Source organism: Streptomyces sp. NPDC032822 (assembly GCF_055578825.1).
In genome coordinates this window covers 11,633-221,581 of the sequence record NZ_JBVIOL010000013.1, presented here as the reverse complement: position 1 = coordinate 221,581, position 209,949 = coordinate 11,633, and the positions used below count along the sequence as shown (strand labels likewise).

The following is a 209,949-nucleotide window of genomic DNA, read 5'->3' as shown; positions in this document are numbered from 1 at the left end:
GCCACACACGACACCGACTGAACACCGGCAACCCAGACCCGGTGGGTCAGAACTCGACCGCCCACACCGGGTCAGGATTCAACCGCCGCCGACAGCCATCCGTCGCCTTCGATCAACGTCCTCAGCCAGTACGTCTACGTCTACTGATCGGCGACGTTCACCGGCGGCTGGTGGCGGTGCCGCGAACGGGAGCGCGACGTCACCCCAGGGGTCTCGTGTAGAGGGCCGGGGCGTCCTTACCCTCGATGCCTCGATGCCTGACGGCGGATGTCTGAGGGCGCCCCTGCGCCGCCCACGTTGCCGTAGATCGACTGCGTGGCTCGTCGTCAGTCGGGCGTCTCGGTCGAGTCGGCCGACCCGGAGTCGTCGTTCAGGGCGGACCGCTCGATGTCGTCGTTGATCGCGGCCCAACTGGCCAGCAGATTCAGGGCGTCATGAGTGGGTGAGTCGGGCTCGGCGGTGTAGGTGAGGAGGAACTGGCTGGGTCCGTCACCGACAGGGAAGGTCTCGAAGGGCAGGTCGAGGTCGCCGACGACCGGGTGGTGCAGGAGCTTCACGCCGGTGGTGTGCATCCGGACGTTGTGGGCCGCCCAGCGGCGCCGAAACTCCTCGCTGCGGGTCGACAGCTCCCCGATCAGGTCCGTCAGCCGTCGGTCGTAGAGATCGCGGCCTGCCTCGGCGCGCAGCATGGCGACCGTGTCGTTGGCGACTTCGTCCCAGTGGCGGAAGAACTCGGTCGCGTGCGGGCTGAGGAAGACGAACCGCGCGTTGTTCGGCGGCCGTGCCGGGTCGGCGTAGACCGGGGAGAAGAGCGCGCGCCCGAGGTCATTGGTGGCCAGGATGTCCCCGCGTCCGCTGAGAACGAACGCGGGTGTACCGGACATCGAGTCGAGGACGCGCTGCACCGTCGGGCGGACACGCTGCTGGGCCGGGCGGCGGCGTGGCGGACGGGTCGTGCCGGCGCCGCGCAGGAGGTCGAGCAGGTGGATGCGTTCGGCCTCGTCGAGCTGAAGTGCGTGCGCGATGCCTTCGATGACGTTCTCGGAGACGCCGGTGGCGTTGCCGCGCTCCAGCCGCGTGTAGTACTCGCTGGAGATACCCGCGAGGAGGGCTACTTCTTCGCGGCGCAGCCCGGTGACGCGTCGGCGCTCTCCGCCGTAGAGGGGCAGGCCGGCCTGCGCGGGGGTGACCCTGGCCCGTCGTGTGCCGAGGAATTCCCGGATCTCCGCGCGGAAATCGTCACGGATGTCGTGCTTGCCGCCTTGTGGGTCGTTTCTGCCTGCCATGCGCCTCACTCTACGAGTGCTTCCGCCGGGTTGGGGGTCCCTGTCAGTGACCCCCTCATCAGGGACTCCCACACTCGCGTGACATGCGGTTCTGTTGGTGGTGCACCGCCCACGGCGGTGTGCACCGTCCGGACAGACGGCGGTTGTCCCGCCGGTCCCAGCCGCCTCTGCGGCGCTGCGCGCATCATCACCCCCGCACACAGTGGGCGCCGGCTCACGGCGCCTGAAAGGAAACGTCCCATGAGCAAGGTCGTTCTCGTCACCGGTGCCGGACGCGGCCTGGGCACGGACATCGCCCGCGAAGCCCTCGCCGCAGGCCACCAGGTCGTCGCCACCGGCCGCCGCCCCGAAGAGATCGAGAAGACCCTCGGCGGACCGCAGGACAACCTGCTGGTCACCAGGCTCGACGTCACCAGCCTCGAAGACGCCGAGGCCGCCGCTCAGGCCGCCATCGACCGCTTCGGCCGCATCGACGTCCTGATCAACAACGCCGGGAACCTCTTCACCGGATACTTCGAGGAGATCTCCCCCGCGCAGATGCGCCGACAGTTCGAGACCAATCTCTTCGGCCCGATGAACGTCACCCGCGCCGTCCTGCCGATCATGCGCAAGCAGCGCGACGGCCACGTCATCACCATCACCTCGACCGCCGGACTGGTCGGCATGGAGTTCACCTCCGCCTACGCCGCCTCCAAGTTCGCGGAGGAGGGCTGGATGGAGTCGCTGCGCTACGACGTCGAGCCGTACGACATCCGCACCACGATCGTGGAGCCCGGCTACTTCCGCACCGAACTCCTCGTGGACGGCTCCGCCAACTGGCCCGAGCTGTCCATCGACGACTACGCCCCGCGCACCGCCCCCAGGATCGAGGGCATGAAGAGCATGAACGGCAAGCAGCCCGGCGACCCCGCCAAGCTCGCCCGCGCCCTGCTCACCATCGGCGGACAGGACGAGCCGCCGCAGCGTTTCATCGCCGGCGCGGACGCCATCGAGGCCGCCGAGGCCAAGGCGAGGGAACTCCTCGCCCAGGCCGAGGCATCCCGCGAACCGGGCGACAGTCTGGCCTACGACGACGCCCACGCCTGACCACCATGCCCCGCCCTGATCATGACCATCGACCGGCCTGAGGGCCGTCGCGACAAGGAGTACCTGATGCAGCACGTATCACTGGGCGGACTCGATGTCTCCCGCATCGGCCTGGGAGCCATGACGATGGCCGGCACGTACACCACAGGCGGGGAACTCGACGACACCGAGTCGATCCGCACCATCCACCGGGCGCTGGACCTCGGGGTCACCCACATCGACACCGCCGAGATCTACGGCCCGTTCCACAGTGAGGAGATCGTCGGCAAGGCCATCAAGGGCCGGCGCGACGACGTCGTCGTGGCGACGAAGTTCGGGCTCGTCTCGCATGCCGGCGGCGGCCCCCGCGTCATCGACAGCAGCGCCGGCAACGTGAAGACGGCGGTCGAAGGCTCACTCCTGCGGCTGGGCACCGACCACATCGACCTCTACTACCAGCACCGCGTCGACCCGAACACGCCCATCGAAGAGACGGTGGGCGCGCTGGCCGAGCTGGTCGCCGAAGGCAAGGTGCTCCACATAGGACTGTCCGAGGCCAGTCCGGAGACGATCCGCCGGGCACACGCCGTGCATCCGGTGGCCGCGCTGCAGACCGAATACTCCCTGTGGACCCGCGACGTCGAGGCCGAGATCCTCCCGCTGCTGCGTGAGCTCGGCATCGGGTTCGTGCCCTACTCCCCGCTCGGGCACGGCCTGCTGACCGGACAGATCCGCACCGTCGAGGACTTCACCGACGACGACTGGCGCAAGACCAACCCGCGCTTCACCGGGGAGAACTTCCAGCGCAACCTGCGCATCGTCGACGAAGTCCAGGCCATCGGCGCCGAGATCGGAGCCACTCCGGCGCAGACCGCACTGGCCTGGCTGCTGACCCGCGGCGACGACATCGCCCCCATCCCCGGAACGCGGCGGGTTGCCCGCGTCGAAGAGAACACCGCCGCCGACGCCATCGAACTCAGCGCCGCTCAGCTCCACCGCCTGAACAACCTCACGCCGGCCGCGGGCGAGCGCCACGACGAGGCGAACATGGCCACCATCGACCGCTGATCCGACACCACGGCGATCTCTCCCTCGTCAACGTGAGGTCGGTTGCGGCGAGGCGTTCGTCGATGAGGTTGCTGCGGTGGCTGAACCCGTGCCGGTGCAGCATCTGCGCGATGGCGGCTCGGCGTTTCGGCACCGGAGCGCATGTGAACAGGCGACCGCGATCCCGTCCGGGGGCGCGGTCGCCGACCCCAACTCCCTTTGGAATGAACCCTCGTGACGTCCCACGCGCTGTTACACAGCCGAGGGGAGGCCGCGATCGGCCCGATACGGGACGGAGGCATGCCGGAAGAATGACGGACTCATACTCCTCGTCGGAAGGGGCGGCCGGGCGTCGGCCGCCCCTCGAGTCCGCCGGGGTCGCGCCCGGTGGCAGACGGAAGTGAGTCCACCTTGCGCAAGTCAGTGAGCCGACGGGCGGTCACCTCCCTCGCGGGAGTCTGCGCGTTGGGAACCGTGTTCGCCATGGCACCCGTCGCCTCGGCGATCGTCGGCGGAGTGCCGGTGCCGGACGGCGAGCGGCCCTTCGTCGTACAGATCGAGCAACAGGGCGACGACGGGACGTGGTCGCATTACTGCGGCGGAGCACTCGTCCACAGCCGCGTCGTCGCCACGGCGGCGCACTGCGCCAGGTTCGCCGAGCAGGGCATGGTCAAGATCCGACTGGTTGTGGGGCGGACCGATTCGAGCACGCCCGGCGGAACAGTGGTGACCGGCGACCACTTCTCCGTCTACAGCCACCCCGACTTCGACACCGCGACCAACACGGACCTGGGGCTCATCGTGCTCGACAACCCGGTCGGCCGGCCTCACGCGGCCCTGCCACCACTGGGAACGCAGCTGCGGCCGGGGCGTGTCGTACGCGCCGCCGGGTGGGGACGTACCGATCTCGCCGATCCGAACAAGCCGACCCGTATGCACGAAGTGAAGTTGCCCGTCAACAGGTTCGACACGGAGGGCGGTACCTGGGACAAGGAGTTCATCTGCGCGGGCACCGCCGAATCCCGGGTCGGCCCCGGGGACAGCGGGGGACCGTTGTTCGATACGAAGGCCTCCGGCAGAACGGTCGTCTACGGACTCGTGACCGGGGACACGAACACCTGCACCGGGCTCTTCACGAACCTGGCCGACCCCACCATCTGGAAGCCGTTCCGCGACCCGCTCGCCTCTCATGGGCTCGGGCACGTCATCCCGGACTGAACCACACGGATGGCGTACCGGGTCAAGGCGCTCCCTTCGGGGGCGGCTTCACCCGGATTCGATGCGACCCCATGGGGCGACGCTCTCCGACAGGGACTCTTGCGCTGCCGACCAGCCGTCATACTCAGTGCCGAGTGCCTGGCGAAGGTAGGCCGAGGTGACCTGCTGGATCAGGGCTACACGTTCGAGGCTTTCGTCTGTTGCTTCCCGGGCCTCGTAGCCCGCGATCCCGGCGAGAGATCGCCGATACTCGGCTGATACACGGTTGAGCCTGGGCGGAGGCACGGTTCTGGCAGGGTGAGAGAGCCCCCGAACCTACCTCCGGACGGAAAAGATGCCCGCTTCAGCAGCTGACGGGGGCGCGCCCGTGTCCATGCCCGCGCCCGTGACGATCCTGCTCGTCGAGGACGACGCGGTGATCCGCAGATCCGTCACGATGGCGCTGGAGCGCTACGGCTACCGCGTCACCGCTGCCGCCGACGGCCTGACCGGACTCGAACGGTTCCGGGAGGGCCGGCACGACCTGCTGTTGCTGGACGTGATGCTGCCCGGCCTCGACGGCATCGGGCTGTGCCGCCGGATCCGGGAGACCAGCGTGGACCCCGTCCTGATGATGTCGGCGCGCGGCGACGCCCTGGACATCGTCTCCGGCCTGGAGGCAGGGGCCGACGACTACGTGGTCAAACCCGTCGACACCGCCGTGCTGGTGGCCCGGATCCGTTCGCTGCTGCGGCGGGCCACCTTCACCCCGGCCCCCGGCCCAACGGCCGGGACCGTGGCCGATCGTCCGGGCCCGTCGGACCAGCCGGACCCGCCGGACCGGTCGGGGAGACCCGGCCGCGACCGGCACGCTCGGCTCGTCTTCGGCGACCTGGCCATCGACACGGGCGGCCTGGAGGTGTTCCGGGCCGGTGAACCGGTCGCGCTGGCCCCCACCGAACTGCGGCTGCTCCTGGAGTTCGCCGCGAACCCGGGCATCGTGCTGGACCGGCAGACCCTGCTGCGCGACGTGTGGGACTACGGCTGGGACGGCGACAGCCGCGTGGTCGACCTGTGCGTGCAGCGCCTGCGGAAGAAGATCGGGGCCGAGCGGATCGAGACCGTCCGCGGCTTCGGCTACAAGCTGCGGCGCTGACGTGGGGACCGTACGCGCGCTGCCGCCCTGGCGTTCGCTGCTTTGGAAGATCGCGCTGCTCGTCACCGTGGCATGCTGTGCCATCGCGGTGACCGTCGGGCTGCTGGTCCACCGCAGCACCCTGGAACGGTCGATGAACGACGGTGCGGCCAAGGCCCTGACCCAGTTGTCCGACGCTGTGGAGGACTACGAGCGGGACGGCGTCCCGCCCGACGGTCTGGTCCTCTCGCCCGGGGAGATGCCCGACGAACTCCTGCGCCGCCTCCAGGACCGGCAGGGCAAGGCGGTCGGCTCCGCCACCTGGTACGACGGCGACACCCCCGGCGACCACCCCTCGATGTGGGCCGTTCGGACCCTCCATGGCGCTCCCGTGGCGGTGAGCGCCGACATGACCCCCGACCTGCTCACCCGGCGGGCGCTGGACCGGCACATGTGGAAGTACTCCCTGGCGGCGCTGGCGGTCGTCGTTCCGCTGTCGGCGCTCGCCGCCGAGTTGCCGAACCGGAGGCTGCGCCGGGTGGCGCGGACCGCCCGCCGGATCGCAGGGGGCGACCTCGCGGCCAGGACCGCGGTCGGTGGCCGGGGCGGTGACGAGATCACCGAGATCTCGGCCACCGTCGACTCGATGGCCGACAGTCTGCGCGAACGTCTGCTGACCGAGCAGCGCTTCACCGCCGACGTCGCCCATGAGCTGCGTACGCCACTCATGGGCTTGGTGACCGCGAGCGGGCTGCTTCCCGAGGGCGAGACCACCGACCTGGTGCGTGACCGGGTGGGGGTACTGCGGACGCTGGTGGAGGATCTGCTGGAGATCTCCCGGCTCGACGCGGGCGCCGAGCGGGCCGAACTCAGGCCCGTACCGCTCGCCGAGATGGTCGGAGAGTCCGTGGCCCGCACCGGGCTGGACACGCGGTTCACCGCCACCGGTGCCCGGTCGGCGCAGACCGATCCGCGCCGGCTCGACCGGATCGTCGCCAACCTCGTCGTCAACGCCCACCGGCACGGCCACACGCCCGTCGAGGTCGAGGTGGCCGGGACGACCGTGACCGTACGGGACCACGGCCCGGGCTTCCCGGCGGAGCTGCTCGCGGACGGCCCGCAGCGATTCCGCACGGGGGCGTCGGAGCGCGGCCACGGGCACGGCCTCGGGCTGACCATCGCGCTGGGGCAGGCCCGGGTCATCGGGGCGTCGCTGGAGTTCGCGAACGCTCCCGACGGTGGGGCGCTCGCCACCCTCCGGCTGCCGCCCGCGGGCTGATGCCGAGCGGCCGATACCGAACGGATGCCCGACCGAGCGGTGCCCGATCCGTGACCGGAGCCGGGCGGAGACCCGCTCCGCGGAAGGTGGTCGACGTGCGTGAACGCCGCGCACCCGCCCTCTTGGAGGTGTCCCTCCCATGTCACCGGTTCCCTTTTCCGGAGAGCCCGGCGCAGGCCGGGCCCAGCCCTCGTGGTCCACTCCGGCACTCCCGCCGGCGGCGCCCTGATGTGGGCGGCCACCGCGTCCGACAAGGACGGCCGGGACCGGCTGATCCTCGGAGTGGTGCTGCACCAGCGCGCCGGCACCGACCCCCGGCAGGGGCTGCGGGCCGCTCTCGCCACGAGCCCCGCGCTGATCGAGGGCGTACGGCGATGGCTGTCGACGATCTCGCCCGGAACACGGTGAGACGGCAGTGACGAACTCCCTCGACACCGCGCCCGCCCTGCCGGAACCCGATTTCATCCGCCCACGGAACGAGGACACCGACGTCCGTCGGCCGCCGCTGGTCCTCGGCTCGCTCGCGGTCCTGGCCACGCTGATGATGCTGGGCCACGCCCTCGTCCCCAACCGGTTCGGCCGTCTCGGCAGCCTCGTCGAGACCTTCCTGCCCTGGACGGGTGTGGCCGTGCCGCTGCTGCTCCTGTGCGCCCTGGCCCGCCGGTCCAGGGCCGCCGCCGTATTCGTACTGCTGCCGGCCGTCGCCTGGTGCTCGCTCTTCGGCGGGACACTCGTCGACAAACGGGAGGACGGCGGCAACCTGACCGTCGTGACGCACAACGTCAACGAACACAATCCGCGGCCGGTGCACACGGCTCGTGCCCTGGCCGCCTCTGGCGCGGACGTGGTGGCGCTCGAAGAGCTGGGCGGCCCGTCGACAGCGGCGTACGAGAGAACGCTGGCCGGCACCTACCCGTACCACTCCGTGCAGGGCACGGTCGGTCTGTGGAGCAGGTATCCGGTCGCCGACGCCCGTGCGGTCGACATCGCGCCCTGGCCACGTGCCCTGCGCGCCACCGTCCGCACGCCCGAGGGACCGGTCGCGGTCTTCGTCACCCATCTGCTGTCCGTCCGCCTCACCGCCGGCTCGGGGTTCACCTCCGACGCACGTGACGCGGCCGCGCGGCGACTCGCCGCCGCCGTGCGCGCCGAACCACTCCCCCGCACGATCCTCGTGGGCGACCTGAACGGCACGACCGACGACCGGGCGTTGTCCGGGCTCACCTCCCAACTGCGGTCCGCGCAGGCCGAGTCGGGCGCGGGGTTCGGTGCCAGCTGGCCGGCCTCGTTCCCGGTGGCCCGGATCGACCACATCCTCGTACGCGGTGTGGAGCCGCGGTCCGCCTGGACCCTCCCGGCCACCGGCAGCGACCACCTGCCGGTGGCGGCGACGGTGCGGATGTGAGCGCGCGCGCTTCCGGAACGGCCGGCTTGATCTCCTGGAACTGGCTGCCCCTGCGTGCTTGCGCGGTGACGGACTCCACCAAGCTCCAGTCGCTCTGCGCCGCATGGGCGCCAGGCGACTGGAGACCCGTACTCGGCGACCGTGCCGCGGAACAGCGACCGCTCGCCACCGCCTCAGCGGATACCGGTTGCAGTGTGAGCACGTCCGCCAGACCGACTCCTGATCCCCACCCCGTCCTCTCTTCGCCTGGGACGGGCACAGGTTGGGAACGTGACCTCAAGAGCTGTCGGGCACGTCCCGTGCAGGAGCAGGACGGCGGCGCCCTGGCGCAGAGGGCCGTCTTCGAAGGCGAGCTGGCGGACGGCCTCCTCGTACAGCGTCAGGGCGCGCGGGTCGGAGTTCTCCCGCGCAGCCGCCGCGGTTCGCCTCCCGGTGCCCACTGCTCTTCCCGCCGGCCGCGGGCTGCCTCACGACGTCCCGTTCAACGAGGCTGCGGCCTTCCCAGCCCCGAGAGCACCCACCTCACCCCAGCCGCTTGACTCCTGCTTCGCATCGGATGGCCTCTTGCCGGCGTCCTGGACCCGGCCGTTGCGGCCGACGGTGAAGGTGCCCTTGACCGGCTGAGAATCCACGATCAACGTCACCAGACGGTCCAGCAACGAACTGGCCCGCTGAACAGGCTTGGAAACGGGGCCCTTTGGGTGGCTCCGTCCTCTGGGTTTCACCCCATGGCCCCATCCGTCGGCCCAGAAGGCCGACTTCCCGCAGCACGGCAGCGCCTGTGACCCGCCCGCTGCTGTTGCGCTTTGTGACGATCCCGGCTCCTCGGCGATCTTCAGTCTGCTGCTGTCGGCCGTCCCGGCGTATACGCAGAGCGCGCCAGCGGGGGCAGCGACAAGGTGGGCCGACCACCGGTGTGCTGATCTGTACGCCGAGGCAGCCGACGAACTCGCCCAACAGATCGCCCTCATGCGGCATGGGCTGCCGGTGGGCCTCGCCGAGAGCGTCGCTCCCTGTGCTTGGTCACGGCGAGGCGTCGCACCCCAGCCATGGCACACCGGTGATCGGGCACCTCACGACACTCTTACCGGAGGTTCAGGGGCCCACAACTCAAAACTCGCCACTGGTATTCGGACCCGCACCAAAAGCGAGCATAGATCCAGACGATCAACAACCAACGCGGTACCGTATACGTCGCGTCACCAACTGCACGAAACTACTGGATGGCGGCACGAAGGGAATCCACGCAACTCTCCCAAAAAATCCAGCAGCTCCCCCGATTCGCACACAAGTGGAAGGAGAAGAATCTTGTCCCGCCGAAAGGGTGACAAAGAAACAGAGCAGTCTCCCGTAGGCGTGTCGCGTCTCAAGGACAAACGTTTCAACGGTTACCTGCGTCACGACATTCCGCACGAACTGGACTCTGTCACCGAGGCGGTGATTACCTCATACATGGAGAGTTCCGCATCCGGCAGGCAGAGAGCGATCGACGATCTGGACGGGCGAAGCGCATCCGTGCTCAGCGCATATGGGCAGCGAATGGCCTCGACCGCAGTCCGTGCCGGATCGAAAGAGGAGTTACGCCGCGGACTCATCGCTGTCGGCATCGCGGATGAGCGCCTCAGTGACGCTCGTGAGAACTTGTACCCGCTTGTGGCCATCAACGACGGCGCGTGTCTGATCGGCACCTCGCTGCGGAATCTGATCACCGATGTGGAAGGTTTTCTGCCGCCTACGGTGGTAGAGAAGCTGCGCAAATTCGATCAACGTCAGGAGCAAGGCAAATCACTTGAGGCTATGGGCTTGAGGAGATTTGGCAGCGGCCAGGAGTTCCGCTACTCCTGACTCCCCACCTTTACGAAGGCGCTCCAACTGTACCTTGCCTGATCGCGCGTAAGTCCACCTGCCTCGATCGGCATGAGGAACCGTCACCTTCCTGACAACCCCTCATGCTGTGGCATTTGGCGGGGTTTTCAGAAGTGACCCCTCCTCCTCCATAGCGGGATTCGCACGTCCACGTTTCGCTATCTTCTTGCAGCAGGGCCGCGGCCAGGGCGAGGAAGTGCGAGCCCTTTTGTGGCGGTGCAGCCCAGGTATTCCCTAACGCCAAGGATCGAGGGCGAGCTTGCCGCAGGTCTGGCCCGCTTCGAGTTCCTGCAGCACCATCGCCCCCTCAGCCAGAGGGCGAACCTGGGGCGTACCCGGCGCGTACACGCCGTGGGCGATGAGGGTCTCGATCTCGACGAGCAACGACTGGTAGAGGGACGGGGCCGCGACCGCCAGTGCACCGATGTGCAGACCCTTGACCTGGACCTGGTGGGTGAAGACCAGGTCGTGTGTGGTCAGGGTGGCGTCGCCTGAGGCTGCGCCGAACACGACGATGCGTCCGGTGAAGGGTTTGGTGACGGACAGGCTGGTCTTGAACGTGGCCTGTCCCACTGATTCCAGGACCAGATCGACACCGCCGGTCAGGCGTGTGATCTCCTCGGCCAGATCGGGACGTCGGCTGTCCAGGACCTCGTCGGCGCCGAGCGCCTTGGCGGTGTCGTGCTTCTCCGGTGAGGCCGTGGCGATCACACGTGCGCCGTAGTGGCGGGCGAGGCGGACGGCGGCCTGCCCGACGCCTCCGGCCGCGGCATGTACGAGGACTGCCTCACCCGTCCTGACGTCGCCCAGCGGCTTCAGTGCCGCCAAGGCGGTGGCCCAGTTCAGCACCAGGCCGAGGGCTTCGGTGTCGCTCCAGCCGGACGGCACGGGAAGCACACCCGCGGCCTGCATCGTCATGTACTGCGCGAAGGCGCCCGGGCCGACTCCGACGACGTGCGTGCCAAGCTGCAGCGGGCTGTCGACCTCCGGGCCGACGACCACGATCTCGCCAGCGGCCTCAAAGCCCGCCACATAGGGCGCCTGCGGGCCTCCTCCGTAGGTGCCATGGGTCTGCATGACGTCTGCGAAGTTGACCCCGGCGGCACCGACGCGGATCAGGTACTCGCCTGGCCCCGGGTCAGGGCGTCGATGATCGGTCGTGAGGGTCAGATCCTTCGGTCCCCGGTGCGACCGCTGGACCAGGGCTCGTACCGTCTGCTCAGCGGTTTGCCGCTGCTCGTCGATGTCCATGCACCAAACGTAGGAATCTGACACTTACGTCAAGGTCAAGCGCCGGTCAGAGACCAGTACGACGGGCCTCTCGCAGGTAGACGTCGAGCGCCGCCTGCTGATCGCTGAGAACCGCGATGCGAGCAGCCAGCCGATCGCGATAGCTCTGCACCTCGTGCAGGAACTCCGCGCACACCACGTCGGTGCCGGCATCAGATCCATCGGTGAGGCTGGGCAGGACCTCCCTGATCAACCGCACGGGCAGCCCGGACTCCAGCAGCGAGCGGATGACGAGCACCCGATCGATGGTGGACTGACAGTAGTCGCGGAATCCATTGCTGAAACGGCCAGGCACGATCAGGCCCTCGTCCTCGTAGTGCCGCAACGATCGCGCGCTCACACCGCTGACCCGGGAAGCTTCACTGATCCTCATACCTGCGGCCAACGTCCAGGAGCACCGCGGTCTTCCCGCATTCGCTGCGACGAGTCGAGAACCAGCTCAGGCGTCAACAACCTCATGTCCCGCAACATCTAGGCCTTGATCGGTGCGGCCGACCTGGCGGCCTGCTCGATCTTCGCGCAGTAGGCGGCACGGGCTTCCTCGTCGATCTGCTTCTCGTGTTCGGCGCGCACCCCGGTCCGGCCGTCGAGGCCCTCGCGCAGGATATCGGCCTGCCCGGTATGGCGGTTGGACTCGCCGAGGACATGGACGATGACGGCGAACAGGTTCGTGTTGGGACGAGGCTCCGGCCACCACGGCACGTGGCCGGGGGTGTCGAGGGGAAGCTCGTTGATCGTCGCGTCCGAGTGTTCCCACGTGCGCCGGTAGAACCCGATGACCTGATCGCGGGTCTCGTCCTCGGTCGCCCACAGATCGTTGCCGTCATAGTCCTGCCACCGGGGCAGCGGTTCCGGGGAAGGGCGGTCGAAGACCTCGCCGAAGTACCTCGCCTCGACGGTGGCCACGTGTTTGACCAGGCCGAGGAGGTTGGTCCCGGTCGCCGTCAAAGGTCGGCGGGCGTCGTATTCGGACAAGCCGTCGAGTTTCCAGAGCAGCGCCTTGCGGTCCCGCCGCAGCCTTACGTGCAGGTTGTTCTTCGCGAAGTCATCGATCATGCGGCATGAGCCTGCCATGGGGTGCTCGTGCTCTCAAGATCCCGTATGTGGTCCGCAACGACTGGAGGAAGAGTTCGACGACTCCGGCGGCACCTACGGCTCGCCGAGGATCCGGATCAGGCTGGTGAGGCACGGCTCGCGGGTCTCGGTGAGCATCCTGAGAAGTACGGCCTCAGCGGCACCAACTGCTCGGCGGCCGTGTGTCTCGCGGGGATCGACGTCGCCAGGTCGGGCGGGCTGCTGCGCGGCTTCGCGGAAAAGATCCTGCCCATGTGACCCCGGTCGGGGTCCTCCCGCCACGGTGCTGACTGACACCTGAGCTGGCGCCCCAGGGGCGGGCCGGCAGCTCCCGAGCCATCCGGCCCAGCATCCTGTGGCAGGCGACAAACCGTCGGCCCACCGTGCCCCGCTCAACGACGGAGCCCGGCGGCGGCTCACCGCGTGGTGGTCGGCGCGGGCAGCGCGGTGGCGGACCGGCGGTATATCTGCGTCGTCAAGGTCGTGGCCGGCTCGGTGCAGCCCGCGGATCCGCTGGGCGTCGAGTCCCCCGGAGCCGGGCGCGGCCCTCAGCTGAAGCGATCTCGCCGGAGAACGAGCCCTTCCTGCAGTACAGCACCATCCATTGCCAAGAGGGGATCCGGCGCAGCGTCTTCGCCGGGGCAGAGCGACGGCCTTCACGGGCTGCTTGGGCCAGTTCAGCGTTCGCGTAGCGCAAGTCATACGGGAACGTGGACTCCGACGCGCCCTCTCGGCGGAGGAGCTGACTGGGAGTCGTGCGGACAGTTCGGGACATCAGGAGCCTCCGTAAGGCCCTCCGGGCTCTCCAGAGGTACCTACGGCGGGTGCGTAGTGGTCAGCACGACCCAGCTCCCTTCGTCGAGTAATCGTCAAGAGTTGTGGATCGGCTGATCTTGCCGCTCACGAGAGATCATTTCGCCGGGAGGGTGTGGGCGTAGCTAAGACCCCGGCGCACCCAGGCGGCCAGGTGTGGGGAGATTGCGCAGGTTCGGGAGTTCACGGTGATCCAGCCACGCATCGGCCGGCCGCGCATGACCGTCGTCGTTGCGCCGGGCTCGGTGAGCATCTCGTCGTGTTCGGCAGGGGGTACCCGGACCATGAGTCCCCCCTCGCCGCGTGCGACGACGGCCATGTTGCCTTTCACCATCCAGGCCAGCCCGCCGAACATGCGCCGCTCGGTCATGCCGGGCCGGCTACCGATGATCTCCCGTATCCGGTCGGCCAGCGCCTCGTCGTACGCCATGATGCGACCTCCTCATTCCGCTCGGTATGGTCACTCGTTGACCGGCGCCTGCTGTTGGCTGAACGCGATGAACGGTGTGCGGTCGAACACGAACCGGTTGTAGACGATCTTGCCGTTGCTGACCGTGACGCACTCGGCCGCCGGTGCGCTCTTTGCGGGGATGGTCTCGGTGTCGTACATGAGCAGCGCTGTGCTGTCGTCCCCGAATGCGGCGATCAGCTCGGCCCTGATCAAGAGCTGCCCGGCGAAGGGCGCCAGGAACTCCCGGTAGACGTCGATGCCCTGGATGCGCCCGGACGGCGCGTCGCATACGACGTCCTCGGCGAGGTAGCTCATCGCCAGGTCGAGGTTCTTGCCGGTCCAGGCGCGGTGGTGGGCGAGTGCGATCTGCAATGCTGGGCTGGTCATGATGTTCTCCTTCGGTAGTCAGTCACGGGTACTGACACCGGCCCGGCACGAAACGGAACGTGGTGTGACGCAGGTCACGTTCGAGGGGATGGTCCGGGCGCACCGGCGCGAGCTGCTGCTGCACTGCTACCGGCTGTTGGGCTCGCTGACCGATGCGGAGGATGTGCTGCAGGAGACGCTGCTGGCGGCCTGGCACGGCCTGGACGGCTTCGCCGGCCGGTCGTCGGTACGGACGTGGCTGTATCGCATCGCCACTCGCCGGTGCCTCAATGCGCTGCGCGAGCGCGGCCGACGGATCCCGCCCGCGCCGACCCCGCCGTTTTCACCGCCCCCGCACAGCCGCCACGGCGACACGACGTGGCTGCAGCCGTTTCCGGACGTGCTGCTGGAGCACCTGCCCGACACTACGCCCGGACCTGAGGCTCACTACAGTGCCCGGGAGGCGATCGAGCTGGCGTTCATCGCCGCGCTGCAGCGCCTGCCGACCCGGCAGGCCGCCGTACTGGTGCTCTGCGACGTGCTCGGCTACCCGCTCAGTGAGGCCGCGGCGATGCTGCAGACCACCCCGACCGCGACCAAGGGCTTGCTGCAGCGGGCCCGGGCCGCCGTGGCCCGACACCGGGCCGATCACACCTCCCCGGGTCGCGGTCAGGCCCCCGCCCCTGGATCCGCACGGGAACGTGCCCTGGCCGACCGTTTCGCCGAAGCCTTCACCGCCGACGACATCGACGCCCTGATCGCCCTGCTCACCGACGACGCGTGGCTGGCCATGCCTCCCGCCCCGCACGAGTACCACGGCGCCGCCGCGATCGCCGACTTCCTGCGGGCCAGCACCGCGTGGCGCCAGGGCGCCGGCCTGGGCATACGGCTGCGCGCGATCCGGGCCAATGGGCAGCCGGCGTATCTGTGCCACCACCCCGACAACGACACCACCGAACAACCCGCCGGACTGATCGTCCTCACGCTCACCGGCGACCGCATCAGCGGCATCACAAGGTTCCTCGACAACCACCTGCAGCACCACATCGAGCACCTGATCGCCGATCCGAACCCGGCAGATGCCTGATCGTCCCAGCACCCCGGCTCCGCCTCTGCCCCGCCCACAACGACTCCCGGAAACGCCGCGCCAAGGCGTGGGTCGCCATCCGGGCGCATCTTGGTGTCCTCGGCGTTCGTGTGCACGTGACCGGCCATGCCGAGCGTCTCGGCGGTGGCGACGTGACCGGGGGTGTCGTCGATGAAGAGGACCTCGGCGGGGTCGGCACCGATGCGTTGGAGAGCGACCGTGTAGATGCGTGGGTCGGGATTGGCGTATCCGACCTCGCAGGGCAGGACGATGGTGTCCACGATGTCCAGAAGTCCGCCGTTCGACATTCGGGGGCGCTTCTGCGGCCAGGTGTTGCTGACGATCCTGTCTTCGCCGTACCGCGGAGGCAACACAGGCTCCCTAGCCGGATGCCCCATTCGGTGGCGGCTGCGGCCAGGTGGTCCGGGACGAGTACCCCGCCGATATCGATCAGGATCGCCCGGCCAGCGGGCGAACAACTGCCGGGACGCGCGGGTCGATTGAGGTGCGTCATGCGGCGAGGTCTCCGGGGCGTTCGACGAGATGGCCGTTGTCGAACTGGGCGCCGGCGCGGACCAGGGCGACGAGGTGGGGTGCAGTGACCGCGCGCCACCGGGCCTGGGCGGACTCGACGAGCTTGAAGACCATCGCGAAGGCTGCGGCCGGGCTGCCGGCACCGCGGGTGACCTTGGTGCGGAGCTCGACTCCCGAAGACCGATCCACAAGTCCTGAGCATTGCTCCTTCGTCGCGCGGAACGATCTACCAGCAGCACAGCAGTCGCGCGGAGATGCGGAAGCCGAGGTTTTCCGCTCGCCCCTACTACCGGGTCAAGCCGCTCCAAGATCCTTCACGGAACTGCGGTTTTTCCCGACCTATGAACGTGGCCCAGCACGCTCTCCGAGAGGTCCTGCACCGAGGCCGGCCCAGCCCGCCCAGGGCGCATGCCCGTTCCGCGTGCGCACCGCAGCGCCCCGCTCAGAGCGGAGACGTCGCAGGGGGACGGGTCACGTCTCCACCCAGCTGTGGAGGGTGTCGCTGGTGTGCTCGATCTCCTCCATGAGGCGGGTGGCCTCGACGACCAGGACGCCGTAGGGCCGGGTGGGGTCGGCCAGTGGCAGAGACCGTGCCTCGGCTTCGTCGGCGACCTCTCGGCGTCGTGCTTGCGCAGCGCGGACCAGCTCGGCCAGCTCCTGTGTCCGCCGGCTCAGGTTCGTCTCGTCCAGGGTGCTCAGCGCGAGGGCGGTCTCGGAGATGGCTTCGAGGAAAGCCGCGTACCGGTCCAGGAAGTGGCGGTACCGGCAGTCGTTCTCCTCTTGTTGCCACTGGTCGAGACTCCGGCTCAGGGAGGCCAGTTGGTACAGGGTCCGTTCCAGGGCGTTCAGCACCGTCTCATACCCCTGGAAGGTCAGGTGTCCACGGTGGCGCCGCAGCAACCGTCGGGGGTTGTAGTAGGTGCTCTCCTTGGCGGTGTCCAGGCCGGACCTGGCCTCGGCGATGAGCCTGTCTGTCTGTACGGCGCGCTCACGCCACCGTGTGGTGGTGTCCGCTGTGGGCACACCGTCGCGCAGGGCGGGGTGCATGTCCGCGGTCAGGTGGTAGAGCGCGCGGGCGAGGATGCGGACGCTGTGTTCGGCGCTGCGGTGGCGCAGCGGTGGGGCGACGGTGACGTTGACCGCGGTGCCGATGACGCAGCCGATGAGGACCAGGAGCACGATCTGCCCGAGCTGCGTGATCCGGGTGATGTTGTCGGGGGCGCTGCTGTAGGTGGAGAACGCGAAGAACGCGGCCGTGGCCACCTGTGGTCCCTGCTCCCCCAGCATGCCCCAGCGCCCGATCGACAGAGCTATCACCGCCACCAGCACGAAGGTCAGCAGATCCGGTCCGGCGAGGAAACCGAGGGCGGCCTGCACAGCCACCCCGGCCGCGACCGCGCCGACATAGCGCAGAGACTGCTTCACGGACTGGTAGACCGTGACGTACATGATCATTACCGCGGAGAAGGGTGCGAACGCGGGCGACTGCGCGTCCAGAACGTAGTAGGAGACCACCCAGGCCAGAGTGGCCGCCAGGGTGCTCTTGCCGATCAGCAGCAGGGTGTGACGCTCGAAGGCCGCGTAACGCACGGCCCGCCACCACCACCGCCTCACCCGTACACGCCACCCCGGCGACTCCTGAGCATCCGTCTCACCAGCAGCCATATCCAGACCACTCTCTTCCCGTTTCCCTGCCGGACGCACCGGACCGCTGACACATCGGCTCCGACAGCGCGGCGACCACCGCTCGGCGGGCAACGATCTGGACCGTCGTGCTCCGCACCGCCCTGGCGAATGCCCCACCTCAGCCCGCTCATCCCCACTCGTTCACGTCTTGGAGAACAGCAGGCGCACCAGACACAACGACGTCCCGGCCGCCTTGTTTCGCAGCCGTCGCCTCAGGTCGTCCCCGTACACCGCTGCCTGGGACGCGACCGGACCTTGACCACCTGCCGGCGCCGTCGCCGGGGCGCCGCGTCGCTCGCCGGGCGGGGCGCCCGCCCACCGATCCTCGGATGTCACCGTGCCGTGCCTCAATGCCTCGTTCAGCAGCAAGACCACCCGGGGGCGTGGACGGCGTGCTGTGAGGTGCTCAGGCCGGCCTTGGCGTCGCCGGCGCCGTACGCGTCGTCGCCCAGTCCCGGCGTTCCGGCGACCAGCACGGCGTCGAACTCGACGGAGCGGGCGATGGCTGTAGGTGCGCTGCACCGTCAGCGCTCCGCCCGCGGCGTCGGGCTTTCCGCCCACCGATGCCATGACGAGGGGCACCATGCCTGCCTGGAGCAGGGCCTCGCGTATGGCGTGTACGCCGTCCAGGTCGCCGTCGGGCCCGGTGACGATCCCGATCACCCGCCCGTCCGTCGGCCAGGTGTGACCGGCCTGCGAGAGCGTCGGGCTGGGCTGGGCTGGAGGGCGACCGGCGGGACGGTGCGTTCGGGCACCGGCAGGCCGAGAACCGCGAACGAGCGGTCGCCCAGGCCGGATTGACCGTCGTGCCAAGGGGTACTCCGAGGCTCTTCTCAGACAGGCCCGCCGGGCCGATGGCCGAAAGGAGAGCCGTGCCGGACCAGAAGGTGCAGAACGTCTTCGTGATCGGGCTCGACGAAAGTAATCTGCCGACGCTCCAGGAGGTCCCGGGAGCCGACTCCCTGCGCTTCCACCCCCTGCTGACGATCGAGGAACTCCAGCTCGGCGAGGTGGAGCTGCCCGCTCTGATCGAAAAGGCCCAGGGTGTGCTGGACGCCTTCGAGGGGAGCATCGACGCGATCGTCGGCTACTGGGACTTCCCGGTCAGTACCCTCGTCCCGATTCTGAGCGAGCGCTACGGCACGCGGAGCACCAGCCTCGCGTCGGTGGTCAAGTGCGAGCACAAGTACTGGAGTCGGCTGGAGCAGCAGAAGGTCACGGACCGGCACCCGCGCTTCGGCCGGGTCGACCTGGCGGCCGATCCGCCGCGCCCGCCCCAGAACGTCAAGTTCCCCATGTGGGTCAAGCCCGCGCTGTCCTACTCCTCCGAACTCGCCTTCGGCGTCGAGAACGAGGAGGAGTTCCAGGCGGCCGTCGCCGAGATCCGCGAGGGGATCGCCCGGATCGGCCGCCCCTTCGAGCACATCCTCGAACGCGTCGATCTGCCGCCGGAGATGGACGGTGTCGGTGGCCAGGTCTGCCTGGCGGAGGACACGATGTCAGGCTTACAGGTCGCCGTGGAGGGCTACGTCCACCACGGCGAGGTGACGGTCTACGGGGTCCTGGACTCCATCAACTACCCGGACACCGCCTGCTTCCTGCGCCATCAGTACCCCTCGACGCTGCCGCCGCCGGTCATCACGGAGCTGCACGACGTCACCGAGCGGGTGATGCGGCGCATCGGCCTCGAATCGGCCACCTTCAGCATCGAGTACTTCTACGACCCGCGGACCCAGGAGATCAACCTGCTGGAGATCAACCCCCGGCACTCCCAGTCGCACGCGGAACTGTTCCAGTACGTCGACGGCGTACCCAACCACCACTGCATGCTCAGCCTCGCCCTCGGCGAAGACCCCCGCATGCCGCACCGCGAAGGCCCGTACGCGATGGCGGCGAAGTGGTACCACCGCTGGTTCACCGACGGGGTGGTACGCCGCGTGCCCGGGCCGAAGGACATCGCCCGGATAGAGCGGGAGATCCCCGGTGTACGCATCGACGTGATCCCCGAGGAGGGCGGCAGGCTCTCGGACCTCCCCCAACAGGACAGCTACAGCTACGAGTTGGCGCACATCTTCACCGGCGGGGCGGACGAGGAGGAACTGCGGGAGAAGTACGACCACTGTGTGGCCGCCCTGGGCCTCACCTTCGACGACATTCCGCGAGAGTAAGGAGCACCTCGGTTCTATGCGTTACGTGAGCAACCTGCCGTACGCGACCAAGGAAGAACAGCACGTCACGATCCCCATGTCGGACGGTGTCCGTCTCTCCGCGCACATCTGGCGTCCCACCTCCTCGGACGACGAGCCCGTGCCCGCGGTCCTGGAGTACATCCCGTACCGCAAGCGCGACCTCACGGCCGTACGCGACTCGGTGCACCACCCGTATCTCGCCGGACACGGTTACGCCTGCGTCCGCGTCGACCTGCGCGGCACCGGCGAGTCGGAGGGCGTGCTGCGGGACGAGTACCTGGAACGGGAGCAGGCCGACGCGGAGGAGGTCCTGGCCTGGCTGGCGGAGCAGCCCTGGTGCGACGGCGGTACGGGGATGATGGGCATCTCCTGGGGCGCTTTCGCCGCGCTTCAGGTGGCGGCTCGCAGGCCGCCGAGTCTGAAGGCCGTCGTCATCGCGTCCTTCACCGACGACCGGCACGCCGACGACATGCACTACATGGGCGGCGCCCTGCTGTCGGACAGCCTGGCCGAGGCGGGCACCATGTTCGCCTACGCCACCTGCCCGCCCGACCCCACCGTGGTCGGCGACCGCTGGCGCGAGATGTGGCACGAACGGCTGGAGCACACCCAGCCCTGGGTCCTTCCGTGGCTGCGCCACCAGCGCCGCGACGACTACTGGCGGCACGCCTCGGTGTGCGAGGACTACAGCAGCGTACGGTGCCCGGTGCTCGCCTCCAGCGGATGGGCGGACGGCTATTCCAACGCCGTGACCCGGCTGCTCGGGCATCTGGACGTGCCCCGCAAGGGGCTGATCGGCCCCTGGTCGCACAAGTTCCCCCACCTCGGGGAGCCCGGGCCCGCCATCGGCTACCTCCAGGAGGTCGTGCGGTGGTGGGACCACTGGCTCAAGGACGTGGACAACGGCGTCATGGACGGTCCCATGCTGCAGGCGTGGATGCAGGACAGCGTGCCGCCGTCCACCGCGTACGAACAACGGCCCGGCCGCTGGGTCGGCGAGCCCGACTGGCCCTCCCCGCACATCCGCCCGCTCACGCATCGGCTCACCCGGCACCGGATCGAGCCGGCGCAGGACGCGACGCAGGAGACGGACACGACGGACGTGCGGAAGACGACCGACGGCGAGGCGATGACCGTGCGGTCACCGCTGTCCGTCGGCCAGTTCGCAGGCAAGTGGGCCTCGTACAACGCGCCACCGGACCTGCCCTACGACCAGCGCGAGGAGGACGGGGGTTCGCTCGTCTTCGACAGCGAGCCGCTGACCGGGCGGCTGGAGATCCTCGGCTCACCGAGCGTGGAACTCGACCTGTCGGTGAACGAACCGGTCGCCATGGTGGCAGCGCGCCTGTCCGACGTACACCCCGACGGGTCCGCGACCCGCGTCTCGTACGGCCTGCTCAACCTCACCCGCCGCGACAGTACGGAGTCCCCCGAGGCCCTGGAACCGGGCCGGCGCTACCGCGCCACCATCCCGCTGAACGGAGTGGCGCAGGCGTTTCCGCCGGGCCACCGCATCCGGCTCTCCCTCTCCACGTCCTACTGGCCCCTGGCCTGGCCGCCGCCCAAGCCCGCCCTGCTCAGCGTCCACGAGCATTCCAGCACGCTCACCCTGCCGGTCCGGCCGGTGGAGGAACCCGACGACATGCCGCCGAGCCCTTTCGGCGAACCCGAGGGCACACCGCCGATCGCCACCACCCAGGTGACGGCGCCCGAGGAACGCTGGGACGTCAGGCGAGACCTGATCGGCTACCGCTCCGAGCTGGAGATCGTGAAGGACCGGGGCACGGTCCGCTTCGAGGACATCGGCCTCGAAGCCGGCCTCCGCGCCCATGAACGCTACGTGGCCGTCGCCGACGACTTCACCTCGGTGCGCGGCGACTCCACCTGGACCATGCGGTTCCAACGCGACGACTGGGACGTACGGGTGGTGACGCACACCGAACTCAGCTGCGACGAGAGGGACTTCTACGTCGATGCCACTCTGGACGCGTACGAGGCCGACCGCCGGGTCTTCTCCCGTACCTGGAACGAGAAGGTGCCCCGCGATCTGCTGTAGAGCCTGAGGCGACCAGCCGGGCGGGACCCGGTGCGGTCCTCGCTCCCTCCCGGGCGCGCGTCCGGTCCAGAGCATGCGCAGGACGACGCGTTCGGCAGGGGCACGGGGCCGCCGCACGCGCCCTGGACACCGGGACGCGGCCATGCGGCGACCAGAGGGCCAGGGCAACAGCGGCCCGGCGGCCAGGCCGCCACGCCCCAGGCGAACGGACTCGCTCAGCCCGGTTCCAGGAAGCGCGTGCGGCCCCGTGGGCTCGCCCAGGAACGGACGGCGAGCCAGTTGGGCGCCGAAGCCGTCGGCCGCCCCTTACGTGTCCGGCGCCGGACAAGGGCTACGGGCCGGACGTGCATCACGACCGGCCCGCATGAAGACTGCGTGAGACCAGGTGCCCTCAGCTGCCGTCGAGTCGCGCACGCAGCAGCCGCTTACCCAGCTCGGCACCCTTGCGGCTGTCCGCCTGGGCCCTGCGGAACAGATCCACGACCTCGGTGTCCTTCTCGCGCTCGGCGTCCGCGATGTACTTCTCCAGGCGCAGCGCGTTTTTCAGGCACGCCTCGACATACCAGATCAGGTTGTAGTCCTTGTCCGGTATGCCCGTGGCGCGGCCTCTCTGTCGGCGGGTCCTCGCCCGTCGCCGCCGCCCGGGTACCCGCTTCGGCGCCGCCACACGCTACGGCCCGTCCGTGTCTCCCACCTGCCGGAAGGTGTGGACGGGGCCCACCTGGATACGCGGAGTCAAGGCACCTGAACCCCTCCGAAAGGCACACACACCATGGGCACCCAGAACCACGACGACGTCATGGGCGACGAGGTCTACCAGCCCGATGGGCCCGACAACCGGGAGGACGAGGGGATACTCGACCCGGAGGACACGCTCAACGAGCGGGGCAGCGACCCCTACGAGGAAGGCTGGTCGCCGCCCGAGCGCCCGCTCGGGGTCGAGCACCAGGGCACGACCGCGCGTGAGCAGCGCGAGGGCGAGAGCCTGGATCAGAGGCTTGCCGAGGAGCGCACCGATCCCGCGCTGGAGGAGTCCGGCGCGGACGACGGCATCGGGGACCTCCCCGGCGGGGAGGGCGAGCCACTGCCGGCCGAGGTGGGGGCGGACCGGGCGGGCCGCCTCGTGGCCCTGGACGAGGGTGCCCGCGAGGACGCGGAGAAGGACCTGTTCGCCGAGGACGTCGGCATCGACGGCGGTGCCGCCTCGGCGGAAGAAGCTGCCGTCCACCGGATACCGGATGACAACGACATGGCCCCGTAGCCCTCGCGGCTCGATCCGCCTTCGCGTACGGGAGGTTCTTCTTTCCGTACGCGAGGTCCTTCATGGGTTCCGGCCCCGCCCGACCGTCACCGCTTGCAGGTCACACCGCGGGTGAACGGCAGACCCCACACGTTCAGCGTCGACCACCGCTCGGTCCTCCTGGACGTGCTGCGCGAGAACCTCGATGCCCTCAGCACCCCCTCCGGGTAGCCGATGCCGCTGGTCCGGGACGAGATCCGTCAGCGGCTCACCGGTAACCTGTGCCGTTGCGGTGTGTACCCGACCATCGTCGAAGCCGTCGGGGAGGGGACCTCGCGAAATATCGAGGCCGGCTCTGGCGATGAATCAGGCTCGCTGTCACGATCAACAGCATGGATCAACTCGCCTGGGCAGGCATGGCGTTGGCGGCAGCCCTCGTCGTGTACGGCGTACTCGGCGCCGTCTGGTGGTCACGTGACCGGGCCGACCGCAAGGCGGCGGCACGGCTCGGCTCGCTGGAGATCGACCCGTACCACGCCGTCGCCACGGCGGGGCTGCCGCAGGACGCCGACCGGGCCGCGGCGGCCGAGCTGATCCGGAGCGGCATGGTGGCTGTAGACGCCGATGGTTTCCTCACCGTCACGGGACGGCGTGCCGTTCCGGCGCAGTCGCCGACCTACGGACCGGGACACCCGGTGCCGGTCGCGCTGCTGGATGCCCTCACACGCCACGACAACAGGTCGACCCTGCGCGCGCTCGTCAAGGACAAGCCGCTCGGAGCGGCCCGGGAGGCCTTCCTGCGCGCGGAGGACGCCAGGGTGTCCCGCTGGTCCGACCGCCGGAAAGACGGACTCCACTCCGTCGCCATCTCGATCGCGCTGTTGGTGGCCCTTTTCCACGCTGTCCAGGTCGTCTTCCTGCGGGACGCGCCGCATGGAGTGCTCAACACCGTGTTCGCCCTCTTCCTCCTCGTGATCCTCTGGCTGATGATCGCGGTACCCGTCTGCTGGTTCGTGCTGAGGTTCTGGCCGGGCCGCCGAGATCCCTTCCGCGAGCACTGCGCCCAACTGCCGCAGCATCCGGCCTTGGCGGCCCTCACTGAGCCACAGCGCGCGGGGTTGACCAAGAGCGTGCTCTACCGGGAGCCGTGGGAGGTCGAGAGAGACCGCTGGGTCGACGTGGACGCGCCCGGCGCCTTCTAGGGTCCCTCCGATGCAGGCCACCAGCCGGCCCGGGACATCCAGCGGGGCGCCGAAGGCGGTGGCCGGCGCGTAGCCGAGTTCGCCGCCCTCGTGGATCGTGCCCGGTACCGCCGGGGACAGGTGACTCGGGAATCCGCCGGGAGCACAGTAGCGACGGGACAGTTCGGTCAGCCCGCCGCGTTCCGGGCGAGCGTGGGATCGTATGCCTCGTGCGTCCCCTCCAGCCACAGGTTGGCGTGGTGGGCGGGAGCGCCGTGGCCAGGACCGGTCACCACCAGCGCGCCGCACTCGCCCCGGACGTCTTCGCCCATCACTGCCGCCGCGGCATGGCCTCGATGGCCGCGTCCCTGTTTGTCACTTGTTACGTCTGCCATCAGGGGTACTCGTGGGGCGCTGCCGGCTCGTGACCGCGCAACGCCCCACCCGTCCCCGACCTGGGAGCAACCGTGAAGGCACTGGTCATCAACCGCACTCTCAAGCGGTCGCCCGAGCCCTCCCCTGCCGAGGCGCCGGCCTCCGTGGTGGCGGAGCGGCTTACGGGGCACGGCGTGGGCGTGGATTCCGTACGGGCCGTCGATCTCGACGTCGCGCCCGGTGTGGTCACCGATGCGGGTGACGGCGACGCGTGGCCCCAGGTCCACGCCCGGTTGCCGGAATCGGAGATCCTGATCGGCTCCACGATTACCGGCCAGGCCCGGACGTACGGGTACCTCGGTCCGGGCCCCGGGCCCGACTGCCTGGAGGAGCAGCGGGGACGCGACTGGGCCCGCAGCACCGGGCGCACCCTGGCCGACAGCCACTTCGGCGCCGCGCGGGCACTGTCCCCGCGGCCGTTGCAGACGCGCGGCTGAGGAAGGCACCGATGACCACCGAAGCCCTCACCGCCGCCCCCGGTCTCCGCTGCTGGGTCCCCCGGGGCGTGTACGCCCCGCAGACCGACTCCCGGCTGCTGCGGCGGGCCCTGCACCGCGAACGGATCACGGCGGAGACGGATGTACTGGACCTGGGCACCGGAAGCGGAGTGCTCGCCGTGGAAGCGGCCCGGCTCGGTGGCCGGGTCACCGCGGTCGACATCTCCTGGCGGGCACTGGCCGCCGCCCGCTTGAACGCTCTGTTCAACGGACAGACCCTGCGCGTGCGCCACAGTGACCTGGCGACGGCCCTGCCCGGCCGCCGCTTCGACCTCGTGATCAGCAACCCGCCCTACGTGCCCTCTCCGAGCACCACTGCGCCCCGAGGCGCCGCCAGGGCCTGGGACGCCGGACGGCGAGGCCGTCTGCTGATCGACCGCATCTGTGACACCGCGCCGACACTCCTGCGGCCTGCGGGGAGGCTCCTGATCGTGCACTCTCACCTGTGCGGCACCGACACGACGCTGACCCGCCTGGAGACGGCCGGTCTCCGTGCGGAGGTCGTCGACCGGGCCCTGCTGCCCTTCGGCCGTGTACTGCGTTCACGACTCACCTGGCTGCGCGAGGAAGGGCTGGCAGCCGACGGGACGACGGAGGAACTGGTGGTGATCCGTGCCGAACACACCTGAACGCCCTCGCCGCGTCCGCGTCCAGCGCGACGGGCCCCTGCTCATCGAGGGGCCGGTCGAAGTGGTGGGCGAGGACGGCGAGGTGACGGTCTCTCACCGCTTCACGGTGGCCATCTGCACCTGCCGCCGCAGCCGCGTCTTCCCCTGGTGCGACACCAGTCATCGCCCACGCCGCAAACCGTCGGCGCCGGGCGGCGCCCACGCCGACGCGGAACCACGCCGCCCCCAGGAACCGGGGCGCGCACCAGAGGCGGGTCCCGCACCGGAACCGCGCCGCGCACAGGACGGTGGGGCCCCATGACCAGCTCCCTCTCCCGGCAGCAGTTCCGGCTCCGGCCGCCGCCGCTGCCCGAGCCGCGCGGACCGCTGTCCACCGCGGTGATCGCCCTGTTGCGGGGATCGGATCCGGGGCGGATGCCGTCGCCGGAGGACTGTTCCGCGTACGGCGACGACCTGCAACTCGCCCTCTACGTCCTCTACGAACTGCACTATCAGGGGTTCGAGGGCGTCCCGGACACCCTTGAGTGGGAGAGCGACCTGCTCGCCCACCGCGCTGCCATCGAGCACCGCTTCCTGGACGCACTGCGCAGGGACGTGCCCGTCGATGACACGGAAACGGCCGAGCAGGCGCTGGACGAACTCCAGCTCGAACCCGTCGGTGACGACGGCAGCGGCGTCTCGTACTTCCTCCGCGACGAAGGCAGCCTCGACCACCTGCGCGCCTACGCGGCCGTACGCTCGCTGTACCACCTCAAGGAAGCGGATCCGCACGCCTGGGTCCTCCCCCGGCTGCACGGCCGGGCCAAGGCGGCCATGGTCGCCGTGGAGTTCGACGAGTTCGGTGCGGGCCGTGCCGAGGAGATCCACGCCCAGTTGTTCGCCGACCTCATGGCAGACCTGCGGCTCGATCCGACGTACGGCCGCTACGTCGACGCCGCGCCGGCCGAGGCCCTCGCCACCGTCAACCTGATGTCCCTGTTCGGTCTGCACCGGGCGCTGCGCGCGGCGCTCGTCGGACACTTCGCCGCCGTCGAGGTGACCTCGTCCCCGGGCTCCCGCCGCCTCGCCGAGGCCATGCGCCGAGTAGGCGCAGGCCCGGCGGCCGTACGGTTCTACACCGAACATGTAACGGCGGACGCCGTGCACGAGCAGGTCGTACGGCACGACGTCGTCGGCGGGCTCCTGGAGAGCGAACCGCACCTGGACGCCGACGTGGTGTTCGGGATCCGCGCGACCGCTTATGTGGAGGACCGTCTGGCGGACAGGCTGCTCGGTGCCTGGCGCGCGGGCGCCACCGGGTTGCGCGGGAGTGTTCCGGCAGAAGGCGAGCGGCCCTCGCTCGGTTCGCCCCTCGGCGGTCTGCCGTCTGCGTCCCGCCCGGGTTGAGCCCTCGCGCTCGGCTGCCGGTGCGCCACCCATGTGCCCGGATTCCGTCGGCCGGGTGGCGTCCAGGGCAGTGGTGTACGGGTTCGACCTGATCAGAGGGTTAGCTCCGGCTGCTCCGCAAGGGGGCGCCCGGATGGCACTCTCGACTGGATCCGCTGTCAACTGCGCCTCTGTGCGGGACGCGTGGAGGGGCCTTGGTGCCGTACGGCACCAAGGCCCCGAAGGAACTGCTACACCATCTACCGGCTTTACTGCTGTGCTGGCCTTCTGTTTCCGCAGCCCCGACCGAGATGCTGTCGGGGGTGCTGGGATCGCGGTTGCTTGACCGGAGACCACCTCACTATCGATGTCCTGCGGTACCCGGGTTCGAAAACGGCCCGGGCGATCCTGATGGCGTTCGGCTCCTCCGTTCTTCCCTCTGGGCTCAACTGCTTACAAGTGGGGTACTGCGTACCGCTCCGCGGCCTGTCACAGCGCCGCTCTCCGGCAGCCAGCCCCGTCGCCCGTCCTGCGTCTGCTCTGGCTTGGAACCCCACTGCCGAACTTCCCGGTGCGCGCGTCCGCAGCCGACGCCTTCACCGAGGTGCTGCTCACTGACTTCACTGCTGGGTTCCGCGAACCGCACGGATGGGTACTGCCCCTTGCGGTCCGGCTCACGGCGGCCCCTGATCACTGCGGGCCGCCCGGTCCGGTCGTCAGTTCCGTCGCCGCCCTACAACCACTCTGGCTTCGAAACTCCACCACCGCACCGCCCTGCGAACTACATCCTTCTGTCTTGCTCTGCCCGGCAGTTCGTGTCTGTCGGGCCCTGCTGTCTCTCTGAGCTACGAGAGAACCATAACCACGCCCACACCCCAATGTCTACTTCAACAAAGATAGATTTCCGCGTGCTCGACAGTGAGGCAATCGACCTCGAACAGCACCGAAGCCAAGGGTGCCGAATCAGGCATGGACCACATCGACGCGTCTTCTGATCAGGTGTCAGGGAGCGCCCCAGGTCACCGGGAGGGCGCGCAGGCCGTAGACGATGTTGTCCTGGTTGTAGGTGAGTTGGTCCGGGGGGACGGCCAGGCGGAGGCCGGGCAGGCGGCGCAGGAGGGTGGTGAGGATGATCTGGAGCTCGACGCGGGCCAGGGTCTGGCCCAGGCACTGGTGGATTCCGTAGCCGAAGGCCACATGCCGGCGGGCGTCCCGGGTGAGGTCGAGGTCGTCGGGGGCGGTGCACTCGGCGGTGGGGGCGAAGAGGCCCTCGTCCCGGTTGGCCGTGGACAGCATGCAGATCACGCCGTCGCCCGCCGGGATCGTCACCTCGCCCACGCGCACGGTCTCGGTCGCCGCGCGGCCCAGGCCCAGGTGGATGATCGTGAGGTGGCGCAGGAGTTCCTCCACCGCACCGCGGACCAGGTCGGGGTCCGCGCGCAACAGGTCCCTCTGGTCGGGGCGGCGCAGCAGGGCGAGCACGCTGACGGCCGTCATGTTCGCGGTGGATTCGTGACCGGTGACCAAGAGGAGGAAGCCGAGCGACGCCGTCTCCTGGGGGGTCAGGTCGTCGCGGGCGGCGAGCCGGCTGAGGATGTCGTCCGCGGGGTGGTGGCGCTTGTGCTCGGCCAACTCGGCCAGATACCCCATGAGCCGGGTGTGGGCCCGCTCCGCGTCCGGGCGGGTCGTGCGGTTGTCGAGGAGGGTGCGGCTGAGCGACTGGAACAGGTCGTGGTCCTCGTACGGCACGCCGAGCATCAGGCAGATGACCAGGGAGGGGATGGGCAGGGCGAAGTCGGCGACCAGGTCGCCCGACGTACGTCCCTCGGTCATGCGGTTCACGGCCTGGTCGACGATGTCCTGGATGCCCGGGCGCAGTTCCTCGATCCGCCTGACCAGGAAGTCCTTGCTGACCATGCGGCGCAGCCGGGCGTGTTCGGGGTCGTCCATGCGGATGAAACTCGGCTTGGCGGTGGCCAGTTCACGCTGGCCGGCCGAGAGGAAGGGGAAGCCCGGCGTGCGCGCGTCGGCACTGAACCGGGCGTCCGCCAGCACGGCCCGGACCTCGTCGTAGCCGGTGACCAGCCAGCACGCGGTGCCGTCCGGCAGCGCGGCACGGGTGACGGCGGCCTGGCGGGCGGCGGCGGTGTAGGCGGGCGGCGGGTCGAAGGGGCAACCGCCGTAGGGGGCAGGGAGGTTGAGGGAGGTGGCGACGGTCATGGGCGGGCTGTCTCCTGGTGGTGAGTCAGGGTCGGTGTCACGGGGCGCCGGTGAGCGCGATGGCGCCGCTGGGGCACAGGTCGGCGGCGAGGCGCACTTCGGAGGCGTATCGCGGGTCCGGCTCCGCCACGAGCAGGGTGACCCGGCCGTCCGTCTCGTCCTGTTCGAACACCTCCGGCGCCGCACCGACGCACTGGCCCGCGCTGCAACAGCGCTCGCGGTCCAGGACCACGGCGAGAGACAGTCGCCGGGGCGCGCTGTCGGAGGGTGTCCGCAGGGCGTTGAGGGTGGTGCACATGGTGGAGGTCTGGCCGGTCAGGACGAGCAGTTCGACCAGTTGGTCGGGGCGCAGCGCCTCGGCCAGCTGGCTCCACAGTCCGTCGGGGACAGGGGCGTTGGCGGCCAGCAGGTCGGCTGTCTCCAGCAGGGCGCGTTCCTCCACCGGCCAGGGGTGGGTGTCCAGGTCGGCCGCGGTGGCGTCGATCTCCGCCGCGGTCAGTCCGGCGTCCGCGGCCGGTGTCCGGTGCCGCCGGTGGACGTATGGCGCGTCGAGCCGGTGGGCGACGCGCAAGATGATCAGCTCGCGCCTGCGGTGACCGAGGGTTCCCTCGTGGGTGAGGACGCGGGCCAGGGAGAGCCAGGCGTGGGCCAGTACGGGGTGGTGGGCGAGGGTGCCGAACAGGTTCTCCCGGCCGGGACCGTCCTGGTGGGAGTCGGCGAGGAGGGATCGCAGGGCCGGTGGCCAGAGGGAGGGCGGGAGGGGAGCGATGCGGGGCGGAGTCGTGGTCATGGCGCTTTCCCGTTCGTACGGTGCCGGGCGTTCAGGGGCTGTGGTGGGTCACCAGCGGCAGAGGACCACTCCCGCGCTGGCTCCGCTCGCGAAGCCGAACATGCCCACCAGATCGCCGCGTTGCAGTCGCCCGCTGTCGAGGGCGACGGCCAGTTGGAGCGGGATGGTGTTGGTCGCCACGTTGCCGTGGGTGGGAAAGGTGGCCAGGATCCGGCCCGGGTCCACGCCCACCCAGTCACAGACGACCTTGGTGAACGGCACCGACGGCTGGTGCACACAGACGAGGTCCAGGTCCTCGCCCTCGACGCCCAGTTCCTTCAGCGCGCCCCTTACCTTGCCGGGCAGCCCCTCGAAGGAGCCCACCAACTGGGCGGAGTCGATGCGGAGATGGCCGAGCTTGCGGTGCTGGGCGTAGGGGTTGGGGAGGGTCGCCGCCCGCCAGCCCCAGGAGTTGGCGAAGAAGCGGGAGCCGAGGATGCCGGGCCTCTCCCCCGCCTCGACCAGCAGGGCCGAGCCCATGTCTCCGGTGCTGAGGCTGGGCAGCGCGGTCAGCAGGTCGGCGGGGTCGTCGATCTGCCATCGGCTCTCCCGGGTGCTGACCTCGGCGGTGGTCACCAGCACCCGGCGGTACTGGCCGCCCCGGACGAACGCGTCGGCGACCTCCAGGGCGTTGAGGACTCCGTTGCAGGCGTTCTTCAGGTCGAAGACGGGACAGCCCAGGCCCAGCTTGTCGGCCACGACATGGGCGGTGGCCGGCTCTTCCATGTCGGCGAGGATGCCCGCGTACAGCAGCAGGTCCACTTGGCCCGGATCGATGCCGGTCTCGGTGAGCAGGCGCCGGGCCGCGTGCACGGCGAGGTCGGAGGGCTGCTCCTGGTCGTCGGCCACGGTGCGCTCGGCCAGGCCGTACATGCGCTGGAGGACTCCGCGGGACAGCGGTACGGCGGGACTGGCCGCCCGGAATCGGTCTTCCGTCGCGGTCACGCTCTGCCGTCCCTCGGGGATGTGGACGGTGGCGTGAACGATGGAGCTGTGAACGGTCATTGATCAGTCCTCGGTGGTGAAGAGCAGCACCACGTTGTGTCCGCCGAACCCGAAGGAGTGGCTGACGGCAGTCCGGACGCACTGCTCGCGGGGCTTGCCCGTGACGCAGTCCAGGTCGAAGGGGAGGTTGTCGGCGGTGAGATTGGCGATCGGCGGCACGAGGGAGCGATGCAGGGTCAGAGCGGTGAGCGCCGCCTCGATCGCGCCCGCCGCGCCGAGGCTGTGCCCGAGCACCCCCTTGGCTGCGGTGACAGCGGGCCGGTGTGGCAGTACCCGGCTGATCAGCGCCGCCTCGGTGAGGTCGTTGAGCGGTGTCGAGGTGCCGTGCGCGTTGACGTGGTCGACGTCCGCCGGGCGCAGGCCCGCCTCCGCGAGCGCGGTCCGCAGCGCCGCCTCCGCGTGAACTCCCCCTGGGGCCGGGGCGGTCGGGTGGTGTGCGTCGGAGGTGAGACCGGCGCCCGCGAGCCGGGCGTACCGGCGCTGTCCACGGGCCCGCGCGTCCGCCTCCCGCTCCAGGACGAGTACGGCGGCGCCCTCGGAGATCACGAAGCCGTCCCGGTCCGCCGCGAACGGCCGGGAGGCCGCCCCGGGGTCGTCGACGCGGGACGAGAGCGCCCCCATCCGCTGGAAGCCGGATGTGATCACCGGGGTGACGGCCGCCTCCGCGCCGCCGGCCACCGCGATGTCGCACAGCCCGGCCAGCAGCAACTGGCGCGCCGTGGCCAGGGCGCTGGCGCCGGAGGCACACGCCGTCTCCGTGGCCAGCGAGGGGCCGCGGGCGCCCAGGTCCAACAGCACCTCTCCGGCTGCCATGTTGGGGATCAGCATGGGCACGAGGGCGGGCGAGACGAGTTCGGGGCCGCCCTGGTGGTGGCGGAGCGTCTGCTCCTCCAGGTGCGCGGCTCCGGCCAGGCCCGAACCGATCACGACGGCGACCCGTGCACCGTCCCAGTGGGCGGGGTCGAGCCCGGCGTCGGCGACGGCCTCGCGCGCCGCGAGCACGGCGAGTTGGCTGAAGCGGCCCATGCGCCAGGCCTTGCCGCCGCCGATGCGGGCCTGTTCGGGGGTCATTTCAGGGATGCGGCAGGCGACGTCGACGACGCAGCCCTTGAGTTGGGGGTCCGTGGCCGCGACGGAAAGCCCTCGCAGGATCCCCTCCCATGTCGCCTCACGGCCGACCCCGGCCGGGGTGATGAGCCCCAGGCCGGTGACGGAGACAGGTGCGCACGGTGCCGTCATCACGCCCGCTTTGCGTTCAGCGCGGCGACGAGTTCACCCACGGTGCTGTGCTTGGCGGCCTCTTCCTCGGCGACGGGGACACCCAGTTCCTCCTGGAGGGCCAGGGCGAGTTCGGCGAGCGCGAGGGAGTCGAGGTCGAGACTCTCCAGGGTGGCCTCCGGGTGGATGCTCTCGGGGCTGACCTCGAACTTCTGGGTGAGGACGGCGGTTACGGCGTTCTGGACGGGGGACATGGGCGTTTCCTTTCGGTGGGGTGAGGGGAGCATTGGAATCGGGGCGCTCACCCTGTTTGTCGGACAGGGAGCAGCCAGGACGTTCGAGAAGAGGACCGGCGAGTCTCAGGCGATCGGGAGGCGCATGGCCGGCCCGGCAGCGTCGACGCGCGGCACGGCCGGCAGCTCCGGCCACACCAGAACCGCCGATCCCCAGGTGAGGCCGGCACCGAAGGACGTCAGCAACACCCGCTGCCCGGCGTGCAGTTCGCCCCGCGCGGCGGCGTCGGCCAGGGCCAGCGGGATGGAGGCGGCGCCGGTGTTCCCGACCCGCGCGATGTTGGTGACGTGCCGGTCGTCGGGTACGGGGATGCGGTCGCCGACGGCGGACAGGATGCGCGCGTTGGCCTGATGGGCGCAGAACCGGTCCACGTCCTGGGCCGTCCAGTCCGCACGCTTGAGCACGGTGTGGGCGGACTGCGTCATGCGGGTCACCGCGTGCTGGAACACCTCACGCCCCCGCATACGGAAGTAGCGGTCGTCCGGGCCGTAGTCGTCGGGGCGGGAGCGCTCCAGCGCGCCGCCGCCGGGCACCTGGATCAGGTCGTGTCCCGAGCCGTCGCTGCCGAGGTCCAGCGCCAGCACGCCGCCCGGCTCGTCCCGCTCGCCGCGGCGCAGGACGGTCGCCGCCGCACCGTCACCGAACACGATTCCGGCGGAACGGTCCTGCGGGTCGAGCAGGGTCGAGTACACCTCGGCGGCGACCAGCAGGACACGGTCGGCACACCCCGAGGTCAAGGCCCCGACGGCGGTGGCGAGACCGTAGACGAATCCGCTGCACGCGGCGGACACGTCCCAGGCGGCCGCTCCGCCGAGCCCGAGGCGGGTGGCCAGCCGGGGCGCCATGGCCGGCATGGGCCGGTCCGGTGTGGAGGTGGCGACAATTACGGCGTCCACCAGTGGATCACCGGCGACCGCCAGCGCCCGGCCGGCCGCCTCCAGGGCGAGATCACCGGTGGCCACCCCCGGTGCCGCGCGGCGCCGCTCGCCGATGCCGGTGCGTCGGCGGACCCAGGCATCGTCGACACCCCACGCGGCGGGCAGGTCATCGTTCGCCACCGCGTCCGGAGGGACGAAACCGGCGATGCCCTCCAGGACAGCCGCCTGCGGCGTCTTCAAGAGGGGGCCTGCGCAAGGAGATCGGAAAGTCACACACGCCTCAATGAGAATTGATCTTGGAAGAGCGGCACGACTGTAGACCGGACCAAGATCCGTTCCCGGTGGAACGTGATCCGAACACATGAGCCGTTCAGCCGGAACTCCCACAACGTCCCAGTTCAGTCGGCATGGTGCGGAAACGTTACGGCCGTTGGGCCATCAGTGGATCACTCGAAGGAGGGCCCTTGAGGACGACCGTTCGACAATGGCCGGCACGCGACTCGCGAGAACCTCTGGCACGGTGGCGGCGTGGCAGGACCGTGGTGAGGCAGGAGTCGTCGGGCCGTGGGCGGCGCACGGTCGGGCGGCGTCTTCGGGTGGAGTGCAGCACGAAACGGGCCCCGGGGATCCTGGACGCGAAGACCCGAGGGTGAAGGCCTTCAACCGCCACTCGATTGTGCGGCGCCTCGTGTCGCACGTGGTCCAGGTCGAAGCGGCGCAGGAACGCCTGCCTGCACCGCTTGGATCTCCGGGCCGGCCAGGCCGGTTCGGGAGGACCACGGTCGCACCGCCAGTGGGTCGCCGTCACAAGGCAGATGGCCGCCTGGAAGGCGGTCCGGTGACTTCACCCTTGCCCAGGCTCCGTGTCCCTGCCGGACGTTCAGACCCGTCGCTCGACCCGTCCGTCCTCCAGCACGACGGCGCTGCTGCGCCCTGGCTGTCCTGGTTGAAGAGGCTCGACCCTATCGAGGCAAGGCCGCAGGCCATGAGAGAGGGGCACCGGTTGGCCGGTGCCCCTCTTCCGCGTACCCGCGCGACTCAGCGCTCGACCGACAGCTCACCCGAGAAGGCGGCAGCCATCCGCAGCCAGGGCGCCGCCTCGTCTCGGCGCCCCTGGCGTTCCAGAGTGCGGCCCAGCATCAGGTGGGCGTAGTGCTCCACCGGGTCGCGGTCGATGACCTCGCGCAACTGCTCCTCGGCGAGACGCAGTTGGGCCGAGTGATAGTAGGAACGGGCCAGCAGCAGCCGAGGGCCGGTCTGCTCCGGGACCTCCTGGACGACGACGGCGAGGAGACGGGCGGCGCCGATGTAGTCCCGGGCCTCGAAGAGCAGGCGGGCCCTCTCCCAACGCTCGAAGACGGTCTCCTCGTGCGGCACGCCGACGCCGTCGTCGAACAGGTGCAGGGCACTGGCCCAGCGATCGGGCGCGACTCCGGCTTGCGCCGCATAGCCGTTGATGCTGTCGAAGCTGTCAGTCATCGGTCTTCCTTTCCTGTCGGCTCCTGCGCGAGGCCTGCACCGCCGGTGGCGAGCATCGAGGCATGGGTGGGAGCATCGGGCACCTGGGCAGGCCGGCCCTTGGCGAACTCCTTCCGCAGCACGGGCACGACCTCCTCGCCGAGCATGTCGAGCTGCTCCAGCGCCGTCTTGAGCGGGACTCCCCCGCCGTCCACGATGAACAGCTGGCGCTGGTAGTCGCCGGCGTACTCGCGGAAGGTGAGCGTCTTCTCGATGACCTGTTCCGGGGTGCCGACCGTCAGCGGGGTCTGCTCCATGTACTCCTCCATGGGCATCCCGCCGCCCATCACGGGTGAGCGGTCGAACATCGGGCGGAACTCGCGTATGGCGTCCTGGGAGTTGCGGCGCATGTAGACGTGACCGCCCAGACCGACGATCGCCTGCTCGGCACTGCCGTGGCCGTAGTGCGCGTACCGCTCCCGGTACAGGTCGATCATCTTCCCGGTGTGCTCCTTCGGCCAGAAGATGTTGTTGTGGAAGAAGCCGTCGCCGTAGTACGCGGCCTGCTCGGCGATCTCCGGGGAGCGGATGGAGCCGTGCCAGACGAAGGGCGGTACGCCGTCCAGCGGGCGGGGCGTGGACGTGAACCCCTGGAGCGGCGTGCGGAACTTGCCCTCCCAGTCGACGACGTCCTCGCGCCACAGCCGGTGCAACAGTGCGTAGTTCTCGACGGCGAGGCTGATCCCGTCGCGGATGTCCTTGCCGAACCACGGATAGACCGGGCCGGTGTTGCCGCGGCCCATCATCAGGTCGACGCGGCCGTCGGCCAGGTGCTGGAGCATCGCGTAGTCCTCGGCGATCTTCACCGGGTCGTTGGTGGTGATCAGCGTGGTGGAGGTGGACAGGATGATGCGCTCGGTGCGCGCGGCGATCCAGCCCAGCATCGTGGTCGGGGACGACGGCACGAACGGCCGGTTGTGGTGCTCGCCGGTCGCGAAGACGTCCAGGCCCACCTCCTCGGCCTTCTGCGCGATGGCGACCATCGCCTTGATCCGCTCGTGCTCCGTCGGCGCACGGCCCGTGGCCGGGTCTATGACGACATCACCGACGGTGAAGATGCCGAACTGCATCATGATCACCCCTTGCTTGAGTTGACGCATCAACTATACCTCCGCAACACACCCCGGCGCCTCGGTATTCCGACCCCGTGCGCCAGCCGTCCCCAGGCGCGGGCGCGACGCCCATGTAGTTGACGCATCACCACGGCTTCCCTATGTTCCTCGATGACGATCCTCGTCGACGCAACGACCCATGGCCCGCGAACCCCGGCCGGGGCGCGGGCCACACGGGAAGGGACCACCTCCATGTACATCACCGCCGCCGTCCTCAGCGTGCTGCTTGCCCTTGTGGCGCTGGCCGCCGGCGCGCCGAAGGCCATGCTGAAGGGCGAGGTGTCCGCGGGGCTCCAGTCCCACATGGGTCTGAGCGCCGGTCTGGTCCGCTTCATAGGGCTGGCCGAGGTCGCCGCGTTCGTGGGCCTGGTCGTGGGGCTCTTCTGGCAGCCTCTGGGGATCGCGGCCGCTGCCGGCTTCGGGCTCACGATGATCGGCGCCGTGGGCTTCCACGCCAAGGTCGGCGACTACGCCGACCCCGCCACGCGCGGTAGCGCCATGGCCCCCATCATCCTCGCGCTGGTCTCCGCGGCGACCGCCGTCACCCTCGGTCTGGCCATGTGAGCCTGCGGCCTCGGACATCGTCCCCGGCTGCCCCTGCTGCGGTCTGGGCAGCCGACCACGTACCGGTCAGAACGGTTCTTGGTCCGGCCGTTCGGCCACCCGCTCGGAGATCCGGGCATCGGCCGGATGGACCAGCACCTGGAAGTCAGTCGCCATGACGAGAGGGCGAGCGTCGTTGATCAGTCATGGCTGACGTCTTCTGCTGCACGCGCGTGAGGGTTCCGGGAACGTGGACCGTTCCGTCGGGTACGGGCCGTCAGGCCTCGGGCTCGGGGGCCGAGCGTTGTGTGCGCAGGGTCGACCACCGGTCCAGTCGGCGGCGGATGTGCTCCTCGTAGCCGCTCCCGGTGGGGTGGTAGTAGGTCTCGCGGTCCATGCCCTCGGGGAAGTAGTCGGCGCCGGAGAATCCGTCCGGTGTGTCCGGGTCGTACTGGTAGCCCTCGCCATAGCCGATGTTCTTCATGAGCCGGGTGGGCGCGTTGAGGATGTGCAGCGGAGGCATCAGGGAGCCGGTGCGGCGGGCGCGTTGCCGGGCGGCGCCGAACGCCCGGTAGACCGCGATGGACTTGGGGGCGGTCGCCAGCTGGACGACGGCCTGCGCGATGGCCAGTTCGCCTTCGGGTGAACCGAGTCGCTCGTACACGTCCCAGGCCGCCAGGGCCTGTTGTACCGCCTGGGGGTCGGCGGTTCCGATGTCCTCGTTGGCGAAGCGTACGAGCCGGCGGGCGATGTACAGGGGGTCCTCGCCGCCGTCGAGCATGCGGGCGAGCCAGTACAGGGCCGCGTCGGGGTCGGAGCCGCGCAGGGACTTGTGCAGCGCCGAGATCAGGTTGTAGTGGCCCTCCTGGGCCTTGTCGTACAGCGGAGCGCGCCGCTGGATCTGCTCGGCGAGAGCGGCGGTGTCCAGTGGCGGTGTGCCGTCGGGCAGCGCCTGGAGCTGTTCGGCCATGTTGAGCAGGAACCGGCCGTCGCCGTCCGCCATGGCCATCAGGGCCAGGCGGGCCTCGTCGTCCAGCGGCAGTTCGCGCGAGGAAAGCTCCTCGGCTCGCGAGACGAGGATGTCCAGGGCACTGTCGTCTAGGCGTTTGAGGACGAAGACGCGGCAGCGGGAGAGCAGTGCCCCGTTCAGCTCGAAGCTGGGGTTCTCGGTGGTGGCCCCGACCAGGGTGACGGTGCCGTCCTCCACGTAGGGCAGGAAGCTGTCCTGCTGGGCCCGGTTGAACCGGTGGATCTCGTCGACGAACAGCAGCGTGCCCTGGCCGATGTCGCGCCTGCGCCGGGCCGCCTCGAAGATCTTCCTCAGGTCCGCGACACCGGAGAACGTGGCCGACAGCGGCTCGAAGGCCAGCTCGGTCCGTTGCGCCAGGAGCCGGGCGATGGTGGTCTTCCCGCATCCGGGCGGACCCCACAAGACCGCCGACACCAACCGCTGCTGCTCGACCATGCGCCCGAGGGGAGCACTGGGCGCGAGCAGGTGCTCCTGCCCGACGACATCCGTCAGGGTGCGCGGCCGCAGCCGGTCGGCGAGCGGGCGCCGCGTGCCGTCGTCGAACAAGGGCAGCGCTTGTGCTTCGTGCTTCATGGACGGGTCCTCGGCTCCGGGACGCGCGCGGTGGGCGTGGAGAGCGGCCGGGTGTTCATCAGTCGGTGACGCCGCCGTAGGCGATGACCTTGGTGGGGTGCAGGCGGACGACGAGTTCACCGGGGACGGCGTTGCGCTTGCCGAACTCCTCGGCCTTGTCCGCGCCCATGTAGCGGGCACCGGCCCGGGTGGCGACATCGAGGAGTTCGTCGAGGTCCTCGCTGAGCGTCACCTCGCCGCGCGCCTCCACGTAGGCGAAGGGTGCGGCGTCGTCGGCGACGCAGAGGGAGGCACGGGGGTTGCGCCGCAGGTTGCGGGCCTTGGCCGTGGCGCCACCCGTGGTGAACAGGAAGGCCTCGCCGTCGAAGACGTACCAGACGGGCGTGATGTTCGGTGTGCCGTCGGCCCCGACGGTGGCGAACCGTCCGGTGGGCGCGCCACGGGTGACGAAGGCGTGCCATTCCTCGGTCGACATGCTGTGCATGGGCGGTCCTTGTCCGTAATCGGTTGGTCGGTTGAGGGTCATCGGGGACGGCGGCGGTGCGGAACCGTCTGCAGGACGAGGTGGTAGGAGTGGTCGACGAGTTCGGCGACCAGGTCGGCCGTGACGTCCCGGCCGGCCCCTACGGAGATCCAGTGCCGCTTGCTGAGGTAGCGGCCCGCGGTGATCGACGGGTGCCCGCCTTGGAGCAGCCGCCCGTACTCCGGTTCCGCCTTGAGGGTGACGATGAGTTCGTCCGGGTCGTCCGTGACGATGAGGAAGACCTTGCCCGCCACCTTGTAGACGTCCAACTGCTCGGTGAACGGGCGCCCGTGGCCCACTTCCGGGAGCGCGAGCGCGGTGCGGCGCGCGGCGTCCTGGAGCTTCGTGCCGTCGAACGACATACCCGGGGGTCAGGCGCGGCGGCCGTAGGTGTGCGGGTCGACGGGCTGCTGGGACTTGGCGAGCCCTTCGACGACAAGTCGGTAGGAGTCGGTCACGAGTTCCTTCACCAGCGTCTCGTCGATCGTGTGTCCGCCCTCCAAGGTGATCCAGTGCTTCTTGTTCATGTGGTAGCCGGGAGTGATCTCCGCGTGCTCGTGACGCAGGGCGGCCGCCTCGTCGGGGGCCGATTTGAGAATCACCATGGGCTCCCCCGTCACCTGCGTCATGAGCATGAAGACCTTGCCGCGCACCTTGTACACCTCCCACTCGATGCCGAACGGGTGCTCCAGGCCGACCCCGGGAAGTTCCTCGGCACAGTCGGCCGCGGCCTTCTGCAGCGTCTCTCCGTCCATGGTCAACAGCTCCTTCATCGATACGAGCGCCCCGACCGGCGGTACAGGGCGTGAGGTGCCGTTTCCGGCATGCTCAGTGCGAACAGCGGTCTCGGCAACACGACTGCGACGGTGAGCACGTCACCGCTCTCCCGTTCGCGAAGGGCCGAGTGCGAGTGCCCCGGCACTCACCCCCGCCGACGGCACGCACACGCGGGCCGCAGTCACCATCCTTTCCCCCCGGACCACCATGAGGGCGGTAGACTGCGGACACATGATGGTCGACAGGCGACAACCGGCAGAGCCGGAGCGCGGTTCCTCCGCCCTCTTCGTCTCACGGCCCGACTCCGCCGCCCGCGCGGAGCCGGAGTCCGTGCCGCTGTTCGGATTCCAGCCCCCGGTCGGGACCCCGTACGGCCTGGAAGTGACCACTCTCCAGGACTTCCATGCCGACCACGACGACTGGCCGTGGAATCCGCCCCGTCCAGGCCGCGCCACCTTCCACTACCTGATCCTCGTCACGGAGGGTGAACTGCGGCACGACGTCGATCACGTCACACGCACGGTCGCTCCCGGCCAGTGGCTGTGGGTGCGCCCCGGGCACGTGCAGTGCTGGCACGACCCCGGCCCCGCCCGTGGCCCCTTCATCCTGTTCGAACCGGCGGCGCTCCGGCCCGACATCGCCCGTCAGCTGGCTCCCGTCACCTCGCACGACGCCCCCGCCGTCCTGACCCCGCATCCCGCCGATGCCCCTTGGCTGGAACAGACCACCTACCAACTCCTCGACGAGCATCGTGCGTTGGGTCGCCGTCCGCTCGCGGCCCATCACGCCCTGCGGTGCAGTCTCCTCGAAGCCCTGCTGCTCCGCCTCGCCAACTCACCGGACCTCACGGAAGCTCCGGTCGCCGGCAGAACCACTCCCCCGGGCAACACCTCGCAACGACGGCCGCTCTACGAACGGTTTCTGGACGCCCTGGAGCTGCACTACCGCGAGCTGCACCGCGTCGACGACTACGCCCGGCTGCTCGGCTGTTCCGTCCGCACCCTCAGTCGCGCCACCCGGGCCGCCGCCGGCACCGGAGCACGGGAGGTCGTCGATCAACGCCGCCTGCTCGAAGCACGTCGCCTGCTCGGCCACGCCCGGTGGGCCGCCCGTGCGGTCGCCGACCACCTCGGCTTCACCGACACCGCCAATTTCGGCCGCTTCTTCCGCCACCACACCGGCCTCACACCCGCCGCCTACGCGGCTCGTCAGGCCGCCCCGGACCTCTGAGGGGGCGGAAACCGGTGTCGCGAGCGACGCTGTGCCGTCGCGGCCACCAGTCGCGCTCAGGGTGCCCCTCGGGTCTCAGACACGCCAGTGCACTTTGAAGACCCACGCATGCCGGCCCGCCTTGCGTGCGGCTTCGGGGACGTCGATCACCAGCGCCCCGTTGCTGAGGGTCCAGGTCAGGGGCCGGCCATGGCCGAGCATGGTCACCTTGTCCCCGCTGCGGATCGGTATCGGTGCTTCGACGGTGAGTCTGGCGCCCGGCTCGGCCAGGGAGTGGATGTAGAAAGCCTCGTCGGGGCGGATGGTGAACCGCAGGTCCTCGCCCAGTTCGGCCATCCGCGACCAGTACGTGGTGTCGTAGATCGCCTCTCCGTTGGTGTGCAGCCAGCGGCCGGTCTCCCGCAGCCGGGTCTGCATGATCTCGGGGATGGTGCCGTCGGCACGTGGGCCGATGTCGAGGAGGAAGTTGCCGTTCTTGGAGACGATGTCGACGAGGCTGTGCACGACCTCCTCCGTCGTCATGTAGGCGTCGTCCGGGGTGGCCCGGTTGTACCCGTAGCTGAACGGGTCAAGGCCACGGCTGGACTCCCACTTGGCGACGACCGTGTTGTCGTACGTCGTGTACTCGGGGGTCGTGAAGTCGTGGAAGCCGATGCCCGAACGGTCGTTGACGGTGACCTCGATGGGCCGGGCGCGGTTCTTCGCGTGGTTGAAGTACTCGGCCAGCACATGGAGGCTGTCGTTGGCGCCGCCGATGTCGCACCAGATGAGCTCCGGGTCGTAGCCCTGGATCAGTTCCAGCATCTGCGGGGCCTGGTAGTCCTTCACGAAGTCCTTGCCCCCGGTGTATCCCGTGTAGGGCACCGGCTCCAGGGTGTACGGATTGCGTGGGGCGTGCCCCATCCAGGGGGTGTCCGGGTTGAACCACTCGGGCATGGAGAAGTAGAGCCCTCGGTGGAGTTCGGGGGTGTACCGGCGGGACGCCGCGAAGAGTTCCCTGACGAGGTCCCGCTTGGGGCCCATCTTCACGGAGTTGCGGTCGGAAACCTTCGTGTCCCACAGCGCGAAGCCCTCATGGTGCTTCGAGGTCAGCACGTGGTACTGCGCGCCCGCGTCCCGGAACAGTTCGACCCAGGCGCGCGGATCGAACTTCTCCGCCGTGAACATCGGGATGAAGTCGTCGTAGGCGAAGTTCTCTCCGTACTTTTCGCGGTGGTATCCGTGGACGGCGTTCGCGGGGTCCTGCATGTGGTTCCAGTACCACTCGGCGTACTGCTTTCCGACCGGCGACCAGGCCGGCACCGAGTAGACGCCCCAGTGGATGAAGATGCCGAACTTGGCGCCCTGGAACCAGTACGGGGCCTGGTGGCCGGAGAGAGAGGACGCGGTGGGCTGGTAGTCGGCGACGCCGAGGGTCAACCGGCTTGTCTGCGCGGCGACTTGGCTGCCGCGTCCGGTGACGGTCACCGAGCCGTCGCGGACCGTGCCGGGGGCGGTGCCCCCGCGGTTGCGGATGCCCACGCGGACGCGGGCCTGCTCACCGGGGTCCAGGCGGCGAACCCGGGCGGCCTCGACGGTGCGGGCTCCCGGAACCACGACGCCCACCGAGACGCCGTCCGCGGCCAGTACGGAGACCGTTCCCGCGTTGACGACGGTGGCTTCGATGCTCTGGGCGCCGGACGACTCCAGCAGCGAGTTCGTGGACCGGGCCCCGCGCAGGGCCAGCGCCCGTCCCTGAGCGGCAGGTTGCAGGGACAGCGCGAAGACGTGGAGCGACGCCTTGTTCGCCTCCGCCGGGTTGGTCACCGGGAGCGTGATCGCGACGGCGTCACGCTGTGGGTCGAACCACAATTCGGACGTGCCGATCCCCACCCGGTGGGCGTCCCTGGTGCCGTCCGGTGCGTAGCGGTACGGCGTCGACAGGGATCCACCCGAGGCGTACCAGTCGGATCCGCCGAGAGGGGCGGTCGTGGTCGAACCGTCCGTGTAGTGGACGGTGGCTCTGCCGGAGGCGTTGCCATAGCTGCCCGCGGTGAGGAAGACGGCCGAGAGGTAGCGGCCTTTGGGCAGTTCTACGCGCTGGCCGAGTGCGACGACATTGTTCTTCGCGCCTGCGTCCGAAGCCGGGAAGACAAAGAGCGTGCCGTCGACCTCGACACGGCCCCTGGGCAGTTCCTCGCCCGGGAACGTGTAGCCCGAGCCGTCGAAGTCACCGCCCCGGGCGGCGGCGGTGTCGACACCGTCGTTGTCGTAGAGGGAATCGAGGGGAACAGGCACGGGGTCGGGGACGGGAGCCCACGGTCCGGTGCGCTCGGCGAGTGGTGCGGCGGCATGTGCGGCGGTGGCTGAGGCGAGGGGAAGGGCTGCTGTTGCGGCGACTCCGGCCGCGGTGCCCAGGACCTGACGTCTCGGATACGTACCCATGAGCGGCTCCCATTCATCGGATGTCTGATGATTGATGGGACGCGTGAAGCTGTCAACGCCGCCGACATGAAGGAAAGTTGAGATCATAGGTCGGATGAAAAGTGGGTGGCCTGGATCCACGTACCGTTTGAGCGGTTTCTGACACATCTCCAGTCCCACCACAGCCGGCTCTGGAAGGACAACGGGTCCGGGCTCAGCTCACCGAGAGGACCATGGGCCCTCGACAACGGCTGACAAGGCTCCCCGTCAGGCTCGGATGAGACCGCCGACGACATGTCCCGTGGCTCGCACCTCCTCGCCACGCTGTTCGTGGGCGGCCGACGACCGAAGTCACGCGCTGGTGAGGGTCGGCGCGTCACTGACCTGTACGCGGTGCTCGACCCTCATGTGCCGTTCACCTTGCGAAACCTGTCGGTGAGGGCGCCTGCGCTCAGGCCAGGCCGAGCGTGTCGACCAGCACGGTGCGGGTGGCCGTCACGTCGACCCGGCCGGGCTCGTGGATGTCGTCGAAGGGCGCCCAGGGGGACACGGAAGCCGATCTCGTCCGCGTCGGCGGCTTCGGCGACAGCACCAGCGGTCTCGACGGCGAAGCGGATGCGTGCGCGCGGCGAACCGTCCCGACCGTCGGTGCGCTGCGTGGAGTTCGGGGTGAGGAACTGAAGGCCCGTACAGCCTCTCAGGCGGGATCCTCGTCCAGCTTCCCCACCACGCGGTCGGAGATGTCGGCCAGCGTCCGCAGCTCTGCCGGGGTGACATGGTCCAGGAACAGCTCGCGCACCGCCTCCACATGCAGCGGAGCCGCCGCCTCGATCGCCGTCCGCCCCGCGTCCGTGATCACCACGAACGCTCCCCGCGCATCCTCGGGGCACTCCTCGCGGACCACCAGCCCTCGTCCGGCCATCCGCGCGATGTGGTGGGACATCCGGCTCTTCTCCCACTCAAGCGCCCGGGCCAGATCCTGGTAACGCTGCCGGCCGTCCGGCACATCCGTCAGATTGACCAGCACGCCGAAATCGGCGGCCGAGAGTTTCGACTCACTCAGCAACCTGCGTGACAGACGGCCCACCAGCCGCTCATGCAGTCGGACAAAGCTCCGCCAGGCGTGCTGCTCCTCCGCCGTCAACCACCGCACCTCTTCATCCATACAAGCGAGTGTAGAGCAGTTGACGGGTCACCCATCTTGCTGCCGCAAGCCCACTTCCGGGTTGGCACACCCTTCGGAAGTGAGTTGCGGCCAACGCTCGACGAGGATCCCCCGCCCGGCGGTGCGGGGGTCAGCGCAGCTGTGCCTCCAGCCACCGCAGGACGTCAGGGGTCACCGGGTCGGCGATGTCGGCGAACTCGTCATGCCTCTTCAGGAACTTGGCCACGTACGGGCAGGCAGGCACGATCCGCTTCCCGGAGGCACGCGTGCCGGTGAGCGCCTGCCGCACCAGCTCCGCGGCCAGGCCTTGTCCTGCGTAGGCGTCACCGACCTCCGTGTGGAAGAACACGCGCTGCTCCTCGCGGTCGCGATACTCGGTCACGCCGGCGCGCTTGCCGTCGACCACGATCTCGTACCGGTGGCGGGCGTCCACCCGCTCGACGACCGGAGTGGCATCGGACTGGCTCATCGAGGGACCTTTCTGTGGGAGATCAGCGGCGCGGAGGGTTGCGGCGCGGCCTGATGGTGGCGTTGGGGAGGGTGGGCGCGGGAAGCCGGCCGCCGGGAAATCCCTCGACCGTGCCGAAACGGTCGGAGGAGGTCTCCCAGTCCTCGCGGGCCTTCACGATGTCCGCGTGCGTGCGGCCGATGAAGTTCCACCACATGACGATCTCCTCCTCGAACGGCGTACCGCCGAGCAGAATCGTCCGCGCCGGATCGTCCGACTCGTTCGTCAGCGTCAAGGTGCCGACACCCGGCGGGACATACCCAAGGTCAGCCCGGTGCAGCGAGGTGTCGGCCACACGGACGTCCCCGCTGTCCACGAGAACGCCGTGCTCGAAGTCGGCGTCCACGGAGAGGGTGACCGTCATCCGCGGTTCGAGGATGATCTCGGCGCCGAGCAGCGGTGTGAACGTCCGCACCGGCGAGACCTCGCCGGCGAGCGAACCGAGAAAGACCCTGATCTCAGCCCCTTCGATGCGCACGGGCTCGGGCGCATGGTGCTGGAAGTCCCGTTGCGCGTCGCGGTGCGCCTCCGGCAGTGCCACCCACAGCTGGACGCCGTGGACGACGGTCGTGCGCGGGGTGGAGACCTCCGAGTGGGCGATGCCGTATCCGCCCGTCATGAGGTTGATCTCTCCGGGGCGCACCAGGGCGTGGGTGCCGAGCGTGTCACGGTGCTCGACCTCTCCGCCGAACAGCCAGGTCGCCGTCTGCAGTCCGGTATGAGGGTGGGGGGCCAGCGCCATGCCACCCCTGTCAGTGACCTCGTCGGGACCATAGTGGTCGGCGAAACACCAGGCGCCGATCAGCGGACGGTCACGCTGCGGCAGTGTCCGCCGCACCGTCATCGAACGCGGGCCGCCCAGGGGGACGTCCCGTGCGGGGAGCACGTCGACCCGTGACACTCCGGCCGGCCGCACGTCGTCGGCCTGCGACCCGCATCTCATCACAGCCGGCTCGGCTTCGGCATTACTCATCGAGGCCACCTCCCATGAAATCTAGTTGTTACGTCAACTAGAGTGCCATGGTCATAGAGCGAAGACCAGAGCGAAGTGGACGACGAGCGGGAGACATGCGCATCTTCATCGACAAACAGAGCCCCCAGGCCTTCGACGCCTTGGTTCAGGCCGCGGAAGCGGTGCGCGCGGTCGCCGGCGAGGCAGGGCTCGACCGCCCCCTCGTGGAACTGATCAACCTGCGCGTGTCGCAGATCAACGGCTGCGCCTACTGCCTCGACATCCACACCAGGGCGGCCTTGCGCGCGGGTGAGTCGGCGCAGCGGCTGGGAGTGCTGGCCGCCTGGCGGGACACCGAGGTGTTCACGCCCGCCGAGCGTGCCGCCCTCGCCCTGGCCGAGGCGACGACCGACCCCGCCGACGCCACCGCGCAGGAGTCCGCCTACGAGGCCGCTCGACAGGTGCTCACCGATGACCAGATCTCCGCCGCGATCTGGGTGGCGGTCACCATCAACGCGTTCAACCGGGTCTCGATCATGAGCAAGCATCCGGTACGGGCCGATCACCGCACGTGAGGCCTCGTCCTGCCCGGCGACGGCTCAGCGGCCCTTGGACGGAGAGGCGGGCGATCTTCGCCGACCCGAAAGCACGGGCAGAGGCTCTGCCTGCGGCATGCCGTCCGCGCTACGCGTTTCGCCCTACGCCTGGAGGAGGCGTGCGCGGCGCGGGCTCTGCGGCGCTGTCCGCGGTGAGCGTGCCGGCGGTGCACGCGGTCGGCCGCGGCGGTGCCGAAGGCTGAACGGCGCAGTCGGGCCTCGACACAGCAACCGCGGTCCGCGGCAAGGCCGGTGAGCGACCGCGGTGCCCGGTCACACCGTCCTCGCTCAACCCCTTGCCCGACGGGCGGACCTTGTCCCACCTTCGTGGCCGGGCGGATGGCCGTCTCCCAGAACGGGTTCTGGAAGGGCGGCAACTTCGCCCCGGCGGACGGCGACCTACAGGCGAACACCCGGATGGCCCGGCTCCGGTGACGGGCGACAAGCGGGTCGGCCCGTGCCACGCCGGGCAGGGCGCCTGGATCCCGGCCCAGTCGAAGAACAAGGACGCAGCAACGAAGGGAAACCCGCCATGACCGACCGCAATCGAACCGAGTCTCCGGGATTAGGGCGACGCAGCGTGCTGCTCGGCGCAGCCGCCGGCGCAGGTGCGCTCGCCCTGGGCGCGGGCCCGTTGGCGACCCCGGCGCATGCGGCGAGTTTCGTCAAGGGCGCTGACATCAGCTGGTTGCCGCAGATGGAGGCGAGCGGCTACTACTGGAACAACAGTGCCGGGGTGCGACAGGACCTGTTCACCATCCTCAAGGGGTACGGCATCACCGCGATCCAGCTGCGGACCTGGGTCAACCCCTCCAGCGATCCGGGCAATGGGCACTGCAGCATCGAGGAGACCGCGCAGCTGGCGAAGCGGGCCAAGGACGCCGGCATGCAGGTCCTCATCGGTTTCCACTTCGGCGACACCTGGAACTCGGTCGGCGTACAGAAACCGCCGGCGGCCTGGGCGGCCATGACCTACAGCCAGATGCTCGACGCCATGTACGACTACGTCTACCACTCGTGCAACATCATCAAGTACTACGGCGTGACGCCGGCCTGGGTGAAGATCGGCAACGAGACCAACTCCGGCATCTGCAAGCCGATCGGCAGCATCGGTCAGCCGGCACAGATGACGGGCCTGCTGAACGCCGCGTACGACATGTCCAAGGACGTCTTCCCGAACACCCCGGTCATGGTGCATCTGGCCCAGCCGCAGAACCTGGCCAGTCTCCAGAACTTCCTGGGCGCCTACCAGGGCAACGGCGGGAAGTGGGACATCACCGGCCTGTCCTCCTACGCGCAGGGCGGCAACGTTCCGGTCGTGCTGGCCAACATGCAGACCATCCAGTCGAGTTACGGCAAGCCGATCATGCAGGTGGAGTACGGCGGCCCGGTGGGCAAGCCCACCCAGGTGCGTGACTCGCTGAAAGCCTTCATCACCGGGATCAAGGGCTTCGGCGGCCTGGGCACCTTCTTCTGGGAGCCGGAGGGCTATCCCTCGTTCAACGCCTACAACAGCTCGGCCTGGGACGAGAGCACCCGGCGGCCCACGGCGGCGATGGACGGGTTCCTCGGCGTGTGACCGTGGCGCGCGGGCGCCGCGCCCGCGCGCCTTCCCAGTGAGCGACGAAACCCGGAGTGAATGATGAGACCTGTACGGAACATCGGACGTGCCCTGCTGGCGGCGGCGGTCGCGGCGACCCCCTTCGCGGTGCCCGCCGCTTCGACGGCCGCGGGCAACGCGGCGGCGGCGAACGTCTATTACGTCGCCCCGGACGGCAGCGACAACGCCGCGGGGACGCAGGCCGCACCCTGGGCGACCCTCGCCCATGCGCAGGCCCTCGCCCAGCCGGGCGACACGGTGTACCTACGGGGCGGCACCTACGGCTATACGCACGGGACCAAGAGCTGCGTGAGCCAGACCGACCGGGTCGACGCCATCACCCTGAACAAGAGCGGCAGTTCGGGCAGTCCGATCCGCTACTGGGCCTACCCGGGAGAGAGACCCGTCTTCACCTTCTCGGGCATGAAGGACAACTGCCGCATCAAGGGCTTCGACGTCACCGGTAGCTGGATCCACCTCAAGGGCCTCGAAGTCACCGGGGTGCCGCAGAACAACAACCTCAACCACGAGTCCTGGGGAATCTGGATCTCGGGGAGCAACAACACCTTCGAGCAGCTCAACACCCACCATCACATGGGCCCTGGCCTGTTCATCCAGAACGGCGGCAACAACCTCGTCCTCAACAGCGACTCGCACGACAACTACGACACCAACTCCTCCAACGGGGCCGGGGAGAACGCCGACGGATTCGGCGCGCACATCTCGGCCGGCAATCCCGGGAACGTGTTCCGGGGCAGCCGCGCGTGGTGGAACGCCGACGACGGGTTCGACCTCATCAGCGCCTACTCGTCCGTGACCATCGAGAACTCCTGGGCGTGGCGCAACGGGTACATGCCCGGAACGACCACGGCAGCCGGCAACGGAACCGGTTTCAAGGCGGGCGGCTACGGCGGCGACTACGACGCCGGCGCCGTGAAGCACACCGTCCGCACCTCGGTGGCGTTCCTCAACAGGGCATCGGGTTTCTACGCCAACCACCACCCCGTCGCCAACGACTACTTCAACAACACCAGCTACGGAAACCGCCCCGACTTCAACATGCTGGGAGTCGACTCCGGCGGCGGCGCCGTCGGCCGGGGCACCCTGCGCAACAACCTCGCCTACACCGGCACCCTGACGTCGAACATGACCGGTACGAGTGCCGCCAACAACTCCTGGAACCTGGGCATCACCCTGTCGGACGCACAGTTCCAGAGCGTGTCGACATCCGGCTGGGACGCGTCCCGCCAAACGGACGGCAGTCTGCCCGTGCTGCCCCACCTCCGTCTCGCGGCGAACAGCGCCCTGATCGACAAGGGCGTCAACACCGGCCTGCCGTACCAGGGACAGGCCCCGGATCTCGGCGCCTTCGAAACCGACTGAGGTCCGCCACCGGCCGCGCCGGCCGCGGTTCAGCCACCCACGGCCGACTCCCGGCTCCCGGCGGGAGAGGGCTGCGGGATCAGGGCGGCGACGGTCTCCGGGGCGGCCTGCGCGACGAGGTGTCCGCCCACCGTGGTGGTCGCGCTTGTCACTACACCTCGAACTTCGAGGCGTTCTCCGCCAGCCAGTCGTCGAAGCTCTTGAGGGCCGGGTTGATCTCGCGCAGCCGCTTCAGATCACGGGCGCCGGTGAACTCCTGGTCGAAGTCGCCGTAGTACTGGAACATGTTGCCGAGCTCCTCGGCAAGCGGAATCTCAAGAGTGCGGAAGAAGTCGTAGGGCACGGACTGGAAGCGCACCGGCTCGCCCAGCGCCGCAGCCAGCTTCTCCGCATACTGCGCACCGGTCAGGTGGTCGCCGGCCAGGCCGACACTCTGCCCGATGAACGGCTCGCCGCCCTTGAGGATGGCGAAGGCCGTGCGGCCGATGTCCGCCACGTCCACTCCGGCCAGCAGCTTGCCGTCCTCCAGCGGCAGGCTCAGCGTCAGCACACCGTCCTCGCCACGCTGGGGGCCAAGGCCCTGCAGGAAGCCCTGGAAGTAGAAGGTGGTGTTCAGGAAGGTGGTCGGCACGCCCGCTTGAGTGAACAGCTTGTTGCTCTCACCCTTGGCGTCGAAGTGAGGCACGTTGTACTTGTCCTGCAGGACCGGCATACGGCCGTCCTCCAGCGGCAGCAGCTCGCGGGTGTCCTCCAGCGTCGAGGAGACCACGTGACGCAGCCCGGCGGCCGCGGCCGCGCGGGCCAGAACCTCGATCTCCTCGATCTCCTTCGCCGCCGAACCGTGCGCCCAGAAGTTGGTGACGAGGAAGGCGCCGTAGGCACCCTCGAAGGCCTTGTGCACCGTCGGCTCGTCAGTGAAGTCCGCCTGCACGACCTCGGCCCCGAGCACCGCGAGTTCCCTGGCCGCGGGCGAGTCGGGGTTACGGGTGAGCGCGCGGACCGTGAAGCCCGACTCCGGGTCGGCCAGGACCGCCCGTGCGGCACCGCCGCCCTGCGCACCCGTTGCTCCGGCGACCGCGATGACCTTCTTGTTGCTCATGACAGGTGTCCTTTGCCAGAAGAGGATCTTTGTTGACGCATCAACAACACTACTGCGAATCGGTTGATCTATCAATCATCGAGATGAGCTGGAGCACGTCAGCCCGTGCCAGGCCGGAACGAGCCCGGCACGCAGGATCACGCCGGAAACCCACGGCACCGCTACGGCCGCCCGACGCGGGCCGACTTTATTCGGTTGCCGCTGCCCGTGTCCGTCCCTCACCCTGGGCCGGACACCGGGAGCTGCCCGGTGCTCCACGAGAGGAGGCACGACCGTGACCACGACTGTCCTCGGCCTGCCCGCAGACCGCCTCCCTTTCACCTCATGGAGCACCTCCAGCGATGTCTCACGACAACCTTTCGCCATACCCTCAGCACCCGGCATTTCCTGACGACTTCGTCACCGCCCCCTACCACCACGTCCCGCCGCCGGACGAACTGGGCGACGTGGACGACCGGTTCGTCTTCGACTTCCGTTCCTACGACGACCTCCAGGACGGCCAGCGCTGGTCGACCTGGCTCAGCGTCGAGCCCCTCTGCCGAGGCCCCGAGCCGCTCCCGGACTGGGTGGTGACCTCGCAGGGCGCGATCGACACCGAACTCGGCGTCCTCAAGACCGGCAAGGAAGCCGACGTCCACCTCGTCGAGCGCACCGACCCGCTCGACCCCGCCGCCGGCGTGGTCATGGCGGCCAAGCGATACCGCTCTCCCGAGCACCGGACCTTCCACCGCTCCGCGTCGTACACCGAGGGCCGCTCGATGAAGCGCTCACGTGACGAGCGAGCCCTCAAAAAGAAGAGCACCTTCGGCCGGCAGGTCGCGGCCGGCGAGTGGGCGGTGTCCGAGTGGGGTGCGCTGGTACGGCTCTGGAACCTCGGTCTGCCGGTCCCCTACCCCGTCCAGATCGACGGCACCGAGATCCTGATGGAGTGGATCACCGTCGTCGACGAGGACGGCGCCGACCAGACCGCGCCCCGGCTCGCCCAGACCCGGCCCTCCCCCGAACTGCTGGCAGCGTACTTCGAGCAACTCACCGACGCGCTCGCGACGATGGTGCAGAACGGCCTCGTGCACGGCGACCTCTCGGCGTACAACATCCTGGCGGCGGGCGAACGGCTGGTCATCATCGACCTACCGCAGATCGTCGACCTGGTCGGCAACCTCAACGGCATGACCTTCCTCCAGCGCGACTGCGCCAACATCTGCGGCTGGTTCCGCTCACGGGGCCTCGATGTCGACGAGCACGCGCTGTTCGCGGAGCTGATGGCGCATGCCTTCTAGACCGGGTGGCGAGTCTTCCGAGTCAGGAACTCCGTTCAGACGTGCAGGCCGCACTTCACCTCCACCCCCCTGGTGACCACGAGCCTGCTCAGAGATCGATAGACCACGCCGGGCCGGGCTTCGCTCAGGAAGACTGCCCCGACGGTCTCTTGAACCGGAGCGCCCGCACACCACTCCGCAATCGGCAGGGCGGATCTTGTTTCCGCCGGGCCCACTGCCGGGTGGTCAGATCGCCTTCACCGGGATGCGCGGCCCGTGACGCGATCACCGACGTCTCTGGGCCGGGAATCTCAGGAGTTCCCTTCCTGGCGGGGCAGGAGGGGACCGAGTGGGCCGAGGTCGAGGTTGAGGTCTTCGGGCTTCAGGCCGTAGCGCTCACGCAGTTCGGTCATGCGGTCGTCGAGGATCATGAGGGTCATGCCGATGCGTTCCTCCTGCTCCTCGGTCAGGTCGTTCTTCTCGACGCGGCGGATGGCCTGACGTTCCATGAGCTGACGCAGCAGCTCCACGACGGTGAGCACCAGTCGGACGAGGTCGCGTTCGACGGTGTCCTTGTCCAGGTCGAGGCGCCGGGGCGAGGCCTGTTCGGAGTCGGGGGGCGGCGTTGTCCGGGTAGCGGAAGGAGGCGGGTGTGGTGCGTCGGGGGGTGGGGTGCGCGGGGCGAGGAGGGAGGCGGAGGCGGGGGTGTATTCGCCGTGTGGTGTCACGTGAGGATTCCTTCGGTGGCTTCCTCGACCGAGGTGAGCAGGGCCCGCAGGGAGATGCGGACCAGTTCCACGTCGGCGATGCAGAGGCTGAGGTCTCCGGTGATGACGACGCCGCCGGCCAGGAGTCGGTCGAGGAGGTCGACCAATGCGACCTCTGCGTGGGGCGGGACGGGGGCGGTCATGGTGTCGTCAGCGTGATCGCGGGGTCCCGTTCGGTCTGTTCCGGTGGGGGTGTGGCGAAGGAGTACGGGGCCCAGGGTCCGGTGATCTCCAGTCGGGCGCCGGGGGTGTCGGCGGCGAGTGCCTCGACGCGGTCCTGGAAGCTGCGTGTGTGTTGTCGGGGGACGAGGTAGGCCGCGTTGACGATGTTCTCCCCCGGTTGCGCGGACAGAACGGCGGGCTGGGGGCGATGGTGGCGTACTGATGTGGCCAGGTTCGCTTCCGTGAGCATGCGGTCCACTTGTGCGCCGAGGTCGGCGGCGGACTGGTGGGCCAGGGCATGGCTGTCCCGGCTTGTGCGGCGGGCGCGCAGGTAGTCGCGCCCGGAGCGTGGCCGGTCCTCGGGGGGTGGGGTGGTCGCAGGGGGGTTGGCGTAGATCTTGACGCCCCACTCGTCGTGGCCTTCCAACTGGTTCAGGGTGGCGCGGAAGTGGCCGTCGTCGGCGTGCAGGCGTCGCAGCAGGCTGTCGTCGTCGAGGTACACCGTGGCCAGACGCAGGGGTAGTACTGCTGTGTGGGAGGTGAGGGCGGCGATCACCTGGTGGTGGTCGCGGGCCAGGCGTTCCAGGTCGGTGATGTCGTCGAGCCGCTGGGCGATGACCTCTTCGGTGAAGGTGCGGGCGGGTACGTCGCTGACGACCGCGGCCGTGCCGGCACCATGCAGGATCCGTACCGGCAGACCGTCGACACCGCGCAGTTCACGGGCGGCCGCTTCGGCCGCCTCGTTCTGCAGCAGTACGGCGTACGCGTAGACCGCGTCGGTGAGGTCCGCCGGGGGCGGGGTCGAGGGCTCAGAGGTCATCGGGTTCCTTCAACCGGGCGTTGAGCGAGTGGAGTTCGGCGCGAAGGCGGGCGTTCTCGGCGGCGAGTTCCGCAGTGCGGTCGGGGTCGGGTGGTGGGGCGGGGCGGGCGGCGCGGGAGGACAGGGTCGGGTCGTGTTCCCACCAGTCGATGCCCATCTCGCGTGCGGTGTCGACGGAGACGACGAGCAGCCGGAGTTTGATGGTGAGGAGTTCGATGTCGAGGAGGTTGATTTTGATGTCCCCGGCGATCACGACTCCTTTGTCGAGGACGCGTTCCAGGATGTCGGCCAGATTGCCTGCGTTGCCTGGCGGGGGCGACAGGGCAGTTGATCGCCGGGTGAGGGCGTCGGTCACGGGGGGCCTTCCTGTAGTGCCGGAGCGTCGGCGCCCAGGTCACCGAGAGGGTGGGGGCGGGTCGTGTCGCTGTGCACGGACGCGGTGGCCGGATCGCGGGTGCTCCTGGTGGGAGCAGTTGGGGCAGCGGGAGCGGCCGGGGCATCGTGGGCGGCGGGAGTCTCGTCCCAACCGGGGTCGGCCCAGTCCTCGGCGTTGCCGGTGGTGATCTGTTCCAGGCGATCCAGGAGTTCGTCCTCCCGAAGGTCGAACTCCTCCTCGGTGATGTGGCCGGCCATCAGGTCGGCTTCCAGCTCGGCCAGTTCGCGGTGGATGGGGGCCGGGTCGGCGTACTGCCGCTCGGCCTCCTGCACCACCTGTTCCAGCACCCAGCCGACCCCGCGCAGCGGAGCCAGCGGCAGGCCGAGCAGGCTGCTCAGCAGGCCCATACAGCGCTCTCCTTCCGGTCGGGAGGCAGTGGCGGTGGGTGAGGCGCGGTGCCCGGTCGCGGGGTCCGTGCGGTCACGCAGTCACGCAGTCACGCAGTCACGCAGTCACGCAGTCAGACGAAGCTGTAGGGCGGGAGAGGGCCTGTCACCCGCAGTTCCAGCCCGTGTCCGAGGCTCTGGGCGATCTGGCCCACGGACGCGGCGAACGCGTCGGTCTGCCCGCGTTCGACCAGCAGGCTCAGGTTCAGAAAGACCTCGCCGGTCGGGTCACCCGCGGAGGTGCGGTGGGCCAGCGGCTCCAGCAGGCGGGCGATGTCCTGGGCGTGCCGCGCCTGCAGCGCCTGGACACCGGCGGCGACGACCGTGCCGAGGGCCACCTGGTCCTCGTGCGTCCCGGCGCCGTCCCGGGTGAGGGCGCTCAGGCGCCGGGCTTCGGCACTGTCCCGCAGGACATCGCGCAGGGCGGTGTCCTCGTCCTGCAGGGCTTTGACGTTGAACTCGACGCGGTCCTCGACTTCTCGGAGCCGGTCGGTGAACAACGACTCCTGGTCGGCCAGCGCGCGGCGCACCGCGCCGTCGTCGGGGGCGAGCGTGCCGAAGCGCAGGGGTAGCACGGCACCCGCGGCGCCGAGCATCAGCAGCACTTCCTGATGGGCCATCAGATCTCTCCGCTTGGCGCGCAGTTGCGCCGGCGCCTCGCTGACGACGGCGGCCACCCGGGCAGCGCGTACCGCCCGCAGGGGGGCGGGTGAGGACCCGATGCCGGTGGCGCCCTCGACCGGGAGTGGATGGTCCGCGTCGGTGACCGCATAGAGGTAGAGCGGCATCTGTCAGACCTCCCCGCCCTGCGGTCCCTTACTGCCCCGGGTCCTGCCGCGTCCGGTGGGGGGAGTCTGCTGCTGGTCGGCTGTCGTGGTCGGTCCGGGGGCGTCGGTCACGTCCTGCACGGTGTGCACCGTCACCTGCTCCACGGCGGCGGTCTCGCCGGCGGCCGGTACCGCGGGTTCCGTCACCGGGACCGCGGTAGCGACCGCCGGGACGACCGGACCCACTCCGGCTGCCGTCGGAGCGACGGCCCCCACCACGGTGCCGGCCGTCTGGCCCACCGTGCCGACCACGTCACCGACAACCGGCGCCACACCCTGGACCAGTCCTCCGACGGTCGGGGTGACGGCACCGACGACACCACCGACCGTCTGCCCGACCGCTCCGAGCGCCTGCCCCACCGTCTGTCCCAGGTTCCCGACGACGGGTACCGGCGCCCCGGCTGCGGATGGCCAGGCGGTGACGGGCTGCCCCTGCATGACGACCGTGCCGGGAGCGGGAGCCGCAGCGACGCCCGGCGGAACCGCCCCCTGGCCGGCCGGCGCGACGGCCGTGGGCAGGGCCGGTGCGAGCACCGTGGGCGGCGAAGTCACCACGGGAGTACCGCGGTTCTCCAGGTCGAGGCGATTGGTCGCCTCCGCGAACCGCAGGTAGGTGTCGACGCTGGCGATGACGATGCGGATGTCGACACGCAGGACCTCGATCCCGATCACCGACACCCTGATGAAGACGTCGATCACGAGCCCGCGGTCGAGGATCAGGTCGAGGATGTCGTACAGGCCTCCATCGGTCTTCTGGGCACGGGGGGCGGCGGTCTGGGCGAGTACGGTCATGAGTGAGTTCCCTCTCAGAGGTGGGGCGAGGGTGGGCGGTCGTGCGTGCGGGCTTCGTAGGGCAACCGGACCGATGTACCGGGCCGGCGCAACCGGGTCAGGAGGCGAGGGCGTCGCGGATGTGGACGCCGCGACGGAAGGCGGTGCACTCGTGCGCAGGGGGCTGAGGGCTGGGGGGCCACGCCGCACAGAGGGCGGTGATCCGGCACCGTGGCCGTCACTCGGGCCGCCCTGTACACCCTCACTGCCGGTCGACCTGGCCTCGGGTGTAGCGGCGGCTGCGGGCATAGCCGAGAAGGAGACCGTCGCCGTCCAGTCTCACCCGGTAGACGGCCAGGACGCTGGTGGAATCGGGGATGCGCGCCAGCTCCACCACCTCGACATCGACCTGCCAGCCCGTCTCGTCGCGGCTGATGGCCGACACCGACTCCGGTGTACGGCCCAGGAGTTCGGCGAGCTGGGCGCGCGCGTTACGCATCGCGCTCACGGCGTCCCCGACCACCGGGGCCCCGGCAGCGGGCGGCGCCGGCGCCTGGTGCGCTGCAGGATCGGGTAAGTCGCTCGTGCTCATAGTTCGTTCGGTCCGTCCCACTGGAAAGTACGTCCGACAGGTCACCGCATGACGGCAGGACCGTCAGGCCCCCTCGCGCGTCCCCCGAGCGCGACGTCCGGCATGCTCTGCCCCACCAAAAGCCATGCACATGATCTCAACACATCTTGACCACGCGGTACCCACAACTTCGACAGATCAAGCACACGAATTTTCACTACCCCACCCACCACACACGGCAACCCCACCCACCAGAGGCCCAGCAAGGGACAATCCGGCCACACTCACGCCACCGCGGGCAACCGCACGTCTGCGGTGGCGAGTTGGAGGCCGTCGGCACCGCCGAGTCGCCGAGCACCACGCTCTCCGCCGCGCGGGACGGCGCTGCGGTCGGCCGTGTGGCGGTGGCCTACGGCGGCAACACGGGGGCGATCACCCGACGCTCGACCGCGATATCGCGCTGCGCGGGGGCATCGCCCCGGTCCGCGTTCCTCCCGTGCCGCGCGACGCCCCGTGCTGTCATTAGGCGGTGCGCTTCACGTGGCGGACCAGCCACATCAGCAGGGCGTCCAGGTCGGCGGCGGCTGCCAGGACCCGGTCGACCGCCTCGGGAGTGTGCAGCCACTCCTCACAGCCCAGGGGCCGGGCGGCGATCAGCGAACGGTGGCGCAGCAGGTGCGTACGGGTGTGGTCCACCGGATAGCCGCGCGGGGGGCGTTGCATCACGTCGCCCGAGATGTCGTAGCCCTTCTTCCGCAACTCCGCGACGATCCCGGTCAGTTCGCGCCCGCTGCCCTCGACGGCCACGGCCTTGCGGAACATGTCCACCTGGCCGGGATCGGGGTACCACCAGGCTCCCTGGATCCGCAGACCGTCCAGGTCGAACCGGAGACCGATCTCGATCTTCCGGCCGAGCCGGATCACCGCGCCCTGGTGCTGCCACCACCAGGAGTCGGTGCGGTAGTGCCAGACGGAGAAGTCCTCGTAGCGGGGATCGGCGTCCGCGACCTCGTTCAACAGGGCGATCATCGGCTGCCGGACCAGGCGCTCGCGGTCCGCGCGGCAGCGCTCGCGCGTCGCGTGGGTGGGTTCGCCCTGCAGCTGCCACAACACGTCCATGGCCTGTGCCGGCCAGCCGGTGAACGGTCCGCGCATGCGCGGAGAATAGCCCACCCTTGATCCGCGGGGGGCGAGACGGGCGTCGAAGTGTCCGTGGTGTTCATCGACGCACACCGCCAGGTGTGCGGAGTCGAGCCGATCTGCCGAGTCCTGACCAGTCACGGGCCGAAGATGTCGCCGAGCACCTGCCGCGCCGCCGAGAGCCGCGCCCCCACCGCCCGGCCGGTCCGCGACGCGGCGTCGCAGCCGCAGATCAGCCGCGTCCGCACGGACACCTTCCGTGTCTGCGGGGCGGAACAGGGTCCAGGGGGCGTGCAGGGTCGAGGGGCGACCCGGGGGCGTTACTCGGGCAGGGGTTCGGCGTAGTGCCGGACCCCCGTGGGCTCGGTGTGGAGGGCGTACAGGCGCTCGGCCGGGACGGCGGGGCTGCTGTGTGTCGCGTGAACGCGGCGGGTCGGTCAGGGCTTGAGCAGGACCTTGATGGCGCGGCGTTCGTCCATCGCCCGGTAGGCGTCGGCGGCCTGCTCCAGCGGGAGGGTGAGGTCGAAGACCTTGCCCGGGTCGATCCGCCGGTTCCAGATCAGGTCGATCAGCTGCGGCAGGAACTGACGGACCGGGGCGGGGCCGCCGTGCAGGTGGGCGTGGGAGAAGAACAGCTCCTGGCCGTCGAGGGTGACGTCGTGGGAGACGCCGACGTAGCCGACGTGTCCGCCGGGGCGGGTGGAGCGGATGGCCTGGAGCATGGACTCCTGGGTGCCGACCGCCTCGATGACCGAGTGGGCGCCGAAGCCACCGGTCAGTTCCTTGATCTTCTCGACGCCCTCGTCGCCGCGCTCGGTGACGATGTCGGTGGCGCCGAAGTCCAGGGCGAGCTTCTGCCTCGACTCGTGCCGGCTCATGGCGATGACCCGTTCCGCGCCGAGCTGCCGGGCGGCGAGCACACCGAGCAGGCCCACCGCGCCGTCACCGACCACGGCGACGGTCCTGCCCGGGCCGGCCTGGGCGGCGACCGCGGCGAACCAGCCGGTGCCGAGCACGTCGGAGGCGGTGAGCAGGCTCGGGATCAGGTCCTCGTCCGGGATGCCCGGGGTGGCGACGAGGGTGCCGTCGGCGAGCGGGACGCGCAGCCGCTCCGCCTGGGCGCCCATCTCGTTCATCCACTCGCGCCGGACGCAGGCGGTCTGGTAGCCGGCGCGGCAGTTCTCGCAGGTGTTGTCCGAGGTGGAGAAGCCGCCGACGACGAACTGGCCGGGCTCGACGGTGGTGACGGCGCTGCCGACCTCCTCCACGACGCCCACGTACTCGTGACCGATCGGGGAGCGTGCCTCGAAGGGTTCGGCCCCGCGGTAGGGCCACAGGTCGGAGCCGCAGACACAGGCGGCCGACACCCGGATGACCGCGTCCGTGGGGTGAAGGATCCTCGGGTCCTCGCGCTCTTCGACCCGGAAGTCGCCGGGGCGTGCATCACTACACCGCGCATGGGGGTTGCTCCTCGCGTGAAGGGACCGGCCGTGTCAGTCGGCCGGGCGGGCCGGGTGCCCGCGTCATCCAGGTAACCAAGGCCGCGCACGGTCAACCAGTTGCTGATGAAGCATGTACTGGCAGTACATCCCTCATGGCGGGCGGGCGGCGTACGGTCGAGGCGTGGACAACCGTGACGAAATCCGCGAGTTCCTCACCTCGCGGCGAGCCAAGATCACCCCGGAGCAGGCCGGGCTGCCGGCCGGCAGCCGACGCCGCGTGCCCGGACTGCGCAGGAGCGAGGTCGCCACACTGGCCGACGTCAGCGTCGAGTACTACGGGAAGCTGGAACGGGGCAGCCTCGCCGGAGTCTCCCCCGCCGTGCTCGAATCGGTCGCGCGCGCACTCCAGCTGGACGACGTCGAGCGGACGCACCTGCTCCACCTGGCCCAGGCTCAAGAAGGCTCCGACACACTCGCCCGCCCCCGGTCGCGTTCCATCCGGCAGAAGGCCCTGCCCAAGAGCCTGCAGTGGGCTCTGGACGCCGTCACCGCCGGGCCCTCGTTCGTGACGAACGGCCGTCTGGACCTGCTCGCCGCCAACCAGCTGGCCCGTGCCTTCTTCGCCGACATCTACGACAGCGGCACGACACCGCCGAACATGGCCCGCTTCCAGTTCCTGGACCCGGCGGCCCGTCGCTTCTACCCGGACTGGGACCTCATCGCCGACATGACCGTGGACGTGCTGCGCACCGAGGCCGGCCGCAACCCGCACGACAAGGACCTCCACGACCTGGTGGGCGAGCTGTGCACCCGCAGCGACGCCTTCCGGACCCGCTGGGGCTCCCACAACGTGCGCCGTCACGGCACCGGCGTCAAACGCTTCCATCACCCGGTCGTCGGCGGCCTCACTCTCGCCTGGCACGGCTCGGCCGTGGACGACGAGCCCGGCCTCACCCTCCTCATCTACACCGCCGAACCCGGCTCACCCTCCGAAGAGGCCCTGCGCCTCCTCGCCTCCTGGGCCGCCTCCCGGGACGGTGCAGCCCCCGCCGACCCGCTGGCGCAGTAGGCGATCTCACCTGGGGCGTCGGGCAGGCGGTGGCGGGCGACACCTGCTCCGGTGACCGCCACGACACCCCGCACGGCGTGCTCCTCTCAACACCGGGGCCACCACCATCGTTTCCGCTACGGCGGGGCCCTGACGGAACGGCTCCCCTTCCGGGCACTGACGACCCCACGCAGCCCCCGCCCACCCGAACACCTCATCGGCGCACCGCACGCCCGCGGATCGCAGCTCTCCACGCGTCACGATCCGCGGGCGGCGGGTGCATCCGATGCCACAGCCTCACCGGCCGCAAGGATCAGCAGTGGACTCCGGCCACCGCGACTCCGCAACCAACCAGCAGTGGCTCGTCGTCGCCGCAGACCGGCTCCCTCGTCGGTGCTGCGTGCGCCAGTCAGCGCAGTCGTGTGGTCAGGCGGAACGTGCCTGACGGGATTCGGTACGAGGACACCCCGTCGGTATGGCCGAGGAAGCGCACTCCGTCCACTCGGGCGAGCGGCGTTCGTCCCTCACGGACGGAGTCGGCGGTGGCTGCCGGGAGGCGCAGGGTCGCCCCGCTGTTCGCGGGCACGACCGCGTCGTAGCGCAGGGTCCGGCCCGCGTCCTTGAGCACCCACTCGCTTCGGATCTCGCCGTACGGCGACTCGTACCGTCCCGCGGCCCGGGTGATCCTGCCCGTCGGATCGGTATGGGGTTGCAGGACGAAGTGCTTGAAGCCGGGGCTGTCCGGGTCGCGGGCGATGCCGGCCATGTAGGCGTACATCCACTCCATGATCGCGCCATAGGCGTAGTGGTTGAACGAGTTCATGCTGACCGGGCCGAACCCGTCGTCCTCGGAGTAGGAGTTCCAGCGCTCCCACACGGTGGTGGCACCGTTCTTCACGGAGAAGAGCCAGGACGGCATCGCGTCCTGGTGCAGCAGCTTGTACGCCAGGTCCGCGCGTCCCTCGTCGGTGAGGACGGGGGCGAGGACGTTGACGCCGAGGAAGCCGACGGACAGCGTGTTCTCGGCGTACCTGACCCGGCTGCTGTTCGGGTGGGCCGCCTTGTAGGCCGCGTCGTTGCCGATGTTGTCGGCGAGATGCCCGACGAGCGCGCGGCGTTGGGCCTCCGTTTCGTAGAACCCGAGCTTGAGGACCCAGAGCAGTGCTGTCTGGCTGTTGTCCTCCGTCTTCTGGTCGGGGTCGGCGCCCGGTTCGATCGGAGAGGCCTCGCCGAGGCTGGACCTGACGGTGACCGTGCCGCCCTCGGTGTCCAGGTACTTGGTGATGAACGCCTGTTTGATGCGTCCGAAGAGCTGGTCGTACGCCTCCCTCTCCGCCGTCCTGCCGATCGCGTGGGCCAGCTGTGCCATCAGCTGGGCGACGTAGCCGTAGTAGAGGTCGCTCATCATCTGGGCGCTGGTCTTCTGCGGCGCCAGCCAGTCGCCGGTGAGGGAGCCCTGTCCGGCGTAGGTGTCTCCGGTCTGCTGCCGGATCCAGTCCAGGTAGCGGGTCATCGCGGGCCAGTTGTCCTCGACGACGGTCGCGTCTCCGGTCATCTGCCACACGGTCCACGGCACGATGACTCCGGCATCCGCCCAACCGCTGCCGCCACCGGGGAAGTTGTACCGTCCGGTGGGGGCCACTCCGGTGAACTGTGCCGTGTCCACACCGTAGATGGTCTGGGAGTCGACGACGGTGTCCTGGAAGTGGCTGAGGAAGACTCCGGCGTCCGTGTTGTACAGGCCGGTCGTGGAGAAGACCTGGGTGTCGCCGGTCCAGCCGAGGCGTTCGTCGCGTTGGGGGCAGTCGGTGGGCACCCAGAGGTAGTTGCCGCGCTGGCCCCAGCGAATGTTGCTCGCCAGCTGGTTGATCTCGGGATCGTCGGTGGTGACGGTGCCGATCTCGCGGATCGCGGACGTGGCGACCTTCCCGGTCAGGCCGTTGATCGTGACGGTGTCCGTCGCGGTGACGGACACGTAGCGAAAGCCGTAGAAGGTGAGGGAGTCCTGGTGGGTCTCGCCGTGCCGGTCGCCCTTGAGGATGTATGTGCTGGTGGCCTTGGCGCTGCGGAGGTTGGCCCGGTAGAGGGAGCCCTTGGGGCCGTCCGCGCCGGTGCTGTCGTCGTTGAGTATCTCGCCGAACCTGAACTCGACCCTGGCTCCGGCCGGGCCGCGCAGCCGGTAGTGGGGCACGCCGACCATGTTCTGTCCGAGGTCGAAGAGCACGGTCTCGCCGCCGGCGATCGTGACCGAGGCGGAGGCCGCTTTCGCGGGGTCGGTCACCGTCCGGGCGGGGTCCACGACGATGTGTCCCCTGCCGTTGGGGCTGCCGTCCTGCCCGGCCACCCCGGTGGCGACGGTGATCGACCGCGGTCGACGGTCCCACTGGGGCATCAGGCGTGCGGTCTCGCCCGGGTAGGCGAGGAGTTGTGCGTCCGGGAACGTGTCGTCGAAGGCGACGCGTTCGACATCCGACCAGGCGGACTCGTCGAATCCGTGCGTCGTCCAGCCCGGCAGTTCCTTGCGGGCGTCGTAGGTCTGGCCGTCGTAGATGTCGTCGGCGCGGTAGGGGCCGTCGTCCGTGGCCTTCCAGCCGTCGTCCGGCCTGGTGACGACCGTCCGCGATGTCCCGTCGGTGTACCGGATCAGCAGCTTGGCCTTGGCCGCCAGCGGGTTGCCGTCCTCCGAGTAGTAGGTACTGCCCTCGGAGATGCGGCCGTTGTACCAGCCGTTGCCCAGGACGACCGCGAGGGTGACGTACGGCTCCTCTGTCACGAGGTCGGTCACGTCATACGTCATGTAGTTGACGCGTGCGTCGTAGTTGGTCGAGCCCGGGGGCAGCAGTTCGGTCGTGGTGCCGCCGTCCTGCGGGACGCTGACGTGGCGTCCGTTGACGTAGGCCTCGTAGACGCCGAGCGCCGAGAGGTACAGCCGCGCCTCGCTGACCTTGGGCCGGCTCTTCGCGGCGCCCGCTGTCCTGACGTGCTCCTCCTTCCGAAGCATCGGTGCGCCCGCCGAGTTGGGGGCCTTCCCTTTCATTCCGATCCACTGGGCTCCGCCCCAGCCGGCCACGCCGTCGGTGCTCATGAGGCCGGTCTCGAAGAAGGCGGGGGCCGCGGTACCGACCGGACGGCCTTCGGCGTCCCAGACGGTGACGGTCCAGTGGTAGCGGGTCGAGGCCTGGAGCGCCTTACCCGCGTAGCGGACGGCCACCGAGTCGGAGGAGCGGACGCGGCCACTGTTCCAGACGTCGGCGCGGCCGGCGGTCAGCTTGCCGGCCGTGCTCGCCACGAGGATCTGGTATGTGCCCTGGCTCCGTCCGCGTGCCGTGGACCGCATGCGCCAGCCGAAGCGTGGCCGGGCGGCGTCCACGCCCACGGGATCCGTGCGATGTTCCGCGGTCAGCCCCGTCACCGCACCGTCCGCTTCCGCTGCGCGGGCCGCTGCCGCCGCAGGTGTTCCGCCTCCCGCGCCGGCTACCACCACGGGCACGGCGCCTGCTGTCGCGGCGAGCATGGTTCGGCGACGCACTCCTGTCCTGTCGCTGCGGGGAGGAACACCCTCATGGCCCTCGCGGTCGGCTGCGTCCGCACTGCGCGCTTCATGATGCACCCGTCTTCCTTTCGGTTGTGCGGCCATCGGTGAGAGGCCGGCTCAGGCGTGGACTGTGCGCTGAAGATGGTGTGGGGTCGCGGACGTGTGGGCGGTGCCGCCCCCCGTGGTCAGCTCCCGGCCTTGTAGTCGGCGTCCATTTCCTTGAGGAGGTCTTGCGGCGTGGACTGGTCGCTGAAGATCTCCTGGAGGCCGCTGAGCATGGTCTGCTGGACCTTGGCGTTGGGCCAGAGCTGGTCCATGAACGGCACGGTGCGGTCCGCCTTGATGAACGTGGACAGTTCGGTCAGCGACGGGTCGACGGCATAGCCCGTGTCGGGCAGGGAGGGCAGACTGCCCTGCTTCTTGGCGAACAGGTTCATGCCTGCGGGAGACATCACGAAGTCCACGAACTTCAACGCCAGGTCCTTGTTCTTCGCCTTGGCGTTCACTCCGTAGCCGGCACCCGCGGCGGCAGGTATGAGGGTCTGGGACGGGTTGTCGGTGGCCGGGAGCGCCCGGAGCAGGAACGTGCCTTGCGGGTTCTTCTGTTTCAGGAGGGCGATGACCCAGTTGCCCTGGATGATGCCGAGCGTTTTGCCGGAGGCGGCGAGGCCTTGGCTGGCTTCGTAGTTGGTGCCCAGTGGGTTCTTCTGGAAGCACCCGGTCTTCTCCATGGTCAGGTACTGGTCCAGAGCCGTGGTCCACCGCGACTGCGCGAAGGTGAGCCGGCCGGCCTGCATCTTCTTGTCGACGTCGCGGTCTTCGCCGTAGACGGTCGTGGCGACCAGCGCGTACAGGGCGAGTTGGGTCACCCAGTTGTCCTGGTTGCCCAGGGCGAAGGCGGGCGTTCCCTTGGCCTTCGCCGCCCGGCAGAAGGCCAGCAGCTTCGTCCAGGTGTCCGGCGGGGTGAGTCCGGCCTTCTTCATGGCCTGCTGGTTGTAGACCGCTCCGATGCCGTTCTGGCCGAAGACCGCGTTGTAGGTCTTCCCGTCGTACTGGGCGACGCTCTTGATGGCATCGGGCAGCTCGGCGGCCCATGGCCGATCCGAGAGATCGCGCAAGTAGCCCGGTTTGGCCAGCACATACGTGGCAGCGGGGTTGCCGTTGCCCGGCCAGACCGACATGACATCGGGTGCGGTGCCCGAGGACAGCTGGGTGCGGATCTGCTGCTGGTACTGGTCGGCGCCGCTGGTGGTGTAGCGGACCTTGACGCCTGGGTTGGCCTTCTCGAAGGCCCTGACGACGTCCTCGACGGAGCCCTGGTCGACCGAGGCGAGCGTCAGGGTCTTGGAGCCGCCACCGGAGCCCGCCTCGGTGCCGCCGCTGCAGGCGGCCAGCACGGCCACGGACGTCACCGTGGCGACCAGGACCGGGAGTATGCGTTTGTTCATGAGGTCCCCCTCGGGGAGGTGCAACCGGACATGAGGGACGGGCGGGCGCCGTGTGTCACCCCTTCAGCCCTCCCGCGAAACCGTTGATGATGCTGCGCTGCAGCAGGAAGTAGACGAGCAGAACGGGCAGGATGCTGATCACCAAGGCAGCGAAGATGAGGTTCCAGTCGGTGACGTACTGGCCGACGAAGCCGGCGATCGCGACCGGCATGGTCTGCTGGGCGCTGCCGCTGAGGTACAGCAGTGGGGTGAAGAAGTCGTTCCAGATGGCGACGGTGTTGAGGACCAGGGCCGTCACCGTGACGGGCTTGAGCATCGGCAGGATGACGTGGCGGAAGCCCTGCAGCGGGGTGCAGCCGTCGATCAGGGCCGCTTCCTCGAAGTCGCGGGGCAGGGCGCGCAGGAAGCCGACGTAGAGGAAGACGGTGAAGGGGACTTGGAGACCGGAGTAGAAGAGGACCAGCGCCCAAGGGGTGCCGAGCAGGCCCATGTCGCGCATGCTCTGGTACAGCGGCAGCGAGGCGAGCTGGAAGGGCAGGACGAGCCCCAGGAGGAAGGTCAGGTACGTCCCCCTCGACCAGCGGGCCGCGACACGGGCCAGCGGATAGGCCGCGAGCGACGAGACGGCCAGCACGATGACGACACTGCACGCCGTCACCAGCAAGCTGTTGCCCAACGCCCCGCCCAGCGAGCCCTGTTGCCACGCCTGTGAGAAGTTGTCCAGGGTGGGCGAGGTGGTCGGGCTGATCGGCGACGAGGTGTCCGAGGCAGGTCGCAGGGCCAGGTTGACCAGGATGTACACGGGGAAGCCCACGGCCAGGGCGGCGGCGATCATCGTCAGTTCCAGCGCGAGGGTGCGCGGACGGTAGCGGCTCACGATGCGGCCCTCTCGTTGCGGGACAGCACGACGTACTGCCCGGTCGAGACGACCGCCACGATGATCGTGAGCACGACCGCGAGCGCGATGCTGTACCCGAACTCGCCGAGCGTGAAGGCGTCCTTGTAGATCAGCGTCGAGATGGTGTCGGTGGCATGTCCCGGCCCGCCGCCGGTCAACGCGTAGACCTGGTCGAAGAGTTTGATCCCGCCGATGATCGACAGCATCAGGTTGATCGTGAGGGCCGGAGCCAGCAGTGGCCGCGTCACCGACCAGAAGCGCCGCACCGGGCCCGCTCCGTCGATGGCCGCCGCCTCATGGACCTCCCTCGGCACCGACTGGAGCCCGGCCAGGAAGATGACCATGGAGTAGCCCGCGAACTGCCAGACGATCACGCCGACCACCGACCACAGCGCGACCTGCGGACTGCCCAGCCAGTCCTGTCGCAGGCCGTCCAGGCCGACCGCGCCCAGCAGGCTGTTGACCGCGCCGTCGGGGCCGAGCAGGTTGCGCCACAGGTAGGCGGTGACGATCGGCGTGATCACGGCCGGAGCGAACAGGAAGACCCTGAGCAGGTTCCGGGACTTGATGGCCGAGTTGACCCCGAGGGCCAGCAGCAGTCCCAGCGCGTTCTGAATGACCGTGATCGACACAGCGATCAGCAGCGTGTGCCAGATCGCCTGCACCGCATCGGGATCACGGGTCATGTCGGCGAAGTTGTCCAGGCCCACGAAGGAGAAGCTGGGGTCCAGGCCGTCCCAGTCCGTGAAGGCGTAGTAGACACCGCAGACGCTCGGCACCAAGACGACGAAGGCGAACAGGACCAGGGCGGGAAGCGCGAACCACCAGGGCGGGCCGGCACGCGCCCGCCGCGCTGGTGGAGGCGGCTCCGCGTCCGGCGGCCGGTCCTGGTCCGGAAGGTGCTCGTTGGGAGCGGGGGTCACCGACGCGCCTCCTTTCCTGAAACGATTCAAACGGGCTGTCAGGTCGACACTGCTGCCAGTCGGACTCGGGGAGGAGCAGCTGTCGCCGCCCCGTCGCGGGATGGTTGCTCCGACAGGTGCCGGATCATCTGCAGCCCTGATGGGTAACGTTTCCCACGGGGTGTGGCCAGACCCTAGGGAGCGTTCCCGCGTGACGTCAAGATGCCGCGCACGCTGCACGATTGTCACGACGGGGAAACGGCGCGGCCCGCACAGGGAACTCGCCGAGTCACCGGCCCGTACGTACGTACACTCGGCGGCAACGTTTTCCAAGGGGAGAGGAACCGGATGGAGCGACAAGCACCGCGCCGCCGTGTCACCATCGTCGACGTCGCACGACACGCCCAGGTGTCCACGACCGCCGTGTCCAAGGTGCTGCGCAACGCCTACGGAGCCAGCCCCGAAATGCGGGCGAAGGTGCGCCGCGCGATCGACGAACTCGGCTACCGGCCGCATGCGGGCGCCAGGGCCCTGCGCGGGCAGACGTACACCATCGGCGTGATGCTGCCCGACATCCGCAACCCCTTCTTCCCCGACATCCTCGACGGCATCACCCAGGCGTTGGAGGACACGGAGTACCAGGTGCTCGTGGGGCCCGGCTGCAACGGCGAGAAGGCGGAGGCCCGCGTCACCGAGGCCATGATCGACCGCGGTATGGACGGCCTGATCCTGGTCGCGCCCGTGTCCTCGCGCACCCACCTGGAGCATGTCGCCGTCACCGTGCCGACGGTCGTCGTGGGCCGGCACGGGTCGTCCTCCGTGTACGACACGGTGGTGAACGACGACATCGAGGGCGCGTCCCTGGTCGTCGGTCACCTCGTCGGTCTCGGCCACCGGCGGATCGCCCACATCGAACACCACGACACCGACCCCACACGCCTCGCGGAGATGTCCAACGCCCGGCGCGCCGACGGATACCGACAGGCCATGCGCGCCCATGGCCTCGCGGAGTTCGTCGACGTCGCCTCCACCAGCTACACCCACGAGGGCGGTCGCCTGGGCGCCAGGGAACTGCTGGACCGCCCCCGGCGACCCACAGCGGTGTTCGCCGGAGCCGATGTCGTGGCGATGGGCGTGCTGGAGGCGGTCGCCGAGGCCGGGCTCTCCGTTCCCGAGGACATCTCGGTGGCGGGCTACGACAACACGACGATCGCCAGGTTCGGCCCGGTGTCGCTGACCAGCGTCGACCAGGCGGGCCGCGAGATCGGCGGCAACGCCGCCCGTCTCGTACGGGAGCGGATCACCGACCGCCACAAGACCTCCGTCCAGGTCAGCCTGGCCCCCACCCTCGTGCCGCGCCGGACCACCGCCCGCCCCCCGGAGTAGCCCGCCGGCCCTGAGCTGCGACGGGGGCGTTCAGCCAGTCGGGAGCACGCGGACTCCACCGTGAGCCTGTCCGATCGCCGCGAACGGACGACGCGCGGGGGCGAAGGTAAGGTTCTTCGCCGCCCCCGCCGCGCTCCTGGTGTGGACGTGGCCTGTGACGACAGCGCCTAGACGCTGGAGCCGGTGTTCGCCGGGCCGGTCCTGCGGACGTGCAGCACGCTGCCGTCCAGGGGCAGCGGTGACCGGCCCACGAGGGTCAGGCCCACGTCGGCGAACAGCCTGGCGAAGTGGTCGGCGCGGCGTTCGCGGCCACCGACGTTGCACATCATGTGCAGGTCCCAGGCCGTGGCCAGCGAGGCCGAGCCGTCGGCGGGCAGAACGCGCTCGACGACGAGCAGATCGGCGCTGTCGGACATCGCACGGGCGCAGTGGCGCAGGATCTCGCGGCAGCGGTCGTCGTCCCAGTCGTGCAGGACGCGGGACAGGACGTAGACGTCACCGCCCGCGGGGACGTCCGCGAAGTCGCCGGCCCGAAAGGTGCACCGTGCCGTGTGGCCGGCCTCGCCGAGGTGACGGCGGGCGGTCTCGACGGTGTGCGGGCGCTCCAGTAGAACACCGTGCAGACGGGGGTGTGCGGAAAGGATTCGGCCGAGCAGTTCGCCGTTGCCGCCCGCGATGTCGACCACGGTGGCCCCTTCGGCCGCCACGGTGAGGACCGGGTGGGCGGGCAGCGGGTCGAACATCCGTGAACCGGCGGCCATCGACCGGTCGAAGAGTTCGGCGAGTTCGGGATCGCGGGCGAAGTGGTCGAAGTGGTTCTCGCCGAAGCGCTCCTCGAAGGCGACCTGTCCGGTGCGCACGGTGTGCCCGAGCCCGGCGAAGGACTCGTAGAACGGTCCCCCGTACATCAGCGCCAGCGGCCGCATCGACCCGTCGGCGTCCGCCCGCAGCAGGCGGCCGGTGTCGGTGAGCCGGAAACCGTCGCGGTCCTCGCTCACCATGCCGAGCATGGTGAGGTAGCGCAGCAGGGTGGCCAGGTGGGGCGCGAAGGCGTTGACGTCCCGGGCCAGTTCCGCGACACCGACCGCCCGCTCCTGGTGCATCGCGTCGGCCACCTCCAGTCGCGCGAACGCCGCCAGGGCCTGCGTCGTCCACGCCCCGGTCAGCAGGCGCAGCAGGGTCTCGGCGGGCTGCCGTCGGCGATACTCGTCGAGGTGGGCGGTGAGGATGTCGCGGTGGTCGCCGGGGACGTACAGCTCCACGCGCCGGTACCCGGCCTTGGCCTCGGCGGGCGTGGTGAAGTAGAACACCGTGCCGTTCTCGTGCGGGTTGTAGCCGCCGCCGTCGGGGACGGCGCCGTAGCGTCCGAAGGTCGCGCACAGGCCGCGCAGCACCAACGGGTCCGGTGCCTCGACCTCGAAGGCGACATGCGCCTCGTGCTGCCGCTCCCGTTCGTGCGCGGCGACCGTGTCGAGGTCCGATCCCGGCCGCACGGTCAGCGCGAACACCTCGACCATGCGCCGCGCCCCGTCCAGGCACTCCACCGCGGGGCGCACGATGCCGACGTCGAGCTCCGCCGCACACCGCTGGTGCCGTACGGCGAGCCGCTCGCGTACGACGACGCTCGGCCGCGGCGGTCCGTCGGCGGCCAGCCCGCAGTCGGTGAGCGTGGCCTCCAGCGCCGCCTCGTCGGGCGGGAAGACGAGCAGCGCCGCGTGGGAGAAGTCGCAGCGCTCCGACAGGGCCCGCAGCTCCGGGCCGTCGAGGCCGGGAAGCAGAAGCGGGAGCAGCGTGGCGGTGTCCTGTTCCTTGACGAAGTCGACCGTCGCGCGCAGGCGGGACGTGTCGCCCGACAATGCCGTGATCATTGCGGGGTGATCCTCATTCCGGGTTCGGATGTCTGTGTACGGATGTCTGTGTACGGATGTACGTGTGCGTGGGCTTGGGGGTGAAGGCTCGGGGGTGAGGGGCTAGACGCCGACGTAGTGCTCGGCGAACCAGTCCTGTTGGCTGCGCGAGGTGCGCAGCGAGGCGAGGCGGGTGCGGCGCAGGGAGTTGTGGAACAGCGACTCGCCGTCCGCGCCGGGCGGGCCGTGCAGCAGGCCGATCATCCAGTGCGAGAACTCCTGTGCACGCCAGATGTGTGTGAGGCAGCGTGCCGAGTAGGCGTCGAGGCCTTCGGGGTCGCCGACGGTGAGGTCCTCGATCAGGGCGTCGGCCAGAGCCGCCGCTTCGAGGACCGCGAGGTTGGCGCCCTTCGCGGCGGACGGGCTGATCAGACCGGCGGCGTCGCCCACGAGGAACAGCGCGCCGTGGCGCAGCGGTTCGAGCACATCGGACTCCAGGTCGACGACGGCCCGCTGCACGACGCGCCCGCGGCGCAGCGGGCCGTACTCCCGTGCCCGCATCCGCAGGTCCAGCTCGTCCCAGATCCTCTCCTCGGACCAGGCGTCCGCCGGGGTGCCGCGTTCGCACTGCAGGTAGTAGCGGGTGACCTCGCTGGTGCGGGCCATGTGCCCGGCGAATCCGCGCTCGTGCACCGCGTACCCGACGGCGTCCAGGCTGGGCGGCGCCTCGACGAGCAGGCCGAGCCAGGTCACGCCGTGGTCGCGGTGGTGGCGGAGCGTGCCGGCCGGCAGTGAACGCCGGGCCGCGCCGTGCCGCCCGTCGCAGCCGGCCACGTACCGTGCCCGCCACCGGCCGGTCCGCCCGTCGCTCTCACGCACGGCCACCTCGGGCCGCTCGCTGTCGGCGTGGTGCACGGCCACCGCCTCGGTGGCGAAACGGATCTGTCCGCCGCGTTCCAGGAAGCGCGTCAACAGGTCGGTCACCAGCTCCTGCTGGGGGTAGACGGTGTGCCGCTCCCCCTGCCCGAGCCCGCTGTAGTCCAGCCGGAACCGGCCGTCCTCGGTACGGAACTCGCAGGTGCTGTGGGGCTGTCCGTGCCGGTGCAGCCCCTCGGCGAGACCGTGCCGTTCCAGGGTCCGCACGGTGTTGGCTGCCAGGAACCCGGCACGTGCCCGCGTCTGCACCTGCGTGCGCGCGGACCGCTCCAGGAGGACGCAGTCGATCCCCCGGTCCACAAGGATGTTGCCGAGCACTAGCCCGGCCGGTCCTGCCCCGAGGACGACCACATCGGTCGCATGGTCGACCGGTCGTCGCCGGCTCTTCCCGTCTGTCACGGAACCTGATGCTAAGGAGCCAAAAATCCTTGATCACACAGAAGTCACCTGAATGCCAGGATCGAACGGCGAAGCGATCACTCCTCCGGCCAGCAGACCCGAGTCCTGCCGTGGCGGGGCGGAGGGGAGTTCGACGACAGGGTCCGGCGGTCTACGGCGTCCATGGTGGGCGTTCACGGGCCGGTGCGGTCCGCCACCGGGACGCCTCGCCCGCACCGGGGAGTCGGCGCCTCCCCGGCCACCTGCACCGAGACCCCGCACGCGCCGACCCGTGTCCGGACACGGCTCGCCCCACCACGACGGCCTCGGCGGACATCCGGCCTCCGCTCACCCGCGATCCGGTATCGCGTCCGCCTGCCTCACCGGACCGGGCAGTCTCCACCTCCAGGCCGCACAGCTGCCGTTGAGGTCGGCTCTCGGCGGTGGCCGCGGCCCCGCGCTCGGCACCCGCCGGTGCTCGAACACATCGGCGTGGCACCAGGGTTGATGCCACCACGCATCAGGGAGCAAGGGCCGTGCGCAGGGCGGTGGCCATCAGAGCGATGGCTTCCTTCCCTTCCGGCACCGGGCCGGTGTGGGTGAAGTAGTGGTCGACGCCCGGGAAGACACGGTGGGTGACGGACACCCCGGCGGCCTCCAGGGCTTTGGCGTAGGCGTCACCCTCGCCCCGGAGCCGGTCGTACTCCGCGGTGATGACCAGGGCGGGCGGCAGTCCGGCGAGGTCGTCGGCGAGTCCGGGTGAGACGAGAGGGTGGGAGAGGTCCGCGGGGTCGCGGACGTAGGCGGCGGTGAAGATCCGCATGAGCTGCGGCGTGAGCAGGGGCTTGGCGATGGGTGACTGCTTGGTCGCCGGGTCGGCGAGCTGGTCGAGCGGTGCCGAGTCGAGGATCTGGAGCCGGGGCGTGAAGGTGCCGCGGTCTCGGGCCGTGCGGCAGACCGCGGCCGTCAGGTTGGCGCCGGCGCTGTGTCCGCCGACGGCGAGTCGCGAGCCGTCCCAGTGGTGGGCGGCGCCGTTCTCGACGACCCAGGCCGTGACGTCGTACGCCTGGGTGACGGGGACGGGGAAGGGCCGTTGCGGAGAGACGGCGTAGTCCACGTTGATCACGACGCAGCCGGCCGTTGCGGCTATGTAGCGACAGAGGTGGTCGTCCTGCTCGGGGCGGGCGATCACGAAGCCGCCGCCGTGGAAGTTGACGTACACGGGGGCAGGCGTCTCGGGGGTGACCGACGGACGGTAGACGGTGCAGGTCACCGGCCCGGCACCCGTCTCCACCCGCAGGACTTCGGTCGTCTTGGGGATGTCGGTGAAGCGCAGATCCTTGTGCACGCGACTCATCACGCGCCCGAGCAGCAGCTGCACTCCCCTGGCCTTGACGCGGGGGCTGAACGGCATGACTCACCCATCCATCAGTACAAGGTTCAAATAACAGGTTTCCTGATAATGGACGCTTGTCTCGCCGCACGCAAGAGGGAGGCGCTGAAGACCTCCGGCACGTGGACCCTCCACTGTCGGGCCGAGGTCGCATGCCCTGTCCGGGTGCACCTGCCCGGCCCGGATCCGGGGTTTCGCTGAGCAGCCCGCGCCCATACGGTGGCCCGATGATGTCGATCAAGAAGTTCCAAGTCACCTTCGACTGCGCGGAACCCGAGCGCCTCGCTCGCTTCTGGTGTGAGGTGCTGGGGTACGTCGTGCCGCCGCCACCGGAAGGGTTTGCCACCTGGGACGATTTCAAGCACTCGCAGCCGCCGGAGCAGCAGGACGCCTGGTTCGCCTGCATCGACCCTTCCGGCGTGGGCCCACGGCTGTACTTTCAGCGCGTCCCCGAAGGGAAGGCCGCCAAGAACCGGTTGCATCTCGACGTGCGGGTCGGCACCGGACTCGTGGGTGAAGAGCGCCTCGCCGCACTTGAGGCCGAGTGCGCACGACTGGTCCCGCTCGGGGCGGTACACGTGCAAACGCTGTATGACGGCAATGATGCGTGCATCCCGATGCAGGACATCGAGGGCAACGAGTTCTGCATCGACTGAGGGACCGCGCACACGCCGCCCGAACATCGTCCGGGCTCGGTCCCCGGCGACACCACTCACCGCACCGGCAGGCGGCGATCAGGGTCACGGCGCCGTAGTTGACGTGGGAAATGAGGGCGTCACGTACCGGCCGGCGCCAGCACGATGTCGAAGGAGACCCGGGACCACGAGCCGTCCACCGCGTGACCGTCCGGCGTCGGGGAGCCGGGGGCCTGGCGTTCGAACCCTTTCACCAGGGACGACTTGACTCCGAACACCGTGTCCGAGTCGAGCAGTTCGTCGCCGCGGACGAAGATGTGGGTGACCAGCGTGCGCTGTCCTGCCGCGCTGACCATGAAGTGCAGATGCGAGGCCCGCATGGGGGATCGGCCGACGGCCGCCAGCATCTTGCCCACCGGGCCGTCATGGGGAATGGGATACGGGGTCGGTGTGACGCCCCAGAACGAGTAGCGTCCTTCGGCATCGGTGAACAGGTGGCCGCGTGCGGCGGTCCGGCCGTCGTCGTGCTGGACGTCGTAGAGGCCTTCCGCGTCGGCCTCCCAGACCTCGATGCGCGCACCGGCGACCGGGTGTCCGTCGCCGTCGGAGACGGTGCCCTCGACCCAGCACGGTTCGCCGGGAGCGCCGCCGGAGAGGGAGCCGCCGAGGGGGATCTCGGGGCTGTTCTCGACGAAGAACGGACCGAAGACGGTCGCCTCGGTCGCGTCGCCGTACGCCTCGTTGTTGATGCCGATGGTCTGCATGGAGAGGCCGAGTACGTCGGAGAGCAGGATGAACTCCTGACGCTTGTCGTCCGTGATGTGCCCGGCGGCGGTGAGGAACTCGATGCCCTTGGTCCACTCCCCCTCGGTCAGGCGCACCTCACGGGCGAAGGCGTGCAGGTGGTGCACGAGCGAGGTCATCAGCTGCTTGAGTCGCGGGTCGGAGCAGCCGTCGAACGAACGGACGACGCGCTCGACCAGGTCCGCCTCGCGACGCTCCTGTTCGGCGGAGACGCTGTCGGTCATCGGGGCTCTGCTCCTTCCCAGGCCGCGCGCAGCAGCCCGGTGATGTTGTCGGGGGTGACGGGGGCCGGATTGCTCGGTGGCACAGCGGCGAGGACCGCTTCCGCGGCGGGGGCGATGCCGGACTCCGGCATGCCGTAGTCGCGAAGAGCCCGGGGTGCATCGAGCCGAGCACGCAGTCGGGCGAGCCCGGCGGTCGCTGACTCGGCGTCGAAGGCGGCGGCGATACGCCGCTCGGCGTCCGGCGCCGCCGGCGCGTTGAAGGCGAGTACGTGAGGGAGGACGACGGCGTGGGTCTGGGCGTGCGGGAGGTCGAACATCCCGCCGAGGACGTGACAGATCTTGTGGTGGAGTCCCGATCCGGCCGAGGCGAACGCCACCGCGGAGAGGTAGGCGCCGTACAGGGCGTGTTCACGTCCGTCGAGGCCGCCCGGCTCGGCGGCGACCAGCGGCAGTCCGATGCGCAGGGCCCGGATCCCCTCGCCGGCCAGGGCCCGGTCGATCGGGTCGGCCCGTGGGGCCCACATCGAGTCGACGCAGTGCGCCAGGGCGTTGAGGCCGGAGGCCACACTCAGGTCGACCGGCAGGGTGAGCATGAGCGTCGCGTCGTAGACGATCGTTCGCGGGAGCACCCGGGGGTCGATGCCGGTGGTCTTCCGGCCGTGCTCGGTGAGTCCCCAGACGTTGGTGGCCTCCGAGCCCGCGTAGGTGGTCGGCACCGCGACGATGGGCAGACCGGTGGTGAGCGCCACGGCCTTGGCCAGGCCGGTCGTCGAGCCGCCGCCGATGCAGACGAGTGCGTCGGCGCGGTGGGCGGCGGCCTGTTCCCTGGCCCGCTCGGCGACCTGGACCGGCACGTGCATGGCCACCTCGTGGTGCCAGTGCGCCACGGGCAGCTGTGCGGCGATCCGGTGGGCGAGTTCGCGTTCGGCGTCCGCGGCGATCACCATGACCCGGGCCGCGCCGAGTTCCTTGATCTCGTCCGCGAGGTTCTGTGCCGCCGCGGCCGAGGCGAACCGCACGCGTTGGGCGAGGGTGTCGTGGTCGAACCGCATGCCGTTCACGCCTTTCCCAGGATCTGGCGCAGCGCCGTGCGCAGAGCGCCCTCGGGGTCCTCGGGCATGGTCATCGAGCGCCAGGCGATGTGCTTGTCGGGGCGCACCAGGACGACTCCGCTCTCGTCGACCTCGCGCAGCTTCGCCCAGTCGTAGTAGAGGTCGGTGACCTCCTGGCCCGGTCCTATGACAACGGCCTGGAGCGGAATCCCCAGCTCGTGCGCGACCTTGTCGGCCACCGAGGCCCACGCCTCGCCGGCGATGCCGGTGACCAGGGTGAAACGGTCGTAGGGGGCGAGGTCCATCATCGCCGTCCTGCGCATGGTGTCACCGACCCAGGCGTGCGGCAGGTGCGAGCCGGGCACGGTGGACATCTCGTAGTACAGGTCGGCGTCACGGCCGGGCGCGGGCAACGAAGATCCGTCGGAGACGACCGCGGCCGATTCGTAGTGCTGCCCGAGGTCCACTCCGTGGGCGTTGAACTCGTAGTTCTTCAGCTCCATCGCGGCGACGAGGGCGGCGCGCTTGGCCGCGCCCTCGGGTGTGTTGGCCTTGCGTTCCTCTATCGCCGCGACCATCTCCTCCTCCGTCGTGGCGTCGAGAAGTCCGAGCACCTCGAAGAACTGCACGAACTCCCGGCTGGACCGGTTCGCCCGTCGGACGATGCGCTCGGCGACCGGCGCCCGTTCGGCCGAGTAGGTGTCGAGCAGGCTCCGGTCGGCCTGACCGCGCAGCACGAGGGCGAGCTTCCAGGCCAGGTTGTAGGAGTCCTGGATCGAGGTGTTGGAGCCGAGACCGTTGCTCGGCGGATGCCGGTGGATCGCGTCCCCGGCACAGAAGACGCGGCCCTTCTGCAGGTGCTTGGCGTACATCTCGTTGTTGCCCCACAGGCTGGTGCCGGTGATCTCGACGTCGATGTCGGGCATGCCGAGGAGATCGCGCACGATCTGGGTCGCGGACGCCTCGTCGACGACGGGCGGCTCGTCGTCGATGTCGTAGCCCCAGACGATCAGCCACTCGTTCCACGGCCGCACCATGCGCACCAGGCCGGCCCCGATGCCTCCGACGTTCGCGCCCGGCTGGATCACCCAGTACAGGACCGAGGGCCGGTGACCGACGTAGCGCTCGATGTCAGCCTTGAACGTGATGTTCATCGACCCGGCGATGTCCATCGCGCCTTCGTACGGCAGGCCGATGTCCGCGGCGACCTTGGACCGGGCACCGTCGGCGCCGATCAGGTACTTGGCCCGGATGGTGTACTCCGCGCCGGTCAGCCGGTCCCGGGCCAGGACGTCGACGCCGTCCGCGTCCTGCGCGTGCGAGAGGTACTCCGTGGAGAACCGTGTCTGCGTGCCTCGCACGGTCGCGTTCTTGACCAGGATCGGTTCGAGATAGGTCTGCGGGATGTCCACCACGAGGCACGGCGACGCCAGTTGGTAGTCGGCCTCACGCGCCGGGTGGGTCCCCCAGGTGTGGATGCGTCCGATCTCCTCGCCCGCGATCGACGTACAGAAGACCGTGTCCCCGACCAGGTGGTGCGGCGTGGCATCGGCCAGGACCTGGTCCTCGATGCCCATGTCCCGGAAGATCTCCATCGCCCGCTGGTTGGTGATGTGGGCCCTCGGTGTGTTCGCCGTCCACCGGTACTTCGTGATCACCATGGTGTCGATGCCCAGCGTCGACAGGAACAACGCCGCCGACGCGCCTGCCGGTCCGGAGCCGACGATCAGGACGTCTGTCTCGACCACCGACGACGCGGGCGGACGGGTCTCGGGCTGGCCGTCGTCGAACACGGGCATGTTCCACACCTCTCCTCGTCCCGGACCGGGGCACCGGGCCGGTGCGTACGAGTGTCCGCGCTCACACCCGGGCCGGCCCGACGATCCGGGCCCGGATGGCGGAAATGAGCATCGCGGGACGCGACCGGTCAGGCGGATCCGGCACGGACCGCTCCGGCGGTGATGCCGAACCGCTCGCGGAAGGTGCGGGAGAAGTACGCGGCCGATGTGAAGCCGCACCGTGCGGCCACGTCCGATGTGCGCGGGCCTCCGGCCGGATCGGAGACCAGCATGCTGTACGCCGCGTCCAGCCGGCGCGCCAGGATGTGCCCGGGCACGCTGGTGCCGACGGCCGCGAACAGACGCGACAGGTGTCGCTCGCTGATACCCGTGCCGGACGCGATGTCGGCCGCGCGGAGCATCGGATCGGTGAAGTGCTCCTCGATGAACGTCCGGGCGGCCGCTCTGTGTGCCACGGGGAGGCCGACGTGGCCGGAGGCCGCGAGCACCGATACGAGTTCGACGACGGTCTGCTCGTCCGCCGGCACCGGGCGATCCCGGCGGACCGCCCGTGCCGTGAGCCGGGCCAGGGCCCGGCCGTGCGGGTTCTCGCCGGGGCCCACGTCGATGACGACGGGCGCGGGTACGGACGCCAGGCCGGTGAGCGCGGACAGCGCCGAACGGGGAACCTTCACGGCCAGTTCCTCCAGCCCGCGGCCGAACCCGCGGAGGAAGGGCCGGTCGGCATCGCAGACCAGGAGCTGACCGGGCCGCAGCACCCGACGGTGTCCGTCCTGCTCGAAGAGCGCCTCTCCCCTGAGGGCCATATAGACGGCGATCGCCTCCGTGGGCTTGGCCTCGACCAGCTCGGCGGAGCGCTCGACCACGTGCCGCGTGCCCCGCACCCGGGCGAGGTGGACCCGCTCAAGCTGGAGGTTCACCTCCACGGCCGCGAACGACCGGGCCACCGGCGGCCGACAGGTCAGGGCGATCAGGGACTCCGCGTTGTGCCGCTCCCAGAGCTCCACCTGACGGTCCGCCTCGATGTGCTCGGTGGCGAAACGATGGGCTGTGGGAATTCTGACGGCGCTGGTCATGCTGCACCTGCCTGCTCCATACCGATGCCCTCACCGTGTGCGTCCGGGGCACGTGTGGGCCAAGGCTCGGAACGGTACCGCCGGGTTCCCGGCTCCGTAAGACGGGCGGTGCACCTCGACGACCGGGGCGGCCCGTGCGCGTGTGGCGCACCGGCCGCCACCCCCTTCAGCGGGCCGCCTACTGCTGCCCGGTACCGCTCGTTCCGCTGTGGCCGCCGTGCCGGCCCAAGGGTGACGGTCTCGGTCTGGGCGAGCGGACGTGGACGACCCTGTCGAGGCGGAGGCCCTGTACCGGTTCCGGGACCGGGGCGACACCGTGGCCGGCCGCGGCGAAGACGACGAGGGGGCGGTCTCGCCCACCTCCGTCAACGGCGAGGGTACGAATCCGGCCCGGGCGCGCAGGCGGCGAGGCCCCGGTCGTGCAGGGAGGGGTGGACGACGAAGGGTTCGTCGGCGAGTTCCGCGAGGGCGGCCCGGCTCCGGTCGGCCGGCCGGTGACCGGCGGGAAGGGCGGTCACCCGTCGTTCGGCCCGCGGGGCGGTGAGGTTCGGGCCGCCGTTCGGCAGGGCATCGGAGCGCAGGGGTCAGAGTGAGGCCCCGGCGCACTGGACGAGTTGCTGCCCGGTGATCGCTCCGCCGTCCGGGCCGAGGAGGAACGCGGTCAGGCCGGCGACCTCGTCGGGAGAGACGAACCGGCCGAGGGGCGGGTGGGCCGGGGGCGTGCGGGCGCGGCCGGGGTCGGAGAGCATCGGAGTGTCCGTCGGGCCGGGGGCGATCACGTTGACGGTGATGCCACGGACGGCCAGTTCCGCGGCCCAGGAGCGCGCGAGCGCGGGCAGGGCCGCCTTGGTCGCGGCGTACTGGCTCTTGCCGGGTACACCGGTCGCGGTACGGCTGCCGACGAGGACCACGCGGGCACCGTCGGGCAGCCGGTCGGCGAACGTGTCGACGAGGATCGTGGCGGCCTGGACGTGGACCCGCCACATCAACTCGCCGTCGTCGGCGGACAGTTCGCCCAGTGGCGCCGAGCGCTGGAGCCCGGCGGCGTGCACGATGGCGTCGGGGGCGGGTACGCGGTCGAGGACGTGGACCAGTTCGGTGGGCTCGGCCAGATCCGCCGGGAGCCAGGTCAGCCCCGGCGCGGGTACCGGACGGCGGCGGCTGATCCCGGTGACCCGCCATCCCTCCCGCAACAGACGGCCACTGATCGCCTCGCCGATTCCCGAACTGACCCCGGTGACCAGAGCGTGCCGTGTCTCAGTCATGGCGCACCCGCCCGGCCCGCGTCCCCGCGTGCCCGGTGCTCTGTGTCGAGGTCATGAAGGCGACGTCCTGTGCTCCGGCTCGTGGGAAGCCGTCACCTCGGTCAGCACCACCTCGACGCCGCGTCCGCGCAACTCGGCCACGATCGACGGGTCGGCGCCGTCGTCGGTGATCAGGGTCCAGTCGGCCGGGAGCTTCGCCCAGGCGTGGAAGGGGCGGCGGCCGAGCTTCGCCGCATGCGCGAGGACGTACACATGGTCGGCGCGGCGGGCCATCAGTTCCTTCAGCCGCGTCTGGCGCAGGTCGGCCTCGCAGATGCCGTGCTCGGGCGAGATGCCGTCGGTACCGAGGAAGACCCGGTCGAAGGTCATCCGTTCCAGTGCGGCCTCGGTCAGTGGACCGACGAAGCCCTGGCTCAGCGGTCGCAGCGTGCCGCCGAGACACTCGACGTGCACCGTCTCGACGTCGGAGAGCTCCTGCAGGGCCGTCAGTCCCGTGGTCGCGACCGTCAGTTCCTTCGCGGAGCGCAGTTCGTGGGCGAGGGCGCCCACGGTCGATCCGGCGTCCAGCAGCACCGTCTCACCGGCGCGCACCTCGATGGCGGCGCGCCGTGCGATGGCCCGCTTCGCGTCGAACGCCTCGCCCGTACGCTGCCTCAGTGATGCCTCGGGATGGGCGGTCAGCGCCATGGCGCCGCCATAGGTCCGAGCCAGCCGGCCGTCGGCGGTCAGCTTGGCGAGGTCGCGGCGGATGGTGGAGGGCGTGACACCGAAGCGTCGCGACAACTCCTCCACGCTGGTGAGGCCGGTCGTGGTGGCCACGTACAGGATCCGTTCGCGCCGGGCCTTGGATCCGAGGGGAGACATCTGTCGTGGAGTCCTTCTCTGCGCGGACTGGGGGCGGCGGTCTCAGCGGGCCGCTGTGGACGACATCTCGGCTGCCTGGCGCACGGCCTCCACCATGCTACCCGGGTCGGCCACGCCCTTGCCCGCGATGTCGAAGGCCGTTCCGTGGTCCACCGAGGTACGGATGACGGGCAGTCCCACGGTCAGGTTGACGCCCGTCTCGATGCCCAACACCTTGACCGGGCCGTGCCCCTGGTCGTGATACATCGCGACGATCAGGTCGTAGTCGCCGCGCCCGGCGAGGAAGAAGGCCGTGTCGGCCGGGAGGGGGCCGCGGGCGTCGATGCCGTCCGTGCGCAGCACGTCGAGGGCGGGGACGATCTTCTCCTCCTCCTCGCCATAGCCGAACAGCCCGTTCTCACCCGCGTGCGGGTTGATGCCGCAGACGCCGATCACCGGTTTCGCGACGCCGGCCCGCACCATCGCGTCGTGACCGCGGCGCACCGTGCGCTCGACCAGGCCCGGCTCGATGCGCCGTACGGCGTCGATCAGGCCGATGTGGGTGGTGACGTGAATGACCTTCACCCGGGGCGTCGACAGCATCATCGACACCTCCTCCACGCCGGTGAGGTGGGCCAGCAACTCGGTGTGGCCCGGGTAGAGATGCCCGGCCAGGTGCAGGGCCTCCTTGTTGAGGGGCGCGGTGCAGATGCCGTGCACGGCGCCGCTCATCGCGAGGTCCGCGGCCACCCGTACGTACTGGTAGGCGCCCTCGCCGGCGAGGGCGGACAGTTCGCCCCAGGACAGGTCGGCGGGGAGCAGGTCCAGGTCCACGACGTTGACGCGTCCCAGCGGGAACTCGGCCTCGCCCGGGGCGCCCACGGAGACGATGTCGCAGTCGACGCCCAGGATCGCGGCGGCCTGCCGCAGCCGCCCGGCATCACCGACGACGACGGGACGGCAGCGGGCGAGGGTGTCCGGGTGCAGCAGCGCCGGGACGATCACCTCGGGGCCGATGCCGGCGCCGTCTCCCATGGTCACCGCGATGAGCGGGAGCGAACGGTCATTGTCGGCGGTCGGGATCGCGTTCACCGAGAGGTCTCCTTGTGGTGGGCGGTGGGGAGGTCCGGCCGGAGCGCCGTGGCGATCCGCAGCAGGGAATCGGTGTCGCCGAAGCTGCCGGGCCGGGTGACGACATGGCGTCCGTCGGGCGTGCGGGTGTGGACGGCGCCATGGTGGATCTGGCCGAGCGGCGCCAGGTGCGGAACGGCGAGCGCGTCGAGGACGCGGCGGGCGGTCTCACCACCCGTCAGGACGAGGTCGGCGTCGCCCGCACGGTCGGCGGCGAGGCGAGCGAGTGCGGACACCAGACGGCGTGCCGATCCGGGCCGGATGCCTGGGCCGCTGTCGATGCTGAGGACGGTGACATCCCCTGACGTTCCGTCACATGAACGCGGTGCGTTCGGAAGTGACAGCGCGTCGGAGTTGACGACGTCGGAGTCCAGGACGTCGGGATGCACGGATACATGGCGGGCGCCGCGCTCCGTGAGTTGCGCGATCTGCGCAGGCGCGGAGGGATCGGCGGTGCCGACGACGATCAGGAGGGGCCGTCGCCGGCGTCCCCCGGCCGGAGCGGCAGCCGCTGATCCCGCCGTGGTCGCGGCCGGGGTCCCGTCGGTGCGCCTCAGCAGGCGGCCGACCGCCGCGGCGAGGCCGCTCGTGCCCGTCAGGCGGACGCCGGGCCCGCAGGCGAGCGCCGCCTCGGCGATCAGGTCCAGGTCGGTGTCCGTCTCGGCGTCGCACACCGGGAGGTGTCCGGCACCGACCGCCGCGCGCAGCACGGCGGTCAACGCGTCGCCCCGTACCGCCGCCAGCGGGACGAGCGTCGTACGGGCACCCCCGAGCGCGGCGGAGATCGACGGCGGGGGCGCGGTGCTCTCCGCCCGCCAGGCGTCCGTGGTGTGCAGGGGGACGCCGTCGAGACGGACGACACCGTCGCGGACCGTGCGGCCGAGGGCCGGTAGGGCGGTGGCGACGACGACGCCCCGGGCGCCTTCGGCGCAGGCGGCCGTCTCGGCAGCGAGGTTGCCCCGCAGCAGTGAGTCGGCCTTCTTCAGCACCAGAACGTCCGAGGGGACGGTTCGCAGCGCCTCGCGTACGCGCCGGGCCGCGTCGGCCGGGGGCAGGCACCGGCAGTCGAGGTCGACGACGACGGCCTCGCCGCAGGCGTGCGGGTCCAAGGACGCCGGACCGAGCACGATCCGGCCCGGCGCGCCGAGCGCCACCGCGGTCTCCGCCGCCCCGGACAGGTCGTCGGCGAGGGCCAGGACCCGTCGCGGCGCCGTCTCCTCGCGGAGGGGGGAGGGAGAGGGGAAGGGCACGTCATCCTCCTGGACCTGTGGGCGAAGGGTGGGGCACGCGGGGCGGTCTCGGTGCTCGATAATGACACAGCTTGCGTGATCTGCGCGAGACCTCTTGCGTGATTCGCGCAACCATGGAACGGTTTCCGGCGCGACAGAAACCGACGGCGTCCTGCGGGACGGGACGCCGTCCCGAGCCGGTCGCCGCACAAGAAACCCCGAGAGGTCGACGATGACCCGAACTCCACCGAGTGAGACGCCCAGCCGTCGCGCCCTGCTGCGCTGGGGCGCCGCGGGCGGGGCCGGTCTCGCTCTCTCCCCGCTGGCCGCCTGCGCCGGACCCACCGGCGCCCCCGGCCCCGGCACCCTCACACTCGGGCTGAACCGCTCGCTGGTCAGCCTGGACAACAAGCTCAACCAGTTCGACGCGGCGGTGACCGTGCAGCGGGCCGTGCGTCAGGCCCTCACGGCCATCGGTCCGGACATGCGACTCGTACCGGTCCTCGCCGACCGGTTCGAGATGACCGCGCCGACCACATGGAGCGTCCGCCTGCGCGACGGGATCCGCTACTCCGACGGCCGACCCGTGACCGTCGACGACGTGGCCACCGCGGTGCGGATGTACGCGGACGTCGCCGGCTCGTTCATCCTCGGCCTCTTCCCCGAACTCCCCGACGTCGAGGCCACGGGCGCACGCACCTTCCGGCTCCACACCCGCGAGCCGGTGCCCGTCCTGGACCGGCTGATGTCCAACATCCTCATCACCCCGGCGAAGGACAACCGGCCCGAGGAACTGCGCTCCGGCGTCGGCACCGGCCCCTACCGGGTGGCCGGCGCCAACAGCGGCGCGGGCGAGTACACCCTGGCCCGCGTCCCGGACTACTGGGGCGGGCGGCCGCCCGTCGAACGGGTCCGGGTCCGCTTCGTACCTGAGGAGTCGAGCCGGGTCGTCGCCCTGCGCAGCGGCGAACTGGACGTCATCGACACCATCACCCCCGACTCCGCCGAACAGCTCACCGGGCTGCCCGGCGTGCGTCTGGAGCGGACCGCCGGCGTGCGGATCTGCCAGCTCTTCTACAACTTCCGCAAGCCGCGCGGGCATCCACTGGCCGACGCCCGGGTGCGCCGGGCCCTGACGTATGCCATCGACGGCGAGTCCCTCGTCCGGGACGTGCTCACCGACTCGGCCGAGCAGGCCCGGGGAGTCGTCCCGCTCAGCCTCCAGGGCGCCGAACGCACCGGCCGCTACGCCCACGACCCGGCACGGGCACGGCAGTTGCTCAATTCTTTGGGCGCCGACGGGCTGCGGATCAAAATCATCTGGGAGTCGGGCGAGTTCGCGGCGGACGCCTCCGTGATGGAGGCCGTCGCGGAGATGTTGAAGGAGGTCGGTGTGCGCGCCACCCTGCAGCAGTTCGAGCCCGGCGGCGACATCCTCAAGTGGCGCCAGGGCAAGGGCGGCGACTGGGACGTCATCGGCAACGGCTTCCCCGGCCCCACCGGCCAGGCCGTCACCATGCTGCAGGCGATGTACGCGGGCACGGCCGAGGACGAGCGCACCGGTGACGCGTTCATGGGCTACGTCGTCCCGAGCATCGCCCGGCAGTTGTCCGACGCGGCCACCGAGACCGACCCCGCCACCCGTGACCGCAAGCTGGCCACCGCCCAGCACGCCGTCTGGGACACCTGGCCCGCCCTGTGGGCCTTCGTGCCGAAGACCTTGCTCGCCCGCCGCGCCCGCGTCGACGGCATCCGGCTGCTGCCGGTCAACTCCTACGACCTCACCGCCGTACGGCTGGAGGGCTGAGCCGTGACCAAGTACCTCGCCCGCCGTCTCGGCCAGAGCCTGCTGACCGTCTTCCTGACCCTCTCGACGGTCTTCGTGCTGGTCAGGCTCGCACCCGGCGACCCCGCCTCCGCATACGCGCCGCCGAGCGCCACCAGCGCCGACCTGGAGCGGATCCGCGCCCAGTTCGGCCTCGACAAACCCTTGGTCACCCAGTACGGGATCTTCCTGCGCGACCTGCTGAGCGGCGATCTCGGCACCAGCTTCTCCTTCCACGACTCCGCCCTGAGCGTGGTCCTGGACCGCATGCCGTACACGATCACGCTCTCCGTCGCGGCGATCGCCGTCACCGTGGCCGTCGCGGTCCCGCTGGGGGTGTGGATGGCCCGCCGCGCCGACACCTCGCGCGAACTCGGCGCCAACGTCCTGACCATCACCGGACAGTCCATGCCGGACTTCTGGACCGGCGTGATGCTGCTGACCGTCTTCGCCGTGCTGCTGCCGGTGCTGCCCGCCTCCGGCTTCACCTCCTGGAGCGGCCTGGTCCTGCCGACCGTCACCATCGCCATCCTCCAACTCGCCCTCGTCTCACGGCTCGTACGCCGCGAGATGACCACGGCACTCGCCTCGCCGTACATCACCGTGGCCCGCTCGCGCGGTGTCTCCGAACGGGCCCTCACCTGGCGGTACGCCCTCGCCAACTCGTCCGTCCCGCTGGTCACCGCGGTCGGCACCCGCTTCGCGGCACTGCTCAACGGCGTGGTGGTGGTCGAGGTCGTCTTCGGCTGGCCCGGCGTCGGTTCCCTCGTCGTCCGTGCCCTGGAGACCCGCGACTACCCGCTCATCCAGGCGACCGTCCTGGTCACGGCGACCCTCGCCATCCTCGTCCAGCTCCTCGTCGACCTCGCCTACCCGCTCCTCGACCCGCGGGTCCGACTCGGAAAGGCGGCCTGACCATGTCCGCCACGCTCACCCCGTCCGCCGCCGGCGCCCGGCCCAGTGCCGTCACCGCCGGGCAGCTGGCCCGCGCCACCGCCACCAGGCAGCGGCGCAGCGCCCGCTTCAAGCTGTGGGCGGGAGCCCTGTGCACCGCGCTGGTCGCCCTGCCGGTGGCTCTCGCCAGCCTGCTGCCGCTGCCGGACCCGGACGCCCAGAACCTCGCGGGGCGCCGGGTGCCGCCACTCACCGACGGGCACCTGTTCGGCACCGACCAGCTCGGACGCGACCTGCTCTCCCGCATCCTGCACGGCGGCCAGGTGTCGCTGACCGTGGGCGTCCTCGCCGTCGTCGTCTCCGGGCTCATCGGGATCGCCGCGGGCTCGGCGGCCGGCTACTTCGGGGGCTGGATCGACACGTCCGTCAGCCGTCTCCTCGAAGCCCAGCTGGCGCTGCCCCTGCTGATGATGCTGCTGCTCGTCGTCGCCCTGTTCGGCCCGTCGGTCACCGTCATCACCTGTGTGATCGCGATCGCCCAGTGGCCGGAGGTGGCCCGGCTGACCCGCTCCCTGGTCCTCGTCGAACGCGAGAAACCCTATGTGGCGGCCGCCCGTCTGCTCGGGATGCGCAGCTGGTCCGTCCTGGGACGGCACATCATCCCCAACATCCTGCGCCCCGCGAGCCTGGTGGTCCTGCTGCTGCTCGCCCAGGCCGTGCTCCTGGAGAGCGCCCTCAGCTTCCTGGGCGCGGGCCCCCAGCGGCCGTTCGCCACCTGGGGCCGCATCATCTCCGACGGCCAGGACTACATCACCACCTCCTGGTGGCTGGTCACACTCCCCGGCCTGGTCATCGCCCTCCTCGTGGTCGGCGTCAACCTCATGGGCGACGGCCTGCGCGACCGCATCCGTACGACCAAGCCCGCGAAGGGAGCCTGAGCCATGACCAGCGACACCCCGCCGGCCTCCGGCGCCCTGCTGGACGTCGAGGACCTCCAGATCGAACTGGTCACCCGCCGTGGCGTGGTCCGTGCCGTCGACGGCGTGAGTTTCACCGTCCGACGCGGCGAGACCGTCACCCTCATCGGGGAGTCCGGCTCCGGCAAGTCCACCACGGCGATGGGCGTGCTGCGGCTGCTGCCCGAAGGACTCGCCGTCCTGTCCGGCACCGCCCGCATCGGCGGCGAGGACGTCGTCACCGACCCCGGGGCGGCCCGGCGGGCACGCGGCCGTACCGTGTCCCTCATCCCCCAGGAACCCATGACGGCGCTCAGCCCCGTCCACACCGTCGGACGGCAGCTCGGCGAGGCCCTGCGGCTGCGGCACCCCGGCCTGTCCCGGGCCGAGGCCCGCGAGCGCGGCACCCACCTGCTGGACCAGGTACGGATCAGCAGGCCCGAAACGCGCTGGAAGGCCTACCCGCACCAGTTCTCCGGCGGCATGCTCCAGCGCATCCTCATCGCCGTCGCACTGGCCGCCGAACCCCAGCTGCTGGTCGCCGACGAACCCACCTCCGCCCTGGACGCCACCGTCCAGGCCAGCGTCCTCGATCTCCTGATGGACCTTCAGGAACGCACCGGCGTGGGCATGTTGATGATCACCCACGACCTCGGCGTCGCCCGGCTGGTGTCCGACCGCATCCACGTCATGAAGGAGGGCCGGTTCGTCGAGTCGGGGCCGGCCCAGCAGATCGTCGAGCGTCCCGCACACCCGTACACCGGGAAACTCCTCGCGGCCGTCCCGAGCCTCGGGCCCTGGGACGAGGACGGGCCGGACGACCACACCGCCCGGCCCGAGCAGGAAGGCAGGGCCACCCGATGAGCCAGGCAGCAGTGACACCGGACGCGTCCGACACGGCCGACGCATCGACGTTTCTCGCCGTCGAGGACCTCGTCGTCGACTACCCCACGCCGGCCGGCCCCGTGCGCGCCGTCGACCACGTCAGCTTCAGCGTGCCCCGCGGCGGCTCACTCGCCGTCGTCGGCGAGTCGGGCAGCGGCAAGTCGACCATCGCCTGCGCGATCGTACGGCTGCTCAAGCCCGCCTCCGGGCGGATCGTGCTGGACGGCACCGACCTCGCCGCGCTGCCCGAGCGGCGCCTGAGGCCACTGCGGCGCCGCGTCCAGATGGTCTTCCAGGACCCCTACGGATCCCTCGCCCCGCACCTGACCGCCCTGGAGATCGTGGCCGAACCGCTGCGCGTCGCGGGCCTGAAGGACAAGGCCGAGCGGCGCCGCCGCGCCACCTCACTGCTCGACCGGGTAGGACTGCCGGCCACGGCACTCGAACGACGGCCCGCCGAGTTCTCCGGCGGACAGCGCCAGCGCATCGCCATCGCCCGCGCCCTGGCCTCCGAACCCGACCTGCTGGTGTGCGACGAGGCCACCTCGGCCCTCGACGTGTCCGTGCAGGCCCAGGTCCTCGATCTGCTGCGCGACCTGCGGGAGGAGACCGGCATCACGTACATCGTCATCGCCCACCACCTCGGCGTGGTGCGCGAGATCAGCACCGACGTCGTCGTCCTGAAGGCGGGGCGGGTCGTCGAGCGCGGCCCTACCGCCGACGTCCTCGCCGGCCCCGCCGAGCCCTACACCCGCGCGCTGCGCCGCGCCGCCCTCGACCCCACGGCGATACGGGGACTCAAACCCCGCACCCGGGCGGCCTCGACCACCGCCTCTCAGGAGCCGAGCCCGCCCCACACCCCCCTGACCACCCCACCGGAAGGAACCGGCAAGTGACCACCGGCATCGAACTGCCGAACGTACCCGTGCCCCTGTCCCGGCTCGTCCTGGGCACCATGACGTTCGGCGACACCGTCGACCTGGCCGGCGCCGCGGACATGCTCGCGACGGCGCTGGAAGCCGGTATCACAGGCGTGGACACCGCGAACGGCTACGCCGGCGGCGAGAGCGAACGCATCCTCGCCGAGCTGCTCCCCGCCCACCGCGACCGGATCGTGCTCGCCACCAAGGCCGGTATCCCGCACCCCGACCAGGGGGAGCACGCCCCGCTGTCCGCCCCCGGCCTGCGGGCCGCCCTGGAAGGCAGCCTCAAGCGACTCGGCACCGACCGCGTCGACCTGTTCTATCTGCACCAGCCCGACCGGGCCACACCCCTGGCCGAAACCCTCGCCACCGTCGCCGAGTTCGTCGCCGAGGGGAAGGTCCTCGCGCTCGGCGTCTCCAACCACGCCGCCTGGCAGATCGCCGAACTGGTGCGCGTCGCCGACGAGGTGGGTGCCCCACGCCCGGTCGTCGCCCAGCAGTTGCACAATCTGCTCGCCCGCCGGATCGAGGAGGAGTATGTCGAGTACGCCGCCGTCACAGGTCTGCGCACCATGGTCTACAACCCGCTCGGCGGCGGCCTCCTCACCGGACGGCACAGCTACGACAAGGCCCCCGAGGGGGGACGGTTCGCCGACTCCCGGCTCGCGGACATGTACCGGCAGCGCTACTGGGATCCGCGCCTGTTCGCCGCGGTCGCCGAACTGGCCCGTATCGCCGAGGAGTTCGGTGTCCCGCTCGCCGAACTGGCCCTGCGCTGGCTGCTCGACCGGCACTCCACCGACGCCCTGCTGCTCGGCGGTTCCCGGACCGGGCACCTGCGCGCCAACCTCACCGCCGCGCAGGCCGGACCGCTGCCCCCCGACGTGAGCGCCGCCTGCGACGAGGTCGGTGCCGGCCTGCGCGGCCCCATGCCCGCCTACAACCGCTGAGCCCGCACGCGCCTTCGACGCCCCCGCCCCGCCTCCCGCGAAGGAACACCTGCTCATGACCCCCGCAGAGTTCACCGCCGCCCTGCGCGCCCGCGAGCAACTGCTCGGCTACTGGTGCCTGATGGACGCGCCCGTGGCCACCGAACGCATCGCCCGCCTCGGTTACGACTACGTCGCCCTGGACGCCCAGCACGGTCTGTTCGGCTACTCCGGCATGCTCAACAACCTCCTCGCGATCGACAGCCGGGGCTCCACGGCCGTCGGCCTGGTCCGGGTGGAGGCCAACGACCCGGCCCCGATCGGCCGGGCTCTCGACGCGGGCGCGACCGGAGTGATCGTGCCGCTGGTCGACACGGCCGCGCAGGCCGCCGAGGCCGTGGCCGCGGTCCGTTACCCACCCCTCGGCCGGCGCTCCTACGGCCCGATGCGCTCGGCGCTGCGGATCGGCCCCGACCCGGCCGACACGCACGACACCACGGTCGTCCTGGCCATGATCGAGACGGCCGAAGGACTCGCCGACGTCGAGGCGATCTGCGCGACGCCGGGCCTGGACGGCGTCTACGTCGGCCCCTCCGACCTGCGGATCGCCCTCGGCGGCGCCTCGTCCACGGACCCGGCCCTGGCCGATGCCTTCGAGGCCGCGCTCGGCACCGTACGCGAGGCGGCGGCGGCCGCCGGACTCGCCGCGGGCATCCACAACCCGGACGGCGCGAGCGCCGCCAAGCGGCTCGCCGAAGGCTTCACGTTCGCGACCGTCGCCTGCGACCTGGTGCACCTGGAACAGACGGCGCGCCAGCACCTGACCGCTGCCCGGACCCCTGGAGAGGCACTGTGATCAACCGACTCCTCGACGGCTTCGACCGCACCGACACCACGCTGCCCGCACCGACCGTGCAGAGCCACGCCGCCAACCTCACCGTGCTGCCCGGCGGAGACCTGGGCTGCGTCTGGTTCGGCGGCACGCAGGAGGGCATGGCGGACATCAGCGTGTGGTTCTCCCGGCTCACGCCCGGCACCACGACATGGACGGAGCCCGTCCGCCTCTCGGACGACCCGGCACGCTCCGAGCAGAACCCCGTGCTCTTCCCCCTGCCCTCGGGCGCCCTGTGGCTGCTGCACACCGCCCAGCGAGGCGGCGACCAGGACACCGCCGAGGTACGGCTGCGGGTCAGCCACGACCACGGCACGACCTGGGAGGAGACCCGCACCCTGTTCCCCGCCACCCCGGGCTTCGGCGGCGTCTTCGTCCGCCAGCCACCCGTCGTCCTGCCCACCGGCCGGCTGCTGCTGCCCGTCTTCCGATGCCGGACGGCCCCCGGTGAGAAGTGGTCGGGCGACCTCGACACCAGCGCCGTCATGATCAGCGACGACGGCGGCGAAACCTGGTCCGAACAGCCCGTGCCCGGCTCCACGGGCCTGGTCCACATGAACGTCCACCGGCTGCCGGACGGCTCCCTGCTCGCCCTCTACCGCAGTCGGCGCGCCGACGCCGTGCACCGGTCCGTGTCGCTGGACGACGGCGGCACCTGGAGCGAGCCGCAGCCGCTGGGCCTGCCGAACAACAACTCCTCGATCCAGTACGTCCCGTTGGCAGACGGCCGCCTGGCCCTCGTCTACAACCACAGCAGCGCCGCCGACGCCACCGCCCGCCGCGTCTCCCTCTACGACGAGATCGACGACACGGGTTCACTCGCCGACGACAAGGACCCCGACGGCTCGGTGACGACGGCGGTACGGCAGACCCCCTCGACCGCGTTCTGGGGTGCCCCGCGCGCGCCGCTCAGCCTCGCCCTCTCGTCCGACGGCGGCCTCAGCTGGCCGCTGCGCGCCGACCTCGCGACCGGCGACGGCCACTGCCTCACCAACAACTCCCGCGACGGCCTCAACCGCGAACTGTCCTATCCCTCGATAGCGCAGACACCGGACGGCGCCCTCCACATCGCCTACACCCACCACCGGAAGGTCATCCGCCACATCAGGCTCGGCCCGAAGAGCGCGAGGTGAGTGAGTGACTGACCACTCCGACCGGTCGAACCCGATGGACCTCAGGAGTCTTCTCCCCGCGCGAGAGCTCGATTCGTGTGCCCCTTGATACACGGAGCACGGGTGCGCTTCGTTGGCGGGTGCCGCCGCCACCGGCACACACTGAGGTGGTGGCACGGCCGGGCGGCGACGTCTCGCTCAGATCACTCACGGCCCCGTCAGGCCCGCAGCGCAAAGCCGAGAGCCGCGTCAACCCCCTCTCGCGATCGAGCAGGACACCTCCTGCCCCTGTGGTCCCGCGCCGAACGAGGAGCACGAGCGCAGCTGTTCGGGTCAGGTGCGCTGGGCGAGCCCGCCCGCGACGTCCACGGCGATCTCGATCGCCCGTGCCGCGAGTGGGGAGTGCGTGCGATGCGCCTGCCACAGCAGGAAGATCTCGCGTGGCGGGAGTCCCGGTTTGAGCTCGTGGACGCGCAGTGACGCATCGGAGCCGATGTCACTGCTGTGGACGGCGAGTTGGGGCAGGATCGCCGAACCCAGGCCTGCGCGCACCATCGACAGGACGGTTTCGTTGCCCGCCGTGCGGCACACGAAGTGCGGTCGCACGCCACGGCGTGCGAGGGCCTGCTCCATCCGGGCCTGGTCACAGATCGGCGGGTGCGCCACCATCGGTACCCCGTCGAGTCGGTCCGGGCTCACCGGACCGTCGGGGAAGGTGCCGGGCCTGGCCACCAACAGGTAGGGATCGTCGAGAAGTTTGCGGCATTCGACATCGCCGTCGACGCGGCCGTCGAAGAACATCAGGTCGAGCTCCTGGACTTGCGGCTGGTCGGTCTCCTCCTCGAAGAGTCTGATGTCGCAGCCGGGGTGCTCCTCCCGAAGCCTGCGTACGACCGGCGGCAGGATCGCGTTGGACACGCTCTGGAAGGTGCCGATGTCGACCCGGCCGTCCCCTGCCTTGAACCGGTCGACGGCTGCCGCCATCGCCTGGGCCTTCGACAGCAGCTCGCGTCCGTGTGCCAGCACCACCGCGCCAAGTGGCGTGATCCGTACCGGTTTCGGCCCGCCCGGCCGGTCGAACACGGCACCGCCGACGGCCCTCTCCAGTGCCGCGATCTGCTGGCTCACCGTCGACTGGGTGTACCCGAGCCGCACGGCGGCCCGCCCGAACGAGCCCTCGTCGGCCACGGCGGCCAACGTGGCGAGATGCCGCAGTTCAACGTCGGACATGGGCCTACTCTAGCCTTTTACATCGCAGAAACCGATCGACTTCATCAGAAAGTATCGCTTTTCCCGATGGACTGTCGGGTCTAGCGTGATGTTCATGACGACCCCCCTTTCGCACGGCGAGAAGCTTGTCGGGATCAACGACGTCGAGCTGTGCTTCGAGACCTTCGGAAACCCCGCCCACCCTCCGATTCTGCTCATCGACGGTGCGACCGCCTCGATGCTGTGGTGGGAGACCGAACTGTGTGAACAGATCGCGCGCGGCGGCCGGTTCGTGATCCGCTACGACAACCGGGACACCGGCAGATCCACCAGCTACCCGCCCGGGCGGCCGGGCTACAGGTACACCGACCTGGCCGGAGACGCGCTCCGCATCCTGGACGCCCTGAACGTCGAGCGCGCACACATCGTCTGCCGGTCCATGTCCGGCGGAATCGGGCACATCATCGGAGTGGACCACCCCGACCGGGTGAAGTCACTGACGTTCGTCTCCACCTCCACGGGCGAGGACGGGCTCCCGCCGTCGTCGCAGGAGCTGACCAGCACCATCCCCGCCGATCCGGACCCCGCCGATTCCGGCGCGGTGGTGGACTTCGTCGTCGCCTCGGCGAGAGCGTGCTCGGGCGGCTCGCCCTACTTCGACGAGAGGGCCACGCGTGCGCTGGTCGAGCGGGACGTGGCCCGCACACGCGACATCGCGTCCACCCTCGTCAACCACTACGCGATGTCCTTCGACGGGTCGTCCCGCGACTTCGCCTCCCTCAAGGCGCCGACCCTGGTGGTGCACGGCGACCACGACCCGGTGTTCCCCCTCCCCCACGGACATGCGCTGCGCGACGCGATTCCCGGCGCGTCGCTGCTGGTCCTGGAAGGCGCCGGACACGACCTGCCGAAGCCGCTGTGGGACGTGTTCGTCCCGGCGCTGCTACGGCACACCGAAGGCGGCCGGCCGTGACCCGGTTGCGGTCGGCGCTCTGGCTGCCGATCTTCGACGGTCTCGCCGACCCGGCGGTGGTCGCACGTCTGGCCGCCGAGGCGGAGGAAGCCGGCTGGCACGGCGTGTTCGTGTGGGACCACCTGCGCTGGCGGGCGCCGGTCCGACGGGTGGCCGACCCGTGGATCACACTGACCGCGATCGCCACCGCCACCGAACGCCTCCGGTTCGGCCCCATGGTCACCCCTCTCGCCCGCCGCCGGCCGGCCAAGGTCGCCAGGGAAACCGCGACGCTGGACCGGCTCGGCGGCGGCCGTCTCACCCTCGGCGTCGGTCTCGGCAGCGACCGCTTCGCCCACGAACTGTCCGCCACCGGCGAGGAACTCGATGATCGGCAGCGCGGCGAGATGCTCGACGAGTCACTGGAGATCCTCACCGCCGCATGGTCCGGAACGCCGGTGCGCCATCACGGCCGGCACTACACCGTCGACGGCATCTCCTTCCTGCCCAGACCGGTTCAGCGCCCGGGCGTGCCGGTGTGGGCCGCGGGACTTCCCGGCAACGTCAAACCGCTGCGCCGCGCCGCCCGGCACGAGGGCTTCGTCCCGGTCAACCTCCAGCACCCGGACCAGCTCGCCGACGTCGTCACCACCCTCACTGGTCTTCGCAGGCGACAGACGACCCCGTACGACATCGCCGTCCCCCTCCCACCCGGCGCCGATCCGGCGCCCTACGCCAAGGCGGGCGCCACCTGGTGGCTCGCGGAGTTCGAACCGGAAACCGTGACGCTGGACGAGGTGCGGGGCGTACTCCGCGACGGCCCCGCAGACGTCGGCAGCGAGAGGATCAGGTGACGATGATGTCCGAACAGTCCAAGCCGTTCGACTACGACGCGGAACTGCGCCTGCACAACGCACTCTTCCGCGCCGCTGCCCGCGTCGGCTCTGACGACCGTGTCCTCGACATCGGCTGTGGCACGGGCCAGTCCACACGTGAGGCCGCCCGCGCCGCCGTCAACGGAAGCGCGGTAGGCGTCGATGTCTCCGCCCCCATGCTCGAACGGGCCCGTCGGCTCAGCGAGGACCAAGGGCCGGCCAACGTCACCTTCCAGCAGGCGGACGCCCAGGTGCACCGCTTTCCACCGACGCGCTTCGACCTCTGTATCAGCAGGTTCGGCACGATGTTCTTCGCCGACCCGGTCGCCGCGTTCACCAACATCGGGCGGGCACTGCGCCCCGGGGCGCGCCTGGTACTGCTGGTCTGGCAAGAGCGCGACCGCAACGAGTGGGCCACCGCGATCCGCCGGGCCCTCACGACGGCATCGGCCCCGCCCCTCGGTCCGGACGCGTTCTCACTCGCCGACCCGACCGTCACGGAGGGCATCCTGACGGCGGCCGGCTTCGAGGAGGTCGGTTTCACCGACGTGCACGAGCCCGTGTACTACGGCCCGGACAGCTACACCGCCTTCGACGCCGTCCTCCGCCTGTGGGAATCCAAAGACCTGCTGGCCGGCCTCGACGCCGCGGCGGCCGAGCACGCACGCACCCGGCTCCGCACCACCCTCGACGCCCACACCACCGGCAGCGGCGTGTACTTCGACTCGCGCGCCTGGATCGTCACCGCCCGCCGCCGTCCCTGACCACCACCGCTCCGCCGCTACCGCCGGGATGCTGACACACTCGACGACGATTGCCGCCGGGGGTCAGCCGTCCACGACGGGATGCCGTCCGACGCTCCCAGCGGGCACGCGGACACCTCGCGACAGCCCGAGACCGAAGGAAGAGGGCGAGGGGGCTGTCGATCAGCGGGCACGAGACTCATGGGGCGGACTTCGGCCCGCCGCCGCTACGGACGTGCGCCCTGACCCGTGAGGCCGGGCGGGCAAGGAAGCTCCTGGCCGCCGCAGAGTGGCGCCCCGCCGCGGCGGACTCCGAGGCGGCAGCGGCCGTCCTGGACCGTCTCGCGGCCCCGCTCCCGGCCCGGCGGGCAGCGACCGCACGCACATCGGCCACGGACCGGGACCGAAAACCCGGTGCCCGACACAGCGTCCGGCACCGTGAGACAGGCGTGAAACCCATGGTGACGTTCAAGGCTCGCTTCGAAACCGTCAGGCGTCGAGCGCGTCGATCAGGGCCTTGGTGACGTCCTCCGTGGTGGCCGTGCCGCCGACGTCGTGGGTGAGGACGCCCGCGGCGGTCGTGGCCTCGATCGCCTTGTTGAGGCGGGCCGCCTGGTCGGGCGGGCCGAAGTGCTCCAGCATCAGCGCGGCGCTGCCGACCGCGCCGATCGGGTTGGCCAGTCCCTGGCCCGCGATGTCCGGGGCGGAGCCGTGGACCGGTTCGAACATGCTGGGGAAGCGGCGCTCGGGGTTGAGGTTGGCGCTCGCCGCCAGCCCCAGACTGCCGGCCAGGGCGCTGCCGAGGTCGGAGAGGATGTCGGCGTTCAGGTTGGAGGCGACGACGACCGAGAGGTCCTCGGGGCGCAGGACGAACTTCGCCGACATGGCGTCCACGAGCACGCTTTCGGTCTCGACGTCCGGGTAGTCGGCGGCGACGCGCTTGAAGACGTCGTCCCACAGGACCATGCCGTACTGCTGGGCATTGCTCTTGGTGACGGAGGAGACCTTCTTGACCGCCCGGGTGCGGGCCAGGTCGAAGGCGAAGCGCATGATGCGTTCGCAGCCGACCTCGGTGAACAAGGCCGACTGGACGGCGACTTCACCGCCGTGTCCGCGCGCGGAGAGGTTGCGGCCGCCGAGGCCGGCGTACTCACCCTCGATGTTCTCGCGGACGACGACCCAGTCGAGCTCGGTGTCGTCGGCCTTGCGCAACGGGCTGACGACACCCGGGAGGAAGTGCACGGGGCGGACGTTGGCCCACTGGTCGAAGTTCTGGCAGATCTTCAGGCGCAGGCCCCACAGGGTGACGTGGTCGGGGACGGTGGGCCAACCGACCGCGCCGAAGTAGATCGCGTCGAAGTCCTTGAGCCGCTCCAGGCCGTCGTCATCGATCATCTTGCCGGTGCGGGTGGGCCGTGGGCTCGATGGGTGCGACCACGGCACCGCACGGCGGGCCAGCCGGGTCCAGGAGGAGGGCAGGACCGTGCCCCCACCCCGGTGAGGACCAGCGGCAGGATCGATGTGCGGTCCTGTCAGTACCGGCACCGGGCAGAGGTGTCGTGCACGGGTGACCATTACCGGGGGCGGGCCGTCGTCGATCTGCGCCTGCAAGGCACCATTCCGTCGGCGCACCCGGCACCCGGACGTCATCAATCCGGCGCGGGGGGCCGTCGGGCGGGCGCGGCCCGGCCGATCGGGCGGCTGCGTTACGCGCTGCCGCCAATGGCCGTCGATCTGGTGGCGGGCCTGAACCGGCGGCCGAGCGACTTCCCGACTCCCCGCCGACGGCACCCCGGGCTCACGCACGGCCTGCCTGGACCGGGAACGCCCCCGCGAGTGCGGATCACGCCGAGCGCGGCGAGGAGTCGAGCACCGCGAGACGACTCCAGCCCCAGGTCAGTTGTCACCCGCGTCCGATTCCGGCGCCTCGGCAGCCGCCGGGCCGGCGCGGAGCATGGCCCTGTAGAGGGCCTCGTGCTCGGGCGAGGCGGGCAGAGGGCCGCGGGCCGGGGCCTCGAAGGACTGGACGAGCAGGGCGACGACGCGCCGCCAGGCGTCGGGGGCGGCGTCACCGGTGGCGTTGACGACACCGGCGTTGGCCATGTGCAGCAGCACCAGGTCCGAGGAGTCGAAGTCCTCGCGCAGCCGTCCCGTCGCCTTGGCCCGGCCGATGAGTTCCACCATGCCCTCATAGGCCTCGTTGCGGCGCCGCTCCAGGGCCTTGGCGGTGGGGAAGGTGGTGGTCAGGACGTCGGCGAAGCCGCTGTCGGCGGCCTGCATCGCGCAGGCGGCCTCGATGTAGCCGACGAACCCGTTCCAGGGGTCGGGGTCGTCCAGGGCGACGGCGACGGCATGGGCGTAGGCGTCCATGCGGTCGAAGAAGACGGCGTCGACCAGCTCCGCCTTGGTGGGGAAGCGGCGGAACATGGTGGCGATCCCCACCCCTGCCTCACGGGCCACGGAGGCCATCGAGGCGCCCAGACCGTCGCGCGCGAACACCGCCCGCGCGGCGGCGATGATCCGCTCCCGGTTGCGCTCCGCGTCGCTGCGCAGCGGCTGGGCGGCGGGGCCGTCGGAGGGCTGGGCACCAGGGTTCATACCGATCACCCTAGCAACCGGATCGACCTATCCACTTCTGGTGGTACGGTGGCGACAGTGAAACGGAAAGGCCTATCCGGATCTTGAAATGGATAGGGCTGTCCGAATACCTGCTCTCGTCGACCACCTAGGGAAAAGGATCGCTGTGACCAGCATCGCCATCATCGGAGCCGGCCCTCGACTGGGTCTGGCCATCGCCCGCACCTTCGGCTCCCAGGGCTTGGACGTCGCCCTGATCTCCCGCAACCGCGACAGGCTCGACGCTCTCGTCGCCACGCTCACCGCCGAGGGCATCACCGCCGCCGCCTTCCCCGCGGACGTCCTCGACCGCGACGCACTCACCCAGGCTCTCAAGGACGCCGCCGCGAGGTTCGGGCGCATCGACGTCCTGGAGTACTCCCCGCTCGCGGGCCTCACCACCGCGCTGGCCACCCCGGTCGAGGCCGAACCGGCTCATATACAGCACGAGATCGAGTTCCAGCTCTACGGTGCCATCGCCGCCACCAAGGCGGTCTTGCCGGCCATGCGGGAGGTCGGCGCGGGCACGCTCCTCTTCACCACCGGCGCGGGCTCCATCGATCCCGTGCCGCAGGTCGCCAACGTCAACGCCGCCGCCGCGGCGCTGCGCAACTGGGCGATCAACCTCCACAAGGAGCTGGACGGCACCGGCGTCCAGGCCGCGCACGTCGGCATCGACGTGTCGATCGGCACGCCGGCCGTCCCCGGCTTCCCGACCGCCCAGCCCGAGGAGATCTCCCCCGCCTACTGGGAGTTGCACACGACCAGGCGCGACCAGGCCGAACTCGTCTTCAGTCGCTGAGGACCGCGCCCGGGGTCCTCAGCGGTGTGACACCGGCTCGCTGCGGGCTCCGTCAGCGATCGACCGGCTCGTACGCGAACCAGTCGTAGTGGACGGAGCCGGCACCGGCGAACATGCCGATCACCCGGCCGGTGAAGCCGCCGGCGACCTCCGTGGCCAGGTACTTCCCGTCCAGTGAGGCAAGCTCGACGAAGGTGCCGTCCGGCTCCTCGATGCCGATCGCGACGGTGTCCGGGCCGGTACGTGAGTCGCCCACCGCGTGTACGGCGGTCACCTCGATGCGGAGCACCACTGGCCCCGGGGGTGTCGGCCGGGACGCGACGACAGTGCTCAACGGGCCGATACGGGCCCGCACTCGAACCTCGCCGGACGAGGCCTCGATGTCGTAGTGGTGCTGCTCGTCGAGGCGGACGGCCAGGCCGCCGCGGCCGTCCGAGACATCGACCAGGGCTCGTACACGGCAGGACAGGTGCTGCTGGCGTCGGCCGACGAACGTGACGTCGGTGTCGTCGAGCGATCCGCCGCGTGCCCGCAGAGTGAGCCAGCCGGGCCTTTCCTTCGTCGTGCACACCTCCGGCGGCCGGTGCCGCAGCGAGATCCAGTGCGGGGCCAGCTCGCTCAGGTCGAAGTCGTCCAGACCGGGGACGGGAGCGTGCGGATGCAGCGGCCAGGAGGGGGCCGGCATGGAGGTGGACAGTTCGCCGACGACCGGCCAGTCGTCGACCCAGTCGACCGGTGCCACGAACGTCTCCCTGCCCAGTACGTGCCAGCCGGGAGTCCCTCCGCCCGGCCGCACGCCGAGCAGCACCATCCACCACGAGCCGTCCGGTGCCTGCACGAGGTCGGCGTGGCCGGTGTTCTGGACGGGGTGGTCGGTGCCCCGGTGGGTGAGGATCGGGTTGGCCGGGCACGGCTCGAACGGGCCCGTGGGCGTGAGGCCGCGGGCGATGGAGACTCCGTGGCAGCGCTCGGTGCCGCCCTCGGCGATCAGCAGGTACCAGTAGTCGCCGATCCGGTAGAGGTGCGGTGCTTCCGGCGCCTTGGCACCGGGGGCGCCGGACCAGAGCCGGCGGGACGGGCCGAGAGTCTCCCCGGTGTGGGGGTCGATACGGATCTGTCCGACTCCGGCGGTGGTGCACCAGCAGTTGCCGTCCTCGTCCCAGGCGAGGTCCGGGTCGATGCCCCGCACTCCGGGCAGGCGGACCGGGTCGGACCAGGGGCCGGCCGGGTCGGTGGCCGTGAACAGCAGATTGCCGTCCCCGCTGACGTTGGTGACGATCAGCCAGAAGCGGCCGTCGTGATGGCGGAGGGTGGGTGCATAGATGCCACCCGAGGAGGGGGTGTCGAGGGGCAGGCGCAGTTGCGTGGGCCGGTCGAGCGCGTTGCCGATCTGGGTCCAGTGCACCAGGTCCCGGCTGTGGAAGAGGGGGACACCGGGGAAGTACTCGAAGCTGGAGCAGGCCAGGTAGTAGTCCTCGCCCACCCGACAGACGGAGGGGTCGGGATGGAAGCCGGGGATCACCGGGTTGTCGACGGTCTTGGCGTTCTCGGGCTTGCTCGACACCCTCATCGGGTCCTTTCACTGGTGTGACGCGCGGGAGTCACCGGCGCAGCCGGGACGGCCGGGTCGGTCGGTTCAGTGGTGGAGTGGGACAACCACGATCGAGCAGGCGGGTACCGTCCGGCAGGTCGCGCCGCCCGTCGTCGCGGACGGGCCGGCCCCGCCGGCTGACCCCGCTGGACGACAGCGTGACCGTCGTTGCGTTGACGGGGTCCTTGTCGATGGGCACGACGCTCAGGTAGCCGTCGGCCCGCCGAACGTCGTGCGCGGAGACCAGGGGTGCGAGCCGACGGCCCGGACCAGGGTGCCGCCCGGCGCAGCCAGCGTGGTGATCATACGGGTGCCGTAGCAGGGCGGGAAGGGCACCGGTGTACTCACCGGAGCGGTCGAGGTCCGGCGGTGCCGCGGCGGCGTGCCGTACCGGGGTTTCAGCGTCGGCCGCGCCAGGAACAGGCCGCCGTTCCCCTGACCGGTGCGGGGACGCTGAGCACCGCGCCGGAGGTGGCGGTCGGATCGTTCACCCCGTAGCGGGCCGTGGTGACGAAGAGAGTGTGGTCGCCGGGGTGCAGGCACACCGACGTGGGGTGCGGGGCGGGGACGGTCACGGTGTGGAGCAGGCGGCCGTCGGGGTGATACCGGCGGACCGCGCCCGCGCCCCATATCGCGACCCACAGGCAGCCCTCCTCGTCGACGGTCATTCCGTCCGGGCCGCCCTCGCCGCCGCGCAGTCGGGCGAAGGTCTCCGGGCCCCCGGCGAGGTCACCGGTGACGGGCTCGACCCGGCAGCGGAGGATGGTGCCGGCGGCCGTGTCGGCGAGGTACATGAGCGCGCCGTCGGCGGTGAACGCCGGGCCGTTGGCGATGGTCAGGCCGTCGAGGACGCGGACGACCGTGCCGTCGGGGTCCGTCCGGTAGAGCGAGCCCGCGCCGTGGGTGCCGTCGTAGGCCATGCTGCCGGCCCAGAAGCGGCCTGCGGGGTCGGCGACGCCGTCGTTCATCCGGCTGGGGACCGGGGTGCGGTCCTCGGGCCGGTCCAGCCATTCCAGTGTGCCGTCGGCGGTGAGCAGCGCGATGCCGGTGCCCGCGGCGGCGATCCATGCGCCCGGCTGGTCACCCACCGGCGCGACGGCGCCCAACGGGACGTCGAGTGCGGCCAGTTGGTGTGCGGACGCCGGGCCGGTGTCGTCGCGCAGCTCGAAGAGCCGGCCGCTGAGGAGGTCGACGTACACGTACCGGCCCTCGAACCAGCGCCCGCCCTCGGCGAGTTCGTACCCTCCGTCCACGACGACCGTCGTCGGTACTGCCGTTGCTGTCATGTTCCCTCTCCTGGTCAGCGGATGGTCGTGCCGTCGGGCTCGTCGAGCAGGGCGAGTTCGTCCTGCGTCGGAAGGCCCTCCCAGTCGCCCCGGGTGGCGACGGCGAAGGCCGCGGTGGTGACGGCCCGGTGCAGCCGGGCGGGGGTGTCCGCGCCGTGGAGGTGTCCGGACAGGTATCCGGCCACGAAGGCGTCGCCCGCGCCGACCAGGTCGACGGCGTCGACCTGGCGTGCCGCGCAGTCGGTCTCCCCGTCGGCGGTGAAGGCGGTCGCACCCCGTGCGCCGCGCTTGACGACCACCTCGCTCACGCCCGCGGCCAGGATGCTGCGCACGGCCTCGGACTCGCCCGCTCCGGGCCGTTCCAGGACCAGTGGCAGCTCGTCCTCGGAGGCGATGAGCAGGTCGGTGCGGGCGAGCAGGGGCCGGAGCGCCGTGCGGGCGCGGTCGGCGGTCCACAGCCGGGAGCGGTGGTTGACGTCGAGGCATACGGTGATGCCGGCGTCGCGGGCGGTCGTGGCGGCGGCCAGGGCGGCCTCGGCCGCGGAGGCGCCGAGTGCCGGTGTGATGCCGGTCAGATGCAGGATGCGGGGTCCCGAGGCCAGCGCGGGCAGGACGTCGGCCGGGGAGAGCGCCGAACCGGCGGAACCGGTGCGGTAGTAGCTGACGCGGGTGAGTGTGCCCAGGCGGGGTTCGGTCAGCAGCAGTCCGGTGGGCCGGCCGGTGTCGTCGGTGACCGCGTGGCCGGTGTCGACGCCCTCGGCGCGCAGGGTGCGCAGGACCAGGGCGCCGAGTTCGTCCGCGCCGACCCGGCCGGCCCAGCGCACCCGGTGCCCGAGCCGGGCGAGACCGATGGCCACGTTGGACTCGGCTCCCGCGACGGAGAGGCCGAGGTCGCCGCCGAGGCGCAGGGCGCCGTGGGCGCGCAGTGCCGCCATCGTCTCGCCGAAGGTCACCACCTCGGGCGGGGCCTGGTGATCCGGTGTGGTCACGACGTCCGTCCCTGCGCCACCGTGCGGAACTCGGCCGCGCGGGCGCGGAGTCGGTCCAGGTCGCCGCCGTCGGCCGCGTCCCCGACGAGGGGCGAGCCGACGCCGACGGCGATGGCGCCCAGGTCGAGGTAGTCGCGGGCGGCCTGCGCGTCCACCCCGCCGACGGGCACGAAGGGCACGTCGGGGAAGGGGTCGCGCAGGGCACGCAGGTAGCCGGGGCCGCCGAGGGAGCCGGGGAAGAGTTTGATCGCGGCGGCGCCCCGCGCGAGGGCGGTTTCGATCTCGGTCGGTGTCAGGGCTCCCATCAGCACGGGTACGCCGTAGGGCTCCAGTCCCTCGACCAGTGCCGGGGTGACGAGGTAGGACGCCCCGGCGTCCACGGCGCGGGCGGCGTCCGCGGCCGAGCGGACGGTTCCGGCGCCGAGGAGTGCGTCGGGGCCCAGTGCGGTGCGTGCCTGCCGGATGACGGCCAGGGCGTCCGCGGTGGTCAGCGAGACCTCGACGGCCGCGATGCCCTCTTCGGCGAGGGTGCGTACGGTGTGCAGGGCCGCGACGGGGTCCTTGCCTCGTACGATCGCCAACAGGCGGTGGGCTCGGAGCGATTCCACCAGGTTCATGGGAGCGGGCTCTCCTTGTGCGTGGGGTGCGGGGGCCTGGCGGTGGTCACCATTCGGTGAACGCGCCGTCGGGGCCGCGCCATACGGGGTTGCGCCAGCGGTGTCCGGTCTCGGCGGCGTGGCGTACCGCCTTCTCGTCGATGTCGACGCCGAGGCCCGGGCGGGTCGTGGCGACGGCGTATCCGTCCTGGAACCGGAAGGGTTCGGGGTCCATGACGTACTCCAGCAGGTCGCACTGCTGGTTGTAGTGGATGCCCATGCTCTGTTCCTGGATGAGGAAGTTCGGCACGGAGAAGGCGATCTGGAGGCTTGCGGCCAGGGCGATCGGGCCGAGGGGGCAGTGCGGGGCCATGACGACGTCGTAGGTCTCGGCCATGGCGGCGATGCGGCGCACCTCGGAGATTCCTCCGGCGTGGGACAGGTCGGGCTGGGCGACGGCGATGCCGCTGGTCATGACCTCGCGGAAGTCCCAGCGGGAGTAGAGGCGTTCGCCGGTGGCGAGGGGGATGCTCGTGGACTCGGCCAGGCCGCGCAGGTTGCGCGAGTGTTCCGGTGCGACGGGTTCCTCGACGAACAACGGATGCAGTGGTTCCAGCAGGGGCAGCAGGCGGCGTGACATGGCGGTGGAGGCGCGACCGTGGAAGTCGACGGCGATGTCCCGTTCGTCGCCCAGCACTTCACGGACGGCCGCGACACGCTCGACGACCTCGGCGGTGCGTGCCGGGGTGTCGATCGGGGCGAGTTCGGCGGAGCCGTTCATCTTCACGGCGGTGAAGCCCGCCTTCATCTGCTCTTCGGCCAGCTCGGCGACGTCGCCGGGACGGTCGCCGCCGATCCAGGCGTACATCCGGACACGGTCGCGCACGGGACCGCCGAGGAGGCGGTGCACCGGGACGCCGTAGGTCTTGCCGGCGATGTCCCACAGGGCCTGGTCGATGCCGGCGACGGCGCTGGAGAGGATCGGGCCGCCCCGGTAGAAGCCGCCCTTGGTGAGCACCTGCCAGTGGTCCTCGATGCGCAGCGGGTCCCGGCCGACGAGGTAGTCCGCGAGTTCGTGGACCGCGGCGCGTACGGTCTCGGCGCGGCCCTCGATCACTGGCTCGCCCCAGCCGGTGACGCCCTCGTCGGTGGCGACGCGCAGGAACAGCCAGCGCGGAGCGACCAGGAACGTCTCAAGTCCGGTTATCTTCAAGGAACTTCCTTCGGGAGCGGGTCGGTCGCGAGGTCGTCGGGGTCGGTCCGCGCTCGTACGGCCGCCAGGTCGTCGGAGGCCTGCGCCAGGAGTGACTCGACGGCGGCCACGGCGGCGTCCGGGTCGCCGGCCTCGACGGCGTCGAGCAGTTCCTGGTGCACCGGGATGGAGTCGGCGAAGTGCCGGGCGCCGTGCACGATCCGGTCGCGCACGCGCAGACCCGCCTCGATGACGACCTCCATCCGGCTGAGGAGTTCGTTGTGGGCGGCGTCCAGCAGGGCGCGGTGGAAGGCCAGGTCCGCCTCGACCATCGCGTCGGCGTCCGTACCCGCCGCCGCCATCGCGTCCAGCGCCTGACGCAGCGCGTCCAGGTCGGAGGCGGTGCGGCGGGTCGCGGCGAACCGGGCTCCGGCGGGCTCCACTATCGCGCGGACCTCGGCGAGATCTTCCAGGAAGCCGTCGGTGGGAGCGCTGCTGCCCTGCCAGCGCAGCAGGTCGCTGTCGAGCAGGTTCCAGTCGGCGCGGGGCCGGATGGTCGTCCCGCGCTTCTGCCGTGATTCGAGCAGCCCCTTGGACGCCAGCACACGGAGCGCCTCGCGTACGACGGTCTTGCTGACGCCGAGTTCGGTCTCGAACTTGGCCGGGTCCACCACGGAGCCCGGGGGGTAGTCGCCGCGGATGATGCGCCGGCCCAGTTCCTCGACCGCCTGGCCGTGCAGCCCCCTACCGGGATGGGTCACCACGTTCTCCGTTTCCGTCTCGGTCCTGTTCGCGTGGGCCGCGCACGGCCTGCCGCGCGGTGCGCGCCGCTCACGAGGACTCCTTCATGACGCTCCATCCTCCATCGACCACCAGGCTGGCTCCGGTCACATAGGAGGCGTCCGCCGATGCCAGGAAGGCTACGGCCGCGGCGACCTCCTCCGGGCGCCCGAAGCGTTTCGCTGCCGTGGCCGCCACGCTGCGCGCCCGTTCGGACTCCGGGATCCCCTCCCACGCGGCGGTGAGGATGGGTCCCGGCAGCACCGTGTTGACCCTGATCTCCGGCCCGTACTCGACGGCCAACTGCCGCCCCAGCGAACACAGCGCGCCCTTCGCGGCGGCGTAGGCGGCATGGCCGGGGAGGCCGATGACCGCGTGCACCGAGGAGGTGAGGACGACGGATCCCGACGACTCGCGCAGCATGAGGGCGCAGGTCCTCATCGCCCGCCAGGCCGGCTTCAGCAGTACGGCCATCTGTCCGTCCCATTCGGCCTCGCTCAGTTCGTGGGCGGGCTTGTTGAGCTGGGCGTAGGCGTTGCTGTGCAGTACGTCGAGCCGGCCGTGGTGCTTGTGGACGTGGCGGGCCAGGTTCTCCCAGTCGGCGGCCGAGGTCACGTCGCAGCGGACGTACTGCGCGCGTCCGCCGCTCTCCTCGATGTCCGCGGCGAGCGCCCTGCCCGCCGCGTCGTCCACGTCCGTGGCCACGACGGTCGCGCCCTCGTCGGCGAACCTTCGAGCCGTGGCGGCGCCGATGCCGTGCGCGGCGCCGGTGATCACCGCCACCCGCCCCGCCATCCTGCGGCACTCCGTCATCGCGTGCGTCTCCCCTCGTGTGCCTGCTGCCTGCACCCACCATAGCTGTTTCAATTAATTATGAATATATCTTGACGGCGTGGCGATGACGCTCCAAAACTGACCCGCATGCGACAAGCACCTTCAGTACCGATCGAGACCCGGCGGCGCCTGCGCCCGCCCGGGATCGCCTTCGGCGGCGACTACAACCCCGAGCAGTGGCCCGAGGAGGTGTGGGCCGAGGACGTCGCGCTGATGAAGGAGGCCGGCGTCTCCATGGTCACGGCCGGGATCTTCTCCTGGGCCAAGGTGGAACCACGGCCCGGGGAGTACGACTTCACCTGGTTCGACCGGGTCATGGACAACCTCGCCGGAGCGGGGGTGGCCGTATGCCTGGCCACCATGACGGCGTCCCCGCCGCCCTGGCTGTCCCGGCTGCACCCCGAGATCCTCCCCGAGACCTCCGACGGCCGACGCATGTGGCCCGGCGGACGCCAGCACTACTGCCCCTCCAGCGCCGTGTACCGCGAACATGCCGCGCGCCTGGTCGAGCGACTGGCCACCCGGTACGCCGACCACCCCGCGCTGGAGATGTGGCACATCGGCAACGAGTACGGCTGCCACACCCCGCAGTGCTGGTGCGACGAGTCGGCCGCCGACTTCCGGCGCTGGCTCTCCGAGCGGTACGGCGGCATCGAGGCGCTCAACGACGCCTGGTCGACGGCCTTCTGGGCGCAGCACTACGACAGCTTCGACGAGGTGCTGCCGCCGCGACTCGCGCCCACCTTCCCCAACCCCGCCCAGCAGCTGGACTTCGCCCGGTTCTCCGACGACGCGCTGCTCCAGTGCTGTCTGACCGAGAAGGCGGTACTGCGGCGGATCACCCCCGACGTTCCCGTCACGACCAACTTCATCGGCGTGCACAAGCCCGTCGACGCCTTCCGCTGGGCCGCCGAGGAGGACGTCGTCTCGGTCGACGTCTACCAGGACCCGCACGACGAGGACACGCACGTCTCGGCGGGGTTCATCTTCGACGTCACCCGCTCCGCCCGCGCCGGTCAGCCGTGGCTGCTGCTGGAGCAGGCGCCCAGCGCGGTGAACTGGCGTGAGCGCAACGGACCCAAGCCGCCGGGGCGGATGCGGCTGTGGAGTTGGCAGGCGGTCGCCCAGGGCGCGGACGCGGTGCTGTACTTCCAGTGGCGCCAGTCCCGGGGCGGCGCCGAGAAGTACCACTCGGCGATGGTCCCGCACGGCGGCACCGACACCCGCACCTTCCGTGAAGTGAGCGAACTGGGACGCGAGTTCGCCTCCGTGCCGCAGATCGCCGGCACCCGCTCCACCGCCGAGGTCGCCCTGGTGCTGGACTGGAACAGCTGGTGGGCCCTGGAGCTGGACTCGCACCCCTCCACCGCACTGAACCAGATGGACCTCATGCTCGCCCACTACCGGCCGCTGTTCGAAGCGGGCATCGCCTGCGACGTCGTACCCCCCGACCGCGACCTGTCCGGCTACCGCCTGGTCGTCGCACCCAGCCTCTACCTCTTGAAGGAGCCGGACGCCGAACGCCTCACCGCGTTCGTACGCGGCGGCGGCCACCTGCTCGTGTCGTTCTTCTCCGGCATCGTCGACGACTGCGACCGGGTCCACCCGGGCGGATACCCCGCACCGCTGCGTGACGTACTGGGCCTGCGCGTCGAGGAGTTCTGGCCGCTGGCACAGAACACGACGGTCGACGTCCAGCAGTGGGACGGCACGGTCAGCAGCGCCGACCTGTGGTCGGAGACCGTCGTGCTCGACGGCGCTCGGGCGGTCGCCGACTTCAGCTCCGGGCCGCTGGCGGGCCGGCCCGCAATCACCCGCCACTCCTTCGGCGACGGACACGCGTGGTACGTCGCGACGCGTCTCGCACCCGGGGCCATGCGGGCCCTGATCGACGACGTCTGCCGTACGGCGGCCGTCGGCCCCGCGCTCCCCGGGCTTCCCGAGCACGTCCAGGCGACCGTGCGCGAGGGCGCCGGCGGACGGTTCCTCTTCCTCCTGAACCACGGCCAGGAGGAGGTCGAGATCAGCCTCCCGGAGCCGATGACCGACGCCCTGGCCCCGGCGTCGCCCCCCGCCGACCGCATCACGCTGCCCGGAGCCGGAGTAGCCGTCCTCACCGAGCCGTAGCCAACCGATCGAGCCGCAGACCAAGGGACATAAGGGACGTACATGAACAGCTCACCACCCTCGCGGAGGTCCGTGCTCGGGTGGGGGGTCGGGGCACTCGCCGCGCTCCCCGCCCTCACCTCCTGCGGCCAGACCGTCGGAGCCGCCCGCACCACCCGGCAGGCGTCCACCCGCCCCGGCCAGAAGGTGAATCTCGTCTTCTGGACCTGGGTGCCGATGCAGAAGACCGTCGACCTGTGGAACAGGACCCACCCCGACATCCACGTGGAGATGCAGACCGTCCCCGCGAGCACCCAGGGCGGCTACCAGAAGATGTTCTCGGCCCTGACGGCCGGCAACCCGCCGGACCTGGCGCAGGTCGAGTACCAGGAGCTGCCCGCCTTCATGCTGGTCAACGGTCTGACCGACCTGAGCGGTTACGGGGCCGACGAACTGCGCGACAGCTATGTGCCGTGGCAGTGGAACCAGGGCGTCTTCGGCGGGCGGGTCCACACCATCCCCCAGGCATCCGGTCCGATGGGCCTCTTCTACCGCCGGGACCTCCTCGCGAAGTGGGACATCGAAACACCCGCCACCTGGGCCGACTTCGAAAAGGCCGCACGTGTGGTCAAGGCCCGCGGAGGCGGCGCACGGCTGTCCGCGTTCAACCCCAACTCGCCCGCCTGGTTCGCCGCGATGTGCTGGCAGCGCGGGTCCCACTGGATAGGCACCCAGGACGACACATGGGTCGTCGGCATGAACGACGACCTCTCCCGCGAGGTCGCGGAGTACTGGGAGCGGCTGGTCCGCGACGACCTCGTCTTCGTCGAACCCGACATGTCCAGCGCCTGGTACCGGCAGGTGCAGACCGGGCAGGTGGTCACCTGGGTCGGACCGCAGTGGGGCGACGCCCTGCTGCGCGGCAACGCGCCCGGCACCAAAGGGAAGTGGCGGGTGGCCCCGCTCCCCCAGTGGGCGGCGGGTGAGAACGCCTCCGCCAACTGGGGCGGCGCGTCCACCGCGGTCCTCCAGGGCAGCCGCCATCCACGGGAGGCGCTGGAGTTCGCTCACTGGATCAACAGCGACCCCAAGGCCGTCGACCTCAACATCGCCGTCGGCTACGGCTGGCCCGCCGCGGCGGACGTGTTCCGCGGATCGGCACTCGACAAGCCCGACCCGTTCTTCGGCGGACAGCGGTACAACGACGTCTTCACCGCCTCCGACCGGGCCATCGACACCTCCTGGAAGTGGTCGCCCACCACGGACGCCGACTTCGCCCACCTCGGCGACGCCTTCGGCGCCTCCATGGCGGGGGACGGCACCCTCGCCTCGGCTCTGGCCGACGCGCAGAAACGCACCGTGGACGACCTGCTGGCCAAGGGCCTCAAGGCGAGGAGCCAGTCATGAGCAGCACCAACCCCGCCGTGGACGGCCGACGGCGCATCCCGCGCCCGGACCGTGCCGCCTGGGGATTCCTCCTCCCCTTCGTGGCCCTCTTCCTGTTCGTCTTCGTCATCCCGCTCGGCTACGCGCTCTACGAAAGCCTGCTGAAGCCGATCCGCTCCGGGCCGCTGGGCCTGGGCCCGGCGAGCATCGGCTTCGCCGGGCTGGACAACTACACCCTCGCGCTGCGGCAGTCCGACTTCCTGGAAAGCTTCGGGCGGGTGCTGCTCTTCGGCATCGTGCAGGTCCCTGTGATGCTGCTGCTGGCCACCACGCTGGCGCTGGTCCTCGACACCCTCTCCCAGCGCTGGGCGGGCATCCTGCGCGCCGCCTACTTCCTGCCGTACGGCGTCCCCGGTGTCATCGCGTCGATCCTGTGGGGCTTCCTCTACGTACCGGGCGTCAGTCCCCTGGTCGACCTGCTCGGCAGGGTCGGTCTCGCGCCCGACTTCCTCGGCTACCACGGGGTGCTGTGGTCCATCGCCAACATCGTGATCTGGGAGTTCACCGGCTACAACATGCTGGTGATCGTCGCCCAGCTCAAGTCGATCCCTCAGGAGCTCTACGAGGCCGCGCGCATCGACGGCGCGAGCGCCTGGCAGACGGCGGTCAGGATCAAACTGCCGCTGGCGCGGCCCGCCCTGGTGCTCACCGCCGTGTTCTCCATCATCGGCACCCTGCAGCTCTTCGCCGAACCGCTGATCATCAAACCGCTGACCTCGACGGTCACCAGTTCGTACACACCCAACCTGGCCGCCTACAACGAGGCGTTCGCCAACAACAACATCTACCTCGCCGCGGCCGAGTCGGTGATCCTCGCCCTCGTCGCGAGTGTGCTGTCCTTCGGCTTCCTCAGCCTGGTGAACCGCAAGGAAAGGGGCGCACGGTGAGCGTGTCGACACAGCGGACGACGAAGTCGATGGACACCGCCACCGACACCTCACGACCCGCCGTGGCCGGCCGTGACGGCCGGCCACGCAGAAGGCCGAAGCCTTCGCGGATCCTGGTGGTCGCCCTGCTCACGGTCGCGGCCCTCTACTTCCTGCTGCCCGTGTACTGGCTGGTGGTGGCCTCCACCAAGAACAGCGCGGATCTCTTCGGCAGTTTCGGGCTGTGGTTCTCGGACCCGCAGTGGCTGCACAACCTGTCGCAGGTCTTCTCCTACGGCGAGGGCATCTTCTGGACCTGGACGTGGAACAGCTTCCTGTACGCGGGGGTCGGCGGCGCGCTGGCGACCCTGCTGGCGTGTGCCGCCGGGTACGCCCTCGCCGTGTACCGGTTCCGCGGGCGGGAGTCGGTCTTCAAGGTGGTGCTCGCTGGTGTGCTGCTGCCCAGCACCGCGCTGGCGCTCCCCCTGTACCTGCTGTTCAGCAAGGTGGGTCTGGCCAACACCTACTGGGCCGTGCTGATCCCCAGCATGGTCAGTCCGTTCGGGGTGTACCTGTGCCGTATCTACGCCGAGGCGGCGATACCCACGGAGATGCTGGAGGCGGCCCGGGTCGACGGCGCCGGCGAGTGGCGGATCTTCCACACCCTCGTTCTGCGCACGATGACGCCCGCCCTGGTCACCGTGTTCCTCTTCCAGTTCGTCGGCATCTGGAACAACTACTTCCTGCCGCTGGTGATGCTCTCCGACGACAGCAAGTACCCCCTGACCCTGGGCCTGACCACCTGGCAGTCGCAGTCGGAGCGGTATGCCGAGTTCTATCAGCTGACGGTGGGCGGGGCGTTCCTGTCGATCCTCCCGCTGGCCGCCGCGATGCTCGTGCTCCAGCGCTACTGGCGGTCCGGCCTGACCCAGGGCAGCGTCAAGGGCTGAGAAAACCGGAAGAACCGAAGGAACCGAAGGGAGGGGAGGGGCGGTTCGCCCCTCCCCTGGTCACCGGCGGCCGGTGATGGGCATCATCTGCCCTTGGGGCGGGCGGCCTTGCGGAAGGTGTCGTAGACGAGCTTGGGCCGTTTCTCCGCGAAGGTGAGCAGGCCCATGACGGAGATGCCGTTGTAGGCCTGGTTGTATCCGGCCCGCTGCTTGTAGTCCTTGAGGACCCAGTACGTGAATCCGGCGACGAAGTCGCTGCGTGCGGTCACCTGTTCCCAGTGGGCGGTGAAGCTCGCCGCCTGCCACTCCTCCGTGCCCTGTGTGGTGCCGGGGCCGTGGTCGCCCGCCACGGCCCAGGTGCCGTTCTCGGTGATCAGGATCGGCTTGTCGGGATACTTCGCGTGCACCGCGTCCAGCGTGGGGCCGAGGTCGGCGTCCTTGCCGTAGAAGTAGCCGAAGTACTCGTTGAACCCGATCACGTCCGCGAGGTCGAAGGCGGGGTCGTTGCTGGTGTTGGAGGCCCAGGTCACCGGGCGGGCGGTGAGGTCGACCGCCTTCAGCGCCGCCTTCAGGTCGGCGAGCCAGGCCCGGTAGACGGGAGCGCCGGCCGCGTCGATCTCCGACTCGTTCTGGAGTCCCCAGAGGATCACCGAAGGGTGGTTGTGCTGGTTCCACGCCATGGTCAGGGCAAGTGCGCGGGCGAGGCCGTAGCGCTCGGTCTGCAGCTTCTCCTGGGCGGTGTTGAGCCACATGGTGTCGATGTCGTCCATCACCAGCACGCCGTGCGCGTCCGCCCAGTCGTAGACGTAGGGGTGACGGTTGTAGACGCAGTTGCGGAGGAAGTTGGCGCCCAGTTTCGTGAGGTGGCCCAGTTCCCGGTCGTACTCGGCCGGTGTCATCGCCCTGCCGTGCGCGGCCGTCTCCTCGTGCCAGTTGAGTCCCTTGAGGAACAGGGGCTTGTCGTCGAGCCGCAACTGGGCGTCGCCGACGGCCAGTTCGCGCACGCCGTACACGGTGGACAGCGTGTCCACCCGCGGACCCGAGTGCCTCCCGGCGGTCAGGGTGGCGCGGGCGGTGAGCGTGTGCGGCGAGGCGGGGCTCCATCGCGGAGCGCCGGGTATGGGGAGCACGACCCGTACGACGCCTGCCGATCGGGCGGCGATCCGGGCCGCGACCACGGTGGGGCGGCCACCGCTGCCGCGGCCGGGGTCCAGGGTGAGCCGGCCGTCGAAGTCGGAGGCACCGTGGTTCTCTACGACGGCGTGTGCCTCAAGGCGCCCGTTGGCGGCGGAGACGAGCAGTTTGGCGAGGGTGACCTGCGGAACGGCCTCGATCCAGGCCGAGCGGGTCAGCCCCGCGTAGGGCCAGTAGTCGACGGGCTTGTACGGGATCTCGTGGTCGTCGGTGACCGGCTGCGAAGTGGCGGCCGTGTAGTCGGTGTAGCTCGCCCGGCGGAAGACCCGCACGGCGAGCGTCTGGCGCGTGCCCGGCCTCAGTGCCCCTGCCACCGGCAGCGCGAAGGGCGAGTTGGCGCCTTCGTGCTTGCCGAGGTGGGTTCCGTCGAGCCAGACCTCGGCGCTGTAGCCGGCGGCGAGGAAGGCGATGCGCACGTGCCGGGCACGCCAGGACGCGGGGATGTCGACGGTGGTGCGGTACCAGGCGTAGCCGTCGGTGAACGCCGTGCCTTGGGCGAAGGGTGCGGTCTCCGAGCCGAATCCGGGTGTGTCCAGCAGGTCCCAGGCCGCCGGGACGTCGATGCGGCCCCATCTCTGGTCGTCGTGGTGGCGGGAGTGCCAGCCCTTGTCGAGCCCCTGGTTGTGGGGGTCGAAGCGGAAACGCCACCGCTTGTCCAGGGACAGGTAGTCGCGGGTCGGTTCATGGGTGCGCCAGCCGTCGAAGGCGGGGAGCACGTTGCCGTACTGGAAGACGACGTTGGTCCCGCCCACGTCACGCACATGGGTGCCGGAGGGCTCGGTGGCCGGATGGGTGTCGAGCACCGGGCCACTCGCGGCGGCCACGGTCGTGCCGTCCGCCGCTCGCGCCGTCCCGGGCCACGCCGGCAGGGCGACGAAGGCTGCCGCGCCGAGTGCCGTGACGACGGTGCGCCGGGACGGATGGATGGATTCGGTCATGGCAGGCGGCTCCTTGAGGCACGTGCGGGTTCGTCCGCCCCACAGCCTGGACAACCCCGTCACCCTCGTCAAGGATTATTCATAAATAATGAATTGAGCTAGCGTGATGCCGTCGAACTGCCGACGGCCCTCTTCCCCACACGAACGACGGGTGACCTCATGACCACCGCACCGCACCAAGCCACCGCCGGCGAACCCACCGGTCGACTCGCCATCACCCTGTGGGACTTCAGCTGGTACACCCAGGCAGGCCCCGGCGAACCCTTCGCCGACCTCGACCGCGCCTTCGCCGAGACGGTGGAGCGGGGCTTCAACACCGTGCGCGTCTGCGCCATGCCCTTCCTGCTGTTCTCCGGACGCGTCGACGCCCCCGAGTCCCTCCAGGTCCGCGGCCTGGGCGAGCAGTTCGGACAGCGCACCCGCTGGTACAACGTGCGCGGCGGCTATCCGCTGGACGGCCGCCGACGGCTCGTCGAACTCTTCGAGGCCGCCGCCCGCCATGACTGCAAGGTCATCGTGTCCTCCTGGGAGTACCAGCAGTCCCCCAGCTTCGCCGACACCGACATCTGGCACCGCGCACTGGCCGAGGTGCCCGGCCCGGACCGTGCCGAGGCGGTGGCCGAAGCCCTCGCCGAACTGCTCGACTTCCTCACCGAGCACGGACTGACCGAGCACGTCGCCTACGTCGAGGTGCACAACGAGGTCGACAACTGCTCCCTCGTACCGGCCGACGGCACCGCCGGCCACTACGCCCGGCTGCGCGGCCCCCTCGAACGCGCCGTGAAGCTGCTGCGGGCCCGCCACCCCGCCGTCCCGGTGACCTACTCCCTGGGCGAGCCCTGGCCCGAGGAACTCGACGACCTGCCGGAGCAGGCGCAGATCGCGCACTTCCACTTCTACGTCTACGGCGTGCTCGGCGCGTTGTACGAAGCGGTGGGGCTCGGACACGGCACCGAAGCGGCGCCCGAGACGGCCGCCTGGCCCACCCCCGAACTGGCCGCCATGCTGCGCCCCGACGCGCCCGCCTTCACCGACTACCAGCCGGACGAACCCTGGCGGCTGGCCGCCACCGGGATTCCGCGCGAGCTGTTCTACGCACACGACTGGGTGGACCCCGACCGCTGGGACCTGTGGCTGTACGAGAACTATCCGGCCCACCGCCAGGCCATGCGGGAGACGCTGGCCGCCTGGGTCGACTCCGTCGCCGAGTTCGCCCGCCTGCGCGGCATCCCCGCCGTTCTCGGGGAGAGCGTCGTCGGCTACACCCCGCTCCTGACCCGTTTCGAGGAGGACGCCGTCGGCAGGGACCTCGCGGAGTTCGTCGTCGACCGCTGCCTCGCGGCAGGCTTCCAGGGCGTCGTCCTGACCTCCAACGCGGCCCCCCACCACCCCATGTGGCACACCGATCCGGACTGGATGCGGCGGGTCAACGCCCGGATCACCGCGGGCTGACGGAGCGGGGCCGGGGAGAGGACGGCGGTCTGATGAGAGGAAGTGCGGCCCGGGACGGCTCCGGGCTCACGGCGGTCGCCGGGGCGATCGGCATGGTGTTCGCACTGGTTGACGCCCGTTCGGGCCGAGAGGATCAAGAGGGTTGTCTCCGACGGCACCGCTACGTGACAGTGAGGGCATGACTGCGCGTTTCGTACGGCCGCTGCCGCTCCCCACCCAGCCGGCACCTCCCTGCGGTTGCCGTACCACCGTGTTCGCCGTGGTGCGCGGCGATGTCGAGGGGATGCGGCCCCGTGGGTGAGGTCGAGGCCGTCGAGAGGTTCCGGCAACGTATCGGGGTGCCCGGGCTCGTCGACGTACACACGCATTTCATGCCGGAGCGGGTCCTGCGCAAGGTGTGGGCGTACTTCGACGCGGTCGGCCCGATGACCGGCATCGAGTGGGGCATCACCTATCGGCAGGAGGAGGACGAACGGATCGCGCTGCTCAGGCAGTTCGGGGTGCGCGCCTTCACCTCGATGCTCTATCCGCACAAGGCCGGCATGGCCCCCTGGCTGAACGAGTGGGCCGCCGACTTCGCCGGCCGCGTACCCGACTGTCTGCACACGGCCACCCTCTACCCCGAGGAGGGCGTGGAGGGTTATGTGCGCACGGCGGTCGAGGCGGGCGCCCGGGTCTTCAAGTCCCATGTGCAGGTGGGGGCTTACGACCCGACGGACGAACTGCTCGATCCCGTGTGGGGGCTGCTGGCCGAGGCGGGAGTCCCGGTGGTCATGCACTGCGGCTCGGGCCCCGCGCCCGGCAAACACACCGGGCCCGAGCCGGTCGGTCGGCTCCTCGCCCGGCATCCGCGCCTGCCGCTGATCGTGGCGCACATGGGGATGCCGGAGTACACCGACTTCCTGGACCTGGCCGAACGGTACGACGAGGTGCGCCTCGACACGACCATGGCGTTCACGGATTTCAGCGAGCGTCTCAGCCCCTTCCCGGCGGCCGAGCTCGGCCGGCTCGCCGACCTGGGCGATCGGATCCTGCTCGGGTCCGACTTCCCCAACATCCCCTATCCGTACGTCCATCAGCTCGATGCCCTCGAAGGGCTCGGGCTGGGTGACGCGTGGTTGCGCGGGGTCTGTCACGACAACGGGGCACGGCTCTTCAAACTGTAGGCACTGCCGGGACGACGATCTCGGTGCCGGGCGGATGAGGACTCGCCGTCAGGTGTGCTGCGAGCCGGCGATGCCCGGCGCGGTCGGCCGGCCCTGGAGATGACCGGCCCGACAGGCCCACCCCGGGCGACTCCGGCCGGAATCCCGGCTCGGTACTCCGGCCACCCGAGATGTCAGGACTCCGGTCGGCGGAGAAGCACGACGAGACCAGAGTTGCGCGATACAACCTTGACAGTTGTTTCGTACAACTCCAGAATGGCGTCATGACGGACCGGGACGAACCCCTCGATGTGATCCATGAGTCGATCATCCTGTTCTCCCGCAATTCCAGGGTGCGGGCGAACGACATGTACGACGGGCTGCCCTTTGTCGCGTACACGATGCTGTCGTACGTAGGCTCCTTCCCCCAGCCGACCGCCTCCGATCTCGCGGAGCGGTACGGCCTGGAGAAATCCACCGTCAGCCGTCAGCTGTCCCAGCTGGAAGACGACGGCCTGCTGCGCCGGGTGGCCCACCCCTCGCGCCCCCGGACCAAGCTGCTGGAACTCACCGACACCGGTCACGCCTGTCTGACCCGCGTCAGGCAGCACCAGCGCAAGGGCCTTGAGGAGCGGCTCGGCCGTTGGCCGGACGAGGACGTCGAGACGTTCGGCCGCCTCCTCCGGCGGTTCGTCACGGAACTCGACTGATGTCCAGCCATGCCCGTCCGGCGGACGAGGACCGGGCCGTCGTCAGCGACCGCGACGAGCCGACGAACAGAGACCCGCACGCGACCGGGCACGCACCTCCACCGGTCCACCCCGCACCAGAGCCGGACAGCGTCCGGACTCGCGCCGCGGACACCACGGCGTCGGCACGAGGACACGCTCCCCGCGCGGATGACGGGGTGTCATACGTTCCCCGACCCGGTCGTGGCCTGAGCCGGTCAGGTGTCAGAGCCGGTCAGGTGGCCGTGCGCGCCGAGCCCATCACGGGGGCGTCGTCTCCGCCGGCAGGATCACCGTGACTTCCCAGCCCCGGCGTTCGGCCCGCTGGGTCTCGATGACCGCCACGCGGCGGCGGTGGTCCAGCGTGCGCAGGTACCCGGCGAGTCCGGCCATCGCTCGGACCGGCAACAGCATGCCGAACGGGTTGACGGACGACGCTCCGAAGGCCTGCCGGTAGGGCGGCACCACAAGTGCCGCCCCGTCCAGAACGCCGCACACCACCGCCCACGGCACGGGGCAGTCACGCACCGCGATCAGGAGCAGGCACAGCAGGATCGCGACTTCACCGGGGCCGGACAGCGCCTCGGGTCGGAGAGGAACACGGCAGCACATGGACGCGGGCGACCACCTCCTCCAGCGCGACCCGGCACGGAACGGAACGGCACTGCCCGTCAGGAGGCGGCCGGGCACGGCGAGTTGCACGTGCCCCCGCCGCGGAAGCCGTATGCCGAATTACCGGAGAAATACCGCGACGGCCACCAAAGTGACCAATAATTTCACACACCAAGCTTCGAATGAAGGTACGACTACCTCCGGTAACACCCTATCCCCCGAAGGGTTTTGAAAATCAGTCAGCGATAGCGCTTGTCCCGCCCGACTCGCGTATGCGAAGGTGAGCCTCGCTTGAGGCAGTCACGGCCCTGACCAGGCGAAAAGACAATCCTCAAGGTATGCACCAATCACTCATCGCTTTCCGACGGAACGTCATTTCGCATGCCGTCCTTCCCTGGAAAGGAAAGGGTTCCGTGCAGGTTTCCCACCCCCCACGCCCGACTTATCCGCCCCGCCCCGGACTGCCCCTCGGGGAACCGGATCCCGACCTCGTCGCCCAACTGGGCGGCGACGTCGACGAACGGCACCACGCCACAGCCGTACTGCTGGCCCGGCACTGGCTCTCCGCCCGCGACTACGCGCTCCTGTGTCTGGCCTCGGCGACTCCCACCGCCCAGTTCGTGGCCGCCAGCGCGTTTCAACGGCTGCTGGACCGGCTTGCGAGCGGTGCCCCCGCCGCGGCCCTGCGCCCGCAACTGCTCGTGACCGTCCGCGAGACCGTCCGCGCCTGGGCCGCGAACGACAGGACCTGCGCGGCCCTGCCGGAACTACGCAAACCCACCGGCGGCCGTGGCCTGCACACGGCCGAACCGGGAGCGCCCGCGAACCGGAAGCACGCCGAGCGCGCCTTCGTCGCGTTGTCGCATTTCTCCCAATGCCTTCTGTGGCACACCGAGGTCGAGGCGGAACCCATAGAGATACCCGCCGGTTTGCTGGGTATGGAAACCGTTGCCGCGAGATCCGCCCTGGGCCGGGCCCGAGAGCAATTCCGGACCGGCTTGGTGCGCGCCCACATGCAATTCGCCCCGTCCGAGGAGTGCCGGTTCCACAACAGCCTTATCGACGTTTCCATTCGACGGGGCGGCACTTTGCTCCCCGATGTCCGGCAGCATCTGACGCGATGCACCCATTGCCGCTCCACGGCCGACCAACTCGAATACTTCGACGGCGGATTGGGGATACTGCTCGCCGATGCCGTCCTCGGCTGGGGAGGCCGGCGCTACCTCGCCACGCGCCCCGGCCGCAGCACTCCGGAGGCATGGCGGACCGCACCGGAGCAGGACCAGCCGACCGGGGGCGTAGGCGGACGCCACCGCACCCTGCCCGAGCGCAGGCATCGCGCACCCGCCGCCGCGGCCCTGGCGGCTTCCCTCGCTCTGCTGACGGCCGTCCTGGTGGCCCAGAACTGGTCCGACGGCGATGCCACGCCGGCGCCGATCACGCCGACTTGGGGGGCTCCCGTCAACAGTTCCCCGAGCCCCGCGCCCTCCGTCTCGCCCGGCCCGTCCGCCATCCCCGCCCAGGGCCGACTGCGCAGTCTGGCCACCGGACGCTGCCTGACCGTCGACGGCCGGGTCACGGCCGACGCGGACATCCGGCTCGCAGCGTGTTCGGAGACCGCCTCCGAGCGGTGGTCCTACGAGTTCGACGGCCTGCTGCGCAGCGAGGCCGACCCCTCCCTCTGCCTGACCGCCGACCCACAGACCCGGACCGTCCTGCTCTCACCGTGCGTCGTGCACGCCGGCGAGGTGTCGTACACGCTCGCGAGCCGCGGGGACCTGGCGCTGCGCCACCACCCGGACCTGGTGGTGGCCCCGGGACCGGACCGCAGGCCGAACGAGGTGGTCGTGGCCGACCGCGACACGACCCGCAGCCAACGCTGGGCACTTGACACCGCCACGGAGGAGGCCGCCCCCTCTCGCCCATAGCCGAACCGCCCTGGGTCGCGAACGGACCCGGGGCACCGGCATCGGGTGGGCCCAAGCCGTGAATCACTCCCGGCGCGGACCCGAACCGTCCGTGTACGGACGGCGACTCCTGTGAAAGTGCGCCCGAACTCTCGACAACCCCCGGGTAACCAGCGGTAACTTCTGCCACGTCCCCACAGCAACCGCTTTCCCTCCTCAGGAGACGCACCCCTATGCGCAGACCCCTCGCCTGCCTGGCGGCGATAGCCGCCACCCTCGGCGGGCTCACCGCGGCCGCCCCGTCCGCGGTGGCCGCCGACTCGGGCAGCTTCAACGTCCTCAGCTACAACGTGGCCGGGCTGCCCGAGGCCATCTCCAGCGCACCGACGCCCCGCGAGTCGGCCACCACGGAGATCGGCCGGCGGATAGCGACGTACGACATCGTCCATGCCCAGGAGGACTTCAACTACCACGCCACCCTCTACGCGGCCGACACCGCGCACGCCTACCGCACCGCCACCAGCGGCGGCGCCGGCATCGGCAGCGGCCTCAACACGCTCTCCAAGATCTCCTACGACCAGGACGACTTCGAACGGTCGGGCTGGAACACCTGCACCTACGGCTCGGGCGACTGCCTGACCCCCAAGGGCTTCACCTTCATGCGCGAGCGTCTCGCCGAGGGCGTGTACGTCGACTTCTACAACCTGCACACCAACGCCGGCACCAACGCCGACGACCTCGCCGCCCGCGCCGCCAACCTCAGCCAGCTCACCGGCTTCATCGCCACCCACTCCGCCGGGAACGCGGTCGTGGTCATGGGTGACACCAACACCCGTTACACCCGCTCCGGCGACACCATCGCCGAGTTCGCCGCCGCGAACGGCCTCACCGACGCCTGGGTCAAGCTGATCCGCGGCGGCGTGGCCCCCACCAAGGGCAGCGACGCCCTGGTCTGCGACCAGACCGGGACGACGGTCCCCAACACCTGCGAGGTCGTCGACAAGATCCTCTACCGGGGCAGCAAGCTCGTCTCGCTCAACGCCACGTCCTACAACAACGAGCACTCCAAGTTCCTGACCGACGACGGACTGATGCTCTCCGACCACGACCCGCTCACCGCGACCTTCTCCTGGTCACGCAACGCCGCCTTCCAGTTCAGCGACCAGTTCGGCGGCCCGCACAGCGACTACTACAACGACATCGACAGCGTGCCCGCCGGCGCCCGCGCCACCACCATCGCCCTGCGGGCCGGTTCTCGCGTCGACCAGCTGAGCACGACGTTGGCGAACGGCACCACACTCGCCCACGGCGGGACCGGCGGCACGGCCTCCTCGCTGACCTTGGGCAGCGGCGAGTACGTCACCACCGCCTACCTCTGCCAGGGCGCCAAGGAAAGCCACACACGGATCTTCTACGCCAGATTCACCACCAACCTCGGCCGCACCCTGGCCGGCGGCACCACTACCTCCGACTGCGTGACCCGCACCGCTCCCTCCGGCTGGCAGATCGCCGGGTTCCACGGCCGGAGCGGCGACGAGGTCGACAAGGTCGGCTTCATCTACACCCAGCGCTGAGCCCGCCCGTCCCGGGGCGGCGCGTGGCCCCCGCCGCCCGGGGGCGCACAGGAATCGCAAAAGACCGACAGAACAATTGACGGGCGCATGACCAGCCTCTACGTTCTGATCGATTTTCCGAACCCTGTTCGAAATTACGGCCACTTCAGGCGCCCCCGCACGCCACCCTGGAGCACACGATGAGCGAGAACCCGCATCTGTCCCGTCGCACCCTCCTCGGCATGACCGCCGCCGTCCCCCTCGCCCTCACGCTCGGCGCGGGCACCGCGCACGCCGCCGACTCGGCCTACGCGATGGTCTACTTCACCGAGTCGACCGACCTCGGCGACGGCACCGACTACGGCCTGCACCTGGCCGTCAGCCCCGACGGGCTCAACTGGACGCCGCTCAACCAGAACAACCCCCTGGTCACCCCCACCGCCGGCGCACTGGGCCTGCGCGACCCGTTCCTGATGCGCAAGCAGGACGGCACGTTCGTCGTGCTCGCCACGGACCTCAAAGGCACCGACTGGAATTACAACAGCCAGTACATCCATGTCTGGGACTCCGCCGACCTGCGCACCCTCACCGGCTACCGGCGCCTCAAGCTCCACGACATGACCACCCACAGCTGGGCACCCGAGGCGTTCTGGGACGCGGGTCGGGGCCAGTACGCGGTCATCTACTCCTCGGTCAACTCCAGCGGCCACAACGTGATCATGGTCAACTACACCAGCGACTTCGTCACCGCCTCCGCCCCGCAGGTCTTCTTCGACCCCGGCTACGACGTGATCGACGGTGACATGGCCGTGGGCGTGAACGGCTACAACTACCTGTACTTCAAGAAGAACCAGACGTTGGTGAGCGCCCGCTCCACCTCCCTGAACCCGGGCAGCTTCACGGAGTACAGCGCGGGTGTGGCGCACGGCGGAACCGAGGCCCCGACGGTGGTCAGGTCCCTCTCCTCCGGCAACTGGTGGCTGTGGGGCGACACCTACACGCCCAACGGCGTCTTCTACGCCTGGCAGTCCAGCAGCCCGGCCTCCGGCACCTGGACGGCGCTGGACCAGAAGACCTACACCCAGCCGGTCAACTCCAAGCACTGCGGCATCGCGACGATCACCACGGCCGAGTACAACAACCTGCTCGCCAAGTGGGGAGCGCCGGCCTGGAACCGGCTCAAGTCCTACAACTTCCCGGCACGTTACGTCCGGCATGCCAACTACGCGGCCCGGATCGACGAGTACCCGGTCGAGCCGTACAAGGACTCCCTGTGGACCATCGTCCCAGGGCTCGCCGACAGCTCCGGCGTCTCCTTCCGATCGGTCAACTACCCCACCCGCTATCTGCGGCACTACAACTACGCGCTCCAACTGGACGTGAACGACGGCACGTCCACGTTCGCCGGCGACGCGACCTTCTACCGCACGGCGGGTCTCGCGGACGCAAGCTGGGCGTCGTTCCGCTCGTACAACAACCCGACCCGCTACATCCGGCACTCCAACTACGTCCTGCGCATCGACCCGATCTCCACCGCCACGGAACGGCAGGACGCGACCTTCCGCGTCGGGTACTGATCGTGGAAGGCACCCCCATGTCGCACGGCTCCGCTCGCGGCTGGGCCAGACGCCTCACGGTGCGCGTCCTCGCCCTCGCCCTCGGACTGGCCGGCCTCACGGCCCTGACCGGCCACGAGTCGCCGACACCGCTCGCCGCCGAGCCGGCCGCCGTCAGCACCGGCCAGATCGGGGTCACTCCGCCGTCGATGGGCTGGGCGTCCTGGAACAGCTTCGCCAGCAGCATCGACTCCGACGTCATCAAGCAGCAGACGGACACGCTGGTCTCCTCCGGCATGGCGGCGGCCGGCTACCAGTACGTCAACCTCGACGACGGCTGGTGGCAGGGCGACCGAAACGCCGACGGCTCCATCGCCGTCGACGAGACCCTGTGGCCCGGCGGTATGAAGGCGATCGCCGACTACATCCACAGCAAGGGTCTCAAGGCAGGCATCTACACCGACGCGGGCAAGCAGGGCTGCGGCTACTACTACCCCACCACCCGCCCCGCCGCCCCCAACACCGGCATGGAGGGCCACTACCAGCAGGATCTGGAGACCTTCCAGCGCTGGGGCTTCGACTACGTCAAGATCGACTGGTGCGGCGGCCGGGTGGAGGGCCTCGACCCGGAGACCACGTACAAGGCGATCAGCACCGCCAACCAGGCCGCGACGGCCGTCACCGGCCACCAGTTGGTGCTGTCCTTCTGCGAGTGGGGCAGCGGACTGCCGTGGAACTGGGCCACCGGCTACGGCGACCTGTGGCGCACCAGCACCGACGTCATCCTGTGGGGCCAGACCCCGACCACCTCCATGATGCTCACCAACTTCGACCGGGGCCTGCATCCGGCCGCCCAGCACACCGGCTACTACAACGACCCCGACATGCTGATGGTCGGCATGAGCGGTCTGACCGCCGCCCAGAACCGGCTGCACATGGGCCTGTGGGCGATCTCGGGCGCCCCGCTGCTGGCCGGCAACAACCTGGCCACGATGAGCACCACCACCCGCGACATCCTCACCAACCGTGAGGTCATCGCCATCGATCAGGACCCGCGCGGGCTACAGGGCGTCAAGGTCGCCGAGGACACCCGCAATCTCCAGGTGTACGGCAAGGTCCTGGCCGGCACGGGCAAGCGTGCGGTGCTGCTGCTCAACCGCACGTCCTCCTCGGCGTCCATGACCGTGCGCTGGGCCGACCTCGGCCTCACCGGTGCCGCCGCCTCGGTGCGCAACGCCTGGACGGGCACCAACGCCGGTTCCCACGCGACCGGTTACTCCACCACCGTCCCGGCCGGCGACGCCGTACTGCTCACCGTCTCCGGCACCGAGGCATCCGGGTCGACCTACGAGGACACCACCACGGCCACCACGCCCACCTTCGGCGCCGTCACCACCGGGGCCGTCGGCACCAAGCTGGTGGACATCACCTACGCCAACGGCGGCAGCACCTCCCGCAGGGCGACCATCCAGGTGGGCGGCCAGTACACGTCCGTGGTCGCCTTCCCGCCGACCGGCTCGGCCACGACGTACCGGACGGTGTCCGTCCTGGCCCACCTCGCCAAGGGCACCAACACCGTGCGCTTCGCGGCGGTGTCCGGCAGCACCGCGCCCGACATCGACGCGATCCGCGTCCAGGGCGTCCCCGGCACCAACGGTGTGGCTCTCGTCGGCACCGCCTCGAACCGCTGCGCCGGACTGGAGAGGAACACCATCGCCGACGGCGCCCAGGCCATCCTGTGGGACTGCTTCGGCGGGCGGAACGAGACCTTCGCACAGACCTCCCGCGGCGAGCTCGTGGTCTACGGCAACAAGTGCCTGGACGCCGACAACCACGGCACCACCAACGGCACCGAGGTCATCATCTGGGACTGCACCGGCGGCACCAACCAGAAGTGGACCGTCCACGCCGACGGCACCCTCACCAACGACCTGTCGGGACTGTGCCTCGACGCCGAGGAGGCGGCGACCGCCAACGGCACCAAGCTGGTCCTGTGGACCTGCAACGGCCAGACCAACCAGAAGTGGACCCTCGACTGAGCCGACCAGCGCCGCCACACCGCCCGTCGCCGGGCCGGCCGTCCAACCGGTCCCGGCGGCGGGCGGTGCCGTCGCCGGACGGACCGCCTGCCGTCAGAGGGAGGGCGGTCCGGGCCAGACGGCCGAGGCGTCGTCGCGGTCGGGGTCGGGCAGTCGGACCGGGCGGACGGGAACAGTGCGGGTCCGCCCCTCCGACACGGCCGTCCACGGAGCGGGCCGGCCCGAGTAGCACAGGGTGGTGAGGGCGAAGACCCCGTCGGCGTAGACCTCGACGTATTCGCCGACGGTGAGGATGCGCAGGCTCGCGGCGGGTTCGGTCAGTACCGTCTCGCCCAGCCGGTCCCCGTCCGGGCCGGTGACCCAGAGGTTCTTGCCGTCGCAGCCGACGACCAGCGCCGGACGGTCCCCGTCACGGGTGTCGGTGCGCAGGGTGATCTCGACGCGGCCGGTGAGGGCGAGGTCGCCGACCGCATGCAGAGCGGGCTGTTCGGTCTCCTCGCCGAGCCAGGTGTTCAGGCCGGGCCACCATTCCAGGCGGGGCGCTTCGTCCGGGGCGGCGACCAGGAGTTTGGGCTGGGCGAGCATGCCGCGGCAGCGTTCGCCGGAGTCGGTGAGGTCCACGCGTCGGGGGGTGGTGTGCAGCACCACGCGGGAGCCGTCGGGCGCGCGGACGACACGGGGGGCGTAGGAACCGGTCGGGCCGAGCGGGCCGCGGCGGGTCCACGGGCCCCGCAGCCGGGGCGCGGCCCATGCCTCGAAGCCGCGCGTGGCGCCGATGGAGCCCAGCAGGAGCCAGCTGCCGTCATCGAGACGTTCCAGGACGGGACACTCCAGCTCGTCCACATCGCCCGGTGAGATGAGCGGCGGGTGGACCGTCCAGTGCTCCAGATCGTCCGAGGTGGCCCAGGCGACGCAGCCGCCGGACTCGACGGGCAGGGTGGCGTCGGCGGCGCAGACCACCATGACCCAGCCGTCGGACTCGTCGTCGCGCACGACGAACGGGTCGCGCCAGCCCATGTGTTCGCCGGTGCGGTACCACCGTGCGTCCGCCTCGACGACGGGCCCGGTGCCGTGCCGGCGCCAGCCGGTGCCGTCGGTGCGGTCGGAGTACGCGAGACCGACCGACTGCAACGGCCGGCCGCCCGGGGTGAGGCCGGAGACCCCCGTGTAGAACATGGCGGTTCCGTCGCCGTGCCGGATCGGGTGCATGGTCCACACGGCCTGCTGGTCGAAGCGGCCGGGCAGGCCGTTGCCGAACGCACTGCCCGCGGGCTGCCAGGAGACCAGGTCGGCGGAGGTGGCGCGGCCGTAGGAGGTCTCCATCCGCAGGTGGTCGAACTCGGACGTCCACGGGCCTTGCAGGTGCAGCACGGTGTAGGTGCCGTCGTCGTCGCGCAGCAGGGCGAAGTCGTTTACGCAGAGGCCGGGCGGGGCGTATCGCATGCTCAGTTCCTGTCGGCTCGCCGTGCTCAAACGCATGCGCTGAGCAGTGACCACGAAGGTCTCGCTTGAGAATCGGCCCAAGTAAAACCGAACGCAAACGCTTGCGCAACAACGGGGTCAGGTTTACGGTCTCGTCACTCACCGGATCACGCCGGTGTGAAACCGACGGGAGGAAAAGGCCGTGACGGTCAGCATCAACGACGTCGCCCGCACCGCCGGGGTCTCCGCATCCACCGTGTCCCGCGCGCTGCGCGGCCGGCCGGGAGTCTCGGACGACGTACGGGCGCAGATCACGGCCGTCGCCGCCCAGCTCGGCTACACCGCCTCGCGGTCGGCCTCCAGCCTGGCCGGCGGGCGCACCTTCACCATCGGGGTCGTCGTCCCGTACACCGGCCGCTGGTTCTTCGGCACCGTGCTCGACGCCGCCGAGAAGGTGTTCAGTGCCGCCGGCTACGACGTGCTGCTCTACAACCTGAACTCACCGGAGGCACGCAAACGCTTCTTCACCAAGCTTCCGGTGCGCAAGCGGGTGGACGCCGTCCTCTCGCTGCTCATCCCCGACCTGGCGGAAGAGGAGTCGTTGCGCTCTCTCGGAGTGCCGCTGGCCACCACCGTCGGCGGCCCCCGGGACGGCTTCACGGTGGTCGGCATCGACGACCACGCCGGTGCCACCAGCGCCGTACGGCACCTGGCCAACCTCGGGCACCGGCGCATCGGCATGATCTCCGGGGCGAGCGAGCCGCTGCACTGGACCACCCCCATCGACCGCCGTCAGGGGTACCTGGACGTGCTGGCCGAGACCGGCATCGCCCACGATCCGGCCCTGGTGGTGGACGGCGGCTACACCGTCGAGGGCGGCGAGCGGGCCATGACCGAGCTCCTTGCCGTCTCCCGCCCGCCGACCGCGGTGTTCGCGCAGTCCGACGAGATGGCGATGGGTGCGCTGCGTGCCCTGCGCCGGCACCGGCTGAAGGTGCCGGACGACGTGTCCGTCGTCGGCTTCGACGACCACGAACTCTCCGAGGTCATCGGGCTGACCACCATCGCCCAGCCGGTGCCGGAGCAGGGCGCGGAGGCCGCCCGACTGCTGCTGCGCCGGCTCGACGAACCGGACGCGGAGCCGGTCGGCCAGGTCCGGATGCCCATCCGCCTGGTGCTGCGGGAGACCACGGCTCCGCCGAGCCCCCACCGACCTGTGTGACTCCCTGCCCCTCGTCCGACCCCCGCCCTGCGACCCCACCTCCCCCACCCCGAATCGTCGAGTACCCGCACTCTCACCCAGCACGGAGGCACCGTCCATGAACGCCGGAAGCAGAAGGTTCCGCCGCACGCTCTGTTCGAGTCTGGCCCTCGCCCTGCCCCTGGTGGCAGTGGCCGCCTGCGGCTCGGGCGGTGGCAGCGACACCTCCGCCGAGGAGGGCAGCGGCACGGGCACGATCAGCGTCTGGGCCCACCAGGGCCAGGCGAGCGAGACCGCCGCACTGCAGAACGTGGTGAAGTCCTTCAACTCCTCGCAGAGCGACGTCAAGGCCGAGCTGAAGCTCATCCCCGAGAACGACTACACCAAGACCGTCACCGCCACCGACGCCTCCGAGCTGCCGGACGTGCTGGAGTTCGACGGTCCGACGATGGCCAACTTCGTCTACAACAAGAAGCTCGCGCCGATCGACTCCTATGTGTCCGCGAAGACGATGTCCAACGCCACCGACGCCATCAAGGCGCAGGGCGAGATCGACGGCAAGCACTACGGCCTGGGCCAGTTCGACTCCGGCCTCGGGGTGTGGGGCAACAAGAAGCTGCTGGACGCGGCCGGTGTGAAGTACCCGAAGAGCGTGGACGACGCCTGGACGGCCGCGGAGTTCGACGCGGCGCTCAAGGCCCTCAAGGCCAAGGACGCCGACGGCAAGGTCCTCGACATCTCCGAGCAGTACGGTCTGGCCACCGAGTGGGGCACCTACGGCTACTCCCCCATCGTCTGGTCGGCCGGCGGCGGCCTGCTCAAGGACGGCAAGGCCGAGGGCGCCCTCGACAGCCCGGCCGTGGTCTCGGCGATGAAGACCTTCCAGTCCTGGAAGCCGTACACCGACCCCAACACCGACGGCAACGCCTTCGCCAAGGGCAAGGTGGCGCTGAGCTGGGTCGGGAACTGGACGTATCCCGCCTACAGCAAGGCCCTCGGTGACGACCTCGTCGTCCTGCCGCTGCCCGACTTCGGCAGCGGGCCCAAGACCGGTCAGGGTTCGTGGGCCTGGGGCATCGGCGCGAACACCAAGAACGCCAAGGCCACGGGGACCTTCCTGGACTACCTCATGGGCGACACCAGCGTCGGTGCCATGACGAAGGCCAACGGCTCGGTCCCGGGCACCAGTTCCGCGCTCGCCAAAAGTGAGCTGTACCGGAAGGGCGGTCCGCTCCAGCTCTTCGCCGACCAGCTCGCCAAGCCCTGCGGCGACAGCGACATCAGCGAGTCCTGTGTCGCCGTCACCCGGCCGGTGACCGCCGGATATCCCACGGTCACCGCCAAGTTCTCCCAGGCCATGAACGCGATCTACGGCGGTGCGGACCCGAAGGAGGCCCTGGAGAAGGCCGCCCGCTCCATCGACCAGGACTTCTCCGACAACGCCGGCTACGAGATCCCGTAGGACTCTCGACGGCAGGGGCGGGCACGCGGTACGCCGTGCCCGCCCCGCCGGGAAAAGGACCCACACCCGTGAAAACCGTGGAACCCGCGCACTCCCCGGCGCCCGACCGCCCGAAGCAGGCCTCCGCCGCACCGTCCGTGACCTCCCCGAGAGCGGGGTACAGGAACCGGGACCGGATGCACGGACTGCTCATGGCCGCCCCGGCCGTCGGCGGGCTGATCGCCTTCGTCGGCATCCCCTTCTGCTACGCCGTCGTGCTCTCCTTCTACAACGTGCGGCTCGGCTCCCCGCTGGAGCCGTCGTTCTTCGGACTGGAGCACTACCGGCGCCTGTTCACCGACCCCGACCAGTCCGGCCCGTTCCTGCGGGCGCTGCTGAACAACCTGACGTTCGCCGCGGTCGTCGTGCCGCTGCAGACAGGTCTCGCCCTCGGCCTCGCGATCCTCCTCAACCGCAAGCTCAAGGCGATCGGCCTGTTCCGGTCCCTGTTCTTCATGCCGGTGGTCTTCCCGATGGCCCTGGTCGCCGTGATCTGGCGGCTGATCCTGGCCCGCAGTGAGCAGGGCATGCTCAACTCCCTCCTGGGCGCGGTGAGTTTCGGCAACTGGGGCGCCTTCGACTGGCTCGGCGACGGGGCCACCGCGATGGCCTCGATCATCGTGCTGTCCGTCTGGCAGGGCGTCGGCTTCCAGATGGTCATCCTGCTGGCGGGCCTTCAGCAGATCCCCGGTGAGCTGTACGAGGCCGCCGAACTGGACCGCGCGAGCCGCCTGCAGCAGTTCCGGAATGTCACCCTGCCCGGCATCCGCGGCACGCTCGTCTTCGTCGCGCTGCTGACCTCGGTGATGTCCTTCCGGATCTTCGACCAGGTGTACGTCCTCATCCGTGGCGGCGGACTGGACGAGGACGCCACCCGCACGGTGATGTACCAGGCCGTCACCACCGCCTTCGACCAGAACAACATCGGTCAGGCATCCGCGATCACCGTCGTCTTCTTCCTGATCGTCCTCGTCCTGACGATCGTCCAGCGCCGCGTCGTCCGGCCCGACAACGAGGACTGACCTCCATGGCCATGACCCGCACCCCCGTCCGCCGCGTCCTCGACTACACCGTCCTCGGCGTCCTGGCGTTCGTCTTCGCCCTGCCCGTCCTCTACCTCTTCCTGGGCAGCCTCAAGCCGTCCGACGAGGTCCTGAACGGACTGTCCGGCTTCCTGCCCACCCACCTGTCGTTCGACAACTACTCCGCCGTCTTCGACAGTCTGAACTCCGACAGCACCGGCTACTTCTGGCAGTTCATGGGCGTCTCGGTGCTGCTGGCGTTCGTGGTGGTGACGGGCGGGCTGTTCGTCAACTCGATGGCCGCGTACGGTCTGTCCCGGCTGGACGGGCGCAGCCGGAAGGCGGTCTTCACCCTCGTCCTGCTGCTGATGCTGATCCCGTTCGAGTCGGTGGCCGTTCCGCTCTTCTACATGTTCAACGACCAGCGCAACACCCTGTACGTCCAGGCGCTGCCGTTCATCGCCAACGCCTTCTCCGTCTACCAGTTCCACACGTTCTTCCGGAAGATCCCACCCAGCATCGAGGAAGCCGCCCAACTGGACGGCGCGGGCCCCTGGCGCACCTTCTTCGCCATCATCATCCCGATGTCCAAGCCGGTGTTCGCCTCGGTCGCCATCCTCACCTTCCTCATCCAGTGGGGCTCCTTCCTGTGGCCGGTCCTGATGGTCTCCGACCCCTCGGTGCGCCCCCTCCCCCTGGAGATCAGTGTCTTCCAGGGCCAACAGCCGCCCGACTGGGGCCAGATCCTCGCCTTCGGCGTCCTGCTCGTCCTGCCCGTACTGGTGGTCTTCGCCTTCTTCCAGCGCTGGTTCGTCCAGGGCGTGGCCAGCTCCGCCGTCAAGGGCTGAGCAACGCCCCCGTGTGTCGGCGTGGCCGTCATCCGCGGCGGCTCCGCCCCTCACCGCGCGTACGTGGGACTCCACTGGGCCGCCTCGACCGCCGCGCGCAGTTCCTCCCGCGTGGCCTTGGGCGCGACGCCGTCCACCGCCGCCGTCGCCGCGGCCAGCGCGATCTCCCGGGCCGCTTCCCGCATGTCCCGCAGCGGCGGCAGCAGCGGCGCGGGAGCATCACCGTCGTCCGGGGCCGACCGGACCGCGCAGTCGCCGACCGCGCGGGCGGCGGCCACCATCATCCGGTCCGTGACCCGGGTCGCCCGGCTCGCGGTGACCGCCAGGCCGATGGCCGGGAAGACGTACACGTTGTTCGCCTGCGCGACCGGCACCTCATGGCCGTCGACCGTCACGGGCGGGAACGGGGAACCGGCGGCGACCAGCACCTTGCCGTCCGTCCAGCGCACCAGGTCGGCGGGGTCGGCCTCGGCATGGGAGGTCGGGTTGGACAGCGGGAAGATCACCGGGCGGTCGCAGGAGGCCGCCATCCGCCGGACGATCTTCTCGGTGAAGGCGCCGTGCGCGGTGGACAGCCCGATCAGCACGGTCGGCTCGACCCGGTCCACCACCTCGGCCAGGCCGCACGACTCCTCTTCGTCGTCGCGGGCGTAGACCCGCTGCTCGTCGGTCAGCCCCTCACGGGATCCGGTCAGCAGTCCGTCGACGTCGACGAACCAGAACCGGGAGACGGCCTCGTCCTCCGGCACGCCGTCGTCGACCAGAGCGGTACGGATCATGTCGGCCACGCCGATCGCCGCGGAGCCCGCGCCGAGGATCACGATCCGCTGGTCGGCCATCCGGGTCCCCGCCACCCGTGTCGCGGTGGTCAGCGCACCGAGCGCGACGGCGGCGGTGCCCTGGATGTCGTCGTTGAAGGTCAGCAGCCGGTCCTGGTAGCGGGTCAGGATGCGCCGGGCGTGCTCGGTCGCGAAGTCCTCCCACTGCAGCAGTGTTCCCGGCAGTTCGGCCTCCACGGCCGCCACCAGCGCCTCCACCATCTCGTCGTACTCGGCCCCGGTCACCCGGCGCTCCCGGCGGCCCAGGTAGTGCGGGTCGTTCAGCAGCTCTTCGTTGTCCGTCCCGGCGTCCAGCAGGATCGGCAGGGTACGGGCGGGGTGGATGCCGCCGATCGCCGTGTAGAGGCTGAGCTTGCCGATCGGGATGCCCATGCCGCCCACTCCCTGGTCGCCCAGGCCCAGGATGCGTTGGCCGTCGGTGACGACGATGACGTCCACGTCGTCGTGCGGGCGGTTGCGGAGGATCTCCCGGAAGCGGTGCCGGTCCTCGTAGGAGAGGAACAGCCCGCGTGGGCGGCGGTAGATCTCGCTGAAGCGGCGGCACGCCTCACCGACCGTCGGGGTGTAGACGACCGGCAGCATCTCCTCCAGGTGGCGGGTGACCACCCGGTGGAACAGCACCTCGTTGGTGTCCTGGAGCTGGCGCAGGTAGATGTGCCGGTTCAGCGGCTTGTCGTAGCCGAGAAATGCCGCATACGCCCGGTCGGCCTGATCGTCCAGGCTCTCCACGGCAGGCGGCAGCAGCCCGTCGAGGCCGAACTCCGCCCGCTCCGTCCCGCTGAACGCGGTCCCTTTGTTACGCAGGGGGTCATACAGGAGTGCGGCGCCTCGGCGAGAATCATTCACTGTCATGCCATTTCGCCTGCCCCGTATCCCCAGGCCCTCACGTCAAACCATGGGAAAGGCGTCGGAAAGAAACGGTCACCGGGCCGTCCTTTTCGTGTGTGCACCTCGGCCGCGGTGAACTCCTGCCGAGGGGCCGGGGTGGGTCCGCGTGCGTACGCGCAGGGCCCGACCGTCGTGACGGTCGGGCCCTGCGCGGTGTGTGCCGCGGTCTCAGGTCACCATCGATACCAGCGGCCGCGGCCACCTCCGGCCGAGGTGGAGCGCATCGCGAAGCCCAACAGCCACAGAACCAGCACGGCGAGGGCTACCCACCACAGAATCTTGACGGCGAAACCAGCGCCGAAAAGGATCACCGCGAGAAGCAGAACGAGAATCAGGGGAACCATGGTTATCAACCTCCTGCGGCTCCGTGTGCCCTCCCAATTCCCTTCCAATCCTGGGCAGTTCCTTGTTCGTGAAGGAAAGGCCCGGGCACCGGCGGAGATACCGCGGCAGCGATACCGAGAACACCTCCGAGCAACGACTTCGTCGCACTTGATCGAGGGCTTTCCCGGGCCTTTTCACGAAGCCGACCACCGGAGCGTGGCATTCCGGATTCCGCGCCACCGGAGGACGCCACCACGCACGGGGTCGGCGAACCGTGATCCCCCACGTTCAGGGTCGCGTCGCGGACCGGCTGTCGGGGTGGAGGACGAAGATCTGGTCGAGGCCGACGATGCGCAGCACACGCAGGGTGTGGGAGGGGACGGCCGCGAGTGCGATGTCCGCCTGGGCGGCGAGGGCGTGGTCGCGGGCCACGATCAGGGCGGTGAGGCCGCTGGAGTCGCAGAATTCCATGCCGGACAGGTCGAGGACGAGGCGTCGGCCCGGCCGGAGGTCCAGCTCGGTGAGCCGCTCGCGCAGTTCGGACGCGGTGGTGAAGTCGAGGTCGCCGGCGATCTCCAGAACGGGACCGGTGGCGGCGCCTCGGGCAGTGATCTTCAGCGGACTCATCGTGGCTGCGTCGTCCCGGGGTCGGGGACGGGGACGCCCAGGGCGAGCAGAGCGGTGTCGTCGTCGAGGCCGTCGCCGAAGCTGTGGAGCAGGCCGGTCACGGCGTCGACGACGGCCCGCGCGGGCATACCGGCATGGTCGGCGGCGAAGTCCAGGAACGCCTCTTCTCCGAACAGGGTGGTGCGGTCCTTGCCGGTGCGGGCTTCGGTGAGGCCGTCGGTGTAGAGCAGCAGGGTGTCGCCGGGAGCCAGGACGGTGGTGGCGCTGACGAAGCGTGCCGAGGGCAGGACACCGACCAGGAGCCCGCCGGGGGTGGGCAGGAAGTCGGCCGTGCCGTCCGCACGCAGGACAAGGGCCGGGGGGTGGCCGCCCGAGGCGAGATGAACGGCGACCCGCCCCGTCTCGGGATCCGGTTCGAGTACGCCGAAGACGGCGGTGCAGTAGCGCGGGTCGGCGGTGCCCGTGTGACGCTCGTGGAGCACCCGGTTGAGGGTCGCCAGGGCGGAGACGGGGTCGGGGTTGTGCAGGGCCGCGGCGCGCAGGGTGTAGCGGGTCAGTGAGGTGACCGCGGCGGCCTGCGGGCCCTTGCCGCACACGTCGCCGAGGAAGAAGGCGAAGCGTTTGCCGTCGACGGGGAAGAGGTCGTAGAAGTCGCCGCCCAGCAGGTCGGGATGAGCGGTGCGGTAGTGGGCGGCCGCCTCCATGCCGGGTACCGACGGCAGGGAGTCGGGCAGCAGGGACTGCTGGAGCACCGCGAGGGCGTCCTGGAGCCGGGCACGGTCGGCCTCCGCCTGTTCGCGCGCCGCTTCGGCCACCTTCCGGGCCCGCAGGAGTTCCTCTTCGTAGGACCGGCGGTCCCGGGCGTCGAAGACGGTGGTGCGGATCAGCAGCGGCTCGCCGGAACCGCCGTGTTTGACCACCGAGGAGACCAGCACCGGGATCCGGGCACCGCCGGCCTGTTTGATCTCCAGGGCGATGCCGCCGATCTCGCCCTGCATCCGCAGCAACGGCGCGAAATGCGTCTCGTGGTACAGCTTGCCGCCCACGGTCAGGAGGTCGGTGAACCGCATCCGGCCCACCACAGCCGCGCTGTCCAGGCCGAGCCAGCCCAGCAGGGTGGTGTTGATCTTCGCGATGGTCCCGTCCATCAGCGTGGACAGATATCCGCACGGCGCGCTCTCGTACAGTTCCTCGGCGCTGTCCTCCAGCAGTGCGGCGAACGTCGCGTTCGCCGTTTCCTCGTCGCCGGTGCCGTGCGGGTCGGGCTGCTGCCCGGTTCGGCACATCAACGCAGGTCCGCCAGGTAGGCGGTGATCGCCTCGTTGGTGGCCTGCGGTGCGGACAGGTGGGGGCAGTGCCCGGTGGCGTCGAGGGTGACCAGCGTCGAGCCGGGAATCGCCTGGTGGACGAAGGCTCCGACCTCGCGGGGGGCGATGACGTCCTGGGTGCATTCCAGCACCAGCGTCGGCACCTGTACGGCCTTCAGATCGTCCCTGGAGTCCGACAGGAAGGTGGTCCGGGCGAAGACACGTGCCATGTCCGGGTCGGTGGCGCAGAAACTGTTCGTCAGCTCCTCGCCGAGCTCGGGACGCTCCGCGTTCCCCATGATCACCGGGGCCATCGCCGCCGACCAGCCCAGATAGTTCGACTCCAGCGACGCCAGCAGCTCGTCGATGTCCTGCGCGCTGAACCCGCCCCGGTACCCCTCGTCGTCGATGTACCGCGGCGACGGGGCGACCATGACCAGAGCCCCGATGCGCTCCGGAGCCATGCCTGCGGCCAGCACCCCGATCATCGCGCTGACGGAGTGGCCCACGAAGACCGCGTCACGCAGGTCGAACGCCTCGCACACCTCCACCACGTCCCGGGCGTACCCGTCCAGCGACGCGTAGCGGTCCGCCGAGAAGGCGGACGGATCCGCACGGCCCGAACCGACGTGGTCGAACAGCACCAGCCGGTACTCCTCGGCCAGAGCCGGCACCGTCAGCCGCCACATGTTCTGGTCGCAGCCGAACCCGTGCGCCAAGACCACCGTCCGCCCCTGCGGGTTGCCGATGACGTTGACGTTGTTCCTGCGGCCGATATCCATCCGGTCAGTCTCTCAGGTCCCGCTCACCCATTCGGCCCGGTCGCCGATCCACTGCCCGACCCGCACAACGTCCTCACCCGCACCGTCCTCACCAGGACGAACGACCGGCATCGATCGGTGCCCCATAAACGGGACAACAGCGGGTAAGCGAAATTACGCCATCACGACAACCTGCGATGAAACGACAAGGAACGACCCACGGGAAGAGCACTATGGTCACCCCCCTTGAGAACCGGCCGGCGGATCAACAGGAATCCGCGGCGCCCCTGCGTTACACCGCCGACTGGCACACGGCGGACGCGTCCATCGCCGAAGCCCGAGCAGCCGTACGCACGCTGTTGGCCAGGGCCGGCCACGACCCCGGCCAACAGGCGAACCAGGACGCCCAGCTCGTCGTCAGTGAGCTGGTCACCAACGCGCTGCGGCACGCCCCCGGCCCCGGCGGCCTGGCACTGGAAGTGGAACCCGACGCGAGCCTGCTTCGCATCATCGTGAGTGACAGCTCCCCTCGCCCGCCCGAACTGCGGGCACACGACGCCCGGCAGGTCGGCGGACACGGCCTGCGTCTGGTCGCCCGACTGTGCGACCAGGTGCACACCATCGCGCGGGAAACCGGCAAACAGGTCGTCGCCCACCTTCGTCTGCGCGGGCCCGCCGACTAGCGATGCGTGAGCAGGCCCTCCCGCAGCCGGGCGAGGGTACGCGAGAGCAGTCGGGAGACATGCATCTGCGTGACGCCCAGGCGTTCGCCGATCTGGGCCTGGGTGAGTTCCTCGACGAACCGCAGGTGGATGATCTGGCGGTCCCGCTCGTCGAGTTCGGCGATCAGCGGCGCCAGGGCGTGGAAGTCCTCCACCAGTTCCAGCGCCTGGTCCTCGGCGCCGATGAAGTCCTGCAGCGCCGCTTCGCCGTCCTCGCTCCCGCCGATCGTGGCGTCCAGGGAGGAGGAGTTGTAGCCGTTCGCGGCGAGCCGGGCCTCCCGCACCTCTTCCTCGGGCAGACTCATCAGCTCCGACAGCTCCTTGACCGTGGGGGTGCGGTCGAGGCGGCTGCGGAGTTCCTCGGTGGCGCGTGCGAGCTGGACGCGGGCTTCCTGGAGGCGGCGCGGAACGTGGACGGCCCAGGTGGTGTCGCGGAAGAACCGCTTGATCTCGCCGACGATGTAGGGGATGGCGAAGGAGGTGAACTCCACCTCGCGGGACAGCTCGAAGCGGTCGATCGCCTTGATCAGGCCGATCATGCCGACCTGGACGATGTCCTCCATCTCCTCCGGACCGCGACTGCGGAACCGGCCGGCCGCGAAGCGGACCAGGGACATGTTCATCTCGATCAGGGTGTTCCGGGCGTAGCTGTACTCCGGCGTGCCCTCCTCAAGCCCCGCCAGCCGGCCGAAGAAGACCTTGGACAGCTCACGGGCGTCCTTCGGCGCCACCTGACAGGGATCGGTGACCTGGGGCAACGCGCACGCCCGCATCTCCGTAACCGTCACATTCATCGCCGCCATGACCTGCCCCTCCCGCCCTCGAAACCAACCGCGCTGTCGGCCCATTGCAACCGCCGACGCCGCCGCGCGTCTACCCCATGGTTCCACTTCCATGCCCGGACGGTCCGGGAGACCTCATCTCGGCGGGCCCGGTCTGGTCGCGTCCGGTCGGCGACGACTGCCGTGCCAGTCCAGTATCAGGACCGTGGCGTCGTCCTGGAGGCTGCCGTGGTAGGCGTCGAGCACCGCGGCGGTCAGGCTCCGGACGGCTTCTCGCGGGTGCAGCGCGCGGGTGTCGTGGATGACCGAGACCAGGTCGGCGGCTGCGGCACCGCGTTCCTGCATGCCGTCGGTGAGCAGGATCAGACGGTCTCCGGGGCGCAGTTGCAGTTCCTGAACGCGGTAGGAGTTGGGTCCCACCACACCGAACGGCAGGTTGACGGCGAGCCTGACCTCTTCGACGGCCCCGTCGCGCAGCCGCAGTGGCCAGGGATGGCCCGCGTTGACCAGTTCGCACAGACCTGTTTCGAGGTCGACGCAGAACAGCTGTCCGGTGGCCAGCCCTCGATCGTGGCTGAGCAGGGCCTGGTGGGCGTGGTGGGCCTGTCTGAGGGCGTCACAGCCGCTGCGGCGGGCCCGCCGCAGAGCTCCGACCAGCAGGGTGGCCAGCAGCGCGGAGTTCGTGTCGTGGCCCATGGCGTCGGTGATGGACAGGTGCAGGGTGTCGCGGTCGAGGGTGTAGTCGTAGGTGTCGCCACCGATGTCGTCGGCCGGGACGAGTCCGGCGGCGAGGGTGAACTGCGCCGCCTCGCAGCAGGGGGCGGAGGGCAGCAGCTGGTGCTGGATCTCCGCGGCCAGGCTGGTCTCGGTGGTGCGCCGGCCCAGGTGGTACAGGTCGGTGAAGCGCCGGTCCGTGACGATGATGTAGGCCAGCGCGTGTGCCGCGTCGCGGACCTGTCGCAGCACGGTGTCGTCCGCGGACTGCAGGATCACCTCCAGGACGCCGATGCAGTCGCCGCGGTTGGTGACCGGCGTGATGACGCGTCGGCCGCCCTGGCCGTCCGGTTCCACATGCTGGCGCTGGCTCCGCAGAACGCTGTCGTAGACACTGCCCTGCAGGTCGATCGGCTCGGCCTGGTCCGCGGCCTCGTCGCCGGCCGCGGCCAGCCGTACCAGCCGCTGACCGATGAGGTCGACGAACAGGAAGGACACCTGCTCCGCACCGAACCGCTTCTGCAGGTCGTGTGCCACCACGTCGACGGACTCACCGGGCGGGGCCGCTTCCGCAGCGGCCAGCAACTCGCCCAGTTCCAGATCTCCACCCACCACAGCAACCTCCTATCGGTTGCCGCAACTTCTTCCCCGCATCTCCGCATAGTCACCTGGTGTGACAGTTCTGCCTGGTCAAGGCGGTAATCCGGAGCGGTACGGCGGAGCTCGGACCCCCGGGCGGCCCGTTCACGCGCGTTGGCCGCCGCGTGGCGCACGAGGACCGCGCCGGGCCCTGTGGGAGCGCCGTGGCTCGACGCGGAGGACCTCGTGGCCCTGCTGGACCTCCAGGGCGTGGTGGACGGCGCGGAGGACATGGATCGCTGCTCGACGAGGAGGGTCCGGCAAGCCGGTTCAGTTCCTCCGAGGGGGCCTGTGCACGGTCGGTTCGCCCGGCAGCGGGCCGGAGCAGGACTGCCGAGGGCTGCCCGGCCGGGCGGGTTCCTCCCGCCCGGCCGACATGAGCTGGGACCTGCTCAGCTGTAGAAGTTCTTCTGCCAGCTGTGCCTGGCCAGCAACGCGAGCTGCTCGGGGGTCAGCGGCGGGATGTCGGCGACCGCCGCGTTGCGTTCCACGTTCGTCAGGGACCGCATCCCGACGATGACGGTGGAGACCGCCTGGCCGGCGAGCGCGAACCGCAGGGCGGTGGACGGGAGTTCCTCGACGCCGATTCCCAGGTCGGCGAGGAGGGCGTCCACACGTTTCTCGACCTGGGCGGGCCGGTCCTCCCGGAAGTACCAGTTGCGCCAGTCGCCCTCGGGGAAGGTGACACCCGTGCGGACCGAGCCCGTCAGAGCGCCCTCGTCGAGGACGACCCGCCCGATCACGCCCACGCCGTGCTCCTCGCACGCCGGCAACAGCGCATGGGAGGGGGCCTGTTCGAAGATGTTGTAGATGACCTGGACCGTGTCCAGCACCCCGGTGCGCAACACCGTGAGCACGTTGTCGGGCTGGTGGTCCTTGACCGAGATCCCGAAGAACCGGATCTTGCCCTCCTGTTTGAGGGCGTCAACGGTCTCCAGGAGGTCGCCGCGGCCGGTCCACTCGTCCTCCCAGGTGTGCAGCTGGAGCAGGTCGACGTGGTCCCGGCCCAGTTCGCGCAGGCTGGTCTCCACGCTCTCGCGCAGGTGTGAGCCGGGGAAGGTCTCCGTGACGTCGAGTCCGCTGGACTCCAGCGGGACCGGGATCTTGGGCCCGGCCTTCGTCGCCACGTACACGCCCTCGCCGCCGCCCGGGAGCTCCTTGAGCGCACGGCCGACGACGCGCTCGCTGCGGTCGTACCCCCTGGCGGTGTCGATGAAGTTGACGCCCAGGTCGAGCGCGCGGTGCAGGGCGCGGACACCGGAGTCGTCGTCCGCGCCGACCCACGCCCCCTGCCCCAACCCCCAGGCGCCATAGCCGATCTCGGACACGGCCAGTCCGGTACGGCCCAGTTCTCGATAGCGCATGTGCTGTTCAGACTCCTTTGTCGTGGGCGGTGGCCATCCGGTCACCATCCGCGAGAGCCAGTGAACCCTTCGTTCGCACGGGTTGTCACCCGGCGTCGCCCAGTTCGAGTCGGACGGGCTCGTCGCGGTCGCAGTGGAGTCTGCCGTCGACCACCCGTGCGGCGGTGACCTGGAGTGAGGAGCGGCGGGTCGCGTGGGTGCCGTCCTCGGCGCCGCCGACGCGGCCCGGGTGGAGGAAGCGGCGATCATCGACGGCTGCGGGCGGATCCGCGTCTTCTGGCGGATCGGCCTCTGAGCGGCCCAGCGCCTCAAGAACCCGCCCCGGCGTGGAACTCACCGAGCTCCTCGTCTGATCCAGCGCATCACGTGGAGAGCCGGACGCTCATCGGGCGGGCACGTCCGGCCAGACGCGCGGGACGGGACGACCGGCACCGGAAACGGTGCACGGCGTCCCGTCCTCGTCCCTGATCCGCGCCCGGCCCGGGCGCGGACGCCGCGGACCTCAGAACAGGGTGTTGTCGTTGACGCTCTGCTCCGGCACTTCCTGGATCACGTCCCAGTGCTCGACGATCTCCCCGTCGGTGACGCGCCAGAAGTCCGCGACGGCCAGGCCGCGGTCGCCGGGCTTGAGGTGCAGGTTGCTGTGGGTGACCACCAGGTCCCCTTCGGCGATCGCGCGCTTGATGTCCAGGCGCAGGTCGGGGCACTGTCCGCGCAGCCAGTGGACGTAGCCGACGAACGCCTGCGGCCCGTCCTGTGCCTCGGGGTTGTGCTGGGTGAGCTCTCACCGAGGTGGGCTTCGGCGGCCTGTTCCGGCTGGTAGTCGTTGAATGCCTGCTCGTAGAAGGCGATCACGAGGGCTTTGTTGTCGTCGGCGGACACGCGGATCTCCTGCCTCGCGGTGGTACGCGACGCGTCAGTCGGCCATCGCCTCGCGGACGAGGGCGGTGTCGACGAACTGTTCGAAGCGCACGATGAGTCCGCCGCGGACGACGAAGTGGTGGGCGACGCGGACGTCGATCGGCTTGCCGGTGGCCTTGTTGACGGCGGTGTAGCGGGCCAGGACGACGACGTTCTCGCCGCCCGCGACGTAGGTGTCGTCGTGGGCGGTCCAGTTGTCCCAGTCCTGGCCGAGCTTCTCCATGACGTTGGCGGTGACGCCGTCGGGGGTGCGGTAGGTGCCGGCGAGCGGGAAGCCGGCCATCTCCGTCCATTCCACGTCGGGGGCGAGGGTGGCGCGGAGGGCTTCGAGGTCGCCGGCGGCAGAGGCCAGGTACTGGCGGCGGACGACGTCCGCGGGAGCGGCGGACGCGGCGACCCCTGTCGTGTCGGCCATGGTCAGCCCCACTTCATTTCGCCCTTGGCGACCTTCGCACCGATCTGGGCGGCGATCAGCATGCCGTTGTCCGGGTAGCGCTTGACCATCGCCTCGGTCAGCGCGGCGCCGTCGGCGGCCTTGCCGAGCTCCTCCTCGAAGGCGACGAGGTAGGCGCGGGTGGCGGTGATCGCGGACGGGTCCGCGGCGGTGCCGGGCAGACGGTGGCCGGGGACGACCAGCTCCGGGTTCAGGGCGGCCATTTCGTCCAGCAGGTCGATCCAGGTCGCGCGGTCGCCCGGGGTGGCGGTGTCGGCGACCCAGACGTGCTCCTGCTGGAAGAGCAGGACACCGCCGAGGATGGCGCGCTGCTCGGCCTGCCACAGGTAGTGGCGGTCGGGCAGTCCGGCCGGGCCGCCCTTGAGCTCGAAGCGGTGTCCTTCGAGGGTGAGGTCGCCCGTCAGCGGGGTGAGGTCGACCAGGCGGGTGGGCAGGTTCGGGCCGAGGGCCTCCCACGCCTTGAGCTTGCCCTCGTAGGAGTGCCGGATGTGTTCGATGACGAGGGGGGTGGCGACGAACACCGCGTCGGGGAAGGCGTCGGCGATCACTTCGGCGCCGAAGTAGAAGTCCGGGTCGGCGTGGCTGACGAACACGGTCGTCAGCTTCTTGCCCGAGTCGAGGATCTCGGCGGCCAGCCGGTGTCCGTCGGCGCGGGTGAAGGCGGCGTCCACCAGCAGCGCCTCCTGCTCGCCGGTGACGAGGGTGGCGGTCTTGTTCTTGCTGCCGGCCGGGAAGTCGAGGTCGAGGATCTTGAAGGAGAGGGTGCTCATCGATGACTCCATTGCGCGGGGAACGGGGCGGGGACGGGGGAAGTTCAGTGGGCGGCGAGGCGTTCGTCGACCTCGTCGGCGGTGGCGTGGCCGTAGGCCAGCGGGATGACGGCGTCGCCGTCGACGGCCAGCAGGGTGGGGAACCCGGTGACGCCGAGCTGGGCCGCGCGGCCGAAGTCGGCGCGGACCGCGGTCTGTGTCTCGGGGGCTTCGAAGGCGGCGACCACGGCATCCGCGTCGAGCCCGGCCGCCTCGGCGACCGTCCGGTAGGTGGCGGCCTCCGACAGGCTCAGGCCATGAACGTAGAAGGCGTCCTGCAGGGCCGCGGCCAGCTCCGCCGCGCGGTCGGGGGCCGCCTGACGCAGGGCCGCGAAGCCGCGGGCGGCGGCTTCGGAGTCCATCACGAACGAGCCGTCGGCGATCAGCCGCTCGTAGCCCTCGCCGAACTCGGCACCGGTCAGCTCGGTGATCTTGGCGTTCGCGCCCTGGACGTAGCCGAACTCGCGGATCGGCACCCGGCGCGACCCGGTGAACAGACCGCCGGAGACCACCTCGACCGGCAGCCCGGGATGGCGGGCGGCGACCTCGCGCAGGGTTCCGGAGAAACCGTGCGACCAGCCGCAGTAGGCGTCGAAGACGTGGACGAGCTTCATCGGAGACCTCGGCAGAGAGGGGCGCCCGCCGGTTGCGAGCGATTCACCTGATCAAACAGTAACTGACTTGTCAGATATTTCCCGGCTGGTGTGAACTGGGACACATGAGTGCAGCCCATGCCATTAGACCTGCGCTACGGCCACTCCGCCGGTCAGGGAAGGCGAGGCAGTACGTCCCGGGCCGTGTGGCTGAGGATCCTGAGATCCTCGGCGAACCGCTCGCGGTCCGCCGCCGGGAGGGGCTCCACGAAGTACCGCTTGATGTTCTCCACGTGCACCCGGGCAGCGCGTACGACCGTCTCCTCGCCCAGCGGGGTCAGCCGCACCAGCCTCCCGCGCCGGTCGTCGGGGGACTCCGCGCGCGTCACGAAACCAGCCGTCTCCATGCGATCCACCAGCCGGGTGGCGCCACCGGTGGTCAGGACCTGCTCCTGCGCGACGGCCCGCATGGAAAGCCCCGGCTCCCCCGCCCGCCCGAGGATCAACAGCACCTCGAAGACCAGGTGGCTGATGCCGCACTCCACCTCCAACGCCCGGCCGAGGATGTACTCCAGCCGGTTCGCCGCCCCCTGCAGACGCCCGAACGCCAGGACGAGATCATGGTCGGCGGCCTCCTGCGCCGTCCGGATCCCAGCTTCCTCACCCACGGCAGCGCCGCCCCCTCTCGTTGTCCGGTACCACCGTACCGATCACCCTGTCCCCCGTGGCCGGACCGACCCTCGACAGCGGCCGGCAGGCAGGCGGTCCAGCGCCCCGAGCCGCTGACACCCGCCCTCGGGCACCGAGGCGTCCGGCGGAACCCTCCCCGAGGTGTTCCCCCTCCCCGGCCCTCTCGGCCCGCTTCTCGGTGCCGCTCTCCGTGTCGTCACACGTCACCTGCGATTTCATCGTCACTGCAACCAATCCAGGGTCTCAGCGAGAACGGATTACGCCCGGACATGTCCCGACCGTGGAGGCCCTCGGTGAAAGAAGCAGTTCGTATCGGCAGAAACCCCTCGGCGGGTCCTGACTTGCAGGAGCTGATGGGGCAGGTGGCGCTGGGGGACGAGGACGCCTTCGCCGGTGTCTACGACGCCGTGGTGGGGCCCGTACTCGGTGTCGTGCGCGCTGTGCTGCGCGATCAGGCGCAGTCGGAGGAGGTGGCTCAGGAGGTGCTGGTGGAGGTGTGGCGGACCGCTCCCCGCTACCGGCCCGACCGCGGGACGGTCATCAACTGGATCCTCACACTGGCGCACCGCCGGGCGGTGGACCGGGTGCGCTCCGTCGACGCCGCGGCCGCCCGGGATCACAAGGCCGCACTGCTGGATCGGCTTCCCGAGTACGACGAGGTGGCCGAGCACGTCGAGGCTCGGTTGGAGCGGGAACAGGTACGGCGTTGCCTGCGCACGCTGACCGAGCTCCAGCACCAGGCCGTCATCCTGGCGTACTACCGGGGTCTGACCTACCGCGAGGTGGCCGAGGCGCTGGCGCTTCCGCTGGGGACCGTCAAGACCCGACTGCGCGACGGACTCATCCGGCTGCGCGACTGCCTGGGGGTGACCGCGTGACGAGCACCGATCTGCACCGGTTGACGGGCGCCTACGCCCTGCACGCCCTGTCCGCGGAGGAGGACCACGCCTTCGAGCGTCACCTCTCCGGCTGCGAGGCGTGCGAGCAGGAAACGGCCGAGCTGTGCGCGACGGCGGCCCGCCTGGGACTGGCCGTCGCCACGACAACCCCTGCGGGGCTGCGCGAACAGGTGCTGCGCCGGATCACCTCCGTCCGACAGGAGACGCCCGGCCGGCCGACCGCCCAGTCCCTCGCCGTCCCGGCCGCCCTGCGGGCCCGGACGGTGTCCCGGTGGGCGCTCGCCGCCTGCCTGGCGGCGGCCATGACACTCGGCGCCACGACCCTGTGGCAGCACCAGCGGGCCGAGGACGCCCGCGACCAGGCACGCCGCGCGGAGCGGACGACCGATGAGATCAGCACCGTGCTGGCCGCGCCGGACGCCAGGATCCGGGCCGGTGCCCTGGCCGGTGGCGCCACCGGTACCGTCGTCGTCTCCCGTGACCAGGACAGGGCCGTGTTCGTCGTCTCGGGGATGACCCGTCCGCCCGGCGGGAAGGTCTACCAGCTGTGGTTCGACGACGACGGAACCATGCGGTCGGCCGGTCTGATGGACCCCGCCCGCAGCGACCAGGCCGTTCTGATGCGCGGCACCGTCGACGGGGCGTCGGGCATGGGCATCACCGTCGAACCCGACGGCGGCTCCGAGCAGCCCACGTCCGCCGCGCTCGCCCTGATGGCCTTCCCCGGCTGAACCGCCTCCGCCGGGGGCGGTGCGGGAACGCCGCTACGGCCTGCGGACGCGCTGCGTGGCACACGATCACGCTGCGCGCCGACGGATGGCCATCGAGTCGTGACGGTCGGCTTCCCGGGAGTCGGGCCGTGCCACCCCGGCCGGCGGAGTCTCCGTTCCCGCTCGCCCGGGTCGTGCCTGGTGGGCGGGCGGCCCCTCGGCCACGGTCCCGTCGACGGCCGCTGCGGCCCCCGGCGTCAGACGAGGCCGGTGACCGTCACCGTGATCCTCGGCGCCGGCTGGGCGGGGGCCAGGGCGCCCAGGCGGTGCTCGACGGTGTCACGGACGACACGGGCCACGTCCAGGGGCCTGCTCGGCCGAAGAGCCACGACGTGGATCTCGACGTGCCAGGGGCCGTCGCCGTCCGGCCGGGTCACGCGCACTCCTGACGAAGACGCCCCTTCGGCGGCCGGCGTGGCCGGTGTGGGCGGCGCCAGTGCGGAACGCAGCCGGCCGGCCAGGCCCGGCCTGAGGAAGGCCACCCCGGACACGCCCTCCGCGGCCGTGGCGACTTCCTCGACGACTGTCGCGTGCAGGGTGTTCGCGTGGTTCGCGGTCATGGGGTAGGGCCTTCCCGGCCGTCGTCGGCCGTGCTGTGGACGAGGTCGGTGACACGGATGTCCACGGTCGCTATGACCATGCCCAGTTCGCGGTCCGCGGCCTCCCCGACCCGTGTGCGCACCTGGTCGGCGAGATCGGGCAGAAAGACGCCGGCCGGGGCGTGGATGTCGAGGCGGACCCCGACGGCACCGTCGACGCCGGCGTCGAGTAGCCGGCAGGAGCCCGCCCGGACGCCCGCGACCGTCTCGGCCGCCGCGCGCAGCGTGCGGGCCGCGACCGCTTCCATGATCCACAGGTCCTCGGCCGGTTCGCCGAGGGGCAGCGGACGGCCCGGACGCAGTTCGAGACGGACGACGTCCATGATCCGCCGGGTCAGCGGCTCGGCGTCGTGGGCGGAGGTGTCCGCCGACTCGTCCCGCAGGCCGCGCACCACGGACTCCAGCCGGTCGAGCCCGCTCACGGCCTGTCGGCAGTGCGGGCAGGATCGCAGGTGGGTGTCGGTGCCGGTGTCATCGGGGCGCTGTTCCCAGTCGTCCCAGGTCTGCGACAACAGCCGTCCGCACGGGAGGAGTTCATCGTCGTCGCCGTGGGTGAGCGCGCTGTACGGCGGGTCGGTGCGGTCGGTCATCGCCAGGCCCCCAGTGCTTGTGTCAGACAACGGCGTGCGCGGAAGACGCGGGCGCGGACGGCCTCCTGGCTGATGCCCACCGCGTCCGCGATGAACTCGTAGGACCGGCCGTCCAGTTCCCGCAGTACCCAGCAGGCCCGTTGTTCGGCCGACAGCAGGTCGAGCGCCTCCCGCAGTTCACGGACCGCCTCACGGCCTTCGGCGATCCGGGGCGGGGAGGTCGTGTGCTCGGCCGCGGGCACATCATCCGCCGCCTCCAGCGGGGCCACGGGCTTGCGGGCCCGCAGCACGTTCAGGCAGCGGTTGGTGACGATCCGGTACATCCAGGTGCCGAAGGAGGAGCGGCCCTGGAACTCGGGCAGCCGCCGCCAGGCGCTGAGGAAGGCGTCCTGGACGGCGTCCTCGGCTTCGGCGCCGGTCCCGAGCAGCCTCGTGGCCAGCCGGATCAGCACCGCCGCGTGCCGCTGCACGAGCACGGCGAAGGCGTCCTCGTCCCCTTCTCCGGCCCGGACCGCCAGCAGGGCGTCGTCCGTGCCGGCCCGGGCGTCCGGTGGTGCGCTCTGTGCGCGGGCCCCCGCCACTGGGCGGCTCCTCTCGTCCGTTCTCTTCCGGTCTTCCGGAGGTTGGACAGCGCCGCGCCGTCCCTGTGACGGAGCACTTCGACAGACGCGCACCGTACGGATGCACACCCGGGCACACCCTTAATCCTTTTCCGTAGCCGAAACGGATGCGGATGGGTCGGAAAGGAGAATTCATCCGATCGTGGGAGCGACCAATCCCTCCGGCTTCCGGGGCCGGATTCCCACCGTGACCGAGACCGAGAAGAAGACACCACCACTGCTGCTGGGTGCGCTCAGCGGCGCACTGGCGGGTTTCGCCGCGCTCGCGGTCGCCGAGGCGGTGGCGGGAGGGGTGCGTCCGCAGGCTGGTCCGGTCGTCGCGGTCGGCGGCGCGGCGATCGACCGTACGCCCGCCGCTGTGAAGGACTGGGCGATCCGCAATTTCGGGACCGATGACAAGCTGGTTCTCCAGCTGGGAATTCTCGCGGTGCTGGCGCTTTTCGCACTGGTGTTGGGAATTGCCGCACTGCGGTTCCGGCGCTCGGGGGCGGCCGGCGTGCTGCTGTTCGGGGTGGTCGGCGCGGTCGCGGCGACCGGCAGGCCCGACTCGACCGGGGTCGCCGACGCGCTGCCCTCCATGGTCGGCGCCGTCGCCGGAGCCGTACTGCTGTACGTCCTCGTGGGCCGCCTCGCACCCCGGCACCCCGAGCCGGACACCTCGTCGCCCGGCGAGGGGTGGGACCGACGCGGCTTCGTGATCGCGGCGGGCGCCGCGGCCGTGGCATCGACGGGAGCGGGGCTGCTCGGCCGCTCCCTGAGCGGTGCCGGGGGCCGGGACGCGGTCGCCTCCCGCGGGAACGTGGTGCTGCCCGCGGTCGGTTCCCCCGCCCGGGCCGTGCCCCGGGGCGCCCGGCCGCGGATCCCCGGCATCAGCGCCTTCACCACGTCGAACAAGGACTTCTACCGTGTGGACACCGCCCTGGTGGTACCCAAGGTCGACGCGAGGACCTGGCGGCTGCGCATCCACGGCGAGGGGGTCGCCCGGCCTCTCGTCCTCTCCTTCGACGACCTGCTGCGGCGTGAGCTGATCGAGAGGGACATCACGCTCACCTGTGTGTCGAACGAGGTCGGCGGCTCCTATGTCGGCAACGCCCGCTGGATCGGCGTACGGCTCGCCGATCTGCTGGCGGAGTGCGGGGTGCAACCGCCCTCGCAAGGCGGCCCGGCCGACCAGTTGGTGGCCCGGTCGGTGGACGGCATGACGATCGGCAGCCCGGTCGAGGACCTGATGGACGGCCGCGACGCCCTCCTCGCCCTCGGGATGAACGGCGAGCCGCTGCCCTTCACCCACGGCTTCCCCGTCCGCATGGTGGTACCCGGCCTGTACGGCTATGTCTCGGCCTGCAAGTGGATCGAGGACATCGAGCTCACCACGTTCGACACCTACGACCCCTACTGGGTCAAGCGCGACTGGGCCCGCCGAGCGCCGATCAAGACCCAGTCACGCATCGACACCCCCAAGCCCTTCGCCCGCCCCGAGGTCGGCACCGTCATGGTCGCCGGGGTCGCCTGGGCGCAGCACCGGGGCATCGACAAGGTCGAGATCCGTGTCGACGACGGCCCCTGGAAGGAGGCCGGGCTCGCCGCCGAGGACTCGCGTGACACCTGGCGCCAGTGGTCCTTCCCCTGGCAGGCCACCAAGGGCGGTCACACCCTCACCGTTCGGGCCACCGACCGCACCGGCGAGGTGCAGACCGAGAAGCGCGCCCGCACCGTCCCCGACGGTGCCAGCGGATGGCACTCCGTCGTCGTCACCGCCGAGTGACACCCCCAGCCACCCCTCCCACCCCCATGTGAACGCGGCTTCCGCCGTATCAACCAACAGGAGAAACACCATGAACACCCGTATTCGCCGTGTCGCCATGACCGTGGCCGCCGCCGCCGTGCTCCCGCTGGCTCTGAGCGCCTGCTCGGACAGCGGCAGCGACTCCACCGCGTCGGACTCCTCCAGCAAGGCGTCGACGCCGTCGGCCGACGACGGCATGGGCAGCTCCAGCGAGGCCTCCACGACCGACGAGCCCTTCGGCCCGGCCTGCTCCACGGTCCCGAAGGACGGCGCCGGTTCCTTCGACGGCATGGCCCAGGACCCGGTGGCGACCGCCGCCTCCAACAACCCCGCCCTGTCCACCCTCGTGACGGCGGTGAAGAAGGCCGGGCTCGTCGACACTCTCAACAACGCCCAGAACATCACCGTGTTCGCCCCGACCAACGACGCCTTCGCGAAGATCCCCAAGGCGACGCTGGACAAGGTCCTCAACGACAAGGCGCAGCTCACGAAGATCCTCACCTACCACGTCGTAGGCCAGAAGCTCACCCCGAAGGACCTGGAGAACGGCTCCTTCGACACCCTGGAGAAGTCGAAGCTGGCGACCTCCGGCTCGGGCGAGTCCTACACCGTCGCCGACTCGGCCAAGGTCGTCTGCGGCAACGTCAAGACCGCCAACGCCAACGTGTACATCATCGACACCGTCCTGATGCCCGCCGGCTGACGGACTGTCATCCTCGGGGCGCCACTTCGGTGGCGCCCCGAGGTTTTTCCGGATCCCGCGTCACAGACCCGCCCCGGAGCGGGTCTGACGAAGTGAGAGCACATCAGCGACGAACCGAGAAGACGCCGAGCAGACACACCAGAAGGGGACATGCCATGACGACACAGTCCGTACCGGCATCCACGAACCTGTCCACCCCGCAGACGAGCCGGTCGCCCCAGGCCACCACCGCCGTGTCCGGGGGCGCGGCGGGCACCGACCAGCCGGCCGCCAACCGTGGCCGGACCTCCATCGCCGATGTCGTCGTGGTGAAGGTGGCGGGCATCGCCGCCCGGGAGATCCCCGGCGTGCACGACATGGGAGGCGGGCTCTCGCGCAGCATCGGCGCCGTGCGCGACCGTGTGCCCGGCGGCCGGCCCAACGTGGGACGCGGGGTGAAGGTCGAGGTGGGCGAGCGTCAGACGGCCATCGACCTGGATCTCGTCGTCGAGTACGGGGTGTCCGTCATGGATGTGGCCCAGGATGTGCGGGAGAACGTCATCTCCGCCGTGGAGCGCATCACCGGGCTGGAGGTCGTCGAGGTGAACGTCACCGTCAACGACGTCCACCTGCCCGACGAGGACGAGCCCGCGAACACCGCCGAGGCCCGCGTGGAGTAACGCGGCCGGGCGCGAGCAGAAGCAGGAGTGGATGCGGGTGAGAGGCGGATCGGCATGAGCACACCGTTCGTGGGGATGATCGCGGGCATGGCCCTGGCGTTCGCCGGGTACTTCGGCGGGTTCGGTGCCTTCCTGTTGGTGGCCGCTCTCGGCGGTCTGGGCTGGGCGCTGGGCCGGTGGATCGAGAGCGGCGGCAGCGTGCAGGACGTGCGGAACGCGTTCGAGCGGAGCCGTCGATGACCGCCGCCGCGCAGCGGGGCACCACGACCGTCTCGGAGCGGACGGTGCGCAGGATCGCCGAGCGGGCGACCACCGAGGCTCTTCCCACCCGGGGCGGCGCACGGACGGACCGCGCCTCGGCCTCCGTGCGCGGCCGGAGGGCCGAGGTGTCCCTCGGGGTGACGCTGCCCTATCCGGCTCCGCTCGCCGACACCGTGCGCGAAGTTCAGCGGCATGTGGTGCGGCGCACCCGGGAACTGACGGGACTGGAGGTGCCGTCCGCGCGCATCAGCGTCAACTCGCTCGCCTCGCCGTCGTCTTCCCGCCCCCTGGCGTCCCCGGCTCTCGAGGCCGGCCCGGACGTCCGGGAGAGCCGGACGCCCCGGCGTCGGTGCTCCCGGCGCCGGATTCCGGTCGCCGTGCTGGCCTCGCTGGCCGCTCTGGGCTGCGGTGCGCTGGCCTTCGACCTGGTGCGGGTGCACACCGCGCACGGGACGGCCGCCGTCTGGCGGACCTCCACCGTGCGCTGGTTGTCCGGGCACGGGCCCGGTGACCCGGCTGTCGTGGTCGCGGGCGGGCTGATCGCTCTGGCCGGCCTCTGGATGGTCGTCCTCGCCCTCACCCCCGGCCGCCGTCGCCAGTCCACGGTCGATGCCTCGGCGGACCTCGTCGACGCGGCGGTGGACCGCTCGGCGGTGCGGGCCCTGGTCCGTGACGCGGTGGGAGCCGTGGACGGCGTCGGCGCGGTACGGGTTCGGGTCGGACGTCGGCGAGTGACCGTGCGGGCCGGGCTCGCCTTCGGTGACCGGGCACACGCGCACGCCGCCGCCACGTCCGCCGCCCGCGCCGTCCTGGCCGCCTGTCACCTGTGCCACCGCCCCCGGTTGCGCCTCATGGTCGCCCCGGAGCCGGTCTGGCAGCCGCCCACCCCGGCGGAAGAGAACCCGGCGGCGCCCACCCCGGTGGAAGCAACCCCAGCGGCGGACGCCCCGGCTGAAGCAGCCCCGGCACCGGCCTCCGTGGCCGGATCGGGTCGCGTCCTGGGAGGGCACCAGTGAGGGGCTCCACGCACACCGCCGGCAACCGGGCCGTCCTCGGCGCCGTCGGAGCCGCGCTGTTCCTCACGGGCTCATGGCTCGCCGCAACCGGCCGCGCCCTCGCCGACCTGCTGCCGACCTGGTGGCCGACCGCGCCGACGGGTGCCGTCCTGCTCGACCGGGACCGGCTGGCGCAGGTGCGCGGCGAGGGCTGGTGGACGCCCACCGTCCTGGCCGCGGCTATCGTCCTGACCATGCTGTTCACGCTCTGGGCCCTCGCGCGGTTCCGCCGGGGTCCGACCCGAAACCTGGCCCTGCCCTCCCCCGGCTGCGCGGTACTCCCCCGGGCGCTGTCCGACGCGCTGGCCGCACGTGTGGCGGCCGTCCCCGGCATCGCCCGCAGCCGCGCCCGGGTGCTGCCCCGTCGTGGACGGCGGCTGGAGGTGGACCTGCGCGTCTGGCTGGACCCGGACACGCCTCCGGACGCCGTCCTGCCCGCCCTCCGTGCGGCGACGGCGGAGGCCGGGACGGCGGCGGCGCCGTACACGGCACACACCCGGCTCCGTCTGAGTGCCGCCTCGCACCGGATGCCCCATGTCCGCTGATCCGTACGCCGACGCGCCCGGCCGGGTCCGCCGGGCGGCTCGCCTCCGGCGGGCGCGGCTGCCGGTGGCGTGGCGGCCCGCGCTGTGGCGCACGCCGGCATCGCTGTGGAACGACGACATCACGGACTACGCGGCGGCGCTGACGTACTACGCGATCCTGGCCGTGCTCCCCGCCATGCTGGCGACCGTCCTGGCGTTCGGCCTGATCAGCCCGGAAACGGCCGAGGAGTTCATCGCCCAGGTCACCGCCTACGCCCCCGCCGATTCCGGTGCCGAATTCCGCACCGTCCTGTCCCACGCGCTGGACGCGGACGGGACGGCCTGGCCGCTGCTCGTGACCGGTGCGGCCAGCGCGCTGTGGTCGGCGTCCAGTTATCTGGCCGTCTTCCGCCGGGCCCTGCACCGCATGCACCGCGTCGAGGACCGGCGTTCGACCTGGCGCAAGGCGCACCGCATCGTGCTCACCGCGCTCGTGCTCCTCGGTCTGCTCCTCATCGGCTCACTCACACTGCTGCTGACCGGTCCGCTCGCGGAGGCCGTCGGCCGGACACTGGGCCTGGACGCCACCGCGGCCTGGGCATGGAGTCTGCTGCGCTGGCCGGTGCTGTTGTGTCTGGTCGCTCTTCTCGTCGTGATCGTCTTCCACACCGGTCCGGTCGAGGCCCGCCGACACGGGCGCACCCTGCCCGGTGGCGTGCTGGCCGCCGCGCTGTGGCTGTCCGTCTCCGCGGGCTTCTCCTACTACGCCTCGACACTGGGCGCCTACAGCAGGCTGTACGGCTCGCTCTCGGGCATCGTCGTCTTCCTCATCTGGCTGTGGCTGTCGAACCTCGCGCTGCTCACCGGCGCGCAGTTCGCGGCGGAACTCGCCAAGGACGCGGGACTCTGCGCCGACGCGGATCGCTCCGAGGACGAGGGCGGGTCCAAGGAACCGCGTGCTCAGACGACGGGGAAGTCACCCGTCCCGTAGCAGCCCCCGGGCAGGGGGTCGGGCGCGGCGGCGGGGTCGAGCAGGTGGGCGACCAGGGCCGAGGCGGTGTGGTGCCAGAAGCGGTGGCGCCGCAGCATCGGATGGTCGCCGCCGCCGATCACGGCCATCCCGGCCCGCGCCCCCGCGGCCCGTGCCCGGCGGACGCAGTCGGCGGAGTCGGCGGGCGAGGTGACGCGGTCCCGTTCGCCGTGCAGGGCCACGACGTGCCGTCCCGCGGTCTGCTCCACCGGCTCGCCCGGTGGCCACCACGGCGCCAGCGCGACCACACCGCGGACCTGCGGATGACCGGCGGCGCGCAGGGCGGCCCGGCCGCCCATGGAGTGGCCGAGCAGCACGGTGGGCACGGGGCCGGCCAGGTCGGCGAGGCCGTCCAGCGCCCGCCGGGTGTCCCGCACCGGGTCGGCGCGCTCGTCGTTCCAGCCGCGGAGGCGGTAGCGGACCTGCGCGAGCAGCACGTCGTCGCTCGGCAGCGCGGCGGAAACCGCCCGTACGACGGGGTCCATCCGCAGCGCGGCGAGCTGCCAGGGCCGGGCGGGGCGGTCGCCGGTCGCCTGCCCGCCGTGCAGGAACAGGACGGCCGCCTGTGGCCGGAGCGGTCGGTGTCGGAGCCACAGCGCGCCCACCGGCGACTCGGTCTCGTCCTGCTGCACGACAGTGCGCCCCTCGCTCCGGTCTGCGCGTCCCGCGTCGCGCGGGCCACGGAGGCGATCCTCCCCCGCCCGGTCCCTCACGACGGCCCCGGCCCCCTCGGTCGCGGCGGGCGCGGGAAGAAGCCGCTCGTGCGGGCCCTGTACTCGGCGTAGCCGGGCCGGTCGGCCATATGCCGTTCCAGCAGCCTCTTTCCGCTCCCTCTGGTCAGCAGCAGGCTCATCACCACCGGGGAGAGCACGGACACGGCTGCCGCCGCCGTGGAGTCACAGGCGAGCAGGAACAGGCCCCACCACACGCAGAAGTCCCCGAAGTAGTTGGGGTGCCGCGTCCACGCCCACAGGCCCCGGTCCATGATCCGCCCCCGGTTGGCGGAGTCGGCCCGGAACCGGGCCAGTTGGGCGTCCCCCACCGCCTCGAAGCCGATCCCGACCGCCCACAGCGCGCCCCCGGCCCACGCGAGGGCCGACGGCGGGCCAGGCACGTACGAGGCGGCCTGCACGGGCAGCGACACCAGCCATACGAGCGCTCCCTGGAGGAGGTAGACCTTGCGCAGCGCGTACGCGTTCCGGCTGCCCGGCGCCCTGGCCAGCATCTTCTCGTAGCGGGGGTCCTCGGCGTGGCCCCGGCCCCGGCGGGCGATGTGCACCGCGAGTCGCAGCCCCCACAGGGCCGTCAGCGAGGTCACCAGCAGCCGTCGTACGAAGTCCCCGTGGTCGGCGGAGGCGGCGAAGGTCACGGCGGCCACCGCGGTGAAGGCGATCCCCCAGGCGACGTCCACGATCCGGTGCATGCCCACGCGCACCGCGACGGCGAAGGTGACGAGCATGACCGCGAGCGCCGCGGCGGCGGCCCAGGCGAGGTTGAGCGCGAACGCGCTCCACGGGAACCCGCTCACGGCCGGTCCAGCCCCGCGGAGCCGGCCTGCGTGCTCGCCGGTACGCCGCCGGGGTCGCCGGGGGCGGACCGGCCACGCGCGCGCACCTGCGCACGCACGTGTGCCGCTTTTTCGTGGGCCGGGGTGACGGCGGTGACAGTGACCCGGGCGGTGGTGCGGGCGATGGTCATGGCGCGGGGTTCTCCTTGGTGAACAGGTACTGCTGGACGTCGAGGTAGCCGGCCCGGAAACCGGCTTCGGAGTAGGCAAGGTAGAAGGTCCACAGCCGCTGGAAGACGTCGTCGAAGCCGAGCCCCTCGACCTCGGCGGCGCGCTCGGTGAACCGCTCACGCCACAGGCGCAGCGTCTCGGCGTAGTGGGCGCCGAAGGCGTCCCGACGGGCCAGGCGCAGCCCGGTGTGGTCGCGGGCGGTCTCCTCGATCGCCGTCGTGGACGGGATGAGGCCGCCGGGGAAGACGTACTTGTGGATCCAGGTGAAGGTGTCGCGGGACGCGAGCATCCGCTCGTGCGGCATGGTGATGGACTGGATCGCCACCCGGCCGCCCGGTGCCAGCCGCGCGTCCAGCGCACGGAAGTACACCGGCCAGAAGTCCGCGCCGACCGCCTCGATCATCTCCACGCTGACGACGGCGTCGTAGACCCCACGGGCTTCGCGGTAGTCGCACAGCTCGATCGCGACCCGCTCGTCGAGCCCGGCCGCGCTCACCCTCTCCCGAGCCAGGTCCCGCTGCTCCCGGGAGAGGGTGAGCGAGGTGACCCGGGCGCCGCGGGCGGCGGCCCGCAGGGCCAGCTCGCCCCAGCCGGTGCCGATCTCCAGGAGCCGGGTGCCCTCGCCCACGTCGGCCAGGTCCAACAGCCGGTCGATCTTACGGTGTTGGGCCGCCGCGAGCCGGTCCCAGCTCGCCGGGAAGCCCCGGAAGACGGCGGAGGAGTAGCTGAGGGTGTCGTCGAGGAAGAGGGCGAACAGGTCGTTGGACAGGTCGTAGTGACGGCTGATGTTGGCGCGGGAGCCGTCGGGTGTGTTGCGTTCGGCGTGCGGGTGGCGCGGCGCCCACAGGCCGCGCAGCCGTTGCAGCGGGGCCGGGATCAGCTCGGCGGTGTGCGCGGCGAGGACGGTGAGGGCGGCGACCAGGTCGGGGGCGTCCCACTCGCCGGCCATGTAGGACTCGCCGAACCCGACCAGGCCGCCGGTGCCGATCCGGGCGTGGAATGCGGCCGGGTCGTGCACCTCAAGGAGCGGCCCGCCCAGCCCGATGTCGCCGCCACCCTCGAACCGGGCCCGCAGAGGCAGGCCGCCGAGCGCCCGCCGGACGAGGGCCGCGGTGAGGGCGGTACGGGGCCGGGAGGCGGCGGGTACGGCGGCGATGTCGGGCCAGGGGGTGGGATCGGCGGGCACGTCACCTCCGGCGGCGGGTGCGGTGGGGGTGTTTCGCCCACCGGTGGGATCGGCGGGGGTGGCCTGCCCGTCGGTCGGATCGGCGGGGGTGGTGCCGGGCGGTGCTGTCCTCATGTCACGTTCTCCGGGGCGCGGTGGTCGTCGGTTCGGGGCTGGACGGGCAGTCCCCGCAGGTAGAGGCGTACGCCGTGGACGCGGATCGCGGCCGACACGGCGAGGGTGGACCAGGGATGCCGCAGCGCCAGCCGCAGCAGCGCTGCCGTGCTCGCCGTGCGCCGGGTGCCGCGCACGGTGGCGGTGAAGGCCCGGCCGCCTTCGCGGTCCAGGTGCACGGTCAGGTCGAGCCGGGGCCCGGGCTCCGGCAGCCGCATGCGGTAGCGGCCGTCGACGGGGAAGAAGGGCGAGACGTGGAACTGCTTGTCGGTGTGCGCGGTCCCGGCCTCGTCCGGGCGCAGCAGGTAGCAGTGGCGCCCGCCGTAGGTGTTGTGCACCTCCGCGGCCACACAGCGCAGTTCGCCGTCGGGGCCGTGACACCAGTACAGGGTGAGCGGGTTGAAGACGTACCCGAGCACGCGCGCGTGGGTGAGCATCACCACCCGGCCGCCGTCCAGGTGTACGCCGTGACCGGCGAGGAAGTCGTCGAGGCCGGCCCTGATCGAGGCCTGGTCTCCGGTGAAGTGGTCACGCGGGTCGAACCGGGCCAACGGCCGCAGCGGACGCGGCAGTCGGGGCGGATGTTCGGGGTCGAGAAGCCACATGTACGTGCGGTGGCGCAGCGCGTATCGCCGAGGCGTGGTCCGCACATGGGCGATCGCGCAGGAGTAGAGGGCGGGTACGGTGTTCACCAGCGCACCCCCAGTGCCGCGGCGGCCTCGACACCGGAGCGGCAGCCGTCCTCGTGGAAACCCCAGCCGTGATAGGCGCCCGCGAACACGCAGACGTCACTGGCCAGTTCGGGCAGGCGCTGCTGCGCGGCCACCGACTCAGGGGTGTAGACGGGGTGTTCGTAGACCATGCGGGCCAGCACCCGGCCGGGGTCGACGCGGTCCTCGCCGCCCAGCGTGACCACGAACGTCTCGGTGGCGTCGAGGCGTTGCAGCCGGTTCATGTCGTAGCTGACCCGCACCCGGTCGGCACCGGCCGCGCACGACGGCATCAGATAGTTCCAGGAGGCACGGGCGCCGGGAGTGCGTGGCAGCAGCCGGGTGTCGGTGTGCAGGAGCGTGGTGTTGCGTGTGTAGCGGAACGCGCCCAGTACCTCCCGCTCCCGCTCGGTGGTGTCGGCCAGCAGCCGCAGCGCCTGGTCCGGGTGGACCGCGATCACCACGGCGTCGTACGACTCCGTGGTGCCGTCCCGCGCCGTCACGTCGGCGCCGTCGGCACGGCGCCGTACGGCGAGCACGGGTGTGCTGGTGCGGACCTCGGCGATCTGCTTGGCGATCCGGTCGACGTACGCGCGCGAACCGCCGCCGACCGTGCGCCACACCGGTGAGGCGCGCACCGACAGCAACCCGTGGTGCTCCAGGAAGCGGAACAGGTAGGCGGCCGGGTAGCGCTGGGCGGTGACGGCGTCGCAGGACCACACGGCCGACACCACCGGCGTCATGAAATGGCTCCGGAAGTAGGCGGAGAAGCCCTCCCGGTCCAGGAACTCCCCCAGCGTCAGCGCCTGTTCACTCCCCTGCGCCAGCAGCCGTCGGGCCGCACGGTGGAACGCGGGCACCTCGGCCAGCAGCCGCAGATAGGGGCCGCGCAGGAGGTTGCGGCGCTGGGCGAACAGTCCGGCCGGTCCGCGGGCACCGGCGTACTCCAGGCCGCACCCCTCGCACCGGACCGACATGCTCATCTCCGACTCCTGTGTGGAGACGCCGAGTTCGTCGAAGAGCCGCAGCAGATGCGGGTAGGTGCGCCGGTTGTGCACGATGAACCCGGAGTCGACGCGGTGCACCCGCCCGTCGTGGGGAGAAATCAGCTCGTGGGTGTGCGCGTGTCCGCCGAGCCGGTCGTCGGCCTCGTACAGGGTCACGTGACCGGCGCGGCCCAGGATGTACGCGGCGGTCAGTCCCGCCACCCCGGAACCCACCACGGCCGTCCGCCGTCCATGGCGTGGCGTGTGCTCCGGACCGTGCGGGCCATCCCTCGACGTCCGTTCCATCGCTCGCTTCTCCTCCCGTCCGCCCCCGGTGGTCAGGGGTCCGCGCGTAATCCGGAGCAGGTCGGACGGCGGATTGGTCAACCCTCGAATCAGTCCCACAAGGCCGGGCCGCGACGGCCGGGCGGGCAGAGTGAAGGGCGGGACGCAGAGGGGGCACGACCGCGGGCAGGACGTGCGACAGGCAGGGGGGCGGCAGCGCTCCGGCAGGCGCCCCAGGCGGGAGGCCCGCGTCACGCGGGTGCGCACGAGCCCCCGCCGCCCCGCCCGCACTGCGGCCCGCCCCGGCGACACCCATCGAAGCTGCCTGCGGACCGGGCTACGACGTGGACCACCTGAGAGGCCGGCTGCACCTCCGGCAGGTCATTCGGACGCGTCACAACCGGCCACTGCACCCCTCGTCGCCTGGAAAATGGTTCGAAGGCTTCGCCGAGCCCTGGCACAGTGGCGCACCATGGATGACTTCGTTCGCTTGACCGCTGCGGACGTGCAGCTCATGCAGGGCCTGGCCCAGCGGGTTACGGCTGTCCGTCCCGACCTGGTGAACAGCGACGCGACGTTCGGCGAGCTGGCCTGGAACTGGGGCAAAGGGCACGCCGCCCACGGCGAGAGCTGGCTGCGTCGGCTGTGGTTCTCCGGCGGCGATCTGGTCGCGTGGGGCTGGGCCTTCCTGCCGCATCAGGTGAGGCGAAGCGACGGATCGGTCAAGGACGTCACCGGCTCCTACCTGGCATATCAGGTCCATCCCGACCACGCCGGGCTGGTGGACGAGGTGATCGACTGGTACGACGGTGTGACGGTCGGCGTCGAGCGCACGGTCATGCCGAGCGCCGCCGATGCGTTCACCCTGAAGCGATGGGCGGCGTACGGCTATCAGACCGACCCGGCCGCACTCGGTGACACCGGCTCCTGGACCCAGCTCAATGAGCGGCACCTCAAGGACGTGGAGCAGCCGGTGCTGCCGGACGGCTTCCGCTTCCGCACCGCCGACGAGGCCGGGCCGCAGGCCGCGGTCCAGGCCCACATGGACGCCTGGGCTCCGACGACCTATACGGCCGAGGCCTACGAGGGCGTCCGGCGGACCCCGCCGTACCGTGGCGACCTGCACGTCCTGGTGGAGGCGCCGGACGGAACGATGGCCGCATCGACGATCATGTGGCTCGACGAGGCGAACAGGACCGCCGAGTTCGAACCGGTCGGAACGCATCCGGAGTACCGACGGCTCGGGCTGGGCAGGGCGATGCTGCTGCACGGGATGCGTCTGGCACGGGCGGCCGGCGCCCATCACATGACGGTCGCCTGCCTGGGGGCGCCCGGCCATCCCAACGCGCGCGGGCTGTACTACAGCATCGGCTTCCGGGAGCTCACACGAGACGCACCGCTCATCAAGAGCGGGGCCGGTGCTGGTGACAGTGACGGTGCTGGGAACGACTGCCTGCCTGACGGGTCGGTGTAGTCCACAGCCAGGACGATGCCAGCGTTCGAAGCGCCGACGTCGACAGTGATGGACACACCGGAGGTGGAGACGGCGGCCACGGCGCACTGTGTCACCAGGACGTATGTCTCTTCCGTCGCCGTCGCCGTCGCGATGTCGATGACTTTCGCGAGCGCCATGGCTGGGCGAAGAGCGCCGGGCCTTTCACCATGACCACCGATCAGGTGACGACTCCGGTGCCCTTGGCGCCGAGCACCTGCTGAGGAGGCAGTCAGTGGAAGGCGTCGGTCATGCAGTCGACCCGGCAGTCGGCGGCCTCGTAGCGCTGGCGGAGGGCGGCAGCAGCCTCTTCGCGCTCCACGAAGACGTGCCCGTAGTGCTGGCACGCCACCCTGGTCACGTCCTCGATCGTGACAATGGCCGGTTCGCCGTGTGCGGCCCGGCGGCGCGCTTCGGCGATCGCCATGTCCGCAGCACGCAACAGGTTCCTGGAACGGTCCCGGATCACGGCCGCCTGAGCCCGTTTCATCGAGAGGGGGCGCAGGACACGCCCCTTCCAGACGTAGCCGACGGCAACAAGCAGAAGGCCAAGCGCTACGAAGAGGAGTCCGCCGGGGTCGTGAGGCATCCGTCCAGTCTTCACCACGCGCATGGTGATCGCCATGTCCGTGTCGTTGGTCGATGGTCGATGGTCGATGCGATCCAGGTGTATGGCCCGATCGCCGCGACGACTACGGCCACTTCGTAGCCGACGGGATGGTGGGGCAGCAGAATGGGGCTGGCGAGGACGCCGCCGATGTCGAGGACGTCACTCGTGTTCACTCCGGCGGCGCGACCATCGATGGTCACCTCGCCAGGACCGGGCGGCATGAGCGCCACGGACCCACCACTGCCTGATGTCGACTCTGTCGAGGGGCTCTCAGACCACGTCTTCAAGATCTGCGCCTTGTTCCGGTGTGGCCGCGGACCGCAGGAGGCTGCCTGTTCAATGTCCTGACACGACTGCGGCTGACGTGGCAGGGTCGGGAGGTCAAGAACAACGCGTAAGGGAGATCTGTGGACACGCGGACGTGGGACGCGCTCGGCAGCACTGTGAGGGAGGCGTACGCCGCCGGCCTTGAGGCGGGTGCCGTGCCCCGGCCGGTCATCATGCCGCTGGTACGAGGCGAGCTGGTCGGGCTGGTCTGGGTGCGGCCGCTCAAGGTCGGTCAGGACGCGCTCACCGGGATCGTGGAACTCTCGAACATCGCCTCCGCGGCCAGGGCGGACGAGGTCGTCGTCGCCTGGGAAACCCACGACGTCGCCACCGCCTGCCAGTTGCCCGTTGTCGGGCCGACTCCGTGCCTGAACATGGTGCTCGCCACCCGGGACGGCCACGTCCTGCACCAGTTCCCCTACACGGAGCAGCCTCTGTCGCCCAGCACCGAGGGGCGGGCGTCTGCCTCCCCCAACTGGCAGCCCGCCCCCGCGCCACAGCCAGGCGCCGAGCTGGTGCCGCCCATCCAGGCCGCGCTCCGCTACGCCTTCACCCCGCTCGACCTCGACCACCCGGACCCGTTCGGCGTCACCGTTGTCCTGATGGAGGAGGACGGCTACCGCGTGCACCTGACCGAAGCGTTCGACCGCTGATCCTGGTCTGCGAACACCGGCTTCCGGCACTCCTGACCGCCAGAGTCCTCACGGTTTGAGAGCTCCGGTCGACAGGGGAAACCGGTCACAGCCGGGAGCCCGATCCGCCGGACCTCGTCGATGTCGTCGACCAGGACCTGGAGGTCCACCCAGTCCTTCGCGACCAGGCCCGGCACTGCGCTGGATCCGCCAGGGCAAGTGCGGTGTCGCCGTTGTGGAGTGATGGGCCTACGACGTGCGCTCCAGGAGGAGGGCCATGCCCTGGCCGCCTGCGGCGACGACGCTGATCAGGGCGGTGCTGAGGTCGTCGTGCCGCAGGGTGGCGAGGGCGGTTGTGGTCAGTCGGGCTCCGGCCGCCCCGTAGGGCTCGCCCAGGGCGATCGAGCCGCCGTGCGGGTTCATCCGCTCGGGCTCCAGCCCGAGTTCGGTGCAGTAGGCCAGGATCTGGGCGGCGAAGGGCTCGTTGCCGGCGACGGTGCCGACATCCGCCAGGGACAGACCGGCCCTGGTCAGGACGGTACGGGTCGCGGCGACGGGAACCGGGCCCTCGGTCTCGGGCGTGCCCGCGCTCACGGCGGTGGCCAGGATGCGCGCGAGCGGGGTGTGGCCGTGGGCGCGGGCATAGCTCTCGGACATGACGACGACCGCTGCGGCTCCGTCGGACAGCGGGGCGCTGTTGCCCGCGGTGATTCTGCCGTCGGGGCGAAACCGCGGTGGCAGGGCGGCGAGGCTCTGAGGGGTGACCCCTGTGCGCGGGCAGTCGTCGGTAGTGGCGGTGGTGCCGTCGGGGGTCTTGACCGGGACGATGTCACCGAAGTGGAAGCCCTGGGCGAGGGCTTGTTGGGTGAGCTGGTGGGAGCGGGTGGCGTAGGCGTCCATGTCGGTGCGGGTGATGCCGTACAGGTCGGCGGTGTTCTCGGCGGCGAGTCCCACCGGAATGTACGGGTCGGGGTGGCCGCCCTGTTCGCGTGGGTCGTGCCAAGGGCCCGCATCGACTTGTGAGCGCCGGATCGTGCGTTGCCCGGCGGTGTGGAAGGCGGGGTTCTCGGTGCCGGGCCAGGTGTCGGAACTGCCGTGGGCGAGCCGGGACTGCGACTCGACTCCGGCCGCGACGACGACGTCGGCGTCCCCGCAGCGCACGGCTTGCGCAGCCATGCGGATCGCCTGGAGTGAGGAGGTGCAGAAGCGGTTGACGGTCACTCCGGGCACGTGGTCCCAGCCGAGCAGCACGGCGGCGATCCGGGCGATGTTGAAGCCTTGTTCACCGCCGGGCAGGGCGCAGCCCACGACCAGGTCCTGAACGTGGCCCGGTTGCAGGCCGGGGGTGCGGGCCAGGGCTTCGGCGAGGGTGCGGGCGAGCAGGTCGTCGGGGCGGACGTCGGCCAGGACCCCCTTGTGGGCGCGTCCGATGGGGGTGCGGACGGCTGAGGTGATCACAGCGTGCTGCATGGCGGTGTCCTGGTCCTGTGCGGTCTCGGCGACGGGGGCGGGAAGAGGGAGCGGGGAGGGTGGACGGTACGGCGCCGGCGGGCGGTCAGAGGTGGAGGCCGGGGTGGTGGGTACGTAGCCAGTGGTCCAGGTCCAGGACGAGTTCCAGTCCCTCGCGGGGAAAGCGCCCTGTACCGCTGGGTTCAAGGAGCAGGCCACGTACGGCGGAGGTGTCCAGCAGGGCGGTGGCGGGGCCGGCCTCGGTCAGGAGGCGGTCGACCTGTGCGGTGAGGGCCGCGCGGTAGGCGGGGTCGCGGACCATGGGGTAGGGGCTCTTGCGGCGGGCCAGGACCGGTTCGGGGAGCAGATCGGTAACGGCGGCGCGCAGCAGGCTCTTCTCGCGGCCGTCGAAGGTCTTCATGTCCCAGGGGGTGTTGAAGACGTACTCGACCAGGTGGTGGTCCAGGAACGGCACCCGGACCTCCAGGCCGACGCCCATGCTGAGGCGGTCGGCGCGGTCCAGCAGGCAGGGCAGGAACCGGGTCAGGTTGAGGTAGCTGTCCCGTCGCAGCGCGGCCTCCGCGGGGGTGGTTCCGGGCAGGTGCTCGATCTCGGCGCAGGCGGCCCGGTGGAGTTCGGCGCGGTGTGCGGGCAGGTCCAGTGCGGCGGCCAGGGACGGGTCCAGCAGCCGGGTCAAGTCCGCGCGGTCCAGCACGCCGTCCCAGGGAAAGGATTTTGCCGCCGCGGCCTGGGGGGTGAACCAGCGGTAGCCGCCGAAGAGTTCGTCGGCCCCGTCTCCGGCCAGGGTGACCGGGAAGTCCTCGCGTACCGCGCCGTACAGCTGGAGCAGCGAGGTGTCGAAGTCACCGAGCGTCAGCCCGTCGCGCAGGTGCCCGACCCGGGCGCGCCGGTCCGGGTCGGCGAGCGCATCGGCGTCCAGACGTACCCGGCGGTGTGAGCTGCCCAGGTGGCGCACCATCAATTCGGCGTAGGGGCCGTCCGGGTCGCGGCCCATGGCGTCCCGGTCGGATGTCTGATTGCCGAGGTCCACGGACAGGGTGTGCAGGGTTCCGGCCGTGGGGCGGGCCAGCGCGGCGATCGCGCTGGAGTCCAGGCCACCGGACAACAGGACACTTACCGGCACGTCGGCCGCCAGTTGTCCGGTGACGGCCGCCTCCAGCAACTGCCGTACCCGCGCCACTGTGGCGGGCAGGTCCTCGCGGTGCTCGACCGGGGCCAACGACCAGTAGCGGCGGGTGCGCGCACCTTCGGGTGTCACGGTGACAGCGGTGGCCGGGGCGACCTCGTTCAGGCCCGCGAAAGCACTGCGCCCGGGTGTTTTGATCATCGGGTGGGCGGACAGCAGGAGTTCCCTGAGCCCGTCCAGGTCCAGTCGCGCGGTCACCACCGGGTGCGCCAGGACCGCCTTGGGTTCGGAGCCGAACACCACCGCGTCGCCGATACGCGCGTAACACAACGGCTTGATCCCGAACCGGTCCCGGACCATCGTCAGCCGCCTGGGGCCCGGCTCCCACGCGACGTAGGCGAACATCCCCTCCAGACGGGCCGGAGCCCCCTCACCCCAGGCGTCGATCGCGTGCAGCACGACCTCGCTGTCGCTGCGGGTGGTGAACCGGTGTCCGAGGGCGGTCAGTTCCGACCGTAGCCGGGCATGGTTGTAGACCTCTCCGGTGAAGGCCACCGCCAGCACCGTACGTCCGTCGTGCGCCAGGGTCATGGGCTGCCGGCCGCCGGCCAGGTCCACGGTGGCCAGTCTCGTGTGTCCCAGGCCAGCCGCTCCTTCGGCCCACATGGCAGAGGCGTCCGGCCCTCGGCAGGCCAGAGTCTCGGTCATCTCCTTGAGGGAGGTGTCCTCGGTGCACTGGGGCACATGGCCCGCGAAACCGGCAAAACCGACCAGCCCACACATGGGAACTCCCCCGCCCCCAGCACGGGACGCGTCGCACGATCCGGATACAGGACCTCCTCTCCCATCGCCAGACACCGCGCACGCGAGGAGGAGACCCGGTGCCGGACCCTGTACGCCGGACACCACCACGGAAACGATCAAAACGCGCCAGGGTCACCCCCTGTACGGCGAACCGCCCTGAGGAATGCCCGTCACACTCGATCCGGCCTTTCGAGGAGGATCGGACCAGGTCATCCGACATGACGACCAGGTCGAGCGAGACGGGGCACGGCCGACCATGCCTCGGTGACACAGGAGTACTTGTCCTGTGTCACCTCACCCTGAGCAAGTGCCATCGACGTCTGAACGACCTCACGTTGTGGCGCGCGAGGAGGGGTGGACGGTCCGGCCAACGCCCTGGGCCGTCCGCCGCGCACCCGCCCCACCGGGGTCGGTCATGCCCGGGCACGGTCGAACGACTCGGGCCTGCCAGGCGAGTTCGAGGCAGCCGCCCACCGGCAGGGCGTGCCAGCGGTCCGCGTACACGTCGAGGCGGGTGACGATGCGGTCGACGACCGGGGGGACCTCGTCGGCCCGTACATACGCCGGAAGGGTCTTCGCATGGCCGCGGCGCACCTCCCAGACCGGCACCGCTATGCCCGCCAGCTCCTCCGAGCGCGCCATGTCCGCCCCCGCCTGCGGGGACGGCTTGACCGGCTTCGACTTGCGACGTCGTGCCGCCTTGTTCCGCTCGGCGGGATCCGCGGGCCAGAACAGGCCGTTGTCACCGGCGGCCAGCCGGCCGTACACGCCGAGCGCGATGCCTGCCTCCGCCTCGACCAGGAAGTGCACGAGGTCGTGCGGCAGGTACGGATGTCCGCCGGGACCATTGCGTGGGGCCAGCGCCGCACCCGTCTCGCGGTGCACCGCGATGTCGTAGCTCGTACCGGGGCCTTTGGTGAAGACGACGCGCATGGATGCCACGTTAGGCGCCGGGGTCGCGCCCCCGCACCCTGTTTTCCACCCGCCTCGACCCGGCCGCACGGCGCCACGACCCCTGATCCGCGACCTGTCATCGCTCGCCCCAAGGCCCGCGCCCGCCCCCAACAGACCCCGTACCCTCACGCCTGCCACGATTCCAACACCAGTGGCACGCACGCGTCGTCGTACTCCCACTGGTCCGAGCCGTACAGGTAGGGCGAGTTCAGTCGTCCGAGCAACGCCGGTCGTCAGTCCCGGGCCGCGCACCAGTACGCCGGTCGTTCTCGGGCGGTGGCCTGCTCCAGGTCATCCCGGCAGCAGGCCACAGCCCGCAGAGGGAACCGCCAGAAGCCCCCTTCACCCGGATCGACACCTACCTTCGCCACCTCAACGCCAACTCCACCCACGCACAGTGACCGTTGGCGGCCATGTACCTCCACGCCCGCGGCACGTGCGGGCCGAGGTCGAGCCGGTCGACCGCCCGGCGGAAGAGGTGCGGGAGAGTAGGTGCAGCCACTCGACGGCAGCGGCGCGGGGAAGGCCCGCAGGCCGATAGGACGGGGGGACGGCGGCCAGGCGTTCACCGCCGAGTACGACCACGAACAGTCATTCATGCTCAACGTTCACCCGCCGATGAACTGTTAGCTTCACCGCATGAACGACGAGATCACGGCCGTGGCCGGCAGTCACCTCTACTCCTTCGACGGCCGGGTGTTGGAGGTCTTCGGCGGCAGCGCCGCCCATCGCTTCCACATACGTCATATGCACTTCCGTGTCACGGGCCCGGACCGCAAGGGGAGAAGGAGCATCGAGATCGCCCACGGTCGGCCGGGCAAGCGGGGAACCCGCCACCTGTGGCATCACACCGATGCGGAGTGGGACGGCCCGACCGGCCTGGCCCGGTTGCTGGAGACCGTGCAGGCGGCCATCGACTCTGTGCCGGAGCACCGGCAACTGTCCGGCCGATCCCCAGATGAGTAGCCTCGGCTCGTGACCGCGAACGCCTCCCCACGATGAGCGCGAATCGCTCATCACCTGGGCCGCCGTCACGCTGATGACGAGGCGCCGACCCACCGCACCGCGCGGCGTCATGCCGCACTGCCTGGCGCCCGCCGCCCGAACCGCCGCGTCGTCAGTGCGGCTGACCAGTCCTCCCTCGGCCCTGATCGCCCACTGCGGGCGCGGGGCGCCAACGTGCCCGGAGCACTCCGTCGCTGTCAGGCATGACAGCGGTGCACAGAGGCATGTCCTGGCCCGCATAGCCGGACATGAGTGCGGCAGCGGAGGCCTCGGATATCCGGGAGGCTAACTCGGGGAAGACGTCCTCGTCGCAGAAGGCGCTGTGAACGCGGCCGTCCTTGTCCTGCCAGACGCCTTCTACGAGGCCCTCTGCGGGGAAGGAGGCGAGGACCGCGTCAATATCGAAGGATAGAGGTGGCCACACGGCCAGACGAGCGCGGGGCGCCAGGCCTGCGCGCACCATGTCGAGGGTGTCGGGGGTGAGTTGGTGCCAGCGCGTGGCGCCTTCGGCGAACATCTCCTCCAAGGTCCCGGCGCGGTTGGCGACCACCGCTTGGCGCAGCCCGTTCCAGAAGTCGTCGTCGCCTGCCCGCGGAAGGTCTGTCCCTTCGACCTCCGAGTTGATGTCGTACGGGGAGGAATCCAGGCGCTCGGGGAACAGTCCGAGTTCACGGGTGCGGGCGAGTGCCTCTTCGCAGGGCCGACTGCTGCCGACGTAGAGGTACTGGTCCCAGCCCACGTGAACCGAGAACGCCTCCTCGGTTTCCAGTCGGCACCATGCCCCGTTGTCGCGCAGCATGACCCTGACCAGTTCGAGCGCGGTGTGGAGCGCCACCTGAGCCCCGTCGTGGAAGCCGGGCGGGAGTGCCGGGTCGGTCGAGGTGTGGGGAGCGTGCGGGGAGGGCGGGAAGAGTCCGTCCAGTCCATAGCCGTCCACCGGAGGTTCGGCCCCGAAGTGCGCGAGGGACGGCACTCCCGGCTCACGTATGGCCAGGTGGTCGACGCCCGTGGCTCCGGCGAATGCCGCGACCGCTTGAAGGTAGGCCGCCTCGACCTCGCCGTGATCGCCGACGGTGTCCTCGGGGCCGATGTAGTGCCCGTGCTCGTCGCGATCGGAGGGGTCGTACTTCGTGACGCGGTAGACGTAGGTCGGCACGGTCTCATCTTTCCTCACCGGCACAGCCTCACGCCGCAGAGTTTCCAGGGGAGTTGAGCCTCTTGCACGGGGCTCGCCCTTTGGCCTTCCGCCGGGTGCTGGATCACCGGTGGACCGATGCGGTGAGGCGTCGCAGCGCGGCGTGGGCGGGTGGGCCCCAGGTCGCCTTGCCCCCGGGGCGGCCGTGGACACCGGCGTCTCCGATCTGGAGGCAGACCAGCGCGCGCAGCACCGCCCAGCCGCGGGCGCGGCGCAGGGTTGCGGCGTCCGGACGCGGCCGGTAGGCCTCGTGGAAGAGGTCGGCGGCGCCGTCCGGGAGCAGGATCCAGGCGGCGGCGAGGTCGAGGGCCGGGTCGCCGGCGAAGAGGTCGCCGAAGTCGATCACGCCGCAGAAGGTGCCGTTCGTGGTCAGGACGTTGGCCAAGTGCAGGTCGCCGTGGAGCCACAGCCTGGGGGGGGCAGACCAGGACGTGGCGTGCTGGGCGCTGGATGACCACACCCAGCCCACAGCACGCCGGTACTCACCGGGCTCGCTCCTCTGAGCGAGATTCCACGCTCCGCTCCCCCGCATCTCCGCTCCGGCGGCAGATGCGAGGCACTTCGTCCTGCCTACGGGCAGGTCTCCTCGAACTTGACCGCGGAGAACTCGACGGGCTGTCCGCTCAACGACGCGCCCACGGACGGGGTTTGTGTGCACACCTTCCAGTTCGATTCGACCAGCACCCAACGGTCGTCCGGAAGGGCGTCCTTCACAGTGATGGACACACCGGAGTCGAGCGCGGAACGAGCCGCCTTCACCGACTTGCCCACGACGTCCGGCATCTTGCCGCCTTCCGCGGTCGGCGGCTTCTCGTCCTTCGCCGGGCAGACCTCCTCCAGCTTCACCGCGCCGAAGTCCAGGCTCGTATCTGTGGACTTGGAGGCGCCGGCCTTCACGTTCTGGCTGCACACCTTCCAGTTCCGGTCGAATGCCTGCATCCGGTCCCGACCTAGCGCGTCGTGCGAGGTGAGCCCGTAGAAGCCGGCATCCTGCGCCTTGTCCTGGGCGGACTGAAGACCCATCCCGACGAAGTGGGGGACGGTCGCCTTCTTGTTCTCGTCGGCCACTGGCTCGTCGTCACTCAGCTGCTTCCCGTCTTCGCCCTCGGTCGGCTTCGCCGGGGCGGTCTTCGTGACGGTGACAGTGGGCTGCGGATCGGCCTCGCCGCTGACGCTGGTCTTTGCCTGGTCGCCGCTGCCCGAGGACCCGATGCCGACCCCGACGAAGAAGATGAGGAACGCCGCCGGGATGACGATCCGCTTCCGCGCCCACGCCTGCTTGCCGCCCGGCCGGCCGGGCGGTGGTCCGACGAACGGTGGCTGGACAGGCGGCGGCTGACTGTACGACATGTGTCCCCCATAGATCAGTTGGCGCCAGATGACCGTATGGGGCGAGATGCCCCGGCAGGACAGCTCAGAGGGGGAAGTGATGCAATTGTGACGGAACGTGAATATTGAACGACGGATCGCTCGTGGCCGTTCAGGTCGCGGGACCCGTCGAAGGGCACAGGACCGATGTGGTGCTCGGTGACGATCCCGACGCCTTCTTCGTGCTCCTCATCTGCGGGGAGACACTGCAGGCGCTCGTGGCCGCGACGTGATGCGCCGAGGCCTGGTCTGACGTACTGATGACCGGTGTCGCGTCCGGCGGGTGCTGGTGTGGAGGAGGTAGTGGTAGTGACCGTTTAGGCCGTGTCGGGTGATCGGCAGGGCGGCCGTCTCGTCGTCGCTGACCTGGATGCCGGTGGGGTACGGGTTGGTGTCGAATGCGGCGTACATCGTCAGACCGGTCTTGGTGGTGGCCGCGGGCCTGCTCGATGATGGGGTGGAACTGCGTGTCCCGGTTGGGATGCTGCTTGCCTTCGAGGGGCTTGGCGTTGCTCTGCAGCGCATGGCCCGTTGCTCTTCCGAGTCGCTCATGTCAGACCATCAAGTCGTCGAGCGGAAAGCCGCGCGTCAGAGAGCTGCACGTCCTTGGGACGACCTGGCACTGTCGGAGGTCTCAAGGCCCACGCGTTCGAGCCAGGTGCTGATGTCACGATCCGCTTGGTCTGCCTTTTCGCCCTGGACGGCCAGCGCCTCGGCGAAGGTGGCGCCGCGGCAGGAGACCGCGTAGTCGCGTGCGGTGGTGCCCAGGCCGCTCATGGCGTGCGTGGTGAAGGGCACGACGGTCCTGCCCGAGAAGTCGAGCTGCTCCGTGAACGACGTCATGATCATGGGTGCGCGGACGTTCCAGATGGGACTGCCCAGCATCACGGTGTCGTACCCGACGAGGTCGGGCAACGAGCCCTTGATGCCGGGACGTGCGTCCGTGTCCTGTTCGCGGACGTTGCGCTTGACGGTCGCGTCGTAGCTTTCCGGGTAGGGGTCGGTGGGCTCGATCCGGTACAGGTCGCAGTCGATGAGGCTGCGGATCTTGCGAGCCATGACCTCGGTGTTGCCGACCTTCAGGTTGGTGCGACCGCCGTAGTAGTAGTTCTCGCCTGGGCGTGAGAAGTAGGCAACCAGCACCTTGCCCCGTGCCGCGCCGCTTCGCACTGAGCTCGGTGACGACGTCTGCCGGTCGGGATCTGGCTGGTCGTTCGCGGGTGAGCAGCTGCTGAGATGGGGTTCGGTCATGGCGGTGGCTCCGGTCAGCAGAGCGGCGCGCAGGATCGTGCGGCGCCGGACCGACTTGAGGTTCGGGTGGTTCACAGATGGCCCCTTCGCGAGGGATCTGGAAGGGGAAAGGGACGAGTCAGGCGTCCAGGCGGCGCTTGACAGGCCAGGGGACGATCTCGGGGTCGTGGTGGTCGAAGACCTGCGAGCAGTAACTGGGGAGCGGAAGGTCAGCGTTCGAGCATCTGCGCCTGGGCCTCGGTGTGGGTGTCGCCGGCGGCGGGCGGCAGGCTGCTCAGCTGTGCGAGCTGCTCGGCGGTCAGGGTGACGGCGTCGGCGGCGGTGTTCTCCTCGACGCGGGCAACGCGCTTGGTGCCGGGGATCGGTGCGACGGAGTCGCCCTGGGCGATCAGCCAGGCCAGCGCCACCTGCGCGGGCGTGGCGCCGACCTGGCCGGCCAGGGCCCTCACCTCGTCGGCGAGGGCGAGGTTGCGCCGGAAGTTCTCGCCGGTGAAGCGCGGGTTGTCGCGGCGGAAATCGCCCTCGTCGAACTGGTCGGTGGAGCGGACGGTGCCCGTCAGGAAGCCGCGCCCCAGCGGGGAGAACGGCACCAGTCCGATGTTCAGCTCCCGCAGGACAGGCAGGACGCGGTCCTCGATGCCCCGCGTCCACAGGGAGTATTCGGACTGCACCGCGGTGACGGGCTGCACGGCGTGCGCACGGCGGATCGTGTCCGGACCGGCTTCCGAGAGGCCGAAGGCGCGCACCTTGCCTTCGGCGATCAGCTCACCGACGGCGCCCGCGGTCTCCTCGATGGGGGTGTTCGGGTCGACGCGGTGCTGGTAGTAGAGGTCGATGTGGTCGGTGCCCAGCCGCTTCAGGGAGCCCTCCACGGCGGCACGGATGTTGGCTGGGCCGGAATCCAGGTTCCAGGCACCTTCGCCGCCGTGGGACACGAGACCGAACTTGGTGGCCAGGACTACCTGGTCCCGGCGCCCCTTGAGCGCCTTCCCGAGCAGCTCCTCGTTGGTGTAGGGGCCGTAGATCTCGGCGGTGTCGATGAGCGTGACGCCGAGTTCCAGCGCCCGGTGGACCGTCCTGATCGACTCCGCGTCGTCGGTGCCGGAGCCGGTGTAGCCATGAGACATGCCCATGGCTCCCAGCCCGATCCGGGAAACCTCCAGGTCACGCAGCTTGATGTAATGCATGTCGTCCTCTCCGATTCGTGGCGTCGCCCCGCCCTTCGCTCCCGCCCGGCCCGGCAGGTCGTGCCTGTGGTGGCCCATCGACGGGTTTCCGGGGGTGCCGGCGTCTTGCTCATTCAGCTTCGCCCGCACTTCGCCCGTGTGGCAGGGCGGGCTCTTCGGGGTAATGGCAGGGCCCCCCTCCCGCCTGCACCGCAGGCACATACCGGGTGAGGGTGACCGTGATCCCGGCGCCCGCACCGTCTTCGACCACTGGGACGAGCAGATCCGCGCGTGTGTGGGGCGTCTGCGCGCCCTGGCCGGCACCGAGCCGGATGCCCCGGACCTCGTCTGGCTCGTCGACGAACTACTGGCCGAGAGCCCGGAGTTCGTACAGCTCTGGGAGCGCTACGACGTACGCGCGCACACCCACGGCACCAAGACCTTCCCTATCCCGGACGTCGGCGAGCTCACCCTCGACCACCAGTCCATGCAGGTGGAAGGCGCCCCCGGCCATCGGTTGGTCGCCCACTACGCGACGCCCGGCACACCCGACCACGACAAGATGGTCCTGCTGGACATGGTCGCCACCGGACCGGAGTCGAAGGCCGCGGAGGAGAAGCGGAACTGATGGCTGCCCGGGGCCCTCGACCGGGTCAGGGCTGGATCAGGACCTTCAGAGCGGTCCGGTCGGCCATGGCCCGGTAGCCGTCCGGTACGCCGTCGAAGCCGACGGTGTGATCGAAGACCCGGCCGGGATCGACTGTGCCGTCGAGGATGTCGGGCAGCAGTTCCTCGATGTAGGCACGGGCCGGCGCGGCGCCGCCGGTGACGGTGATGTTGCCCATCATCGACGCGAAGCCGAGCGGGATCTCGGTGTACTGCGCGACTCCGAGCCGGCTGATCACACCACCGTGGCGGACGATGTTCAGCGCCGTGTCCATCGCCTGCGTGGCACCGACCGCCTCCACCACCGCGTGTGTACCGTCGCCACCGGTCAACTCCCGTACGCGCTCGATGCCTTCCTCTCCGCGCTCGGCCACGACGTCGGTGGCGCCGAAGTCCCGGCCCAGGTCCGTGCGGTCCGTGTGCCGCCCCATGAGGATGATTCGCTCGGCACCGAGCCGCTTGGCGGCCAGCACCGCGCACAGCCCGACGGCGCCGTCGCCGATCACCGTCACCGACTTGCCGGGGGCGACCCGGGACGTCACCACGCCGTGGTGGCCGGTGCAGTACACGTCGGACAGGGTCAGCAACGACGGCAGCAGAGCCGAGTCCTCGGCCACCGGCAGCTTCACCAGCGTGCCCTGGGCCTGCGGGACGCGGACGGCCTCGCCCTGGCCGCCGTCCACACCGTTCGGGCCCCACCGGCCGCCGTGACGGCAGGAGGTGTGCAGCCCCTCCGTACAGAAGTCGCAGGTGTTGTCCGACCAGACGAAAGGCGCGACCACCAGGTCACCGGACTTCAGTCCGGACACCTCCGAACCGACCTCCTCGACCACGCCGAGGAACTCATGCCCCATGCGCACGCCGTCCTCGGAGGCGGGCTTCGACCCGTACGGCCACAGGTCACTGCCGCAGACGCAGGAGCGCACCACGCGTACGACGGCGTCGGTGGGGTTCTGGATCTTGGGGTCGGGTACGTTCTCGACGCGGACATCGCCGGCGCCGTACATCACTGTTGCTCGCATGCGTCTTCTCCCAGGTTGTGATGGTGCCGATCAGAGGTAGCGGCCTCCCGTAGGCACGGGAAGCGCGTCGAGGTCGGCGAGGTCCACGACGCTCGGCCCGACATCCGCGGCGGTGTTGTCCGCCGGATGCTCCGGCGTCCTGGTCCGGGGATGGGGACGACGTACTCACCCTGCGCCGGCACCCATGCCGGCGCCCCCCGCGCCAGGGTCGCCGTTCAGCGGCTGCTGCTGCTCGGCGCGTTGTATTCGGCGTCGTCGACCTTCTCCAGCCAGGTCGTCTCCGGGCTGCCGTCGCCCGCGCCCTCCCACATCGCCAGGTGGGTCATGAAGTGGTCGGAGGTCGCACCGTGCCAGTGCTCCTCGCCCGGTGGCGTGTGGATCGTGTCGCCGGGGTGAGCCTCGACGACCGTGCCGTCGCGCGTGCCGACCAGGGCGATGCCGGAGACGATGTGCAGGGTCTGGCCCATGACGTGAGAGTGCCAGTCGGTGCGCGCGCAGGGCGAGAAGCGCACCATGTTGGCGCGCATCCGCGAGGGCTCCTCGCCGGCGTGGATCACGTCGAACCAGACGTCGCCGGTGAACCAGTCGCCGGGTGCCTTGACCGTGGGCTGCTTCTTCAGGATTTCCAACACTCCGCTCCTTACTGTCCTCGACGATGTCCCCTCAGCCGCATGGTCGCGCTCATGGTGTTGAGCCACCCGGCGGAGAACGTCGAAGGGAAATCTCCGATGTCATCCACCCTTCCCCCATCGCGCGCCGCGTGGCAGGGCGGGCTGTGCCGGGGAGCGCTGTTCCGGGGTGTGACAGGGCCCCCCACACCCATGCCGCGAAAGGGGGAGGGCCCGCAGACTGGAAGACATGAACAGCGAGCAGCGGAACGGCACGGGTACCGAGCTGGGGTCCTTCCTGCGCGCCCGCCGGGCCCGGGTGACCCCGGAGGAGGTCGGCCTGACGGCCGGTACCGGGCTGCGCCGTACCCCCGGACTGCGCCGCGAGGAACTGGCCACCCTGGCCGGGATCAGCATCGGCTACTACGTCCGACTGGAACGCGGCAGGGAGACCCGGCCCAGCACGTCCGTGGTCGACTCCCTCGCCCGGGCCCTCCTGTTGGTGGACGAAGAACACGAGCACCTGCGCAGCCTTGCCGCCCGCGCCGCGCGCGGTGCGCCCAAGCCACCCGCCGCGCCCAGCCGCACCGTCCGGCCCGGTGTGAAGCTGCTCCTGGAGAGTCTGCGTCCCCACCCCGCGCACGTCGTCAGCCGTACCAACGACCTGCTCGCCGCCAACCCCGGCGGACTGCGGCTCCTCCCCGGCATCCAGGACTGGTCCGCCAGGGAGCGGAACATCGCCCGGTACCTCTTCCTCCACCCCGCCTCGCGTGACCTGTTCCACGACTGGAGCACCCAGGTCCGCGGCTGCGTGGCGCGACTGCGCACCCTGGCCGGCACCGACCCCGACGCCCCGGACCTGACCCGGCTCGCCGGTGAACTCCTTTTGAAAAGCCCGGAGTTCGCCCGTCTGTGGGAGCGCTACGACGTCAAGGGGCACTCTCACGGCCGCAAGACCTTCCACCACCCCGAGGTCGGCGACCTCACCCTCGGCTACCAGTCCATGGAACTGGAAGGCACCCCCGGCCACCGCCTGGTGACGTATTACGCCGAGCCCGGCACCGCCGATCACGACGCGATGGCCCTGCTCGACCTGCTCGGACAGGAGCATCCCGAGAAGGGGGCGTCTCAGCGTGACGACCGGTCGGCCGCCGAGGCGGAGCACCCCGCCTCCCCCTGACCTGGCGGGCCCTCGGCCAGTCGCCCAGGGGCTCGGGCGCCTCATCGCTGAACTGCGTGACAGGAGCGCGGACTTCGCCGAGTTGTGGGAGCGCTATGACGTCCAGGGCCACACCACTGGCACCAAAGCCTTCCACCACCCGGAGTTCGGCGTCTTCAAGCTCGGATTTCAAGCCCTCGACCTGGACGGCACCGGCGTTCACCGCCTGATTTCCTCCTACGCCGAGCCAGGGCCGGAACGCCTGTCGGTCCCGGTCATGTACGCCGCCGCTGTCCGGCAGGCTTGTCCGGATGCGCGGTGGGCCCAGGTGCGCTCAGGTCGAGCAGGAGCATGGCGTCGTGGTCGGGGGTGCCGGGTTCGGCGGTGTAGACGCCGAGGCGCCGGCCGGGAGTGTCTTCGAGGTGCATGCTCTGGCCGGTGAGGGTGAGGGCGCCGACCTCGGGGTGGTGGAAGGTCTTCTGGAGCTTCTTACGGCCGACGACGTCGTAGCGCTCCCACAGCTTGACGAAATCAGGGCTCTTGAGCAGGAGTTCGCCCACCAGGTCGGCGAGGTCGGGGGCGTCCGGGTCGACGCCGGACTGGGCGCGCAGCCGGGCGACACAGCCGCGGACCTGGTGTTCCCAGTCGGGGAAGAGGGAGCGGGCGGTGGGGTGGAGGAAGAGGTAGCGGGCGAGGTTGCGCTGGGTGGCGGGCCAGTCGGCGAGGCCCGCGTACAGGGCGAGGCCGCCGGGGTTCCAGGCGAGCAGGTCCATGCTGCGGCTGATGACGTAGGCGGGGCTCGGCCGCAGTGTCTCCAGGACCAGTTGCAGGTGCGGGCGCACGGTGCGGCTCGGCGGCGGCGGAGGCACGGGGGCGTACCGTGCGGCCCGGGTGGCGAGCTCGCGCAGGTGCTGGTGCTCGGCGTCGTCCAGGCGCAGGGCGCGGGCGATCGCGTCCAGCACGGCGGGGCTGGGCCGGGTCTCTTTGCCGCGCTCCAGGCGGACGTAGTAGTCGATGCTGACGCCGGAGAGCGTGGCCAGTTCCTCGCGGCGCAGACCGGGGGTACGGCGCAGCCCGGTGCCCACGGTGAGGCCGACCTGGTCGGGGCTCGTCTGGGTGCGCCGCGCGCGCAGGAACCGGCCCAGCTCTCCGCCGCCCCCGTCTGTGCTCTGCTCGGATGCCATGCCCTCAGTGTCACACCGCGCCGACCTGGGTGTCGCGCGCGTGAGGGGCCCTGCCATTACCCCGAACGCCGCTCCCCGGCACCGCCCGACCTGCCACCCGGACCGGAAAGGCGGGATGCTCGAAGACCCCGCGAAATGAAGGAACCCCTCATCCAGACCGTCCCCCTCAACAACGGCGTCCAGATGCCGATCCTCGGTTTCGGCGTCTACCAGATCCCACCGGAACAGACCGAGCAGGCCGTCACCGACGCCCTTGCCGCCGGCTACCGGCTGCTCGACACCGCCGCCGCATACGGCAACGAGGAGGCCGTCGGCCAGGCGATCCAGAACAGCGGTATCCCGCGCGAGGAGCTGTTCGTCACCACCAAGCTGTGGGTCCAGGACGCGCCCGCCGAGGAGAACACCCGGCGCGCCTTCGAGACGTCGCTGACCAAGCTCGGTCTGGACCACATCGACCTGTACCTGATGCACCAGCCCTACGGCGACGTGTACGGCCAGTGGCGTGCCATGGAGGCTCTTGACCGCGAGGGCCTCGCCAAGGCGATCGGTGTCGCCAACTTCTACCCCGACCGGCTGCTCGACCTCGTCCTCAACAAGGAGATCACCCCCGCCGTCAATCAGATCGAGACCCACCCGTTCTTCCAGCGCACCGCCGACCAGGACCTCATGCGCGAGCACGAGGTCCAGATCCAGTCGTGGGGCGGCTTCGCCGAGGGCAAGAACGACATCTTCACCCACCCGGTCCTGAGCGAGATCGGTGAGAAACACGGCAAGTCCGTGGCACAGGTGGTTCTCCGCTGGCTGACCCAGCGCGGCGTCGTCGCCATCCCCAAGTCGGTCCGCGCGGAGCGCATGGCGGAGAACATCGACATCTTCGACTTCCAGCTCACCGACGACCAGATGGCGGCCATCGCCGCTCTGGACACCGGGGCGACGCTGTTCTTCGACCACCACGCCCCGGACATGGTCAGCCGGCTCACCGCATGGCGCTTGGACGGCTGACCGGTCAGCCGACGGCACCACGGCACGACATGACCGAACCGCTCATCACCGAGACCAACTCATCAGCGGCATGCCCCACCCCGGCGGACGGACACTGTGGACAGCGCCAGGTCTGGGTGATCCGCGCGCTGCCCGCCCGGCGTAGAGCACGTCGTTCGTGAGGTTCCGGACCAACTCTCGGCGGGCCGCCGGACGTTCGCGCAGGGGGACGCGCGGGAGAACGTCCGTGTCACCGCCTTCCGGGTCCCGCGTACCCGAGATCCACGCCCGGCAGAACGACGTCAAGCGGTCGCTCGCGCTGGGCCACCCGCTCCGGGACGGCCGGGACAACCCGATGGTCTGCTTCACCCCGCGGTGACACCCGAGCGGCGCCCCCTCACTTCGACGGTGTGGGGTGGATGCCGCCCGGTACGGGTGTCGAGCGGCACCGACGTCACTTCTGGAACACGGAGCCGAACCTCGCTCCGGTCACGGGCGCGGCCAGCGTTCGCGGCCCGAAGGACACCGATCCGGCGGTGGCGACACCGGAGCCGGAGGTGGCGAAGACCCACACCGCGCCTGTGCCGGTGTTCTCCCGGGGAGCGGAGACGGCGATGTGGTCTGCCACCACGGCGACACCGCTGCCGAAGGCGTCGCCGTTCTCGGCCGTGCCGGGGACGCCGCTCGTGTTCTGGCTGATGACGCCGGCACCGCGACCGGTGAGGCCCGTCGCGCTCCCCCGCAGGACGGCGACGCTGCCGGCGTCGGTGCGGCCGGCCAGGTCCTCGCCGGGGACGCCGGTGACGACGTCGGCGTATCCGTCGCCGTTGACGTCACCGACGCGGACATCCGTGCCGAAGCGGTCGCCGCTCTCGCCGGTGCCGGGAACTCCGGACGTGCTCTGGCTGATGAACGCGGCCTTGGCGGCGAACCCGTCGGCGGTACCCCGTACGACTCCCACGAGGCCGCCGCCCGCCGCGGTGGGCCGTCCGAAGACGACGTCGGGGCGGCCGTCGCCGTCGACATCGCCGAGCGCGATGCTCTCCGCCCGCACCGTGTCGGCGGATGCGATGACCGGCCCGGTCCTCAGCCCGCTGTGGCCGCCCTTGAGCAGTCGTACCCGGATCGTCCCCGAACTCCCCGTGCCACCTGAGGCGGCACTGACCAGGAGGTCGGTGATGCCGTCGCCGTCCACGTCGCCGGCCTGCAGAGCACCGACACTGCGGACACCGGCCCCCGACGCGACCAGGGGCGTCGTGCGGGCGGCCGCACCGGCCCGGCTGATCGGCCCGTATCGCATCCGGTCGGCGCTCGCCAGGTCGACGTGTCCGTCGCCGTCGAAGTCGCCGGCTTGGGTCCGGGTCCGGCCGGAGCCGAGGGAGGCACCGGTGGCGAGGCCGCCCACGCCTCCCCACATGACGGTCTGCGTCCCTACGTCCCGGGCGTCACCGATGTCCTCGCCGGAGGTGGTGACCACCAGGTCGGTGAAGCCGTCGGCGTCCAGGTCCGCCGCCGTCAGCGAATCGGCGAAACGGTCCCCGGTCTCGGCCGTGCCCGGAACGCCGTAGCGATTCTGGCTGATGATCTGCCGCTTGACTCCGTCGGGCCCCGCAGCCATGCCGTAGACGACGGCGACATAGCCGGCACCGGCCTTGCCGCCGACGGTGCCGGCGGGCGCGGCGATGGCCACGTCGGCGTATCCGTCACCATCGAAGTCCGCCCTCGCGGACACCGCTGCGTCGAAGGGGGCCGCACTCCCGTGCGGGCCGTCACCGAAGGGTGCTGCGGGAATCGCGCATGTCACCACGATGGCGGTGGCGGCAACGGCGATGGCAGCGGCGTGAAAAGTACGGGAATACAGGGCGAACCCCCTCGGATCGGCGAAGAGCCGGCCGTACTTCACCCGTGCCCGGCAACCAGCAAGACCCGCACCACGCGGCAACGGTTGTACGCCGCCCTCCACTCGCTCGCCGTGCGGCTCGTCCGGTTGCCGAGTGCCTGTCACGGACGAGGTCATGACGGGTCGGCGCACGCGCGATGGTGCGCGCGAGTGCGGTGAGCGGCCCTCGGCGACGGTCCTGGCCGGGGGCCGGCGGGGCCTGCACCCTGCCACTCGGTCAGTTCGGGGCCCTGGGGTCCCGCCAGGCAGGACGGCTTCGCGCCTTCCGTGGTGCGGCCGACGGGTCACCGTGGTGTGCGCAGTGGGTGCGGCCTTCTCGCCAGGCGGTGAGGAGGTGGTCTCCACGGCCGCGAAGTGGCCCACCAGTACCCCCAGGCCGACGCGTGGCGACGCACGCAACGGCCCCGGGGCTCCTGCGAGGAGTCCCGGGGCCGCGTTGCTGCTCAGTGCGGGCGTGGATCAGATGCGCGGGCCGCCGGTGCCGTAGTAGGTGCCCAGCTCGTCGCGGTAGCCCTGGTCGCCGAGGTGCTTGTCGCGGTCGAACTCAGGAGCGTCCTTGATCTGTTGCTTGGTGCGGTCGACGAAGATCTTCCGCTCGTCCGAGTCGATGCTGATGACCGTGCTCGCCGGGAGCAGAACCTCCTTGCCGAAGATCCACACACCGGTGTCCACCACCAGGTAGGCGTCACCGACCTCGTCGGAGTGCTTGTCGACCTTGCCGATGCTGCCGTCCGTCGCCTCGACCTTGTAGCCGGTGAGGTCGGCGCCCGCCAGGCGACCCGCGGTCGACTTGTAACTCCACACATTCTCAGTCACGCAAAACAACTCCTCCGGTAAACGGGGGACAGCGGGGATTCCCGCTGTTCCACCTTTTTCCGTTCCTCCTACACAGCGGTTTCGCGACCGCCTTCGTTGTGGGTGCCCCTCGTCCGGAGGTTCACTCATCTGTTTGAAAAAGCTCGGCTACCAGCGACAACAGTGGCCACTTCCACCTTCGGGCGTGCAACGAGGCCGATCAGTCACACGCCCCGCGCGGCGTTGCGCCACCCCACAGAGTTCGCGGCGCGAGATCCATACCGCGGCGATTCCGGATCCGCAGCGGAACACGATGCAGAGGAATCAAGTTCGTCCATCGCCGAACCAACGTCCGCCTCTTTGCTGAACACGGAAATATGGCCGAAATGCGAGAAGAACTCCAGGGCGAGCCCGGTGCCTTCGTCAGGGCCTGGTCGGCCTCACCGTCTTGTCGGCCCCGTTCACGCGCACGGTGACCTGGCCCCGGTGCCGCGCCCGGTCGGCCACGACGGTGTACGACGTGACCTTGCCGTTCCGCCACTCGCAGCCGACCTCGTAACCGCCGCGGGCGCGGAGTCCGGTGAAGGAACCCTTGGCCTTCCAGTCGTCCGGCAGGGCGGGCAGCAGGTGGATGACGTCGTCGTGGCTCTGCAGGAGCATCTCCGCCACCGCGCCCGTGATGCCGAAGTTGCCGTCCATCTGGAAGGGCGGGTGGTTGCCGAACATGTTGGGCAGCGTGTTGTAGGTCAGCAGCCCCCGCAGCATGATCTGGGCGCGGTGCCCGTCGCCGAGCCGGGCGAAGAGGGCCGCCCGCCAGGGCCAGGTCCACGAGCGGCGGCTGTCACCGGACACCGTCGCGGCCGTGAACGGGACGCCTTCCTTCTCGCCGCATCGCGCCTTGAGCGAGACGAGGGCGGCGGCCGCGAAGTCGGCTGTCCTGGGAGTGATCTGGCGGCCCGGGTAGACCGCGAAGAGGTGCGAGGTGTGACGGTGGATGTCGGTGGGGCTGTCGATGTCCTCCTGCCACTCCTGCAGTTGACCCCATTTGCCGATCCTGTTCGGCGCGAGGCGTGCCTGCATGTCCGTGACCTTGGCCCGGTAGGCGGGGTCCGTCTTGAGTGCCGCCTCGCAGTCGAGGTAGTTCTGGAACAGGTCCCAGATGATCTGCTGGTCGTACATGACGCCGTCCTCGCGCGGCCCGTGCTCGGGGGACCAGCCGTTCGGTGCGACGAGGAGCCCGTCCTCGCGTTCCTTGAGGTGGTCTTCCCAGAACTCGCAGATCTCCTTGATCATCGGGTAGGCGGTGCTGCGGAGGTAGCTCATGTCCTGGGTGAACGCCCAGTGCTCGTAGAGGTGTTGGGCGTACCAGGCGCTCGCGACGGTGTTCCACTCCCACGAGTTGCCGCCGAAGATGCTCTGGCTGGTGCGGGCGGTCCAGCCACGGGTGTCCGCACCGAAGGCGTTGCGGGTGGCCACGCGGCTGGGCACCGCGACCTGCTCGATGAACCGGACGAGTGCCTGATGGCTCTCGGGCAGGTTCGTGGTCTCGGCTCCCCAGTAGTTCATCTGGACATTGATGTTGGTGTGGTAGTCGGAGGCCCAGGCCGGCTGGTTGCTGTCGTTCCAGAGGCCCTGGAGGTTGGCGGGCAGGCCGTTCGGGCGGGAGGAGCTGATCAGGAGGTAGCGGCCGTAGTCGAACATCGCCTGTTCGAGTGTCGGGTCCTCACCGCCCGCCGCGTAGCGTGCCAGCCGGGCGTCGGTCGGCAGGGCGACGACGTCGGCGGCGGAGGTGCCCCAGGAGACCGAGACACGGTTCATGAGGGCGCTGGTCTCGGCGGTGTGCTCGTCGCGGAGTCTGCCGTAGGACCGGGCGGAGGCCTTGGCGAGCGTCCTGGCGACGATCGGTTCGGGGTCGGGTCCGCGCCATCCGGCGGCGGCGTCGAGCCGGTAGTCGGTGCGCGCGTCGAGGAACAGGGTCAGGGTCGTGCAGTCGTTGAACCGGAGCACCGACCCGTCGGCGCGGAGGTCGCCGTCGGTGTGCACGGCCCGGACGGTGCAGGTGTGCTTGAGTCCGTTTCCCATGACACCGCTGAAGCTGATCCGGCCGGCGTCGGCGTCGAGGCTCGTCGGGGCCTCGTCCTGTCCGGACGTCAGCGAGATCGCTCCGGAGAGGCCCCGGGCGCCGTCCGACGCGTACCGGAAGACCATGACGTCCGCGGACCGGCTGGCGAAGGCCTCGCGCAGGACGCGGCGTCCCGGTGTGCCGAAGCGGGTGGTGTGGACGCCCTTCACGAAGTCGAGGGAGCGCTGGTAGTCGACGACCGTCCGCTGCGTGCGCGTGTCGAAGCCGCTGCCTTCCAGGGCGATCTCCGCGATCTGGAAGCCGGTGGCGGACGCGCCGGGGGCCAGGGTGAGCCGGTAGGCGCGGTAGGCCGTGGTGTTGGCGATCCGGTAGGTCCGGGTTCTGCCGCGGTCGGCGAAGGGGGCTCCGGGGTTCTGCGTGTCGAGGGTCGTCCAGACACGCCCGTCCTGCGACGCCTCCAGTGTCCAGCGTCGGGGGTCGTCCCGCGGCCGGTCCGGGGCGGCCGTGAGCGCGTACGAGGTGACGGCGACCGCGCGCGGCAGGTCGGCCTGCCAGACCACCGTCGGTGCGGCGGTGTCGACCCGCCAGACCGTGGCCGGGTCACCGTCCGCCGAACGTGAGATGTCCGTGGCCCGGGACCTTGCGCCGCCCCCCTTCGAGTGCCCGCTCGGTGACGACAGGTAGATCGCACCGCCCCCGCCGAGGTCGACGCCGGACAGGCCGATCTCGCTCACCTGGAAGTGGCTGACGCCCGCCACGGGAACGAAGTCGAACCGGTAGAAACGGTAGGCGGCAGGCTCGGTGCCGGTGTCGGGAGTGGCGAACTCCTTCGTCTGGAAGCGGTTCTCGAAGGGTGCCTCCAGGGTGCGGCCGTCCAGCGTGGTCCAGGTGGTGCCGTCGGCGGAACCGGCGAACGTCCACTGCTGCGGGTCGCGCTGCGGCACGTCGTCGGCGCTCGTCAGACGGTACGAGGCGACCGCGACGGGTTCGGGGAGCTCGACCTGCCACCGCACCGTCGAACCGGGCCCCTCGATGCACCACTTGGTGCTCGGCTCGCCGTCGTACGTCTTGTCGACGCCCTCCGCCGAGGAACTGCTGTACGGGCCGCCCGGGGCCGTGACCTTCGGGCTCGCACGGGGAGCGAAGGTGACGACGACGTCACCGAAGTTCCGGTACGAGCCGAAGCCGGTCATGCCGGTGTCGAAATCGCTGTCCGGCTTGCCCGCGAGGGCGTTGTCGTAGTTGTTGACGCCGCCCCACAGGCTCTGTTCGTTGAACTGGACGCGCTCCTCGTAGGGATCGGCGAAGAGCATGGCACCGAGTCGGCCGTTGCCGATCGGCAGGGCCTGCGACTGCCAGTCAGCCGCGGGCAGGGAGTACGTCAGCGCCTTGCGCGACAGGGTCGGCCACTGGAAGGCCACCGGTGCGCCGGTCCCCGCGGCGACCGCCTGTCCCGCGGGGGTTCCGCCGGTCAGCTGAGTGATCAGAGGTGCGAGGGCGAAGGCACCGCCAAACTTGAGGATGCTTCGTCGCTGCGGTTGGGATTCATTGATCACAGTGAGATCTCCCGGCCCATTCATCGGCTCTTTCAAAGAGGACGTGACGGCCCCATCGACACTGTCGAGGGCGCGATCATCGTCGCCGGAGAATAGATCGGATGTCTAGGGGCGTGCGGTCACTCACTCAGTGCCACCCCGGCCCCTCGGCGCCTCAGCGGCTCGGCACCTCAGCGCTTCAGGTCCGCGCGGCTCGCGGCCATCACGACCCCGTCCCGCTCGCCGCGCGTGAACAGACCCTCGGACAGCCACGCGTCCGCGAGGACGCGAACCGCCCGGACGAAGTCGCCGGAGGCGGCGAAGGGAGCCTGTTGCCAGAGCACGTCGAGGAAGGTCAGACCGTCGGCGCGGGCACGGTTGGGCACCCCCGAGTCGGTGGCGCCGAACACGACGACGGGCTCCGAGCGCTTGAAGTAGGCGTGGTAGCGGGTGTCGTCCGCGAGGGGGAACGGTGCCAGGGTCAGGCCGTGCGTGGTGAAGTGCGCCGGGCGGCCCTCGGGGTGGATCGCGTCGGCGAGGTCGCCCCGGAGGGTGAAGTCCTTGTAGAAGGAGAACGTGCGGAAATGCCGTTCCTGGCTCTGGGCGACCAGCAGGACCGGTCCGTGGAACAGCGACTGGACGGTGGGGTCATCCAGGGCCCTTTCGACGCGCAGGCGGTAGGGGGCGGAGATCCGGATCCGGTCGCCGCGCCGCCAGCTTCTGCTCAGGGTGAGGTAGCTGCCGGGGACCGTCTCGGCCCGCTGCCGCACCCCGTTGACCGTGACGGTGAACCCCGCCGTGGCCCAGGACGGAACCCGCAGGCGCACGTCGAGCCTGCCGCTGCCCTCACGGATCGTCAGAGTGCGTACGCCCTCGGCCGGATACGCACTGGTCTGCTCGATGACGAAACCCCTCTCCGGCCACCGCAGGGTCGAGGCGAGGTAGAGGTTGACGTACAGGGCGTTGCCGTCGGCGGAGCGGAAGTAGACCGAGTCCTGGTACTTGGTGTGGTTCTCCATGCCGGTGCCGCCGCAGCAAGTGCCGGTGTTGCCGTACTCGCGCCGCGTCCCTGGGCCCATCCCGACGAAGTAGGTGACCTCCGGGCTGTCCGTGCCGGGGGCGTCCCGGCGGGAGGCGAGGATGTGGTTGGTCAGGCCGCGCTCGTAGTAGTCCATGTAGGCGGGGTCCTGCGCGTGGAAGAACAGCTGCCGGCTCAGCTTGAGCATGTTGTACGTCGCGCAGGTCTCGGCGTTGTCGTCGCCCAGGGTGGCCGCGACGGCACCTCGGGCGCGGAACATCTCCCCCTGACCCGTTCCGCCCAGGCTGTACGTCCGGGGGCCCGCGACCATGCCCCAGAAGTTGCGGGCGGCATCGGCATACGGCTCCTCCCCCGTGGCGTCGAACAGCCGCAGGTAGCCGGTGAACTGCGGGATGTGCTGGTTGGCGTGCCTGCCCTCCAGGATGTCGCGGTTCTCGGCGCAGGCGTTCAGCAGTGCGGTGTTGTCGAAGCAGCGGGCGGCGGCGAGGTGTTCTTCCCGGCCGGTGAGGGCGTACAGGTCCGCCAGCACCTCGTTCATCCCGCCGTACTCGCCGGCGATGTAGATGGACCACATCCGCTCCAGCTGGGCTTTGGGCAGGGAGCCGAGCCTGCTGTGCACCCAGTCGCCCATCTTCGCGGCGATCTCCAGGGCCTGGCTGTTCCCGGCGAGGGTGTGTGCGTCGAGGAGACCGCGCATGATCTTGTGGCAGGTGTAGTACGGGGCCCAGATGGTGGGGTAGGTCGTGTAGCTCTCCAGCAGGATGAACTGGGTCTCCGGGTACGCCGCCAGGTATCCGGGGTGGCTGGGCCTCGGCGATCCGTGCTCCGCCAGGGCCTGCCAGCACTCGCCGAGCGCGCCGACCAGGTAGTCCAGTTTGGTCTTGAGTGCGGCCTCCCCCGTGTCGGCGTACGCCTGGGCGACGAGGGTGAGGAAGTGGCCGGCGTAGTGGCCGCGCAGGTTGCCGTCGGAGGTCTCCCAGCCGCCGGGCGGGCGGGCGCCGCGGGTGTCGAGTCCGGCGTTGGCCCGGAAGACGGCCAGGATGCGGTCGGCCGGGTAGGCCCTGGCGTAGTCGAGCATCAGGTCGCGCTTGCGGCGGAACGGGCCCTCGCCGAGGGCGACTCGGCCGAGCGGGAACGGACGTACCGGCCAGGTGGGCAGGGCGGCTGCCGAGGCCGTGGCGGCCCGGCCGGGGGCCGCCCCCGTGACGGGCGGCGCGGTCCGGTCCGCTCCGGTGGCGGCGTGAGCGGGCGTGATCGCCTGGGTGAGGGGGACGGCGGCCGCTGTCCCGGCTGCGAGTCGCAACAGACGGCGGCGTGTGGGGGGTTGGGACATGCTCTGACTCCGGTCTGCTTCGGTCGTCGGCGGAAAGGGGCTGGGTGGGGGCGGGGACGGTGTTGTCACGACGGGGCGGGCGGATCCGGTTCCACGGCCGGCAGCCACACCCGCACCGTCGAAGGCCCCCGGTTCGCCCAGGAGTGGTAGGGGACCAGGACGATTCCCGTGCGGTCGGCGGCCGGTGGGGCGGCGTCCGCGTCGAGCGGCCGGTAGGGCCAGGTCCGGTCGCGCGGTGTGTCGTACGCGGTGATCCGCCCGGCGGTGACCACGGTGCCGTCGGGCCCGTCCTGCGGCGGGACGGACGGGTCCACCCCGATCACGTCGACGTCGTGTCCGTCCGGCAGGTCCACGGACTCGGCGCAGTACACCAGCGGCCCGCGCTGCACGGCCACCGTGCCGCGGACGGCGTCGACGCGCGGATCGGCCCGGATCCAGCGCGGCCGTACGGGCAGTTCGAGCCGGATCTCGTCACCGGGCCGGAAATCGCGGGTCACCGCGGCCGTGCCCGGGGCGACGGTCCGGCGGGTCCCGTCCGGCTCGACGAGCCACGCCGTGGCGCCCTCCGTCCAGGCGGGGACGCGCAGCGACACCGTCCACGGGCGGTCCGAGGACGACCGGTCGACGCGCACGGTCACGGTGCCGCCCGACGGGTAGTCGGTACGGACGCGCAGCGCGACCCCGTGCCCCCCTGCGAGCGTGGTGGCGATCCGCGCGTCGGCGTACTGGTGCAGCTGCACCCCGTGGTCGTCGGCCGTCGCGAGGTACGCGGGCAGCTGGGCCAGCGTCCGCGCCACATTGGTCGGGCAGCAGGACACCGCGAACCAGGGCGCGCGCAGGCCCGACTCGGCGCGCGGGCTCACCGCGTCCGCGGCGGGCACGGCGCCCCGGTGGCGTCGGTGCAGGGTGTTGGCGTAGAAGAAGGAGCGGCCGTCCTGTGCCGGAGAGGTCGCGACCACGTTGAACAGGGTCCGCTCGGCGAGGTCGGCGAACCGTGGCTCGCCGGTGGCCAGCAGCAGCCGCCAACTGAGCATCACGGAGGCGACGCCGGCGCAGGTCTCCGAGTAGGCGCGGTCCGGCGGGAGGACGAAGTCGTCGCCGAAGGCCTCGTCCCGGTGGTGCGAGCCCATGCCACCGGTCAGATAGGTCCGTCGGGCGACCGTCGCCTCCCACTGCCGTACGACCGCGTCGAGGAGGTCCTCGTCCCCGGTCTCCACGGCCACGTCGACGGCGCCGGCGGCGAGGTAGAGGGCGCGTACGGCGTGGCCGCGCAGCACCGTGGCCCGGCGCACGGGCAGGTCGTCCTGGTAGTAGACGCGGCCGAACTCGCCGTCGGCGAGCGTGCCGTGGCCACGGCGGTCGACGAAGAGCGCGGCCTGGTCGAGGTAGCGCTGCTCCCCCGTCAGCCTGGCCAGTTCGACCAGGGCCGTCTCGATCTCGGGATGGCCGCAGACGCCCTGGACGCCGCCTCGGCCGAACGTGGTGCAGATGTGGTCGGCGGCCCGGCGGGCGATCTTCGTCAGCTCGCCCTCGCCCCGGGCCCGGGCCTGCGCGACGCCCGCCTGGATGAGGAACCCGTGGCAGTACAGCTCGTGGCCCCATTCGAGGTCGCTGTAGCGGGGTGGCTGTCCGGGGCGGCCGAAGGCGGTGTTCAGATAGCCGTCCGGTTCCTGGGCGGGCGCGACGGCCTCGGTGAGTGCGGCGATGTCCGTGTCGAGTGTGCCCGCGGTGCCGGCCTGCCAGGCCATGGCTTCGAGGAGCTTGTAGACCTCGGAGTCGGCGAACTCCCGGCCGCGCCGGTCCTGTTGGATGCGGCCCTCGGCGGCGGCCCGGAAGTTGCCGGTCCAGCCGGCGCGTTCCATCCAGTCCCGGCAGTGGCCGAGGGTGGCGGTCTCGTTGGTGTGCCGGCGGCGGGCCCAGAAGCCGCCGGTGATGCTGACCTCGTCGAGCCCTAGCGGTCGCAGCCTGCCGCGGGTCGGCGCCACCGGCAGGACGAGGGACCCCGCTGTGTTCTCCTTCACCACTTCATGCCTTCGGTTCATCCCTTCGGTCATCCGTCCGGGCGGTCCGTCCAGGTGGTGCGGCATCGGGTACGTCAGCCCTTGAGCGCGCCGGACATGAAGCCCCGTATGTAGTGCCGTTGCAGCAGCAGGAACAGGAGGAGGCAGGGCACGGCGAGGACCACCACGCCCGCCTCGGTGGCGCCGTAGTCGACGGCGCCCATGCTCTGCTGCCGCAGGTTCGCGACGGCCAGGGGCAGCGGTGCCTTCTGGCTGTCGGAGATGAGGATCAGCGGCGCGATGAAGTCGTTCCAGGCCGCGAGGAACGCGAACAGGCCGACGGTGATCAGTCCCGGGCGTACGGCGGGGAGGAGCACGCGGCGCAGCGCGCCCGCCGTGCCGCAGCCGTCGACGAGTGCCGACTCCTCCAGTTCGCGCGGGACGGCCTCGAAGGAGATCCGCATCATGAAGGTGGCGAACGGCAGTTGGAACATGGCCAGGACCAGGCTCAGTCCGATCAGGGAGTTCTGCAGGTGGAGCCGGCCGAGCAGGACGTAGAGCGGGATGAGGAGGGTGGCGTAGGGGACCATGAGGATGGCCAGGGTGAGCAGGAACAGCAGGTTCTTGCCGGGGAAGTCGAAGCGGGCGAAGGCGTAGCCGCCCAGCAGCGACACTCCGAGGGTCAGGGCGACGGTCAGCGCGGAGACGACGGTGCTGTTCAGGAGGTAGCGCCACAGGCCCGCGTCGTAGTCGAGCAGCGTGCGGTAGTTGCCGAGGCCGTAGCCGGACTCCTGTGCGGTGCCGGGCTGACCGCTGACCGAGGCCCAGGTGTTCCACAGCAGCGGGAAGAGGAAGACGACCGCCAGCCCTCCGGCGACGACGTAGTAGGGCGTGCGGCCGAGGGCGCGGGTCAGCACCGTGGTGTCCCTTCCCATGAGGTGGTGCTCATGACTCGTCGGCGCGGCGCAGTCCGCGGAACTGGAGGACGTTGAGGAGGAGCAGCACGCCCAGGACGGTGATCGACAGGGCCGCCGCGGTGCCCAGGTCCAGCCGCTGGAAGGCCTCGCGGTAGATCAACTGGACGACGGTGACGGTGCTGTTGTCCGGTCCGCCCTTGGTGAGGATGAAGAACTGGTCGAAGGCCAGCAGGGATCCGGTCACACACAGCAGCAGGGTCAGGGCGAGGGACGGCCGCAGCAGGGGCAGCGTGATGGAGCGGAAGATCTGGCCGCGGCTCGCGCCGTCCATGCGGGCGGCCTCGAACACCTCCTGGGGGATGCGCTGGAGGCCCACGAGGAGGATCAGCATGTAGAAGCCGGCGAACTTCCAGACGATGAGGAAGACCGTCGACAGCAGGGCGGAGGTCGGTGTGCCGAGGAAGGACACCGGGTCGTCGACGAGGCCGAGTTTCTCCAGGACGCGGCTGAGCGGGCCGGTGGTGGGGCTGTACAGGCCCCAGAACAGCAGGGACGCGGAGGCCAGTCCCAGGGCGCCGGGCAGGAAGTAGACCGTGCGGAAGAAGCCCGCCCCGGGCCGGGACTCCTGCACCAGCAGGGCGAGCAGGAGGGCGAGGCCCAGGAGGACGACCGTGACGATCACGGTGTAGAGGAGGGTGAAGCGGACCGCGGGCCAGAACAGGGTGCTGTCGGTCGCGCCGGTGTAGTTCTCGGGGGCGTTGAGGCCTCGGTCGCCCGCGAGGAGCGGCCAGTCGCTGAGCGACATCTGGCCGACGAGCAGCAGCGGCAGCAGGAAGAACACCGCGACGAACACGGCGGTGGGGGCCGCGTAGGCGAGGCCCTGCGCCGTGCGGGACGACCGCCGGCGCGCGGGTGCGCGCCGGGGGCGGGTCCGGTGCTCCGGCGGGCCCTGGTGCGTGGGCGCCGTGCGGTCGGCCGCCTTCACCTGCATGGCGCTCCTCTGCCGTGTGAGGGAGGGGTGCTGATGTCGATGCCGGTGTCCGGGCCGCGGGCCGGAAGCCGTGACCGGCGGCTGCGGGTCCGTGAGGGCCGCCTCGCCCGTTCCGCACGGGGTGCCCGCTCAGTCGGTCAGGGATGCGCTGACCGCCTCGTTGTCCTTCTCGACCTTCGCCCCGTCACCGAAGACGGCGTCGCGCATCAGGCTCAGCCAGGGCCCGTTGGGGTCGTTGAAGGTCTGGCCGAACTTCAGCGCGTACGGGGTACGGCCGTCGGCCACCAGTTCGTTGATGGTCACCAGCCGTGGGTCCGCCCGGGAGTACTTGTTGGACGCGAGGTCGGTGCGGGCCACCACGTCCTTGTGCGCGGCGACCACGTCGACCTGGGCCTTGTCGCCCAGTGACCAGGCGAGGAAGTTCCAGGCCTGGTCGGCCGACCCGCTGGTGGCGGCGATACCGATGGCGTCGCCGCCGACGAAGGTGGACCTGCCACCGTCGGGTCCGGGGATGGGTGCGACACCGAGGTCGAGGTCCTTGGGCATCAGGCCCAGGGTGGTCGACGGCATGGGCATGACGCCGACCTTGCCCTTCGGGAAGACGCCGGTCCAGGTCGTGCCCGTCTCCTCGCGTGCTCCGGGGGCCACGATGTCGTCGTCGACCCACCCGCGGTAGGTGTCGTACACCTTCTTCGCGGTGTCGGAGGAGAGCTCCGCCTCGGTTCCCTCCTTGTTCAGCACCTCCTGCCCCGCGGCCCAGATCGACGGCCACCAGGTGAAGACGCCGCAGCCGCCGCAGTTGCCGCCGAAGAAGGTGCCGTTGACGCCCGAGCCCAGCGCGTCGACGGCCCGGGCCTGCCGGTCCCACTCGGCCAGGCTGGTGGGCGGCTTGTCGGGGTCGAGCTTCGCCTGCCGGTAGAGGTCCTTGTTGTAGAAGAGCACCGACAGGTCGAGGGTGTGCGGCACGACGTACTTCCTGTCCTCGTACGTGCCGGCCTTGATGTGCGACTGGGCGAGGTGCTCGGCGAAGGGCAGGGCGTCGACGCGTTCGGTGAGGTCGGCGAAGAGCCCGCTGGAGGTGTAGTTCGGGACGAACACCACGTCGGAGGCGAACAGGTCGGGCAGGTCCTTCGAGCCGGCGGCGGCACCGACCTTGGCCTGGTAGTCGTCGGTGGGGACGACGGTCAGCTCGATCCTGTTCTTGTGGCTGGCGTTGTACGCCTTGACCAGGGCCTCGCTCTGCGGCCGGGTCGCCGCGCGCGTCCACATCGTCAGGGTGACGCCGTCATCGATGCCGTCGGCGTCCGCCGCCCCGCCTCCTCCCCCGCCGCCCGAGCCGCCTTCGCCCGAGCCGCAGGCCGTGACCAGGCTCGCCGCGGCGAGCAGGGCGACGGTGCCGGTGACGAGGCGGCGTGCGCGTCGACGTGGTCCGACCGTGCTCCCCATGTTCGCTCCCCCTCTTGTCGCGACAGGCCGTGTGCGGTCGGCCGTCGGGACAATGGATGCCGATGGCTGTGATGGCGCTGCGCTGTGCGACAGGAAGAGACCGAAAAGGTTTTCTGCGACGCTAGAACTCGACCCGTCGCCCGTCAATCCCCCTGTAACAAAAGCGCGTCGACGGATCATCGAAAGGCGGAGGAGATCCCCGTCCGAAACCTTTCGCGTACTGTTTTACGCCCGACGTGTCAGCCTCGACGGCCCCGGCACGCGACACGAGGCAGGAGTACCCCATGGCACAGGCCACCGACCCCTCTCGTTCGCAGCCCACCACGCTCAGCGACGTCGCCCGGCTGGCAGGCGTGTCCATCGCCACCGCGTCCAAGGCCCTCAACGGCCGCAGCCAGGTGCGCGCCGAGACCCGGCAGCGCGTCATCGACGCGGCCGAGCGACTGTCCTTCCGGCCCAACCAACTGGCCCGCGGCCTGCTCGCCGGACGCACCGGCACCGTCGGCCTGCTCACCAGCGACCTGGAGGGCAGGTTCAGCATCCCCATCCTCATGGGCGCCGAGGACGCCTTCGGAGCGGGCGAGGTCGCGGTGTTCCTCTGCGACGCCCGCGGGGACGCGATCCGCGAGCAGCACCACGTGCGCGCGCTGCTCGGCCGCCGGGTCGACGGCCTCATCGTGGTCGGCAGCCGGACCGATCCGCGCCCGTCCCTGGGCCGCGAGTTGACCGTTCCCGTCGTCTACGCGTACGCGCCGTCGCAGGACCCGGCGGATCTGTCCATCGTGCCCGACAACGTGGGCGCCGGCCGGATCGCCGTGGACCATCTGCTCGCCTGCGGACGCGGGCGGATCGCGCACATCACGGGCGACCCCGGGTATCTCGCGGCGCGGGAGCGGGCCGAGGGCGCCCGGTCCGCGCTCGCCGACGCCGGCCTCGCCCTGGTCGGCGAGCCACGGTTCGGGGTGTGGTCGGAGGGCTGGGGGCGGGCGGCCACCGCGATGCTGTTCGACCAGCACCCGGACGTCGACGCCGTCCTGTGCGGCAGCGACCAGATCGCCCGTGGCGTGATGGACGTGCTGCGCGAGCGCGGCCATCGGGTCCCGGAGGACGTGGCGGTCATGGGCTTCGACAACTGGCGGGTGCTGACGTCCGCCTCCCGCCCGCCGCTGACCAGCGTCGACATGAACCTCGAACAGGTCGGACGGGCAGCCGCGCACGCCCTGTTCAGCGCGATCGGCGGAGCCCGGCGCTCGGGCGTCGAGAGCCTGCCGTGCCGCGTGGTGATCAGGGGCTCCACCGCACCGCTGTCCTGACCGGGACGGTCCGCCGACTCGGGCCTCGCGCACCACTCTTGACACTTCCGGGGCCCGCCTCTACGTTGCGAAAACCTTTTAGGTCGTTTCAGAACCTCCCGGGGACACAGGGATCCAGCACCCCCACAGCGCTCCCTCCTCCTCGCTCTCCAGCACCTCTACGTGCACAGCCTCACGTCACGAGCAATGTCCTGAGAACTGTCATGAGCACCACATGAGCGACGGCAGTCGATGCCCCCTCACCCCGCGCGCCCGGGTGCAGACGCTTGCTGTCGACCGGACAGGGAGCAACCGATGAGAAGACCACGGACACCGGTCCCGCAAGGGCCCGGCACCTCTCCCCGCTACGCCGCCGCACGAGGCGACGGCCGCACGACCCGGCTCCGGCTCGACGCGGCCCCGAAGACCGGTCGGTCCTCGGGAGGCCGGGGAACGGCGGGCCCTGTGATGAGACGCCTCCTTGTCGCACTGGTCCTCATCGTCTGTTCCGTCGTCACCGCGACCCCGGCCCACGCCGCGCAGACCATCGGGTTCCCCACCTTCAGCGGGCCCGCGATCCCGGCACCGCCCGTCGACTACACGCCCGGCGACATGATGCAGAGCATCTACGACGCGGAGAGCTCCGGGACCGACTTCTGGATGGACCGCCTGCTGGCCCGTTCGGGCAACGACCCGGCGGGACCCTGGCTGATGAGCCGTGGGCGCGCGGTGTTCATGAAGGAGCACGACCCCTCCCGGTTCGGGTTCGGCGGCAAGGTCGCCTACTGGGAGAGCATCAACGACAACAGCGCCTACACCGTCGCGATCACCCCGGGAACCTTCACCGAACAGGTCTCCCAGCGCCGGCAGGTACCCAGCCACTGGAAGAGCGTGCACACCAGCGGCTCGGTCACGGTCGAGCAGACCAAGTTCATCACCGACAACAACGTCGCCGTGACCAACCTGTCCCTCAAGAACAACGGCAGCGCCTCGACCACACTACGGTTGCGGGCCACGTCCCCGTACGCCACCACGGGCAGCGGCAGCGAGCTGACCGGGCAGGTCAACGCCTACAACAACCTCACCACCATCCGACCGCGGCTCACCGGCGACGGTTTCGCCGTCTCCGGCGGCGGCCTCGACCGGTCCGTGACGATCGCGGCCGGAGCCACGGTGAGCACCAAGGTGGTGATGGGCTTCGTCACCGACGAGATCCCCGGATCGCTCACCGAGTACAACGCCTACGCGGGCCACTCCCCCGCGACCGCGTTCGCCACCCACGTCCGGGCCTACAACCTGTGGTGGGCGAAGAACGTGCCCTACATCGACGTGCCCGAGGACGCGATCAAGAAGAACATCTACTACCGCTGGTGGCTGATGCGCTTCAACAGCCTCGACGCCGACATCCCCGGCCAGACCTTCCAGTTCCCGACCTCGACCGAGGGCGTCCTCGGCTACAACAACGCGATCGCGCTCACCCAGCCGATGCACATCGACGACCTCAAGTACCTGCGCAACCCGGCCTACGCGTACGGGGACTGGATCGGCGTCGGCCAGACCTCCAAGGGCGGCCGGTTCCTCGACAACCCCGGCGACCCGGAGAACTGGTCCAACAGCTATACCCAGTACATCGCCGAGGCGGCGTGGAAGAGCTACCAGATCCACGGCGGCCAGCCGGGCATCGCCGCCAACCTGGCCCGCTACGCCGAGGGCGACGTCAAGGGACAGCTCGCGTACTACGACCACGACGACAACAAGCTCATCGAGTACGACTGGGGCGCCCTGACCGGCAACGACGCCGACGCCGTCTCCTTCCACTGGAAGCCCGGCACCATGGACCGCGCCGAGTCCGCCTACCAGTACAGCGGCGCGCTCGCCGCCGCGCAGGCCTACGAGGCGACCGGCAACACCGCCAAGGCCACCGAGATGCGCACCCTCGCGACCCAGATCAAGGACGCGATCGTCAATGTGCTCTGGAACCCGAACCGGCAGTTGTTCGAACACCGGTTGAAGTCGACCAACGAATGGGTGCCCTGGAAGGAGATCAACAACTACTACCCGTTCTCGGTCGGAGCCGTCCCCGACACCGCGACGTACAAGCAGGCTCTGCGGCTGTACGACGATCCGGCCCAGTACCCGGTCTTCCCCTTCTACACGGCGAACCAGGTCGACAAGAAGGCGGCGGCCGAGGCCGGGGAGCCGGGCTCGAACAACTTCTCCACCATCAACTCGACCGTCCAGTTCCGGCTCTACTCCTCGGTGCTGCGCAAGTACCCCAACTCCTGGATGAACGCGACCGACTACAAGAAGCTGCTCTACTGGAACACCTGGGCGCAGTACGTCGGCGGCAACACCCAGTGGCCGGACGCCAACGAGTTCTGGGCCGACTGGAACGGCAGCTCCATCAACTACCGGTCCTGGATCCACCACAACATCCTCGGCAGCAGCAACTGGACCGTGATCGAGGACGTCGCCGGCCTACGGCCCCGTAACGACGCCAAGGTCGAGGTGTCCCCGATCGACATCGGCTGGAGTCACTTCACCGTCAACAACCTCCGTTACCGGGGCGCCGACCTGTCCCTCGTCTGGGACGACCCGGCCGACGGAGTGGTGCGCTATCCCGGCGTCCCGGAGGGCTACTCGATCTACGTCGACGGAAGCCGGGCCGCCACCGTCAACTCGCTGGTGCCCTTCACCTGGGATCCCGCCACCGGCGACGTCACCACCACCGGCACGGTCACCCACCACACCTCCGTGGCCGGGCTGAAGGCCCCCAACCAGGTCGTGCAGAGCAGCCCCCAGATGGTCGACATGCTCGCCAAGGCCGGCGTCGACCTGACCGCCGACCTGACCAACCTGGCCTCCGGAGCGACCGTGTCCGCCTCGCACACCGGTTCAGGCAGCACCACGGCCGGCGCGGTCGACGGCTACCCCACCAACGAACCGTTCTGGGGCGCGGGCGGCTCCGCAGGCAGCCAGGACTGGTACGAGCTGAACCTCGGCACGGCCCGCACGCTCAACGAGGTGCGCCTGTACTTCAAGGACAGCCGCCCGGCCAGTACCACCTACCGGGCCCCGTCCGCGTACACCATCCAGTACTACAACGGCAGTTCATGGGTGAGCGCACCGGGGCAGGCCAAGAGCCCGGCCGTGCCGCGGGCCAACTACAACGTGGTGCAGTTCCCGACGATCAGCGCCCAGCGCATACGGGTCCTGGCCACCAACGCGTCCGGCGCGAAGACGGGCCTCACCGAGGTCAAGGTCTACAACCGGGGCGGTGTCCAGCCGCCGGCCAACCAGGCGGGGTCCGCGACGGCGTCCGCGTCGTACACCTCCTCGTGGGAGAGCGTCACCGCGGTCAACGACGGGATCGACCCGCCGTCGTCCAACGACACCGTGAACCCGCGCTGGGGCACCTGGCCACAGACGGGCCAGCAGTGGGCCGAGCTGACCTGGCCTAGCGCGAAGACCCTCGACAGGGCCGAGGTGTACTTCTTCGACGACGACCAAGGCATCGACATGCCCGCCTCTTGGAAACTGCAGTACTGGAACGGCAGCGCCTACGTCGACATGCCCGGCGCCGGCACCTACCCGCTGGCCAAGAACCAGTACAACACCGTCACCTTCACCCCCACGAGCACCACCCGGCTCCGAGTGCTGCTCACCGGCAACGGCACCAACTCCGTCGGCCTCCTTGAGACAAAGGTGTACGGCCCCACCACCACCTCCCAGCGCTGAAGGGTGTGCCCCGTGACCCGTTCCAGATGCCTGTCCGTGCTCACCGCCGTGTTCGCCATGGTGGTCACCTTCCTGGCCGCACCTCCACCCGCGGGCGCCGCGACCGCCGCCGTCGCCTTCACCTCGACGGGCGTCAACCAGAACGGCGGCAACTGCCTTGATGTCCCGGGTGGTTCGACGGCCGATGGAACACAGTTGCGCGCCAACACGTGTACCTCCGGTGCGAGCCAGGGGTTCGGCTTCACCCCGGTCGCGGGGACGTCCGACACCTACACGATCAGTACGCACGCTTCCGGCCGGTGTGTCGACGTCTACGGCGCGTCCACCGCGGACAACGCCACGGTCATCCAGTGGACCTGCCACAACGGGACGAACCAGCAGTGGCGGCTCGTCCCCGTGACCGTCGGCGGAACCGACAGGACCTTCCACCTCGTCTCCGTCGGCTCCGGCAAGTGCGTCGCGCCGAGCGGCGGCTCGTCGGCCTCCGGCACCGGCCTGGTGCAACTGCCCTGCGGCACCGCGAACGGCAGGGTGTGGCACCTGCCCGGCTTCACCGGCGGCGGCACGAGCCCGGGCACGTTCACCAACCCGCTCTCCCAGCGCGGCCCCGACCCCTGGCTGACGTACCACGACGGTTTCTACTACCTCGCCACGACCACCTGGAACTCGACGATCACCATGCGCAGGGCGAGCACGCTCGCCGGGCTCGCCACGGCCACCGACCAGGTCATCTTCCGCCTCACCCGGCCCAACGGCGCCGGCACGATGTGGGCTCCGGAGTTCCATCTGCTCGACGGCCCGAACGGAAAGCGGTGGTACTTCTACTACACGGCCGGACGGGAGCCGTACGACCTGGGCACCCAGCGGATCCACGTGCTGGAGAGCGCGGGCCTGGACCCGATGGGGCCCTACAGCTTCAAGGCCGACCTGCTCGACCCGACCCAGGACAACACCTGGGAGCTGGACCCGGGCATCCTCCAACTGGACGGCAAGCTCTACCTGTTGGGCACCTTCTACAACGGGTCGCAGCCGATGTTCATCCGGCCGTTGTCGAACCCGTGGACCGCCAGTGGCACCCGCCGGGTGCTGTCCACTCCGACGTACGGCTGGGAGACGGTGGGCGGCGCGGTCAACGAGGGTGCCGAGGTCCTCCAGCGGGGCGGCAGGACGTTCATCGTCTACTCCGCCAGCCACTGCTCGACGCCCGACTACAAACTGGGCATGCTCACCCACAACGGCGGCGACCCGCTCAACTCCTCCTCGTGGGTCAAGTCACCGAACCCGGTCTTCCAGCGGTCCACCGCCAACGGTGTGTACGGGCCGGGCCACAACGGCTTCTTCAAGTCGCCCGACGGGACCGAGGACTGGATCGTCTACCACGCCAACAGTTCCGCCTCCGGGGGCTGCGACATGAACCGCAGCACGAGGGCTCAGAAGTTCACCTGGAACGCCGACGGCACACCGAACTTCGGCACACCGGCGCCCCTCGGCGTCCAACTGCCCGCGCCGTCAGGGGAGTAGCCCGATGTGACGATCCCGGTTCCCGTCCCGCTGGACGGCTCTGCTCACGGCGGTGATCGGCTCGGTCCTGGGCACCGCCACGATCACGTCCTGACGCCGACGACGGGGGCAGGTCGCAGGGCCAGGAGGAGGTCCGCCGAGACACGGCCGGTGGCCGTCACAGCCCGAGGATCAGATCACGTACGGCGGACGGCCGGGAGAGGAACGGGTGGTGGCCCGCGTCGAGTTCCACGGCGCTGCCCGCCCTCCCGGCGTACTCGCGTTGCCGTGCGACAGGGGTGCCTCTGTCCTGGGCGCAGACGAGGTACGTCGAGGGCACGTGCCGCCATGCGGCCGCTGCCACCGGCTGCTCAAGGACCGCCAGGCTCTGCCGGGCCGTCTTGTCCAGGGCCTGTCCCCGGATCCGCGGATCGCAGTCCTGGAGGAACGTCTCGGCCAGCGCGTCGGGCCGGACGGTGAAGGTGCCGGCCTCGTGATCGATGTCGAGAAACGGGGCCGGCCCCTCGCCGCCGAACGACGAAAGGCTCTGCCCGACCTCGGGCAGGTAACTCGACACGAGCAGCAGGTGGTGCACGGCGTCGATGCCCGCAGCCGCCTCCGCGGTGACGATCCCGCCGTAGCTGTGGGCGACCACGACGGTCGGCTCGTCGCTCGCCGTCAACACCTGCCGGACCGCGGCGACATCCTCGGCCAGCCCAGGTCCCCCCGCGCCCGCCGGCTCCCCCGTCTCGCCGCAACTCGGCAGGGCGGGCGCCTCGCCGGCGACACCCCGCTCGGCCAGCAGCTCGCCGGTTCGGTGCCACCACCACGAACCGTCCCTGACGCACGCCCCGTGCACGAAAACGACCCTCATCACGCCCTCCTCGTGTTCCTCGTCCACCTGCGAACGACATTAGACGTAGCGCCGGTTACGTGAAAAGGTGAGGCGATGGGCAGGCAGCGGCAACCGGAGATCAGGCAGCGGCTCCTCGTCGCGTGCACCGACCACGCGCTCGAACACGGGCTTCCCGACCGGCTCGAACCGCTGGCCATCGCCGCGGGCGCCTCCAGCCGGATGCTGATCTACCACTTCGGAACCCGTGACGGACTGCTCCGCGAGATCCTCGGACAGGCCCGGCAGCGCCAGCTTCAGGCCTTCACCGAGCTGATACGCCTGCGAGCCGACGAGCCCTACCCGATCACCCTCGCCCGCGCCTGGTCCGCGATCTCCGGGCCGGAGGGCAAGCCCTACCTCCGCATGTTCAGCCGGCTGCACGACACCGCGGGAGAGCCTCTGTGGCCCGGCTTCCGGCGGACCGCCACCACCGACTGGCTCGCGCCCCTGGAGACCGGCATGGCCAGCCTGGGGCGACCCGAGCTGGCCACCGTCGTCCTCGCCGTCATCCGTGGCCTCCTCATGGACCTGGACGCGACCGGCGACGCCCCGCGCACGCACCAGGCCTTCCGGGACTTCCTCACCACGATCGACACGGCCTGAGAGCATCGCTCACGGAGGGTGTCAGCCCTGGGGCGAGGGGGTGTCACCCGGTCACATACGCGTTGAGCGGCGACAGTCCGTCCAGGTCTGCCTGGAGGCCCTTCAGCCGGGAGGTGTGGAGGAAGGTGCGTACCGGCACGTACACCGGTATCGCCGCCGCCTGCTCCATCACCCGGCGGTCGACCGTGGACCACTTCTCGCCCGCGGCCGCCAGGTCGGCCGTCGCGTTGGCCTCGTCGATCGCGGTGTTGACCGCCTCGCTGTTCAGCCGGGCGAAGTTGGACGTGGTCGGGTAGGTGTAACGGCCGTCGAAGGAGTCGCACGGTCCGTCCCAAGACCAACGGCATGACCAGATAGGGCACTTCACCGTCCGCCCCGTGGTCGTAGACCGGCACGATGTACGAGCTGTCCAGCGCGGCGGCGGCCCGCGCCTCCCGCCCGAACATGGCGAGCAGCCGCTCCCACTCGGCACCTACCGTCCCCGGCGGCAGGCTCAACAGCTTCACGGCCACCGTACGTTCGGGCCGCGCGTCCCTGGCCCGCCACACCACGCCCATACCGCCCGCGCCGATCCGCTCCGTGAGCGTGTACCGGCCGTCCAGGACCGTGCCCCGCATCCCCGCCCTCACTCGCTCAGGCATTCGGCGGTCTCAATGTACCTATGCGCTCCGCGAGTTGAGGGGTTCGCGCGTGAGGTACGGGAGTCCGCCCCGACCGGTGCGGACAACGCCGATGGGCTCCGGTCCGGGCGAGGCCCTGGTGCGGGCGCGCTCGTCGCCGCGGGGACGGCGTCGGCGATGGCGCCGCCCGCACCGGACGGCGCCTGTTCGATGCCGGGGCGGAGTCGCGGCGGGCGTTCGATCTCGCCGAGCGGCGCCTCCCCGCGGGCAGCACGGTGAGCGCCGGCTCCGAGGGTGATGGCGCGAGGCCGTGCTCGCACCCTGAGCCCCGTTCCTCGGCTACCGGCGGGCGTTGAGCCGGGCGGCCTGCCGTGTCAGGTGGTCCCGTTCGGCGAGGTTGGGTGCCTTCTGGGCCGCCTCGGCGTACAGCCGTGCCGCGGTGATCAGGTCGCCGTCGCGTTCGTGGAGGTACGCCGCCACCGCGGTGTGGCGGGGCAGCGAGTCGTCCAGCACCGCGAGTGCCGCCAGGCCGGCGCGCGGCCCGTCGGCCTCACCGACGGCCACCGCCCGGTTGAGCCGGACGACCGGGTTGTCGGTCAGGCGCGCGAGTTCGTCGTACCACTCGACGATCTGCACCCAGTCGGTCTCCTCGGCGGTGAGCGCGTCGGCGTGGAGTGCCGCGATGGCGGCCTGGGCCTGGAACTCGCCAAGGCGGTCGCGGGCGAGTGCCGCCTGCAGGATCTCGACGCCCTCGGCGATCGACTTCGTGTCCCATCGGCCGCGGTCTTGTTCGGCGAGCGTGACGAGACTGCCGTCGGGCGCGGTCCGGGCGGCGCGCCGGGCATGGTGGAGCAGCATGAGGGCGAGCAGGCCCGACACCTCGGGGTGGTCGATCGCGGCGGCGAGCTGCCGGGTGAGCCGGATGGCCTCGGCCGAGAGGTCGACGTCGCCGGAGTAGCCCTCGTTGAAGACCAGGTAGAGGACGCGCAGCACGGTGGCGACGTCGCCGGGCTGGTCGAAGCGCACGCCGGAGACGGTGCGCTTGGCCCGGCTGATGCGCTGCGCCATGGTCGCCTCGGGCACCAGGTAGGCCTGGGCGATCTGGCGGGTGGTCAGCCCGCCGACGGCACGCAGCGTGAGCGCGACCGCGGAGGACGGTGTCAGCGACGGGTGGGCGCACAGGAAGTAGAGCTGGAGCGTGTCGTCCAGGGCCGGCGCGGGCCCGGTCACCGGCTCCTCGTCGACGAGGTCCTCACGCCGGCGGCGGGCGGTGTCCGCGCGGGTCGCGTCGAGGAACTTGCGCCAGGCCACGGTGACCAGCCAGCCCTTCGCATCCCGCGGAGGGTCGGCCGGCCACACACGGACCGCCTCGACCAGTGCGTCCTGCACGGCGTCCTCGGCCGCCGCGAAGTCGGCTCCGCGGCGGACGAGGATCCCGAGCACGCTCGGCGTGAGGCTCCGGAGCAGTACCTCGTTCACTTGAAGGAACACTCCGAGATGGTGGGCGAGGCGCCGTAGAACGGGCGCAGCTCAAGCCACTCCTGGATCGGTTTCCCGCCCGCCCCGGGGGCGGCCGACAGCTCCCCGGCCAGCTCGACGGCGCGCTCGTAGCTGTCGACGTCGATCACCATCCAGCCGGCGATGAGGTCCTTGGTCTCGACGAACGGGCCGTCGGTGACCGGCGGGCGTCCCTCGCCGTCGTACCGGACGAACGTCCCTTCAGGGGCGAGCGCCTGGCTGTCGACGAACTCGCCGGTCTCCTCCAGGCGGTCCGCGAAGTCGCGCATGTACCGCACATGCGCGGAGATCTCCTCCGGCGTCCACTGGTCCATCGGCACGTCGTTGGCGGAAGCCGGGGCGCCTCGGTAGTGCTTGAGCAGCAGGTACTTGGCCATCGTGGTTCTCCTCGGTACGACTGCGACCCATTGTGGTCACGTTCACCACGGAGACGGAGCCGGGCACGGGTTCTCGACATCTCCGGATCCGTTCGGCGGAGAAATCTCGAATCTCGCCTTGCGATGTGCGACGGTCGCCACGGACGGAATGCGTAAGAGTAAATCACTCATTGATTAGATTGCACTTGAAACAAGTGGAAGCCGCTCGTAGCGTCGGGGGCATGCCGCCTGGCCAGTCCATCAGCACTTATTGATGAATCGGTAAATCGACTTGGCTCCCGCCCTGAGCCTTCAGACGCACTACCGGTCTCGGGGGCGGCTCCGGCACTCCCCGTCCGCACGCGAAGGAGCAAAAAAGGTGTACTCGAAACGCACGGTGATCGTCGGCGGCGGCCTGGTAGGGCTCACCGCCGCGGCCTCCCTCCAACTCATCGGCCATGAAGTCATCGTGCTGGAGCAGGCACCGCGGATTCGAGCCGCCGGCGCCGGAATCGGCCTGTGGGCCAACGCGTTGCGAGAGTTCGACCACCTCGGCGTCGGCCCGGCGATCCGCGCCATGGGCATCGAACAGAACACGTGGTTCTTCAGCCCTGCCGGCGATCCCGTCCGCGCTCCTGGCTACACCGACAGCGATCACCGGTTCCTGCTCGTGCCGCGTCCCGAGTTGAACGACCTTCTGGCCGGCACCGTCGGTCGCGACCACATCCGCCTGGACGCCCACGTGACCGGATACACCGAGACCGCATCGGACGTCGTCGTACACCTCGCCAACGGCGAAAGACTTCACGCGGATCTGCTGGTCGGCGCGGACGGCGTCCACTCACACGTGCGCAAGCAACTGCTGCCGGGGAGCGATGCCGTAGCGCACTCCGGCCACTACGCCTGGCGCGCGATCGTGCCGACCGGCGTCCACGGCCCGGAGGCCACCGTGCTCACCGTCGGCCATCGCCGAACCCGCGGCGGGTTCGCGAGGATCGCCCGCGATCGGACCATGTGGATGGTCAACCAGTTCGATGGCGGACCGCTCACCGGAAGCAAGCGCGAACGGGCACTGGAACGCGCCCGGAACCTGGCCGAGGCGGGATGGAACGACGGCCTTCTCTCCCTGATCGCCGAAACGCCGGAGGAGTCCATCCTGGAGAACCAGGTCACGCTGGTCCCGGAACTGCCCCGTTGGACCAGCACGCGGGTCGCTCTGATCGGTGACGCCGCCCACGGGCTGTCGCCCCACATCGCCTCCGGCGGCACTCTCGGCATCGAAGACGTCGGCGTCCTGCGCACCAGCCTGTCGTCCGAGGCCCACACCGAAAAGGCCCTCACTGCCTACGAGCACGCCCGCAGCGCCCGCTTCGAAGCGGTGCGCGAGCACTCCGCTGCCGTCGAACAAGCCGCCGACGCAGCCGAATTCGCGCAACGTTACGCCGCGTTCAGCCACTGGATGCTCACCACGGCACCCGCCACCTGACCTGACACCTGCCGACGGGGCGATCGCCTCATAGACATCTCCACGGATGAGGACATCGCCCACGAATTTCCATACCCATACAACAGGAAACGGGTAGCACATGCCGGACTGGATAGACCTCGCGGAGTCCTTGCTGACGTCGCCCGCCCTCTACGCCGTGCTCATCGCGGTCTCCTTACTCGACTCCTTCCTGCCGTTGATCCCGAGTGAACCGGTCGTGATTCTCGCAGGCGTCGCCGGCGCGACCGGGCAGACCAACATCATGCTGGTCATCGCCGCTACGACGGCCGGCGCCTTTCTCGGCGACCTCGTCCCCTACTCCGTCGGCCGGTTGATGGGGGAACGCGTGGTGAAGCGCCTGCCAGTCGGCACCAAGCGCCGCAAAGCGTATGACTGGTTCGACCGCGAACTCGCGTCACGCGGCGGATTCGTCCTCGTCTCCACGCGCTTCATTCCGGTCGGACGCTATCTCGCCACAGGAACGGCGGGGGTGGTGCGATACCCACTGCGCACGTTCATGCTGTACGTCGCGCTGTCCACCTCCACATGGAGTGCCTATACCGCGCTGTCGGGATATCTCGGCGGCGTCTTCTTCCAGGAGAACACGCTCCTCGCCATCGCCGTCGGCGTCGGTTTCGCGTGCGCCGTGACCGCGGTGGTGGAGTTGTCGCGATGTGTTCGGCGCCGCAGGAACCCCGCCGCGCCGAACGGCGTCGTCGCCGGCGAACACTGAGTGTGCCCCCGTGGTGAACAGCCGGATCAACGCGCCCTTGATGACGCGAAGTTCACCCGGTCTCCGGCTCGGCGAAGCGGAACTCCTTGCCGCGCTCGGCGCCGCCCTGTCTCGCCTCGGTCGCGTCACGGAAAGCGGCCAGCGCGGCCCGACGGCGGTGCAGAGCCTCGATGTCCTCGTCCATCCTCTCCAGGTGCGTGGTCATCGTTCGCAGCACCTCCGGGCAGGGGTCGATCCCCGGTCCGGCGCCGGTGGCACACGGCAGCATCCCGCGGATGGCGTCGGTGGTCAGCCCGGCCGCCAGCATGCCCCGGATGCGTGCGACGACATACGGGGCGTCGGGGGCGTACACCCGGTATCCGCCGGTGGAGCGGTCCGGGCACAGCAGGCCCTGCTCGTCGTAGTACCGCAGCAGCCGGGCCGCGACTCCGGTCCGCCGTGACAGCTCGCCTATCAGCACTGACTCTCCTCGTACGCCTGGGGCTTGACCTTCACACCGGTGTGATGGGTCAACGTACGAGGCATGCGCAATTCATTCCCCACCCTCGCCACCACCGTCACCGGAACCGGCCCGGGAGTGCTGCTCGCCCACGGCGCCACCGGCAGCATCGACGGCAACTTCGCACCGGTCCTGCCCGCCCTCGCCGCCGCCCACACCGTCGTCGCCCCGGACTACCCCGGCTCGGGCGGCACCCCTGCCGCCGACGCCCCACTGGACCTCGACGCACTCACGGACGCGGTCGTCGACTCCGCCGTACGGCGCGGTGTGGGCCGGTTCGCGGTGCTCGGCTTCTCGCTCGGCACGCAGGTGGCGGTGCGCGCTGCCGTACGCCATCCCGAGCGGGTCACCGCGCTCGTACTGACCGCCGGATTCGCCCGGCCCGACGACCACTTGCTCGGTCTCCTCCCCGGCTGGCGGGCCGAGGCGTCACCCGCGCTCCACCCGCAGATCGACCTGATCCCCTCTCTCGACACCACGGGCGACCTGGCCGAGGTCGCCGTCCCCTCGCTGGTCGTCGCGACGACCGCCGACACCTTGGTCCTGCCCGCGGGCTCCCGCGCCCTGGCGGCCGGAATCCGGGGCGCGCGATCCGTGGAGATCGACAGCGACCATGTGGTCATGGTCGAACGACCGGAGGAGTGGCTCGAACCGGTCCTCGGTTTCCTCCGCTCCCTCCCCGTCCCCGTGCTTTCGGTCGGGAAGGACGGTGAAGGGAGGTGAGGCTGCAGGTCGTCCTCCCGAACGAGACCGCGGGTGCCGACCCGCACCGACTCGCCGAACTGGCACAGCGGGCCGAGGCGCTGGGCTACGACACGGCGTGGCTCCCCGACCACGTCCTGCCGCCCGGCGAGTACGGCCCGGTGTACGGAGGGGTCCTCGAACCGCTGGTGACCATGGGCTGGCTGGCGGCGGCGACCAGCCGCATCCGGTTCGGCACCTCCGTGCTCGTCCTGCCCCTGCGCAGTCCCTTCGTGGTGGCCAAGCAGGTCGCGACCCTCCACGCGCTGTCCGGCGGACGGATCACCCTGGGGGTGGGGATCGGCTGGGACGAACGCGAGTTCACCGCCGTCGGCGCCGACTTCAGGAGCCGGGCCGCCCGCACGGACGAGGGCATCGCCCTGCTCCGGCATCTGTTCCGGGACGGCCGGGGCCCCTTCGAGGGCCGCTGGTACGGCTTCGAGACGGGCGTCTTCGAGCCGCGCCCCGAGGGTGCGGTGCCGGTGATGACCGGCGGTGTCACCGACGCCGCCCTGCGCCGGGCGGCCCGGCACGCCGACGTCTGGCAGGGCGTGGGCCTGGACCCGGCGACGTTCGGCGAGCGGCTGGCGTATCTGCGGGCCCGTACCGAGGACGGTCGTGCGGTGTCCCCCGGCACCCGGATCGAGTGGCACGGTCCGGACCGCACTGTCGGCGAGGCCGCCCGCACCGCGGAGGCCTTCCGGGCCGCTGGAGCCGAGCACCTCGCGGTGCACTTCGGCGACCCGGACGGATACGCACGGCGGATGACCGCCTTCGCTCAGGCGACCCGGCTGCCGTGCGACTGAGGACCTCCCGTGACGCCGACGGCCGGTCCGCTCGGCCGTGCCCTCCGGCTCGGAACAGCGGGCGACAGGTCATGAGCGTGACCGGGCGTGTCGGCCGACCTCACCACCGGAGACGGAAGGCCCACGATGTCCGTGACCGGCCACGACCTCGCTGCCGAGGGCGGTCAGAGACGGAAGATCCGTCGTGCGTTGCCGGACAGGAACAGTCCGGTGGTCTCCTCGTCCAGGCCCAGGTCACCAAGGTGTTCCAGCGCCTGTCCAGGGGTGATCATGGGATAGTTCGAGCCGAACAGCACCTTCCTACGGCCCCTGCCGCGCAGGTAGTCGACCAGTTCACGCGGGTAACGGCGGGCGGTGTAGGCGCTGGTGTCGATGTAGACGTTGGCGTGCTTGTCGGCGACCGCGATCATCTCCGTGGTCCACGGGTAGCCGATGTGTCCGCACACGATGGTCAGTTCGGGGAAGTCGAGTGCCACCTGGTCGATGTACGGGATGGGACGGCCGGTCTCGGACGGACGCAGCGGGCCGGTGTGCCCGACCTGGGTGCAGAAGGGGATGCCGAGGTCGACGCAGGCCGTGTAGAGCGGGTAGTACAGCCGGTCGGTGGGCGGGAGTTGCCACAGCCAGGGCACGATCCGCAGGGCCGTGAAGCCCAGTTCCTGCACGGCGCGGCGAAGTTCACGCACCGCCCGGACCGGCCGGGTGAGGTCCGCGCCCGCCACGCCACGCAGTCGTCCCTCGGACTGGGCGACGAACTCCGCCACCTCGTCGTTGCTGATGAGCGGCCCCAGAGGCCCGTACCAGGCCGCGGACAGTCCGATCTCGACATCGGCCGAGGCCATCGCGGCCACCGTGGCCTTGACCGGCAACTGCTCCTCCAGCACTCCCTGTCCCGTCCATCGGCGCAAGGACTCGAACATCTCGTGGTTCGAGTGACGGAGCGTGGGGTGCTGCATCCACGCATCGATGACCGGCACGGGCTCCCTGCCCTTCTCCTGGCCCTGCCGGCCGTGCTGCGCCGGAGGCGGCTGAGCAATCGCTTAACCAGACCCTAGTCGCTCCTTCGGATGGAGCGTGGTGGATTCCGCTCGCGGTGATCCGGGATGTCAGGGAGCGGTCGCCTCGGCCGGCTCCGGCTTGTTCGACGGTGTGCGGGCGGGGCCCTGTGGTCCTCGGGCGAGGATGTAGAGGAAGAGGGCGGCCATGACGACGACCCCTGCCCACATCGCTCTCTGCCAGCCGTCGACGAACGACTCCTGGGCCGCACGGATCAGCGACTGCGCCTGAGGGCCCGCCTGATGCGCCGCGTCGAGGGCGTTGGCGACGCCTTCGCGCGCGGTGCCGGCGGGGCCCTGGGGAACGTCGGCGAGGTCGGCGCCGAGTCGGGAGTCGATGGCGTTGCGGTAGCCGGAGGACAGGAGCGCTCCGAGCAGGGCGACGCCGAGCGCGGTGCCGAACTCGCGGGTGACGTCGTTGAGTGCGGACGCGACACCTTGGCGCTCTGCCGGGAGGGTGCTGGTGATGGCCTCGGTGGAGGGTGTCATCGACAGCCCCATGCCGATGCCCATGGCGAGCATGCCGGGCAGGACGGACAGGTAACCGCCGTCGACGGAGACGTCGGCGGCCATCAGCGCCAGGCCGGCGCCGGCCAGGAGGATGCCCGTGGCCATGGTCGCCCGGGCGCCGCTCCGCACGGCCAGCCGTGGGGCGAGGCCGGAGGCCGCCATCATGAGCACGGCCATCGGCATCAACGCCAGGGTGGACAGCAGCCCCGACCAGCCGAGGACGGCCTGGAAGAAGGGGAACAGGACCACGAAGACGCCCGCTTGGACCCCGAAGACCACCAGCAGCGTGATCGAGCCACCCGCCAGACCGCGTGCGCCGAACAGGCGCACGTCCAGGAGCGCGGCATCCCCTCGGCGCAGTTCCCAGGCCACGAAGGCGACGGCGGCGGGGATACCGACGACCAGGCCGAGCAGGGTCGCGGGGGCGGTCCAGCCCCGCTCGGGCCCTTCCTGGAGTACGAAGATGAGTCCGACCACCGCGACGACGGACGTCAGCGCGCCGACGGTGTCGAAAGCGTGCCCGGACGTCTCACGGGAGTCGGGGACGGCTCGCCGAGTCATGACGAGGGCCACCAGGACGAGCGCGACGGGCAGGACGAACAGCCACCGCCAGTTCGCCACGTCGACCAGGGCGGCCGAGAGGAACATGCCCAGGACTCCGCCACCACCGGCCACACCGGTCCACACGCCGATCGCCCGTCCCCGCTCCTCCTCGGGGAAGGTCGAGGTGATGACGGCGAGGGTGATGGGCATGATCATCGCCGCCCCCGCTCCGCCGAGCAGGCGAGCCGCGAGCATGACCTCGGACGAAGGAGCCAGACCTGCCACCACACTGGCGACGCCGAAGACGGTCAGGCCGGTGAGCAGCATGGGCTTGCGGCCGAAGCGGTCGCCGATCGCACCGAACGGCAACAGGAGTGCGGCCAGACTGAGCGTGTAGAGGTTGATGATCCACAGGACCGTGCTCTGCGAGGCGCCGAAGGCGACGGCGAGGTCGGGCTGGGCGACATTGAGCCCGGACACCGAGGCGACGACGGCCATCAACGCGACACAGACGGCGATCAGGATCGTGCGACGCCGACGCGCGTCGGGCATGCCCTCGTCAGGGGCGCCGCTCGGGTCGGCATTCTGCCGGGGAGGCGGGTTCGTACTCATGGATCCTGGAATTCCTCTCGACGGAGCGTGCGGACATCTGCGCCGGAGCAGGAGCTCAGGCGCCATGGGTGTCAGGGGTGGGTGGGCCGGGCCCCGCCCTTCGCTCACGTGGCGGGTGCGGGGGCGGGGGGGGCGGGCTGGTGTGTGCGGGCGGTCAGGCGGGGGTGATGTCGCGCTGTACGGCGGTCACCGACACCGCCTCCCGGCCGTCGTGGGTCCGCACACGAACGACGCTAACCGGGTCTTGCCGCAGGGGCATACAATGTTGCCCATGACGCAAGAAGATGGCGAGCTGGACAGCCTGGTACGCAAACGCATCCGCGCCCTGCGTGTGGCCCAGGGCTGGTCCCTGGAGGAGCTGGCCACCCGCGCCCAGGTCAGCCAGTCCACACTCAGCCGCATCGAGAACGGCCGACGCCGGCTGGCTCTGGACCAGCTCGTCACCCTCGCCCGCGCCCTGGACACCTCCCTCGACCAACTGGTCGAGACCGCGACGGACGACGTCGTCTCCAGCCCGATGATCGACGCCGCCCACGGGCGGATGCGCTGGCCCATCAAGGCGGAACCCGGCATGTCCGTCGTACGCCAGCGCATCACCGACCCACCGCCCGACAACCCCTCGCGGATGCGCGCCCACACGGGCCGCGAGTGGCTCGTCGTCCTCTCCGGCACCGCGATCCTGCTCCTGGGCAACCGGCGTCTGCGGATCGAGACCAACCAGGCCGCGGAGTTCCCCACGATGCTCCCGCACGCCATCGGCGCCGAGGGCGGACCGTGCGAGCTCCTGGGCATCTTCGACCGTGACGCCCGCCGCAGCCACCAGCGCGGCGAGGACGCCGGGAGGACGAGCCGCCCGGCACCATGAACGTTTGCGCGTTCCGCCGCACAACCGGCCATCGCCTTGCGCATTCCGCAACCCACCGGGTCTCAGGCGGACGGCCCGCCTAGCTTGGGCGCATGAGCCACCCCTCACCGCAGACAACGCACCACGGCGCGCACCCCGCTCACGCACAAGAGCACGAGCACACGCACGACACGGGTGACCAGGCGGAGCTGCTCGACCTGGACGCGGAAGTCCTCGCCGAACACATCGCGTCCCTCACCGCCTGGCTCCCCGTCGAGACCAGCCCCCGCCGCATCGTGGATCTCGGTTGCGGAACCGGAGCCGGCGCCCTCGCCCTGCTCGACCGCTTTCCCCATGCGGAGCTGACAGCCGTCGACCAGTCGGCCGCCCACCTGCACCGCCTCCAGGAGAAGGCAGCCGGAGCGGCCGGCCGCGTGCGCCTCGTGCAGGCGGACCTCGACGCGGCGGTGTGGCCCGAACTCGGCACACCGGAGCTGGTCTGGGCATCGGCGTCCATGCACCACATGGCCGACCCGGACCGCACGCTGCGCCAGGTCCGCGAACTGCTGGCTCCGGGTGGGCTGTTCGCCGTCGTCGAGCTGGCGGGATTCCCCCGGTTCCTGCCCGAAGACGCTCCGGAAAACGCACCCGGTCTCGAAGAACGCTGTCATGCCACCCTCGACCGCCACCACACCGGACAACTCCCCCACCGCGGCGCCGACTGGGGAACGAAACTGACCGAAGCGGGCTTCACCGTGGTGGACGAACGCACCCTCACCGTCCACATCGGCCCACCCCCCACCGATGCGACGGGCCGCTACGCACTCAGCAGCCTGCGCCGCATGCGGGGCGGCATCGCATCCGCGCTGTCGGCCGAGGACCTGGCCGCTCTCGACCAGTTGCTCGACACCGACAGCCCTCACAGCATCCTGCGCCGCTCCGACCTGACGGTGCGCACCGAGCGCACGGTCTGGGCCGCACGCCGTACCTGACCCGTGCGGTCCCGGATGCTCGGGATGTGCGGACGGCGTCGGGCACCGCACCCGCACACCGTTCGGGGCCGGGGGGCCGGGGGGGGGGGGGGGGGGGGAAGGAACCCAGCCCAAAAAAAAAAACCCAGCTTCGGCGGGAGGGGGGGGCACACG

The 209,949-nt window shown here is 70.4% G+C and carries 195 protein-coding genes and 9 pseudogenes; 83 read left to right on the top strand and 121 right to left on the bottom strand.

Annotated elements, in window-relative coordinates; translation table 11 throughout:
• Positions 1-326: 326 nt before the first annotated feature.
• The gene (locus tag ACZ5VD_RS31990) at positions 327-1,286 is read right to left on the bottom strand and encodes a helix-turn-helix domain-containing protein (RefSeq protein ID WP_468552527.1); all 960 of its coding nucleotides are present in this window, start codon (positions 1,284-1,286) and stop codon (positions 327-329) included.
• A gap of 240 nt (positions 1,287-1,526) precedes the next feature.
• Here ACZ5VD_RS31990 and ACZ5VD_RS31985 point away from each other — a divergent pair, with 240 nt between their 5' ends.
• The 8 genes from ACZ5VD_RS31985 to ACZ5VD_RS31950 all read left to right on the top strand — a co-directional run bounded on the left by ACZ5VD_RS31985 (position 1,527) and on the right by ACZ5VD_RS31950 (position 10,259).
• Positions 1,527-2,372 (top strand): SDR family oxidoreductase, encoded by an 846-nt coding sequence (locus ACZ5VD_RS31985; RefSeq protein WP_468684184.1) that lies wholly within the window; start codon positions 1,527-1,529, stop codon positions 2,370-2,372.
• A 66-nt stretch (positions 2,373-2,438) separates the two neighbouring features.
• Positions 2,439-3,419, top strand: a complete 981-nt coding sequence (locus ACZ5VD_RS31980; RefSeq protein ID WP_468684182.1) for an aldo/keto reductase — start codon at positions 2,439-2,441, stop codon at positions 3,417-3,419.
• A gap of 462 nt (positions 3,420-3,881) precedes the next feature.
• Positions 3,882-4,616, top strand: coding sequence for a S1 family peptidase (locus ACZ5VD_RS31975; protein ID WP_468684181.1), 735 nt, complete (start codon positions 3,882-3,884; stop codon positions 4,614-4,616).
• 373 nt (positions 4,617-4,989) lie between these two features.
• Positions 4,990-5,751 (top strand): two-component system response regulator CseB, encoded by a 762-nt coding sequence (gene cseB, locus ACZ5VD_RS31970; protein ID WP_468684179.1) that lies wholly within the window; start codon positions 4,990-4,992, stop codon positions 5,749-5,751.
• Position 5,752: 1 nt separating this feature from the next.
• Positions 5,753-7,009: an ATP-binding protein gene (locus tag ACZ5VD_RS31965; RefSeq protein WP_468684178.1), complete on the top strand. Its 1,257-nt coding sequence runs from the start codon at positions 5,753-5,755 to the stop codon at positions 7,007-7,009.
• Positions 7,010-7,201: 192 nt separating this feature from the next.
• On the top strand, positions 7,202-7,417 hold the full coding sequence (locus tag ACZ5VD_RS31960) for a hypothetical protein (protein WP_468684176.1): 216 nt from the start codon (positions 7,202-7,204) through the stop codon (positions 7,415-7,417).
• A 55-nt stretch (positions 7,418-7,472) separates the two neighbouring features.
• Positions 7,473-8,414, top strand: coding sequence for an endonuclease/exonuclease/phosphatase family protein (locus ACZ5VD_RS31955; protein WP_468684196.1), 942 nt, complete (start codon positions 7,473-7,475; stop codon positions 8,412-8,414).
• A gap of 1,308 nt (positions 8,415-9,722) precedes the next feature.
• A complete protein-coding gene (locus ACZ5VD_RS31950) occupies positions 9,723-10,259 on the top strand; it encodes a hypothetical protein (RefSeq protein ID WP_468684175.1) in 537 nt (178 codons plus the stop codon).
• Positions 10,260-10,514: 255 nt separating this feature from the next.
• Here the strand turns inward: ACZ5VD_RS31950 and ACZ5VD_RS31945 are convergent, their stop codons facing one another.
• The 5 genes from ACZ5VD_RS31945 to ACZ5VD_RS31925 form a co-directional block, all read right to left on the bottom strand.
• Positions 10,515-11,531 (bottom strand): NADPH:quinone oxidoreductase family protein, encoded by a 1,017-nt coding sequence (locus ACZ5VD_RS31945; protein ID WP_468684174.1) that lies wholly within the window; start codon positions 11,529-11,531, stop codon positions 10,515-10,517.
• A gap of 46 nt (positions 11,532-11,577) precedes the next feature.
• Positions 11,578-11,943, bottom strand: coding sequence for a MerR family transcriptional regulator (locus ACZ5VD_RS31940; RefSeq protein WP_468684172.1), 366 nt, complete (start codon positions 11,941-11,943; stop codon positions 11,578-11,580).
• A gap of 98 nt (positions 11,944-12,041) precedes the next feature.
• A complete protein-coding gene (locus tag ACZ5VD_RS31935; RefSeq protein WP_468684171.1) occupies positions 12,042-12,626 on the bottom strand; it encodes a DinB family protein in 585 nt (194 codons plus the stop codon).
• A gap of 928 nt (positions 12,627-13,554) precedes the next feature.
• Positions 13,555-13,887 carry a TfoX/Sxy family protein gene (locus ACZ5VD_RS31930; protein ID WP_468552539.1) on the bottom strand — a complete coding sequence of 111 codons (333 nt, stop codon included), beginning with the start codon at positions 13,885-13,887 and terminating at the stop codon, positions 13,555-13,557.
• Positions 13,888-13,917: 30 nt separating this feature from the next.
• On the bottom strand, positions 13,918-14,295 hold the full coding sequence (locus tag ACZ5VD_RS31925; RefSeq protein ID WP_386341190.1) for a nuclear transport factor 2 family protein: 378 nt from the start codon (positions 14,293-14,295) through the stop codon (positions 13,918-13,920).
• Here ACZ5VD_RS31925 and ACZ5VD_RS31920 point away from each other — a divergent pair.
• On the top strand, positions 14,294-15,361 hold the full coding sequence (locus tag ACZ5VD_RS31920; protein WP_468684170.1) for an RNA polymerase subunit sigma-70: 1,068 nt from the start codon (positions 14,294-14,296) through the stop codon (positions 15,359-15,361). The two genes, ACZ5VD_RS31925 and ACZ5VD_RS31920, sit on opposite strands and share 2 nt — an antisense overlap.
• Before the next feature lie 134 nt (positions 15,362-15,495).
• On the opposite strand, the pseudogene ACZ5VD_RS31915 reads toward ACZ5VD_RS31920, so the two are convergent.
• From ACZ5VD_RS31915 to ACZ5VD_RS31905, 3 genes and pseudogenes are all read right to left on the bottom strand, one after another.
• Positions 15,496-15,669: pseudogene (locus ACZ5VD_RS31915) on the bottom strand (HAD-IA family hydrolase); the annotation flags it as partial.
• A 202-nt stretch (positions 15,670-15,871) separates the two neighbouring features.
• Positions 15,872-16,066 (bottom strand): annotated as a pseudogene (locus ACZ5VD_RS31910) (IS256 family transposase); the annotation flags it as partial.
• A gap of 300 nt (positions 16,067-16,366) precedes the next feature.
• The gene (locus ACZ5VD_RS31905; protein ID WP_468552540.1) at positions 16,367-17,485 is read right to left on the bottom strand and encodes an FUSC family protein; all 1,119 of its coding nucleotides are present in this window, start codon (positions 17,483-17,485) and stop codon (positions 16,367-16,369) included.
• Positions 17,486-18,453: 968 nt separating this feature from the next.
• Here ACZ5VD_RS31905 and ACZ5VD_RS31900 point away from each other — a divergent pair.
• Together ACZ5VD_RS31900 and ACZ5VD_RS31895 are read left to right on the top strand one after the other, a co-directional pair.
• Positions 18,454-19,749 carry an ATP-grasp domain-containing protein gene (locus tag ACZ5VD_RS31900; protein ID WP_468684168.1) on the top strand — a complete coding sequence of 432 codons (1,296 nt, stop codon included), beginning with the start codon at positions 18,454-18,456 and terminating at the stop codon, positions 19,747-19,749.
• 16 nt (positions 19,750-19,765) lie between these two features.
• The gene (locus ACZ5VD_RS31895; RefSeq protein WP_468684167.1) at positions 19,766-21,826 is read left to right on the top strand and encodes a CocE/NonD family hydrolase; all 2,061 of its coding nucleotides are present in this window, start codon (positions 19,766-19,768) and stop codon (positions 21,824-21,826) included.
• A gap of 391 nt (positions 21,827-22,217) precedes the next feature.
• Here the strand turns inward: ACZ5VD_RS31895 and ACZ5VD_RS31890 are convergent, their stop codons facing one another.
• Entirely contained in the window at positions 22,218-22,493 is a 276-nt protein-coding gene (locus ACZ5VD_RS31890) for a hypothetical protein (protein ID WP_468684165.1), read from the bottom strand.
• 105 nt (positions 22,494-22,598) lie between these two features.
• On the opposite strand from ACZ5VD_RS31890, the gene ACZ5VD_RS31885 reads away from it, so the two are divergent.
• The 3 genes and pseudogenes from ACZ5VD_RS31885 (at position 22,599) to ACZ5VD_RS31875 (ending at position 24,268) form a co-directional block, all read left to right on the top strand.
• On the top strand, positions 22,599-23,087 hold the full coding sequence (locus tag ACZ5VD_RS31885; RefSeq protein WP_468552544.1) for a DUF5709 domain-containing protein: 489 nt from the start codon (positions 22,599-22,601) through the stop codon (positions 23,085-23,087).
• 210 nt (positions 23,088-23,297) lie between these two features.
• Positions 23,298-23,388 (top strand): annotated as a pseudogene (locus ACZ5VD_RS31880) (2Fe-2S iron-sulfur cluster-binding protein); the annotation flags it as partial.
• Between the two features lie 70 nt (positions 23,389-23,458).
• Positions 23,459-24,268, top strand: a complete 810-nt coding sequence (locus ACZ5VD_RS31875; RefSeq protein WP_468684199.1) for a hypothetical protein — start codon at positions 23,459-23,461, stop codon at positions 24,266-24,268.
• Positions 24,269-24,325: 57 nt separating this feature from the next.
• On the opposite strand, the pseudogene ACZ5VD_RS31870 reads toward ACZ5VD_RS31875, so the two are convergent.
• Positions 24,326-24,496, bottom strand: a pseudogene (locus ACZ5VD_RS31870) (phosphoketolase family protein); the annotation flags it as partial.
• Positions 24,436-24,579 carry a hypothetical protein gene (locus ACZ5VD_RS31865; protein ID WP_468684198.1) on the bottom strand — a complete coding sequence of 48 codons (144 nt, stop codon included), beginning with the start codon at positions 24,577-24,579 and terminating at the stop codon, positions 24,436-24,438. The gene ACZ5VD_RS31865 and the pseudogene ACZ5VD_RS31870, both read right to left, overlap by 61 nt.
• Positions 24,580-24,714: 135 nt before the next feature.
• Here ACZ5VD_RS31865 and ACZ5VD_RS31860 point away from each other — a divergent pair, with 135 nt between their 5' ends.
• Genes ACZ5VD_RS31860 through ACZ5VD_RS31845 form a run of 4 tightly spaced genes read left to right on the top strand, consistent with a single transcriptional unit; the run spans position 24,715 to position 27,194 of the window.
• Positions 24,715-25,119 carry a hypothetical protein gene (locus tag ACZ5VD_RS31860; protein ID WP_468684164.1) on the top strand — a complete coding sequence of 135 codons (405 nt, stop codon included), beginning with the start codon at positions 24,715-24,717 and terminating at the stop codon, positions 25,117-25,119.
• A gap of 11 nt (positions 25,120-25,130) precedes the next feature.
• On the top strand, positions 25,131-25,808 hold the full coding sequence (locus tag ACZ5VD_RS31855) for a HemK2/MTQ2 family protein methyltransferase (protein WP_468684163.1): 678 nt from the start codon (positions 25,131-25,133) through the stop codon (positions 25,806-25,808).
• Positions 25,792-26,109, top strand: a complete 318-nt coding sequence (locus ACZ5VD_RS31850; RefSeq protein ID WP_468684162.1) for a CDGSH iron-sulfur domain-containing protein — start codon at positions 25,792-25,794, stop codon at positions 26,107-26,109. The genes ACZ5VD_RS31855 and ACZ5VD_RS31850 overlap by 17 nt, the downstream gene beginning before the upstream one ends.
• Positions 26,106-27,194: an iron-containing redox enzyme family protein gene (locus ACZ5VD_RS31845; RefSeq protein WP_468684161.1), complete on the top strand. Its 1,089-nt coding sequence runs from the start codon at positions 26,106-26,108 to the stop codon at positions 27,192-27,194. Before ACZ5VD_RS31850 ends, ACZ5VD_RS31845 begins: the two co-directional genes overlap by 4 nt.
• Before the next feature lie 981 nt (positions 27,195-28,175).
• On the opposite strand, the gene ACZ5VD_RS31840 is transcribed toward ACZ5VD_RS31845, so the two are convergent.
• From ACZ5VD_RS31840 to ACZ5VD_RS31805, 8 genes are all read right to left on the bottom strand, one after another.
• Positions 28,176-29,393, bottom strand: coding sequence for a cytochrome P450 (locus ACZ5VD_RS31840; protein WP_468684160.1), 1,218 nt, complete (start codon positions 29,391-29,393; stop codon positions 28,176-28,178).
• A 37-nt stretch (positions 29,394-29,430) separates the two neighbouring features.
• Positions 29,431-30,183 (bottom strand): ferredoxin, encoded by a 753-nt coding sequence (locus ACZ5VD_RS31835; RefSeq protein WP_468684159.1) that lies wholly within the window; start codon positions 30,181-30,183, stop codon positions 29,431-29,433.
• Positions 30,184-30,231: 48 nt separating this feature from the next.
• On the bottom strand, positions 30,232-31,227 hold the full coding sequence (locus ACZ5VD_RS31830) for a 3-oxoacyl-ACP synthase III family protein (RefSeq protein WP_468552551.1): 996 nt from the start codon (positions 31,225-31,227) through the stop codon (positions 30,232-30,234).
• Between the two features lie 3 nt (positions 31,228-31,230).
• Positions 31,231-32,466: a beta-ketoacyl-[acyl-carrier-protein] synthase family protein gene (locus tag ACZ5VD_RS31825; RefSeq protein WP_468552552.1), complete on the bottom strand. Its 1,236-nt coding sequence runs from the start codon at positions 32,464-32,466 to the stop codon at positions 31,231-31,233.
• Positions 32,466-32,699 carry an acyl carrier protein gene (locus ACZ5VD_RS31820; RefSeq protein WP_468552553.1) on the bottom strand — a complete coding sequence of 78 codons (234 nt, stop codon included), beginning with the start codon at positions 32,697-32,699 and terminating at the stop codon, positions 32,466-32,468. The genes ACZ5VD_RS31825 and ACZ5VD_RS31820 overlap by 1 nt, the downstream gene beginning before the upstream one ends.
• Positions 32,700-32,804: 105 nt before the next feature.
• On the bottom strand, positions 32,805-33,890 hold the full coding sequence (locus tag ACZ5VD_RS31815; RefSeq protein WP_468684158.1) for a beta-ketoacyl-ACP synthase III: 1,086 nt from the start codon (positions 33,888-33,890) through the stop codon (positions 32,805-32,807).
• Positions 33,891-34,655: 765 nt separating this feature from the next.
• Positions 34,656-35,096, bottom strand: a complete 441-nt coding sequence (locus ACZ5VD_RS31810) for a tetratricopeptide repeat protein (RefSeq protein WP_468684157.1) — start codon at positions 35,094-35,096, stop codon at positions 34,656-34,658.
• A complete protein-coding gene (locus ACZ5VD_RS31805) occupies positions 35,093-36,205 on the bottom strand; it encodes an LLM class flavin-dependent oxidoreductase (protein WP_468552685.1) in 1,113 nt (370 codons plus the stop codon). Before ACZ5VD_RS31805 ends, ACZ5VD_RS31810 begins: the two co-directional genes overlap by 4 nt.
• Before the next feature lie 234 nt (positions 36,206-36,439).
• Between ACZ5VD_RS31805 and ACZ5VD_RS31800 the strand changes: the two genes are divergently transcribed.
• Positions 36,440-36,811 (top strand): DoxX family protein, encoded by a 372-nt coding sequence (locus ACZ5VD_RS31800; RefSeq protein ID WP_468552556.1) that lies wholly within the window; start codon positions 36,440-36,442, stop codon positions 36,809-36,811.
• 256 nt (positions 36,812-37,067) lie between these two features.
• Here ACZ5VD_RS31800 and ACZ5VD_RS31795 read toward each other — a convergent pair whose 3' ends face one another.
• Genes ACZ5VD_RS31795 through ACZ5VD_RS31780 form a run of 4 tightly spaced genes read right to left on the bottom strand, consistent with a single transcriptional unit; the run spans position 37,068 to position 39,671 of the window.
• On the bottom strand, positions 37,068-38,393 hold the full coding sequence (locus tag ACZ5VD_RS31795) for a replication-associated recombination protein A (RefSeq protein WP_468684155.1): 1,326 nt from the start codon (positions 38,391-38,393) through the stop codon (positions 37,068-37,070).
• 58 nt (positions 38,394-38,451) lie between these two features.
• On the bottom strand, positions 38,452-38,877 hold the full coding sequence (locus ACZ5VD_RS31790) for a PPOX class F420-dependent oxidoreductase (protein ID WP_468684154.1): 426 nt from the start codon (positions 38,875-38,877) through the stop codon (positions 38,452-38,454).
• A gap of 38 nt (positions 38,878-38,915) precedes the next feature.
• Positions 38,916-39,278 (bottom strand): MmcQ/YjbR family DNA-binding protein, encoded by a 363-nt coding sequence (locus tag ACZ5VD_RS31785; RefSeq protein WP_468552559.1) that lies wholly within the window; start codon positions 39,276-39,278, stop codon positions 38,916-38,918.
• Between the two features lie 9 nt (positions 39,279-39,287).
• On the bottom strand, positions 39,288-39,671 hold the full coding sequence (locus tag ACZ5VD_RS31780; protein ID WP_468684153.1) for an MmcQ/YjbR family DNA-binding protein: 384 nt from the start codon (positions 39,669-39,671) through the stop codon (positions 39,288-39,290).
• Between the two features lie 403 nt (positions 39,672-40,074).
• Here ACZ5VD_RS31780 and ACZ5VD_RS31775 point away from each other — a divergent pair, with 403 nt between their 5' ends.
• Positions 40,075-40,923 (top strand): helix-turn-helix domain-containing protein, encoded by an 849-nt coding sequence (locus ACZ5VD_RS31775; RefSeq protein ID WP_468684195.1) that lies wholly within the window; start codon positions 40,075-40,077, stop codon positions 40,921-40,923.
• A 75-nt stretch (positions 40,924-40,998) separates the two neighbouring features.
• On the opposite strand, the gene ACZ5VD_RS31770 is transcribed toward ACZ5VD_RS31775, so the two are convergent.
• From ACZ5VD_RS31770 to ACZ5VD_RS31750, 5 genes and pseudogenes are all read right to left on the bottom strand, one after another.
• On the bottom strand, positions 40,999-43,347 hold the full coding sequence (locus ACZ5VD_RS31770) for an alpha-L-fucosidase (protein WP_468684152.1): 2,349 nt from the start codon (positions 43,345-43,347) through the stop codon (positions 40,999-41,001).
• A 584-nt stretch (positions 43,348-43,931) separates the two neighbouring features.
• Positions 43,932-44,027: pseudogene (locus ACZ5VD_RS31765) on the bottom strand (hypothetical protein); the annotation flags it as partial.
• On the bottom strand, positions 44,024-44,491 hold the full coding sequence (locus tag ACZ5VD_RS31760) for a MarR family winged helix-turn-helix transcriptional regulator (protein WP_468552562.1): 468 nt from the start codon (positions 44,489-44,491) through the stop codon (positions 44,024-44,026). The pseudogene ACZ5VD_RS31765 and the gene ACZ5VD_RS31760, both read right to left, overlap by 4 nt.
• A gap of 130 nt (positions 44,492-44,621) precedes the next feature.
• On the bottom strand, positions 44,622-44,960 hold the full coding sequence (locus ACZ5VD_RS31755) for a GNAT family N-acetyltransferase (RefSeq protein ID WP_468684151.1): 339 nt from the start codon (positions 44,958-44,960) through the stop codon (positions 44,622-44,624).
• 22 nt (positions 44,961-44,982) lie between these two features.
• Positions 44,983-45,972 carry a pirin family protein gene (locus ACZ5VD_RS31750; protein WP_468684149.1) on the bottom strand — a complete coding sequence of 330 codons (990 nt, stop codon included), beginning with the start codon at positions 45,970-45,972 and terminating at the stop codon, positions 44,983-44,985.
• 95 nt (positions 45,973-46,067) lie between these two features.
• Between ACZ5VD_RS31750 and ACZ5VD_RS31745 the strand changes: the two genes are divergently transcribed.
• The 3 genes from ACZ5VD_RS31745 to ACZ5VD_RS31735 all read left to right on the top strand — a co-directional run bounded on the left by ACZ5VD_RS31745 (position 46,068) and on the right by ACZ5VD_RS31735 (position 49,530).
• Positions 46,068-46,526 carry a carboxymuconolactone decarboxylase family protein gene (locus tag ACZ5VD_RS31745; protein ID WP_468684148.1) on the top strand — a complete coding sequence of 153 codons (459 nt, stop codon included), beginning with the start codon at positions 46,068-46,070 and terminating at the stop codon, positions 46,524-46,526.
• 553 nt (positions 46,527-47,079) lie between these two features.
• Positions 47,080-48,126: a glycosyl hydrolase 53 family protein gene (locus ACZ5VD_RS31740; protein ID WP_468552566.1), complete on the top strand. Its 1,047-nt coding sequence runs from the start codon at positions 47,080-47,082 to the stop codon at positions 48,124-48,126.
• Between the two features lie 63 nt (positions 48,127-48,189).
• Positions 48,190-49,530, top strand: a complete 1,341-nt coding sequence (locus tag ACZ5VD_RS31735) for a right-handed parallel beta-helix repeat-containing protein (RefSeq protein WP_468684147.1) — start codon at positions 48,190-48,192, stop codon at positions 49,528-49,530.
• A 29-nt stretch (positions 49,531-49,559) separates the two neighbouring features.
• Here ACZ5VD_RS31735 and ACZ5VD_RS31730 read toward each other — a convergent pair whose 3' ends face one another.
• Both ACZ5VD_RS31730 and ACZ5VD_RS31725 read right to left on the bottom strand, forming a co-directional pair.
• Positions 49,560-49,682: a hypothetical protein gene (locus ACZ5VD_RS31730; RefSeq protein WP_468684146.1), complete on the bottom strand. Its 123-nt coding sequence runs from the start codon at positions 49,680-49,682 to the stop codon at positions 49,560-49,562.
• Complete coding sequence (locus ACZ5VD_RS31725) at positions 49,682-50,629, bottom strand: NmrA/HSCARG family protein (RefSeq protein WP_468684145.1); 948 nt, start codon at positions 50,627-50,629, stop codon at positions 49,682-49,684. The genes ACZ5VD_RS31730 and ACZ5VD_RS31725 overlap by 1 nt, the downstream gene beginning before the upstream one ends.
• A 341-nt stretch (positions 50,630-50,970) precedes the next feature.
• Between ACZ5VD_RS31725 and ACZ5VD_RS31720 the strand changes: the two genes are divergently transcribed.
• Positions 50,971-51,909 (top strand): serine protein kinase RIO, encoded by a 939-nt coding sequence (locus ACZ5VD_RS31720; protein WP_468684144.1) that lies wholly within the window; start codon positions 50,971-50,973, stop codon positions 51,907-51,909.
• 290 nt (positions 51,910-52,199) lie between these two features.
• Here ACZ5VD_RS31720 and ACZ5VD_RS31715 read toward each other — a convergent pair whose 3' ends face one another.
• The 10 genes and pseudogenes from ACZ5VD_RS31715 to ACZ5VD_RS31670 all read right to left on the bottom strand — a co-directional run bounded on the left by ACZ5VD_RS31715 (position 52,200) and on the right by ACZ5VD_RS31670 (position 59,227).
• Complete coding sequence (locus ACZ5VD_RS31715; protein ID WP_468552687.1) at positions 52,200-52,469, bottom strand: gas vesicle protein K; 270 nt, start codon at positions 52,467-52,469, stop codon at positions 52,200-52,202.
• A 143-nt stretch (positions 52,470-52,612) separates the two neighbouring features.
• A complete protein-coding gene (locus ACZ5VD_RS31710; protein ID WP_468552571.1) occupies positions 52,613-52,798 on the bottom strand; it encodes a gas vesicle protein in 186 nt (61 codons plus the stop codon).
• A complete protein-coding gene (locus tag ACZ5VD_RS31705) occupies positions 52,795-53,637 on the bottom strand; it encodes a GvpL/GvpF family gas vesicle protein (RefSeq protein ID WP_468684143.1) in 843 nt (280 codons plus the stop codon). The genes ACZ5VD_RS31710 and ACZ5VD_RS31705 overlap by 4 nt, the downstream gene beginning before the upstream one ends.
• Positions 53,627-53,992, bottom strand: a complete 366-nt coding sequence (locus ACZ5VD_RS31700; protein ID WP_468552573.1) for a gas vesicle protein — start codon at positions 53,990-53,992, stop codon at positions 53,627-53,629. Before ACZ5VD_RS31700 ends, ACZ5VD_RS31705 begins: the two co-directional genes overlap by 11 nt.
• Positions 53,989-54,420: a gas vesicle protein GvpG gene (locus ACZ5VD_RS31695; protein ID WP_468552574.1), complete on the bottom strand. Its 432-nt coding sequence runs from the start codon at positions 54,418-54,420 to the stop codon at positions 53,989-53,991. The genes ACZ5VD_RS31700 and ACZ5VD_RS31695 overlap by 4 nt, the downstream gene beginning before the upstream one ends.
• Before the next feature lie 113 nt (positions 54,421-54,533).
• Entirely contained in the window at positions 54,534-55,247 is a 714-nt protein-coding gene (locus tag ACZ5VD_RS31690; protein ID WP_468552575.1) for a GvpL/GvpF family gas vesicle protein, read from the bottom strand.
• Between the two features lie 606 nt (positions 55,248-55,853).
• Positions 55,854-56,078 (bottom strand): annotated as a pseudogene (gene gvpJ, locus ACZ5VD_RS31685) (gas vesicle protein GvpJ); the annotation flags it as partial.
• 241 nt (positions 56,079-56,319) lie between these two features.
• On the bottom strand, positions 56,320-56,565 hold the full coding sequence (locus ACZ5VD_RS31680; protein WP_468684142.1) for a gas vesicle protein GvpO: 246 nt from the start codon (positions 56,563-56,565) through the stop codon (positions 56,320-56,322).
• A gap of 585 nt (positions 56,566-57,150) precedes the next feature.
• Complete coding sequence (locus tag ACZ5VD_RS31675) at positions 57,151-57,783, bottom strand: DUF2461 family protein (RefSeq protein ID WP_468684141.1); 633 nt, start codon at positions 57,781-57,783, stop codon at positions 57,151-57,153.
• A 422-nt stretch (positions 57,784-58,205) separates the two neighbouring features.
• Positions 58,206-59,227 (bottom strand): annotated as a pseudogene (locus ACZ5VD_RS31670) (zinc-dependent alcohol dehydrogenase family protein).
• 164 nt (positions 59,228-59,391) lie between these two features.
• On the opposite strand from ACZ5VD_RS31670, the gene ACZ5VD_RS31665 reads away from it, so the two are divergent.
• Positions 59,392-60,279: a helix-turn-helix transcriptional regulator gene (locus ACZ5VD_RS31665; RefSeq protein WP_468684140.1), complete on the top strand. Its 888-nt coding sequence runs from the start codon at positions 59,392-59,394 to the stop codon at positions 60,277-60,279.
• 388 nt (positions 60,280-60,667) lie between these two features.
• Here the strand turns inward: ACZ5VD_RS31665 and ACZ5VD_RS31660 are convergent, their stop codons facing one another.
• From ACZ5VD_RS31660 to ACZ5VD_RS31645, 4 genes are all read right to left on the bottom strand, one after another.
• On the bottom strand, positions 60,668-63,772 hold the full coding sequence (locus ACZ5VD_RS31660) for a family 78 glycoside hydrolase catalytic domain (RefSeq protein WP_468684139.1): 3,105 nt from the start codon (positions 63,770-63,772) through the stop codon (positions 60,668-60,670).
• 206 nt (positions 63,773-63,978) lie between these two features.
• Positions 63,979-65,241, bottom strand: a complete 1,263-nt coding sequence (locus ACZ5VD_RS31655; RefSeq protein ID WP_468684137.1) for an ABC transporter substrate-binding protein — start codon at positions 65,239-65,241, stop codon at positions 63,979-63,981.
• Positions 65,242-65,296: 55 nt separating this feature from the next.
• On the bottom strand, positions 65,297-66,118 hold the full coding sequence (locus tag ACZ5VD_RS31650; protein WP_468684135.1) for a carbohydrate ABC transporter permease: 822 nt from the start codon (positions 66,116-66,118) through the stop codon (positions 65,297-65,299).
• A complete protein-coding gene (locus tag ACZ5VD_RS31645) occupies positions 66,115-67,062 on the bottom strand; it encodes a carbohydrate ABC transporter permease (RefSeq protein ID WP_468684133.1) in 948 nt (315 codons plus the stop codon). Before ACZ5VD_RS31645 ends, ACZ5VD_RS31650 begins: the two co-directional genes overlap by 4 nt.
• Before the next feature lie 327 nt (positions 67,063-67,389).
• Between ACZ5VD_RS31645 and ACZ5VD_RS31640 the strand changes: the two genes are divergently transcribed.
• Complete coding sequence (locus tag ACZ5VD_RS31640) at positions 67,390-68,427, top strand: LacI family DNA-binding transcriptional regulator (protein ID WP_468552584.1); 1,038 nt, start codon at positions 67,390-67,392, stop codon at positions 68,425-68,427.
• Positions 68,428-68,594: 167 nt separating this feature from the next.
• Here ACZ5VD_RS31640 and ACZ5VD_RS31635 read toward each other — a convergent pair whose 3' ends face one another.
• The 3 genes from ACZ5VD_RS31635 to ACZ5VD_RS31625 all read right to left on the bottom strand — a co-directional run bounded on the left by ACZ5VD_RS31635 (position 68,595) and on the right by ACZ5VD_RS31625 (position 73,002).
• Positions 68,595-70,295 carry a methyltransferase gene (locus ACZ5VD_RS31635; RefSeq protein WP_468684132.1) on the bottom strand — a complete coding sequence of 567 codons (1,701 nt, stop codon included), beginning with the start codon at positions 70,293-70,295 and terminating at the stop codon, positions 68,595-68,597.
• A 102-nt stretch (positions 70,296-70,397) separates the two neighbouring features.
• The gene (locus tag ACZ5VD_RS31630; RefSeq protein ID WP_468684194.1) at positions 70,398-71,561 is read right to left on the bottom strand and encodes a 4-hydroxybenzoate 3-monooxygenase; all 1,164 of its coding nucleotides are present in this window, start codon (positions 71,559-71,561) and stop codon (positions 70,398-70,400) included.
• A 547-nt stretch (positions 71,562-72,108) separates the two neighbouring features.
• Positions 72,109-73,002 (bottom strand): alpha/beta hydrolase, encoded by an 894-nt coding sequence (locus ACZ5VD_RS31625; protein WP_468684130.1) that lies wholly within the window; start codon positions 73,000-73,002, stop codon positions 72,109-72,111.
• 206 nt (positions 73,003-73,208) lie between these two features.
• Here ACZ5VD_RS31625 and ACZ5VD_RS31620 point away from each other — a divergent pair, with 206 nt between their 5' ends.
• A complete protein-coding gene (locus ACZ5VD_RS31620) occupies positions 73,209-73,637 on the top strand; it encodes a VOC family protein (RefSeq protein WP_468684129.1) in 429 nt (142 codons plus the stop codon).
• Positions 73,638-73,756: 119 nt separating this feature from the next.
• Here the strand turns inward: ACZ5VD_RS31620 and ACZ5VD_RS31615 are convergent, their stop codons facing one another.
• The 8 genes from ACZ5VD_RS31615 to ACZ5VD_RS31580 form a co-directional block, all read right to left on the bottom strand.
• Positions 73,757-74,644, bottom strand: a complete 888-nt coding sequence (locus ACZ5VD_RS31615) for an intradiol ring-cleavage dioxygenase (protein WP_468684127.1) — start codon at positions 74,642-74,644, stop codon at positions 73,757-73,759.
• Positions 74,641-75,696, bottom strand: a complete 1,056-nt coding sequence (locus ACZ5VD_RS31610; RefSeq protein ID WP_468684126.1) for a maleylacetate reductase — start codon at positions 75,694-75,696, stop codon at positions 74,641-74,643. Before ACZ5VD_RS31610 ends, ACZ5VD_RS31615 begins: the two co-directional genes overlap by 4 nt.
• 5 nt (positions 75,697-75,701) lie before the next feature.
• Complete coding sequence (locus tag ACZ5VD_RS31605; RefSeq protein WP_468684125.1) at positions 75,702-77,495, bottom strand: FAD-dependent oxidoreductase; 1,794 nt, start codon at positions 77,493-77,495, stop codon at positions 75,702-75,704.
• A 128-nt stretch (positions 77,496-77,623) separates the two neighbouring features.
• On the bottom strand, positions 77,624-78,571 hold the full coding sequence (locus ACZ5VD_RS31600) for a helix-turn-helix domain-containing protein (protein ID WP_468684124.1): 948 nt from the start codon (positions 78,569-78,571) through the stop codon (positions 77,624-77,626).
• Between the two features lie 584 nt (positions 78,572-79,155).
• On the bottom strand, positions 79,156-79,836 hold the full coding sequence (locus ACZ5VD_RS31595; protein ID WP_468684123.1) for an SDR family NAD(P)-dependent oxidoreductase: 681 nt from the start codon (positions 79,834-79,836) through the stop codon (positions 79,156-79,158).
• A 51-nt stretch (positions 79,837-79,887) separates the two neighbouring features.
• The gene (locus ACZ5VD_RS31590) at positions 79,888-80,700 is read right to left on the bottom strand and encodes a DeoR/GlpR family DNA-binding transcription regulator (RefSeq protein WP_468684121.1); all 813 of its coding nucleotides are present in this window, start codon (positions 80,698-80,700) and stop codon (positions 79,888-79,890) included.
• A gap of 42 nt (positions 80,701-80,742) precedes the next feature.
• Positions 80,743-81,771, bottom strand: coding sequence for a 4-hydroxythreonine-4-phosphate dehydrogenase PdxA (gene pdxA, locus ACZ5VD_RS31585; protein WP_468684120.1), 1,029 nt, complete (start codon positions 81,769-81,771; stop codon positions 80,743-80,745).
• Positions 81,768-83,060, bottom strand: coding sequence for a four-carbon acid sugar kinase family protein (locus tag ACZ5VD_RS31580; protein ID WP_468684118.1), 1,293 nt, complete (start codon positions 83,058-83,060; stop codon positions 81,768-81,770). The genes pdxA and ACZ5VD_RS31580 overlap by 4 nt, the downstream gene beginning before the upstream one ends.
• A 211-nt stretch (positions 83,061-83,271) precedes the next feature.
• On the opposite strand from ACZ5VD_RS31580, the gene ACZ5VD_RS31575 reads away from it, so the two are divergent.
• Genes ACZ5VD_RS31575 through ACZ5VD_RS31540 form a run of 8 tightly spaced genes read left to right on the top strand, consistent with a single transcriptional unit; the run spans position 83,272 to position 91,476 of the window.
• A complete protein-coding gene (locus ACZ5VD_RS31575; RefSeq protein ID WP_468684115.1) occupies positions 83,272-84,846 on the top strand; it encodes an ABC transporter substrate-binding protein in 1,575 nt (524 codons plus the stop codon).
• Between the two features lie 3 nt (positions 84,847-84,849).
• Entirely contained in the window at positions 84,850-85,779 is a 930-nt protein-coding gene (locus ACZ5VD_RS31570; protein ID WP_468684113.1) for an ABC transporter permease, read from the top strand.
• Positions 85,780-85,781: 2 nt separating this feature from the next.
• Positions 85,782-86,696, top strand: a complete 915-nt coding sequence (locus ACZ5VD_RS31565; protein ID WP_468684112.1) for an ABC transporter permease — start codon at positions 85,782-85,784, stop codon at positions 86,694-86,696.
• Between the two features lie 3 nt (positions 86,697-86,699).
• Positions 86,700-87,578 (top strand): ABC transporter ATP-binding protein, encoded by an 879-nt coding sequence (locus tag ACZ5VD_RS31560; protein WP_468684111.1) that lies wholly within the window; start codon positions 86,700-86,702, stop codon positions 87,576-87,578.
• Positions 87,575-88,495 carry an ABC transporter ATP-binding protein gene (locus tag ACZ5VD_RS31555; RefSeq protein WP_468684110.1) on the top strand — a complete coding sequence of 307 codons (921 nt, stop codon included), beginning with the start codon at positions 87,575-87,577 and terminating at the stop codon, positions 88,493-88,495. Before ACZ5VD_RS31560 ends, ACZ5VD_RS31555 begins: the two co-directional genes overlap by 4 nt.
• Positions 88,492-89,472 carry an aldo/keto reductase gene (locus tag ACZ5VD_RS31550; protein WP_468684109.1) on the top strand — a complete coding sequence of 327 codons (981 nt, stop codon included), beginning with the start codon at positions 88,492-88,494 and terminating at the stop codon, positions 89,470-89,472. Before ACZ5VD_RS31555 ends, ACZ5VD_RS31550 begins: the two co-directional genes overlap by 4 nt.
• A 55-nt stretch (positions 89,473-89,527) precedes the next feature.
• Positions 89,528-90,307 carry an HpcH/HpaI aldolase family protein gene (locus ACZ5VD_RS31545; protein WP_468684108.1) on the top strand — a complete coding sequence of 260 codons (780 nt, stop codon included), beginning with the start codon at positions 89,528-89,530 and terminating at the stop codon, positions 90,305-90,307.
• On the top strand, positions 90,304-91,476 hold the full coding sequence (locus ACZ5VD_RS31540) for a sialidase family protein (protein ID WP_468684106.1): 1,173 nt from the start codon (positions 90,304-90,306) through the stop codon (positions 91,474-91,476). The genes ACZ5VD_RS31545 and ACZ5VD_RS31540 overlap by 4 nt, the downstream gene beginning before the upstream one ends.
• 312 nt (positions 91,477-91,788) lie before the next feature.
• Here the strand turns inward: ACZ5VD_RS31540 and ACZ5VD_RS31535 are convergent, their stop codons facing one another.
• Positions 91,789-92,685, bottom strand: coding sequence for a LysR family transcriptional regulator (locus tag ACZ5VD_RS31535; protein WP_468684105.1), 897 nt, complete (start codon positions 92,683-92,685; stop codon positions 91,789-91,791).
• 94 nt (positions 92,686-92,779) lie between these two features.
• Between ACZ5VD_RS31535 and ACZ5VD_RS31530 the strand changes: the two genes are divergently transcribed.
• The 3 genes from ACZ5VD_RS31530 to ACZ5VD_RS31520 are packed head-to-tail and all read left to right on the top strand — an operon-like array spanning position 92,780 to position 95,255.
• Positions 92,780-93,637, top strand: a complete 858-nt coding sequence (locus ACZ5VD_RS31530) for an alpha/beta fold hydrolase (RefSeq protein WP_468684104.1) — start codon at positions 92,780-92,782, stop codon at positions 93,635-93,637.
• Positions 93,634-94,470, top strand: a complete 837-nt coding sequence (locus ACZ5VD_RS31525) for an LLM class flavin-dependent oxidoreductase (protein ID WP_468684102.1) — start codon at positions 93,634-93,636, stop codon at positions 94,468-94,470. Before ACZ5VD_RS31530 ends, ACZ5VD_RS31525 begins: the two co-directional genes overlap by 4 nt.
• 2 nt (positions 94,471-94,472) lie before the next feature.
• Positions 94,473-95,255, top strand: coding sequence for a class I SAM-dependent methyltransferase (locus ACZ5VD_RS31520; protein ID WP_468684101.1), 783 nt, complete (start codon positions 94,473-94,475; stop codon positions 95,253-95,255).
• A 468-nt stretch (positions 95,256-95,723) separates the two neighbouring features.
• Here the strand turns inward: ACZ5VD_RS31520 and ACZ5VD_RS31515 are convergent, their stop codons facing one another.
• Together ACZ5VD_RS31515 and ACZ5VD_RS31510 are read right to left on the bottom strand one after the other, a co-directional pair.
• The gene (locus ACZ5VD_RS31515; RefSeq protein WP_468684099.1) at positions 95,724-96,629 is read right to left on the bottom strand and encodes an isocitrate/isopropylmalate family dehydrogenase; all 906 of its coding nucleotides are present in this window, start codon (positions 96,627-96,629) and stop codon (positions 95,724-95,726) included.
• Positions 96,630-97,130: 501 nt separating this feature from the next.
• A complete protein-coding gene (locus tag ACZ5VD_RS31510) occupies positions 97,131-97,832 on the bottom strand; it encodes a TetR/AcrR family transcriptional regulator (protein ID WP_468684098.1) in 702 nt (233 codons plus the stop codon).
• 145 nt (positions 97,833-97,977) lie between these two features.
• Here ACZ5VD_RS31510 and ACZ5VD_RS31505 point away from each other — a divergent pair, with 145 nt between their 5' ends.
• Positions 97,978-98,652: an SDR family NAD(P)-dependent oxidoreductase gene (locus ACZ5VD_RS31505; RefSeq protein WP_468684096.1), complete on the top strand. Its 675-nt coding sequence runs from the start codon at positions 97,978-97,980 to the stop codon at positions 98,650-98,652.
• A 52-nt stretch (positions 98,653-98,704) separates the two neighbouring features.
• Here the strand turns inward: ACZ5VD_RS31505 and ACZ5VD_RS31500 are convergent, their stop codons facing one another.
• The 7 genes from ACZ5VD_RS31500 to ACZ5VD_RS31470 form a co-directional block, all read right to left on the bottom strand.
• Positions 98,705-100,222: a glycoside hydrolase family 43 protein gene (locus ACZ5VD_RS31500; protein WP_468552597.1), complete on the bottom strand. Its 1,518-nt coding sequence runs from the start codon at positions 100,220-100,222 to the stop codon at positions 98,705-98,707.
• Between the two features lie 419 nt (positions 100,223-100,641).
• Complete coding sequence (locus ACZ5VD_RS31495) at positions 100,642-101,529, bottom strand: SMP-30/gluconolactonase/LRE family protein (RefSeq protein WP_468684095.1); 888 nt, start codon at positions 101,527-101,529, stop codon at positions 100,642-100,644.
• Between the two features lie 14 nt (positions 101,530-101,543).
• Entirely contained in the window at positions 101,544-102,464 is a 921-nt protein-coding gene (locus ACZ5VD_RS31490) for a sugar kinase (RefSeq protein WP_468684193.1), read from the bottom strand.
• 50 nt (positions 102,465-102,514) lie between these two features.
• On the bottom strand, positions 102,515-103,135 hold the full coding sequence (locus ACZ5VD_RS31485; RefSeq protein ID WP_468552599.1) for a bifunctional 4-hydroxy-2-oxoglutarate aldolase/2-dehydro-3-deoxy-phosphogluconate aldolase: 621 nt from the start codon (positions 103,133-103,135) through the stop codon (positions 102,515-102,517).
• 46 nt (positions 103,136-103,181) lie between these two features.
• Positions 103,182-104,327 (bottom strand): galactonate dehydratase, encoded by a 1,146-nt coding sequence (gene dgoD, locus ACZ5VD_RS31480; RefSeq protein ID WP_468552600.1) that lies wholly within the window; start codon positions 104,325-104,327, stop codon positions 103,182-103,184.
• The gene (locus ACZ5VD_RS31475; RefSeq protein WP_468684094.1) at positions 104,324-105,070 is read right to left on the bottom strand and encodes a FadR/GntR family transcriptional regulator; all 747 of its coding nucleotides are present in this window, start codon (positions 105,068-105,070) and stop codon (positions 104,324-104,326) included. The genes dgoD and ACZ5VD_RS31475 overlap by 4 nt, the downstream gene beginning before the upstream one ends.
• Before the next feature lie 67 nt (positions 105,071-105,137).
• Positions 105,138-105,899 (bottom strand): SDR family NAD(P)-dependent oxidoreductase, encoded by a 762-nt coding sequence (locus ACZ5VD_RS31470; RefSeq protein WP_468684093.1) that lies wholly within the window; start codon positions 105,897-105,899, stop codon positions 105,138-105,140.
• A gap of 108 nt (positions 105,900-106,007) precedes the next feature.
• Here ACZ5VD_RS31470 and ACZ5VD_RS31465 point away from each other — a divergent pair, with 108 nt between their 5' ends.
• The 4 genes from ACZ5VD_RS31465 to ACZ5VD_RS31450 are packed head-to-tail and all read left to right on the top strand — an operon-like array spanning position 106,008 to position 111,288.
• Positions 106,008-108,047, top strand: coding sequence for a beta-galactosidase (locus tag ACZ5VD_RS31465; protein ID WP_468684091.1), 2,040 nt, complete (start codon positions 106,008-106,010; stop codon positions 108,045-108,047).
• Between the two features lie 42 nt (positions 108,048-108,089).
• Complete coding sequence (locus ACZ5VD_RS31460) at positions 108,090-109,433, top strand: ABC transporter substrate-binding protein (protein ID WP_468684090.1); 1,344 nt, start codon at positions 108,090-108,092, stop codon at positions 109,431-109,433.
• Positions 109,430-110,359, top strand: a complete 930-nt coding sequence (locus tag ACZ5VD_RS31455) for a carbohydrate ABC transporter permease (RefSeq protein ID WP_468552605.1) — start codon at positions 109,430-109,432, stop codon at positions 110,357-110,359. Before ACZ5VD_RS31460 ends, ACZ5VD_RS31455 begins: the two co-directional genes overlap by 4 nt.
• Before the next feature lie 29 nt (positions 110,360-110,388).
• Positions 110,389-111,288, top strand: a complete 900-nt coding sequence (locus ACZ5VD_RS31450; protein ID WP_468552690.1) for a carbohydrate ABC transporter permease — start codon at positions 110,389-110,391, stop codon at positions 111,286-111,288.
• A gap of 83 nt (positions 111,289-111,371) precedes the next feature.
• On the opposite strand, the gene ACZ5VD_RS31445 is transcribed toward ACZ5VD_RS31450, so the two are convergent.
• Positions 111,372-113,420 carry a glycoside hydrolase family 2 protein gene (locus tag ACZ5VD_RS31445; protein ID WP_468552606.1) on the bottom strand — a complete coding sequence of 683 codons (2,049 nt, stop codon included), beginning with the start codon at positions 113,418-113,420 and terminating at the stop codon, positions 111,372-111,374.
• Positions 113,421-113,579: 159 nt separating this feature from the next.
• Between ACZ5VD_RS31445 and ACZ5VD_RS31440 the strand changes: the two genes are divergently transcribed.
• The 3 genes from ACZ5VD_RS31440 (at position 113,580) to ACZ5VD_RS31430 (ending at position 116,727) form a co-directional block, all read left to right on the top strand.
• Positions 113,580-114,872 (top strand): cellulase-like family protein, encoded by a 1,293-nt coding sequence (locus ACZ5VD_RS31440; protein ID WP_468684088.1) that lies wholly within the window; start codon positions 113,580-113,582, stop codon positions 114,870-114,872.
• Positions 114,873-115,144: 272 nt separating this feature from the next.
• Positions 115,145-116,038, top strand: coding sequence for an amidohydrolase family protein (locus ACZ5VD_RS31435; RefSeq protein ID WP_468552608.1), 894 nt, complete (start codon positions 115,145-115,147; stop codon positions 116,036-116,038).
• A 263-nt stretch (positions 116,039-116,301) separates the two neighbouring features.
• Complete coding sequence (locus ACZ5VD_RS31430; RefSeq protein WP_468552609.1) at positions 116,302-116,727, top strand: MarR family winged helix-turn-helix transcriptional regulator; 426 nt, start codon at positions 116,302-116,304, stop codon at positions 116,725-116,727.
• Between the two features lie 279 nt (positions 116,728-117,006).
• Here the strand turns inward: ACZ5VD_RS31430 and ACZ5VD_RS31425 are convergent, their stop codons facing one another.
• Positions 117,007-117,357, bottom strand: a complete 351-nt coding sequence (locus ACZ5VD_RS31425) for a hypothetical protein (RefSeq protein WP_468684087.1) — start codon at positions 117,355-117,357, stop codon at positions 117,007-117,009.
• 413 nt (positions 117,358-117,770) lie between these two features.
• Here ACZ5VD_RS31425 and ACZ5VD_RS31420 point away from each other — a divergent pair, with 413 nt between their 5' ends.
• The 4 genes from ACZ5VD_RS31420 to ACZ5VD_RS31405 all read left to right on the top strand — a co-directional run bounded on the left by ACZ5VD_RS31420 (position 117,771) and on the right by ACZ5VD_RS31405 (position 124,412).
• The gene (locus ACZ5VD_RS31420) at positions 117,771-119,285 is read left to right on the top strand and encodes an RICIN domain-containing protein (protein ID WP_468552611.1); all 1,515 of its coding nucleotides are present in this window, start codon (positions 117,771-117,773) and stop codon (positions 119,283-119,285) included.
• A gap of 212 nt (positions 119,286-119,497) precedes the next feature.
• Positions 119,498-120,838: a jacalin-like lectin gene (locus ACZ5VD_RS31415; RefSeq protein WP_468684085.1), complete on the top strand. Its 1,341-nt coding sequence runs from the start codon at positions 119,498-119,500 to the stop codon at positions 120,836-120,838.
• A 179-nt stretch (positions 120,839-121,017) separates the two neighbouring features.
• Complete coding sequence (locus ACZ5VD_RS31410; RefSeq protein WP_468684083.1) at positions 121,018-122,394, top strand: glycoside hydrolase family 43 protein; 1,377 nt, start codon at positions 121,018-121,020, stop codon at positions 122,392-122,394.
• 17 nt (positions 122,395-122,411) lie between these two features.
• Positions 122,412-124,412 carry a ricin-type beta-trefoil lectin domain protein gene (locus ACZ5VD_RS31405; protein WP_468684191.1) on the top strand — a complete coding sequence of 667 codons (2,001 nt, stop codon included), beginning with the start codon at positions 122,412-122,414 and terminating at the stop codon, positions 124,410-124,412.
• 93 nt (positions 124,413-124,505) lie between these two features.
• Here ACZ5VD_RS31405 and ACZ5VD_RS31400 read toward each other — a convergent pair whose 3' ends face one another.
• Positions 124,506-125,855, bottom strand: a complete 1,350-nt coding sequence (locus ACZ5VD_RS31400; protein WP_468684082.1) for a glycoside hydrolase family protein — start codon at positions 125,853-125,855, stop codon at positions 124,506-124,508.
• Between the two features lie 181 nt (positions 125,856-126,036).
• On the opposite strand from ACZ5VD_RS31400, the gene ACZ5VD_RS31395 reads away from it, so the two are divergent.
• The 4 genes from ACZ5VD_RS31395 (at position 126,037) to ACZ5VD_RS31380 (ending at position 130,406) form a co-directional block, all read left to right on the top strand.
• Positions 126,037-127,056: a LacI family DNA-binding transcriptional regulator gene (locus tag ACZ5VD_RS31395; protein ID WP_468552615.1), complete on the top strand. Its 1,020-nt coding sequence runs from the start codon at positions 126,037-126,039 to the stop codon at positions 127,054-127,056.
• A gap of 97 nt (positions 127,057-127,153) precedes the next feature.
• Positions 127,154-128,497, top strand: coding sequence for an ABC transporter substrate-binding protein (locus ACZ5VD_RS31390; RefSeq protein ID WP_468552616.1), 1,344 nt, complete (start codon positions 127,154-127,156; stop codon positions 128,495-128,497).
• A 176-nt stretch (positions 128,498-128,673) separates the two neighbouring features.
• Complete coding sequence (locus tag ACZ5VD_RS31385; RefSeq protein ID WP_468684081.1) at positions 128,674-129,558, top strand: carbohydrate ABC transporter permease; 885 nt, start codon at positions 128,674-128,676, stop codon at positions 129,556-129,558.
• A gap of 5 nt (positions 129,559-129,563) precedes the next feature.
• Positions 129,564-130,406: a carbohydrate ABC transporter permease gene (locus tag ACZ5VD_RS31380; protein WP_468684080.1), complete on the top strand. Its 843-nt coding sequence runs from the start codon at positions 129,564-129,566 to the stop codon at positions 130,404-130,406.
• 50 nt (positions 130,407-130,456) lie between these two features.
• On the opposite strand, the gene ACZ5VD_RS31375 is transcribed toward ACZ5VD_RS31380, so the two are convergent.
• The 5 genes from ACZ5VD_RS31375 to ACZ5VD_RS31355 form a co-directional block, all read right to left on the bottom strand.
• Positions 130,457-132,097 (bottom strand): NAD-dependent malic enzyme, encoded by a 1,641-nt coding sequence (locus tag ACZ5VD_RS31375; protein WP_468684078.1) that lies wholly within the window; start codon positions 132,095-132,097, stop codon positions 130,457-130,459.
• 209 nt (positions 132,098-132,306) lie between these two features.
• Entirely contained in the window at positions 132,307-132,477 is a 171-nt protein-coding gene (locus ACZ5VD_RS31370) for a hydrophobic protein (RefSeq protein WP_468552620.1), read from the bottom strand.
• Positions 132,478-132,745: 268 nt separating this feature from the next.
• Positions 132,746-133,084, bottom strand: a complete 339-nt coding sequence (locus ACZ5VD_RS31365; RefSeq protein WP_468552621.1) for an STAS domain-containing protein — start codon at positions 133,082-133,084, stop codon at positions 132,746-132,748.
• Positions 133,081-134,370: a PP2C family protein-serine/threonine phosphatase gene (locus ACZ5VD_RS31360; RefSeq protein ID WP_468684077.1), complete on the bottom strand. Its 1,290-nt coding sequence runs from the start codon at positions 134,368-134,370 to the stop codon at positions 133,081-133,083. The genes ACZ5VD_RS31365 and ACZ5VD_RS31360 overlap by 4 nt, the downstream gene beginning before the upstream one ends.
• Positions 134,370-135,173 (bottom strand): alpha/beta fold hydrolase, encoded by an 804-nt coding sequence (locus tag ACZ5VD_RS31355; RefSeq protein WP_468552623.1) that lies wholly within the window; start codon positions 135,171-135,173, stop codon positions 134,370-134,372. The genes ACZ5VD_RS31360 and ACZ5VD_RS31355 overlap by 1 nt, the downstream gene beginning before the upstream one ends.
• A gap of 212 nt (positions 135,174-135,385) precedes the next feature.
• On the opposite strand from ACZ5VD_RS31355, the gene ACZ5VD_RS31350 reads away from it, so the two are divergent.
• The gene (locus tag ACZ5VD_RS31350) at positions 135,386-135,835 is read left to right on the top strand and encodes an ATP-binding protein (protein WP_468552624.1); all 450 of its coding nucleotides are present in this window, start codon (positions 135,386-135,388) and stop codon (positions 135,833-135,835) included.
• Here the strand turns inward: ACZ5VD_RS31350 and ACZ5VD_RS31345 are convergent.
• From ACZ5VD_RS31345 to ACZ5VD_RS31310, 8 genes are all read right to left on the bottom strand, one after another.
• Entirely contained in the window at positions 135,832-136,677 is an 846-nt protein-coding gene (locus ACZ5VD_RS31345) for an RNA polymerase sigma factor SigF (protein WP_468552625.1), read from the bottom strand. The genes ACZ5VD_RS31350 and ACZ5VD_RS31345 overlap by 4 nt on opposite strands.
• Before the next feature lie 114 nt (positions 136,678-136,791).
• Positions 136,792-137,985, bottom strand: coding sequence for a PP2C family protein-serine/threonine phosphatase (locus ACZ5VD_RS31340; protein ID WP_468552626.1), 1,194 nt, complete (start codon positions 137,983-137,985; stop codon positions 136,792-136,794).
• A gap of 416 nt (positions 137,986-138,401) precedes the next feature.
• A complete protein-coding gene (locus ACZ5VD_RS31335; protein ID WP_468684075.1) occupies positions 138,402-139,373 on the bottom strand; it encodes an aldo/keto reductase in 972 nt (323 codons plus the stop codon).
• Between the two features lie 502 nt (positions 139,374-139,875).
• Positions 139,876-140,091, bottom strand: a complete 216-nt coding sequence (locus tag ACZ5VD_RS31330; RefSeq protein WP_468684190.1) for a nuclear transport factor 2 family protein — start codon at positions 140,089-140,091, stop codon at positions 139,876-139,878.
• A gap of 198 nt (positions 140,092-140,289) precedes the next feature.
• A complete protein-coding gene (locus ACZ5VD_RS31325; protein ID WP_468684073.1) occupies positions 140,290-140,709 on the bottom strand; it encodes a nuclear transport factor 2 family protein in 420 nt (139 codons plus the stop codon).
• 2 nt (positions 140,710-140,711) lie between these two features.
• A complete protein-coding gene (locus tag ACZ5VD_RS31320) occupies positions 140,712-141,518 on the bottom strand; it encodes an MBL fold metallo-hydrolase (RefSeq protein ID WP_468552629.1) in 807 nt (268 codons plus the stop codon).
• Between the two features lie 44 nt (positions 141,519-141,562).
• Complete coding sequence (locus ACZ5VD_RS31315) at positions 141,563-142,171, bottom strand: DsbA family protein (RefSeq protein WP_468552630.1); 609 nt, start codon at positions 142,169-142,171, stop codon at positions 141,563-141,565.
• 152 nt (positions 142,172-142,323) lie between these two features.
• Entirely contained in the window at positions 142,324-142,818 is a 495-nt protein-coding gene (locus tag ACZ5VD_RS31310; protein WP_468552631.1) for a MarR family winged helix-turn-helix transcriptional regulator, read from the bottom strand.
• A gap of 315 nt (positions 142,819-143,133) precedes the next feature.
• On the opposite strand from ACZ5VD_RS31310, the gene ACZ5VD_RS31305 reads away from it, so the two are divergent.
• On the top strand, positions 143,134-143,718 hold the full coding sequence (locus ACZ5VD_RS31305; RefSeq protein WP_468552632.1) for a sigma-70 family RNA polymerase sigma factor: 585 nt from the start codon (positions 143,134-143,136) through the stop codon (positions 143,716-143,718).
• On the top strand, positions 143,715-144,470 hold the full coding sequence (locus ACZ5VD_RS31300; RefSeq protein WP_468684072.1) for an anti-sigma factor: 756 nt from the start codon (positions 143,715-143,717) through the stop codon (positions 144,468-144,470). The genes ACZ5VD_RS31305 and ACZ5VD_RS31300 overlap by 4 nt, the downstream gene beginning before the upstream one ends.
• A gap of 236 nt (positions 144,471-144,706) precedes the next feature.
• Here ACZ5VD_RS31300 and ACZ5VD_RS31295 read toward each other — a convergent pair whose 3' ends face one another.
• The 3 genes from ACZ5VD_RS31295 to ACZ5VD_RS31285 are packed head-to-tail and all read right to left on the bottom strand — an operon-like array spanning position 144,707 to position 146,279.
• Positions 144,707-145,069, bottom strand: coding sequence for a hypothetical protein (locus ACZ5VD_RS31295; RefSeq protein WP_468552634.1), 363 nt, complete (start codon positions 145,067-145,069; stop codon positions 144,707-144,709).
• Positions 145,066-145,698 (bottom strand): Asp23/Gls24 family envelope stress response protein, encoded by a 633-nt coding sequence (locus tag ACZ5VD_RS31290; protein WP_468684070.1) that lies wholly within the window; start codon positions 145,696-145,698, stop codon positions 145,066-145,068. Before ACZ5VD_RS31290 ends, ACZ5VD_RS31295 begins: the two co-directional genes overlap by 4 nt.
• Complete coding sequence (locus ACZ5VD_RS31285) at positions 145,695-146,279, bottom strand: RNA polymerase sigma factor (protein WP_468552636.1); 585 nt, start codon at positions 146,277-146,279, stop codon at positions 145,695-145,697. Before ACZ5VD_RS31285 ends, ACZ5VD_RS31290 begins: the two co-directional genes overlap by 4 nt.
• A gap of 226 nt (positions 146,280-146,505) precedes the next feature.
• Here ACZ5VD_RS31285 and ACZ5VD_RS31280 point away from each other — a divergent pair, with 226 nt between their 5' ends.
• From ACZ5VD_RS31280 to ACZ5VD_RS31250, 7 genes are all read left to right on the top strand, one after another.
• Entirely contained in the window at positions 146,506-148,083 is a 1,578-nt protein-coding gene (locus ACZ5VD_RS31280; protein WP_468552693.1) for a molybdopterin-dependent oxidoreductase, read from the top strand.
• Positions 148,084-148,153: 70 nt separating this feature from the next.
• Positions 148,154-148,807, top strand: coding sequence for a fasciclin domain-containing protein (locus ACZ5VD_RS31275; RefSeq protein WP_468552637.1), 654 nt, complete (start codon positions 148,154-148,156; stop codon positions 148,805-148,807).
• Positions 148,808-148,962: 155 nt separating this feature from the next.
• Positions 148,963-149,466 carry an Asp23/Gls24 family envelope stress response protein gene (locus ACZ5VD_RS31270; RefSeq protein WP_468552638.1) on the top strand — a complete coding sequence of 168 codons (504 nt, stop codon included), beginning with the start codon at positions 148,963-148,965 and terminating at the stop codon, positions 149,464-149,466.
• A 54-nt stretch (positions 149,467-149,520) separates the two neighbouring features.
• Positions 149,521-149,706 (top strand): hypothetical protein, encoded by a 186-nt coding sequence (locus ACZ5VD_RS31265; protein ID WP_468552639.1) that lies wholly within the window; start codon positions 149,521-149,523, stop codon positions 149,704-149,706.
• Positions 149,703-150,743 (top strand): DUF6286 domain-containing Asp23/Gls24 family envelope stress response protein, encoded by a 1,041-nt coding sequence (locus tag ACZ5VD_RS31260; RefSeq protein ID WP_468684069.1) that lies wholly within the window; start codon positions 149,703-149,705, stop codon positions 150,741-150,743. Before ACZ5VD_RS31265 ends, ACZ5VD_RS31260 begins: the two co-directional genes overlap by 4 nt.
• On the top strand, positions 150,740-151,327 hold the full coding sequence (locus ACZ5VD_RS31255) for an Asp23/Gls24 family envelope stress response protein (RefSeq protein WP_468684068.1): 588 nt from the start codon (positions 150,740-150,742) through the stop codon (positions 151,325-151,327). The genes ACZ5VD_RS31260 and ACZ5VD_RS31255 overlap by 4 nt, the downstream gene beginning before the upstream one ends.
• On the top strand, positions 151,317-152,297 hold the full coding sequence (locus ACZ5VD_RS31250; RefSeq protein ID WP_468552642.1) for a YihY/virulence factor BrkB family protein: 981 nt from the start codon (positions 151,317-151,319) through the stop codon (positions 152,295-152,297). Before ACZ5VD_RS31255 ends, ACZ5VD_RS31250 begins: the two co-directional genes overlap by 11 nt.
• Here ACZ5VD_RS31250 and ACZ5VD_RS31245 read toward each other — a convergent pair.
• The 6 genes from ACZ5VD_RS31245 to ACZ5VD_RS31220 all read right to left on the bottom strand — a co-directional run bounded on the left by ACZ5VD_RS31245 (position 152,267) and on the right by ACZ5VD_RS31220 (position 157,415).
• Complete coding sequence (locus tag ACZ5VD_RS31245; RefSeq protein ID WP_468684067.1) at positions 152,267-152,968, bottom strand: alpha/beta family hydrolase; 702 nt, start codon at positions 152,966-152,968, stop codon at positions 152,267-152,269. The genes ACZ5VD_RS31250 and ACZ5VD_RS31245 overlap by 31 nt on opposite strands.
• Positions 152,969-153,045: 77 nt before the next feature.
• Positions 153,046-153,864 carry a DUF1295 domain-containing protein gene (locus ACZ5VD_RS31240; protein ID WP_468684066.1) on the bottom strand — a complete coding sequence of 273 codons (819 nt, stop codon included), beginning with the start codon at positions 153,862-153,864 and terminating at the stop codon, positions 153,046-153,048.
• A complete protein-coding gene (locus ACZ5VD_RS31235; RefSeq protein WP_468552645.1) occupies positions 153,861-154,034 on the bottom strand; it encodes a hypothetical protein in 174 nt (57 codons plus the stop codon). The genes ACZ5VD_RS31240 and ACZ5VD_RS31235 overlap by 4 nt, the downstream gene beginning before the upstream one ends.
• Positions 154,031-155,374: a class I SAM-dependent methyltransferase gene (locus tag ACZ5VD_RS31230; RefSeq protein ID WP_468684064.1), complete on the bottom strand. Its 1,344-nt coding sequence runs from the start codon at positions 155,372-155,374 to the stop codon at positions 154,031-154,033. Before ACZ5VD_RS31230 ends, ACZ5VD_RS31235 begins: the two co-directional genes overlap by 4 nt.
• Positions 155,371-156,105: a DUF1365 domain-containing protein gene (locus tag ACZ5VD_RS31225; RefSeq protein WP_468684063.1), complete on the bottom strand. Its 735-nt coding sequence runs from the start codon at positions 156,103-156,105 to the stop codon at positions 155,371-155,373. The genes ACZ5VD_RS31230 and ACZ5VD_RS31225 overlap by 4 nt, the downstream gene beginning before the upstream one ends.
• Entirely contained in the window at positions 156,102-157,415 is a 1,314-nt protein-coding gene (locus ACZ5VD_RS31220; protein WP_468684061.1) for an NAD(P)/FAD-dependent oxidoreductase, read from the bottom strand. Before ACZ5VD_RS31220 ends, ACZ5VD_RS31225 begins: the two co-directional genes overlap by 4 nt.
• Positions 157,416-157,866: 451 nt before the next feature.
• Between ACZ5VD_RS31220 and ACZ5VD_RS31215 the strand changes: the two genes are divergently transcribed.
• Positions 157,867-158,868 carry a GNAT family N-acetyltransferase gene (locus ACZ5VD_RS31215; protein ID WP_468684060.1) on the top strand — a complete coding sequence of 334 codons (1,002 nt, stop codon included), beginning with the start codon at positions 157,867-157,869 and terminating at the stop codon, positions 158,866-158,868.
• Between the two features lie 250 nt (positions 158,869-159,118).
• On the opposite strand, the gene ACZ5VD_RS31210 is transcribed toward ACZ5VD_RS31215, so the two are convergent.
• Together ACZ5VD_RS31210 and ACZ5VD_RS31205 are read right to left on the bottom strand one after the other, a co-directional pair.
• On the bottom strand, positions 159,119-159,511 hold the full coding sequence (locus ACZ5VD_RS31210) for a hypothetical protein (RefSeq protein WP_468684059.1): 393 nt from the start codon (positions 159,509-159,511) through the stop codon (positions 159,119-159,121).
• Positions 159,487-159,726 carry a hypothetical protein gene (locus ACZ5VD_RS31205; RefSeq protein WP_468684057.1) on the bottom strand — a complete coding sequence of 80 codons (240 nt, stop codon included), beginning with the start codon at positions 159,724-159,726 and terminating at the stop codon, positions 159,487-159,489. Before ACZ5VD_RS31205 ends, ACZ5VD_RS31210 begins: the two co-directional genes overlap by 25 nt.
• 177 nt (positions 159,727-159,903) lie before the next feature.
• On the opposite strand from ACZ5VD_RS31205, the gene ACZ5VD_RS31200 reads away from it, so the two are divergent.
• Entirely contained in the window at positions 159,904-160,476 is a 573-nt protein-coding gene (locus ACZ5VD_RS31200; RefSeq protein WP_468684056.1) for a hypothetical protein, read from the top strand.
• Here ACZ5VD_RS31200 and ACZ5VD_RS31195 read toward each other — a convergent pair.
• The 4 genes from ACZ5VD_RS31195 to ACZ5VD_RS31180 all read right to left on the bottom strand — a co-directional run bounded on the left by ACZ5VD_RS31195 (position 160,440) and on the right by ACZ5VD_RS31180 (position 164,788).
• Positions 160,440-160,700, bottom strand: coding sequence for a GrpB family protein (locus tag ACZ5VD_RS31195; protein ID WP_468552694.1), 261 nt, complete (start codon positions 160,698-160,700; stop codon positions 160,440-160,442). The genes ACZ5VD_RS31200 and ACZ5VD_RS31195 overlap by 37 nt on opposite strands.
• Before the next feature lie 4 nt (positions 160,701-160,704).
• Positions 160,705-161,925, bottom strand: a complete 1,221-nt coding sequence (locus ACZ5VD_RS31190) for an acetyl-CoA C-acyltransferase (RefSeq protein WP_468684054.1) — start codon at positions 161,923-161,925, stop codon at positions 160,705-160,707.
• An 85-nt stretch (positions 161,926-162,010) separates the two neighbouring features.
• Positions 162,011-163,834, bottom strand: a complete 1,824-nt coding sequence (gene asnB / locus ACZ5VD_RS31185; RefSeq protein ID WP_468684052.1) for an asparagine synthase (glutamine-hydrolyzing) — start codon at positions 163,832-163,834, stop codon at positions 162,011-162,013.
• Between the two features lie 351 nt (positions 163,835-164,185).
• Positions 164,186-164,788: a hypothetical protein gene (locus tag ACZ5VD_RS31180; RefSeq protein ID WP_468552655.1), complete on the bottom strand. Its 603-nt coding sequence runs from the start codon at positions 164,786-164,788 to the stop codon at positions 164,186-164,188.
• Positions 164,789-165,448: 660 nt separating this feature from the next.
• On the opposite strand from ACZ5VD_RS31180, the gene ACZ5VD_RS31175 reads away from it, so the two are divergent.
• Positions 165,449-165,775, top strand: a complete 327-nt coding sequence (locus ACZ5VD_RS31175; RefSeq protein WP_468552656.1) for a hypothetical protein — start codon at positions 165,449-165,451, stop codon at positions 165,773-165,775.
• Positions 165,776-165,926: 151 nt separating this feature from the next.
• Here the strand turns inward: ACZ5VD_RS31175 and ACZ5VD_RS31170 are convergent, their stop codons facing one another.
• From ACZ5VD_RS31170 to ACZ5VD_RS31160, 3 genes and pseudogenes are all read right to left on the bottom strand, one after another.
• Positions 165,927-166,988, bottom strand: coding sequence for an RNA-binding protein (locus ACZ5VD_RS31170; RefSeq protein WP_468552657.1), 1,062 nt, complete (start codon positions 166,986-166,988; stop codon positions 165,927-165,929).
• Between the two features lie 85 nt (positions 166,989-167,073).
• A pseudogene (locus tag ACZ5VD_RS31165) lies at positions 167,074-167,424 on the bottom strand (phosphotransferase); the annotation flags it as partial.
• Between the two features lie 155 nt (positions 167,425-167,579).
• Entirely contained in the window at positions 167,580-168,359 is a 780-nt protein-coding gene (locus tag ACZ5VD_RS31160; RefSeq protein ID WP_468552658.1) for a hypothetical protein, read from the bottom strand.
• A 122-nt stretch (positions 168,360-168,481) separates the two neighbouring features.
• Here ACZ5VD_RS31160 and ACZ5VD_RS31155 point away from each other — a divergent pair, with 122 nt between their 5' ends.
• A complete protein-coding gene (locus ACZ5VD_RS31155; protein ID WP_468552699.1) occupies positions 168,482-168,610 on the top strand; it encodes a hypothetical protein in 129 nt (42 codons plus the stop codon).
• Here the strand turns inward: ACZ5VD_RS31155 and ACZ5VD_RS31150 are convergent.
• The 3 genes from ACZ5VD_RS31150 to ACZ5VD_RS31140 all read right to left on the bottom strand — a co-directional run bounded on the left by ACZ5VD_RS31150 (position 168,567) and on the right by ACZ5VD_RS31140 (position 170,815).
• Complete coding sequence (locus tag ACZ5VD_RS31150) at positions 168,567-168,788, bottom strand: hypothetical protein (RefSeq protein ID WP_468684051.1); 222 nt, start codon at positions 168,786-168,788, stop codon at positions 168,567-168,569. The two genes, ACZ5VD_RS31155 and ACZ5VD_RS31150, sit on opposite strands and share 44 nt — an antisense overlap.
• Before the next feature lie 177 nt (positions 168,789-168,965).
• Positions 168,966-169,703, bottom strand: coding sequence for a flavodoxin (locus tag ACZ5VD_RS31145; RefSeq protein WP_468684049.1), 738 nt, complete (start codon positions 169,701-169,703; stop codon positions 168,966-168,968).
• A gap of 134 nt (positions 169,704-169,837) precedes the next feature.
• Positions 169,838-170,815 (bottom strand): aldo/keto reductase, encoded by a 978-nt coding sequence (locus ACZ5VD_RS31140; RefSeq protein ID WP_468684047.1) that lies wholly within the window; start codon positions 170,813-170,815, stop codon positions 169,838-169,840.
• A gap of 163 nt (positions 170,816-170,978) precedes the next feature.
• Here ACZ5VD_RS31140 and ACZ5VD_RS31135 point away from each other — a divergent pair, with 163 nt between their 5' ends.
• Complete coding sequence (locus tag ACZ5VD_RS31135) at positions 170,979-171,422, top strand: MmyB family transcriptional regulator (protein WP_468684045.1); 444 nt, start codon at positions 170,979-170,981, stop codon at positions 171,420-171,422.
• Positions 171,423-171,447: 25 nt separating this feature from the next.
• Here the strand turns inward: ACZ5VD_RS31135 and ACZ5VD_RS31130 are convergent, their stop codons facing one another.
• Together ACZ5VD_RS31130 and ACZ5VD_RS31125 are read right to left on the bottom strand one after the other, a co-directional pair.
• Positions 171,448-172,482, bottom strand: a complete 1,035-nt coding sequence (locus ACZ5VD_RS31130) for a zinc-binding dehydrogenase (protein WP_468684044.1) — start codon at positions 172,480-172,482, stop codon at positions 171,448-171,450.
• A gap of 215 nt (positions 172,483-172,697) precedes the next feature.
• Entirely contained in the window at positions 172,698-173,111 is a 414-nt protein-coding gene (locus ACZ5VD_RS31125; RefSeq protein ID WP_468552695.1) for a (R)-mandelonitrile lyase, read from the bottom strand.
• Positions 173,112-173,340: 229 nt separating this feature from the next.
• Here ACZ5VD_RS31125 and ACZ5VD_RS31120 point away from each other — a divergent pair, with 229 nt between their 5' ends.
• Together ACZ5VD_RS31120 and ACZ5VD_RS31115 are read left to right on the top strand one after the other, a co-directional pair.
• Positions 173,341-174,270, top strand: coding sequence for a helix-turn-helix transcriptional regulator (locus ACZ5VD_RS31120; protein ID WP_468552663.1), 930 nt, complete (start codon positions 173,341-173,343; stop codon positions 174,268-174,270).
• Positions 174,224-174,490, top strand: a pseudogene (locus tag ACZ5VD_RS31115) (MmyB family transcriptional regulator); the annotation flags it as partial. The gene ACZ5VD_RS31120 and the pseudogene ACZ5VD_RS31115, both read left to right, overlap by 47 nt.
• Positions 174,491-174,524: 34 nt before the next feature.
• Here ACZ5VD_RS31115 and ACZ5VD_RS31110 read toward each other — a convergent pair.
• Positions 174,525-175,433: a helix-turn-helix transcriptional regulator gene (locus ACZ5VD_RS31110; RefSeq protein WP_468552664.1), complete on the bottom strand. Its 909-nt coding sequence runs from the start codon at positions 175,431-175,433 to the stop codon at positions 174,525-174,527.
• A gap of 150 nt (positions 175,434-175,583) precedes the next feature.
• Between ACZ5VD_RS31110 and ACZ5VD_RS31105 the strand changes: the two genes are divergently transcribed.
• Positions 175,584-176,435, top strand: coding sequence for an aldo/keto reductase (locus tag ACZ5VD_RS31105; RefSeq protein WP_468684188.1), 852 nt, complete (start codon positions 175,584-175,586; stop codon positions 176,433-176,435).
• A 226-nt stretch (positions 176,436-176,661) separates the two neighbouring features.
• On the top strand, positions 176,662-176,793 hold the full coding sequence (locus ACZ5VD_RS31100) for a hypothetical protein (protein WP_468552665.1): 132 nt from the start codon (positions 176,662-176,664) through the stop codon (positions 176,791-176,793).
• A gap of 75 nt (positions 176,794-176,868) precedes the next feature.
• Here ACZ5VD_RS31100 and ACZ5VD_RS31095 read toward each other — a convergent pair whose 3' ends face one another.
• From ACZ5VD_RS31095 to ACZ5VD_RS31060, 8 genes are all read right to left on the bottom strand, one after another.
• On the bottom strand, positions 176,869-178,146 hold the full coding sequence (locus ACZ5VD_RS31095) for an FG-GAP and VCBS repeat-containing protein (protein WP_468684043.1): 1,278 nt from the start codon (positions 178,144-178,146) through the stop codon (positions 176,869-176,871).
• A gap of 627 nt (positions 178,147-178,773) precedes the next feature.
• Positions 178,774-179,130, bottom strand: coding sequence for a PRC-barrel domain-containing protein (locus ACZ5VD_RS31090; protein WP_468552667.1), 357 nt, complete (start codon positions 179,128-179,130; stop codon positions 178,774-178,776).
• A 402-nt stretch (positions 179,131-179,532) separates the two neighbouring features.
• Positions 179,533-182,748, bottom strand: coding sequence for a glycosyl hydrolase family 95 catalytic domain-containing protein (locus ACZ5VD_RS31085; RefSeq protein WP_468684042.1), 3,216 nt, complete (start codon positions 182,746-182,748; stop codon positions 179,533-179,535).
• Between the two features lie 170 nt (positions 182,749-182,918).
• Positions 182,919-185,099 carry a glycoside hydrolase family 127 protein gene (locus tag ACZ5VD_RS31080; RefSeq protein WP_468684041.1) on the bottom strand — a complete coding sequence of 727 codons (2,181 nt, stop codon included), beginning with the start codon at positions 185,097-185,099 and terminating at the stop codon, positions 182,919-182,921.
• Positions 185,100-185,164: 65 nt separating this feature from the next.
• Positions 185,165-187,153, bottom strand: a complete 1,989-nt coding sequence (locus tag ACZ5VD_RS31075; RefSeq protein WP_468684040.1) for a glycoside hydrolase family 127 protein — start codon at positions 187,151-187,153, stop codon at positions 185,165-185,167.
• Between the two features lie 41 nt (positions 187,154-187,194).
• The gene (locus tag ACZ5VD_RS31070) at positions 187,195-188,016 is read right to left on the bottom strand and encodes a carbohydrate ABC transporter permease (RefSeq protein ID WP_468684187.1); all 822 of its coding nucleotides are present in this window, start codon (positions 188,014-188,016) and stop codon (positions 187,195-187,197) included.
• Positions 188,017-188,044: 28 nt separating this feature from the next.
• The gene (locus ACZ5VD_RS31065; protein WP_468684039.1) at positions 188,045-189,007 is read right to left on the bottom strand and encodes a carbohydrate ABC transporter permease; all 963 of its coding nucleotides are present in this window, start codon (positions 189,005-189,007) and stop codon (positions 188,045-188,047) included.
• A 129-nt stretch (positions 189,008-189,136) separates the two neighbouring features.
• Positions 189,137-190,453, bottom strand: a complete 1,317-nt coding sequence (locus ACZ5VD_RS31060; protein ID WP_468684038.1) for an ABC transporter substrate-binding protein — start codon at positions 190,451-190,453, stop codon at positions 189,137-189,139.
• A 284-nt stretch (positions 190,454-190,737) separates the two neighbouring features.
• On the opposite strand from ACZ5VD_RS31060, the gene ACZ5VD_RS31055 reads away from it, so the two are divergent.
• The 3 genes from ACZ5VD_RS31055 (at position 190,738) to ACZ5VD_RS31045 (ending at position 197,004) form a co-directional block, all read left to right on the top strand.
• Positions 190,738-191,766 (top strand): LacI family DNA-binding transcriptional regulator, encoded by a 1,029-nt coding sequence (locus ACZ5VD_RS31055; protein ID WP_468684037.1) that lies wholly within the window; start codon positions 190,738-190,740, stop codon positions 191,764-191,766.
• A gap of 447 nt (positions 191,767-192,213) precedes the next feature.
• On the top strand, positions 192,214-195,483 hold the full coding sequence (locus tag ACZ5VD_RS31050; RefSeq protein WP_468684035.1) for a discoidin domain-containing protein: 3,270 nt from the start codon (positions 192,214-192,216) through the stop codon (positions 195,481-195,483).
• Positions 195,484-195,495: 12 nt separating this feature from the next.
• Positions 195,496-197,004: a family 43 glycosylhydrolase gene (locus ACZ5VD_RS31045; protein ID WP_468684034.1), complete on the top strand. Its 1,509-nt coding sequence runs from the start codon at positions 195,496-195,498 to the stop codon at positions 197,002-197,004.
• A 157-nt stretch (positions 197,005-197,161) separates the two neighbouring features.
• Here the strand turns inward: ACZ5VD_RS31045 and ACZ5VD_RS31040 are convergent, their stop codons facing one another.
• Entirely contained in the window at positions 197,162-197,857 is a 696-nt protein-coding gene (locus ACZ5VD_RS31040; RefSeq protein WP_468684033.1) for an alpha/beta hydrolase, read from the bottom strand.
• A gap of 75 nt (positions 197,858-197,932) precedes the next feature.
• On the opposite strand from ACZ5VD_RS31040, the gene ACZ5VD_RS31035 reads away from it, so the two are divergent.
• Positions 197,933-198,481 carry a TetR/AcrR family transcriptional regulator gene (locus tag ACZ5VD_RS31035; RefSeq protein WP_468684031.1) on the top strand — a complete coding sequence of 183 codons (549 nt, stop codon included), beginning with the start codon at positions 197,933-197,935 and terminating at the stop codon, positions 198,479-198,481.
• A 43-nt stretch (positions 198,482-198,524) separates the two neighbouring features.
• Here the strand turns inward: ACZ5VD_RS31035 and ACZ5VD_RS31030 are convergent, their stop codons facing one another.
• The 3 genes from ACZ5VD_RS31030 to ACZ5VD_RS31020 form a co-directional block, all read right to left on the bottom strand.
• Positions 198,525-198,848, bottom strand: coding sequence for a hypothetical protein (locus ACZ5VD_RS31030; RefSeq protein ID WP_468684029.1), 324 nt, complete (start codon positions 198,846-198,848; stop codon positions 198,525-198,527).
• Between the two features lie 592 nt (positions 198,849-199,440).
• A complete protein-coding gene (locus tag ACZ5VD_RS31025) occupies positions 199,441-200,580 on the bottom strand; it encodes an RNA polymerase sigma factor (protein ID WP_468684185.1) in 1,140 nt (379 codons plus the stop codon).
• Positions 200,577-200,996, bottom strand: a complete 420-nt coding sequence (locus ACZ5VD_RS31020; RefSeq protein WP_468684028.1) for a YciI family protein — start codon at positions 200,994-200,996, stop codon at positions 200,577-200,579. Before ACZ5VD_RS31020 ends, ACZ5VD_RS31025 begins: the two co-directional genes overlap by 4 nt.
• Before the next feature lie 271 nt (positions 200,997-201,267).
• Here ACZ5VD_RS31020 and ACZ5VD_RS31015 point away from each other — a divergent pair, with 271 nt between their 5' ends.
• Together ACZ5VD_RS31015 and ACZ5VD_RS31010 are read left to right on the top strand one after the other, a co-directional pair.
• The gene (locus ACZ5VD_RS31015) at positions 201,268-202,461 is read left to right on the top strand and encodes an FAD-dependent monooxygenase (protein WP_468684026.1); all 1,194 of its coding nucleotides are present in this window, start codon (positions 201,268-201,270) and stop codon (positions 202,459-202,461) included.
• Positions 202,462-202,561: 100 nt separating this feature from the next.
• Positions 202,562-203,194, top strand: coding sequence for a DedA family protein (locus ACZ5VD_RS31010; RefSeq protein ID WP_468684024.1), 633 nt, complete (start codon positions 202,562-202,564; stop codon positions 203,192-203,194).
• A 52-nt stretch (positions 203,195-203,246) separates the two neighbouring features.
• Here the strand turns inward: ACZ5VD_RS31010 and ACZ5VD_RS31005 are convergent, their stop codons facing one another.
• Positions 203,247-203,654: a MerR family transcriptional regulator gene (locus tag ACZ5VD_RS31005; RefSeq protein WP_468552675.1), complete on the bottom strand. Its 408-nt coding sequence runs from the start codon at positions 203,652-203,654 to the stop codon at positions 203,247-203,249.
• Positions 203,655-203,717: 63 nt separating this feature from the next.
• Between ACZ5VD_RS31005 and ACZ5VD_RS31000 the strand changes: the two genes are divergently transcribed.
• Together ACZ5VD_RS31000 and ACZ5VD_RS30995 are read left to right on the top strand one after the other, a co-directional pair.
• Positions 203,718-204,416: an alpha/beta fold hydrolase gene (locus ACZ5VD_RS31000; RefSeq protein WP_468684023.1), complete on the top strand. Its 699-nt coding sequence runs from the start codon at positions 203,718-203,720 to the stop codon at positions 204,414-204,416.
• On the top strand, positions 204,413-205,240 hold the full coding sequence (locus ACZ5VD_RS30995; protein WP_468684021.1) for a TIGR03619 family F420-dependent LLM class oxidoreductase: 828 nt from the start codon (positions 204,413-204,415) through the stop codon (positions 205,238-205,240). The genes ACZ5VD_RS31000 and ACZ5VD_RS30995 overlap by 4 nt, the downstream gene beginning before the upstream one ends.
• A gap of 164 nt (positions 205,241-205,404) precedes the next feature.
• On the opposite strand, the gene ACZ5VD_RS30990 is transcribed toward ACZ5VD_RS30995, so the two are convergent.
• Both ACZ5VD_RS30990 and ACZ5VD_RS30985 read right to left on the bottom strand, forming a co-directional pair.
• On the bottom strand, positions 205,405-206,217 hold the full coding sequence (locus ACZ5VD_RS30990; protein ID WP_468552678.1) for an amidohydrolase family protein: 813 nt from the start codon (positions 206,215-206,217) through the stop codon (positions 205,405-205,407).
• 129 nt (positions 206,218-206,346) lie between these two features.
• Positions 206,347-207,960, bottom strand: coding sequence for an MFS transporter (locus ACZ5VD_RS30985; protein WP_468684020.1), 1,614 nt, complete (start codon positions 207,958-207,960; stop codon positions 206,347-206,349).
• Between the two features lie 271 nt (positions 207,961-208,231).
• Between ACZ5VD_RS30985 and ACZ5VD_RS30980 the strand changes: the two genes are divergently transcribed.
• Positions 208,232-208,825, top strand: coding sequence for a helix-turn-helix domain-containing protein (locus ACZ5VD_RS30980; RefSeq protein ID WP_468552680.1), 594 nt, complete (start codon positions 208,232-208,234; stop codon positions 208,823-208,825).
• A 92-nt stretch (positions 208,826-208,917) separates the two neighbouring features.
• Positions 208,918-209,796, top strand: coding sequence for a class I SAM-dependent methyltransferase (locus ACZ5VD_RS30975; protein WP_468552681.1), 879 nt, complete (start codon positions 208,918-208,920; stop codon positions 209,794-209,796).
• Positions 209,797-209,949: the final 153 nt, after the last annotated feature.

Excerpts from the sequence above, each read along its gene's own strand:
- ACZ5VD_RS31990 (WP_468552527.1), bottom strand. The coding sequence starts at position 1,286 with ATGGCAGGCAGAAACGACCCACAAGGCGGCAAGCACGACATCCGTGAC.
- ACZ5VD_RS31985 (WP_468684184.1), top strand. The coding sequence starts at position 1,527 with ATGAGCAAGGTCGTTCTCGTCACCGGTGCCGGACGCGGCCTGGGCACG.
- ACZ5VD_RS31980 (WP_468684182.1), top strand. The coding sequence starts at position 2,439 with ATGCAGCACGTATCACTGGGCGGACTCGATGTCTCCCGCATCGGCCTG.
- ACZ5VD_RS31975 (WP_468684181.1), top strand. The coding sequence starts at position 3,882 with ATGGCACCCGTCGCCTCGGCGATCGTCGGCGGAGTGCCGGTGCCGGAC.
- cseB (WP_468684179.1), top strand. The coding sequence starts at position 4,990 with ATGCCCGCGCCCGTGACGATCCTGCTCGTCGAGGACGACGCGGTGATC.
- ACZ5VD_RS31945 (WP_468684174.1), bottom strand. The coding sequence starts at position 11,531 with ATGGACATCGACGAGCAGCGGCAAACCGCTGAGCAGACGGTACGAGCC.
- ACZ5VD_RS31940 (WP_468684172.1), bottom strand. The coding sequence starts at position 11,943 with ATGAGGATCAGTGAAGCTTCCCGGGTCAGCGGTGTGAGCGCGCGATCG.
- ACZ5VD_RS31935 (WP_468684171.1), bottom strand. The coding sequence starts at position 12,626 with ATGATCGATGACTTCGCGAAGAACAACCTGCACGTAAGGCTGCGGCGG.
- ACZ5VD_RS31930 (WP_468552539.1), bottom strand. The coding sequence starts at position 13,887 with ATGGCGTACGACGAGGCGCTGGCCGACCGGATACGGGAGATCATCGGT.
- ACZ5VD_RS31920 (WP_468684170.1), top strand. The coding sequence starts at position 14,294 with ATGATGTTCTCCTTCGGTAGTCAGTCACGGGTACTGACACCGGCCCGG.
- ACZ5VD_RS31925 (WP_386341190.1), bottom strand. The coding sequence starts at position 14,295 with ATGACCAGCCCAGCATTGCAGATCGCACTCGCCCACCACCGCGCCTGG.
- ACZ5VD_RS31895 (WP_468684167.1), top strand. The coding sequence starts at position 19,766 with ATGCGTTACGTGAGCAACCTGCCGTACGCGACCAAGGAAGAACAGCAC.
- ACZ5VD_RS31885 (WP_468552544.1), top strand. The coding sequence starts at position 22,599 with ATGGGCACCCAGAACCACGACGACGTCATGGGCGACGAGGTCTACCAG.
- ACZ5VD_RS31875 (WP_468684199.1), top strand. The coding sequence starts at position 23,459 with ATGGATCAACTCGCCTGGGCAGGCATGGCGTTGGCGGCAGCCCTCGTC.
- ACZ5VD_RS31865 (WP_468684198.1), bottom strand. The coding sequence starts at position 24,579 with ATGGGCGAAGACGTCCGGGGCGAGTGCGGCGCGCTGGTGGTGACCGGT.
- ACZ5VD_RS31855 (WP_468684163.1), top strand. The coding sequence starts at position 25,131 with ATGACCACCGAAGCCCTCACCGCCGCCCCCGGTCTCCGCTGCTGGGTC.
- ACZ5VD_RS31845 (WP_468684161.1), top strand. The coding sequence starts at position 26,106 with ATGACCAGCTCCCTCTCCCGGCAGCAGTTCCGGCTCCGGCCGCCGCCG.
- ACZ5VD_RS31840 (WP_468684160.1), bottom strand. The coding sequence starts at position 29,393 with ATGACCGTCGCCACCTCCCTCAACCTCCCTGCCCCCTACGGCGGTTGC.
- ACZ5VD_RS31835 (WP_468684159.1), bottom strand. The coding sequence starts at position 30,183 with ATGACCACGACTCCGCCCCGCATCGCTCCCCTCCCGCCCTCCCTCTGG.
- ACZ5VD_RS31830 (WP_468552551.1), bottom strand. The coding sequence starts at position 31,227 with ATGACCGTTCACAGCTCCATCGTTCACGCCACCGTCCACATCCCCGAG.
- ACZ5VD_RS31825 (WP_468552552.1), bottom strand. The coding sequence starts at position 32,466 with ATGACGGCACCGTGCGCACCTGTCTCCGTCACCGGCCTGGGGCTCATC.
- ACZ5VD_RS31820 (WP_468552553.1), bottom strand. The coding sequence starts at position 32,699 with ATGTCCCCCGTCCAGAACGCCGTAACCGCCGTCCTCACCCAGAAGTTC.
- ACZ5VD_RS31810 (WP_468684157.1), bottom strand. The coding sequence starts at position 35,096 with ATGACTGACAGCTTCGACAGCATCAACGGCTATGCGGCGCAAGCCGGA.
- ACZ5VD_RS31805 (WP_468552685.1), bottom strand. The coding sequence starts at position 36,205 with ATGCAGTTCGGCATCTTCACCGTCGGTGATGTCGTCATAGACCCGGCC.
- ACZ5VD_RS31800 (WP_468552556.1), top strand. The coding sequence starts at position 36,440 with ATGTACATCACCGCCGCCGTCCTCAGCGTGCTGCTTGCCCTTGTGGCG.
- ACZ5VD_RS31795 (WP_468684155.1), bottom strand. The coding sequence starts at position 38,393 with ATGAAGCACGAAGCACAAGCGCTGCCCTTGTTCGACGACGGCACGCGG.
- ACZ5VD_RS31790 (WP_468684154.1), bottom strand. The coding sequence starts at position 38,877 with ATGCACAGCATGTCGACCGAGGAATGGCACGCCTTCGTCACCCGTGGC.
- ACZ5VD_RS31785 (WP_468552559.1), bottom strand. The coding sequence starts at position 39,278 with ATGTCGTTCGACGGCACGAAGCTCCAGGACGCCGCGCGCCGCACCGCG.
- ACZ5VD_RS31780 (WP_468684153.1), bottom strand. The coding sequence starts at position 39,671 with ATGGACGGAGAGACGCTGCAGAAGGCCGCGGCCGACTGTGCCGAGGAA.
- ACZ5VD_RS31770 (WP_468684152.1), bottom strand. The coding sequence starts at position 43,347 with ATGGGTACGTATCCGAGACGTCAGGTCCTGGGCACCGCGGCCGGAGTC.
- ACZ5VD_RS31760 (WP_468552562.1), bottom strand. The coding sequence starts at position 44,491 with ATGGATGAAGAGGTGCGGTGGTTGACGGCGGAGGAGCAGCACGCCTGG.
- ACZ5VD_RS31755 (WP_468684151.1), bottom strand. The coding sequence starts at position 44,960 with ATGAGCCAGTCCGATGCCACTCCGGTCGTCGAGCGGGTGGACGCCCGC.
- ACZ5VD_RS31750 (WP_468684149.1), bottom strand. The coding sequence starts at position 45,972 with ATGAGTAATGCCGAAGCCGAGCCGGCTGTGATGAGATGCGGGTCGCAG.
- ACZ5VD_RS31745 (WP_468684148.1), top strand. The coding sequence starts at position 46,068 with ATGCGCATCTTCATCGACAAACAGAGCCCCCAGGCCTTCGACGCCTTG.
- ACZ5VD_RS31740 (WP_468552566.1), top strand. The coding sequence starts at position 47,080 with ATGACCGACCGCAATCGAACCGAGTCTCCGGGATTAGGGCGACGCAGC.
- ACZ5VD_RS31735 (WP_468684147.1), top strand. The coding sequence starts at position 48,190 with ATGAGACCTGTACGGAACATCGGACGTGCCCTGCTGGCGGCGGCGGTC.
- ACZ5VD_RS31725 (WP_468684145.1), bottom strand. The coding sequence starts at position 50,629 with ATGAGCAACAAGAAGGTCATCGCGGTCGCCGGAGCAACGGGTGCGCAG.
- ACZ5VD_RS31720 (WP_468684144.1), top strand. The coding sequence starts at position 50,971 with ATGTCTCACGACAACCTTTCGCCATACCCTCAGCACCCGGCATTTCCT.
- ACZ5VD_RS31710 (WP_468552571.1), bottom strand. The coding sequence starts at position 52,798 with ATGACCGCCCCCGTCCCGCCCCACGCAGAGGTCGCATTGGTCGACCTC.
- ACZ5VD_RS31705 (WP_468684143.1), bottom strand. The coding sequence starts at position 53,637 with ATGACCTCTGAGCCCTCGACCCCGCCCCCGGCGGACCTCACCGACGCG.
- ACZ5VD_RS31695 (WP_468552574.1), bottom strand. The coding sequence starts at position 54,420 with ATGGGCCTGCTGAGCAGCCTGCTCGGCCTGCCGCTGGCTCCGCTGCGC.
- ACZ5VD_RS31690 (WP_468552575.1), bottom strand. The coding sequence starts at position 55,247 with ATGCCGCTCTACCTCTATGCGGTCACCGACGCGGACCATCCACTCCCG.
- ACZ5VD_RS31675 (WP_468684141.1), bottom strand. The coding sequence starts at position 57,783 with ATGCGCGGACCGTTCACCGGCTGGCCGGCACAGGCCATGGACGTGTTG.
- ACZ5VD_RS31660 (WP_468684139.1), bottom strand. The coding sequence starts at position 63,772 with ATGCTCGCCGCGACAGCAGGCGCCGTGCCCGTGGTGGTAGCCGGCGCG.
- ACZ5VD_RS31655 (WP_468684137.1), bottom strand. The coding sequence starts at position 65,241 with ATGAACAAACGCATACTCCCGGTCCTGGTCGCCACGGTGACGTCCGTG.
- ACZ5VD_RS31640 (WP_468552584.1), top strand. The coding sequence starts at position 67,390 with ATGGAGCGACAAGCACCGCGCCGCCGTGTCACCATCGTCGACGTCGCA.
- ACZ5VD_RS31635 (WP_468684132.1), bottom strand. The coding sequence starts at position 70,295 with ATGATCACGGCATTGTCGGGCGACACGTCCCGCCTGCGCGCGACGGTC.
- ACZ5VD_RS31625 (WP_468684130.1), bottom strand. The coding sequence starts at position 73,002 with ATGCCGTTCAGCCCCCGCGTCAAGGCCAGGGGAGTGCAGCTGCTGCTC.
- ACZ5VD_RS31620 (WP_468684129.1), top strand. The coding sequence starts at position 73,209 with ATGATGTCGATCAAGAAGTTCCAAGTCACCTTCGACTGCGCGGAACCC.
- ACZ5VD_RS31615 (WP_468684127.1), bottom strand. The coding sequence starts at position 74,644 with ATGACCGACAGCGTCTCCGCCGAACAGGAGCGTCGCGAGGCGGACCTG.
- ACZ5VD_RS31610 (WP_468684126.1), bottom strand. The coding sequence starts at position 75,696 with ATGCGGTTCGACCACGACACCCTCGCCCAACGCGTGCGGTTCGCCTCG.
- ACZ5VD_RS31605 (WP_468684125.1), bottom strand. The coding sequence starts at position 77,495 with ATGCCCGTGTTCGACGACGGCCAGCCCGAGACCCGTCCGCCCGCGTCG.
- ACZ5VD_RS31600 (WP_468684124.1), bottom strand. The coding sequence starts at position 78,571 with ATGACCAGCGCCGTCAGAATTCCCACAGCCCATCGTTTCGCCACCGAG.
- ACZ5VD_RS31595 (WP_468684123.1), bottom strand. The coding sequence starts at position 79,836 with ATGACTGAGACACGGCACGCTCTGGTCACCGGGGTCAGTTCGGGAATC.
- ACZ5VD_RS31590 (WP_468684121.1), bottom strand. The coding sequence starts at position 80,700 with ATGTCTCCCCTCGGATCCAAGGCCCGGCGCGAACGGATCCTGTACGTG.
- ACZ5VD_RS31575 (WP_468684115.1), top strand. The coding sequence starts at position 83,272 with ATGACCCGAACTCCACCGAGTGAGACGCCCAGCCGTCGCGCCCTGCTG.
- ACZ5VD_RS31565 (WP_468684112.1), top strand. The coding sequence starts at position 85,782 with ATGTCCGCCACGCTCACCCCGTCCGCCGCCGGCGCCCGGCCCAGTGCC.
- ACZ5VD_RS31560 (WP_468684111.1), top strand. The coding sequence starts at position 86,700 with ATGACCAGCGACACCCCGCCGGCCTCCGGCGCCCTGCTGGACGTCGAG.
- ACZ5VD_RS31555 (WP_468684110.1), top strand. The coding sequence starts at position 87,575 with ATGAGCCAGGCAGCAGTGACACCGGACGCGTCCGACACGGCCGACGCA.
- ACZ5VD_RS31545 (WP_468684108.1), top strand. The coding sequence starts at position 89,528 with ATGACCCCCGCAGAGTTCACCGCCGCCCTGCGCGCCCGCGAGCAACTG.
- ACZ5VD_RS31535 (WP_468684105.1), bottom strand. The coding sequence starts at position 92,685 with ATGTCCGACGTTGAACTGCGGCATCTCGCCACGTTGGCCGCCGTGGCC.
- ACZ5VD_RS31530 (WP_468684104.1), top strand. The coding sequence starts at position 92,780 with ATGACGACCCCCCTTTCGCACGGCGAGAAGCTTGTCGGGATCAACGAC.
- ACZ5VD_RS31520 (WP_468684101.1), top strand. The coding sequence starts at position 94,473 with ATGATGTCCGAACAGTCCAAGCCGTTCGACTACGACGCGGAACTGCGC.
- ACZ5VD_RS31515 (WP_468684099.1), bottom strand. The coding sequence starts at position 96,629 with ATGATCGATGACGACGGCCTGGAGCGGCTCAAGGACTTCGACGCGATC.
- ACZ5VD_RS31510 (WP_468684098.1), bottom strand. The coding sequence starts at position 97,832 with ATGAACCCTGGTGCCCAGCCCTCCGACGGCCCCGCCGCCCAGCCGCTG.
- ACZ5VD_RS31500 (WP_468552597.1), bottom strand. The coding sequence starts at position 100,222 with ATGAGGGTGTCGAGCAAGCCCGAGAACGCCAAGACCGTCGACAACCCG.
- ACZ5VD_RS31495 (WP_468684095.1), bottom strand. The coding sequence starts at position 101,529 with ATGACAGCAACGGCAGTACCGACGACGGTCGTCGTGGACGGAGGGTAC.
- ACZ5VD_RS31490 (WP_468684193.1), bottom strand. The coding sequence starts at position 102,464 with ATGGCGGCACTGCGCGCCCACGGCGCCCTGCGCCTCGGCGGCGACCTC.
- ACZ5VD_RS31485 (WP_468552599.1), bottom strand. The coding sequence starts at position 103,135 with ATGAACCTGGTGGAATCGCTCCGAGCCCACCGCCTGTTGGCGATCGTA.
- ACZ5VD_RS31470 (WP_468684093.1), bottom strand. The coding sequence starts at position 105,899 with ATGACGGAGTGCCGCAGGATGGCGGGGCGGGTGGCGGTGATCACCGGC.
- ACZ5VD_RS31465 (WP_468684091.1), top strand. The coding sequence starts at position 106,008 with ATGCGACAAGCACCTTCAGTACCGATCGAGACCCGGCGGCGCCTGCGC.
- ACZ5VD_RS31460 (WP_468684090.1), top strand. The coding sequence starts at position 108,090 with ATGAACAGCTCACCACCCTCGCGGAGGTCCGTGCTCGGGTGGGGGGTC.
- ACZ5VD_RS31455 (WP_468552605.1), top strand. The coding sequence starts at position 109,430 with ATGAGCAGCACCAACCCCGCCGTGGACGGCCGACGGCGCATCCCGCGC.
- ACZ5VD_RS31450 (WP_468552690.1), top strand. The coding sequence starts at position 110,389 with ATGGACACCGCCACCGACACCTCACGACCCGCCGTGGCCGGCCGTGAC.
- ACZ5VD_RS31445 (WP_468552606.1), bottom strand. The coding sequence starts at position 113,420 with ATGACCGAATCCATCCATCCGTCCCGGCGCACCGTCGTCACGGCACTC.
- ACZ5VD_RS31440 (WP_468684088.1), top strand. The coding sequence starts at position 113,580 with ATGACCACCGCACCGCACCAAGCCACCGCCGGCGAACCCACCGGTCGA.
- ACZ5VD_RS31435 (WP_468552608.1), top strand. The coding sequence starts at position 115,145 with ATGTCGAGGGGATGCGGCCCCGTGGGTGAGGTCGAGGCCGTCGAGAGG.
- ACZ5VD_RS31430 (WP_468552609.1), top strand. The coding sequence starts at position 116,302 with ATGACGGACCGGGACGAACCCCTCGATGTGATCCATGAGTCGATCATC.
- ACZ5VD_RS31425 (WP_468684087.1), bottom strand. The coding sequence starts at position 117,357 with ATGTGCTGCCGTGTTCCTCTCCGACCCGAGGCGCTGTCCGGCCCCGGT.
- ACZ5VD_RS31415 (WP_468684085.1), top strand. The coding sequence starts at position 119,498 with ATGCGCAGACCCCTCGCCTGCCTGGCGGCGATAGCCGCCACCCTCGGC.
- ACZ5VD_RS31410 (WP_468684083.1), top strand. The coding sequence starts at position 121,018 with ATGAGCGAGAACCCGCATCTGTCCCGTCGCACCCTCCTCGGCATGACC.
- ACZ5VD_RS31405 (WP_468684191.1), top strand. The coding sequence starts at position 122,412 with ATGTCGCACGGCTCCGCTCGCGGCTGGGCCAGACGCCTCACGGTGCGC.
- ACZ5VD_RS31400 (WP_468684082.1), bottom strand. The coding sequence starts at position 125,855 with ATGCGATACGCCCCGCCCGGCCTCTGCGTAAACGACTTCGCCCTGCTG.
- ACZ5VD_RS31390 (WP_468552616.1), top strand. The coding sequence starts at position 127,154 with ATGAACGCCGGAAGCAGAAGGTTCCGCCGCACGCTCTGTTCGAGTCTG.
- ACZ5VD_RS31385 (WP_468684081.1), top strand. The coding sequence starts at position 128,674 with ATGCACGGACTGCTCATGGCCGCCCCGGCCGTCGGCGGGCTGATCGCC.
- ACZ5VD_RS31380 (WP_468684080.1), top strand. The coding sequence starts at position 129,564 with ATGGCCATGACCCGCACCCCCGTCCGCCGCGTCCTCGACTACACCGTC.
- ACZ5VD_RS31375 (WP_468684078.1), bottom strand. The coding sequence starts at position 132,097 with ATGACAGTGAATGATTCTCGCCGAGGCGCCGCACTCCTGTATGACCCC.
- ACZ5VD_RS31370 (WP_468552620.1), bottom strand. The coding sequence starts at position 132,477 with ATGGTTCCCCTGATTCTCGTTCTGCTTCTCGCGGTGATCCTTTTCGGC.
- ACZ5VD_RS31365 (WP_468552621.1), bottom strand. The coding sequence starts at position 133,084 with ATGAGTCCGCTGAAGATCACTGCCCGAGGCGCCGCCACCGGTCCCGTT.
- ACZ5VD_RS31360 (WP_468684077.1), bottom strand. The coding sequence starts at position 134,370 with ATGTGCCGAACCGGGCAGCAGCCCGACCCGCACGGCACCGGCGACGAG.
- ACZ5VD_RS31355 (WP_468552623.1), bottom strand. The coding sequence starts at position 135,173 with ATGGATATCGGCCGCAGGAACAACGTCAACGTCATCGGCAACCCGCAG.
- ACZ5VD_RS31350 (WP_468552624.1), top strand. The coding sequence starts at position 135,386 with ATGGTCACCCCCCTTGAGAACCGGCCGGCGGATCAACAGGAATCCGCG.
- ACZ5VD_RS31345 (WP_468552625.1), bottom strand. The coding sequence starts at position 136,677 with ATGGCGGCGATGAATGTGACGGTTACGGAGATGCGGGCGTGCGCGTTG.
- ACZ5VD_RS31335 (WP_468684075.1), bottom strand. The coding sequence starts at position 139,373 with ATGCGCTATCGAGAACTGGGCCGTACCGGACTGGCCGTGTCCGAGATC.
- ACZ5VD_RS31325 (WP_468684073.1), bottom strand. The coding sequence starts at position 140,709 with ATGGCCGACACGACAGGGGTCGCCGCGTCCGCCGCTCCCGCGGACGTC.
- ACZ5VD_RS31320 (WP_468552629.1), bottom strand. The coding sequence starts at position 141,518 with ATGAGCACCCTCTCCTTCAAGATCCTCGACCTCGACTTCCCGGCCGGC.
- ACZ5VD_RS31315 (WP_468552630.1), bottom strand. The coding sequence starts at position 142,171 with ATGAAGCTCGTCCACGTCTTCGACGCCTACTGCGGCTGGTCGCACGGT.
- ACZ5VD_RS31295 (WP_468552634.1), bottom strand. The coding sequence starts at position 145,069 with ATGACCGCGAACCACGCGAACACCCTGCACGCGACAGTCGTCGAGGAA.
- ACZ5VD_RS31290 (WP_468684070.1), bottom strand. The coding sequence starts at position 145,698 with ATGACCGACCGCACCGACCCGCCGTACAGCGCGCTCACCCACGGCGAC.
- ACZ5VD_RS31275 (WP_468552637.1), top strand. The coding sequence starts at position 148,154 with ATGAACACCCGTATTCGCCGTGTCGCCATGACCGTGGCCGCCGCCGCC.
- ACZ5VD_RS31270 (WP_468552638.1), top strand. The coding sequence starts at position 148,963 with ATGACGACACAGTCCGTACCGGCATCCACGAACCTGTCCACCCCGCAG.
- ACZ5VD_RS31265 (WP_468552639.1), top strand. The coding sequence starts at position 149,521 with ATGAGCACACCGTTCGTGGGGATGATCGCGGGCATGGCCCTGGCGTTC.
- ACZ5VD_RS31260 (WP_468684069.1), top strand. The coding sequence starts at position 149,703 with ATGACCGCCGCCGCGCAGCGGGGCACCACGACCGTCTCGGAGCGGACG.
- ACZ5VD_RS31250 (WP_468552642.1), top strand. The coding sequence starts at position 151,317 with ATGTCCGCTGATCCGTACGCCGACGCGCCCGGCCGGGTCCGCCGGGCG.
- ACZ5VD_RS31235 (WP_468552645.1), bottom strand. The coding sequence starts at position 154,034 with ATGACCATCGCCCGCACCACCGCCCGGGTCACTGTCACCGCCGTCACC.
- ACZ5VD_RS31230 (WP_468684064.1), bottom strand. The coding sequence starts at position 155,374 with ATGAGGACAGCACCGCCCGGCACCACCCCCGCCGATCCGACCGACGGG.
- ACZ5VD_RS31220 (WP_468684061.1), bottom strand. The coding sequence starts at position 157,415 with ATGGAACGGACGTCGAGGGATGGCCCGCACGGTCCGGAGCACACGCCA.
- ACZ5VD_RS31215 (WP_468684060.1), top strand. The coding sequence starts at position 157,867 with ATGGATGACTTCGTTCGCTTGACCGCTGCGGACGTGCAGCTCATGCAG.
- ACZ5VD_RS31210 (WP_468684059.1), bottom strand. The coding sequence starts at position 159,511 with ATGGCGATCACCATGCGCGTGGTGAAGACTGGACGGATGCCTCACGAC.
- ACZ5VD_RS31190 (WP_468684054.1), bottom strand. The coding sequence starts at position 161,925 with ATGCAGCACGCTGTGATCACCTCAGCCGTCCGCACCCCCATCGGACGC.
- asnB (WP_468684052.1), bottom strand. The coding sequence starts at position 163,834 with ATGTGTGGGCTGGTCGGTTTTGCCGGTTTCGCGGGCCATGTGCCCCAG.
- ACZ5VD_RS31180 (WP_468552655.1), bottom strand. The coding sequence starts at position 164,788 with ATGCGCGTCGTCTTCACCAAAGGCCCCGGTACGAGCTACGACATCGCG.
- ACZ5VD_RS31175 (WP_468552656.1), top strand. The coding sequence starts at position 165,449 with ATGAACGACGAGATCACGGCCGTGGCCGGCAGTCACCTCTACTCCTTC.
- ACZ5VD_RS31160 (WP_468552658.1), bottom strand. The coding sequence starts at position 168,359 with ATGTCGTACAGTCAGCCGCCGCCTGTCCAGCCACCGTTCGTCGGACCA.
- ACZ5VD_RS31150 (WP_468684051.1), bottom strand. The coding sequence starts at position 168,788 with ATGTACGCCGCATTCGACACCAACCCGTACCCCACCGGCATCCAGGTC.
- ACZ5VD_RS31140 (WP_468684047.1), bottom strand. The coding sequence starts at position 170,815 with ATGCATTACATCAAGCTGCGTGACCTGGAGGTTTCCCGGATCGGGCTG.
- ACZ5VD_RS31135 (WP_468684045.1), top strand. The coding sequence starts at position 170,979 with ATGGCAGGGCCCCCCTCCCGCCTGCACCGCAGGCACATACCGGGTGAG.
- ACZ5VD_RS31130 (WP_468684044.1), bottom strand. The coding sequence starts at position 172,482 with ATGCGAGCAACAGTGATGTACGGCGCCGGCGATGTCCGCGTCGAGAAC.
- ACZ5VD_RS31120 (WP_468552663.1), top strand. The coding sequence starts at position 173,341 with ATGAACAGCGAGCAGCGGAACGGCACGGGTACCGAGCTGGGGTCCTTC.
- ACZ5VD_RS31110 (WP_468552664.1), bottom strand. The coding sequence starts at position 175,433 with ATGGCATCCGAGCAGAGCACAGACGGGGGCGGCGGAGAGCTGGGCCGG.
- ACZ5VD_RS31080 (WP_468684041.1), bottom strand. The coding sequence starts at position 185,099 with ATGTCCCAACCCCCCACACGCCGCCGTCTGTTGCGACTCGCAGCCGGG.
- ACZ5VD_RS31075 (WP_468684040.1), bottom strand. The coding sequence starts at position 187,153 with ATGACCGAAGGGATGAACCGAAGGCATGAAGTGGTGAAGGAGAACACA.
- ACZ5VD_RS31065 (WP_468684039.1), bottom strand. The coding sequence starts at position 189,007 with ATGCAGGTGAAGGCGGCCGACCGCACGGCGCCCACGCACCAGGGCCCG.
- ACZ5VD_RS31060 (WP_468684038.1), bottom strand. The coding sequence starts at position 190,453 with ATGGGGAGCACGGTCGGACCACGTCGACGCGCACGCCGCCTCGTCACC.
- ACZ5VD_RS31055 (WP_468684037.1), top strand. The coding sequence starts at position 190,738 with ATGGCACAGGCCACCGACCCCTCTCGTTCGCAGCCCACCACGCTCAGC.
- ACZ5VD_RS31050 (WP_468684035.1), top strand. The coding sequence starts at position 192,214 with ATGAGACGCCTCCTTGTCGCACTGGTCCTCATCGTCTGTTCCGTCGTC.
- ACZ5VD_RS31040 (WP_468684033.1), bottom strand. The coding sequence starts at position 197,857 with ATGAGGGTCGTTTTCGTGCACGGGGCGTGCGTCAGGGACGGTTCGTGG.
- ACZ5VD_RS31035 (WP_468684031.1), top strand. The coding sequence starts at position 197,933 with ATGGGCAGGCAGCGGCAACCGGAGATCAGGCAGCGGCTCCTCGTCGCG.
- ACZ5VD_RS31020 (WP_468684028.1), bottom strand. The coding sequence starts at position 200,996 with ATGGCCAAGTACCTGCTGCTCAAGCACTACCGAGGCGCCCCGGCTTCC.
- ACZ5VD_RS31010 (WP_468684024.1), top strand. The coding sequence starts at position 202,562 with ATGCCGGACTGGATAGACCTCGCGGAGTCCTTGCTGACGTCGCCCGCC.
- ACZ5VD_RS31000 (WP_468684023.1), top strand. The coding sequence starts at position 203,718 with ATGCGCAATTCATTCCCCACCCTCGCCACCACCGTCACCGGAACCGGC.
- ACZ5VD_RS30985 (WP_468684020.1), bottom strand. The coding sequence starts at position 207,960 with ATGAGTACGAACCCGCCTCCCCGGCAGAATGCCGACCCGAGCGGCGCC.
- ACZ5VD_RS30980 (WP_468552680.1), top strand. The coding sequence starts at position 208,232 with ATGACGCAAGAAGATGGCGAGCTGGACAGCCTGGTACGCAAACGCATC.
- ACZ5VD_RS30975 (WP_468552681.1), top strand. The coding sequence starts at position 208,918 with ATGAGCCACCCCTCACCGCAGACAACGCACCACGGCGCGCACCCCGCT.